Source organism: Enterobacter sp. MGH 38 (assembly GCF_000492855.1).
In the GTDB taxonomy this organism is placed as follows: Bacteria; Pseudomonadota; Gammaproteobacteria; order Enterobacterales; family Enterobacteriaceae; genus Enterobacter; species Enterobacter hormaechei_C.
Genome location: NZ_KI535608.1, coordinates 536,309 through 766,994 on the forward strand (window position 1 = coordinate 536,309; position 230,686 = coordinate 766,994).

General features: G+C 55.8%; 200 protein-coding genes, 2 tRNA genes and 1 pseudogene (2 of these 203 cut by a window edge). 112 read left to right on the plus strand and 91 right to left on the minus strand.

What is annotated here, in order from left to right:
* Window positions 1-949 carry the 3' portion of an ATP-dependent RNA helicase RhlE gene (rhlE, locus tag L384_RS08785; protein ID WP_003858487.1) on the plus strand. The gene continues 434 nt to the left of window position 1, outside the view, so only the last 949 of its 1,383 coding nucleotides appear in the window; its start codon lies beyond the left edge, outside the window; its stop codon occupies window positions 947-949.
* 97 nt (window positions 950-1,046) lie between these two features.
* On the plus strand, window positions 1,047-3,224 hold the full coding sequence (dinG, locus tag L384_RS08780; RefSeq protein ID WP_023324351.1) for an ATP-dependent DNA helicase DinG: 2,178 nt from the start codon (window positions 1,047-1,049) through the stop codon (window positions 3,222-3,224).
* Here the strand turns inward: dinG and L384_RS08775 are convergent.
* From L384_RS08775 to L384_RS08755, 5 genes are all read right to left on the minus strand, one after another.
* Window positions 3,211-3,714: a fimbrial protein gene (locus tag L384_RS08775; RefSeq protein ID WP_023324352.1), complete on the minus strand. Its 504-nt coding sequence runs from the start codon at window positions 3,712-3,714 to the stop codon at window positions 3,211-3,213. The genes dinG and L384_RS08775 overlap by 14 nt on opposite strands.
* 5 nt (window positions 3,715-3,719) lie before the next feature.
* Window positions 3,720-4,709 (minus strand): fimbrial protein, encoded by a 990-nt coding sequence (locus L384_RS08770; RefSeq protein WP_023324353.1) that lies wholly within the window; start codon window positions 4,707-4,709, stop codon window positions 3,720-3,722.
* A 22-nt stretch (window positions 4,710-4,731) separates the two neighbouring features.
* Window positions 4,732-7,275, minus strand: coding sequence for a fimbria/pilus outer membrane usher protein (locus tag L384_RS08765; protein ID WP_023324354.1), 2,544 nt, complete (start codon window positions 7,273-7,275; stop codon window positions 4,732-4,734).
* A gap of 26 nt (window positions 7,276-7,301) precedes the next feature.
* Window positions 7,302-7,976: a fimbrial biogenesis chaperone gene (locus L384_RS08760; RefSeq protein ID WP_023324355.1), complete on the minus strand. Its 675-nt coding sequence runs from the start codon at window positions 7,974-7,976 to the stop codon at window positions 7,302-7,304.
* Between the two features lie 69 nt (window positions 7,977-8,045).
* The gene (locus tag L384_RS08755) at window positions 8,046-8,582 is read right to left on the minus strand and encodes a fimbrial protein (protein WP_023324356.1); all 537 of its coding nucleotides are present in this window, start codon (window positions 8,580-8,582) and stop codon (window positions 8,046-8,048) included.
* Window positions 8,583-8,837: 255 nt separating this feature from the next.
* Between L384_RS08755 and ybiB the strand changes: the two genes are divergently transcribed.
* Window positions 8,838-9,800: a DNA-binding protein YbiB gene (ybiB, locus tag L384_RS08750; protein WP_023324357.1), complete on the plus strand. Its 963-nt coding sequence runs from the start codon at window positions 8,838-8,840 to the stop codon at window positions 9,798-9,800.
* A gap of 116 nt (window positions 9,801-9,916) precedes the next feature.
* Here the strand turns inward: ybiB and ybiJ are convergent, their stop codons facing one another.
* The 3 genes from ybiJ to mcbA form a co-directional block, all read right to left on the minus strand.
* A complete protein-coding gene (gene ybiJ / locus L384_RS08745; protein WP_003858474.1) occupies window positions 9,917-10,177 on the minus strand; it encodes a DUF1471 family protein YbiJ in 261 nt (86 codons plus the stop codon).
* 285 nt (window positions 10,178-10,462) lie between these two features.
* On the minus strand, window positions 10,463-10,729 hold the full coding sequence (locus tag L384_RS08740) for a DksA/TraR family C4-type zinc finger protein (protein WP_003858472.1): 267 nt from the start codon (window positions 10,727-10,729) through the stop codon (window positions 10,463-10,465).
* Window positions 10,730-10,852: 123 nt separating this feature from the next.
* Complete coding sequence (gene mcbA / locus L384_RS08735) at window positions 10,853-11,116, minus strand: DUF1471 family periplasmic protein McbA (RefSeq protein WP_003858470.1); 264 nt, start codon at window positions 11,114-11,116, stop codon at window positions 10,853-10,855.
* 242 nt (window positions 11,117-11,358) lie between these two features.
* On the opposite strand from mcbA, the gene rlmF reads away from it, so the two are divergent.
* Entirely contained in the window at window positions 11,359-12,270 is a 912-nt protein-coding gene (gene rlmF, locus L384_RS08730) for a 23S rRNA (adenine(1618)-N(6))-methyltransferase RlmF (RefSeq protein ID WP_023315680.1), read from the plus strand.
* A gap of 43 nt (window positions 12,271-12,313) precedes the next feature.
* On the opposite strand, the gene ybiO is transcribed toward rlmF, so the two are convergent.
* The 6 genes from ybiO to rhtA all read right to left on the minus strand — a co-directional run bounded on the left by ybiO (window position 12,314) and on the right by rhtA (window position 18,912).
* Window positions 12,314-14,524 carry a mechanosensitive channel protein gene (gene ybiO / locus L384_RS08725; protein ID WP_023324358.1) on the minus strand — a complete coding sequence of 737 codons (2,211 nt, stop codon included), beginning with the start codon at window positions 14,522-14,524 and terminating at the stop codon, window positions 12,314-12,316.
* Between the two features lie 120 nt (window positions 14,525-14,644).
* Entirely contained in the window at window positions 14,645-15,367 is a 723-nt protein-coding gene (glnQ, locus tag L384_RS08720) for a glutamine ABC transporter ATP-binding protein GlnQ (RefSeq protein ID WP_003858465.1), read from the minus strand.
* Window positions 15,364-16,023, minus strand: coding sequence for a glutamine ABC transporter permease GlnP (gene glnP, locus L384_RS08715; protein ID WP_003858462.1), 660 nt, complete (start codon window positions 16,021-16,023; stop codon window positions 15,364-15,366). The genes glnQ and glnP overlap by 4 nt, the downstream gene beginning before the upstream one ends.
* A gap of 94 nt (window positions 16,024-16,117) precedes the next feature.
* Complete coding sequence (gene glnH / locus L384_RS08710) at window positions 16,118-16,861, minus strand: glutamine ABC transporter substrate-binding protein GlnH (protein WP_003858455.1); 744 nt, start codon at window positions 16,859-16,861, stop codon at window positions 16,118-16,120.
* A gap of 361 nt (window positions 16,862-17,222) precedes the next feature.
* Entirely contained in the window at window positions 17,223-17,726 is a 504-nt protein-coding gene (gene dps, locus L384_RS08705) for a DNA starvation/stationary phase protection protein Dps (protein WP_000100801.1), read from the minus strand.
* 298 nt (window positions 17,727-18,024) lie between these two features.
* On the minus strand, window positions 18,025-18,912 hold the full coding sequence (rhtA, locus tag L384_RS08700; RefSeq protein WP_023324359.1) for a threonine/homoserine exporter RhtA: 888 nt from the start codon (window positions 18,910-18,912) through the stop codon (window positions 18,025-18,027).
* A 354-nt stretch (window positions 18,913-19,266) separates the two neighbouring features.
* Between rhtA and ompX the strand changes: the two genes are divergently transcribed.
* Window positions 19,267-19,785, plus strand: coding sequence for an outer membrane protein OmpX (ompX, locus tag L384_RS08695; protein WP_003858450.1), 519 nt, complete (start codon window positions 19,267-19,269; stop codon window positions 19,783-19,785).
* A gap of 115 nt (window positions 19,786-19,900) precedes the next feature.
* Here ompX and L384_RS08690 read toward each other — a convergent pair whose 3' ends face one another.
* Both L384_RS08690 and mntS read right to left on the minus strand, forming a co-directional pair.
* Window positions 19,901-21,484 carry a phosphoethanolamine transferase gene (locus L384_RS08690; RefSeq protein WP_023324360.1) on the minus strand — a complete coding sequence of 528 codons (1,584 nt, stop codon included), beginning with the start codon at window positions 21,482-21,484 and terminating at the stop codon, window positions 19,901-19,903.
* A gap of 269 nt (window positions 21,485-21,753) precedes the next feature.
* Window positions 21,754-21,882 carry a manganase accumulation protein MntS gene (mntS, locus tag L384_RS08685; protein WP_017384915.1) on the minus strand — a complete coding sequence of 43 codons (129 nt, stop codon included), beginning with the start codon at window positions 21,880-21,882 and terminating at the stop codon, window positions 21,754-21,756.
* Window positions 21,883-22,065: 183 nt separating this feature from the next.
* On the opposite strand from mntS, the gene mntR reads away from it, so the two are divergent.
* The 10 genes from mntR (at window position 22,066) to L384_RS08640 (ending at window position 32,604) form a co-directional block, all read left to right on the plus strand.
* A complete protein-coding gene (gene mntR / locus L384_RS08680) occupies window positions 22,066-22,539 on the plus strand; it encodes a manganese-binding transcriptional regulator MntR (protein ID WP_022650657.1) in 474 nt (157 codons plus the stop codon).
* Entirely contained in the window at window positions 22,536-23,645 is a 1,110-nt protein-coding gene (locus L384_RS08675) for an anion transporter (RefSeq protein WP_017384914.1), read from the plus strand. The genes mntR and L384_RS08675 overlap by 4 nt, the downstream gene beginning before the upstream one ends.
* A gap of 101 nt (window positions 23,646-23,746) precedes the next feature.
* The gene (locus L384_RS08670; protein ID WP_023324361.1) at window positions 23,747-24,841 is read left to right on the plus strand and encodes an HlyD family secretion protein; all 1,095 of its coding nucleotides are present in this window, start codon (window positions 23,747-23,749) and stop codon (window positions 24,839-24,841) included.
* Window positions 24,838-26,409: a DHA2 family efflux MFS transporter permease subunit gene (locus tag L384_RS08665; protein WP_015571056.1), complete on the plus strand. Its 1,572-nt coding sequence runs from the start codon at window positions 24,838-24,840 to the stop codon at window positions 26,407-26,409. Before L384_RS08670 ends, L384_RS08665 begins: the two co-directional genes overlap by 4 nt.
* Window positions 26,409-27,932, plus strand: a complete 1,524-nt coding sequence (locus tag L384_RS08660; RefSeq protein ID WP_023324362.1) for an efflux transporter outer membrane subunit — start codon at window positions 26,409-26,411, stop codon at window positions 27,930-27,932. Before L384_RS08665 ends, L384_RS08660 begins: the two co-directional genes overlap by 1 nt.
* A 164-nt stretch (window positions 27,933-28,096) precedes the next feature.
* Window positions 28,097-28,465 carry a hypothetical protein gene (locus L384_RS0121165; protein ID WP_032628178.1) on the plus strand — a complete coding sequence of 123 codons (369 nt, stop codon included), beginning with the start codon at window positions 28,097-28,099 and terminating at the stop codon, window positions 28,463-28,465.
* Window positions 28,465-28,971 carry a YqhG/Tai3 family protein gene (locus L384_RS08655; RefSeq protein WP_023324363.1) on the plus strand — a complete coding sequence of 169 codons (507 nt, stop codon included), beginning with the start codon at window positions 28,465-28,467 and terminating at the stop codon, window positions 28,969-28,971. The genes L384_RS0121165 and L384_RS08655 overlap by 1 nt, the downstream gene beginning before the upstream one ends.
* A gap of 150 nt (window positions 28,972-29,121) precedes the next feature.
* Window positions 29,122-30,498: a glycoside hydrolase family 1 protein gene (locus L384_RS08650; RefSeq protein ID WP_023324364.1), complete on the plus strand. Its 1,377-nt coding sequence runs from the start codon at window positions 29,122-29,124 to the stop codon at window positions 30,496-30,498.
* Between the two features lie 51 nt (window positions 30,499-30,549).
* Window positions 30,550-31,872: a PTS sugar transporter subunit IIC gene (locus tag L384_RS08645; protein WP_023324365.1), complete on the plus strand. Its 1,323-nt coding sequence runs from the start codon at window positions 30,550-30,552 to the stop codon at window positions 31,870-31,872.
* A gap of 15 nt (window positions 31,873-31,887) precedes the next feature.
* Complete coding sequence (locus L384_RS08640; RefSeq protein ID WP_015571043.1) at window positions 31,888-32,604, plus strand: GntR family transcriptional regulator; 717 nt, start codon at window positions 31,888-31,890, stop codon at window positions 32,602-32,604.
* 41 nt (window positions 32,605-32,645) lie between these two features.
* Here the strand turns inward: L384_RS08640 and ldtB are convergent, their stop codons facing one another.
* Entirely contained in the window at window positions 32,646-33,566 is a 921-nt protein-coding gene (gene ldtB / locus L384_RS08635) for a L,D-transpeptidase (protein WP_003858435.1), read from the minus strand.
* Between the two features lie 222 nt (window positions 33,567-33,788).
* Here ldtB and L384_RS08630 point away from each other — a divergent pair, with 222 nt between their 5' ends.
* Complete coding sequence (locus L384_RS08630) at window positions 33,789-35,384, plus strand: ABC-F family ATPase (protein WP_003858434.1); 1,596 nt, start codon at window positions 33,789-33,791, stop codon at window positions 35,382-35,384.
* A 91-nt stretch (window positions 35,385-35,475) separates the two neighbouring features.
* On the opposite strand, the gene L384_RS08625 is transcribed toward L384_RS08630, so the two are convergent.
* Together L384_RS08625 and L384_RS08620 are read right to left on the minus strand one after the other, a co-directional pair.
* Window positions 35,476-37,839 (minus strand): glycoside hydrolase family 31 protein, encoded by a 2,364-nt coding sequence (locus tag L384_RS08625; protein WP_023324366.1) that lies wholly within the window; start codon window positions 37,837-37,839, stop codon window positions 35,476-35,478.
* Window positions 37,840-37,856: 17 nt separating this feature from the next.
* Complete coding sequence (locus L384_RS08620; RefSeq protein ID WP_023324367.1) at window positions 37,857-39,158, minus strand: MFS transporter; 1,302 nt, start codon at window positions 39,156-39,158, stop codon at window positions 37,857-37,859.
* 288 nt (window positions 39,159-39,446) lie between these two features.
* Here L384_RS08620 and L384_RS08615 point away from each other — a divergent pair, with 288 nt between their 5' ends.
* Window positions 39,447-40,520, plus strand: coding sequence for a LacI family DNA-binding transcriptional regulator (locus L384_RS08615; RefSeq protein WP_023324368.1), 1,074 nt, complete (start codon window positions 39,447-39,449; stop codon window positions 40,518-40,520).
* Here the strand turns inward: L384_RS08615 and L384_RS08610 are convergent.
* The 4 genes from L384_RS08610 to L384_RS08595 all read right to left on the minus strand — a co-directional run bounded on the left by L384_RS08610 (window position 40,517) and on the right by L384_RS08595 (window position 46,232).
* The gene (locus L384_RS08610) at window positions 40,517-41,773 is read right to left on the minus strand and encodes a DUF1479 domain-containing protein (RefSeq protein ID WP_023324369.1); all 1,257 of its coding nucleotides are present in this window, start codon (window positions 41,771-41,773) and stop codon (window positions 40,517-40,519) included. The genes L384_RS08615 and L384_RS08610 overlap by 4 nt on opposite strands.
* 151 nt (window positions 41,774-41,924) lie before the next feature.
* Window positions 41,925-42,740 carry a Cof-type HAD-IIB family hydrolase gene (locus L384_RS08605; RefSeq protein WP_023324370.1) on the minus strand — a complete coding sequence of 272 codons (816 nt, stop codon included), beginning with the start codon at window positions 42,738-42,740 and terminating at the stop codon, window positions 41,925-41,927.
* 155 nt (window positions 42,741-42,895) lie between these two features.
* Window positions 42,896-45,328, minus strand: a complete 2,433-nt coding sequence (locus tag L384_RS08600) for a formate C-acetyltransferase/glycerol dehydratase family glycyl radical enzyme (protein ID WP_023324371.1) — start codon at window positions 45,326-45,328, stop codon at window positions 42,896-42,898.
* A 4-nt stretch (window positions 45,329-45,332) separates the two neighbouring features.
* The gene (locus L384_RS08595) at window positions 45,333-46,232 is read right to left on the minus strand and encodes a glycyl-radical enzyme activating protein (protein WP_008501194.1); all 900 of its coding nucleotides are present in this window, start codon (window positions 46,230-46,232) and stop codon (window positions 45,333-45,335) included.
* 127 nt (window positions 46,233-46,359) lie between these two features.
* Between L384_RS08595 and fsa the strand changes: the two genes are divergently transcribed.
* A complete protein-coding gene (fsa, locus tag L384_RS08590; protein WP_017384896.1) occupies window positions 46,360-47,022 on the plus strand; it encodes a fructose-6-phosphate aldolase in 663 nt (220 codons plus the stop codon).
* Window positions 47,023-47,111: 89 nt separating this feature from the next.
* On the opposite strand, the gene moeB is transcribed toward fsa, so the two are convergent.
* Together moeB and moeA are read right to left on the minus strand one after the other, a co-directional pair.
* A complete protein-coding gene (gene moeB / locus L384_RS08585; protein WP_023324372.1) occupies window positions 47,112-47,864 on the minus strand; it encodes a molybdopterin-synthase adenylyltransferase MoeB in 753 nt (250 codons plus the stop codon).
* A gap of 1 nt (window position 47,865) precedes the next feature.
* Window positions 47,866-49,098: a molybdopterin molybdotransferase MoeA gene (gene moeA / locus L384_RS08580; protein ID WP_023315700.1), complete on the minus strand. Its 1,233-nt coding sequence runs from the start codon at window positions 49,096-49,098 to the stop codon at window positions 47,866-47,868.
* 189 nt (window positions 49,099-49,287) lie between these two features.
* Here moeA and iaaA point away from each other — a divergent pair, with 189 nt between their 5' ends.
* From iaaA to gsiD, 5 genes are read left to right on the plus strand one after another with little or no spacing between them, the layout of a single operon-like run.
* Window positions 49,288-50,226 carry a beta-aspartyl-peptidase gene (gene iaaA / locus L384_RS08575; RefSeq protein WP_023315701.1) on the plus strand — a complete coding sequence of 313 codons (939 nt, stop codon included), beginning with the start codon at window positions 49,288-49,290 and terminating at the stop codon, window positions 50,224-50,226.
* Between the two features lie 11 nt (window positions 50,227-50,237).
* Window positions 50,238-52,109 carry a glutathione ABC transporter ATP-binding protein GsiA gene (gene gsiA / locus L384_RS08570; RefSeq protein ID WP_023324373.1) on the plus strand — a complete coding sequence of 624 codons (1,872 nt, stop codon included), beginning with the start codon at window positions 50,238-50,240 and terminating at the stop codon, window positions 52,107-52,109.
* Window positions 52,110-52,132: 23 nt separating this feature from the next.
* Entirely contained in the window at window positions 52,133-53,671 is a 1,539-nt protein-coding gene (gsiB, locus tag L384_RS08565) for a glutathione ABC transporter substrate-binding protein GsiB (RefSeq protein ID WP_023324374.1), read from the plus strand.
* A gap of 5 nt (window positions 53,672-53,676) precedes the next feature.
* The gene (gene gsiC, locus L384_RS08560) at window positions 53,677-54,597 is read left to right on the plus strand and encodes a glutathione ABC transporter permease GsiC (protein ID WP_006809475.1); all 921 of its coding nucleotides are present in this window, start codon (window positions 53,677-53,679) and stop codon (window positions 54,595-54,597) included.
* A 1-nt stretch (window position 54,598) separates the two neighbouring features.
* On the plus strand, window positions 54,599-55,510 hold the full coding sequence (gsiD, locus tag L384_RS08555) for a glutathione ABC transporter permease GsiD (RefSeq protein WP_003858425.1): 912 nt from the start codon (window positions 54,599-54,601) through the stop codon (window positions 55,508-55,510).
* Window positions 55,511-55,573: 63 nt separating this feature from the next.
* Here the strand turns inward: gsiD and rimO are convergent, their stop codons facing one another.
* Window positions 55,574-56,899, minus strand: a complete 1,326-nt coding sequence (gene rimO, locus L384_RS08550; RefSeq protein ID WP_023324375.1) for a 30S ribosomal protein S12 methylthiotransferase RimO — start codon at window positions 56,897-56,899, stop codon at window positions 55,574-55,576.
* A gap of 216 nt (window positions 56,900-57,115) precedes the next feature.
* Here rimO and bssR point away from each other — a divergent pair, with 216 nt between their 5' ends.
* Entirely contained in the window at window positions 57,116-57,499 is a 384-nt protein-coding gene (gene bssR, locus L384_RS08545) for a biofilm formation regulator BssR (RefSeq protein WP_003858412.1), read from the plus strand.
* Between the two features lie 106 nt (window positions 57,500-57,605).
* Window positions 57,606-58,724 carry a PQQ-dependent sugar dehydrogenase gene (locus L384_RS08540; protein WP_022650676.1) on the plus strand — a complete coding sequence of 373 codons (1,119 nt, stop codon included), beginning with the start codon at window positions 57,606-57,608 and terminating at the stop codon, window positions 58,722-58,724.
* Here L384_RS08540 and L384_RS08535 read toward each other — a convergent pair whose 3' ends face one another.
* Window positions 58,725-59,351, minus strand: a complete 627-nt coding sequence (locus L384_RS08535; RefSeq protein ID WP_003858411.1) for a glutathione S-transferase family protein — start codon at window positions 59,349-59,351, stop codon at window positions 58,725-58,727.
* A 243-nt stretch (window positions 59,352-59,594) separates the two neighbouring features.
* Between L384_RS08535 and dacC the strand changes: the two genes are divergently transcribed.
* Window positions 59,595-60,800, plus strand: a complete 1,206-nt coding sequence (gene dacC / locus L384_RS08530; RefSeq protein WP_022650677.1) for a serine-type D-Ala-D-Ala carboxypeptidase — start codon at window positions 59,595-59,597, stop codon at window positions 60,798-60,800.
* A gap of 40 nt (window positions 60,801-60,840) precedes the next feature.
* Here dacC and deoR read toward each other — a convergent pair whose 3' ends face one another.
* The 3 genes from deoR to L384_RS08515 form a co-directional block, all read right to left on the minus strand.
* The gene (gene deoR / locus L384_RS08525) at window positions 60,841-61,599 is read right to left on the minus strand and encodes a DNA-binding transcriptional repressor DeoR (protein WP_022650678.1); all 759 of its coding nucleotides are present in this window, start codon (window positions 61,597-61,599) and stop codon (window positions 60,841-60,843) included.
* A 67-nt stretch (window positions 61,600-61,666) separates the two neighbouring features.
* Window positions 61,667-62,275, minus strand: a complete 609-nt coding sequence (gene ybjG / locus L384_RS08520) for an undecaprenyl-diphosphate phosphatase (protein WP_003858405.1) — start codon at window positions 62,273-62,275, stop codon at window positions 61,667-61,669.
* A gap of 7 nt (window positions 62,276-62,282) precedes the next feature.
* Window positions 62,283-63,011, minus strand: coding sequence for a phosphatase PAP2 family protein (locus L384_RS08515; protein WP_022650679.1), 729 nt, complete (start codon window positions 63,009-63,011; stop codon window positions 62,283-62,285).
* Window positions 63,012-63,178: 167 nt separating this feature from the next.
* Between L384_RS08515 and L384_RS08510 the strand changes: the two genes are divergently transcribed.
* On the plus strand, window positions 63,179-64,411 hold the full coding sequence (locus L384_RS08510) for an MFS transporter (RefSeq protein WP_023324376.1): 1,233 nt from the start codon (window positions 63,179-63,181) through the stop codon (window positions 64,409-64,411).
* A gap of 524 nt (window positions 64,412-64,935) precedes the next feature.
* On the opposite strand, the gene L384_RS08505 is transcribed toward L384_RS08510, so the two are convergent.
* Window positions 64,936-65,748, minus strand: a complete 813-nt coding sequence (locus L384_RS08505) for a Cof-type HAD-IIB family hydrolase (RefSeq protein WP_022650681.1) — start codon at window positions 65,746-65,748, stop codon at window positions 64,936-64,938.
* Window positions 65,738-66,952 (minus strand): MFS transporter, encoded by a 1,215-nt coding sequence (locus L384_RS08500; RefSeq protein ID WP_022650682.1) that lies wholly within the window; start codon window positions 66,950-66,952, stop codon window positions 65,738-65,740. Before L384_RS08500 ends, L384_RS08505 begins: the two co-directional genes overlap by 11 nt.
* 82 nt (window positions 66,953-67,034) lie before the next feature.
* Here L384_RS08500 and L384_RS08495 point away from each other — a divergent pair, with 82 nt between their 5' ends.
* Complete coding sequence (locus L384_RS08495; RefSeq protein WP_023315709.1) at window positions 67,035-67,586, plus strand: TetR/AcrR family transcriptional regulator; 552 nt, start codon at window positions 67,035-67,037, stop codon at window positions 67,584-67,586.
* Window positions 67,587-67,607: 21 nt separating this feature from the next.
* Here L384_RS08495 and arsC read toward each other — a convergent pair whose 3' ends face one another.
* From arsC to L384_RS08470, 4 genes are all read right to left on the minus strand, one after another.
* Window positions 67,608-68,039, minus strand: a complete 432-nt coding sequence (gene arsC, locus L384_RS08490) for a glutaredoxin-dependent arsenate reductase (protein ID WP_023324377.1) — start codon at window positions 68,037-68,039, stop codon at window positions 67,608-67,610.
* 12 nt (window positions 68,040-68,051) lie between these two features.
* Complete coding sequence (locus tag L384_RS08485) at window positions 68,052-69,341, minus strand: arsenic transporter (RefSeq protein WP_023324378.1); 1,290 nt, start codon at window positions 69,339-69,341, stop codon at window positions 68,052-68,054.
* 40 nt (window positions 69,342-69,381) lie between these two features.
* Complete coding sequence (locus tag L384_RS08480; RefSeq protein ID WP_023324379.1) at window positions 69,382-69,702, minus strand: metalloregulator ArsR/SmtB family transcription factor; 321 nt, start codon at window positions 69,700-69,702, stop codon at window positions 69,382-69,384.
* A 949-nt stretch (window positions 69,703-70,651) separates the two neighbouring features.
* Window positions 70,652-72,337 (minus strand): aspartate:alanine antiporter, encoded by a 1,686-nt coding sequence (locus tag L384_RS08470; RefSeq protein WP_032610193.1) that lies wholly within the window; start codon window positions 72,335-72,337, stop codon window positions 70,652-70,654.
* A 274-nt stretch (window positions 72,338-72,611) separates the two neighbouring features.
* Between L384_RS08470 and L384_RS08465 the strand changes: the two genes are divergently transcribed.
* Entirely contained in the window at window positions 72,612-72,986 is a 375-nt protein-coding gene (locus tag L384_RS08465; protein ID WP_017384878.1) for an inner membrane protein YbjM, read from the plus strand.
* 30 nt (window positions 72,987-73,016) lie between these two features.
* On the opposite strand, the gene L384_RS08460 is transcribed toward L384_RS08465, so the two are convergent.
* Entirely contained in the window at window positions 73,017-73,286 is a 270-nt protein-coding gene (locus tag L384_RS08460) for a GrxA family glutaredoxin (protein WP_006809455.1), read from the minus strand.
* 185 nt (window positions 73,287-73,471) lie between these two features.
* Here L384_RS08460 and nfsA point away from each other — a divergent pair, with 185 nt between their 5' ends.
* From nfsA to L384_RS08405, 11 genes are all read left to right on the plus strand, one after another.
* Window positions 73,472-74,194 (plus strand): nitroreductase NfsA, encoded by a 723-nt coding sequence (nfsA, locus tag L384_RS08455; RefSeq protein WP_003858388.1) that lies wholly within the window; start codon window positions 73,472-73,474, stop codon window positions 74,192-74,194.
* A gap of 64 nt (window positions 74,195-74,258) precedes the next feature.
* Window positions 74,259-75,161 carry a 30S ribosomal protein S6--L-glutamate ligase gene (rimK, locus tag L384_RS08450; protein WP_032608931.1) on the plus strand — a complete coding sequence of 301 codons (903 nt, stop codon included), beginning with the start codon at window positions 74,259-74,261 and terminating at the stop codon, window positions 75,159-75,161.
* Window positions 75,162-75,224: 63 nt separating this feature from the next.
* Window positions 75,225-75,701, plus strand: coding sequence for a YbjN domain-containing protein (locus L384_RS08445; protein WP_003858385.1), 477 nt, complete (start codon window positions 75,225-75,227; stop codon window positions 75,699-75,701).
* A gap of 350 nt (window positions 75,702-76,051) precedes the next feature.
* The gene (potF, locus tag L384_RS08440; protein WP_023324380.1) at window positions 76,052-77,164 is read left to right on the plus strand and encodes a spermidine/putrescine ABC transporter substrate-binding protein PotF; all 1,113 of its coding nucleotides are present in this window, start codon (window positions 76,052-76,054) and stop codon (window positions 77,162-77,164) included.
* A 143-nt stretch (window positions 77,165-77,307) separates the two neighbouring features.
* Window positions 77,308-78,441: a putrescine ABC transporter ATP-binding subunit PotG gene (gene potG, locus L384_RS08435; RefSeq protein WP_017693732.1), complete on the plus strand. Its 1,134-nt coding sequence runs from the start codon at window positions 77,308-77,310 to the stop codon at window positions 78,439-78,441.
* A gap of 9 nt (window positions 78,442-78,450) precedes the next feature.
* Window positions 78,451-79,404, plus strand: coding sequence for a putrescine ABC transporter permease PotH (potH, locus tag L384_RS08430; protein ID WP_003858381.1), 954 nt, complete (start codon window positions 78,451-78,453; stop codon window positions 79,402-79,404).
* On the plus strand, window positions 79,401-80,246 hold the full coding sequence (potI, locus tag L384_RS08425) for a putrescine ABC transporter permease PotI (protein ID WP_003858378.1): 846 nt from the start codon (window positions 79,401-79,403) through the stop codon (window positions 80,244-80,246). The genes potH and potI overlap by 4 nt, the downstream gene beginning before the upstream one ends.
* 42 nt (window positions 80,247-80,288) lie before the next feature.
* Complete coding sequence (locus tag L384_RS08420; RefSeq protein WP_086527936.1) at window positions 80,289-80,786, plus strand: YbjO family protein; 498 nt, start codon at window positions 80,289-80,291, stop codon at window positions 80,784-80,786.
* 40 nt (window positions 80,787-80,826) lie between these two features.
* Window positions 80,827-81,954 carry a 23S rRNA (uracil(747)-C(5))-methyltransferase RlmC gene (gene rlmC / locus L384_RS08415; protein ID WP_023324381.1) on the plus strand — a complete coding sequence of 376 codons (1,128 nt, stop codon included), beginning with the start codon at window positions 80,827-80,829 and terminating at the stop codon, window positions 81,952-81,954.
* A 121-nt stretch (window positions 81,955-82,075) separates the two neighbouring features.
* Entirely contained in the window at window positions 82,076-82,783 is a 708-nt protein-coding gene (locus tag L384_RS08410) for a response regulator transcription factor (protein WP_023324382.1), read from the plus strand.
* Window positions 82,767-84,236, plus strand: a complete 1,470-nt coding sequence (locus L384_RS08405) for a sensor histidine kinase (RefSeq protein ID WP_022650691.1) — start codon at window positions 82,767-82,769, stop codon at window positions 84,234-84,236. Before L384_RS08410 ends, L384_RS08405 begins: the two co-directional genes overlap by 17 nt.
* Window positions 84,237-84,311: 75 nt before the next feature.
* On the opposite strand, the gene artJ is transcribed toward L384_RS08405, so the two are convergent.
* The 6 genes from artJ to L384_RS08375 all read right to left on the minus strand — a co-directional run bounded on the left by artJ (window position 84,312) and on the right by L384_RS08375 (window position 88,831).
* Window positions 84,312-85,043 (minus strand): arginine ABC transporter substrate-binding protein ArtJ, encoded by a 732-nt coding sequence (gene artJ, locus L384_RS08400; protein ID WP_015571008.1) that lies wholly within the window; start codon window positions 85,041-85,043, stop codon window positions 84,312-84,314.
* A 173-nt stretch (window positions 85,044-85,216) separates the two neighbouring features.
* Window positions 85,217-85,885: an arginine ABC transporter permease ArtM gene (gene artM / locus L384_RS08395; RefSeq protein WP_003858369.1), complete on the minus strand. Its 669-nt coding sequence runs from the start codon at window positions 85,883-85,885 to the stop codon at window positions 85,217-85,219.
* Window positions 85,885-86,601 carry an arginine ABC transporter permease ArtQ gene (artQ, locus tag L384_RS08390; RefSeq protein ID WP_003858367.1) on the minus strand — a complete coding sequence of 239 codons (717 nt, stop codon included), beginning with the start codon at window positions 86,599-86,601 and terminating at the stop codon, window positions 85,885-85,887. The genes artM and artQ overlap by 1 nt, the downstream gene beginning before the upstream one ends.
* 6 nt (window positions 86,602-86,607) lie before the next feature.
* Complete coding sequence (gene artI / locus L384_RS08385; RefSeq protein ID WP_006174322.1) at window positions 86,608-87,339, minus strand: arginine ABC transporter substrate-binding protein ArtI; 732 nt, start codon at window positions 87,337-87,339, stop codon at window positions 86,608-86,610.
* 18 nt (window positions 87,340-87,357) lie between these two features.
* Window positions 87,358-88,086 (minus strand): arginine ABC transporter ATP-binding protein ArtP, encoded by a 729-nt coding sequence (gene artP / locus L384_RS08380; protein ID WP_023324383.1) that lies wholly within the window; start codon window positions 88,084-88,086, stop codon window positions 87,358-87,360.
* A 226-nt stretch (window positions 88,087-88,312) separates the two neighbouring features.
* Window positions 88,313-88,831, minus strand: a complete 519-nt coding sequence (locus L384_RS08375) for a lipoprotein (RefSeq protein ID WP_023315717.1) — start codon at window positions 88,829-88,831, stop codon at window positions 88,313-88,315.
* A 97-nt stretch (window positions 88,832-88,928) separates the two neighbouring features.
* Between L384_RS08375 and L384_RS08370 the strand changes: the two genes are divergently transcribed.
* The 3 genes from L384_RS08370 (at window position 88,929) to L384_RS08360 (ending at window position 90,972) form a co-directional block, all read left to right on the plus strand.
* Window positions 88,929-89,252, plus strand: a complete 324-nt coding sequence (locus tag L384_RS08370; RefSeq protein WP_003858361.1) for a heavy metal-binding domain-containing protein — start codon at window positions 88,929-88,931, stop codon at window positions 89,250-89,252.
* Window positions 89,249-90,079 carry an N-acetylmuramoyl-L-alanine amidase gene (locus L384_RS08365; RefSeq protein ID WP_022650694.1) on the plus strand — a complete coding sequence of 277 codons (831 nt, stop codon included), beginning with the start codon at window positions 89,249-89,251 and terminating at the stop codon, window positions 90,077-90,079. Before L384_RS08370 ends, L384_RS08365 begins: the two co-directional genes overlap by 4 nt.
* A 269-nt stretch (window positions 90,080-90,348) precedes the next feature.
* Window positions 90,349-90,972 (plus strand): helix-turn-helix domain-containing protein, encoded by a 624-nt coding sequence (locus L384_RS08360; RefSeq protein ID WP_022650695.1) that lies wholly within the window; start codon window positions 90,349-90,351, stop codon window positions 90,970-90,972.
* 3 nt (window positions 90,973-90,975) lie between these two features.
* Here the strand turns inward: L384_RS08360 and L384_RS08355 are convergent, their stop codons facing one another.
* Window positions 90,976-91,608, minus strand: a complete 633-nt coding sequence (locus tag L384_RS08355) for a hypothetical protein (protein WP_023324384.1) — start codon at window positions 91,606-91,608, stop codon at window positions 90,976-90,978.
* Window positions 91,608-93,170: an ExeA family protein gene (locus L384_RS08350; protein ID WP_023324385.1), complete on the minus strand. Its 1,563-nt coding sequence runs from the start codon at window positions 93,168-93,170 to the stop codon at window positions 91,608-91,610. Before L384_RS08350 ends, L384_RS08355 begins: the two co-directional genes overlap by 1 nt.
* A 300-nt stretch (window positions 93,171-93,470) precedes the next feature.
* On the opposite strand from L384_RS08350, the gene gspC reads away from it, so the two are divergent.
* The 15 genes from gspC (at window position 93,471) to L384_RS08275 (ending at window position 109,691) form a co-directional block, all read left to right on the plus strand.
* Window positions 93,471-94,202: a type II secretion system protein GspC gene (gspC, locus tag L384_RS08345; RefSeq protein WP_032628179.1), complete on the plus strand. Its 732-nt coding sequence runs from the start codon at window positions 93,471-93,473 to the stop codon at window positions 94,200-94,202.
* A 13-nt stretch (window positions 94,203-94,215) separates the two neighbouring features.
* Window positions 94,216-96,138, plus strand: coding sequence for a type II secretion system secretin GspD (gene gspD / locus L384_RS08340; protein ID WP_022650699.1), 1,923 nt, complete (start codon window positions 94,216-94,218; stop codon window positions 96,136-96,138).
* A gap of 14 nt (window positions 96,139-96,152) precedes the next feature.
* Window positions 96,153-97,631, plus strand: a complete 1,479-nt coding sequence (gene gspE / locus L384_RS08335) for a type II secretion system ATPase GspE (protein ID WP_022650700.1) — start codon at window positions 96,153-96,155, stop codon at window positions 97,629-97,631.
* The gene (gene gspF, locus L384_RS08330) at window positions 97,631-98,839 is read left to right on the plus strand and encodes a type II secretion system inner membrane protein GspF (RefSeq protein WP_017384864.1); all 1,209 of its coding nucleotides are present in this window, start codon (window positions 97,631-97,633) and stop codon (window positions 98,837-98,839) included. Before gspE ends, gspF begins: the two co-directional genes overlap by 1 nt.
* 3 nt (window positions 98,840-98,842) lie before the next feature.
* Entirely contained in the window at window positions 98,843-99,292 is a 450-nt protein-coding gene (gspG, locus tag L384_RS08325; RefSeq protein ID WP_003858352.1) for a type II secretion system major pseudopilin GspG, read from the plus strand.
* Window positions 99,292-99,777, plus strand: coding sequence for a type II secretion system minor pseudopilin GspH (gspH, locus tag L384_RS08320; RefSeq protein WP_023315725.1), 486 nt, complete (start codon window positions 99,292-99,294; stop codon window positions 99,775-99,777). Before gspG ends, gspH begins: the two co-directional genes overlap by 1 nt.
* Window positions 99,770-100,150 carry a type II secretion system minor pseudopilin GspI gene (gspI, locus tag L384_RS08315; RefSeq protein ID WP_023315726.1) on the plus strand — a complete coding sequence of 127 codons (381 nt, stop codon included), beginning with the start codon at window positions 99,770-99,772 and terminating at the stop codon, window positions 100,148-100,150. Before gspH ends, gspI begins: the two co-directional genes overlap by 8 nt.
* Window positions 100,147-100,806 carry a type II secretion system minor pseudopilin GspJ gene (gspJ, locus tag L384_RS08310; protein WP_023315727.1) on the plus strand — a complete coding sequence of 220 codons (660 nt, stop codon included), beginning with the start codon at window positions 100,147-100,149 and terminating at the stop codon, window positions 100,804-100,806. Before gspI ends, gspJ begins: the two co-directional genes overlap by 4 nt.
* Entirely contained in the window at window positions 100,803-101,813 is a 1,011-nt protein-coding gene (gspK, locus tag L384_RS08305) for a type II secretion system minor pseudopilin GspK (protein WP_023324387.1), read from the plus strand. Before gspJ ends, gspK begins: the two co-directional genes overlap by 4 nt.
* A 15-nt stretch (window positions 101,814-101,828) precedes the next feature.
* Complete coding sequence (gene gspL, locus L384_RS08300; RefSeq protein ID WP_023324388.1) at window positions 101,829-102,962, plus strand: type II secretion system protein GspL; 1,134 nt, start codon at window positions 101,829-101,831, stop codon at window positions 102,960-102,962.
* Window positions 102,959-103,444, plus strand: coding sequence for a type II secretion system protein GspM (gspM, locus tag L384_RS08295; protein ID WP_022650705.1), 486 nt, complete (start codon window positions 102,959-102,961; stop codon window positions 103,442-103,444). The genes gspL and gspM overlap by 4 nt, the downstream gene beginning before the upstream one ends.
* Window positions 103,441-104,238: a prepilin peptidase gene (locus tag L384_RS08290; protein WP_023324389.1), complete on the plus strand. Its 798-nt coding sequence runs from the start codon at window positions 103,441-103,443 to the stop codon at window positions 104,236-104,238. Before gspM ends, L384_RS08290 begins: the two co-directional genes overlap by 4 nt.
* A 253-nt stretch (window positions 104,239-104,491) precedes the next feature.
* On the plus strand, window positions 104,492-107,194 hold the full coding sequence (locus L384_RS08285) for a glycosyl hydrolase family 18 protein (RefSeq protein WP_023324390.1): 2,703 nt from the start codon (window positions 104,492-104,494) through the stop codon (window positions 107,192-107,194).
* A gap of 101 nt (window positions 107,195-107,295) precedes the next feature.
* Complete coding sequence (iagB, locus tag L384_RS08280; protein WP_023324391.1) at window positions 107,296-107,736, plus strand: type III secretion system invasion protein IagB; 441 nt, start codon at window positions 107,296-107,298, stop codon at window positions 107,734-107,736.
* 134 nt (window positions 107,737-107,870) lie between these two features.
* The gene (locus tag L384_RS08275; protein ID WP_022650709.1) at window positions 107,871-109,691 is read left to right on the plus strand and encodes a chitinase; all 1,821 of its coding nucleotides are present in this window, start codon (window positions 107,871-107,873) and stop codon (window positions 109,689-109,691) included.
* Window positions 109,692-109,836: 145 nt separating this feature from the next.
* Here L384_RS08275 and L384_RS08270 read toward each other — a convergent pair whose 3' ends face one another.
* From L384_RS08270 to aqpZ, 8 genes are all read right to left on the minus strand, one after another.
* On the minus strand, window positions 109,837-110,850 hold the full coding sequence (locus tag L384_RS08270) for an NAD-dependent epimerase/dehydratase family protein (protein ID WP_017384852.1): 1,014 nt from the start codon (window positions 110,848-110,850) through the stop codon (window positions 109,837-109,839).
* Window positions 110,851-110,942: 92 nt separating this feature from the next.
* Complete coding sequence (locus L384_RS08265) at window positions 110,943-112,379, minus strand: SDR family oxidoreductase (RefSeq protein ID WP_023324392.1); 1,437 nt, start codon at window positions 112,377-112,379, stop codon at window positions 110,943-110,945.
* Between the two features lie 10 nt (window positions 112,380-112,389).
* Window positions 112,390-113,391 carry a low-specificity L-threonine aldolase gene (gene ltaE / locus L384_RS08260; RefSeq protein ID WP_023324393.1) on the minus strand — a complete coding sequence of 334 codons (1,002 nt, stop codon included), beginning with the start codon at window positions 113,389-113,391 and terminating at the stop codon, window positions 112,390-112,392.
* A gap of 38 nt (window positions 113,392-113,429) precedes the next feature.
* Window positions 113,430-115,148: a ubiquinone-dependent pyruvate dehydrogenase gene (gene poxB / locus L384_RS08255; protein WP_017693711.1), complete on the minus strand. Its 1,719-nt coding sequence runs from the start codon at window positions 115,146-115,148 to the stop codon at window positions 113,430-113,432.
* A gap of 152 nt (window positions 115,149-115,300) precedes the next feature.
* Window positions 115,301-116,269, minus strand: a complete 969-nt coding sequence (gene hcr / locus L384_RS08250) for an NADH oxidoreductase (RefSeq protein ID WP_023324394.1) — start codon at window positions 116,267-116,269, stop codon at window positions 115,301-115,303.
* 10 nt (window positions 116,270-116,279) lie between these two features.
* Window positions 116,280-117,932 carry a hydroxylamine reductase gene (gene hcp / locus L384_RS08245; protein ID WP_017384847.1) on the minus strand — a complete coding sequence of 551 codons (1,653 nt, stop codon included), beginning with the start codon at window positions 117,930-117,932 and terminating at the stop codon, window positions 116,280-116,282.
* A gap of 144 nt (window positions 117,933-118,076) precedes the next feature.
* Window positions 118,077-118,976, minus strand: coding sequence for a LysO family transporter (locus L384_RS08240; protein ID WP_023324395.1), 900 nt, complete (start codon window positions 118,974-118,976; stop codon window positions 118,077-118,079).
* 180 nt (window positions 118,977-119,156) lie between these two features.
* Window positions 119,157-119,852: an aquaporin Z gene (gene aqpZ, locus L384_RS08235; protein WP_026080729.1), complete on the minus strand. Its 696-nt coding sequence runs from the start codon at window positions 119,850-119,852 to the stop codon at window positions 119,157-119,159.
* Between the two features lie 291 nt (window positions 119,853-120,143).
* Here aqpZ and L384_RS08230 point away from each other — a divergent pair, with 291 nt between their 5' ends.
* Complete coding sequence (locus L384_RS08230; protein WP_023324396.1) at window positions 120,144-121,802, plus strand: ATP-dependent endonuclease; 1,659 nt, start codon at window positions 120,144-120,146, stop codon at window positions 121,800-121,802.
* Here the strand turns inward: L384_RS08230 and L384_RS08225 are convergent.
* The gene (locus L384_RS08225; protein WP_022650714.1) at window positions 121,799-122,755 is read right to left on the minus strand and encodes a VirK/YbjX family protein; all 957 of its coding nucleotides are present in this window, start codon (window positions 122,753-122,755) and stop codon (window positions 121,799-121,801) included. The genes L384_RS08230 and L384_RS08225 overlap by 4 nt on opposite strands.
* 159 nt (window positions 122,756-122,914) lie before the next feature.
* Between L384_RS08225 and macA the strand changes: the two genes are divergently transcribed.
* Both macA and macB read left to right on the plus strand, forming a co-directional pair.
* Complete coding sequence (macA, locus tag L384_RS08220) at window positions 122,915-124,030, plus strand: macrolide transporter subunit MacA (protein WP_017384842.1); 1,116 nt, start codon at window positions 122,915-122,917, stop codon at window positions 124,028-124,030.
* Window positions 124,027-125,967 (plus strand): macrolide ABC transporter ATP-binding protein/permease MacB, encoded by a 1,941-nt coding sequence (gene macB / locus L384_RS08215; protein ID WP_023324397.1) that lies wholly within the window; start codon window positions 124,027-124,029, stop codon window positions 125,965-125,967. The genes macA and macB overlap by 4 nt, the downstream gene beginning before the upstream one ends.
* Window positions 125,968-126,037: 70 nt before the next feature.
* Here the strand turns inward: macB and cspD are convergent, their stop codons facing one another.
* Window positions 126,038-126,259, minus strand: coding sequence for a cold shock-like protein CspD (gene cspD / locus L384_RS08210; RefSeq protein WP_006809408.1), 222 nt, complete (start codon window positions 126,257-126,259; stop codon window positions 126,038-126,040).
* 267 nt (window positions 126,260-126,526) lie between these two features.
* Between cspD and clpS the strand changes: the two genes are divergently transcribed.
* The 3 genes from clpS to L384_RS08195 all read left to right on the plus strand — a co-directional run bounded on the left by clpS (window position 126,527) and on the right by L384_RS08195 (window position 130,023).
* Window positions 126,527-126,847, plus strand: coding sequence for an ATP-dependent Clp protease adapter ClpS (clpS, locus tag L384_RS08205; protein ID WP_006174393.1), 321 nt, complete (start codon window positions 126,527-126,529; stop codon window positions 126,845-126,847).
* A gap of 27 nt (window positions 126,848-126,874) precedes the next feature.
* Entirely contained in the window at window positions 126,875-129,154 is a 2,280-nt protein-coding gene (clpA, locus tag L384_RS08200; protein ID WP_022650716.1) for an ATP-dependent Clp protease ATP-binding subunit ClpA, read from the plus strand.
* A gap of 419 nt (window positions 129,155-129,573) precedes the next feature.
* The gene (locus L384_RS08195; protein WP_023324398.1) at window positions 129,574-130,023 is read left to right on the plus strand and encodes a hypothetical protein; all 450 of its coding nucleotides are present in this window, start codon (window positions 129,574-129,576) and stop codon (window positions 130,021-130,023) included.
* Window positions 130,024-130,094: 71 nt separating this feature from the next.
* On the opposite strand, the gene infA is transcribed toward L384_RS08195, so the two are convergent.
* The 5 genes from infA to trxB all read right to left on the minus strand — a co-directional run bounded on the left by infA (window position 130,095) and on the right by trxB (window position 135,918).
* On the minus strand, window positions 130,095-130,313 hold the full coding sequence (gene infA, locus L384_RS08190; protein WP_002211347.1) for a translation initiation factor IF-1: 219 nt from the start codon (window positions 130,311-130,313) through the stop codon (window positions 130,095-130,097).
* 284 nt (window positions 130,314-130,597) lie between these two features.
* Entirely contained in the window at window positions 130,598-131,302 is a 705-nt protein-coding gene (gene aat, locus L384_RS08185) for a leucyl/phenylalanyl-tRNA--protein transferase (RefSeq protein ID WP_023324399.1), read from the minus strand.
* Window positions 131,303-131,347: 45 nt separating this feature from the next.
* The gene (gene cydC / locus L384_RS08180; protein ID WP_023324400.1) at window positions 131,348-133,069 is read right to left on the minus strand and encodes a heme ABC transporter ATP-binding protein/permease CydC; all 1,722 of its coding nucleotides are present in this window, start codon (window positions 133,067-133,069) and stop codon (window positions 131,348-131,350) included.
* Window positions 133,069-134,835, minus strand: a complete 1,767-nt coding sequence (gene cydD, locus L384_RS08175; protein ID WP_023324401.1) for a heme ABC transporter permease/ATP-binding protein CydD — start codon at window positions 134,833-134,835, stop codon at window positions 133,069-133,071. The genes cydC and cydD overlap by 1 nt, the downstream gene beginning before the upstream one ends.
* 114 nt (window positions 134,836-134,949) lie before the next feature.
* Complete coding sequence (gene trxB / locus L384_RS08170; protein WP_023324402.1) at window positions 134,950-135,918, minus strand: thioredoxin-disulfide reductase; 969 nt, start codon at window positions 135,916-135,918, stop codon at window positions 134,950-134,952.
* A 543-nt stretch (window positions 135,919-136,461) separates the two neighbouring features.
* Here trxB and lrp point away from each other — a divergent pair.
* From lrp to L384_RS08120, 10 genes are all read left to right on the plus strand, one after another.
* Window positions 136,462-136,956 (plus strand): leucine-responsive transcriptional regulator Lrp, encoded by a 495-nt coding sequence (lrp, locus tag L384_RS08165; RefSeq protein ID WP_000228469.1) that lies wholly within the window; start codon window positions 136,462-136,464, stop codon window positions 136,954-136,956.
* 135 nt (window positions 136,957-137,091) lie between these two features.
* Window positions 137,092-140,757, plus strand: a complete 3,666-nt coding sequence (locus L384_RS08160) for a DNA translocase FtsK 4TM domain-containing protein (RefSeq protein ID WP_023324403.1) — start codon at window positions 137,092-137,094, stop codon at window positions 140,755-140,757.
* Window positions 140,758-140,884: 127 nt separating this feature from the next.
* Window positions 140,885-141,499, plus strand: a complete 615-nt coding sequence (gene lolA, locus L384_RS08155) for an outer membrane lipoprotein periplasmic chaperone LolA (protein ID WP_003858270.1) — start codon at window positions 140,885-140,887, stop codon at window positions 141,497-141,499.
* Between the two features lie 9 nt (window positions 141,500-141,508).
* Window positions 141,509-142,852, plus strand: a complete 1,344-nt coding sequence (rarA, locus tag L384_RS08150) for a replication-associated recombination protein RarA (protein ID WP_023324404.1) — start codon at window positions 141,509-141,511, stop codon at window positions 142,850-142,852.
* Window positions 142,853-142,944: 92 nt separating this feature from the next.
* Window positions 142,945-144,237 carry a serine--tRNA ligase gene (serS, locus tag L384_RS08145; RefSeq protein ID WP_003858266.1) on the plus strand — a complete coding sequence of 431 codons (1,293 nt, stop codon included), beginning with the start codon at window positions 142,945-142,947 and terminating at the stop codon, window positions 144,235-144,237.
* 211 nt (window positions 144,238-144,448) lie between these two features.
* Window positions 144,449-146,893, plus strand: coding sequence for a dimethylsulfoxide reductase subunit A (dmsA, locus tag L384_RS08140; protein WP_023324405.1), 2,445 nt, complete (start codon window positions 144,449-144,451; stop codon window positions 146,891-146,893).
* Window positions 146,894-146,903: 10 nt separating this feature from the next.
* On the plus strand, window positions 146,904-147,521 hold the full coding sequence (locus L384_RS08135) for a DMSO/selenate family reductase complex B subunit (RefSeq protein WP_017384545.1): 618 nt from the start codon (window positions 146,904-146,906) through the stop codon (window positions 147,519-147,521).
* Between the two features lies 1 nt (window position 147,522).
* A complete protein-coding gene (locus tag L384_RS08130) occupies window positions 147,523-148,386 on the plus strand; it encodes a dimethyl sulfoxide reductase anchor subunit family protein (protein WP_003858256.1) in 864 nt (287 codons plus the stop codon).
* A 274-nt stretch (window positions 148,387-148,660) separates the two neighbouring features.
* A complete protein-coding gene (locus L384_RS08125; protein WP_003858254.1) occupies window positions 148,661-149,809 on the plus strand; it encodes an MFS transporter in 1,149 nt (382 codons plus the stop codon).
* A gap of 123 nt (window positions 149,810-149,932) precedes the next feature.
* Window positions 149,933-150,454 (plus strand): anti-virulence regulator CigR family protein, encoded by a 522-nt coding sequence (locus L384_RS08120; protein ID WP_022650721.1) that lies wholly within the window; start codon window positions 149,933-149,935, stop codon window positions 150,452-150,454.
* Between the two features lie 36 nt (window positions 150,455-150,490).
* On the opposite strand, the gene pflA is transcribed toward L384_RS08120, so the two are convergent.
* From pflA to ycaO, 4 genes are all read right to left on the minus strand, one after another.
* A complete protein-coding gene (gene pflA, locus L384_RS08115) occupies window positions 150,491-151,231 on the minus strand; it encodes a pyruvate formate lyase 1-activating protein (protein ID WP_003858250.1) in 741 nt (246 codons plus the stop codon).
* 203 nt (window positions 151,232-151,434) lie between these two features.
* Window positions 151,435-153,717 carry a formate C-acetyltransferase gene (gene pflB / locus L384_RS08110; RefSeq protein WP_023315750.1) on the minus strand — a complete coding sequence of 761 codons (2,283 nt, stop codon included), beginning with the start codon at window positions 153,715-153,717 and terminating at the stop codon, window positions 151,435-151,437.
* 51 nt (window positions 153,718-153,768) lie between these two features.
* Window positions 153,769-154,626 carry a formate transporter FocA gene (gene focA / locus L384_RS22470; protein WP_017384832.1) on the minus strand — a complete coding sequence of 286 codons (858 nt, stop codon included), beginning with the start codon at window positions 154,624-154,626 and terminating at the stop codon, window positions 153,769-153,771.
* Window positions 154,627-155,031: 405 nt separating this feature from the next.
* Window positions 155,032-156,792: a 30S ribosomal protein S12 methylthiotransferase accessory factor YcaO gene (gene ycaO, locus L384_RS08100; RefSeq protein ID WP_003858243.1), complete on the minus strand. Its 1,761-nt coding sequence runs from the start codon at window positions 156,790-156,792 to the stop codon at window positions 155,032-155,034.
* Between the two features lie 127 nt (window positions 156,793-156,919).
* On the opposite strand from ycaO, the gene L384_RS08095 reads away from it, so the two are divergent.
* The 13 genes from L384_RS08095 (at window position 156,920) to L384_RS08035 (ending at window position 171,843) form a co-directional block, all read left to right on the plus strand.
* On the plus strand, window positions 156,920-157,612 hold the full coding sequence (locus L384_RS08095; protein ID WP_003858241.1) for a DUF421 domain-containing protein: 693 nt from the start codon (window positions 156,920-156,922) through the stop codon (window positions 157,610-157,612).
* Window positions 157,613-157,774: 162 nt separating this feature from the next.
* On the plus strand, window positions 157,775-158,863 hold the full coding sequence (gene serC, locus L384_RS08090) for a 3-phosphoserine/phosphohydroxythreonine transaminase (RefSeq protein WP_023324406.1): 1,089 nt from the start codon (window positions 157,775-157,777) through the stop codon (window positions 158,861-158,863).
* A gap of 68 nt (window positions 158,864-158,931) precedes the next feature.
* A complete protein-coding gene (gene aroA / locus L384_RS08085) occupies window positions 158,932-160,215 on the plus strand; it encodes a 3-phosphoshikimate 1-carboxyvinyltransferase (protein WP_003858238.1) in 1,284 nt (427 codons plus the stop codon).
* A gap of 185 nt (window positions 160,216-160,400) precedes the next feature.
* Window positions 160,401-161,084: a (d)CMP kinase gene (gene cmk, locus L384_RS08080; protein WP_003858236.1), complete on the plus strand. Its 684-nt coding sequence runs from the start codon at window positions 160,401-160,403 to the stop codon at window positions 161,082-161,084.
* 111 nt (window positions 161,085-161,195) lie between these two features.
* Window positions 161,196-162,869: a 30S ribosomal protein S1 gene (gene rpsA / locus L384_RS08075; protein WP_003858235.1), complete on the plus strand. Its 1,674-nt coding sequence runs from the start codon at window positions 161,196-161,198 to the stop codon at window positions 162,867-162,869.
* 170 nt (window positions 162,870-163,039) lie between these two features.
* Window positions 163,040-163,327, plus strand: coding sequence for an integration host factor subunit beta (ihfB, locus tag L384_RS08070; protein ID WP_003858233.1), 288 nt, complete (start codon window positions 163,040-163,042; stop codon window positions 163,325-163,327).
* Between the two features lie 212 nt (window positions 163,328-163,539).
* Window positions 163,540-165,804, plus strand: coding sequence for a ComEC family protein (locus L384_RS08065; protein ID WP_023324407.1), 2,265 nt, complete (start codon window positions 163,540-163,542; stop codon window positions 165,802-165,804).
* 36 nt (window positions 165,805-165,840) lie between these two features.
* Window positions 165,841-167,589 (plus strand): lipid A ABC transporter ATP-binding protein/permease MsbA, encoded by a 1,749-nt coding sequence (gene msbA, locus L384_RS08060; protein WP_003858227.1) that lies wholly within the window; start codon window positions 165,841-165,843, stop codon window positions 167,587-167,589.
* Window positions 167,586-168,563 (plus strand): tetraacyldisaccharide 4'-kinase, encoded by a 978-nt coding sequence (gene lpxK / locus L384_RS08055; RefSeq protein ID WP_023324408.1) that lies wholly within the window; start codon window positions 167,586-167,588, stop codon window positions 168,561-168,563. The genes msbA and lpxK overlap by 4 nt, the downstream gene beginning before the upstream one ends.
* Before the next feature lie 43 nt (window positions 168,564-168,606).
* Window positions 168,607-169,836, plus strand: a complete 1,230-nt coding sequence (locus L384_RS08050) for a winged helix-turn-helix domain-containing protein (RefSeq protein ID WP_003858222.1) — start codon at window positions 168,607-168,609, stop codon at window positions 169,834-169,836.
* Between the two features lie 45 nt (window positions 169,837-169,881).
* On the plus strand, window positions 169,882-170,064 hold the full coding sequence (ycaR, locus tag L384_RS08045; RefSeq protein ID WP_003858220.1) for a protein YcaR: 183 nt from the start codon (window positions 169,882-169,884) through the stop codon (window positions 170,062-170,064).
* Window positions 170,061-170,807: a 3-deoxy-manno-octulosonate cytidylyltransferase gene (gene kdsB / locus L384_RS08040; protein WP_003858218.1), complete on the plus strand. Its 747-nt coding sequence runs from the start codon at window positions 170,061-170,063 to the stop codon at window positions 170,805-170,807. Before ycaR ends, kdsB begins: the two co-directional genes overlap by 4 nt.
* Before the next feature lie 142 nt (window positions 170,808-170,949).
* A complete protein-coding gene (locus L384_RS08035; protein WP_003858216.1) occupies window positions 170,950-171,843 on the plus strand; it encodes a YcbJ family phosphotransferase in 894 nt (297 codons plus the stop codon).
* On the opposite strand, the gene elyC is transcribed toward L384_RS08035, so the two are convergent.
* Window positions 171,820-172,599 carry an envelope biogenesis factor ElyC gene (gene elyC / locus L384_RS08030; protein ID WP_023324409.1) on the minus strand — a complete coding sequence of 260 codons (780 nt, stop codon included), beginning with the start codon at window positions 172,597-172,599 and terminating at the stop codon, window positions 171,820-171,822. The genes L384_RS08035 and elyC overlap by 24 nt on opposite strands.
* Window positions 172,600-172,719: 120 nt before the next feature.
* Here elyC and cmoM point away from each other — a divergent pair, with 120 nt between their 5' ends.
* The 7 genes from cmoM (at window position 172,720) to L384_RS07995 (ending at window position 183,356) form a co-directional block, all read left to right on the plus strand.
* On the plus strand, window positions 172,720-173,499 hold the full coding sequence (gene cmoM / locus L384_RS08025) for a tRNA uridine 5-oxyacetic acid(34) methyltransferase CmoM (protein ID WP_003858212.1): 780 nt from the start codon (window positions 172,720-172,722) through the stop codon (window positions 173,497-173,499).
* A gap of 3 nt (window positions 173,500-173,502) precedes the next feature.
* Entirely contained in the window at window positions 173,503-174,825 is a 1,323-nt protein-coding gene (gene mukF / locus L384_RS08020) for a chromosome partition protein MukF (protein ID WP_003858210.1), read from the plus strand.
* Window positions 174,806-175,510, plus strand: a complete 705-nt coding sequence (gene mukE, locus L384_RS08015; protein ID WP_003858208.1) for a chromosome partition protein MukE — start codon at window positions 174,806-174,808, stop codon at window positions 175,508-175,510. The genes mukF and mukE overlap by 20 nt, the downstream gene beginning before the upstream one ends.
* The gene (gene mukB / locus L384_RS08010) at window positions 175,510-179,958 is read left to right on the plus strand and encodes a chromosome partition protein MukB (protein ID WP_003858206.1); all 4,449 of its coding nucleotides are present in this window, start codon (window positions 175,510-175,512) and stop codon (window positions 179,956-179,958) included. The genes mukE and mukB overlap by 1 nt, the downstream gene beginning before the upstream one ends.
* Before the next feature lie 179 nt (window positions 179,959-180,137).
* Complete coding sequence (gene ldtD / locus L384_RS08005; protein WP_003858203.1) at window positions 180,138-181,961, plus strand: L,D-transpeptidase; 1,824 nt, start codon at window positions 180,138-180,140, stop codon at window positions 181,959-181,961.
* Between the two features lie 175 nt (window positions 181,962-182,136).
* The gene (locus tag L384_RS08000; RefSeq protein WP_003858202.1) at window positions 182,137-182,688 is read left to right on the plus strand and encodes a peptidoglycan L,D-endopeptidase MepK; all 552 of its coding nucleotides are present in this window, start codon (window positions 182,137-182,139) and stop codon (window positions 182,686-182,688) included.
* A 20-nt stretch (window positions 182,689-182,708) separates the two neighbouring features.
* Complete coding sequence (locus tag L384_RS07995) at window positions 182,709-183,356, plus strand: MBL fold metallo-hydrolase (RefSeq protein ID WP_003858200.1); 648 nt, start codon at window positions 182,709-182,711, stop codon at window positions 183,354-183,356.
* 54 nt (window positions 183,357-183,410) lie between these two features.
* Here L384_RS07995 and L384_RS07990 read toward each other — a convergent pair whose 3' ends face one another.
* The 4 genes from L384_RS07990 to pncB all read right to left on the minus strand — a co-directional run bounded on the left by L384_RS07990 (window position 183,411) and on the right by pncB (window position 189,222).
* A complete protein-coding gene (locus L384_RS07990; protein WP_003858198.1) occupies window positions 183,411-184,601 on the minus strand; it encodes an amino acid aminotransferase in 1,191 nt (396 codons plus the stop codon).
* 184 nt (window positions 184,602-184,785) lie between these two features.
* Complete coding sequence (gene ompF / locus L384_RS07985; protein WP_023324410.1) at window positions 184,786-185,844, minus strand: porin OmpF; 1,059 nt, start codon at window positions 185,842-185,844, stop codon at window positions 184,786-184,788.
* 606 nt (window positions 185,845-186,450) lie between these two features.
* Window positions 186,451-187,851, minus strand: a complete 1,401-nt coding sequence (gene asnS, locus L384_RS07980) for an asparagine--tRNA ligase (protein ID WP_003858191.1) — start codon at window positions 187,849-187,851, stop codon at window positions 186,451-186,453.
* 168 nt (window positions 187,852-188,019) lie between these two features.
* The gene (gene pncB, locus L384_RS07975) at window positions 188,020-189,222 is read right to left on the minus strand and encodes a nicotinate phosphoribosyltransferase (protein WP_003858188.1); all 1,203 of its coding nucleotides are present in this window, start codon (window positions 189,220-189,222) and stop codon (window positions 188,020-188,022) included.
* A 254-nt stretch (window positions 189,223-189,476) separates the two neighbouring features.
* Here pncB and pepN point away from each other — a divergent pair, with 254 nt between their 5' ends.
* Window positions 189,477-192,089: an aminopeptidase N gene (gene pepN / locus L384_RS07970; protein WP_022650731.1), complete on the plus strand. Its 2,613-nt coding sequence runs from the start codon at window positions 189,477-189,479 to the stop codon at window positions 192,087-192,089.
* 103 nt (window positions 192,090-192,192) lie between these two features.
* Here the strand turns inward: pepN and ssuB are convergent, their stop codons facing one another.
* Genes ssuB through ssuE form a run of 5 tightly spaced genes read right to left on the minus strand, consistent with a single transcriptional unit; the run spans window position 192,193 to window position 196,433 of the window.
* Entirely contained in the window at window positions 192,193-192,963 is a 771-nt protein-coding gene (gene ssuB, locus L384_RS07965) for an aliphatic sulfonates ABC transporter ATP-binding protein (protein WP_023324411.1), read from the minus strand.
* Window positions 192,960-193,751 (minus strand): aliphatic sulfonate ABC transporter permease SsuC, encoded by a 792-nt coding sequence (gene ssuC / locus L384_RS07960; RefSeq protein WP_023324412.1) that lies wholly within the window; start codon window positions 193,749-193,751, stop codon window positions 192,960-192,962. The genes ssuB and ssuC overlap by 4 nt, the downstream gene beginning before the upstream one ends.
* A gap of 9 nt (window positions 193,752-193,760) precedes the next feature.
* Window positions 193,761-194,906 carry an FMNH2-dependent alkanesulfonate monooxygenase gene (gene ssuD, locus L384_RS07955; RefSeq protein ID WP_023324413.1) on the minus strand — a complete coding sequence of 382 codons (1,146 nt, stop codon included), beginning with the start codon at window positions 194,904-194,906 and terminating at the stop codon, window positions 193,761-193,763.
* Window positions 194,903-195,865 carry a sulfonate ABC transporter substrate-binding protein gene (locus L384_RS07950; RefSeq protein ID WP_023315761.1) on the minus strand — a complete coding sequence of 321 codons (963 nt, stop codon included), beginning with the start codon at window positions 195,863-195,865 and terminating at the stop codon, window positions 194,903-194,905. The genes ssuD and L384_RS07950 overlap by 4 nt, the downstream gene beginning before the upstream one ends.
* Entirely contained in the window at window positions 195,858-196,433 is a 576-nt protein-coding gene (gene ssuE / locus L384_RS07945) for an NADPH-dependent FMN reductase (RefSeq protein ID WP_003858180.1), read from the minus strand. The genes L384_RS07950 and ssuE overlap by 8 nt, the downstream gene beginning before the upstream one ends.
* Window positions 196,434-196,681: 248 nt before the next feature.
* Between ssuE and pyrD the strand changes: the two genes are divergently transcribed.
* Together pyrD and zapC are read left to right on the plus strand one after the other, a co-directional pair.
* Window positions 196,682-197,692, plus strand: coding sequence for a quinone-dependent dihydroorotate dehydrogenase (gene pyrD / locus L384_RS07940; RefSeq protein WP_015570907.1), 1,011 nt, complete (start codon window positions 196,682-196,684; stop codon window positions 197,690-197,692).
* A 166-nt stretch (window positions 197,693-197,858) separates the two neighbouring features.
* On the plus strand, window positions 197,859-198,401 hold the full coding sequence (gene zapC / locus L384_RS07935) for a cell division protein ZapC (RefSeq protein ID WP_003858176.1): 543 nt from the start codon (window positions 197,859-197,861) through the stop codon (window positions 198,399-198,401).
* On the opposite strand, the gene L384_RS07930 is transcribed toward zapC, so the two are convergent.
* Complete coding sequence (locus tag L384_RS07930) at window positions 198,398-199,507, minus strand: YcbX family protein (protein ID WP_003858174.1); 1,110 nt, start codon at window positions 199,505-199,507, stop codon at window positions 198,398-198,400. The two genes, zapC and L384_RS07930, sit on opposite strands and share 4 nt — an antisense overlap.
* A 98-nt stretch (window positions 199,508-199,605) precedes the next feature.
* On the opposite strand from L384_RS07930, the gene rlmKL reads away from it, so the two are divergent.
* From rlmKL to rmf, 6 genes are all read left to right on the plus strand, one after another.
* The gene (gene rlmKL / locus L384_RS07925) at window positions 199,606-201,714 is read left to right on the plus strand and encodes a bifunctional 23S rRNA (guanine(2069)-N(7))-methyltransferase RlmK/23S rRNA (guanine(2445)-N(2))-methyltransferase RlmL (protein WP_003858171.1); all 2,109 of its coding nucleotides are present in this window, start codon (window positions 199,606-199,608) and stop codon (window positions 201,712-201,714) included.
* Window positions 201,715-201,726: 12 nt separating this feature from the next.
* Entirely contained in the window at window positions 201,727-203,634 is a 1,908-nt protein-coding gene (locus L384_RS07920) for an ABC transporter ATP-binding protein (protein ID WP_006809352.1), read from the plus strand.
* A gap of 13 nt (window positions 203,635-203,647) precedes the next feature.
* Window positions 203,648-204,901 carry a membrane integrity-associated transporter subunit PqiA gene (pqiA, locus tag L384_RS07915; protein WP_017693685.1) on the plus strand — a complete coding sequence of 418 codons (1,254 nt, stop codon included), beginning with the start codon at window positions 203,648-203,650 and terminating at the stop codon, window positions 204,899-204,901.
* Window positions 204,902-204,905: 4 nt separating this feature from the next.
* Complete coding sequence (gene pqiB / locus L384_RS07910; protein ID WP_003858166.1) at window positions 204,906-206,546, plus strand: intermembrane transport protein PqiB; 1,641 nt, start codon at window positions 204,906-204,908, stop codon at window positions 206,544-206,546.
* Window positions 206,543-207,109, plus strand: coding sequence for a membrane integrity-associated transporter subunit PqiC (pqiC, locus tag L384_RS07905; protein WP_017384809.1), 567 nt, complete (start codon window positions 206,543-206,545; stop codon window positions 207,107-207,109). Before pqiB ends, pqiC begins: the two co-directional genes overlap by 4 nt.
* Window positions 207,110-207,363: 254 nt before the next feature.
* On the plus strand, window positions 207,364-207,531 hold the full coding sequence (gene rmf / locus L384_RS0121170) for a ribosome modulation factor (RefSeq protein ID WP_003858162.1): 168 nt from the start codon (window positions 207,364-207,366) through the stop codon (window positions 207,529-207,531).
* A gap of 71 nt (window positions 207,532-207,602) precedes the next feature.
* Here the strand turns inward: rmf and fabA are convergent, their stop codons facing one another.
* Both fabA and L384_RS07895 read right to left on the minus strand, forming a co-directional pair.
* Window positions 207,603-208,121, minus strand: a complete 519-nt coding sequence (gene fabA, locus L384_RS07900) for a bifunctional 3-hydroxydecanoyl-ACP dehydratase/trans-2-decenoyl-ACP isomerase (RefSeq protein ID WP_000227926.1) — start codon at window positions 208,119-208,121, stop codon at window positions 207,603-207,605.
* A 68-nt stretch (window positions 208,122-208,189) separates the two neighbouring features.
* A complete protein-coding gene (locus L384_RS07895) occupies window positions 208,190-209,950 on the minus strand; it encodes an AAA family ATPase (protein WP_003858160.1) in 1,761 nt (586 codons plus the stop codon).
* 186 nt (window positions 209,951-210,136) lie between these two features.
* Here L384_RS07895 and matP point away from each other — a divergent pair, with 186 nt between their 5' ends.
* Window positions 210,137-210,589 carry a macrodomain Ter protein MatP gene (gene matP, locus L384_RS07890; protein WP_003858158.1) on the plus strand — a complete coding sequence of 151 codons (453 nt, stop codon included), beginning with the start codon at window positions 210,137-210,139 and terminating at the stop codon, window positions 210,587-210,589.
* A gap of 65 nt (window positions 210,590-210,654) precedes the next feature.
* Here the strand turns inward: matP and ompA are convergent, their stop codons facing one another.
* Both ompA and sulA read right to left on the minus strand, forming a co-directional pair.
* The gene (gene ompA / locus L384_RS07885; protein ID WP_003858156.1) at window positions 210,655-211,707 is read right to left on the minus strand and encodes a porin OmpA; all 1,053 of its coding nucleotides are present in this window, start codon (window positions 211,705-211,707) and stop codon (window positions 210,655-210,657) included.
* A gap of 356 nt (window positions 211,708-212,063) precedes the next feature.
* Complete coding sequence (sulA, locus tag L384_RS07880) at window positions 212,064-212,573, minus strand: SOS-induced cell division inhibitor SulA (protein ID WP_003858155.1); 510 nt, start codon at window positions 212,571-212,573, stop codon at window positions 212,064-212,066.
* A 217-nt stretch (window positions 212,574-212,790) separates the two neighbouring features.
* Between sulA and L384_RS07875 the strand changes: the two genes are divergently transcribed.
* Window positions 212,791-213,417 carry a TfoX/Sxy family DNA transformation protein gene (locus tag L384_RS07875; protein WP_023315767.1) on the plus strand — a complete coding sequence of 209 codons (627 nt, stop codon included), beginning with the start codon at window positions 212,791-212,793 and terminating at the stop codon, window positions 213,415-213,417.
* Here the strand turns inward: L384_RS07875 and yccS are convergent.
* Both yccS and L384_RS07865 read right to left on the minus strand, forming a co-directional pair.
* A complete protein-coding gene (yccS, locus tag L384_RS07870) occupies window positions 213,374-215,536 on the minus strand; it encodes a YccS family putative transporter (protein WP_003858151.1) in 2,163 nt (720 codons plus the stop codon). The genes L384_RS07875 and yccS overlap by 44 nt on opposite strands.
* Before the next feature lie 18 nt (window positions 215,537-215,554).
* Complete coding sequence (locus L384_RS07865) at window positions 215,555-216,001, minus strand: YccF domain-containing protein (protein ID WP_023324415.1); 447 nt, start codon at window positions 215,999-216,001, stop codon at window positions 215,555-215,557.
* Window positions 216,002-216,123: 122 nt separating this feature from the next.
* Between L384_RS07865 and helD the strand changes: the two genes are divergently transcribed.
* Window positions 216,124-218,178: a DNA helicase IV gene (gene helD, locus L384_RS07860; RefSeq protein WP_023324416.1), complete on the plus strand. Its 2,055-nt coding sequence runs from the start codon at window positions 216,124-216,126 to the stop codon at window positions 218,176-218,178.
* A 53-nt stretch (window positions 218,179-218,231) separates the two neighbouring features.
* On the opposite strand, the gene mgsA is transcribed toward helD, so the two are convergent.
* Both mgsA and L384_RS07850 read right to left on the minus strand, forming a co-directional pair.
* Complete coding sequence (mgsA, locus tag L384_RS07855) at window positions 218,232-218,690, minus strand: methylglyoxal synthase (RefSeq protein WP_003858146.1); 459 nt, start codon at window positions 218,688-218,690, stop codon at window positions 218,232-218,234.
* Between the two features lie 80 nt (window positions 218,691-218,770).
* The gene (locus tag L384_RS07850; RefSeq protein ID WP_003858142.1) at window positions 218,771-219,433 is read right to left on the minus strand and encodes a curli synthesis inhibitor; all 663 of its coding nucleotides are present in this window, start codon (window positions 219,431-219,433) and stop codon (window positions 218,771-218,773) included.
* A 171-nt stretch (window positions 219,434-219,604) separates the two neighbouring features.
* Between L384_RS07850 and L384_RS07845 the strand changes: the two genes are divergently transcribed.
* Window positions 219,605-220,018: a CoA-binding protein gene (locus L384_RS07845; RefSeq protein ID WP_003858138.1), complete on the plus strand. Its 414-nt coding sequence runs from the start codon at window positions 219,605-219,607 to the stop codon at window positions 220,016-220,018.
* A gap of 32 nt (window positions 220,019-220,050) precedes the next feature.
* Here the strand turns inward: L384_RS07845 and hspQ are convergent, their stop codons facing one another.
* Window positions 220,051-220,368 (minus strand): heat shock protein HspQ, encoded by a 318-nt coding sequence (gene hspQ / locus L384_RS07840; RefSeq protein WP_003858136.1) that lies wholly within the window; start codon window positions 220,366-220,368, stop codon window positions 220,051-220,053.
* 60 nt (window positions 220,369-220,428) lie between these two features.
* Window positions 220,429-221,619, minus strand: coding sequence for a 23S rRNA (cytosine(1962)-C(5))-methyltransferase RlmI (gene rlmI / locus L384_RS07835; RefSeq protein ID WP_023324417.1), 1,191 nt, complete (start codon window positions 221,617-221,619; stop codon window positions 220,429-220,431).
* Window positions 221,620-221,712: 93 nt separating this feature from the next.
* On the opposite strand from rlmI, the gene yccX reads away from it, so the two are divergent.
* Complete coding sequence (gene yccX / locus L384_RS07830; RefSeq protein WP_003858131.1) at window positions 221,713-221,994, plus strand: acylphosphatase; 282 nt, start codon at window positions 221,713-221,715, stop codon at window positions 221,992-221,994.
* Here yccX and tusE read toward each other — a convergent pair.
* Together tusE and yccA are read right to left on the minus strand one after the other, a co-directional pair.
* Window positions 221,991-222,320 (minus strand): sulfurtransferase TusE, encoded by a 330-nt coding sequence (gene tusE / locus L384_RS07825; protein WP_003858129.1) that lies wholly within the window; start codon window positions 222,318-222,320, stop codon window positions 221,991-221,993. The genes yccX and tusE overlap by 4 nt on opposite strands.
* Before the next feature lie 88 nt (window positions 222,321-222,408).
* Window positions 222,409-223,068, minus strand: a complete 660-nt coding sequence (gene yccA, locus L384_RS07820; RefSeq protein WP_003858127.1) for an FtsH protease modulator YccA — start codon at window positions 223,066-223,068, stop codon at window positions 222,409-222,411.
* A 270-nt stretch (window positions 223,069-223,338) separates the two neighbouring features.
* Between yccA and L384_RS07815 the strand changes: the two genes are divergently transcribed.
* Together L384_RS07815 and L384_RS07810 are read left to right on the plus strand one after the other, a co-directional pair.
* Window positions 223,339-224,967 carry an ABC transporter substrate-binding protein gene (locus L384_RS07815; protein WP_023324418.1) on the plus strand — a complete coding sequence of 543 codons (1,629 nt, stop codon included), beginning with the start codon at window positions 223,339-223,341 and terminating at the stop codon, window positions 224,965-224,967.
* A 144-nt stretch (window positions 224,968-225,111) separates the two neighbouring features.
* Window positions 225,112-225,199, plus strand: a tRNA-Ser gene (locus L384_RS07810).
* Between the two features lie 61 nt (window positions 225,200-225,260).
* On the opposite strand, the gene L384_RS07805 is transcribed toward L384_RS07810, so the two are convergent.
* Genes L384_RS07805 through L384_RS07795 form a run of 3 tightly spaced genes read right to left on the minus strand, consistent with a single transcriptional unit; the run spans window position 225,261 to window position 228,054 of the window.
* A complete protein-coding gene (locus L384_RS07805; protein WP_023324419.1) occupies window positions 225,261-226,022 on the minus strand; it encodes an ABC transporter ATP-binding protein in 762 nt (253 codons plus the stop codon).
* On the minus strand, window positions 226,019-227,050 hold the full coding sequence (locus L384_RS07800) for a FecCD family ABC transporter permease (RefSeq protein ID WP_023324420.1): 1,032 nt from the start codon (window positions 227,048-227,050) through the stop codon (window positions 226,019-226,021). The genes L384_RS07805 and L384_RS07800 overlap by 4 nt, the downstream gene beginning before the upstream one ends.
* Entirely contained in the window at window positions 227,047-228,054 is a 1,008-nt protein-coding gene (locus L384_RS07795) for an ABC transporter substrate-binding protein (RefSeq protein WP_023324421.1), read from the minus strand. Before L384_RS07795 ends, L384_RS07800 begins: the two co-directional genes overlap by 4 nt.
* Before the next feature lie 173 nt (window positions 228,055-228,227).
* Here L384_RS07795 and L384_RS0121175 point away from each other — a divergent pair.
* A pseudogene (locus L384_RS0121175) lies at window positions 228,228-229,833 on the plus strand (mechanosensitive ion channel family protein).
* A gap of 40 nt (window positions 229,834-229,873) precedes the next feature.
* Here L384_RS0121175 and L384_RS07790 read toward each other — a convergent pair.
* Entirely contained in the window at window positions 229,874-230,392 is a 519-nt protein-coding gene (locus L384_RS07790) for a LuxR C-terminal-related transcriptional regulator (RefSeq protein WP_003858117.1), read from the minus strand.
* Between the two features lie 253 nt (window positions 230,393-230,645).
* Between L384_RS07790 and L384_RS07785 the strand changes: the two genes are divergently transcribed.
* Window positions 230,646-230,686 (plus strand) — tRNA-Ser (locus L384_RS07785); it runs 47 nt beyond the window's last position.

Sequence of the window (230,686 nt, forward strand, 5' to 3'; positions counted from 1 at the left end):
GAAGCTCGATAACATCGAAATCCTGGTGCTGGACGAAGCCGACCGTATGCTGGACATGGGCTTCATCCACGACATTCGCCGCGTGCTGGCGAAGCTGCCGACGCGTCGTCAGAACCTGCTCTTCTCCGCGACCTTCTCCGACGAGATCAAGGCGCTGGCGGAAAAGCTGCTGCATAACCCGCTGGAAGTGGAAGTCGCGCGCCGCAACACCGCCTCCGAGCAGGTGACGCAGCACGTTCACTTTGTGGATAAGAAGCGCAAGCGGGAACTGCTCTCCCAGATGATCGGACAGGGCAACTGGCAGCAGGTGCTGGTCTTTACCCGCACCAAGCACGGCGCCAACCACCTGGCGGAACAGCTGAATAAAGACGGCATCCGCAGCGCGGCGATCCACGGCAACAAGAGCCAGGGCGCGCGTACCCGCGCGCTGGCGGACTTTAAATCTGGCGACATTCGCGTGCTGGTGGCAACCGACATCGCCGCACGCGGTCTGGATATCGAAGAGCTGCCGCACGTGGTGAACTACGAGCTGCCAAACGTGCCGGAAGATTACGTTCACCGTATCGGCCGTACCGGCCGTGCGGCGGCCACCGGTGAAGCGCTCTCTCTGGTTTGCGTGGACGAGCACAAGCTGCTGCGTGACATCGAACGCCTGCTGAAGAAAGAGATCCCGCGCATTGAAACCCCGGGCTATGAAGTGGACCCGTCGATCAAAGCCGAGCCAATTCAGAACGGTCGTCAGGGTGGCGGACGCGGTCAGGGCGGCGGTGGTCGCGGTCAGCAGCCGCGTCGTTCAGAAGGTGGCGCGCCGAAATCTTCGGGCAAACCGCCGCGTCGTAATAACGACAGCAAACCAGCCGGTGAAAACCCGTGGCGTAGCGGCGAAGGGAAACCGGCAGGCGAGGGGCAGCGCCGACGCCGCCCGCGTAAACCTGCTAACCCGCAGTAATCTGGAAGCCCGGTCGTAAAGCCGGGCTTTTCTTTTTGCGGCAGCGGAGAGAAAGTGCCACAATAGTGGCTGTTTATACAGTATTTCAGGTTTTCCGATGGCTTTAACCGCTGCGCTGAAAGCGCAAATAGGCGCCTGGTATAAGGCGCTACAGCAGCAGATCCCCGATTTTATCCCCCGAGCGCCGCAGCGGCAGATGATTGCCGACGTGGCAAAAACGCTCGCCGGGGACGACGGGCGACATCTGGCGATTGAAGCCCCGACCGGCGTCGGGAAAACCCTGTCGTATCTCATTCCCGGCATCGCCATCGCGCGGGAGGAGGACAAAACGCTGGTGGTCAGCACCGCCAACGTGGCCTTGCAGGATCAGATCTTCAGCAAAGATTTGCCGCTGCTGCGCAAAATTATCCCCGATTTACGCTTCACCGCCGCCTTTGGTCGCGGGCGCTACGTCTGCCCGCGCAATCTGGCGGCGCTGGCCAGCAGTGAACCCTCCCAGCAGGATCTGCTCGCGTTTCTTGATGACGAGCTGACGCCAAACAACAAGGCGGAGCAGGAGCAGTGCGCAAAGCTGAAGGCCGATCTCGACGGCTACAGGTGGGACGGCCTGCGGGATCACACCAGCCAGGCGATCGGCGACGACCTGTGGCACAGGCTCAGCACCGATAAAGCGAGCTGCCTGAACCGCAACTGTCACTACTACCGCGAGTGCCCTTTCTTTGTTGCCCGGCGTGAGATTCAGGAAGCGGAGGTGGTTGTCGCCAACCATGCGCTGGTGATGGCCGCACTGGAGAGTGAAGCGGTTCTGCCGGAGCCCAAAAACCTGCTCCTGGTGCTCGATGAAGGTCATCATCTGCCCGACGTGGCGCGGGATGCGCTGGAGATGAGCGCGGAAATTACCGCCCCGTGGTTTCGCCTGCAACTGGATCTGTTCTGTAAGCTGGTGGCAACCTGCATGGAGCAGTTCCGCCCGAAAACCACGCCGCCGCTGGCGGTTCCGGAGCGGTTGAGCGAGCACTGTGAAGAGGTGTACGGCCTCATCGCCTCGCTGAATAACATTCTTAACCTGTATCTACCCGCCACACAGGAGGCGGAACACCGTTTTGCGATGGGGGAGTTGCCGCAGGAAGTGATGGAAATTTGTCAGCAGCTGGCGAAGCACCTTGAAAAGCTGCGCGGGCTGGCGGAGATGTTCTTAAACGATCTCAGCGAGAAAACCGGCACCCATGACGTTGTTCGCCTGCACCGCATTCTGCTGCAAATGAACCGTGCGTTGGGCATGTTTGAGGCGCAGAGCAAACTCTGGCGGCTGGCCTCAATGGCGCAGGCGTCCGGCGCGCCGGTGACAAAGTGGGCCACCCGCGAAGTGCGAGACGGGCAGGTACATCTTTTCTTCCACTGCGTGGGCATCCGCGTGGCCGATCAGCTGGAAAAGCTGATCTGGCGCAGCGTGCCGCACGTGGTAGTGACGTCGGCGACCCTGCGTTCACTGAACAGCTTCTCAAGGTTGCAGGAAATGAGCGGCCTGAAAGAGAAAGCGGGGGACCGTTTTGTGGCCCTGGACTCGCCGTTCAACCACTGTGAGCAGGGCAAGCTGGTGATCCCGCGCATGAACTATGAGCCGCTTATCGATAACGAAGAGCAGCATATTGCGGAAATGGCGGCCTACTTCCGCGAGCAGGTTGAGAGTAAAAAATACCCCGGTATGCTGGTGCTGTTTGCCAGCGGCCGCGCGATGCAACGCTTCCTGGAGCACGTCACCGATCTGCGCTTGCTCCTGCTGGTGCAGGGCGATCAGCCGCGCTATCGGCTGGTGGAAACCCACCGTAAACGCATTGATAACGGCGAGCGCAGCGTGCTGGTGGGGTTACAGTCCTTTGCGGAAGGGCTTGATTTGAAAGGTGACTACCTGACGCAGGTGCATATCCATAAAATTGCCTTCCCGCCCATCGACAGCCCGGTGGTGATCACCGAAGGCGAATGGCTGAAAAGCCTGAACCGTTATCCGTTTGAAGTGCAAAGCCTGCCTGCGGCGTCGTTTAACCTTATTCAGCAGGTCGGGCGCTTGATCCGTAGCCACGGCTGCTGGGGCGAGGTGGTGATTTATGACAAACGACTGCTCACCAAAAACTACGGCCAACGGCTGCTGAATGCGCTGCCGATCTTCCCGATTGAGCAGCCAGAAGTGCCGGAGGTAAAAAAACGCCCGGCAAAACCCTCTGCCGGGCGTACAAAAAGCATCCGTGCAAAGAGGCGCGGTCCTACTGGTAAGTGAATGTCACCTGAATCACGCTGCTGAACGTCCCGGCAGTGACGGGCATTGAGGTGGCGTAGTAGCGCGCGGACAGGGGAAAGGTTGCCGTGTGGTCGCTCGGATTGATGGCGGCGTTAAAGGCGGCCTGCGGGGCAATCAGTATTTTGTCCTGCCGGTCTGCCAGCTCCAGCGCCAGCCCCTTTGCGCTGCCGATATTGGCAAATTTGGTCGGATGCACGCTGTCTGCCTGGCCATAGAAAAAGGCCGTGGCAAGCGCCAGCGTGGCAGGACAGTGCGATACTGACAGGGAAAAGTCTTTCCACTCGCCGGTATCCCCCACGTCTTTAAAACTGCCCGACACCGTCTGGCCTAAGTCCACCGTCAGGTTGCGGCTGGCGCTGTCAATGATGCAGGTATTGGCGTAAATATTTCCCGTCATCTGGATCTGAATATCGTCTGCGTGGGCCAGGGCCAGTAAGCCCATCGTCAGAAACGCGATTGTCTTTTTCATGTTGGTCACTTATAGGCGAGAGTGATGGTTGCTACGGTGTTGGCGGGGCCGGGCGTCACCACATCGCTGATCTGCTCGTAGCGAACCTGAAAGGGGATCTCCAGCGTTTCATTGGCAACGGCCTGGCTTTGAGTGTTGACGTAGGTATCAAAGGTCGCAATGCGGTCATCAAACAGCATTCTCACCCCGACGCCCGTTGCCATGCCTGTCTGCTTCGTCAGTTTGATCACCCCCTCGAATGCCGTCTCGTAGCCGTTAGCACTGGTGATTTTTAGCTCAGGCTGAACGGTTGTGTCACAGTTAACGGTGATATTAAACGTTTGAGCGGGGCTGGATAAAAAACCCACGCTCATAAAATCACTGACGGGAAAATCACCCAAATTAACGGTGAGATTTTTTGGCGAAACAGAGCAGGTGACCTGATGCAAAATGACGTTACCTGCATACGCAATATGGTTAGGGCTGCCGATCCCTTCGTGACCGAAAACGCCAATGCCAAATTCGGTCTGAGACTGCACCAGCGTGCCGGAGGTCACGGCGTCGCTTGTTTTGACCAGTTCAAGCGTGACGTCAAAGTTAAACGACTGTGTGCCATCGCCAGAAACATAGCCAACAGGCGTTCCGCGTGAATCGCACTGTACTCCGCCTGCTCCGCTGATTCGCTGACCCTGATCGTTCATCAATGCGACCCCGACACCCGGTACGCCGGATTCGTATACTCCCTTCAGCCCCGGAATTTCCGCTCCGGTACCGTAGTAACACGAGACAATTTCCAGTCCGCTGTCGATACTCTGATCGCAGTGCCCGGCAACATGAACGCTCTGCTCTGTACCCGGAATGGTTGCACCAACCGCCAGCGTCGTCGGGACAGAAATGGAGGCCATGTTAATCATTTTGGGCAGATCCGGCGTGGTGCAGGTCGCCTTCGCATGCGGCATAAATAACGCGGCGGTTCCCAGAACCAGTAAGAAAAAGCACTGTTTAATCATTTGCATAATCGTTAGCCTGAACGGTGGATCAGTGACACTGCGCGGCAGCGTTAATGATGCTGGTTTGCTCTTTCTCATCCGTTAGCGCATAGTCAGCGACGCAGTGCTCGTTCGCCCCCTGTCCCCAGGAAACGTAGAGATGCCCTTGCTGCGGCAGACCAGAGAGGTAGGTCTGGCCGTCATTCCCGACAATAAATTCGCTGTCCTTATCTTCGGTGGTGACCGTTGCGCCGAAGGGCAGCGGTTTACCCTTTTGCGTAAGCGTCATCAGGACGCGGTTACCCACGCGGGTGTTAAAGCTGGCGCGCACCACGGCCCCGCGGGTTGGCGTCACGATCTGCGCCGCGTGGGTGACGTCGGCGTTGTCCGGTAGCGTTTCGGTATCCAGCGCGATGGTGTTGCGGCGATACGCGGTAACAAACGGCACGACGGTGTAGCCGCGGAAGTCGGTCTCGACGCCCGTCTGGTTCGTGATATGGGTTCCGTGCGTGCCCGGCGCTTTCACCAGCGCGATGGTGTCACCGAGCGGCTGGCTCAGGGTTATTCCGTTCGCATGGGCAACCACGCCGCCCTGCAAACCGACGTTCAAGGTCTGCTGATACTTATCCTGACTGACGCCTGCGCTCACTTCGCCATATGTCGCTTTGTAATCGGCGTTGATGCTGGTGGAGTTACCGCTGCCGATGCTGCTCAGCCCTTCCTGGATGTTCCAGTTCAGGTTGTCCTCTTTCAGCGCCGTGCCGTTCAGGCCGATGTTCTGCGTCGTGCCGTCTTTGGTGTTGTTCAGGTTGTAGGTGGCCCAGGTGTTATGCATCCAGCGGTCCAGCGGCACCGAGACGCTCAGCGAGAACTGGTTGTCGTTTGTCACCTCGTTACCGTCTTCATCGCTGTCCTGGGTGTTTTTGTTCATGCTGTAGCTGAGGCTGTAGCTCACCCCGTGCCAGCTATTGTTGTAGCTGACGCTCATCGAGGTCATGTTCTGGCTCTGACTCCAGTACGTCTCTTTCACCATGCTCAGGGTGACGGATCCCCAGCCTTCCGGCAGCGTCTGGTCGATGGTGGCTTCGGTTCGGGCGCGGCGCTGCTGCGGCGCAGACCAGTTGTCGGAGCGGGTATATGACTCCATGGTGTCGTCCAGGGTGTAAAACCCTTTGCTGTTATAGCGATAGCCGGCCAGCGAGAAATTGGTGCCTGACCGGGCGATGTCTTTGCTATAGCGCACGCGCCACGACTGGCCTTTGCTGGCCTGCTGTTTTTTCAACAGGGCCTTCGCGCGGGTCACGTCAATGGAAAAGGCGCCTAAATCGCCCATGTTTTTCCCGACGCCAGCCGCCTGAGACTGGTAATGGCTGCTCTGCTGCACGCCACCGTAGGCGGTGAAACCGTAGGGTAAACCGTAGATGGCGCTGCCCTGGGCAAACGGGGTCTTCTCGACGTCGTTGTCATAAGAACGGTAGCGTCCGGCAGTCACGCTGTAGCGCAGATTTTTTTCACGCTGCAATACCGGCACGGAGGCAAACGGCACGACGAAATGGCTTTCGCTGCCGTCGGTCTCTTTCACGGTGACCTGGAGATCGCCGCTGCTGCCGGTGGGGTAGAGATCGTTAATTTCGAACGCGCCGGGGGCGACCGTGTTCTGATAAATGATGTAACCGTTCTGGCGTACCACCACCTGCGCGTTACTGTGGGCGCTGCCGCGAATAATAGGGGCATAGCCTTTCTCGCTGTCCGGCAGCATGTCGCTGTCGGATTTTAGCTCCACGCCGGTATAGGGGACGCTGTCAAAAACGTCGGAAGGTGAGGTGCTTTGGCCCACCGTCACGTCACTTTTCATCGCCACAATATCGCGTTGCGCATAGGTATAAACGGAGGTGAATTTCTGTTCCTCCTCATGACCCGTGGTGCTGCGATTCCAGGTGGAGTAGTTACGAACGCGCCATGCCCCGATGTTGAAGCCGGGACGCAGGTTAACGTACTGGCTGCTGCTATTCTCTTCACCCTGCTGGCGCGCATGGCTCTGGCTGGCGTTGACGCTGTAATTAAGCAGGCCCGCGTTGATCCCTTCGTCAAACTCTTTCGGGTCGATGTAACCGCGAGGTACCTGACCGAGCGCCTTTTGCGGAATGCTCAGCAGCAGCTGCTGATTGCGCACGCGAAAGGTCGCGGATGCCGAAGGGATGGCGTGTAGATCGGCGCACTGACCTTCTGCTCTCAGCTGCGGATATTTTTGCGTTTTGATCCCGAGGCTCTTTAATTCGTCCAGTGTAAAACAAGGCTGGAGCGTGCTGGTGCCCTGTGGATCTTTAACTAAGTTGAAGGTCACGTCGCGGGTATCAATTTTATTGTTATTGATAAAGATCGCGACCTGATATTTACCTGGTGCCTGGCCGGGACCTTTTTCATAGACAGACAGATCGGTCTTTCCCTGCTGCGGGTTATCAATGTCCAGCAGGGCAGGGTTAAAATAATCATCAGCCAAAACCTGCTGCGCAAAGATCGCCATTGCCAGGCAACAAATAGCCATCAGCAATGACGAAAATCGGCAGGTGAACGGCTTTTTATGGCTGTACATGATGATTTTATTACCGGGTAATACGATTAATGAACGGGTTTAGACCATGTCTGACTGATGCTGCCGTAATCGGTAATAATGGAATACGCGACGGTAGAACCTCCGACGTTGCCAGGTAAAGCAAAATGCGTTTCAGTTTTCGGCACAGCCCAGGTGGCTTTTTTGACTTTCTGTCCATTCAGGGTGACGGTCTGAAAATTCATAAAGAAAGGTGTGGGATTATTCACCACTAAATCATTCCCTTCGCGATGCCATTCAAGTTTATCGGCCACATCTTCTGGTCTGCCTTTTACCGCTGACGGGCGATAGAGCAATTTAATGCGGGTATTAATGGCAATTTGCAGCGTATTTACCCCTTCGACATGCTTCGAGGACGGGATCGCTTTAATATTCAGCCAGTACAGAGATTCCCTGTCTTCCGGTAAATTTCCTCCCGTACGGACTACGCGCAGGACGTTATCCTCTTTCGCATCCAGTCGAAAAAGCGGCGGGGTGATCAGGAACGGGGCTTTGGCCTGGTTTTTACCGCCAGAATCGACCCAGGACTGCACCAGATAATCCGTGGTATCCGGGTTTGAAAGACCGAGAGATGATTCCTTTTTATCTCCCTGATAGACCAGCCGGGTGCCATTAATCACGACCCCCGCCTGTGCCGAGGCTGCTACCAGTAAAAGAATGCTCAGTAAATAACCGTGGCGCATAAAGATTTCTCAATAAAAAGATGAGATATTAATGCTCGCAAAAGCATTAATATCTCAGGATTGATAAGATCAGTTATAAATAACGGTGAAGGTTGATACAGAGTTAGCAGGGCCTGCGGTGACTGCCGCCTGGGTTTGAATATAACGCGCACCGAACTCCTGATCGTTAACCGCCGTGCCGGAGGCTAAAGGATATTGCTTCGAAGGGGTATACAGGCTGACAGGCTGCCCGGACGTGTCAACCAGCTGAATAGCCACACCGGTAGCCGCATCGGTATCGGGCGTTAACGCCAGCGCGGCATTATTATCCGCATCCGGGGTACCACCGAAGTTAATCGCTGCCGAGGTTACGGTTTCCGGACAATTGGTTAACTTAATATCAAACTTCGTTAATGTGCTGGTAGAGCCTGCGCCGGTAAATACCGTTTTAGATACTTTTCCCAACTGAACATCTAATGGATTACTTAATCCATTCACGACTTGGCAAGCAGAATCGATAATTTCTCCGGTGAAATTAATCTGCCCTTCACCGTTGGTTGCCGCAAATGCAGATGCAGAACATCCCACCGTTGCGGCGATAAACAACCCTAATGCAACCTTGTTCATAGTAAATCCCGATGTGTTTCTGGCAAAAACGTTGCCTGGACGTTTTCACCGTTGACCTTTAATGACTTTTCGATGTTTATTTAATCAAAAAAAGGACAGAGACGAATCTTTTGTCCCAATCACAAATATTGCAAATAATGCTTGAGTTTATTTTTTTATCTGAAAACAGCAGGTTGATAATGATCACAAAACACTATCGGGTGCGTGTCCATCGGGCTATATTGTTAACAAGATGATGCTGTCAGGAGAAATGTCGTGGATTACCGCAAAATTATCAAAGAGGTAGGGCGTGGGAAAAACCATGCTCGCGATCTGGACCAGGACACGGCCCGTGCGTTGTACACGCATATGCTGAATGGCGACGTGCCGGAGCTGGAAATGGGCGGCATTCTGATTGCGCTGCGCATCAAAGGGGAAGGTGAGGCGGAGATGCGGGGTTTTTATGAGGCCATGCAGTCGCAGACGATGCGTTTAACCCCGCCCGTCACGAAGCCGATGCCGATAGTGATCCCGACCTACAATGGCGCGCGTAAGCAGGCAAACCTCACGCCGCTGCTGGCTATTCTGTTGCAGAAACTCGGTTTCCCGGTGGTGGTACATGGCGTGAGCGAAGATCCAACGCGCGTGCTGACAGAAACCATTCTGGAATTATTAGGCATCGAACCTACTCTCCATGCTGGCCAGGCGCAGGCCAAACTGGAGGGGAACCAGCCGGTCTATATTCCCGTGCGCGCGCTCTGCCCGCCGCTGGAAAAGCAGCTGGACATGCGATGGCGAATGGGAGTACGTAACAGCGCCCACACCCTGGCGAAGCTGGCGACGCCGTTTGCCGAAGACGCCGCGCTACGTCTTTCCAGCGTCTCCCATCCGGAGTACGTGACGCGGGTCGGACAATTTTTTGCCGAAATCGGCGGGCGGGCGCTGCTGATGCACGGGACGGAAGGGGAGGTTTATGCCAACCCGCAGCGTTGTCCACAGCTGATGCTGATTGAGCCTGCCGGGACGCGGGTCGTACTGGAACGTGGGGAAGAGAACTGCGATGTGATCTTGCCCGAGTCAAAAGATCCGCAGGTCACCGCGCACTGGATCGTACAGTGTCTGGCCGGAAAGGTGCCGGTTCCGCAGTCGATCAAGCTGCAAATGGCCTGCTGCCTGCTGGCGGCAGGGGAAGTGGCATCCGTGGAAGCCGGATTGCAGCGCGTGGCACAGTCGTTTTAAGCAAAAAAAAGCCCGTCCAGTGGCGGACGGGCAAACAAGGGTAACAACAACAGGGTCAATGAGGGTTGGAGCATCTCACCAGAGGGTATGGTGAGGGTGGAGCATAATTCGTTCGATTACTTGTAGATAACCGCAGTACCGCTCAGTTTGTTATTACCGTTAGTGGACGTGATGGTGTATCCACTTGCGCCGGCAGCGGCTGCTTTTTCCGCCAGTTTAGCTTCCAGACCGTCCAGCGTGGTCGCTCCTTCAGCACTCACCACCCCGATTTTGTTCAGATCCTGTGCCTGCGTAGAGGAGACTGGCTCTACGGCGAAAGCGCCGAAAGAGAGAGCGGACAGGGCAACAGCGGCAACAGCATATTTGATGGTTTTCATAGGTCAATTCTCGCAGGTTATTCTGTTAAAGGGACGATGTTCCGTCGATGTGACAAGTATCACGGTTTTTAGCGGAAGATAAAATCGAAGAGAATTGACGTGGTTGCTCAAAAAAATTGAATGACAAATAACTTATTGATTATTAATAAATTCAGAAGCGGAATTGACACTTCTTGTGGATGCGCTTTACAGAAGCCATCGGAAGGGCACGATTTGCTACGCGTATCGCTAAAAGTCGTGAGCGTAAAGTAAACGGCTGGCGCGGTTAACTTCGGTAAAGGAAAGTCAACGTAACTGGCTGTCTTTCGATCCTCTGCGATTATATCCTGAATGTGTCGCATTTTTCGAATCTTTCTCCTGCTGACAGGCAATACATAGCCGTACGCCAGGAATGGCTTTACGCCGTGCCTCAGGAATCGGATCTCCGCACTCTTCGCATTCCGTCAAACTTTCGCCGCGTGGAATTTCACCGCGAGCACGTGCGACCGCATCTTCAATAGTACTGTTGATCTGTTCGTTAACGGCGTCGTCATTCGCCCAGCCGGAAGCCATCATGTTCTCCTGATCTGTTTAAGCCATTCATCTTAATATGGGGTTAAAAAACGCACAGTCAAGGCGAAGGAAGGGAATGAGAACTGCATCTGCCTGGCAGATGCAGTGTGGGAAGGAAATCGATTATTTATAGATGGTCGCGGTGCCGTACATATGGTTATCACCACCGGCAGCGTTCACCACGAAGCCTTTAGCCCCTTCCTGACGCGCTTTTTCGGCCAGCTTGTCCTGAAGGTCATCAAGGTTGCTTGCCCGGCTGACAGAGACCGTCCCCGCCGCACGTAGCTGGCTGGTGTCGTTGCTGTCGGTCAGAGGTTGGACGGACCAGGCTGAGAAAGATGCGCCTGCCAGCGCACCCGCAATAATAAAGGTCAGATATTTTTTCATAATCACATCCTCAGGGGAAACAACAGGTGATTCCTCTTAAGTTTAGAAGCCTGACGCGTGTGATTTAGCGCAAAAATTTGATGATGATCTGCTTATTTTTTGAACGATAAATTCTGACAATTTGTTGACAGATCATAGACATACAGGTCGATGATTTTTGTCGTTTTTTTGTGCGACTCAGACAGATATTTACCCCCGCGCCGTCACAGGGTATCTTACGCGGCTGTTTAAAGGAGAATGCCATGACTTCCCAAAAGCCGGGATTGCACCCGCGTAACCGCCACCGTAGCCGCTACGACATGAAAGCCCTGTGCCTGAGCTGTCCCGAATTGCAGGATTTTATTGTTCAGACACCAGCCGGTGAACCGTCGGTAAACTTTGCCGATCCGCTGGCGGTTAAGACGCTGAACAAAGCGCTGCTGGCCCATTTTTATGGCGTTACGCACTGGGACATCCCGGATGGCTTTCTCTGCCCACCGGTGCCAGGACGTGCGGATTACGTCCATCATCTTGCCGATCTGCTGGCGGATGACAATGGCGGCGTGGTGCCAAAACAGGCCACCGTGCTTGATATCGGTACGGGCGCGAACCTGATCTACCCCCTGATAGGCGCACATGAATATCAGTGGCGGTTTACCGGCAGCGAGATCGGTGCTGAGGCCTTCGCCAGCGCGCAGGCCATTATCAACGCTAACCCGGGGTTAAGCCGGGCCGTTCGTCTGCGTCGTCAGAAGGATGCCGCTGCTATTTTCAACGGCATTATTCATAAGAACGAACAATATGACGCCACCCTGTGCAACCCGCCATTCCACGACTCCGCCGCCTCTGCTCGTGCGGGAAGTGAACGCAAGCGGCGTAACCTGGGCCAGGCTGAAGATGGCGCGCTGAACTTTGGCGGCCAGCAGCAGGAGCTGTGGTGCGAGGGCGGGGAAGTGGCATTTATTCTGCGCATGATTGCCGAGAGTAAGGGCTTCGGTCGTCAGGTGAAATGGTTTACCACGCTGGTCTCCCGTGGCGATAACCTGCCGCCGCTTTACCGCGCGCTGACCGACGTCGGCGCGGTGAAAGTGGTTAAAAAAGAGATGGCGCAGGGCCAGAAGCAGAGCCGCTTTATTGCCTGGTCCTTTATGGACGATAACAAACGCCGCAAATAATCGTTTCTCGGGCCGGGTAAGGCGAAGCCGCCACCCGGCTCGTTTACAGCGTCGGCTCCTGCGGAGGGAGCGGCGAAGCGGGCGGCGACAATACCTGATACGTCTGCACCGGCGCTCTCACGTTCGCCAGATCGAAGTGTTTTTTCACCATGCTGTCGAGGGCGAAGCGCACCGTCCACTGCTTCAGCGGCTGGGTGGTGAACGACACGCGCAGGGTAAAGGCAGTGTTCGTCAGCCCGACGATGCCCGCGAACGATGGTTCACCAATCACCAGCCCGCGAATATCCTCCATCTCCATCAGTTCGTTCACCGCATCCCGCAGCGCCTGCTTCGCCTTATCTGCATCTTCGTGACGATCGACATCATAATTCGCCACCACCGAACCAATGCCGCGCACAAAGTTGGCAAAGGTGGTGATCGATGACCACGGAATAATGTGGTACGCGCCGGTATCCTGACGCACGCCGACGGAGCGAATGGACATCCTCTCGACCGTGCCGGTGAGCGGACCGATGGTCACCAGATCCCCGGTATTCATCCCGTTCTCAAACTGGATAAAAATGCCGGTGATAATATCCTTCACCAGCGTCTGAGAACCGAAGGAGATCGCCAGCCCCAGCGCACCGGCACCCGCCAGCAGCGGGGCGATATTCACGCCGATTTCCGACAGCACAATCATGATGGTGATGGTACTGATGATCACCGCCAGCGCGTTGCGGCACAGGGTTAGCAGCGTGCGGGCGCGGGCGCTCGGTAGCGGCCTGCCGTGGACATCCGACACCAGACGGTTTTCGATAAGGCTTGCCAGCAGCGTCCAGCCGACGGCGGAGAAAAACAGGATCAGCGCGATACGAATAAGAATATCAACGGTCTTTTCCCCCGCGCCGTTATGCAGCCAGTTCCAGAAATCAAACAGCCCCCACGCGTTCAGCAGCAGCATAATTGCCACGCAGACCGTCAGAATACGCGCCACCTTCAGGGATACGGTCATCCAGCCATTCACCCGCTTTTGCAGTTCCGGGTAGTTACGCTGAACCTGCGGCGACAGGGTGATCGTTTTCGACAGCCAGCGGGAAAGCAGGCCAGAGACAAAGGCCGCGATGCCGATAATCGCCAGGCTTTTGAACGTCGCCCCCATCATAAATTTCAGGCTATTGCCCGGGTCGAACAGGGAGAAGAAACAGAGCACAATAAAATAGGCGCTGGCCAGCCAGTGCCACACCAGCGCAAAGGCGCGAATAAAGAGGCTGAAAAAGGAGAGGGAGCGATCGGCCAGGTGCAGCAGGCTGTCGGTGATCGCTTTTTTATTGTGGAAGATGAGGTACAGCGCCCAGACGGTAATGCACAGCATGATCAGCACGTTCGCCAGCGCGCCGAACTGCACGTTAACCTGGTTGGAAATAATCGGCACGGCAACCAACAAGCCATAACCAATCAACCCGCTCAGCACGCTAAGCCGCACCGCCCAGTATTTGGCGCTCTGATCCGAAATGGCGAAGGGGCGAAGGTCCGGCACGCGCGGGCAGAAGATCAACCGCAGGAGGGCTTTAAAGAACTCAATCAGGGCAAACGCATTGAGGAACAGTCCCTGCTGAAACGCGATGGTTTTGTTTCCGGTATTAAGGCGGTCAGCCAGCAGCTGACCGACAAACAGCGTCAGGGCCAGCAGCAGCAAATCGATGACAAACGCCCCGGTAATCATTGCCGGAAGATGCAGCCAGCTGCTTTTATGCTGATTCTTTTTGCGTCCCCACTTGCCCATTTTCCGGTAAAGCGGCCAGACAGACAGGCGTAACAGCCAGTAAAAAATGAAGACGGCGCCAGCCAGAATAGCAAACTGGGTAGCGGCTGCGGAAAAGGTGTGAGGATTAAAAGGCTTATGTGAGGTGCCAACCAGGTTGCGATAGAGCTGGGCAAAACGCGACGACAGGGCTTCCCCGTAGCGGCGACTGATGTCGGTGACGTTTTCCAGCACCGTTTTTTCTTCTTCGGCTTCCGGCGGCGCAATAGCAGGAACCGGATCCTGAGGCGGCGTGGCGGCCACCTTCCTCAGCTGATCGATCAACTCCTGCCGTGACGTGTCGTTCTCAAGCACGTCGGCAAGCGCGCCGTAAGCGGCTTTTTTCTTTTCAGCATCCGGTTCTGGCGGCGCATTTTGCTGGCTGGCGGTGGCTCCGGTGGTGACGCCGGGAAGGGTTACAGCAAGTGATGGCGCGCTAAACAGGCTAAACAGCAGCAACAGGATCCACGGCACGGCGTCCTCCGACAAAAATATCGTGCAAAATGATAAGTATAGAGCGCGCGGAGCGGAGGGGAGTTTTTGGGAACAATCCGGCATAAAAAAGCCGGGCATGCCCGGCTCTGTGTGTGGTTATCAGGAGACGTGTTGCAGGAACTCCTGAAGGCGCTGGCTTGGTGGGTTCGCAATCAGCGTCTGCGGATTACCGTCTTCCGCGATGCGGCCCTTATCAATGAAGATCAGACGGGACGCCACTTTTTCGGCAAAGCCGATTTCGTGGGTAACGATGACCATCGTCATGCCTTCTTCCGCCAGATCCTGCATAACTTTCAGCACTTCGTGACGCAGCTCCGGGTCGAGTGCCGACGTTGGCTCATCGAACAGCATCATCTTTGGCTTCACCGCCAGCGCACGGGCAATGGCCACGCGCTGCTGCTGGCCGCCGGACAGCTCGGAAGGATAGTGGTGGGCACGCTCCGCCAGACCAACCTTCGCCAGCAGATCTTTTGCCAGCGCTTCCGCTGCCGCTTTGCTGGCCCCGCGCACGCGCAGAGGACCAAACATCACGTTTTCCAGCGCCGTGAGGTGCGGGAACAGGTAGAACTGCTGGAACACCATGCCCGCTTCCTGGCGGATCAGGCGCTCGTCCACTTTCGGATCGTTAACCTTCAGACCATCAACGATCAAATCGCCGCTGGTGATCTCCTCGAGCTTGTTAATGCAGCGCAGCAGGGTGGATTTTCCGGAACCCGACGGCCCGATGATCACCACCACTTCGCCCTGCCTGATGTTCAAATCGATATTGTGCAACACCTGGGTTGGGCCAAAGTGCTTGGAAACGTTTTTAAATTCAATCACAGGATTTTCATCCTTCTTTCAAGACGACGCAGAACAAAGCTCAGGACAAGCGTGATAATCAGGTAGACAACGGCGACCGCACTCCAGATTTCCAGGGCGCGGAAGTTACCCGCGATGATCTCCTGGCCCTGACGGGTCAGCTCGGCCACGCCGATAACAATAAACAGCGAGGTGTCTTTGATGCTGATGATCCACTGGTTACCCAGCGGCGGCAGCATGCGGCGCAGCGCCAGCGGCAGAATAACGTGGCGGATCGTTTCGCGACGGGAAAGACCTAACGCCAGGCCAGCTTCACTGAACCCTTTATGAATCGACAGCACCGCACCGCGGGTAATTTCCGCAATGTAGGCGCCGGAGTTGATCATGATGGTGACAACGGCGGCGCTGAACGGGTCGATGCGCAGGTCGGTGAAGGCCATCGGCAGGGCGAAGTAGATGAACATGACCTGCACCACAATGGGTGTGCCGCGGATCACTTCGATGAAAACCAGTGCGATGTGGTTTGCAATCCAGCCACCGTAGGTGCGGGCGAAACCGGCGACAAGACCGATAATCAACCCGCCAACCAGACCGAGGACCGAAATCCACAGGGTCATTTTAGCGCCTTCAAGCAAGAGTGGAATGGCAGGCCAGATGGCGCTCCAGTCAAACTGCATGATGTATTCCTGTATACCGTGGTGAAAAACGAAAAAACGTAGGCCCGGTAAGCTTAAGCGCCACCGGGCGTTACAAACCTGAAGTCAGGTGAAATTATTTAGGCTCGGTACCGAACCATTTTTTGTAGATTTCGTTATAGGTGCCGTTCTCTTTCAGGGTTTTCAGCGCGCCGTTAACTTTGTTACGCAGGTCGTCGCTGCCTTTCGGGAATGCAATACCGTACTGCTGAGCTTCCAGAGAATCACCTACCGCTTTGAACTTGCCGTTACCGGCAGTTTTGATGAAGTAAAGGATGTTAGGCGTATCGTGCAGCACCGCATCCGCGCGGTTGGTGCCCAGTTCCATGTAAGCGTTGTCGATGTTCGGGAACTGACGCAGGTCTTTGGTTTTGATGTTGGCTTTCGCGTAATCAACTGAGCCAGTGCCGCTCTTCACGGCGACCACTTTACCGTCGAGATCTTTCACGCTTTTCACATCGTTGTTATCCGCTTTCACCATCACCAGCAGGCCGCTTTTGTAGTAGCCGTCAGAGAAATCGATGGCCTTTTTACGCTCTTCGGTAATGGTGATGCCTGCCAGCGCCAAGTCAACGTTTTTGGTTTGCAGTGCCGGGATAATGCCGCTGAAGTCCATTGGCTTCAGGGTGTAATCCAGTTTGAGTTCTTTTGCGACAGCGGCCCACAGATCCACGTCAAAACCAACGTATTTATCACCCTGTTTAAATTCAAACGGTACGAACGCCGTGTCCGTCGCCACAACCAGTTTGTCGGCAGCCTGCGAGGACACCGCAAACGCCAGGGTAAGTGCAGCCAGTGAAACTTTTAATACAGACTTCATAGCATTTCCTTTTATATCCACGGGGCGATCCCCTGCGAGAACCTCAGGCACAATGAAAAAATCATGCCAGTTTTACAAGCTGTTGTTTTGCAAAGGGGATGATGTCACGCATTGCACGAAAAGCGTGGCAATCCTGCCAGGTTGCACCAGAATGGAGCACCGTTTTGGTGCGCTTCGTTAAGGTCTTCTGACAGGGGGATATTTAGCGCAGAATCTGACGAAAAAACAATCTTCCGTTAACGGTTGTGTGAGGTGATTATTACATTTTATTCACTTTTGCGGCCGTTGCGGGCAAAAGTGCGCACCATAAATGTGCAAAACCCCCGCCAGGGGCGAGGGTTATTCGGAAAATCCGCAGGGATTATTCGATGTTGGACTCAATGAACCACAGGAACTGATCCAGGTCGCGTGATGCGGCAGTGAAGATATCAGCAGTATCTTCATCTTTGGCTTCGCCAATCGCTTTACGAACATCATTCGCCACAATCGCGTAGCGGTCCGCCAGCTCTTTCAGGTGATCCTGAACGGTATGGATATCCAGCGGATAGCTTTTCAATGGCGTTTTGCTGTTGATCACCTGTGTGGTACCCAGTGCCACGCCACCCAGCTGTACGGCACGTTCGGCCATGGTATCCAGGTGAGTCACCAGTGCTGTGCGGAAGCCATCCAGCATTTCATGAACGGCAATAAAGTTTGCACCGCGCATATTCCAGTGAGCCTGTTTGGTGATCAGCGAAAGATCGATGAACTGGACCACCTGGCGATTCAGCAGCTCAATGGTCGCTTTTTTATCGCTATCCGATACATCGTTACGGGTATAAAGCAGATTAGACGCTTTCGTTTTCACCAGTTTAGCGGTACTCATAATCTCATATCCTCTTGATGTTTGTGTCCCAGGTAATTACGGGACTAAGTATAGCACCGGATTTTTTCTCTGCGGTTTGGCTCTGCCTATTGGTTTAATAGTGAAAGTAAGATTGTATTATCAACTGATTGAAAAATAATTAGTTTATTAAAATTGATACAGATCAATCTTAATTCATTCTTCGGGAAGCCGGGCAGGTGAAATATTTTGGCAATACAAGATAGTTTGTAAGAAATTATTTGAAGTACTGACGAGGCGTATATTCTGCATGGCGGGTTAGCCATGCAGAATTTAAGGCCTAGTTGAGATCGATTTTTTGCACTTTAGGTTCCGGGCGCATGGTCAGGGTGGAGCCCATTGACGCCGCGATAATGGAACAGAGCGCCAGCGTTTGTACCAGGGTCAGGGTTTCACCGAGGAAAATCATTCCTGAGATGGCGGCCAGCGCGGGCTCCATGCTCATGAGCGTACCAAAAATGCGCGTGGGCAGGCGCGTCAGGGCGATCATCTCCAGAGAGTAGGGCAGGGCCGTAGAGAGAATGGCAACCGCCAGACCAACCGGCAGGATTGACCACTGCCATATTGAGTCTGTCGCTTGTGCCATTCCGATTGGGACAAAGATTACGGCGGCAATTAGTGAGCCTAAGGCGACCGTCGCGGGGCCGTGCTCTTCGCCCGCACGCTGGCCAGTGAGAATATACACCGCCCAGCATGCCCCCGCGCCCAGCGCCAGAGCTGCCCCTGTCAAATCGATTTGTGAAACGCTTTGCCCGAGCGGCAGCAGGAACCATAGCCCCAGCACGGCCAGTATGACCCAGATAAAATCTACCGGACGACGAGAAGAGAAGAGGGCAACCGCCAGCGGGCCGGTAAATTCAAGCGCGACCGCGATCCCCAGCGGGATAGTCTGAATAGAGAGATAGAACATGTAGTTCATCCCTCCCAGTGCCAGCCCATAAAAAAGCAAAGGCAGTCGCTGCTCCTTTTTAAACCGTAGCCGCCAGGGTTTAAAGATAACCACGAGGATCAGGGTGCCTAATGCGATACGCAGCGCCGTGACGCCGGGCGCACCAATCAGCGGAAACAGCGATTTTGCCAGCGACGCGCCGCTTTGTATGGACATCATCGCGATAAGTATGACTGCCACCGGCATCCAGACCGACGATTTACGGGGTAAACCTGGCATCCTTTCTCCTGTCAATTTTTGTCAAAAGAGGTAAAAGTCGCAGTGTAATGGAAATAAGCTGCGACGGTTGAGCTACTGTTGAAAAAAATCCAGGGAAAATCCGTAAAATGAGGAAAGGTTGATGCTTTTATCGCCTGAAAGATTAGGAATAATCTGGATGAACTTTCTGGCGATGACGCGCACTATTAGCGTTTGAAGGTGAAAATCTGGAGTTATTTTAACAAGATAGCTGGTGCTGGAAATGTTCTGTTACAGGAAAGGTCGCATTAGACATCGTGAATGACAAAGAGTTTCACAGATTTTTTTGATATATTTAAAACTTACGGACTTACTTGAAGCACATTTGAGGTGGTTATGAAAAAAATTGCATGTCTTTCAGCACTGGCAGCTGTTCTGGCTGTTTCCGCAGGTACCGCTGTAGCGGCAACTTCTACTGTAACTGGTGGTTACGCTCAGAGCGATATGCAGGGCGTGATGAACAAAACCAACGGTTTCAACCTGAAGTACCGTTACGAGCAAGACAACAACCCGCTGGGTGTGATCGGTTCTTTCACTTACACCGAGAAAGATCGTACTGAAAATGGCTCTTACAATAAAGGTCAGTACTACGGCATCACCGCGGGTCCTGCTTACCGCCTGAATGACTGGGCAAGCATCTACGGTGTTGTAGGTGTTGGCTACGGTAAATTCCAGCAGACCGAAAACCAGGGTCTGAACCGTACTGCAAGCAACAGCGACTATGGTTTCTCCTATGGCGCAGGTATGCAGTTCAACCCAATCGAAAACGTTGCTCTGGACTTCTCCTATGAGCAGAGCCGTATCCGCAACGTTGACGTTGGCACCTGGATCGCGGGCGTAGGTTACCGCTTCTAATCACTTCGGTGAGCCAGTAAAAATCCGCCCAATGTGGCGGATTTTTTTTGTTTGTACCCTCTCCCCGTGGGAGAGGGCCAGGGTGAGGGCATTAGCCCGCACGAAACGGCAGAAATTACTTACTCTTAATATCGAAAATATCCGTCCCAAGATGGTTATAGTCGACTTTCTGTAACTTAAAGTTGGTAATGTAAACTGGTGGGCCCTTCTTCCCGGAGATAAACGGGTAATCATTTTTTATCTCTTTTGCCTTAATCCCCGTCCATTGTGAGAAGAATTTCAGGAAATCGTTCGCGGAACGGCGCGCTTTTATAATGCGATGCGTTTTGTCATCACTCGACAGCACCATAAACGGTACCTGGAAGTTCTGCTGGAACTTGTCATCGTGGGCCAGATACTGCACCTCTTTACCGCGCTCCTTAAACGCCAGGCCGTGGTCAGAGAAATAGACCATCGAGAAGCTGTCGCCGCTGTTGCGCAGCTGCCCGTACAGCTTGCTGAGCAGATCGTCGGTTTGCGTCATGGTGTAGAGGTAGCAGGACGTCTCTTTGGATTGCACAAACTCCGCATATTTTCCCCCGGTACGATCGCATGCCTGCGGGTGTGACCCCATCAGGTGCAGGACAATCAGCTGCGGCTGGGTGCGCTGAGTAGCAAAGACCTGCGCCGTCATTTTTAGCAACGCTTCATCTTTTGTGTTTTTATCGGCTTCGAAATCACCGCTTTTCAGGAACTGTACCTCGTCGGCACGCTTCGCGATGCTGGCGATGGCGGTATCATATTCGCCGATCTGTCCCTGGTTAGAGAACCACCATGTCTGAAAACCTGCCCGGTTGGCCAGGGTGACAAAATTATCCTGAAACTGCGGTTTTCCATCCACCACGCGGTTGAGCGTCAGACCGAGTGATTTCTGCGTCGAGCCGCTGGCCGCCACGTAGTCGGTAAACAGCGTACCGTTAACGGCGCTGGCAAACGGCGTGTTATCCCAGTGACCGCCAAACGCGCCGAGCGCATCGCGACGCGCGCTTTCTCCGATCACCACCACGTAGGTGTGATACTTCGGTTTCACCGCCAGCACGTTCCAGGTGTCTTTCATGGTGGAAAGCTCGGCCATACGTGCCTGCTCGTCGAGCACTTCCTCGTTATTCACCACCACGTCTTTAACGAAGCGAAACACCGGATACCCGGTATCTTTAAACTTAAACACGCCGCCCCAGGCCAGATTTTGTACCGGCGCAACAAAAAACGTCACCACGCTAAAGGCCAGACACAGGCTTTCAATTTTACCCCATGCCTTTTTCCCGACGGGCTTACGGCGAACCGCAATCACGCCGAGGGCAAAAATGAAAAGGCCAACCACGTAGTTGTACCACGGAAAGATCGTCAGGATCTCTGTGGACTCTTCCATATTGGTGGAGTGGAGCGCCAGCAGGGTATTAAAGTTTGGCGCGCCATAGGCCTGGCCAAACGGGAAATAGGCGGCAGCAACCAGAGAACAGATCCCGATAAGCACCTTCTGCATGCGCGGTGCGCTTCGCCAGAGAAGGTGAAGAATACAGGTGAACCCGACGGCATAAAGCAGGCTAAAGGGGTAGCCAAGAGCAAAGTTAATCAACAGCGATTGCAAAAAATAGAATCCCGTCCACGGGCTTAAGCCCCGGCTGCGGGTAACAAGTGTATCAATCAGGGTTACGTTCATAGATCACTATCACGAAAACGCCATGTGCTCACCCTGGCGTCAAGGGTCAAAGCCTGCCGGACAGTGCGTGGAAAGGGAATGAGAGGTCCGCTTCAGCGAGCCGCAAATTGTGCAGGGCTGCAAGAAGATAGTGCGAGCGTGAATTAAGGTCAACAGTTGCTAAAGAGATGTTTTGCGAAGGGGGCTGCAAATACGCAAAAATAATCGGGAACAGGCCAGCTTACAGCGAAAGTGTGACAGGAAAATGAAGCGGCGTACCGCGACGCCGCTTAGTGGGAAGAGTTGTCGTCCTGCTGGGGTTTGGCGTTAAACATATCGCACAGCATGTTCAACAGCATCAGGCGCACTTTAAAAGGAGAGTGGGTAAACACGTTCATACACCTCTTGAATTCATTCATAAGACCTCCTGATTCATGATCCCTTCGATCCGTGAAGGGTGACTGCATTACATACAGATATAGCACAGGCTATATTGTATAGCTATGGCTAATTCGTTAATTTTTTGTGCTTGTAGAGCTATGGTTTACAATGTGCGCTCCGTTACAGGGCGCTGGAAGCGTCAACCCCATTGAGGAAGCACAATGAACCGTCGCGCAGGTAAGCCAACAACAAAAAAAACGACGCAACTGGTGAACGTTGAAGAGCATGTGGAAGGCTTCCGCCAGGTGCGCGAGGCGCATCGCCGGGAGCTGATTGATGATTATGTCGAACTGATCTCTGATCTGATTCGTGAGGTTGGAGAAGCGCGCCAGGTGGATATGGCCGCACGCCTTGGGGTGTCGCAGCCAACCGTTGCCAAAATGTTAAAACGTCTGGCGTCGGTCGGGCTGATCGAGATGATCCCCTGGCGCGGGGTGTTTCTCACCGCTGAAGGCGAAAAACTGGCGCAGGAGAGCCGCGAGCGCCATCAGATCGTCGAGAATTTTTTACTGGTGCTGGGCGTCAGCCCGGAAATTGCCCGTCGGGATGCCGAAGGTATGGAACACCACGTCAGCGAAGAGACGCTGGTGAAGTTCCGCGAATTTACGCTCAAATACGGTCCCTCCGCTGAATGAACATCCCCGGCTTGCAGGCCCTGAAACGCGATCGCTTTTTCCATCTTTTACTTATCACTGGCGTTGGGCTCAGCGTCTTTGTGCCCTTCACGCCGCACACCTGGCCGGCGGCCATAGACTGGCGCACCATTATTACCCTGAGCGGTTTGATGATGCTCACCAAAGGCGTGGAGCTGAGCGGCTATTTTGACGTGCTGGGGCGCAAAATGGTGCGCCGCTTCGCCACCGAGCGCAAGCTGGCCCTGTTCATGGTCTTTTCGGCGGCGCTGCTGTCGACGTTTCTCACTAATGACGTGGCGTTGTTTATCGTGGTGCCGCTTACGCTCACGCTGCGTAAACTGTGCGAAATACCGGTTACCCGTCTGATTATCTTTGAAGCGCTGGCCGTCAATGCGGGCTCGCTGCTCACGCCGATCGGTAACCCGCAGAACATTCTGCTGTGGGGACGCTCCGGCCTGTCGTTTACCGCATTTACCGGGCAGATGGCGCCGCTGGCGCTGGCGATCGTGGCGTCGCTGCTGGCGGTGGGCTGGTTTGCTTTCCCGAATAAATCGTTGCAGTACCACAGCGGTACAACCGGCCCCCAGTGGCAGCCGCGTCTCGTCTGGAGCTGCCTGGGGCTGTATATCGTTTTTCTTATCGCGCTGGAGTTAAACCAGGCGCTGGCTGGCGCGCTGCTGGTGGCGTGCGGCTTCCTGTTCCTCGCCCGGCGGGTGCTGGTGAGCGTTGACTGGACGCTGCTGCTGGTGTTTATGGCGATGTTTATTGACGTCCATCTGCTGATCCAGCTCCCGGTATTGCAGAACGTTCTCCATAGCGTCAGCGGTCTGTCGCAGCCGGGATTATGGCTGACGGCGATTGGTCTCTCGCAGGTGATCAGTAACGTGCCGTCCACCATTTTGCTGCTTAACTATGTTCCCCCTACGGTACTGCTGGCGTGGGCGGTCAACGTCGGCGGCTTTGGGCTGCTGCCCGGCTCGCTGGCTAACCTCATCGCCCTGCGGATGGCCAACGATCGCCGCATCTGGTGGCGCTTCCATTTATGGTCAATCCCGATGCTGCTCTGGTCAGCGGCGGTCGGTTTCGGACTATTCCTTCTCATATAGTGCGCAATTTGTCAGTTTTTCCTGGCAAATGTATAGCAACGTCCTAGCTTTAGTGAACGGCATAGTGTGATGCCGCTCACTGACAGGACCGTTGCTGAACTATGGCAGAAGATCAAAACCCACCTGCTGACGAGCAGGATCAAAACAATAACGAGCGCAAGCGCCCGGGGAAAAAACCGTTAATCATCCTTGGTATCGTGGTCATCGTGATGGTGATTGTGGCGCTGGTCTGGTGGTTTTTAACTCGTAACGAAGAGACCACCGACGACGCCTTTACCGATGGCGACGTAGTGACCATTGCCCCAAAAACGGCAGGCTACGTCACAGAACTTCGCGTACGGGATAACCAGCGCGTGAAAAAAGGGGATGTGCTGGTGGTGATCGATCCGCGTGATACCACCGCCCAGCGCGATCAGGCTCAGGCCCAGCTTGGGCTGGCGCTGGCGCAGCTGCATCAGGCGCAGGCGCAGCTGGCGCTCTCGAAGGTGCAATATCCCGCCCAGCGTGATGAAGCCAAAGCCCAGGTACTTAAAGCCCAGGCGGATATGGCCAACGCGCAGGCGGAGTACCGCCGTCAGCGCGGCGTTGACCCGCGCGCGACCACGCAACAAAGTATCGATGCCGCGAACGCTCAGCTGCGCAGCGCGCAGGCGGGGCTGGCCAGCGCCCAGGCGCAGCTGGAGGTGGCGGAGCAGGTCCAGCTGCAAATCCGCCAGCAGGAGACCAACGTCGAAGCCCGCGAACGGCAGGTCGATCAGGCCAGAGCGCAGCTGGAAACCGCCAACCTGAACCTCTCTTATACCGAAGTCCGCGCCCCGTTCGACGGTTTCGTCACTAAACGCAACGTCCAGCCCGGTACGCTGGTGCAGGCCGGCACGGCGCTGTTCTCGCTGGTTTCCCCGAACGTGTGGGTGGTGGCGAATTTCAAGGAGTCGCAGCTTGAGCGCATGAAGCCGGGCGACAAAGTGACCGTGTCCGTCGATGCCTGGCCGGATATGGAGCTGGAAGGCCATATCGACAGCATCCAGCAGGGCAGCGGCTCGCGCTTCTCCGCCTTCCCGTCGGAAAACGCCACCGGTAACTTTGTGAAGATCGTTCAGCGCGTACCGGTGAAAATCGTGATTGATAAAGGGCTGGATCCGAACAAGCCGCTGCCGCTGGGGCTGTCGGTTGAACCGAAGGTCACCGTGGAATGACGGATCACAGCCACGATAACTGGAAGCCCGCCAGTAACCCGTGGGCGGTGGCGATTGTGGTCACCCTGGCGGTGTTTATGGAAATTCTGGACACCACCATCGTCAACGTGGCGCTGCCCCACGTCGCGGGGTCGCTCTCGGCCAGCTATGACGAATCCACCTGGGTGCTCACCAGCTACCTGGTGGCGAACGGCATCGTGCTGCCGATTTCGGCCTTTCTCAGCCGCCTGTTTGGCCGCAAACAGTTCTTCCTGATCTGCATTGTGATGTTCACCATCTGCTCGTTCCTGTGCGGTATCGCCACCGAGCTATGGCAAATCATCCTGTTCCGCGTGATGCAGGGGTTCTTTGGCGGCGGGTTGCAGCCTACCCAGCAGTCGGTGCTACTCGACTACTTTAAGCCGGAGGACAGGGGCAAAGCCTTTGGCCTTTCATCCATTGCCATTATCGTCGCGCCGGTGCTCGGCCCCACGCTGGGGGGCTGGATCACCGATAACTACTCCTGGCGCTGGGTGTTCTTTATCAATATCCCGGTAGGGATTGTGACGGTGCTGGCCATCTATCAGCTGCTGGAAGATCCGCCGTGGGAGAAAAAGTCGGAAGAGAAGCTCACCGTCGACTGGACGGGGATCGGCCTGATCGCCCTCGGTCTTGGCTGTTTGCAGGTGATGCTCGACCGGGGCGAAGATGATGACTGGTTTTATTCGAACTTTATCCGCACCTTCGCAGTACTGACGCTGGTCGGTATTATCGGCGCGATCTACTGGCTGATGTATGCCAGAAAGCCGGTGGTGGATCTGCACTGTATGAAGGACCGCAACTTTGCGATCTCCAGCCTGCTGATGGCGGGGATGGCGATGATCCTGTACGGCAGTTCGGTGGTTATTCCGCAGCTGGCGCAGCAGGATTTGGGCTATACCGCCACCTGGTCCGGGCTGGTGCTCTCGCCCGGCGCGGTGCTGATTGTGCTGACCATCCCGCTGGTGCTGAAGCTGATGCCGGTGGTGCAGACGCGCTGGATCATCGCCTTCGGCTTTACCTGCCTGGCGGTGTCGTTCTTCTGGTCCCGCACGCTGACGCCGGATATCGATTTCGAAACGCTGGTGCTGTTCCGCAGCGCTCAGTCGATTGGACTGGGGTTCCTGTTTGTGCCCCTCACCACCATTGCTTTTATCTCGATCCCGAGGCGGCTTAACGCCGACGCGGCGGCGCTGTTTACCATGTTCCGCAACGTGGCCGGCTCGATTGGGATTTCGCTCTCGACGGCGGCGATCACCGAGCGCTCGCAGGCGCACAGCGCGCATCTGGCTTACCACGCTTCGCCGTTTAACGAGCAATTCCAGCTGGCGATTCGCGAAAGCGCCCAGGCGATCCAGAACTTCACCACTCAGGTGGGCGATCCGACCGGCATTGCCACCGGACGGATGTACCAGACGATGATCGAGCAGTCGCGCTTTCTGGCCTACATTGACGTCTTCACCATTCTGAGCGCGGTGGCCTTATTACTGATTCCGTTTTGTTTGTTGCTCTCGCCGGTTAAGAGCGAGGGGAGTGCAGGAGCACACTGATGATACACAGACGTTTACACCCCCTGATGATAATGATGCTGCTGGTGGGTTGCGCCGTCGGGCCGGACTACCAACAGCCTGCACCGCTCGCCACCACGCACTGGAACGATAAGGGCGACAGCGCGGTGAAATCGCAAACTTCCTCCGCCGCCACTAACCCGCGCTGGTGGAAAACCTTCGGCTCGCCGCAGCTCGACAGCCTGATTGAACGCGCCATCGCCGGAAATCTGACGCTACAGCAAACCGTATTACGCATTGCCGGGGCGCGCGAACAGATTAACCAGGCCGGCGGGGCGTTTTTCCCGTCGGTGAATGGCAATGTGCAGGCGACGCGCCAGCAGCTTGGGCTGGAAGGGGAGCTAAAATCCCACGGTGTGTACGACCAGTTGAATAATGTCGATCCTGAACTGCGGGGCGCGTTAGGCCCGCTGACGCAGCCGATTAACCTCTATCAGGGCAGCTTCGACGCCCAGTGGGAAATCGACCTGTGGGGCAAGGTGCGCCGTCAGGTAGAAGCGGCCGAGGCGCAGCAGCGGGCAGCGATCGAGCAGCGTAACGATGCGCTGGTCTCGCTGGAAGCCGAAGTGGCGCGGGCGTGGCTACAGCTGCGTGGGGCGCAGAGCATCATTGCCACGCTTAATACGCAAATTGAAAGCGCACAGCAGACGCTGGAGCTGACCGAAAGCCGCCAGCGGGGCGGGCTGTCGCCGCAGATGGACGTGGAGAACGCCCGGGCGCAGCTGGGCAATCTTGAAGCCCAGCTGCCGCAGTATCAGGCGCAGGAACGCCAGGCGATGAACGGGCTGGCGATCCTCCTTGGTAAGCCGCCGGGCGCGCTGGATGCCGAACTGCAATCCGTGCAGCCGATGCCTGCCCTGCCGGATATTGTGCAGACCGGTATTCCGTCCACCCTCGCACGCCGTCGCCCGGACGTGCGCGAAGCGGAGGCGAATCTCCATGCCGCCACGGCGCAGATTGGCGTCTCGGTGGCAGAGCTGTTCCCGAGCTTTACCCTCTCCGGGCAGTTTGGCTTGCGCAACAGCGAATCCAACTGGCTAACCGACTGGAGCAGCCACTTCTACAGCTTTGGCCCGCAGGTTTCCATACCGATTTTCCAGGGCGGACGGCTGGTCTCCAGCGTTAAGGTGGCGCGCGCGCAGCAGGGGGCGGCGGTGCTGGACTATCGTCAGACGGTGCTGACGGCGCTCGGCGACGTTGAAAACGCGCTGGTGAGCTATCGCACCGACCAGCAGCGTGAAGCGGGCCTGGCGAAAACCATCGACGCGCTGCAAAACGCCTTTGATCTCGCCAGCGACAGCTACCGGCAGGGGATCGCCAGCTTTATTGACGTGCTGGACGCCCAGCGTCAGCTCGCTCAGGCCGAACAGCAGCGGGCGCAGGCGCAGGTGCAGAGCGCGCTTGATCTGGTGGCGCTCTACAAAGCCCTCGGCGGCGGCTGGGAGCCGTATCAGCAGGTGCGGCTGCCAGACTACAGCGTCTTTGGCGACGCCCCGCGCGGATAATCTTTTAACAGCGATGACTCTGGCCGGATCCGCGCAGCGAATCCGGCCTTTTTATTGGGCGCGAAATTAATATTTTGGCCGGACAAATTTAAGCATTATTTAACCAACATCAGGTTAATGACTGGCACAATAATTCCGTTCTTACTTACTTAAGGGAACTAAGAATGAGTTGGAATAAAGATGTTGCTGTTTCGTATCTCCGTTCACACGCGCTGGGGCACTCTCATAGTGAATGTGCTAAGTTTACCCGTCTGGCGATTCTGGCTGGAGGTGTTAAGGTGCCTAATACAGATTATGCAAAAGATTATGGGGCGGAATTATTACGTGCTGGATTCCGTGAGCTGCCGCCCGGTTCGACTTTAATAGCTGGCGATGTGGCTGTGATACAGCCTTATCCCGGAGGAAACGGCATAGGTCACATGACTATGTATGACGGCACGCAGTGGATTTCTGATTTTGTTCAAAAAAGCATGTATCCGGGGCCTGGGTACCGCAAAATGCAACCATCATTTAAAATTTACAGGATGCATTGATGAAAAGGATATTTTTATCAGTCGCTATATTGCTGGTGGGATGTAGTTCTGCTGCCAGTCAAGATCAGAGTGCGAAAGATACTACCGAATCATTTTATAAATCCTATCTTTGTGCATTCGGCAGTAATGAAGCCAGGCCCTATCCTGCCGACGAACTGCGTAAATATGTTTCTGCTGATACTATTGCTCGCATTGGTGCTATTCAGGAAATCCCGGAACAAGAATTAATAGAGTCTGACTATTTTACGTATACCCAGGATTACGCCCGCGAATGGATACCTGCGTTACGGGTGGAAAACGTAAGGCCATTTTTAAACGGGGAAGTAGTCCAGGTGATGGAAGGGGCAGGTGGCGGGAGGAGCATTCACCTTGAAGTATTTCTTCGTCGTGAAGATGATGCATGGAAAATCTACCGCGTTCGTGACTTAACGAACAATCACGAGCATCCCATATTCAATGCCGGAGCAATTGCTCAGGCAAAAGTTGCAGCCGAACGCGGGCTTTAAACGTTAAACAGGAACTTAGCCTCGGCAACTGCCGGGGCTTTTTATTTCCATCAACCTCACAAAAAACGATCCACACCTTTGATCGACATACCATCTTCGCCTATATGACTAGTCATGAAATTTAAATGACTAGTCATAAAGGGAGCAACCATGAACAAATCACTGCCAGCCAACTTTTTATGGGGCAACTCGGTATCCAGCATGCAGACGGAAGGGGCCTGGAATGAGGGCGGGAAGGGGATGTCGGTGTATGACATTCGGGAAGCCGGTGAAAACATCTCTGACTGGAAAGTGGCGACCGACTCCTACCACCGCTACCGGGAAGATTTCGACCTGATGCAGGATCTGGGCATGAACTGCTACCGCTTCCAGATCTCCTGGAGCCGCATCTGCCCGCAGGGTGACGGCGAGTTCAACGACGAGGGCATCGCCTTTTACGACCGCTTTATTGACGATTTGCTCGCCCGCGGTATCGAGCCGATGGTCTGTCTCTACCACTTCGATATGCCGCTGGCGCTGGCGCAGGAGTACAACGGCTTCAACGATCGCCGCGTGGTGGACGCCTTTATCCGCTACGGCAAAAAGATGATCGACTGCTTCGCTGACCGGGTGAAGTACTGGCTGACCTTCAACGAGCAGAACATTTTCCATATGCCGGAAGCTTTTCGCATTTCCGGTTACATGAAAGGTGAGCAAACCCTGCGCGAGCTGTATGAGCTTCAGCACCATGCGATGGTGGCGCACATGACTCTGACCGAATACCTGCACCAGACTAAGCCGGGCAAGCTGATGGGCGGCATGCTGGCGCACCAGCTGATTTATCCGGCCACCTGCAAACCGCGCGATATCTTCTGCGCCCAGCAGTACGACGAATTCCTCAACCAGAACCTGCTGCGCGTCTTCGCGGGCCAGGGCTACAGCCCGGCGGTAATGGCGGTGGTGGAGCAGGAGGGCTTCGGCGATATCTACCGCGCAGACGATCTCGCGCTGTTTGCGCGCACGAAGAACGACTTTATGGCCTTCAGCTACTACGCCAGCAAAACGCTGGACAGCGATGCCATCCCGGAAGGCACGCCGGTTAACTATTACCTGCTGCACGGCGAGAAAAACAATCCGTACCTGAAGGCCACCGAGTGGAACTGGCAGATCGATCCGCTGGGCTTTCGCACCATCATCACCCGCTACGCCAACGACTGGCGGATGCCGGTATTCCCGATTGAGAACGGTATTGGGGTGATTGAGTCCTGGGATGGCGTGAATCCGATTGAGGATACCTACCGCATCGACTACCACCGGGCGCACATCGAGGCGATGAAAGCGGCAATATTCGAGGATGGGGCAGAGGTGATGGGCTATCTCGGCTGGGGGTTGATTGACATTCTCAGCTCGCAGGGTGACATGCGCAAGCGCTACGGCGTGGTCTACGTCAACCGTGAAAATCACGACCTGAAAGACCTGAAGCGCGTGCTGAAGAAGAGCTACGCGTGGTTAAAACAGGTTATCCATACCAACGGACGCGAGATGTAAGCCGTACGCTGCCGGGCCGTTTTTGTGACTGATTAATGGGAACACTCCGCTATGTCTGAAACAAAAATAACACCGCACATGCAGTCTTTTGTCGATAAATTTGTAGAGTTCTCGGCGCGCCTGGCAAACCAGGTGCATCTTCGCTCCCTTCGCGATGCCTTCGCCACGGTAATGCCGATTTTCATCCTTGCCGGTCTGGCGGTGCTGGTGAATAACGTGGTGTTCCCGTGGATTTTTGCGGGCGACACGCTTACGCAGTTTAAGGTGTGGGGCGAGGCGATTATCAACGGCACGCTGAACATCGCCGCGCTGCTGCTGGCCCCGATGATCGCCTGGTCGCTGGCGCGCAACAAAGATTTCGACAATCCGGTCTCGGCAGTGGTTATCGCCGTCAGCAGTTTCATTATCATGATGCCGATGCGCTTACAGATTACCCCCGTCGGCAGCGACGCCACGGTGAACGTCACCCAGGTTCTGACGTTCGCCAATATTGGCTCCACCGGGATTTTCGCCGGGGTGCTGATTGGGCTGCTCTCAACCGAGCTGTTTATCGCCATTTCACGGCTGAAGGCGCTGCACATTTCGCTCGGGGAGAACGTACCGCCAGCGGTGAGCAAATCCTTTACCGCGCTGATCCCGACGATCCTCACGCTCTCCCTGTTTGCGGTGCTGGCGGCCATACTGGCGAACGTGCTGCACACGGATCTGATCCATCTCATTACGACATTTATTCAGCAGCCGCTGCGGTTGATCAACACCAGTCTGCCCGGGACGATTTTCATCTACAGCTTCGGTAACTTCCTGTTCACGCTCGGTATTCATCAGTCGGTGGTCAACAGCGTGGTGCTGGAGCCGTTCCTGCTGATCAATACCAATGAGAATATGCTGGCCTTCGCCAACGGCCAGCCGATCCCGCACATCATCAACAACATCTTTGTGCCGACCTTTGGCATGGTGGGCGGGACGGGCAGCACAATCTCATTGCTGATCGCTATCTTCATCTTCTCAAGACAGAAATCAGCGAAGCAGGTGGCGCGTCTGTCGCTGGCGCCGGGTCTGTTTAACATCAACGAGCCGGTGATTTTCGGCCTGCCGATAGTCTTTAACCTACCGCTGATGATCCCGTTTGTGCTGCTGCCTGCTATCGGGATTTACTTTGCGTGGCTCTGTACCACGCTGGGGTTCATGTCGCGCTGCGTGGTGATGATCCCGTGGACGACCCCGCCGATCCTTAGCGCCTGGCTGGCGACGGCGGGGGACTGGCGGGCGGTGGTGGTGCAGTTGGCAATCATCGTATTTGGTGTATTCTTCTACCTGCCTTTCCTAAAGGTGGCCGAGCGAGTGGCCTTGAAAAACAGCGGGATAGAAAACTAACTGAAAGGAAGGAAGATGGCGGCGAAGTACATCACCATAGCGCGGGAAATTAAGAAACGCATTATTACCCAGCAGTACGCCGCCAATGAACCGCTGCCGGACCAGTTCGCGCTGGCGGCGGAGTTCAGCACCAGCCGGATGACCATTCAGCAGGCGATGCGCCAGCTGATCGTTGAAGGGCTGGTCTATACCCGACAGGGGCAGGGCACGTTCATCCGCAAAAATTTCCTCCAGCTTTCCCAGTGGGATCTCTCCGGCAGCGACTACTTCGGGGCGACCAAAACCTGGGAACATTTAGGCACGGTGACGAGCCAGGTGGTGCACTTCGAACTGCGCTTCCCGAACGAGAAAGAGCAGGCATCGCTGATGATAAATCCGGATACGCCGATCTATGACTTTATCCGTCTGCGTTTACTAAACGGTGAGCCGATGTCTCTGGACGCCACGGTAATGCCGCTCAATCTGGTCCCCGGTCTGAACAAAACCCATCTTGAAAGTTCGGTATTCCGGTATGTGCAGGAGACGCTGGGGCTGAAGATCATGGGATCGTATCGGGTGGTGCGGGCGCTGAAGCCCAGTGCGCTGGATATGCAGCACCTTGTCTGCGAGCCAACCGACCCGGTGCTGGAGGTAGAGCAGGTGATCTATCTGGAAGATGGTACGCCGCTGGAGTACGCCCATTGTCACTATCGCTATGACCATGGCGGTATCGTTATCGTGAATAACGGATAAAAAAAAGCGGACTTCAAGGTCCGCTTTTTTAATTATCACGATTAGTTTAAACGCACCGGCATACCGGAACGGTTCTGAATCGCCTGGTCAACGATGGTCGTGTCAACATCCGCCTGAGAGGTAACGGATTGCACCGCGCTGGTCAGCTTAATCGGTACGATTTCGTTGTTGTTGATCTGATCTTCGCTGGTGGACAGCGGGTTATGCACTTCAATGTAACGGCTGCCGTCCGGCTCTGACGTCGCTTTCACCGGTTCGTTAATGAACTGCACGCGCGTACCAACCGGCACGTTATCGAACAGGAATTTGATGTCTTCATTACGCAGACGCACGCAGCCGTGGCTTACGCGCAGGCCGATACCGAAGTTGGCGTTTGTACCGTGGATGGCATACAGACGACCAATGTACAGCGCGTACAGACCCATCGGGTTATCCGGGCCGGCAGGCACAACGGCTGGCAGCGGTTCACCGGCAGCAATGTACTCAGCGTGCATTTTGGCGGTCGGCGTCCAGGTTGGGCCCGCTTTCTTACGCTCCACTTTGGTGGTCCAGTTCAGCGGGGTGTCTTTACCCAGCTGACCGATACCGATAGGCAGAACGATCACGGTGTTGGTGCCTTTCGGGTAGTAATACAGACGCATTTCGGCGCTGTTAATTACGATACCTTCGTGCACGGTATCCGGCAGGATCAGCTGCTGTGGAATGTTGAGTACGGTACCCGCTTTCGGCAGATACGGGTCAACGCCCGGGTTCGCTTCCAGCATGTTAGACAGGCCGAGCTGATACTGCGCCGCGAAGTATTCCAGCGGCTGAGTGTTACCTTCCGGCACCGTCACCACCTGGTTTTCACCCACCAGACGGCTTCCGTCTGTCGGCAGGGGATACGTCACCGCAGACGCGGTCTTACAAAAACCTACTACGGCTAACGCCGCCGCAAAAAGCGTTGTTAATTTCATGTTCATGTTATGCGAGGTATCTAAGCCATTCTGGCGATGAGTTGATAAGTCTGAATCAGTAATGGGAGCGCATTATATGTGCATTCCCGTTAACTGGGAATTCAGATGTGTACGAAATCACATTTTTTTCGATTTTGTTAAAGTTTAGTGGATTACTGCAACACGGGATCTCAATTCGGAATTGTGGCATAATGCCGCGTTTATCACACTTTTCGCAGGAATCTCTCCGTGTTAGTTACCAGCAACGTCACTATGCAGTTTGGCAGTAAGCCGCTGTTCGAAAATATTTCCGTCAAATTTGGCGGCGGCAACCGTTACGGCCTGATTGGTGCCAACGGTAGCGGAAAATCCACCTTTATGAAGATCCTCGGCGGTGACCTGGAGCCAACGCTCGGTAACGTGTCGCTCGACCCGAACGAGCGCATCGGTAAGCTGCGTCAGGATCAGTTCGCCTTCGAAGAGTTCACCGTGCTCGACACCGTGATCATGGGGCACGCGGAGCTGTGGGAAGTGAAGCAGGAGCGCGATCGTATCTACGGTCTGGCTGAGATGAGCGAAGAAGACGGTTACAAAGTGGCCGACCTGGAAACGCAATACGGCGAAATGGACGGCTACTCTGCGGAAGCGCGTGCGGGCGAGCTGCTGCTGGGCGTCGGCATTCCGGTTGAACAGCATTACGGCCCGATGAGCGAAGTCGCGCCAGGCTGGAAGCTGCGTGTGCTGCTGGCGCAGGCGCTGTTCTCTAACCCGGACATCCTGCTGCTCGACGAACCAACGAACAACCTGGACATCGACACCATCCGCTGGCTGGAGCAGACGCTGAACGATCGCGACAGCACCATGATCATCATTTCGCACGACCGTCATTTCCTGAACATGGTGTGTACCCACATGGCGGATCTGGACTACGGCGAGCTGCGCGTTTATCCGGGCAACTACGATGAGTACATGACGGCGGCAACCCAGGCACGTGAACGTCTGCTGGCCGACAACGCCAAGAAGAAAGCGCAGATTGCGGACCTGCAATCCTTCGTCAGCCGCTTCAGCGCCAACGCCTCTAAGTCGCGTCAGGCGACCTCGCGTGCGCGTCAGATCGACAAAATCAAGCTGGAAGAGGTTAAAGCCTCCAGCCGTCAGAACCCGTTCATCCGCTTCGAGCAGGACAAGAAGCTGTTCCGTAACGCGCTGGAAGTGGAAGCCCTCACCAAAGGCTTCGATGAAGGCCCGCTGTTCAAAAACTTCAACCTGCTGCTGGAAGTGGGCGAGAAGATTGCCATCCTCGGCGCCAACGGCGTGGGTAAATCCACTATGCTGAAAACCCTGGTGGGTGAACTGCAACCGGACAACGGAACCGTGAAATGGTCTGAAAACGCGCAGATTGGTTACTACGCGCAGGACCATGAATATGAATTCGAAAACGATCTGACTGTCTTCGACTGGATGAGCCAGTGGAAGCAGGAAGGCGACGATGAGCAGGCGGTACGCAGCATTCTGGGGCGTCTGCTGTTCAGCCAGGACGACATCAAAAAGCCCGCCAAAGTGCTCTCCGGTGGTGAAAAGGGCCGTATGTTGTTCGGCAAGCTGATGATGGAAAAACCGAATATTCTGGTGATGGACGAACCGACTAACCACCTGGATATGGAATCGATCGAATCCCTGAACATGGCGCTGGAGATGTATCAGGGCACCCTGATCTTCGTCTCTCACGACCGTGAGTTCGTCAGCTCGCTGGCGACCCGCGTGATCGAAATTACGCCAGAGCGCGTGGTGGACTTCACCGGTAACTACGAAGATTACCTGCGCAGTAAAGGTATCGAGAGTTAAAAAATAGCCGGGTGGCGGCTTCGCCTTACCCGGCCTACATTTGATCCCCTCTCCCTGTGGGAGAGGGTTAGGGTGAGGGCTACAGGCCGCACTACACCACCCACTCGCCCCCTTCAACTCCATTCACCCGCAGCGTACGTTTTTCCTCCGCCGGTAATGATACCTTCAGCGCCTTCCATGCCGGACGATAGTCGCCGCGAGCGTTCACCTTCAGGTTGATACTTGCGCCATCACACACCATTTCCCATTCCACCCACAGCGCATTGCCGTTCAGGTAGCCCCAGCTTTCACCGTCGTCTTCAAACAGCAGCCCCGAGGTTGTGCCGACGCCTTTCACCGGGAACAGCTTCAGCTCACGGGTATCGTCTTTATCGGCGCTCACGTGACGGATGCGCTCGCTGAGCGGCAGACCGGCCCCAGCGCGCACCAGCAGCGGCAGTTTTTCCAGCGGCGCATCCAGGACGATGGATTGCCCGCCCGCATACCACGCGTGAGTGTAAAAATCGTACCAGCCCGTTTCGTTATCCGGCAGCCAGACGCGGCGCTCGCGCTGCCCGGCTTCGACGACGCTGGCGACCAGCAGGTCGCGGCCCAGCAGGAAGTCGTCGCACTCTTTGAAGGTTTGCGCATCGTGCTCGTGGTCGAGGAAGGTCGGGCGCAGCATCGGTTCGTCGTCGGCGTGCGCCTGCCAGAGCAGGGTGTAAAGATACGGCAGCAGGCGGTAGCGCAGCTCAATCGCGCCGCGGATGGCAGGCGTGACGCCCGGATACATCCACGGCTCGTTCACCGTGTGGTCATCGTTCCACGAGTGAATGGTAAAGCGCGGGTGCATCACGCCGTTCTGCACCCAGCGCACGAACAGCTCGGCGTCCGGCTTGTCGCCGGAGAAACCGCCGACGTCGTGCCCGACGTTGAACAGCCCGGACAGGCTCATGCCCAGCCCCATGCGGATGTTATAGCGCAGGGTGTCCCAGTTGGTGCGGTTGTCGCCGCTCCAGGTCTGGACGTAGCGCTGCATCCCGGCGCAGCCGGAGCGGGAGATCAGATACGGACGCTTTTCCGGCGCAAAGCGCTGCTGCGCTTCCAGCGAGGCGCGCATCATCAGCAGCGGCATCACCGGGCGAATATGCTTGATGGCTATCTCCTTGCCGAAGCCATAGCAGCGCGCTTCCCCGTCCCACACTTCATACTCGTTGTTGTCGTTCCAGGTGGAGTCGATGCCCATCTCCAGCAGCTGCGTGGTCACGCCGTTCTGCCACCACTGCACCGTCTGCGGGTTGGTGAAGTCGAGATGCGATCCTTCGTCATCCCAGAAGCTGGAACGTTCAGGCGCATCGGTTTCTGAATCGCGAATGAACAGGCCACGTTCCGCCACTTCGCCGTAGCGGGGATGATCCTGCAACAGACACGGCTTGATGTTGGCCGCAAGCCGCAGCCCCGCGTCGTGGAACGCCTGGCTCATCACCTTTGGCTGCGGCACTTTGTCGTAGTTCCAGTTAAAAACGTAGCGCTTGCCGTTAATCGAGGTATAGCCGGAGGAGAGCTGGAACGAGTCGCACGGAATGGCATGCTCCTCGCACAGGCGAATGAAGTTCATCAGCTGGTTTTGCGCGTCCGGCGCGTCGGTGTAGTGCATGGTCGAGCCGCTGTAGCCCAGGCTCCATTTCGGTCCGAACAGCGCTTTCCCCGTCAGGCGCACGAAGGCTTTGGTGACGTCCAGCACGCGCCTGCCGGTAAAGATGTAGTAGTCGATATCGCCCGCTTCCGCCTGCCAGCGGCGATAGGCGGTGTGGTAGTTATCGATCTCGTTACCCAGATCCAGCCAGCAGCTGCTCAGGTTGTCGTAGAACAGGCCGTAGCTCACGTCGTCGCGGCGAGTAAGGGTGAACGGAATGTGCTTGTAGAGCGGGTCGGTGCTGGCGGCGTTGTAGCCCATGGCGTCGAGGTTGCGCATCTCGTAGCGTTTACCGTTGCGCTGCAGATCGCCCGCTTTCTCGCCCAGGCCGTAGAAACGCTCGTCCTTGCGGCGGCTGAGGTAGTGCGCCACGCCGTCGCCGTGAGCGTTCAGCAGGTAGGCGCTGGTGGGGCGGTCGTTGACCAGCGGCTGCCATTCGCCCGCCTCATTGCGGTAGTGCCACTCCAGCCACAGCGGCTGGTGGACGGTGACGCGCAGCTGCTCGGTTGCCACGGTTAACGTATCGTCCTGCTGCGTCAGCGTCCAGGCGGGGCAGGAGAAGCCGCTGATATCGTCACGACGGCGACCTTCCCACGGCACGTCTTTTTCCGGTGCGATGCTCCAGGTGCGGTCAAGCGCCAGCTCGCCCTTGCGTTTGATCAGCACGCGGAACAGGTTCTCTTCCAGCACATACAGGCACAGGCGGTGCTGGCTATCGACCAGCAGTTCCAGATGGTTTGCCGACTGCGTATCAAGGGTCCAGTTTTTCAGGGTTTTCATATGCAATACATCCACTATCAGGCGCGCTTGGCGCGACGTTCAGCAATAAATGCTACCAGGAAGAAAGCGCCAATCAGGTCAAAGAACCCCATGGCGATAAAGAGCGGGTTGAAGCCGATTTTGTCGGCGGTCACCCCGATTAACAGCGAGAACAGGAAGCTGGCGATCCACGCCGCCGAGCCGCGCATGCCGTTGACGGTCGCCATTTGGCCCTTATCGAAGGACTCCACCACCAGCGCGCTCAGCATGCAGGAGATAATCTGGTGCCCGAAGCCGCCGATGGAGATCAGCACGATGGTGATATACGGGTCGCGGGTTACGGCGACGACCGCCAGTGAAATCATCAGAAACGCGCCTGTGACGGAGCTGGCCACCACCGAGTTCACGCGGGAGCAGCCGAACAGGCGGGTATACAGACGCGTCAGGTAGCCGCTCGCCACGCTGCCGAGGTCGGCGGCGAGGAACGGCAGCCAGGCAAACATCGCAATCTGCTTCAGGTCCATGCCGTGCTCTTTGGCGAGGTACAGCGGCACCCAGAAGCTCAGCACCGCCCAGGCGGGTTCTGCCATAAAGGCCGGAATGGCGATACCGTAGAAACGTTTGTTTTTTGAAACGGTTTTCAGCGCGGTCAGGAAGGGCAATTTGACCGGCGCTGGTTCGTTATCCTGCTTGATAAACGCCAGCTCGTCCTTGCTCAGGTTCGGGTGCTGCTCGGGGTTGTGGTAGAACGCCCACCAGAGGATCACCCACAGCAGCGCCAGCACGCCGGTAAACATGAACGCCCCCTGCCAGCCGAACGAGGCGTGAGCAAAGTAGATGATAGGCGGAGCCAGCATCGCGCCGATGGAGAAGCCCACGCCTGCCCAGCCGGCAGCAACGGGACGCTCTGATTTCGGGAACCATTCACCGATGGTTTTGGCGTTCGCCGGGGTGGCGGCGGCCTCTGAAGCCCCCATAAAGAAGCGCAGTATGGCCAGGTGCAGCCAGCTTCCGGCGCCCGCGTGGAAAATACACATCAGCGCCCAGATCCCGGCGCAGACCATAAAGCCAATCTTCAGGCCAATGACGTCAATCAGCCAGCCGCACAGGGGCTGGAAAATGGTATAGGCGATCTGAAACGCGCCGACGATCCAGGAGTATTGCTCGGTGGTGATCCCGAGGCTCTCTTTCAGCTCCGGAGCGAGAATACCTAAGGAATTTCGGGTGATGTAGTTAACGGTGACGCCCAGCAAAAACAGCACCAGCACGTACCAGCGCAGGTTCTTGATGACGCGACGGGTTTTGCTTGTCGCAATGGTGTTATTGATGTCCTGACTCATTTTACTCTCCACAAGACGGACGGTAAGGGGACGGAGGTTCAGGTGTCACACAGATTTTTATGCCTTTGATTTCAATCCGCTTATAATGCTTAAGTTGCTATACAACTAGTATGGAAGCTGTGTGACAAGTTCACCTTAAGGAAGAAAATGAGTGGGCAAAAGTGGATTTTGTGCAAAATTTCTCATAACCGACGAAAACACTCTGGCATGATGGCATTCACGTCAGTTATTGCCTGACACACACGCTATGAAAATTTTTTCATTTCGCAAATGGAGCCAGATCACAAAATGGACAAAAGGCTAAAAATCACCGAAATCGCGGCCCGTACGCAGCTCTCCATCAGCACCGTTTCGCGGGTGCTGGCGGGGAAAGCGAATACCAGCGAAAAAGCGCGTGCAAAGGTGCTGGCGTGCGCGCGCGAGCTGGGGGTAATGGACGGCATGGCGGCAGGGCGTCTGCTGCTTAACAGCCTGGTGGTTTTTGCCCCGCAGCGCGCTTTCGACGAGCGGTCCGACATCTTTTACTACCGCGTGATCCAGAGCGTGAGCAAAGCACTTGCCTCCCACGAGGTCCGGTTGCGCTACTGCGCGCTGGAGGAGAACGACAGCGACGCCCAGCTGTTTCTGGCGCGGATGAACGAGCCGGACACGCAGGCGGCCATTCTTCTTGGTATTGACGATCCGCATATCCACGATCTGGCGGTGGACGTGGGCAAACCCTGCATGCTGATTAACTGCCGCGACCGGCACATGCGTCTGCCTGCCGTTGCGCCGGATCAGCGCGCCATCGGCGAGCGGGCGGCGGAGTACCTGTTCGAGATGGGGCACCGCGAGGTGATGAACGTGCTGTGCCTACGTCGCTACACCATGGAGCTGCGCCTGTCGGGGATTCGCGACGCGTGGCAGTCCCACAACCTGGCGTTCAACGACAAGCGCGATCTGCTGGTGGTGCCAAGCTTCAGCGCCAGAGAGACGGAGCAGCTGGTGAGCGATTGGCTAAATCAGCAGCAGGGAAAAGACCTGCCGACGGCATTCCTGGTTGGCGGCGACTTTATGGCGGCGGGCACCATCAGCGCCTTAAAAAACCACGGCCTGCGCGTGCCGCAGGACGTCTCGGTGATGAGCATCGACGGCTTTAACCTGGCGGCGATTCAGGATGTTCCATTAACGGCCGTGCATGTTCCCCGCGATGAGCTGGGAACGGAAGCGGTACACATGCTCCAGCAGCGGCTCATGCGCCCGGACGCGCCGGTAGGCACATTGCTGCTGAACGGCACGCTGACCGTGCGGGAGTCGGTACGGCGGATACGTCAGGGAAAACGACGCACCGCCGTGGAGCGGGAAGGGCTGTACGACAGCTAGACCATGCCCAGCGCGCGTTTGCCGTGGATGTTGAGATCGTTCACGGTAAAGCGGTCCTGCCAGGTTTTTTCATAATCCTCGCGCGGGAAGTCTCCCGGCGACGCGCCGGTTTCCAGCGCTTCCTTGACCTTCTTCGCGTAGGCGAGGTTTTTCTCGCACATCGGTGCGGCGGGGATATACATCACGTTGCCCCAGCCCTGCTGGTTATCCACCGGCGCGACGGAGTGGATCACATCGCAGTGCCACCACACCGAATCACCCGCCTCCAGCGCAGGAATGCTGGTCAGCGCCTCGATAAGCAGCGGGTGCCACTTCTCGGAAACCGGCAGCACGCGCCCCGGCGCCACGCCGCACAGCTCGTCCTCCGGCACGTCGTCCAGCAGCGGACGCAGCAGAATATAGGCCATTGCTTCCGGGATCGGCACCACGTGCAGCAGCCCCTGACCGGGGATCATGTCCGACAGCGCCGTCCAGCCCTGGAAGGTGCGGAACACCGAGCATTTGGTGGTGTTATCGACGGTATACTCTTCCACTTCGGTACGATGCGCGGCGTTCCACGGATCGTATTTCTCAACGTTGCCGTCAAACACGCGGGCAAAGACCTGCTGGTAGGCAGGCAGCAGCCAGCGCTCCAGCGCGCCGGAGTCGGTATGCGCGCCGAGTCCCTTCGAGGTGGTTCCCGGCGGACGGCGGCGGATACGATCCGGGTAAATCACGCTCACGTCCGGGTCGAACCACTGCTTGCCGTTGCTCTCGAACGTCCATAAGCGGTTCAGGAACGACTGCACCTGCGCCATTTCTTCGCTCTGGCGCGCCTGCATTTGCGCCTGCGACCAGTAGATCGGGTAAATCTCCGGACGGGAGGCGGTCAGGGTGCCGAAGAAGTTATCGCCTGGCCCTTTGTACACCTCGTCAAACTTGTTCAGATCGAGGTAGTCGAGCATCGACTGATCCCACGCCAGCGCCTGCTCGCGCGGGAAGTGACCTTTAATCACCGCGCAGCCGCGGCGCTTAACGGCCTCGCGCTGCGCGTCGGTAATCGTGCCGTTTTTCACATCGTTAAACGGAATTACCGGCCAGACGGATTCACCTTTATTTTTGAGGGCGTTAATTTCCGCCACGCGGGTGGCAATGCTGTCGCTGAGCTTGTCGAACACCGCCTGCACGTCGCCGATCTGCGCGCGTAACTCACGTTTCAACTGACGGATTGCCGCTTTGTGATCCGCCGGCAAGGTTTCACTGGTAAAGGTCATAACTGCCTCGCATCTTTCATTCGAAAGTAAAAGTGTCTACAAGCGATACTTTAAGTTAAAAATAAGTTAATGCAAGTTTAAAAACTTGACCTGCGCCACAGGACGGGAAAATGAGTGAGGGTGCCGGAGCAGGACTCCGGCGAGGAAAGGATCAGACGTCGAAAGGAGCGTGGTTGTCGAGCACGGCCTGAATGACGTTCAGCGCGCCCTGATGGTTGTTGTCGTCAGTGCTGTAGCGGCTGATTTCTTTGATGCTTTCCGCCGCGTTGCCCATCGCAAAGGAATATTTCACCAGCTTCAGCATCTCGGCATCGTTGCCGCTGTCGCCAATGGCCACGCACTCTTGCGGAGAGATTTTCCAGCGCTTCAGCAGGCGGCTGATGCCGTTGGCTTTGTGCAGGCCGGGGATAATTAAATCGACAAAGCCAAAGCCGCTGGTGACCGGCTTCATGATGCCGTCCAGGGAGACGTGGAGTTTATCCACCAGATTAGGAATATCGCTGTCCGGCAGGTTCAGGGAGAACTTAAACAGCACGTCGTCAATGTCGCGGTAATCGCTGATGCGCTTTAAGCGGTGGTAGTGCTTTGACATTAGCGCCACGAACGCGTCCGGCGCTTTATCGCTGACGTAGGCGCTCTCCAGCCCGCAGGCCACGAAGTTCAGCCCTTTGTCTTTCAGCAGTTCGCCAATCACGATCTGCGACTCATGGCGGGTCAGTTCGCCGTGGAAAATCTGTTCGCCGTGATCGAAGACCAGCGCGCCGTTTTCCGCCACGAAGGAGATTTGATCCTTCAGTTCCGGGAAAAACGAGATGAGCTGGTAATACTGGTTGCCGCTGGCGACAACAAATTCAATGTTGCGGGCTTTAAGCTGTTTAAACTGTGCCTGGAAGCGGTCACGATCGTACTGCTTGGCATCATCAAGGAAAGTTCCGTCCATATCGGTGACGATAACTTTTACGGTCATACTATGCTCCTGGGTCACTGCGTTTTGAAACATTCTAATAACAAGGTGACGGGGAGCACAAATTTAATTTCATTCGAAAGTAAAAGCAAAACGGCAACCGAGGTTGCCGTTTTTAGTGTTTTCTCCCTCTCCCTCAAGGGAGAGGGGATACACTATTACAGCGTATGCTCAGTACGGGCGATAATATCGTCCTGCGCATCCGGTGACAGGGCGGTGAAGAACGCCGAGTAGCCCGCGACGCGCACTACCAGGTCGCGGTACTGGTCCGGGTGTTTCTTCGCTTCCAGCAGCGTTTCGCGCGAGACGATGTTGTACTGAATATGCCAGCCCTTATGCACCTCGAAGAAGGTGCGCAGCAGCACCATCAGCTTCTGGCGATCGCTGTCGTTTTCCAGCGTCGACGGGTTCAGCTTCTGGTTAAGCAGCACGCCGCCAAGAATCGCTTCCGTCGGCAGTTTACCCACGGAGCCAATCACCGCCGTCGGCCCGAGGTGGTCGGTACCGGAAGCCGGGCTGGCCCCTTCCGCCAGAGGGGTATGCGCCTTACGCCCGTCCGGCGTCGCCATGGTCGCTGCGCCAAACGGCACGTTTGCTGAGATAGACGACGTGCCCGCGTAGTAGTTACCCCCAATCGGGCCGCGGCCGTAGCGTGGGTTGTGATACTGCTTCAGCTCTTCAATGTAGGTTTCGTAGGCGCGGGTCAGCAGCAGGTCCACGCTGTCGTCGTCGTTGCCGTACTTCGGCGCGCCGTTGATCAGGCGCTGGCGCAGCTGCTCGTGGGTTAGCCCCTCGAAGTCATCCGCCAGCGCCGCCGCCAGCTGTTGCTGACCGATGACGCCCTGGTCAAACACCAGCTTCTTCACCGCCGCCAGGCTGTTGCCGAGGTTGGCGATCCCCACCTGTAGGCCGGAAACCCAGTCATACTTCGCGCCGCCTTGCTTAATGCTTTTCGCGCGCTCGATGCAGTCGTCAACCAGCGCCGAGCAGAGAATATCGTGGACGTTCTCCTCCTGCATAGTGTCTACCACGTACTCAATTTCGATAGATTTGCGGGTGTAGTAGCGGATCTGGGTGTCCCACGCCGCCATCACCTCCTCGAAGTTATCGAAGTTACCGGCAGAGAGGGCTTTCTCCTGCGGCAGGAACACCTTGCCGCTGGTGGCGTCGCGGCCGCCTTCCAGCGCGGCCAGCATCACGCGGGCGAAGTTAATAAAGCTCATGCCTGTGCAGCGGTAGCCCCATTTGCCGCCCACCGCGGTTTCGATACAGCCAATGGCCGCGTAGTCGTAGGCGTCGTCGCGTTCAACGCCGAGCTTGATGAATTCCGGAATGACGATTTCGTCGTTGTTAAAGGCCGGCATGCCGAAACCGCAGCGGATCACCTGCACGCAGGCGTCGAGGAAGTCGTTGCTCATGCCCGCGTGGTAGCGCACGCTCAGGTTTGGCTGGGTGGAGCGCAGACGGCCGCAGGATTCGAGGATCGCGTAGGAGAGCGGGTTGACCGCGTCCATTGGCTCGCCGTTGACCAGCTTCTGGCCGCCGATGGTGACGTTCTGATACAGCGGGCTGCCCGCAGAGGCTTTGGAGTGCGAGCCGGAGCGGATTTTGTTCACCTCCAGCAGCTTCAGCCAGCAGCTGTGCAGCAGCTCGATGGCGTGCTCGCGATCCAGGCTCTGGTCCAGCTCCACGTCGCGGCGATAGTACGGGTAAAGGTACTGGTCCATACGGGCGAAGGAAACGGAGTGGCCGTTGGACTCAATTTGCAGGATTAGCTGAATGAAGTAGCACAGCTGTAGCGCCTGCCAGAAGGTTTTTGGCGGCTCGTGAGCAATCACGTCGCAGTTTTCTGCCATCGCCAGCAGCTCGTCGCGGCGGCTTACGCGGGTTTCGGTGGAGGCCATTTCACGCGCCAGTTCGGCAAAGCGTTTGATGTGCAGGCTCACCGCTTCCAGCACGATATCGATCGCCTTCAGGAACTGATCGCCGTGCAGGTCTTCCAGCACCGTCAGGTTGATGCGTGAGCGGCGCTCGGCCACTTTGGCGCGCAGGCCGTCGAGACCTTTCTCCAGCACCAGCGGGAAGTTCACCGCCAGGTGCGCGTCGCCGGAGGTCATGTTGCCTTCGGCTTTGATGATGCCGGTTTCCAGCAGGCCTTTCTGCTCGTCGGTGAACATGCCGTAGCAGCGATCCTGCACCGTCTGGCCGCGCCACCACGGGCAGATCGCATGCAGCACGCGCTTGTTCTCTTCGCTCACCGCAAAGCCCGCGCCCGGACGGTTCGCCAGATCGTCAATCTCTTTCTCAATCCAGGAGACGGTATATTCCGGGAAGATCGGCGCGGCACGCACTTCGCTGGCCTGGTTACCGATGATCAGCTCGTCGTGCTTGATCCAGATGGTACGCTTGGCCAGGTGATGCGCCAGCGCCAGGGCGCGGCGCACCGGGATCGGCTTGTCCAGATGCTGCTGATACATTTCGGTATAGTGCTGCGCGCGTTCGGTACAGACCGGCGGCTTAACGATATGCACCAGAGCCGTTTTGTGCGCCTTGATGCGCTCGCTGAGGGTGTTGAGATTCAGGGTGGTCATAAGTTTATCCTCGTAAGGTCGCGGTTAACCCTTTCTGGCAGGCATACTGCTGTGCGAAGTCCAGCAGGGCAGGGTTATCCAGCGGTTTGTCAGGGGCAGAGTAGGGTTGGCCGAGCAGGGTGTATTTGTTCATGCCCAGCGTGTGATACGGCAGAAAATGAATATCGTGGACGCCGAGTTCATCGGCAGCGAAGTTGGTAATGGCGGTGATGGAGGCTTCATCCGCGTTGAAGCCCTGGATCAGCGGCACGCGGATGGTGATCGTTTTCCCGGCGGCGGCCAGGCGTTTCAGGTTGTCCAGGATGCGCTTAGCCGAACCGTCCGTCCACTGCTTGAAAACGTCTCCGTCGACATGCTTCAGGTCGGCGAGGAACAGATCGACGTACGGTAATGACGGCTCAATATAGTGCCACGGCACGTGAAGGCAGGTTTCGACGGCGGTGTGGATACCCTGGTCGTGGCTGGCTTTAAACAGCGCGTGCGCCAGCTCCGGATTCATAAACGGCTCGCCGCCGGAAAGGGTGATCCCGCCGCCGCTGCGGTCGTAGAAGGGTTTATCGCGCAATACGGTCGCCATGATCTCTTCGACCTGCTGTTCTTCGCCGCAAACGGTCAGCGCCTGCGTCGGGCAGCAGTCGGTGAGGGCATCAAGCGTCTCTTCACTCAGCTTTTCGCGGTGGATGACCAGGCCATTCAGCGCGCGTTCGATGCAGCCCGGTGCCGCCTGCTGGCACAGGTCGCAGCCGTCCAGGCACAGACGCGCATCAAACAGCACGTCCCGGCTGCGGGAGCGGCTTTCCGGGTTCTGACACCAGCGACAGCCCAGCGAGCAGCCTTTCAGGAATACCACGGTTCGAATACCTGGGCCGTCGTGGGTGGAGTAACGCTGTATATTGAAGATCATTTTTTTGCCCTCGTATTACATATGAAGATTAAATTACTTTCGAATGAAAGTTATCTTGATATGGGTCAATTCCTGAGCAGGTTTTGCTGTGATAGGGTAAGTGCAGGCTAAATTTGAGGGTGACATCATGGAACTTTATCTCGACACATCTGACGTTGCGGCAGTCAAAAAGCTGGCGCGTATCTTCCCGCTGGCGGGCGTGACCACTAACCCAAGCATTGTGGCGGCGGGTAAAACCCCCCTGGAAGAGCTGCTGCCCGCGCTGCACGACGCGCTGGGCGGCAAGGGCCGGCTGTTCGCTCAGGTGATGGCGAAGACTGCCGAGGGGATGGTGGAAGACGCACGTAAGCTGCGCGCGATAATCAATGACCTGGTGGTGAAAGTGCCCGTGACCGCTGAAGGGCTGGCGGCGATCAAGATGCTGAAAGCGGAAGGGATCCCGACGCTGGGTACGGCGGTGTACGGTGCCGCGCAGGGGATGTTGTCCGCGCTGGCGGGGGCGGAGTATGTGGCCCCTTACGTGAACCGCGTGGACGCGCAGGGCGGGGACGGGATCCAGACGGTGGTCGAACTGCAACAGTTGCTGACCCTGCACGCGCCGCAGTCAAAGGTGCTGGCCGCGAGCTTTAAAACCCCGCGCCAGGCGCTGGACTGCCTGCTGGCAGGGTGCGAGTCCATCACGCTGCCGCTGGACGTGGCGCAGCAGTTTATTACCTCTCCGGCGGTAGACGCAGCGATTGTGAAGTTTGAGCAGGACTGGCAGGGGGCGTTTGGGCGGACATCTATTTGATGGGTGTGGCCTGATGCCCTCACCCCAACCCTCTCCCACAGGGAGAGGGAGCAAACACTAAAACGGCAACCTGAAGGTTGCCGTTTGCTTTAACCTCCGCACACCTCACACCCGGGATTACGCATTAGCTTCATCTCGCGAAACTGGCAGGTCATCGCGTCATACATCACGATTTTACCCGCGGCGGGCGTGCCATAGTGCGCCAGCACTTTGATCGCCTCCATGGCCTGCAAGGAACCGATAACGCCAACCAGCGGCGCCATTACGCCCGCCTCGACGCAGGTGAGGGCATTCTCGCCAAACAGACGGCTCAGGCAGCGGTAGCAGGGCTCTCCTTCAGCGTAGGTGAAGACGGTGATTTGCCCCTCCATGCGGATGGCCGCGCCGGAAATCAGCGGCGTTTTATGGGCAAAGCAGCCCGCATTGAGCTGGTTGCGAATGGCGACGTTATCGGTGCAGTCCAGCACCAGGTCATGCCGTGCAATCTGCGCAAACAGCGCGTCGTCATCCAGCATCGCGTCAATCAGGGTGAACTGAACGTTGGGGTTAATGCGCGCCAGCGCCGTGCGTGCTGATTCCACTTTAGGCTGACCGACCGTCGCGTCGCTGTGCAGCGTCTGGCGTTGCAGGTTGGACACCGACACGGTGTCGAAATCCAGCAGCGTCATGCTGCCGACGCCCGCCGCAGCCAGGTATTGCGCTGCCGCGCAGCCCAGCCCGCCAAGACCAACAACCAGCACGCTGGCCGCCTTGAGCGCCTCCTGACCCTCGAAATCAAATCCGCGCAGCACGATCTGGCGGTTATAGCGCATCATCTCCGGGTCGCTCAGTTCCATCGTCATGTCAGCCTCCGAACAGGTGGTTAAAGCGTTCCACTTCAACCCATTCGCCCGCCTCAACGTGGCCGCGATCGCGCTCCAGCACGATAAAGCAGTTACCCTGGCTGAAGGAGCTAAAGATGTGCGAACCCTGATGCCCGGTGGTGCTCACCTCCAGCTCGCCGTCGGCGTTGCGCGCCAGAATGCCGCGCTGGAAATCGAGACGGCCCGGTGATTTTTTGAGGCGCGTTGCCGCCCGCACGCGCAGACGTTCCGGCAGCGGGCTGGCATTGTTGCCTGAAAGCTTCGCCAGCAGCGGGATCACCAGCTGGTAGAAGGTCAGCGCGGCAGAGACCGGGTTACCCGGCAGGCCACAGAACCAGCTGTGCGGAAGTTTACCAAACGCGAACGGTTTGCCCGGCTTAATCGCCAGCTTCCAGAAGGCGATTTCACCCAGCTCTTCAAGCAAGGTTTTGGTGTAATCCGCTTCGCCAACCGAAACGCCGCCGGAGCTGATCACCACGTCGGCAGAGGCGTCAGCGTCGATAAACGCCGCGCGCAGTTTTTGCGGATCGTCAGGAATGATACCGAGGTTAATCACCTCGCAGCCCAGCTGCTCAAGCATCAGGTGCACCGCCAGACGGTTGGTGTCGTAAATCTGCCCCTCGTTCAGCGGCTGACCCGGAAGCTGTAGCTCGTCTCCCGTGGAGAACACCGCCACGCGCACTTTGCGGACCACGTCAATCTCCGCGATGCCAAGCGATGCCAGCACCGGCAGTTCGGCGACCGTCAGCTTTTGCCCGGCGGCAAAGACCGTTGCGCCCAGGGTAATATCTTCCCCGATGTGGCGGATATTTTGTCCCGCTTTGACGCTGGCGGTAAAGCGCACGCCGTCGTCCGTTTGTTCGGTCTCTTCCTGCATCACCACGGCTTCACAGCCCTTTGGCACCGGCGCGCCGGTCATAATACGCACGCAGGTGCCCGCTGGCCACTCACCGTTGAACGGCTGCCCGGCAAACGCTTTACCTGCCACCGGCAGCGGCTGACCCGTTTGCAGATCCGCCAGACGTACGGCATAGCCGTCCATCGCCGCGTTATCGAACCCCGGCACGTTCAGCGGCGAGACGATATCGCGCGCGGCAATACGGCCAAAACAGCGCACAAGCGGCAGCGTCTCAACGTCGTGCAGGGGAGTAATACGATCAAGCATCTGCGAGAGTGCCGTCTCAAGCGGCATCAGTCCGGCGGTAAAATCCATGGTGGGCTCCTGCGGAGTAACAACGAAAGCGCTCATTATGGCAGAAAAGTGCGGCTAACTGTATGACCCGATGGGTGTACGCTTTACATCACAGTTGCGTCTTTCTATATTCAAAAATCATCTGAAGATTCGTCGACGATAATGATATTTATAGAAAAAGCAGCCAGCCAGGCTGATGGGTGATGCGAAATGAGTAAAGCGGTTATCGCAATTCATGGCGGTGCCGGGGCAATCACCCGTGCACAGCTCAGTCCCGAGCAGGAGAAGCGTTATATCGATGCGCTGAACGCCATTGTGGAAACAGGCCAGCGGATGCTGGAAGCGGGCGACAGCGCGCTGGACGTGGTGACCGAAGCGGTGCGTCTGCTGGAGGAGTGTCCGCTGTTTAATGCCGGTATTGGCTCGGTCTTTACGCGCGATGAAACGCACGAGCTGGATGCCTGCGTGATGGACGGCGTCACCCTGAAAGCGGGCGCGGTAGCGGGCGTCAGTCGTCTGCGTAATCCGGTGCTGGCCGCGCGTCTGGTGATGGAACAAAGCCCGCATGTGCTGCTGGCCGGGGCGGGGGCGGAAAAATTTGCCGTCGAGCACGGTATGGACACGGTCTCGCCCGAGCTTTTTTCCACCGAGGAGCGTTACCGGCAACTGCTGGAGGCCCGTACAGCGGGGATGACGCAGCTGGACCATGCCGCGCCGCTCGATGAACGCAGCAAAATGGGCACGGTAGGCGCGGTGGCGCTGGATAAAGCCGGTAACCTCGCCGCCGCGACGTCGACAGGCGGCATGACCAACAAACTTCCCGGTCGCGTCGGCGACAGCCCGCTGCCGGGGGCCGGGTGTTACGCCAATAACGCCACCGCGGCGGTGTCATGCACCGGCACCGGCGAAGTGTTTATCCGCGCGCTGGCGGCCTACGACATTACCGCACTAATGGATTACGGCGGATTAAGCCTGAGTGAAGCCTGCGAGCGGGTAGTGATGGAGAAGCTGCCGGCGCTGGGCGGGATTGGCGGCTTAATTGCGGTGGATCGGGAGGGCAACGTGGCTCTGCCGTTCAACAGTGAAGGGATGTACCGGGCGTGGGGGTATGCCGGCGATGCGCCCAGCACAGGCATTTATCGTGAATAAGGGGGCATTGCGTGCCGCACCGTGAAGAGCTGGACAACTGCGAAGTGCTGGCTGTCCACCAACTGAATATTGCGTTTCAGGAAGAGCGGCAGTTCATCCCCGCAGTACAGAATTTATCGTTTTCGCTCAGGCGCGGCGAGACGCTGGCGATTGTTGGCGAATCAGGTTCCGGTAAATCCGTTACCGCGCTGGCGCTGATGCGTCTGCTTGAGCAGACGGGCGGGCAGGTCACCAGCGAGCGGATGCTGTTGCGCCGTCGCAACCGTCAGGTTATCGATCTCAACGAGCTGAGCGCGTCCCGGATGCAGGGTGTGCGCGGGGCAGATATTGCGATGATTTTTCAGGAGCCGATGACCTCCCTGAACCCGGTTTTCCCGGTGGGCGAGCAGATTGCCGAATCTATCCGCCTGCATCAGGGACTGAGCGGTGATGAGGCGCTCAACGAAGCAAAACGGATGCTGGAGCTGGTGCGTATCCCTGAGGCGCACGCGATTTTGTCCCGCTACCCGCATCAGCTTTCCGGCGGCATGCGCCAGCGGGTGATGATTGCGATGGCGCTGTCGTGCCGTCCGGCGGTACTCATTGCGGACGAACCCACCACGGCGCTGGATGTCACCATTCAGGCCCAGATCCTGCAACTGATTAAGGTGTTGCAGCAGGAGATGGAGATGGGGGTGATTTTCATCACCCACGATATGGGGGTGGTGGCGGACATTGCCGATCGGGTGCTGGTTATGCATCAGGGCAATGCCGTGGAAACCGGCACGGTGGAGCAGGTCTTTCATGCGCCGGTGCATTCTTATACCAAAGCGCTGCTGGCGGCGGTCCCGCGTCTGGGGGCCATGAATGGCAGTGATTTTCCGCGCCGTTTTCCGCTGATCTCACAGACCGAACAGGGTAAGCAGGAAGACGAAACCGAGCAGGATACGGTGGTTCCCGGCAGGCCAATCCTCGAAGTGCGTGACCTGGTGACCCGTTTCCCGCTGCGTAGCGGGATCCTCAATCGCGTGAAGCGCGAAGTGCATGCGGTTGAAAACGTCAGTTTTGATCTCTGGCCGGGCGAAACGCTGGCGCTGGTGGGGGAGTCCGGCTGCGGTAAATCCACCACCGGACGGGCGCTGCTCAGGCTGGTGGCGTCGCAGGAGGGGAGCATCACCTTCAACGGTGAGCGCATCGACACGCTACCTAACAGTAAATTGCAGGCGGTACGCCGGGATATTCAGTTTATATTCCAGGATCCTTATGCGTCGCTCGATCCGCGCCATACGGTGGGGTACTCGATTATGGAGCCGCTGCGGGTGCATAACCTGCTCGACGGTGAAGACGCGCAGCGCCGCGTCGCGTGGCTGCTGGAGCGCGTGGGCCTGAAGCCGGAGCATGCCTGGCGTTATCCGCACGAATTTTCTGGCGGTCAGCGACAGCGTATCTGCATAGCCCGGGCATTAGCCCTGAATCCGAAGGTGGTGATTGCGGATGAGTCCGTGTCAGCGCTGGATGTCTCCATCCGCGCGCAAATCATCAATCTCCTGCTCGATTTACAGCGGGATTTAGGCATTGCGTTTCTGTTTATCTCCCACGATATGGCGGTGGTGGAGCGGATCAGCCATCGCGTGGCGGTGATGTACATGGGGCAAATAGTTGAAATCGGCCCCCGTCGGGCGGTGTTTGAAAACCCGCAGCACCCGTACACCCGCAAGCTGATGGCCGCCGTACCGGTTGCCGATCCTGAGCATCGTCACGCCCAGCGCGTGCTGTTGCAGGACGAAATGCCGAGCAATATTCGTAAACGGGGCGAAACCCTTGAGCGCGTGGCGCTGCGTGAGGTGGGTCCCGGTCATTTTGTCGCACCACCGCGTCAGGGCAATGCATTCTCGCGGTTATAACTTACAACAGGCAGGAGAACACAATGGTTCCTTTTGTTGCTCGTCAATGGCTGCTTGCCGCGAGCGTGACGGCTGCGCTGGCCGCCGCCCCCGCGTTCGCGGCGAAAGATGTGGTGGTGGCTGTGGGGTCTAACTTCACGACGCTGGATCCGTATGATGCTAACGACACCCTTTCTCAGGCGGTGGCAAAATCTTTCTACCAGGGGCTGTTCGGCCTGGACCGCGAGATGAAGCTGAAAAACGTGCTGGCGGAAGGCTATACCGTGTCGGACGATGGGCTGGTCTATACCGTTAAGCTCCGTACCGGCGTGAAGTTCCAGGACGGCACCGACTTCAACGCCGAGGCGGTTAAGATCAACCTGGACCGTGCCAGCAATCCGGAGAACGGCCTTAAGCGCTACAACCTGTATAAAAATATCGCCAGCACCGAGGCGGTTGACCCGGCGACGGTGAAGATCGTCCTGAAAGAGCCGTTCTCGGCGTTTATCAATATTCTGGCGCATCCCGCGACGGCGATGATTTCGCCCGCCGCCCTGAAAAAATACGGCAAAGAGATTGGCTTCCACCCGGTGGGAACCGGGCCGTACGAACTGCTTACCTGGAACCAGACCGATTTTGTGAAGGTGAAAAAATTCGCCGGATACTGGCAGCAGGGGCTGCCGAAGCTGGATACAATCACCTGGCGTCCTGTCGTGGACAACAATACCCGTGCCGCGATGTTGCAAACCGGCGAAGCGCAGTTTGCCTTCCCGATCCCTTACGAACAGGCGGCGCTGCTGGCGAAAAACAGCAAGCTGGAGCTGGTGGCCAGCCCGTCGATTATGCAGCGCTACATCAGCATGAACGTCACGCAGAAACCGTTCGATAACCCGAAGGTGCGCGAAGCCATCAACTACGCCATTAACCGTCAGGCGCTGGTGAAGGTGGCCTTTGCCGGTTACGCCACTCCCGCGACGGGCGTGATGCCGCCAGCCATCGAGTATGCGCAGAGCTACCAGCCATGGCCGTACGATCCGGCGAAAGCGCGGGAGCTGCTGAAAGAGGCGGGCTATCCGAACGGCTTTAGCACCACGCTGTGGTCGTCTCATAACCACAGTACCGCGCAGAAGGTGCTGCAATTTACCCAGCAGCAGCTGGCGCAGGTGGGCATTAAAGCCAGGGTCACGGCGATGGATGCCGGACAGCGAGCGGCGGAAGTAGAAGGCAAAGGGCAGAAAGAGAGCGGCGTGCGGATGTTCTACACCGGCTGGACGGCTTCAACCGGCGAAGCGGACTGGTCCCTGTCGCCGCTGTTCGCTTCCCAGAACTGGCCGCCAACGCTGTTCAATACCGCGTTCTACAGTAATCCGCAGGTGGATAAAGATCTGGCCGATGCCCTGAAAACCACCAAACCGGAAGAGAAAGCGCGCCTGTACAAAGAGGCGCAGGACATTATCTGGAAAGAGTCGCCGTGGGTGCCGCTGGTGGTGGAAAAACTGGTCTCAGCCCACAACAAAGCGCTGACCGGTTTTTACATCATGCCGGATACGGGCTTTAGCTTTGATGACGCGGATTTAAAATAAAACTCATGCTGAATTATGTGTGTAAACGCCTGCTGGGGCTTATCCCGACGCTGCTGATTGTGGCCGTGCTGGTGTTTTTGTTTGTCCATATGCTGCCCGGCGATCCGGCGCGTTTGATTGCCGGACCGGAAGCGGATGCGACGGTTATTGAACTGGTGCGTAAACAGCTCGGTCTTGACCAGCCGCTGTACAGGCAATTTCTGCGTTACATTGGCAATGTCCTTCAGGGCGATTTCGGCATCTCAATGGTGTCGCGTCGTCCGGTGTCGGAGGAGATTGCCAGCCGCTTTATGCCTACCTTCTGGTTAACGATTGCCAGTATGAGCTGGGCGGTTGTGTTTGGCCTGGGCGCGGGGATTGTCGCCGCCGTCTGGCGCAACCGCTGGCCGGATAAGCTCGGTATGGCGCTGGCGGTCACCGGCATCTCTTTCCCGGCGTTTGCGCTGGGCATGCTACTGATGCAGATTTTCTCCGTTGAGCTGGGCTGGTTGCCGACCGTCGGGGCCGACACCTGGAAGCACTACATTCTTCCCTCTATGACGCTTGGCGCGGCCGTTGCGGCGGTGATGGCCCGGTTTACCCGCGCCTCGTTTGTCGACGTGCTGAGCGAAGATTACATTCGCACCGCGCGGGCAAAAGGGGTGAGTGAGAAATGGGTCATTCTGAAGCATGGTTTTCGTAATGCGATGATACCGGTAGTCACGATGATGGGGCTACAGTTCGGCTTCCTGCTGGGCGGCTCTATTGTGGTTGAGAAGGTCTTCAACTGGCCGGGGCTGGGGCGCCTGCTGGTCGACTCGGTCGATATGCGTGACTATCCGGTCATTCAGGCTGAAGTCCTGCTTTTCTCGCTGGAGTTTATTCTTATCAACTTAGTGGTGGATGTGCTGTACGCCGCCATTAACCCGGCCATCAGGTATAAGTAAGATGCGATTACTGAACTGGCGTCGCCAGGCCATTTTAAACGCTATGCCGGGGATCAGGCCGGACCATATTCGCACCCCGTGGATTGAGTTCTGGCGTCGATTCCGTCGTCAGCCCGTCGCTATGGTCGCCGGGTTGTTTGTGTTACTGCTGATCCTGGTGGCGATTATCGCCCCCTGGTTAGCCCCGTTTGATGCGGAAAACTACTTCGATTACGACCGGCTGAACGATGGACCGTCGATGATGCACTGGTTTGGCGTGGACTCGCTCGGGCGCGATATTTTCAGCCGCGTGCTGGTAGGGGCGCAGATCTCGCTGGCGGCCGGGGTCTTTGCGGTGCTGATGGGCGCAGCAATTGGCACCGTGTTGGGGCTGGTGGCCGGGTACTACGAAGGCTGGTGGGACCGCATCATCATGCGTATCTGCGATGTGCTGTTTGCCTTTCCTGGTATTCTGCTGGCGATTGCCGTGGTGGCGGTGATGGGCAGCGGCATGGCGAACGTCATCATCGCCGTGGCGGTATTCTCGATTCCCGCTTTCGCGCGTCTGGTACGTGGCAACACGCTGGTGCTGAAGCAGCAGACATTTATCGAGTCGGCGCGCAGCATGGGAGCCAGCGATGCCACCATCCTGTTCAGCCATATTCTGCCGGGAACGGTCTCGTCTATCGTGGTCTATTTCACCATGCGCATAGGCGTGTCGATTATCTCGGCGGCCAGCCTGTCGTTTCTGGGGTTAGGCGCACAGCCGCCGACGCCGGAGTGGGGCGCGATGCTGAACGAGGCGCGGGCGGATATGGTGATTGCGCCACACGTGGCGATCTTCCCGAGCCTGGCGATTTTCCTGACCGTGCTGGCGTTTAATTTACTGGGGGATGGGCTGCGCGACGCGCTGGATCCGCGGATAAAAGGGTAGTGCTGTGGAATGTGCCGGGTGGCGGCGACGCCTTACCCGGCCTGGAACAGAGGCGTGGGGAGATTAAACCCGGCTGCCCCACAAATCATACTCGTCGGCGTTTTCGATCTTCACGCGAATAATATCGCCCGGCTTGACGTTGGTTTCGCCGTTCAGGTACACCGCGCCGTCGATTTCAGGCGCATCCGCCATGCTGCGGCCAATCGCGCCTTCTTCGTCCACTTCGTCGATAATCACCAGAATTTCGCGGCCCACTTTCTCCTGCAAGCGTTCAGCAGAGATCTGCTGTTGCAGCTGCATAAAGCGGTTCCAGCGCTCCTCTTTTACCTCTTCCGGTACCTGGTCCGCCAGCTCGTTGGCCGTTGCGCCTTCAACCGGGCTGTACTTGAAGCAGCCGACGCGATCCAGACGCGCCTCTTTCAGGAAGTCGAGCAGCATCTGGAAATCTTCTTCGGTTTCACCCGGGAAGCCGACAATAAAGGTGGAGCGCAGGGTCAGATCCGGACAGATTTCACGCCACTGCTTGATGCGCGCCAGCTGGCGGTCAACGGAGCCAGGGCGTTTCATCAGCTTCAGAATGCGCGGGCTGGCATGCTGTAGCGGGATATCCAGGTACGGCAGGATTTTGCCTTCCGCCATCAGCGGGATCACATCGTCAACGTGCGGGTACGGGTAGACGTAGTGCAGACGCGTCCAGATCCCGAGCTTAGCCAGCTGCTCGCACAGGCCGACCATGCTGGTTTTCACTGGCTCACCGTTGTGGAAACCGGAACGGTGTTTAACGTCCACGCCGTAGGCGGAGGTGTCCTGGGAGATGACCAGCAGCTCCTTCACGCCCGCGTCGGCCAGGCGTTTGGCTTCTGCCAGCACCTCGCCAATCGGACGGCTCACCAGATCGCCACGCATCGACGGGATGATGCAGAAGGTGCAGCGATGGTTGCAGCCTTCGGAAATTTTCAGGTAGGCGTAGTGGCGCGGCGTCAGCTTCACGCCCTGTTCCGGCACCAGGCTCAGGAACGGGTTGTGCTTTGGTTTGGGGACGTAGTGATGAACATGTTCCAGCACCTGCTCGTAGCTGTGTGGACCGGTGATCTCCAGCACCTTCGGGTGCACTTCACGGATCTGGTCTTCTTTTGCGCCCAGGCAGCCGGTCACAATCACTTTGCCGTTTTCCGTCAGGGCTTCACCAATGGCTTCCAGGGATTCCTGAACCGCGCTGTCGATAAAGCCGCAGGTGTTGACGATCACCATGTCGGCGTTGTCGTAGCTTGGCACCACGTCATAGCCTTCAGTGCGAAGTTCAGTCAGGATGCGTTCGGAGTCCACCAGGTTCTTCGGGCAGCCCAGGGAGACAAAGCCGATTTTCGGCGGGTGCGTAACATTGCTCATAGGTTAAAAATTCATCAATTATGGAGTTATCAGGGCGGGATTTTACAGCGTATCGCAGGGGATTTATACACTCTTGATGGCGCAGTTGAGGCCGGCAATCGTTGTAACATTGTAAAGAATGTTAATCAGTTATCGTTTATTGATCCCAGGCATTACATTGTACAAAAAATGACCTTATTCTTAATGAGGTAACATGGCTGACAGAGGAGGAATAGCATGTCCGTTGACAGACTGAAACGCGATCTGCTTAACAAGCTGATCAACGCCCGAATCGACCTGGCTGCATATCTGCAACTCCGCAAGGCGAAAGGGTATATGTCAGTCAGCGAAAGCGAAAATCTGCGTGATAACTTCTTTGAACTTTGCAATTTCATGCGTGAAAAAGCACCCATCCTGAAAGCGCACTACGCTGAAAGCGAATTAGTGGCGCTGCGCCGCGCCGCCGAGGTGCTCTCCATCGCCGGGGTCTGTTTGATGAACGGACGTCACGACTGCCCGAATTTTATTGCCGTTAACGCGGAGAAGCTTGAAAACTGCCTGACCACGCTCGCGCTTTGCATCATGTGTCTGAACAAGCCGGAAACGCTTGCCCGGCACTGAACCCGGGGGAGGCAACTCCCCCTTCTGATTAAGCTTTTGTAAAAGTGGTAACGCACCCGGGAACAGTGGCTAATCTTTAAGCCATATGTCGATAAAGGAGTGCGTTATGCCTCGATCCTCGCTGATTTTCCTTCCAGTCTTGTTATTCCCGCTTTCACTGCTTGCAGCGCCTGAGACGGTTAAGGTCGACGTGCTACAGACAAAACTGGATCACCCCTGGTCGCTGGCGTTTCTGCCAGATAACAAGGGGCTGCTCATCACGCTCAAAGACGGGCAGCTTAAGCACTGGCAGGCAGGGAAAGGGCTCTCCGATCCGATTGTCGGCGTGCCGAAAGTGTGGGCGAGCGGCCAGGGCGGACTGCTGGACGTCGCGCTGGCCCCGGATTTTGCACAATCACGGCGGGTCTGGCTCAGCTTCGCCGAGGCAGGTAATGATGGCAAAGCGGGTACCGCGGTGGGCTATGGGCGGTTGAGCGATGACCTGTCGCGCATTGAGGGCTTCCAGGTGGTGTTCCGACAGATGCCGAAGCTCTCTACCGGCAACCACTTTGGCGGACGGCTGGTGTTCGACGGCAAAGGCCATCTCTTTATTGGCCTGGGTGAAAACAACCAGCGCCCGACGGCGCAGGATCTGGACAAGCTTCAGGGCAAGGTGGTGCGCCTGACGGAGGACGGAAAAGTGCCACCGGATAATCCGTTTGTGAACACCGCCGGAGCGCGCCCGGAAATCTGGTCCTATGGCATTCGCAACCCGCAGGGAATGGCGATGAACCCGTGGAGTGACACGCTGTGGCTCAACGAACACGGACCACGCGGTGGGGATGAGATTAACATTCCTGAGAAGGGCAAAAACTACGGCTGGCCCCTGGCGACGCACGGGATCAATTACAGCGGGCTGAAAATCCCGGAAGCGAAAGGCGAGCACGTTGAGGGCACTGAAAAACCGCTGTTTGTCTGGAAAGTGTCGCCCGCCGTCAGCGGCATGGCGTTCTACAACAGCGACGTCTTCCCGCAGTGGAAAAACAAGCTGTTTATCGGCGCGCTGAAGGAGAAAGACGTCATCGTGCTGAGCGTGAAGGGCAATAGCGTGACGGAGGATGGGCGAATTCTTGGGGATAAAGATCAGCGTATCCGCGATGTGCGCGTCGGGCCGGATGGTTATCTGTACGTGCTGACCGACGAGACGGACGGGCAGCTTTGGAAAGTCAGCCCGTCCGGGTCGTAATCAGGTCACCGGGATCATCACCACGTTGCGATACGCCGGGCGCTCGCTGAGCTGCTGGATCCAGCGCTCAAGGTGAGGGCGCGGGGTCCAGCTGAGACCCATGTTAGTGAGGTTCCAGACGAAGGGGGCGACGGCGATATCGCCCACGCCGAACGTGTCGCCGGAGAACCAGGTATGCTTCGCCAGTTCGTCGTCCATCATCGCAAACAGCGACTCACACGCATCCTGGGCGGCATGAATGGCGGGATAATCACGATCGGCTTCCGGCGTACGGATAAGCCCCATCAGGATCACGCGGTGCGTGGGGGAAAGCGTCTGGTTTGCCCAGTCCATCCATTTTTCGCCCTGCGCGCGCTGGGCCGGATTTTCAACCCACAGGCGACCCTGGCCGTACTGCGCGGCAAGATAACGCACAATGGTATTGGACTCCCACAGCGTGGCGTCTGTCTCGTCATCGCGCAGCAACGGCACCAGCCCGTTTGGGTTCATCGCCAGATAGTCGGCGTCTTTATTCACCCCGAACGCCATGCCAGCCATAATTTGGTTGAACGGTAAATCCAGCTCCTCCAGCGTCCAGAGCACTTTCTTCACGTTAGTCGAATTGTTCCTGCCCCACAGCGTAATCATATTTACTCCCGATGAGATGTGAATCCGAGTCAGCTTTTCGCCATGGTGAGATAAACCTAACAATTACGCAACAGATGCTAAAAAAAACGCCGCAATCAAAGCGTATCTGAATGTTATTGCATAAACTTTAAAAACTTTACCTGGAACAGGTTTCTTTGAAGGCTGTAGTGCGCTATTACTCATCGCTTCTTGCGACACGGTGATTGTGACGTGATTTTTAGAATGGACACTCGGGTGGCATTTATGACGCAAAAAACTTCTTCTCTGCGCAGCCTGGCGGCAGGCTCGGCGCTGCTTTTCCTTTTTGCCCCAACGCTTCATGCGGCGGAACAGACAGCGCCCGAAGCGCCGCCTGTTGATGCGCGCGCCTGGATCCTGATGGATTACGCCAGCGGGAAAGTGCTGGCGGAAGGTAACGCCGACGAAAAACTCGACCCGGCGAGCCTGACGAAAATTATGACCAGCTATGTGGTCGGCCAGGCGTTAAAAGCGGGCAAGATCAAGCTGAATGACATGGTCACCGTCGGGAAAGATGCCTGGGCGACCGGTAACCCGGCGCTGCGCGGCTCGTCCGTGATGTTCCTGAAGCCCGGTGATCAGGTCTCCGTTTCCGATCTGAATAAAGGGGTTATTATTCAGTCGGGAAATGATGCCTGTATTGCGCTGGCCGATTACGTCGCGGGCAGTCAGGACTCATTTATTGGGCTGATGAATGGCTACGCGAAAAAACTGGGTCTGACCAATACCACCTTTAAAACCGTTCACGGCCTGGATGCGCCGGGTCAGTTCAGTACCGCGCGCGATATGGCGCTGCTGGGCAAAGCGCTGATCCATGACGTTCCGGATGAGTACGCCATCCATAAAGAGAAAGAGTTTACCTTCAATAATATTCGCCAGCCTAACCGTAACCGCCTGCTCTGGAGCAGTAACGTTAACGTGGACGGCATGAAAACCGGTACAACTGCCGGGGCCGGATACAACCTGGTGGCTTCTGCGACGCAGGGCGATATGCGCCTGATCTCGGTGGTGCTGGGCACGAAAACCGATCGCATTCGTTTTAACGAGTCAGAAAAACTGCTGACCTGGGGTTTCCGCTTCTTTGAAACCGTCACGCCGATTAAGCCGGACGCCACTTTCGTCAGCCAGCGCGTCTGGTTTGGTGATAAAAGTGAAGTAAACCTGGGGGCAGGTGAAGCGGGGTCCGTCACCATTCCGCGCGGTCAGTTGAAAAACCTGAAAGCCAGCTATACCCTGACCGAGCCACAGCTGACCGCGCCGTTAAAAAAAGGCCAGGTGGTCGGGACGATAGATTTCCAGCTTAACGGCAAATCCATTGAGCAGCGTCCGCTGGTGGTAATGGAAGCGGTGGAAGAGGGCGGCTTCTTCAGTCGGATATGGGACTTTGTGTTAATGAAATTCCACGGCTGGTTTGGCAGCTGGTTCAGCTAAGTTTTTGCCGGGTGGCGGCTTCGCCTTACCCGGCATAACCTCAATACATCAACTTCACCTGCTGCGCTTTCGCGTATGCCACCAGCTCGTCATCCGGGCGGCAATCACTGACGATGGCGTCAAAGCGCGACAGCTCTCCCATTCTTGCCGGACGGACCTTGCCAAATTTACTGTGATCAACCACCAGCACATGCTGCTGTGCGGCGTTGAGCGCCCACTGTTTCACCGGTAACTCTTCAAGATTAAAACAGGTTGCCCCCTGTTTCACATTCACGCCCGCCGCAGAGTAAAAGGCGATATCCGGGCATACATTGCTCAGCGTGTCCTGAATATTCAGCGGTTTGAAAATGGCGTTGCTGGCATGAAATTCGCCGCCACACAAAATCACCCGGCACGCCGGTTTCTCCTGCAAGGCCAGGAAGGTGTTTAGCGAATAACAGACGGCGGTAAAGGGAACGGTGCTGTCGATGGCCTCGATGATCCACGGGGTTGTCGTACCGCAGTCAAAAAACAGCGTTTGATGCGGCTGCACCAGCGAGGCGGCGAGCCGCGCGGCTTTGCGCTTCTCCTCCACCAGGCGTGTTTTTTGATCGCTTAACAGATAATGGCTGGCGCTACGCGGCTCCAGAACAATATACCCGCCAAGCAGCACAACGGGGGCGCTGTCGCTGTTCAGATCGCGACGAATGGTCATTTCAGACACGCCAAGCAGGGTAGCGGCTTCCTTAAGATGCAGCTTATCGCTGCGCTTCAGCGCCTGGAGCAGCTGAGCAATGCGGTCATCGCGACGTGTTTCCATAGATCCTCGGGCTAAAAAAGTGAGCCCCCGCAGGGCGGGGGCTCAAGTGTAACCTGACGGACCGGGGTTAGTCACGTATCCAGCCTTTGCGGATCGGAAGGGCAAACAGAACGCGATAGGCCTGTGATAATCCACGATAAAGCGCCGGACCAAAGAGGCTCCACAGGATGGCTGCGCTGACGCAGCCCATCAGTCCCACCAGGAAACCGCCGACCATATCCAGCGGCCAGTGCACGCCCAGGTAGACGCGGGACCAGGCGATGGCGACCGCCACGCCCATCAGCACTACGCCGGACCACAGGCGATGCCAGAACAGGAAGGCCAGCGCAAAGGTGAAGATCACCGTGCCGTGATCGCTCGGGAACGAGTCGTCCGGCGCATGGTGCAGGAAGTTGTAGCCGACGCGATCGACAAACGGACGATCGTGTGGGAAGGCGTGGCCCAGCACGTAGCTTGCCAGCACGCTGACGCCGATCGCCATCGCCATTTTGATCACCAGATGGCGCTGGGCGGTGACCTGTGTACGAGGTCCCCATAACCAGAGGATCACCGCCAGCGCCGGTACAATGCTGATCACATCTTTCGCAATGAAGGTGGCGAGATCGATCATCCATTCCGGTGACGACGGCGTGGCGTTGAGCAGGTAAAACAGTTCGTAGTTCAGATTTTCTAACATAATCTCGTTACTCTTTAGCAAACCAGGCGGAAACCAGCCCGTAAACCAGCACCTGGGAAAACCAGACCCACCACCCGGCCCACAGGTTGTGAGAGAAAAAATGCGCGCCGCGCATGACCTGCCCGAATCCCATCAGCAGCCCCATAACAACGCCCAACGCGACAAAGGTCCAGGCCAGGCGTGGACGTTCACGCCAGAAGGCAAAAAACAGCCCCATCACCATAAACCCGCTTGAGGCGTGGCCGCCGGGAAAGCAGCGTCCCGGTCCGCTGTCGGCCGGAATCGCGCTGAACAGGGGATACGAGACGGCTTTGCCGCCATACTCCACCAGATCCCACGGACAGCTGTGGTGGCTCATGCTTTTCAGGGCTCCTACAACGAGCGCGCCCAGACCCATCAGAAGCGCGGCCGTCACCAGCCGGGCATTGCGTCTGTAAGCCCCGTAAACCAGCGCGATGACGGCCAGGGCAATGGCCACATATTTCGCCAGCCGATGGTTGAGCAGATCCAGCAGCGGATTTTGCTGTAGCGGGAAATGATGCGTCGCCGCGTCATACCAGAAGCCGGTGATCCATCGGTCAAGCGATTCATCGCGCGAAAGCCAGGTAAAAAGCAGCGCAAGGACGATCAGCACGAAAAGCTGATAACCATAAAAGCGGGCAGGCAAACGGTAAAGGCGTTTTGTCTTATTTGTCGGTAACTTAGATAATTCTGAAGGGCTGACGGCGTGTGTCATAGTTTCGGTCAATAACGTGAAATAGCACTATCATAAGGAGGGCAACTTAAGGAAACCTTAAACAACAACGATAAGTGCGTTATTTCTGTTTTTTCACGTTAATTTGCTATCTCAGACAGCGGCAATTCATTACACTCATCGCGATTTTTTCATATTAAAGAGATTGCATGATAAACCGTTCTTCTTCCGGTAATCGTCTGGGTCGTCAGGCGTTACTTTTTCCTCTGTGTCTGGTGCTTTACGAATTCTCTACCTACATCGGCAACGACATGATCCAGCCAGGCATGTTGGCTGTGGTTGAGCAGTACAACGCAGGTATTGAGTGGGTACCTACATCGATGACCGCCTATCTCGCGGGCGGCATGTTTTTACAGTGGCTTTTAGGGCCGCTGTCGGATCGTATTGGCCGCCGCCCGGTGATGCTGACGGGCGTGGTATGGTTTATCGTCACCTGTCTCGCCACGCTGCTGGCGCAGAACATTGAGCAGTTTACGTTGCTGCGTTTCCTTCAGGGCGTGAGCCTGTGCTTTATTGGTGCCGTGGGCTACGCCGCTATTCAGGAGTCGTTTGAGGAGGCGGTATGTATCAAAATTACCGCGCTGATGGCGAACGTGGCGCTGATTGCACCGCTTCTGGGGCCGCTGGTGGGAGCCGCATGGGTCCACGTCGCGCCGTGGGAAGGGATGTTCGTGCTATTTGCCGCGCTTGCGGCCATCTCTTTCTTTGGTCTGCACCGTGCGATGCCGGAGACCGCCACCCGCCTGGGCGAAAAGCTCTCGCTTAAAGAGCTGGGGCGTGATTATAAGGCGGTGCTGAAAAACGGCCGTTTTGTCGCGGGCGCGCTGGCGACGGGCTTTGTCAGCCTGCCGCTGCTGGCGTGGATTGCCCAGTCGCCGGTCATTATCATCAGCTGCGAACAGCTTAGCAGCTATGAGTATGGCCTGTTACAGGTGCCGATTTTTGGCGCGCTGATTATCGGTAACCTGGTGCTGGCGCGTCTGACGTCACGCCGTACCGTGCGTTCGCTGATTATTATGGGCGGTTGGCCCATAGCGGCAGGGCTGATTATCGCGGCGGTGGCGACCGTAGCCTCGTCTCATGCGTACCTGTGGATGACGGCGGGGCTGAGCATTTACGCGTTTGGTATCGGCGTGGCGAATGCCGGTCTGGTACGCCTGACGCTGTTCGCCAGTGAAATGAGTAAAGGCACGGTCTCTGCCGCGATGGGGATGCTGCAAATGCTGATTTTCACCGTCGGAATTGAGGTGAGCAAGCATGCTTATGCTTTCGGCGGTAACGGGCTGTTCAGCCTGTTCAACCTCGCCAACGGCGTGCTGTGGATTGCCCTGATGGTGGTATTCCTGAAAGACAAACGCGTCGGAAACGCCCTGCAACCGTAATCCTTATCCCCTCTCCCCCCTGGGCGAGCTCGGGACAGTTCCCTCTCCCTGTGGGCTGAGGGATCCCCAGTAATTTGAAAGCAAAAGCGATAACGTTGCCTCAGAATAACTGAGGGCTTTCAGCGATGCCTCGGTCCGGCTGTAAATCGCTGAGGCGTTTCCTGTAGGCCGGGGCGAGGCGCAGGGATGCGCCGAGAGGGCGGGCTTTACAGGGATGTTACCTCCGCCCGTCCCCGATAAGCCGGAAGGAATAAGCCGAAGGCACCTCGAAGCGGCGATTTTCCGCCGGAAGCCCGGGTCGCCAGGGTGGTGGCGACTGAGCCACCCTGGCACGTTCACCGGTCATGTCGTGACAGAGTAGCAAGGAACATAAAGTGAACGGAATGACCACCAGAGCCGTATGTTCCCCCTCACCCCAGCCCTCTCCCTCAAGGGAGAGGGGGCCGTCTGTGCAGGCATTATTTTGTGGGGAACCCTCAGCCCTGTGGGAGAGGGTTAGGATGAGGGCACCAGAGCGCACGGAATCAATTAAACGGCGCCTCCCCGTCCAGCACCCTATCAATTACGTCCAGCACCCCTTCGTCATTATTGTTCGGCGCTTCATAGCGGGCCACCGCCTTAATGTGCGGTCTGGCATTGGCCATCGCGAAGCCAAACCCAGCCTGGCGCAACATCTCCACGTCGTTACCGCTGTCGCCAAAGGCCACCACTTCACTGTCCTCAATGCCCCAGCGCGCTTGCAGGATCCGCAGGCCGTTAGCTTTGTGTACGCCGGGGATAATCAGGTCGATACTGCCGTGTCCCGTGGTCACCGGCACCATGATGTCGCCAAGCTTCTCATGCAGCAGCGCCTGAATGCGCGGAATTTCGTCGTCAGAGACGTTTAGCCCGAATTTGAAGAAAATATCGTTGAGGTTGTCAAAGCTGCTGACGCTTTCAAGGCGGTGATAGTATTTCGCAGCAATCTCTTTGAAGAGGTCGTTATACGTTTTCAGCGTGTAGGCGCTGTTTTTTCCGCAGGCAATTATCTCAATGCCGGGCACGTCGTTTAACAGGGTGGCGACGGTCAGAAAATGCTCTTTCGACAGTTCGCCGTTAAACACGTCTTCGCCCGCATCTACCACCCAGCCCCCGTTTTCGGCGACGAAGGCAATTTCATGGGCGATCTCCGGGAAAAATGAGATCAGCTGGTAGTACTGGTTTCCGCTGGCGACCACAAAACGGATGCCTTGCGCTTTCATGCGCGCGTACTGCGCCAGAAAACGCGCGCGGTTATAGGTTTTCGCATCGCTCAGGAAGGAGCCATCCATGTCGACTGCAATCAGTTTAACGCTCATATCCCTTCTCCATTGACGTTGTTTCTGCTTCCGGTTTTGCCACCGCTCGCGCCACCAGGGCGGCAATAATGACTAACCCTAATACCACCAGCATCGCGCTGCGTAACCCGTAGTGCTCACCGAGGAATCCAAGCAGCGGCGGGCCCACCAGGAAAGCGAGGTAGCCCGTGGTCGCCACGACGCTCACGCGCGTCGGCGCGTCGGGGCCGGTATCGCTGGCAGCGGAAATGGTCAGCGGGAAGCCAAGGGAGGCGCCCAGTCCCCACAGGATCACCGACACGCCGGCAATCCAGTCCACATCCACAAAGATAATCATCGCGATGCCCAGCCCGCCCAGCAGGGCGCTGGCACGGACGACAGCCACGCGGCTGTAACGGTCGATAAACCAGCCCCCGGTAAAGCGTCCGACGGTCATGCCGAGCGTAAACCCGGCGTAAATCAGCGAGCCGGAGGTGGGGCTAAATCCGTGCCCGTCCACCATCAGTAACGGTAGCCAGTCGTTGGCGGAGCCTTCAGCAAACGCCATCGCCAGCACCACCACGCCAATCAGCATTAGCTGGAAATCACGATAAAAGGGCAACCCTTTTTCCGCAGACTTCTGTTCGTCCGTGGCGTGTTGTCCTGTGCCTGCGGGAATAGCCCTGATGCCGGTGAGGATCGGGATAATACAGACCAGCGCCGCCAGCAAAATGTGCACATTGGCCGCAATGCCCAGCGCCGTCAGCGCCATCCCCACGCCCGCGCCCGCCAGCGTGCCGAGGCTGTAAAAACCATGCATCATCGGCAGCACCGTTTTGTTCATCGCCTGTTCGACGGCGGCCCCCTCGACGTTAATGGCCACTTCCGCCGCACCAAAGCTGCCGCCAAATACCATCAGCCCAAGGGCAAACATCAGCGGCGAGGCGAACCACAGCGCCACGCTCAGACCGAGCATTCCCACCACGGCGCAGCACATGGTGGTGCGAATCACCGCGCGCGTGCCAAAGCGCTTCACCAGCCAGGCCGAGCAGAGGATGCCGCTCATCGAGCCAATCGACAGGCCAAACAGTACGATCCCCATCTCCGCCGTCGAGACGGACAGCGTATCGCGGATTGCCGGGGTGCGCGTTGCCCAGGAAGCCATCAGCAGCCCGGGGATGAAGAAGAACATAAACAGCGCCCACATGCGCAGATGCAGGGCTTTGCGAGGAGAAGTTAGCGTCATTGGGATCAGCACCAGAAGTACAACAATAGCGACAACACTAGCAACTTTGTGTACATTTGTACACAAACTGGATGAGGATTTTATGAGCAGACCACCGAACGACCCTAACCGCCGCGAGAAGATACTCCAGGCGACGCTGGACACCATTGCTGAGCACGGTATTCATGCCGTCACGCACCGCAAAATTGCCACCTGCGCAGGCGTGCCGCTGGGGTCGATGACCTACTATTTCGACGGGATGGAGTCGCTTCTGGAGGAGGCCTTCACGTGGTTTACGCAGCAGATGTCTCAGCAGTACCGGGATTTCTTCGCGGGGGTGACCGGGCGGGAGAGGGCGTGCGAGGCCATTACCACGCTGATCCACAGTTCAGCCGTGACCACGCCACACAATATGGCGCTGATGTATCAGTTATACGCGTTTATGCACCGCAGCGCCGCGCTGAAAACGGTGATGCAGGACTGGATGAAGATGAGCCAGACTACGCTTGAGCAGTGGTTTGATTCGGCCACCGCCCGTGCGCTGGATGCGTTTATCGAGGGGATGACGCTGCATTTTGTAACCGACCGGTCGCCGTTAACCCGGGAGGAGATCCGGGTGATGGTGGGGCGGATTGCGGGCGAGGATACCGTCTGATAGCACTCACCCCGGCTACGCTTACTGGCGGGAGATTTTTTTCCCGTTGGCGTCAACGACGACTTCGCCATCTTCCTTCGTAAATGCCCCTTTTTGCGCGTCCGGAAGGATGTCGAGAACGACTTCAGAAGGGCGGCACAGACGGGTACCCAGCGGCGTCACCACAATCGGACGGTTAATCAGAATAGGGTATTGCAGCATGAAATCGATAAGCTGGTCGTCGGTGAAATGTCCCTGTGAAAGGCCCAGTTGCTTATAAGGCTCGACGTTTTTGCGCAGCAGATCGCCTATGGAAATCCCCATATCTGCAATCAGCCTGGTCAGTTCATCACGCGACGGTGGGTTCTCAAGATAGAGAATAATTTCGGGTTCCGTACCGCTGTTGCGGATCATCTCCAGCGTATTGCGCGACGTGCCGCAGGCCGGGTTGTGGTAGATAGTGATATGGCTCATATCCGTTACTCATTACAGTGTGAAGGAGAGACGTAGCGCCAGCGCGGCAAGCGTCACAAAGAGAACTGGCAGCGTCATTATGATGCCCGTCCTGAAATAGTAGCCCCAGGTAATAGTCATGTTTTTCTGTGCCAGCACATGAAGCCATAGCAGGGTAGCCAGGCTCCCGATGGGGGTAATTTTCGGCCCCAAATCGCAGCCAATCACGTTAGCGTAAATCATCGCCTCTTTAACCAACCCTGTTGCAGCACTACCCTCAATGGAGAGCGCGCCAATCAGCACCGTTGGCATATTGTTCATTATGGATGACAGGAAGGCGGTGATAAATCCGGTTCCCAGCGTGGTGACCCAGAGTCCGTATCCGGCTAAGTAATCAAGAACGCCTGAAAGAGACTCCGTCAGCCCGGCGTTGCGCAGGCCATACACCACCAGATACATCCCCAGCGAGAAGATAACAATTTGCCACGGCGCGCCGCGCAGCACTTTTCCGGTGTTAATGGCGTGCCCGCGTTTAGCAACGGCAAACAAAATCAGCGCGCCAGTTGTTGCGATAGCGCTGACCGGGATACCCAGAGGTTCAAGCACAAAGAAACCGACGAGCAGTAGCAGCAGCACGATCCAGCCCGTTCTGAACGTCGGCAGGTCGTGAATGGCCAAAGCAGGCTCGCGGAGTTTTGCCAGGTCATATTCCGGCGGTATTTCCTTGCGGAAGAACAGATGCAGCATCACCAGCGTTGCGGCAATTGCGGCGATATCAACCGGGATCATCACCGAGGCGTATTCGCTAAAGCCCAGCTTAAAGAAGTCCGCTGAGACGATGTTGACCAGGTTGGAGACAATCAGCGGCAGGCTGGCGGTATCGGCGATAAATCCCGCCGCCATCACGAACGCCAGCGTAGCCTGCTTGCTGAACCCCAGCGCCAGCAGCATGGCGATAACGATAGGCGTCAGGATCAATGCCGCACCGTCATTGGCGAACAGCGCCGCCACGGCCGCACCCAGCAGCACGATCCAGGTAAACAGCAACCGCCCGCGACCGTTTCCCCAGCGAGCAACGTGCAGCGCCGCCCACTCGAAAAAGCCGGACTCATCCAGCAGCAAACTGATAACGATTACCGCGATAAACGTGGCCGTCGCATTCCAGACGATATTCCACACCACAGGGATATCGTTAATGTGGATCACGCCGCTCATCAGCGCCAGCGCGGCGCCAATGGTCGCGCTCCAGCCGATGCTGAGCCCTCTGGGTTGCCAGATGACCAGCACCAGTGTGAATAAAAAAATCGCTCCTGCCAGAAACATCTTTTACTCCGTTATATCTGTTTTTGTGAATGTGTCGTGGTCAGCAAGGGCCCGGGAGGCGGTTTTTCAGCTTCATACGTGTCTCTTCTCGCAGGCAGTTCCAGCTGTTATCGATAACGGTTGCCGCCCACGCGGGCATGTTGGGAGAGAGACGGTAGTAGATCCATTTACCCTCACGACGATCGATGACCAGCCCGGCCTCGCGCAGTAAGGCCATATGGCGCGAGACTTTCGGCTGCGGCTCGTTGGTAGCGGAACAGAGATCGCAGACGCACAACTCGCCCGCCTCACGCAGAAGCATGACGATGGAGAGGCGCGTTTCGTCGGAGAGGGTTTTGAAGAGCTGGATGGGGTGTAGCATCGGGTGATCCTGCGTGGTTTTTTGTCATATTCATTAAATCATATATGTTTGTGGCGAGTGAGGGAAGGGCAATAAGGGCAAATAATTGCCCTCAGTGAAGTACCACTACGTTGAGCCGTCGTCTTTGAGCCACAGACAGGGCGGGATTAGAAGATTAATGATTCCTGGTTTTGTTGAATATCTTCAATGTTATGAGACAGACGATCGTTGCAGATGTTAACAGAATCAAAATATCAATATTTGTATATGTTTCGTACATTGTCTCCGCATTAATATCACCATAGATGAAGCCGCAAATAGCAGTTGCAACGTCGTGGTTAATATAAGCTGTTGAAGGACCCAGCATACGTCCTGCCAGGAAGCTAATTAACACAAACCAGACGGCCTTAAGTAGTCTTGAGCCCCATTTACGGGCAAGGGTAGTGATATCCACCGTCAATAACCTCAATACTATTGCACGCGATATGTGAACGCATACATGGGACCTAAATAAATTCCGGTTTCAGAAGAGCGATTCCGAAATTGGAGTGGTGAGCGAGCTTTATGTAGACTTCTGCCGCTATCCCCGGATGAAGCCTTCATTCCTTTTCCTGTCATCAGGTGGATTAATTCGTTCCAGCTTATGCCAGCTGCCTGTATCGAAGTTCAAACCCGATCATATCTACGCTCAATCGTTGTTCTTTTAAGATATTGACCAGGCAAAATTTAACCGCGCAAGAAGATCAGCTATACCGCCATGGAAATAAGGTAGTGTTATAAGTAATTGATAGGGAGGGTATTAATTTCAGGAAACAAAAAACCCATCAACCTTGAACCAAAAATGGCGGGGTTGATGGGCTCCACAAATTGGGGACATCAAAGAAAAGCAGTGGCACTAGTTATGACTACACCCTGCGTAAAAAGTTCTGCGCGTAACGAAAATTTTTTGCGCCACACGCAAACTTAAGAGTTATCCGAGTCCTGGCCAGATAATGATGATCAGCGTACCTGCCAGCGTCAACAGTACGTTGGCGATCGCGTACGTGCCTGCATAGCCCAGTGCCGGGATGTTGCTGCGCGCGGTGTCGCTGATGATCTCCATCGCCGGTGCGCAGGTGCGCGCGCCCATCATCGCGCCGAAGAGCAGGGCGCGGTTCATGCGCAGCACGTAAGCGCCGAACAGGAAACAGATCACCACCGGTACCAGGCTGACGATAAGTCCGGAAACCAACATTTGCCAGCCGACCGCGCCCAGGCCGTTGCCAATGCCGCTCCCGGCGCTTAAGCCGACACCCGCCATAAAGACCATCAGACCGAACTCTTTCACCATGTTCAGCGCACCCTGAGGGATATAGCCGAAGGTGGGATGGTTCGCTCGCAGGAAGCCCAGCATGATCCCGGCGAACAGCAGACCGGCTGCGTTACCAATGCCGAAGCTAAAGTTGCTGAACTGGAAGGTGATCATCCCGATCATCAGGCCGACAATGAAGAAGGCGCAGAAGGCTAACAGGTCCGTCACCTGGCTGTGGATCGAGATAAAGCCGATACGGTCGGCAACGGTTTTAACACGTCGGGCATCGCCGCTAACCTGCAACACATCGCCTTTATTGAGCACCACGTTATCGTCGATAGGCATTTCAATCTGGCTGCGGATCACGCGGTTGAGGAAACAACCGTGGTCGGTCAGCTTCAGCTGTGCCAGACGGCGGCCCACGGCATTGTGGTTTTTCACCACAATCTCTTCGGTGACAATACGCATGTCCAGCAGGTCGCGGTCAAACACCTCTTTCCCGTTGCGGAAGCTCGGATCGAGACGCGCGTGGGCGTCCGGGTAGCCAACAAGGGCGATGTCATCGCCCATCTGGAGCACCGCGTCACCGTCCGGGTTTGCCAGAATGCCGTTACGACGGATACGTTCGATGTAGCAGCCGGTCTGACGGTAGATCCCCAGCTCGCGCAGGTTTTTCCCGTCGGTCCAGGCAACCAGCTCCGGCCCGACGCGGTAGGCGCGGATCACCGGCAGGTAAACTTTACGTTTGGAGTCCGTGTCCAGGCCGCGCTCGCGGGCGATGGTCTGGGCGCTGGTCTGGAGATCCTGATGCTGAAGTTTTGGCAGATAGCGCGCGCCAACAATCAGGCTCACCAGACCAATCAGATAGGTCAGGGCATAGCCCAGACTCAGGTTGTCCAGCGCGGAGGAAAGCGGCGTGCCGGCCATGCCAGAATGACGAAGCGTATCCCCCGCGCCGACAAGCACCGGTGTGGAGGTCATCGAGCCTGCCAGCATACCGGCCGTTAAGCCGATGTCCCAGCCAAACAGCTTGCCCAGCCCTAACGCAATCAGCAGGGCGCTGCCGACCATCACCAGCGCCAGCATCAGGTAATTTTTGCCATCTCGGAAGAAAATGGAAAAAAAGTTCGGACCGGCTTCCACGCCTACGCAAAAAATAAACAGCATGAAACCTAAGTTAAGCGCGTCCGTGTTAATACTGAAATGTTGTTGACCTAATAACAGGGAGACGACTAAAACGCCAATGGAATTACCAAGTTGAACTGAACCCAGGCGTAATTTACCCAGACAAAGGCCCAGCGCCAGTACCACAAATAATAACAGGATGTAATTCCCATTTAACAAGTCTGCGACGTTTATATTCACGGAGGCTAACTTCTTGTTTACCAGTAAGTTGTTGAATGAAAGGACTATTTGGGCTACTGTTTTCAGAGTCAGGGAATCACTTTGCATCTCCCTGCTTCCTGATAAATACCCTAAACACTAGCAGTCGGTTAGTTTAATCGTAATAGCTACCGACAGCCACCTATTATCGCACGACTTCTGTGCGTGCTTTGGCAAGGATTGCCGCATTGCTTTATCTGACTGGGCGTCCACCGGACGATTTTTGTATTTGATAGAGATAAGTCAGGAGGATAGTTTGAACTTTAAACGAAACTGGGCTGGCGTAATCAGCTGTTTTTTGCTGTTTACGGTCGTTTGCATGTCACTCGCTTTTAACGTGAAAGGCGCCTTCAGAGCGTCCGGTCATCCCGAGCTGGGCCTGTTGTTCTTCATCCTGCCGGGGGTAGTAGCCGGTTTTCTCTCACGTAAAGGCGAGGTGGTGATGCCGCTTATTGGGGCAATGCTTGCGGCCCCGCTCTGCCTGCTTCTGATGCGCGTGCTGTTTCTCTCGTCGAGAAGCGTCTGGCAGGAAGTGGCGTGGCTACTGAGTGGCGTTTTCTGGTGTGCGCTGGGCGCGCTCTGTTTCTTATTTACGCGCAGCCTGCTGCAACAGCGGAAGCACCGTAAATAAAAACGCCCTCAGGGTGAGGGCGTCTTCGCATTACTGAGCCGCAAACAGGCCCAGGTGTTCTTTGGCGTAGGCCTCAAAATCGGTGCAGCCGCCGATGTGTTTCTGATCGAGGAAGATCTGCGGCACGGTTTCAACCGGTTTACCCACGGTTTTTTCCAGATCGGCTTTAGTGATGCCTTCCGCGTGGATATCCACGTAACGGAAGTTGAAATCATCACGTTCTTCAGTCAGTTTCTCTGCCAGCTCTTTCGCGCGTACACAGTAAGGGCATCCTGGACGACCAAAAATTACTGCAAACATTTCTCTCTCCTCAAAAAACAAGCCTGACGGCGAATAGCGCCTATAGTGCACGATAACCTGCCGTCATGGAAAGAAGGTTTCACCTGTCACTTTGATACAGTCAGGCTATGTTTCGCCAATTACATCAGGTGGATCATTGCCTATACTGGCTGCCATACGTTTTACGCAACACAAAGAGAGACAAAATGACGCCAACCATTGACCTGCTTCGTTCCCACCGTTCCATTCGCCATTTCACCGATGAGCCAATTACCCAGGCGCAGCGGGACGCGATCATCGACAGCGCAAGAGGCACCTCCAGCTCCAGCTTTTTGCAGTGCAGCTCCATTATCCGCATCACCGATCCGGCGATGCGTGAGCAGCTGGTAACGCTGACGGGCGGACAAAAGCACGTTGCCCAGGCGGCTGAGTTCTGGGTGTTCTGCGCCGATTTTAACCGTCACCTGCAAATATGCCCTGAGGCCGAGCTGGGGCTGGCGGAACAGCTGCTGCTGGGCGTTGTGGATACGGCACTGATGGCGCAAAACGCGTTCACGGCGGCGGAATCTCTGGGGCTTGGCGGCGTCTATATTGGCGGGCTGCGTAACAACATCGAAAGCGTGACGGAACTGCTGAAGCTGCCGAAACACGTGCTGCCGCTGTTTGGTCTGTGCCTCGGCTGGCCGGCGGATAACCCGGATCTGAAGCCGCGCATTCCTGCTGCGATGCTGGTGCATGAAAACCACTACCAGCCGGTCGACCAGGACGTTCTGCATCAATACGATGAAGAGCTGGCGAACTACTATCTGACGCGTGACAGCAACAACCGCCGCGACACCTGGAGCGACCATATTCGTCGCACCATCATCAAGGAGAACCGCCCGTTCATTCTCGACTACCTGCACAAACAGGGCTGGGCAACGCGGTAGTCCATTCCTCCTGCGCCTCGTGTATGATAGGCAGGCTTTTACCATGTCTTTAGAGAGGTGCAGGGTGAAAATTGCCATATTGTCCCGGGATGGAACGCTCTATTCATGTAAACGCCTGCGAGAAGCGGCGGCGAAACGCGGACATCAGGTTGAGATCCTCGATCCGATGTCCTGCTATATGAACATCGACCCTGCGGCGTCGTCGATTCATTACAAAGGCCGCAAACTCCCGCATTTTGATGCGGTAATTCCCCGTATTGGCTCCCAGATCACCTATTACGGCACGGCCGCGCTGCGTCAGTTTGAAATGCTGGGAAGTTATCCGCTCAACGAGTCCGTGGCGATCTCCCGCGCCCGCGATAAGCTGCGCTCGCTGCAACTGCTGGCGCGCCAGGGGATCGATCTGCCCGTCACCGGGATTGCCCACTCCCCGGACGACACCAGCGATTTAATCGATATGGTGGGCGGTGCGCCGCTGGTCATTAAGCTGGTGGAAGGTACGCAGGGTATTGGAGTGGTACTGGCGGAGACGCGTCAGGCGGCGGAAAGCGTGATCGATGCGTTTCGCGGTCTGAATGCCCATATTCTGGTGCAGGAGTATATTAAAGAGGCTAAAGGGTGCGACATCCGCTGCTTTGTGGTGGGCAATGAAGTGGTGGCCGCTATAGAGCGGCAGGCGAAAGAGGGCGATTTTCGCTCTAACCTTCACCGCGGCGGTATCGCACGGGTGGCCCTTATCAGCGAGCGCGAGCGTGAGATTGCGGTGAAAGCGGCGCAGACGCTGGGCCTGGACGTGGCGGGGGTCGATCTGCTGCGTGCCGACCGCGGGCCGTTGGTGATGGAAGTTAACGCCTCGCCGGGGCTGGAAGGGGTGGAAAAAACCACAGGCGTCGATATTGCAGGTAAAATGATCGCATGGATTGAACGCCATGCGACGCCGGGATTTTGCCTGAAAACGGGCGGTTAAATGGATCGGCGCGCACTTTTTGCGTAATCTGGACAACGTTTTTATTTAAGAGGCTGCACTGCGATGGATTTACAGGTCGTACCTACACTGGATACGTTACGTCAATGGCTCGATGATGCCGGTATTACTTTCTTCGAATGCGACTCCTGCCAGGCGCTGCATCTGCCTCACATGCAAAATTTCGACGGCATTTTCGATGCCAAAATCGATCTGATTAACGACGTGATCCTTTTCTCCGCGCTGGCTGAAGTAAAGCCGTCCGCGCTGCTGGCGCTGGCATCCGATCTGTCAGCGATCAACGCCAGTTCTTTGACGGTGAAAGCGTTTCTTGACATACAGGATGATAATCTGCCAAAGCTGGTGGTTTGCCAGTCTTTATTCTCCGGCGCGGGGCTCTCCTTCAAGCAGTTCGCCTGGTTTATGCGCCTGAGCGAAGAGCAAATTTCCATGGTCATGATGGAAGCCAACGCACATCACCTGCTGTATAGCGCGGAAGATGACGCCGAGAATAATGATGCATCTCCCAATTTTCTCCACTAAGCCTGTCTGACTTTTGCGCAGTCGCTGCCAGAGCGGCTGCATAACACCGTTTTTTCTGCTGCTTTTAACCTTTCTTTAAAGAATTTTTCACCTCCTCTCCGGCCGTTTCGGCTTATCACGTAGACATAATCTGCATAAAAAATTGATAAAAGGCGTTTTTTCGTCTGGGCTATAGCCGGAGACACGGGCTACAGTTATTCTTGCGGTGCTTAAAAAAGCGAGCGGAACCTGCCGGGATGAGGGGGGTATTTTATTTCGGGCAGAGCGACAAACTATGCATGATTATTGCATATCTTCAGACTGCACAGTTTTGGTTCGTTTGTTAACGAACTTTCAGAAGGAATAACAATATGATCGCCTTGAATAAAAAATGGTTATCGGGTCTGGTTGCGGGTGCTCTGATGGCCGTCTCTGCCGGCACGCTCGCTGCGGAACAAAAAACGCTGCACGTCTATAACTGGTCTGACTATATTGCGCCGGATACCGTCGCCAATTTTGAAAAAGAGACCGGCATTAAGGTTGTCTACGACGTATTCGATTCCAACGAAGTGCTGGAAGGCAAACTGATGGCGGGCAGCACCGGTTTCGATCTGGTGGTGCCGTCGGCAAGCTTCCTGGAGCGTCAGCTGACCGCCGGTGTCTTCCAGCCGCTGGACAAGAGCAAATTACCGAACTGGAAAAACCTCGATCCGGACGTGCTGAAGCTGGTGGCGAAGCACGACCCGGACAACAAATACGCGATGCCTTACCTGTGGGCGACCACCGGTATTGGCTATAACGTGGATAAAGTCAAAGCGGCGCTGGGCCCGGACGTCAAGCTGGACAGCTGGGACGTGGTGCTGAAGCCGGAAAACCTCGAGAAGCTGAAAAGCTGCGGCGTCTCTTTCCTCGATGCGCCGGAAGAGATTTTCGCCACCGTGCTTAACTATCTCGGCAAGGATCCAAACAGCAGCAAGGCTGACGACTACACCGGTCCGGCAACCGACCTGCTACTGAAGCTGCGTCCAAATATTCGCTACTTCCACTCCTCTCAGTATATCAACGACCTGGCGAACGGGGATATCTGCGTGGCCATCGGCTGGGCGGGCGACGTCTGGCAGGCGGCTAACCGCGCGAAAGAGGCAAAAAACGGCGTGAATGTTTCCTACTTCATTCCGAAGGAGGGGGCGCTGGCGTTCTTCGACGTCTTCGCGATGCCGGCTGATGCGAAAAACAAAGAGGAAGCGTATCAGTTCCTCAACTACCTGATGCGTCCGGACGTGATTGCTCACATCAGCGACCACGTCTACTACGCCAATGGTAACAAGGCCTCCGAGCCGCTGGTGAGCGAAGAAATCCGCCATAATCCGGCGATCTACCCGCCAGCCGATGTGTTTGCCAAGCTCTTCACCCTGAAAGTGCAGGAACCAAAAATTGACCGTGTGCGTACCCGCGCGTGGACCAAGGTGAAAAGTGGTAAGTAACGGCGTTTGATATCGTTGCCCGGTAGCGCCGTCGCTTACCGGGCCGACAAATACCGTAGGCCGGGCAAGCGTTAGCGCCGCCCGGCGATGCGCACCCTGACGGTGCGTTTGCACCAGTGTTGATCTATGCCGGAGAGCACCCCGTGAATGACGCGATCCCCCGCCCGCAGGCGAAAGTCCGTAAAGCGCTGACCCCGCTTCTTGAAATTCGTAACCTCACCAAATCCTTCGACGGCCAGCATGCCGTGGACGATGTCAGCCTGACGATCTACAAAGGTGAAATTTTTGCTTTGCTTGGCGCATCCGGCTGCGGTAAATCGACCCTGCTGCGCATGCTGGCCGGGTTTGAACAGCCCACCGCCGGGCAGATCGTGCTGGATGGGGTAGACCTCTCCAGCGTGCCGCCGTACCAGCGGCCCATCAACATGATGTTCCAGTCCTATGCCCTGTTCCCGCACATGACCGTCGAGCAGAACATCGCCTTCGGCCTGAAGCAGGACAAACTGCCGAAAGCCGAAATCACCGCGCGCGTGGCGGAGATGCTGAGCCTGGTGCATATGCAGGAGTTTGCGAAGCGTAAGCCGCATCAGCTTTCCGGCGGCCAGCGTCAGCGCGTGGCGCTGGCAAGAAGTCTGGCGAAGCGTCCAAAATTATTACTGCTCGACGAGCCGATGGGCGCGCTGGATAAAAAGCTGCGCGACCGGATGCAGCTGGAAGTGGTGGATATCCTCGAGCGCGTGGGGGTGACCTGCGTGATGGTGACTCACGACCAGGAAGAGGCGATGACCATGGCCGGGCGCATTGCGATCATGAATCGCGGTAAGTTCGTGCAGATCGGCGAGCCGGAAGAGATTTACGAACACCCGACAACCCGCTACAGCGCGGAGTTCATCGGCTCGGTGAACGTCTTCGAAGGGCTGCTGAAGGAGCGCCAGGACGACGGTCTGGTGATTGAATCGCCGGGGCTGGTACACCCGCTGAAGGTTGATTCTGATAACTCCGTGGTGGACAACGTGCCGGTTTACGTTGCCCTGCGCCCGGAAAAAATCATGCTTTGCGATGAGCCGCCCGCCGATGGCTATAACTTTGCCGTGGGCGAAGTGGTGCACATTGCCTATCTCGGCGATCTGTCGATTTACCATGTGCGCCTGAAAAGCGGCCAGATGCTCAGCGCCCAGTTACAGAACGAACACCGGTATCGCAAGGGACAGCCAACCTGGGGCGACGAAGTGAGCCTCTGCTGGGATGCGGACAGTTGCGTAGTCCTGACGGTATAAGGAGCGGTCATGAGTACACTTGAACCTCCAGCCCGCGTCAAAAAACCGGGCGGTTTCGCGCTCTGGCTGGCGCGCATACAGATGGCGCATGGCCGCAAGCTGGTCATCGCCATGCCCTATATCTGGCTGATCCTGCTGTTTCTGCTGCCGTTCCTGATCGTCTTTAAGATCAGCCTGGCGGAGATGGCGCGGGCGATCCCACCGTATACCGATCTGTGGGAGTGGGCCGACGGGCAGCTGACGCTGACCGTAAACCTCGGTAATTTCCTGCAACTGACCGACGATCCGCTCTATTTCGAAGCCTATTTGCAGTCGTTACAGGTTGCGGCTATTTCTACGATTTGCTGCTTGTTGATGGGCTACCCGCTGGCGTGGGCAGTGGCGCACAGCAAGCCGTCGACGCGAAATATTTTACTGCTGTTGGTCATTTTACCGTCGTGGACGTCGTTCCTGATCCGCGTGTACGCGTGGATGGGGATCCTGAAGAATAACGGCATACTGAATAACTTCCTGCTGTGGCTTGGGGTGATCGACCAGCCGCTGACGATCCTGCATACCAACCTTGCGGTGTATATCGGGATTGTCTATGCCTATCTGCCGTTTATGGTGCTGCCGATCTATACGGCGCTGACGCGTATTGATTACTCGCTGGTGGAAGCCTCGCTGGATCTCGGCGCACGCCCGTTGAAGACTTTCTTCAGCGTCATTGTGCCGCTCACCAAAGGCGGGATCATCGCCGGATCGATGCTGGTGTTTATCCCGGCTGTCGGGGAGTTTGTGATCCCGGAACTGCTCGGCGGCCCGGACAGCATCATGATTGGCCGCGTGCTGTGGCAGGAGTTCTTCAATAACCGCGACTGGCCGGTGGCCTCGGCGGTGGCGATTGTCATGTTACTGCTGCTGATCGTGCCGATCATGTGGTTCCATAAACATCAGCAGAAACAGATGGGAGACCACGGATGAACAACTTACCGGTAGTACGCTCCCCGTGGCGAATTGCGATCCTGATTATCGGCTTTACCTTCCTGTATGCGCCAATGCTGATGCTGGTGATCTACTCGTTCAACAGCTCTAAGCTGGTCACCGTCTGGGCGGGCTGGTCGACGCGCTGGTACAGCGAGCTGTTCCACGATGATGCGATGATGAGCGCGGTGGGGCTGAGCCTGACCATTGCGGCGCTGGCGGCGACGATGGCCTGCGTGCTGGGCACGATTGCCGCGCTGGTGATGGTGCGCTTTGGCCGTTTCCGCGGGGCAAATGGTTTTGCGTTTATGATCACCGCCCCGCTGGTCATGCCGGACGTGATCACCGGGCTGTCGCTGCTGCTGCTGTTTGTCGCGCTGGCGCACGCCATCGGCTGGCCAGCGGATCGCGGGATGCTCACCATCTGGCTGGCGCACGTCACCTTCTGTACGGCATATGTGGCGGTGGTCATCTCCTCGCGGCTGCGCGAGCTGGATCGCTCCATTGAAGAGGCGGCGATGGATCTCGGCGCCACGCCGCTGAAGGTCTTTTTCATCATCACGCTGCCGATGATTATGCCGGCGGTGATCTCCGGCTGGCTGCTGGCGTTCACGCTCTCGCTCGACGATCTGGTTATCGCCAGCTTTGTGTCGGGACCGGGCGCGACGACGCTGCCGATGCTGGTCTTCTCCAGCGTGCGGATGGGGGTGAATCCGGAGATCAACGCCCTGGCCTCCATCATCCTTGGCGTGGTCGGAATTGTCGGATTTATCGCCTGGTATTTGATGGCGCGCGCGGAAAAACAGCGTGTGCGCGATATCCAGCGTGCAAGACGCGGCTGAAGGAATTACTATTTCCAGTGATGTGCCGCGTATGACGCGGCACTGTTTTTCAGGGAAGTAAAAACATTGGGATTCTTACAAAAAACACGTCATTCGCACGCCCGTCCGAACGTCCCTGCGCTGGTGCAGGTGGCGGCGCTCGCCATTATTATGATCCGCTGTCTGGATGTGCTGATGATAATGAACACGCTGGGTCCGCGCGGAATGGGGGAATTTATTCACCGCAGCGCGCAGACGTGGAATCTGACGCTGGTGTTTCTCAGCAGCCTGATGCTGGTGTTTATTGAGATCTACTGTGCGTTCTCGCTGGTGAAAGGCCGTAACTGGGCGCGCTGGGTGTATCTGCTGACGCAGATCACCGCCGCAGGCTACCTGTGGGCCGCCTCGCTGGGCTATGGCTATCCGGAGCTGTTCAGCATACCCGGTGAGTCGCGACGTGAGATTTTCCATTCACTGGTGATGCAAAAACTGCCGGATATGCTGGTTCTGTTCCTGCTATTTGCACCAGCTTCGAGCCGGCGGTTCTTCCGCCTGCAATAATGTGTATAATCGCAGCCCTCGTGTTTCTTAAGGTTTTCATATGCAGTGCGCACTCTACGACGCCGGACGCTGCCGCTCCTGTCAGTGGATAGAACAGCCGGTCTCTCAACAACTCACCGCCAAAATGGCCAACCTGCAACAGCTGCTGGCAGCACACGCGGTGGGCGAGTGGTGCGCACCCGTCAGCGGCCCGGAGCAGGGCTTTCGCAATAAAGCCAAAATGGTGGTCAGCGGCAGCGTTGAAAAGCCGCTGCTGGGGATGCTGCACCGCGACGGTACGCCGGAAGATTTAACCGACTGCCCGCTGTATCCCGCCTCGTTTGAGCCGGTGTTTAGCGCTCTGAAACCGTTTATCGCCCGGGCGGGGTTAACGCCCTATAACGTTGCCCGCAGGCGCGGCGAGCTGAAATACCTTCTGCTGACCGAAAGCCAGATCGACGGCGGGATGATGCTGCGCTTTGTGCTGCGTTCGGAAAACAAGCTGGAGCAGCTGCGCGCGGCACTTCCGGGATTGCAGCAACAGCTTCCGCAGCTCAAGGTTATCACCGCAAATATTCAGCCGGTGCATATGGCGATCATGGAAGGGGAGAAAGAGATCTTCTTCACCGAACAGCATGCGCTGGAGGAGCGTTTTAACGGCGTGCCGCTGTGGATCCGTCCGCAAAGCTTCTTTCAGACTAACCCCACCGTCGCCAGCGCGCTGTACACCACCGCGCGCGACTGGGTGCGTGCGTTACAGGTTCATCACATGTGGGATCTGTTCTGCGGCGTCGGCGGCTTTGGCCTGCACTGTGCCACGCCAGACATGCAGCTCACCGGCATTGAGATCTCCGCCGAAGCGATTGCCTGCGCGAAGCAGTCCGCCGCGGAGCTGGGGCTGACGAATCTGCACTTCCAGGCGCTGGACTCCACGCAGTTCGCGACCGGGCAGGGCAACGTGCCGGAGCTGGTGCTGGTGAACCCGCCGCGCCGGGGCATCGGCCAGGCGCTCTGCGACTACCTGAGCCAGATGGCGCCGGAGTACATCGTCTACTCCAGCTGTAACGCGCAGACCATGGCGAAGGATATCGCCAGCCTGCCGGGCTACCGCATCGCGCGCGTTCAGCTTTTCGATATGTTCCCCCATACCGCCCATTATGAAGTGTTGACGTTGTTAACCAAAGCGTAGGCCGGGTAAGGCGAAGCCGCCCCCCGGCATAAACCCCACACAATGTTCAACAAAATGTGAACTCTTCCCCCGCTCGAAATCAGGTAAGCTTACGACATAACAAATGATTGAAGGCTTACCCATGAAGCAGATCCTGCTGGTAGAAGATGACCACGATATCGCGGCACTCCTGCGTCTTAACCTGGAAGATGAAGGCTACGCCATTACCCACGAGCCCGACGGGGGCAACGCCTTACAGCGTCTTGAAACACAGCCGTGGGACGCGGTGATCCTCGATCTGATGCTGCCGAATGTTGATGGTCTGGAGATTTGCCGCCGTATCCGCCAGATGACCCGTTACCTGCCCATTATCATCATTAGCGCCCGCAGCAGTGAAACTGACCGTATTACCGGCCTGGAAACCGGGGCGGATGATTATCTGGCAAAACCTTTCTCGGTGCAGGAGCTGATTGCCCGCATTAAGGCGCTGTTCCGCCGACATCAGGCGATGGGCCAGGCGCAGACGGACGGCATTATTCAGGCGCACGGTCTGACTATCGATCCGCTGGCGCGCACCGTGCGTCTTAACGGTCAACACGTCGATCTCACTCCGCGTGAATTTGAACTGCTCTATTTTTTTGCTCGCCATCCTGGAGAGGTCTTTTCACGGCTGGCATTGCTGGAGCAGGTGTGGGGGTATCAGCACGAAGGCTACGAACACACCGTCAACACCCATATTAACCGCCTGCGCATCAAAATAGAAAAAGATGCCGCCGAGCCGGAGATCGTTCGCACCGTCTGGGGCAAAGGCTACAAATTCGCGGAGCAGAATCATGATGCGTCGCTTTAGCCTGAGCCAGCGCCTGACGCTGCTGTTTACGGTGTTACTGCTGCTCTGCGCCACCGTCGCCTGTGCGGTGCAGCTCTACAGTAGCATGCAGTACGGCAACGCGATGGTGCAGCGGCTCTCCGGCGGGCTGGCGCAGCAGATTGTGCAGCGGGAAGCGATTCTGGATTCGCAGGGCAGGGTGGATCGCAGCGCCTTAAAACCGCTGTTCGACCGGCTGATGACCTTTAATCCGAGCGTCGAGCTGTATGTTGTCTCGCCTGATGGCGATATCCTGGCCGATGCCGCCCCGCCGGGGCACATTCAGCGGCAAAAAATTGACCTCGCGCCGATACAGAATTTCCTGAGCGGGACGGTGATGCCGGTGTTTGGCGACGATCCCCGAAGCCAGAATAAGAAAGTCTTCAGCGCCACCCCGCTGCGGCAGGACGGCGAGCTGAAGGGGTATCTGTACATTATTTTGCAGGGGGAAGAGTCCAACGCGCTGGCGGAGATGGCCTGGCACAAAGCGCTCTGGAGTACGGCGCTGTGGTCGATGCTGCTGGTGGCGCTGTTTGGTCTGCTGGCGGGGGTGCTGCTCTGGTACTGGGTGACGCGCCCGGTTAAAGAGCTCACGCTGGACGTGGCCGGGCTGGAGCAGGACAGCATCAGCGCGATTAAGCAGCTGGCGGCCCAGCCGCTTGAGCCTGCCGGCCAGGATGAAGTGGCGATCCTGCGCAATACCTTTATCGAGCTGGCGCGCAAAATCACCTCTCAGTGGGATCGGCTGGCCGACAGCGACCGCCAGCGCCGGGAGTTTATCGCCAACATTTCGCACGACTTACGCACCCCGCTGACGTCGCTGCTGGGTTATCTGGAAACGCTGTCGCTCAAATCCGCCACGCTGTCGCCGCAGGAGCATCAGCAGTACCTCGCTACCGCGCTGCGTCAGGGGCAAAAGGTACGCCATCTGTCGCAGCAGCTGTTCGAGCTGGCGCGTCTTGAGCACGGCGGCATCAAGCCCCAGCGCGAACGTTTTGCCATGGCTGAACTGATTTCCGACGTGGCGCAGAAGTTTGAGCTTACCGCCCGCACGCGCGAGGTGAACCTGCGTATTGATGTGCCGGGGCGATTGCCGCTGGTGAACGCCGACGTGTCGATGATCGAGCGCGTGGTCACTAACCTTCTGGATAACGCCATCCGTCATACGCCGAGCGGCGGAGAAATTCGTCTGGCGGTCTGGCAGGAGAATGAACGACTTCAGGTCGAAGTGGCAGACAATGGTACGGGCGTAGATGCCTCGCTGCGCGACGATTTGTTCCAGCGGCCTTCAGCGTTAAATCCTCAGGCGTCGCGAGAGAACCGTGGGGGATTAGGGCTGTTAATCGTGAAGAGAATGCTGGAGCTGCACGGCGGTGGGATCAGGCTGATGGAGTCCGTGAGCGGGGCGCGGTTCAGGTTCTTTGTACCGCTATGAGAAATTGCCGGGTGGCGCTGCGCTTATCCGGCCTACAGACCACCCCCGCAGGCCAGACCACCCGGCAAAAAGAGATTACTGAGGGAACCACTGCTCGCTGATTTTCTGGTACGTACCGTCAGCTTTGATCGCTTTCAGCGCGCCGTTCAGTTTCTCAAGCAGAGCCTTGTTATCCGGACGCACGGCAATACCGAGGCCAGTGCCGAAATACTGCGGATCGGTCACTTTCTCCGTCGCTGTACCCAGCTGCGGGTTGGTTTTCAGCCACTCATTCACGACTGCGGTGTCGCCAAATACGCCATCGATACGGCCATTTTTCAGGTCGATAATGGCATTCTGGTAGCTGTCGTAGGCCACGGTTTTCACTTCAGGATGCTTGTCCTGGAGGTATTTCTGGTGCGTGGTGCCGTTCTCCATGCCGATGCGCTTGCCTTTCAGCTCGTCGAAAGATTTATAAGCTCCTTTCTTCGCAATCACCACCGCAGAGTTCGCGTAGTACGGGTCGGTGAACGCGACCTGCTTGCTGCGCTCTGGCGTAATGTCCATGCCGGAGATCACCGCATCGTATTTTTTAAATTTCAGGGACGGGATCAGGCTGTCAAACGCGTGGTTAGTAAAGGTGCAGTCGGCCTGCATCTGTTTGCACAGCGCTTTCGCCAGGTCAATGTCGAAACCGACGATCTGGTTGCTGGCATCCAGCGATTCAAACGGCGGATAGGTGGCAGAAACGCCAAAATTGATTTTATCGGCGGCGGATGCGCCAGCGGCGAAGGTTGCGAGTAATGCGGCCAGAACTAACTTTTTCATTGTAATGCTCCCGTCTGTCTTATTGATGCGCCGTGTCTGCGGCCTGGATGTACAATGCCAGTTAATGAATTTATATGCAATAAAAATGATTAAGTATTATTTTAATCACAAAAAAAAGCGGATAACCCATCAGGTTACCCGCTCCATGAATACCGTTTTATGCATTTGGGTGGTTAATTCCTGCGCTCAAACGCTAACGCCTTACGCTCGATAAGACGCATCATCAGCGTCAGCAGACCGTTGACCACCAGATAGACCAGACCCGCCGCACCGAACACCATTACGTCGTAGGTGCGTCCGTACAGCAGCTGTCCGTGGCCCATCACTTCCATCAGGGTGATGGTGTAGGCCAGTGAGGTGCTTTTGAACACCAGAACGACTTCGTTGGAATAGGAAGAGAGCGCGCGCTTAAAGGCATAGGGCAGCAGGATCGCCAGCGTATCCTTCTTGCTCATGCCCAGCGCTCCGCAGGACTGCCACTGGCCTTCCGGGATCGCGCGAATGGCACCGTAGAACAGCTGCGTGGTGTAGGCGGCGCTGTTCAGCGAGAGGGCAATCAGGGCGCAGAGCCACGGTTCAGAGAGCAGGTGCCAGATCACCGGGTATTCCTGTAACGACGGGAACTGCCCCGGGCCGTAGTAAATCAGGAAGATTTGCACCAGCAGCGGCGTACCGGTAAAGAGCGTAATGTAGCCACGTACAATCCACACCAGCACTGGCGTTTTCAGCGTCAGGACGATGGTGAAGATCAGCGCCAGGATCAGCGCCACGATGATAGACGCGACGGTCAGCGTCAGGCTGGTGTGCAGCCCTTTCATCAGTTCGGGTAAATAATCCAGCATCAGCCTGGTCTCCGTTCAAAACGCGTTGCGCGCAGGTCAATACGCTTCAGAACGTACTGGCTCAGCAACGTGATCACCAGGTAGATTGCCGCCGCGACGATGTACCAGGTAAACGGCTCCTGCGTACGGGTGGCGATACTTTTGGTTTGCAGCATCAAATCGTTCACGCTGATCAGGCTTACCAGCGCGGTATCTTTCAGCAGTACCAGCCACTGATTACCCAGCCCTGGCAGGGCATGACGCCACATCTGCGGCATCACCAGGCGGAAGAAGATCGCCGCTTTCGACAGGCCCAGCGCCTGACCGGATTCCCACTGACCCTGTGGCACCGCTTTCAGCGCGCCGCGCAGCGTTTGTGACGCATAGGCTGAATATAGCAGGGAGAGCGCAATCACGCCGCACAGGAACGGGCTGACGTCGAAGTTCTCGATCTGCATCTGCACCGGGATTTGCGCAAAGCCGAGATTAATCGTGAAGCCGTCCGACAGCGTTAACAGCAGCTGTGAGGAGCCGAAATAGATAAACAGGACCACCAGAATTTCCGGGAGTCCACGCAGCACAGTCACCAGCGCTGAACCGAGCCATGCGACAGGGCGCCACTTAACGGACTCCCACACCGCAAAGAACATCGCCAGTACGAGGCCGATAATCAGTGCACAAACGGCAAGGCCGACGGTCATCCCGGCGGCGCTTGCTAAAGGAAAAATTTCATTCATCAGGAATTACTTCTGGAACCATTTTTTGTAGATGGTTTCGTAGGTGCCGTCTTTCTTCACTTTTTCCAGCGCAGCGTTGAATTTCTGCTGCAACTCGGTGTTGCCCTGACGTACGGCAATACCCAGACCTGTACCGAAGTAGTCTTTATCGGTCACCTTGTCACCCACGGCAGCCAGCTTGTCGTTCGCTTTCAGCCATTCAGTCACGACAGCCGTATCCCCGAACACCGCATCGATACGACCGTTTTGCAGGTCCAGTTTCGCATTCTGGTAGCTGTCATACGGCACGGTGGTGATTTCCGGGTGCTTATCCATGATGAATTTCTGGTGCGTGGTGCCGTTCTGCACGCCGACTTTCTTGCCTTTCAGCAGGTCAACGGAGGCGTATTTACCTTTCTGACCGATGAACAGCGCCGAGTTGTCGTAGTAAGGGGTGGTGAACAGAACCTGCTTCTCACGCTCCGGTGTGATGTCCATACCGGCCATTACGGCGTCGATACGGCGGAACTTCAGGCTTGGGATCAGGCTGTCGAACGCCTGGTTGCTGAAGGTACAGGTCGCGTCGATCTCTTTACACAGGGCATTTGCCAGGTCCACGTCGAAGCCAACAATCTTGTTGTTCGCATCAATGGATTCAAACGGAGGGTAGGACGCTTCAGTGGCGAAACGGATGGTCTGGGCTGCGGTAGCGGAAAGGCTGACGCTAGCAAGCAGCGCGGCAATCAATACTTTTTTCATTATAATTTCCCTAACACATCAGTGTGATAAGTAGTTTTTGAAGGCATCGGTTTGCGGGTTAGTGAAGCAGCTCGCGTCACCCTGCTCAACGATATACCCGTTTTCCATATAGACCACGCGGCTGGCGGTTTTGCGCGCCACTTCCACCTCGTGGGTCACGATGACCTGGGTAATGTTGGTTTCCGCCAGCTCACGAATGATACTCACGATCTGGGCAGTAATTTCCGGGTCCAGCGCCGCGGTCGGCTCATCGAACAGCAGCACCGCTGGCTCCATCATCAGCGCACGGGCGATCGCCACACGCTGTTGCTGACCACCAGAGAGATGCAGAGGATAACGGTCGCTGTACGGTTTCAGACGCAGACGTTCCAGCAGCTTTTCAGCGCGCGCCATCGCCTGGTCTTTGCTTAAGCCAAGCACGCGGCACGGGGCTTCAATCAGGTTTTGCACCACCGTCAGATGCGGCCAGAGATTGTATTGCTGGAAAACCATGCCCACGTTTTGACGCAGTTCACGAATCGCTTTATCAGAAGGGGTTTTCGCGAAGTCAAAATGGTTACCGGCGATGGCCAGCGTTCCCGAACGAGGCATTTCAAGCAGATTTAAAACACGCAGAAGGGAGCTTTTTCCCGCGCCGCTTGGGCCAAGCAAAACCAGCGTTTCGCCCTCCGGGCAACTCAGCGTAATGTTGAACAGCGCCTGGTGTGCGCCGTAGAAGCAGTTAATGCCGTTTAGTTTAATACTCATCGGGGCAGTCTTTACTCATCCAGGCAAACTATAGCAATTGAGGCCGCAGATAGTACCGTTGACAGAATAGTTATGCAATATTTATGCGTTAAAAGTTAAATATAACCCGTGTTTACTCTTAAACATAGCACAAAATAGCGACGGGAAAGGGGGGCGAGTATAAATGTCGGCATTCCGCCTGAAATGCCGGACATTTTACGGGGTTAACGTTTATTTAACGGATGCGTTAGCGGTTCTCAATCGACTGGCGAAGGGTGCCTGCCGGGGCATGAACGCTGCCGCCAATGTAGCGTACATCATCTACTGCCCAGCACTGGCCTTCACGGATCATCAGCACCTCATCCTGCCAGGTTTGCGTCCCCTGGGTTAGCTTCACGCGCAGGGGAATATTGCGTGCGTCGGTATTTGGAATGGTGGATGCGCTGGCGACGTCGGCGCTGTCCGGCAGCGTGGCGCGGCTTGAGAACGGATCGGATGACAGCAGGGCGTTATGCTGCGGATCGCGCGAAGCGTCGGTGAGCAGTTTCGCCAGATTATCGCTCAGGTACGGGCGCAGGGCGGTCAGGTCATTACCGCGATGCTGAATACGGTAATCATAAAATTGTTGCGCCACGGCGTCCGGGCCACCCTCAATACAAGGGCCGCTGCGGGTTCCGATATCCTTAAAGGCTGGCGTGACCGGCGTTGTGCAGGCGCTGAGCACCAGCGCGCATGGCACTAAAAGCGTTAAAGCAGAGTAGCGCATGTTGATTTCCTTATTTATTAACTATCCTTTCAATCATAGCGTAACGAACCGATAATGCAGTTGCTAACGCATTGAACGCTAAAGAAGGAGAGAAAGTATGCAGTTTTCAACAACGCCAACCCTGGAAGGTCAACCGATTACCGAGTACTGCGGCGTGGTCACCGGTGAGGCGATTCTGGGCGCGAACATATTCCGGGACTTCTTTGCCGGCATTCGGGATATCGTCGGGGGTCGCTCCGGCGCGTACGAGAAAGAGCTGCGTAAAGCGCGTGACATTGCGTTTAAGGAGCTGGGCGAGCAGGCCAAAGCGCTGGGCGCGGATGCGGTGGTAGGTATTGATATCGACTACGAAACGGTCGGGAAAGATGCCAGCATGCTGATGGTGAGCGTAAGCGGTACGGCGGTGAAAACCCGTCGATGAAGCGTTCGCTCTCAACCCTCCTGCTGGCGATATTGCTGGCAGGATGCGCCTCGGAAGAGGGCATCGTTGATAAAGGCGCGTACGAGCTGGATACGCGCCATCAGGCGCAGGCGGCCTACCCGCGTATAAAGGTGCTGGTTATTCACTACACCGCCGACGATTTCGACACCTCGCTTGCGACCCTGACCGATAAAAACGTCAGCTCTCACTATCTCATTCCCGCAAAGCCCCCAGCTCCACAGGGCAAACCGCGTATCTGGCAGCTGGTCCCGGAGAGCGAGCTGGCCTGGCATGCGGGCATCAGCTTCTGGCGTGGCACCAACCGCATAAATGATACCTCCGTCGGCATTGAGCTGGAAAACCGCGGCTGGCGGCAAACCGATGGCGTGAAAACCTTTACCCCCTTCGAACCGGGGCAAATTGCGGCGCTGATCCCGCTTGCCAGAGATATCATCGCCCGCTACGACATAAAACCGCAGAACGTGGTGGCACACTCGGATATCGCCCCGCAGCGCAAAGACGATCCTGGCCCGATGTTTCCGTGGCGCGAGCTGGCGCAGCAGGGTATCGGGGCCTGGCCCGATCCGGCGCGGGTGAATTTTTATATCAACGGCCGACCGCATTATCAGCAGGTTGATACCGCAGCGCTGCTCGATCTGCTGGCGCGCTACGGTTACGAGGTGCCAGAAAACAGCACGCCCGCACAGCAAAAACGCATCATCATGGTTTTCCAGATGCATTTCCGCCCGCAGTTATGGAATGGCGTAGCGGATGTGGAAACCATGGCGATTGCCGAAGCACTTTTAGAGAAATACGGGCAGGGGTAAACCTTCGGATTACCCCCGAGTGAGTATATTTTCTTAAGTTTCTATCAGATTAATCCTAAGTACAAACTCATTTCATTTTTAGTTAATTGACTTAAAATTATCCCGATTTAAGATGGACACATAGCGCGCTAAGTAATGTAGCGAATTAATCAAAAACTTTACTCTTTTATTTTTATTCTTGAGATTTTCATCAGGTAAAAATTTATGGTTCGGCGTAAATGCCGCGGCCATCTTATTTTAAAAAATCACATCTTAAATCGGGTATAACAATGTTAAGCATCTATGGAAAAAAATTACGTCCACAATATGAAATGGAAAGAATTATTTCTGCAACCGCAGGCGTTGAAGAAAAAACGTTAAAGAAATGGCAGAAAATTTCCACTACTGATTCCGGTTACATTCATGTCATCGTCAGCGGCGAAGTCGAATTTCGACGTGAATCTGACGAACTGTGCATGTTTACTGTCACCGGACAATGCCTTTTCGGCCTATCGTCAATGTATTACAACGCCACCCATATGTACGGCCTTGTCCGGACGAATACGGTCGTTCGCTCGATCAAGAAAGAGGTCTTCGCCCAGCTGATGACCGAAAAAAATCTGTGGCCTGACCTGACCAAAGTCCTTTCCTGGTACATATGCGTGATGAGCAAACGTGATGATGTTCTGGTTGCCCGCAGTGCGTATTCTGTTGTTCGTGAATTTTTATATGAGATTAACGATCTGACTGTTCATCAGCAACGTGATATTAACGTTTATGATTACATTCAGGAATACACTAACCTCGCACGTAGTACTATTATCAAAATCCTCTCCGATCTGAAAAAAGGTCAATATATTGTGGTGGAAAAAGGTCGATTGCTTAACCTCACCGCACTGCCTGAAAAATATTAATACCTACTCCCGCCGTTCTCCTTTCTCACTCAAAGGAGAACGGTTATTTCCACTGTTTTTTACACTCGCTTGTGAATTATCCTGCGTTTCGTCAACCGGCGGCGCGGGAATTTTTCCTTGAGAATAATCCTGCTCCTGCTCTTTTAATGCCTGCTTAAATAATTCCGTTAATGATGACTCTTCACTGCTCGTGCTGGCGGGGGCGATATCGTGCTCATGCGCCTCGGTTCCGGGTAAGGTATCCCGCGAGGTATCGTGCGGCACCGCGCCCTCGGGCGCCTGCTGCCAGTCGGCATCATCACTGCTGATCGGCAGATCCTGCATCGGTGGAACATCAACATGCACTGGCGCAACTTTAGGCTGCGGATGCGGGAACGGTTTACTCACGTACACGTAATGCATTTCCGAAAGCTGCGTTTCCGGTTTGGCAACGCTGGCGTTGACCGGTTCAGGTGCCGGGTGGCGCAGGTTCCAGTAGACGTGCATATACAGGCCGACAACCAGCATGGCGCAAAGCCCGACCAGCCATAACGCTGTTTTGCCGAATACGTTTTTCAGGCTGGGGAGGCGGTACGAAAACCAGACCGCTTCCCCGGTTGTATAGCTGCGCTGGGCCGCAAGGCAGATGGTCGACATTAGGCTTTCTTCTCCTGCATTTTTGCGTCCGGGGTGGTGCGGGTTGCCTGAATCAGTACGCCCGGCGTGCTGTTGGTCACGCGCATCAGCTGCATCAGCGTTTCTTCACCGGGGATGCCATCCACGTGCAGATGCATTTTTTGCTGGAACTCGCGGGTGCGTTTCATCATTTCTGCGGTCCAGATCCGGGCATGCGTTTCGGGCTGGCTCAACGCGATGCTTAACTGCTGATCGAGCCAGGCCATGTCTTTGCTGTCGCTGGCCGTGCCGATCGCGTCTTTTCCTTCCGGTGTCAGGCGGTGCAACTGGGTGAAGTTGCCGGTCGCATGCCGGTTAAACCAGCTGCGGCTTACCTGCCAGGTCCGGTTATTCATTAACAAGTCAATTGATGTATCTCCGACCCTGGCGACCACTGCATAGTTAAGGTGACCGCTGGTTTTCAGCTCACTGACCCACGGATACCCTTCCTGCGCCAGCGTCTGCGGGGACGCGTTCCCCTGTTTACACATCAGGTTCACTTTAGCGGCGTTCTGGCACAGCGCATCGTCGGCCGAGGCGTCATACCCCCACATGAGATAAAGCTGATGCATCGCATCCGGCTGATTAACTATTTCGTTGTCGATAACCGGCACTACGGCTGCCTCAGGTTTTGGCGTCTGCTGTTTCCAGCTGACGGGCACCGGCAGCTGGATCGGCAGGCGCGCGCCGATCGACGAGGTAAAATACCAGCCGCAGGCGGCAAACAGCACGGACGCAAACAGCCCCACGGTTGCCAGGCGCTTACCGTGTTTTTTGGCGGGCAGGATCTCTCCCGCCGCCAGACGTAAATGGCGTGGGCTGACCTGCGCCGCGCGTTCCGTCCAGGCGGCGAGCATTGACAGGTGTGCCAGAGCGTTCAGTTTGCTGATGTTGCCTTTGGTCAGCGTGTGCATTTTGCGCACGCGGGCAGGCGGCAACGGCGAATGTTCACAGTCGTGTTCTTCGCACTGCGCCTGCACATAGCTCAGGTATTCGCAGCAGGTGAGGGGGCGCAGGACATGATGTGTGTGCGTATATTCGCGCAGTTCAGGTTGCTTTAGCAGGCGTTCCTGCTCCGCAGCACCCGTCAGCACCACGGCGAGCCGGAAGTTCAGCTCCTGGGCGCGCGTGAGCAGCGTTCCCAGGACTTCACGGCAGCTCTCCTTCATGGCTTCGGAATGGGCGATCGTCAGCACTCTGGATTTTGCTTTCCCCTCCTGCCACTGGCGCAGGACGGCATCCACCGCCTGCATGCGATCTTTAATCGCTTTCGTTCCCGGGTAGAGTTTGTACAGCAGGCTACTGGCACTCAGTTTGGGAAACGCGTTGATGGCAATAACGGTATTGCTGCTGGCTTTCAGCGCGTCGATGAAGTGGCTCAGAAGCGGAGCGTCGTCGCAAAAAAGCCCGATAATACCCGCCAGCTGGGTTTTCTCTTTCAGCAGGTTGAACACGTCCTGATGATAAGGCACCAGAAAATCACCGGATAAACGGGTGATTGTCCTGAATGGCGGATTTTTAAAATTAAAGTGGCTCTGATACATAACGACTGACCGTCTCTGATTAGGAATAGCAACAGCAGCAGAAAGTAAGGTAATGCCCCTGAGCGGTCAATTTGCAGACAGGGTAAAAATATCCAGCTGGCCGCGCCTAACATCTGGATTTTATACGGTCAATATTTTTCTGTATGAAAGTTGGTGGCGAAGTCAGTGGTCGTATTTGCAACAGCTTATTACTATTTTCCTCCATATTGGCGCAGTATGACGCTGCTTATTTTTGCTTTGCTATAGGCCGGATAAAAAATGAGGTTCTCATTTCTGTCACGGTGGATAACGCCTTGTATTATGTTTGCGCTGCTCATTTTTAGCGGCCAGCAAGGGTATCTCACCTTAAAAGATTATAAAAAAGTTACGAATAAGTTGGCTAAAGCTGATCTACAGCCGCTGAAAAAAACGCGCGAAGATAAACCCTTCACGCTTTTTACGGCTGCCGTCCGTCAGGAGAACTTAGCGGATGCGGCAAAAGCCCCGCTGGCAGCGGAGATAGAGGGCATTGTGCGCAGTGATGACGCCTGGCTCTCCTTTGCTGTTATCAAAACCCCAGGCGGTCAGCGAAGCTACCGTGAGGGTGAACCTCTCGCCGGATTTAACGACGCATTTATTCAGGAAATAAACAAAGATAATGTGGTGGTTAATTATGAAGGTGCTACGCAGGTACTGGCGTTAAATAAACCGGACTATTTTAAGGGGGGCGTGGATAGCGGCCCGGTTACAAAATCGACGAAAGATGCTGGCGCAGAAAGTTTGCATCTTGATGATTATCTGGTGTTAAAACCCATCATTGAAAAAGGCCGACTGGAAGGCTACAGGATAAATCCAAGGAATGCCTCCGCCTTTTACAGTCAGTCAGGTCTGGAAAAAGGCGATGTGGCGGTTCAGGTTAACTCTGTCGATATGACCGATGAAGCAAAAGCGAAAAGCATTATTGCCAACTGGTCGAAAATGAAAGAAGCGGATGTCGTCGTGCGGCGTCACGCTCACCTTGTAAATATTCGGGTTAATGTTCTAAACAATTAACAAGTGTGCAGACATGAAAAAATTTCCCTGGGCGTGCGTGGCGCTGACCGCATTGTCGTTATATTCCAGTTCGCTGCTTGCAGCTAACTTTAGCGCGAGTTTTAAAAATACTGATATTCGCGAGTTTATCGATACGGTAGGCCGCAATCTCAACAAAACCATTCTGGTCGACCCGTCCGTCCAGGGCACCGTCTCGGTCCGAACCTACAACGTGCTGACGGAAGATGAGTACTACCAATTCTTTCTGAGCGTGCTGGATCTCTACGGCCTGTCGGTGATCCCGTTGGACAACGGCATGGTCAAAGTGGTGCGCTCAAGCGTGGCGCGTACCGCCGGTGCGCCGCTGGCAGACAGCAAGAACCCGGGCAAAGGTGATGAGATCATCACCCGCGTGGTGCGCATGGAAAACGTACCCGTTCGCGAGCTGGCCCCGCTGCTGCGTCAGCTCAACGATGCCACTGGCATCGGGAACGTGGTGCACTTTGAGCCGTCCAACGTCCTGCTGTTAACCGGTAAAGCCTCGGTGGTGAACCGCCTGGTGGATCTGGTGCAGCGCGTCGATAAAGACGGTATTCAGCGCCGCGAAATCATCCCGCTGCGCTTTGCCTCTGCCAAAGAACTTTCGGATATGTTGAACAACCTCAACAACGAAGAGCAGAAAGGGCAGAACGCGCCGCAGCTGGCGACCAAGGTGGTGGCGGATGACGAAACCAACAGCCTGGTGATCAGCGGTTCGGAAGATGCGCGCGCGCGTACCCGTTCCCTTATCCATCAGCTGGATCGCGAGCAGAATAACGAGGGGAACACCCGCGTCTTCTACCTCAAATATGCCAGCGCCACCAAAGTGGTGCCGGTGCTGACCGGGATTGGCGAGCAGCTGAAAGACAAGCCGGGCGCGGCCAAAGCGAAAACCGCGAGCGCCTCAACCGATCTGAATATCACCGCCGACGAGTCAACCAACTCCCTGGTGATCACCGCGCAGCCTAATGTGATGAACTCCCTGGAGAAGGTGATCGACAAGCTGGATATTCGCCGTCCGCAGGTGCTGGTGGAAGCGATCATTGCCGAAGTGCAGGACGGTAACGGCCTGGATCTTGGGGTGCAGTGGACCAGCAAGCACGGCGGCGTGCAGTTTGGCGCTACCGGCCTGCCAATCAGCCAGATTAAAAATGGCACAATGAAAGGGGCGAGCTTCACGGGCCTTGCGACCGGCTTCTTTAACGGTGATTTCGGTGCGCTGATGACCGCGCTCTCCACCAACGGCAAAAACGACATCCTCTCCACGCCAAGCGTGGTCACGCTGGATAACAAAGAAGCGTCATTCAACGTCGGTCAGGATGTGCCGGTGCTTTCCGGTTCGCAAACCACCAGCGGCGACAACGTGTTTAACTCCGTTGAGCGTAAAACCGTCGGTACCAAGCTGAAGATTGTGCCGCAAATCAACGATGGCGACATGATCCACCTGAAGATTGAGCAGGAAGTGTCCAGCGTTGACAACAGCGCGACGGAAGATTCCAGCCTCGGCCCAACCTTCAACACGCGCACGATCAATAACGAAGTGATGGTTCACAGTGGCCAGACGGTGGTGCTCGGCGGCCTGATGGAAAATGTGACCAAACAGTCCGTCTCCAAAGTGCCGCTGCTCGGCGATATCCCGCTGGTCGGGCAGCTGTTCCGCTACACCTCGCAGGATACCTCTAAACGCAACCTGATGGTGTTTATTCATACCACCGTCCTGCGTGACGACGACAACTACAGCGCAGCCTCGAAAGAGAAATATGACCAGATCCGGGTGCGCCAGATGCAGCGCGTGGAAGAGAAAAAGCTCGGTATTGTTGAGCCGAGCGACAATGCCGTCCTGCCCGCGTTTCCTTCAGCAAGCCCTCACGTCGCACCGGTGAAAACCTCCGCGGCACGCAATCCGTTTAAAGAGTAAGGCGGAGGGATAACGTGGACGAACTGAGTAAATCCCTGTGTAGCAGCAACTACGCAAAAGATAACGGCGTTCTGCTTTACAACAATGACGTCTATATCCGTGAGGACACCCCGGCGTTAGCACTGCTGGAGGTGCGCCGGGTGCTTGGACGCGCGTTCGTCCCGATCACCCTGGCGCCGGAAGCGTTTGATGAGATGCTGGCCAAAATCTGGCAGCAGAGCAGCGGCGTGTCGCAGCAGCTGGTGGACGACATGGACGCGGATATCGATCTGATGGCGTTAACCGAGGAGATCCCGGATAACGAAGATCTGCTCGATAACGACGAAAACTCGCCGGTGATCCGCCTGATCAACGCCATTCTCGGCGAGGCGGTGAAGGACGGCGCGTCGGATATTCATATCGAAACCTTCGAGCGCACCCTGAGCATTCGCTTTCGCGTTGACGGCGTGCTGCGCCCGGTGCTGCAACCGGCGCGTAAGCTCGCCCCGCTGCTGGTATCGCGAATCAAGGTGATGTCGAAACTCGACATCGCCGAGAAACGTCTCCCCCAGGATGGCCGTATCTCCCTGCGCATCGGTCGCAAGGCGATCGACGTGCGTGTGTCGACCATTCCGTCCCAGTACGGCGAGCGCGTGGTGATGCGTCTGCTCGATAAAAGCAATCTCAAGCCCGACATCAACAAGCTGGGGCTGATTGATGAAGAACTGGAGAAGCTGAAAGGGCTGATCGAACGCCCGCACGGGATCATCCTCGTTACCGGCCCGACGGGTTCCGGTAAAAGCACCACGCTGTACGCCATACTCTCGGCGCTGAACGGCCACGAACGCAACATTCTGACCGTGGAAGATCCGATTGAGTACGAGCTGGAAGGGGTGGGGCAGACGCAGGTTAACCCGCGCGTGGACATGACCTTTGCCCGTGGGCTGCGCGCGATTCTGCGTCAGGACCCGGACGTGGTGATGATCGGGGAAATTCGCGACGGTGAGACCGCCCAGATCGCGGTGCAGGCGTCGCTGACCGGTCACCTGGTGATGTCGACGCTACACACCAACAGTGCCGCAGGGGCGATAACCCGTCTGCGGGATATGGGGCTGGAGTCGTTTTTAATCGGTTCATCGCTGCTCGGTGTCATTGCCCAGCGTCTGGTGCGTCGGCTGTGTACGCACTGCCGGACCACCAGTCCGCTGGACGCCAATGAAAAAGCGCTGTTCAGCTTTATGGACGCGCCGCCAGAAGCGATTTACCGCGCGGTGGGGTGCGAACACTGCCGTCAGAGCGGCTATCAGGGCCGCGCCGGTATTCATGAATTTCTGGTGGTGGACAGCGCCATGCGCCGCGCCATCCATGAAGATAAGGACGAAATGTCCCTCGAAACGCAGCTCTTTAAGCAGGCCTACAGCCTGCGTGAAAACGGGCTGCTGAAGGTGATCGGCGGCGTGACGTCTCTGGAAGAAGTCATGCGCGTCACCGCCGAGCGTGGGGGGGATGCATAATGGCTTTCTACGCCTGGACAGCGACGGATGCCGCGGGGAAAACCCAGCGCGGGACGTTACAGGCCGAGGGGCAGAAGCAGGTTCGCCAGTGGCTTCGCGAGCAAAAGCTGATGCCCGTCAGCATTACCGAAACCCGCGAAACGGCGGCTGGCGGGAAAGCGAAAACCGGGGTGAAGCTCTCCACTCCGGTGCTGTCGATGTTTACCCGTCAGCTTTCGACGCTGGTCAACGCCGCGCTGCCGCTGGAGAGCGCGCTGAAAGCGATCTCGAAGCAGACGGAAGACAAAAAGCTGGCGGCGATGGTGGTGGAGATCCGCGAGAAGGTGGTGGAAGGCCACACCCTGTTCGATGCCTTCAGCCAGTTCCCGCGCACCTTCGACAAGCTTTACTGCACGCTGGTGATGGCCGGGGAGAAAACCGGTCACCTGGGCGACGTGCTGGAGAAGCTGGCGGAGTACAACGAGCAGCGCCAGAAAATGAAAAGTAAGCTGACGCAGGCGATGGTCTACCCGATAACCCTCACCGTGGTCGCCATCGCGGTCATCAGCATCCTGCTGGTGGCGGTGGTGCCGCAGGTGATCGAGCAGTTCACTCACATGAAGCAGCAGCTGCCGATCACCACCCGGACGCTGATTGCGGTAAGTGATTTCCTGCAAGCCTGGGGCATTTATATTGTGGGCATTCTGGGGGGCGGCTTTATCGGCTTCAAAACCTGGCTGAGGAATGCCAAAAACCGTTTTCGCTGGCACAGCTGGCTGGTGAACGGCTCGCCGATTAAAAAGCTGGTCTGCGCCATCAACAGCGCCCGCTATATCCGTACCCTGAGTATTTTGCAGGCCAGTAGCGTGCCGCTGCTGGAGGGGATGTATATCGCGATGGACGGTATCGAAAACCGCTATGCCCGGCAGGTGCTGGAGCAGGCCGCCGACACCGTGCGCCAGGGGGCGTCGCTGTATGCGGCGCTGGAACAGGCGAAATTATTCCCGCCCACCATGCTGTATATGATTGCCTCCGGTGAAGAGAGCGGGGAATTAGGTAATTTAATGGATCGCGCGGCGGAAAATCAGGAATCGGCCTTACAACATCGAATTACATTAACGCTGTCGGTCTTTGAACCGGCGCTGGTGGTATCCATGGCGACGATTGTTTTATTCATCGTGCTTTCAATATTACAACCGCTTCTGCAACTTAATAATATGGTAGGTTAAATCATGGCTTTAAAACGTAAAAACCTGGCTCGCCAGGCGGGCTTCACATTGCTCGAATTAATGGTGGTCATTGTTATTCTCGGCGTACTGGCGAGTATGGTAGTGCCAAATTTAATGGGCAATAAGGAAAAAGCCGATACGCAAAAAGCAACCAGCGATATTGTCGCGCTCGAAGGCTCGCTGGATATGTACAAGCTGGATAACCACCGCTACCCGACCACAGAGCAGGGTTTGCAGGCGCTGGTGACCAAACCTGAAATCGCGCCAATCCCGAACGGCTACCGCACGGACGGCTATATCCGTCGCCTGCCGCAGGACCCCTGGGGCAATGATTATCTGCTGGTGAGCCCGGGTGAACACGGCGCGGTGGACGTCTTCTCAGCCGGTCCGGACGGCGAAGCCAATACCGCCGATGACATTACCAACTGGTCTCTGGATAAGAAAGAGAAATAATGAAAAATCAACGCGGCTTTACGTTGCTGGAAATTATTCTGGCGCTGGTGATATTTGCCAGTTGCGCCATGATGGTGGTGTCCACCATTCCTTCGCGCAGCGGCGCGGATATATTTGGCCAGCAATTAAAAGCGCTCGTTGATTATGGTTCAGACCGTGCGGTGATGGACGGAAATATTGTCGGGCTGGTGATCGCCACCGATAAATATCAGCTGGTGACGATCGCCGATGAAAATGGCGAGCGTCACTGGGTGCCATTATCTGCCGGACGCATTTCCACCAAAGGTGATTTTCCGGAAGAGATGCATGTGTCGCTCTCGCCGCAGCGCCTGGCCGCGACGGTGACGTCCGAGCCGCAGGTAATCTTTTTACCGGACGGTGAAATCAGCCGCTTTACGCTGACGCTGCAAAGTTATGACAAACAGCACCATTTCCGCGTGGTGTCGCAAGGTGCGGCGCCGGTATCGGTAGAAAACGATGGCTAACGGCAACAAAAAGCAAAAGGGGATGACGCTGCTGGAGGTGATGGTCGCTCTGGTGATTTTCTCCACCGCCGCGCTGGCGCTGATGAACTCGGTCTCCCTGAACGTGCGTTTTACCCATGGCCTGGCCGATACCTTGCAGGCCAGTTGGGTGGCGGAAAATCAGCTGGCGGAAGCACAGCTCACGAAAACCGACTTCCCGGATGCTGAACAGCAGGGGACGGAAATCATGGGCGGGCGCAGGTGGAACTGGCGTAAGCAGCGGGTGAAAACGGCCGACAACGTCTGGGCGAATACAATACGCGTGTATGCGGAAGGCGATGAGAGCCAGCCGGTTATTTCCCTGCATATCATTCCGCCGGGAGAGAGCAAGTGAAGAAAATGCGACGCCAGCGCGGATTTACCCTGCTGGAGATCATGATTGCGCTGACTATCTTCGCGGTGATCAGCACCCTGGCCTGGCAAATTCTGGACGGCGCGATGCGTACCAGCTCGGCGACGGATGCCAGCGCCGCAAAGCTCAACCAGCTTCAGCGCGCCTGGAGTCTGATGGAGCGTGATTTTTTCCAGCTTCAGGCGCGCGCCCCGCGTAATGAGCCGGAGCTGTTTCGTCAGGCGGGCGATGCCCTTGAACTGACCACCCTGAATGGCGTGAGCGGAACGGTCCAACTGGAGCGCGAGCGCTGGCGGCTGGAAGAGGGGCGTTTGTATCGCGACGTCTGGCCGGTCATTGACGGCCCGGCGGAAGTTAAGCCTGACGAAGTGCCGATTGTCAGCGGCGTTAAATCATTGCAGTGGCGGTTTTATCGTCAGGGCTGGCTGAAAAGCTGGAGCGACGCCGCCCATCTGCCGGACGGCGTGGAGGTTACGTTGACGATGGAAAACGGGGATACCTGGCGCTGGGTATTCACCACGCCGGGTGATATGCCGGAGGTGGCCGCTGCCGCGGCGCCAGAGAAAGCCGCCGACGCGCCTGGGACGCCCCCGGATGCAGCCCCTGCGCCTGCCCCTTCGCCGGAGACCAGACCATGAAGCGGATCCGTCAACAACAGGGCGTCGCCCTGCTGGTGGTGCTGATTTTGCTGGTGATGATGTCGGCGCTGGCCGCCAAAATCAGCCAGCAGTTCTGCCGTAATTTGCAGAAAACGCATTATCAGGTAAGCCAGCAGCAGCTGCGCTGGGCGATGCAGGCCCAGGAAAAAGTGGTGAAGGACCGGTTACAGACCGACGCCAGCGGCGAGAGCAAGCCGCTGGCGCTGGACGGCGACTGGCATCAGCCGCTGGAGACGCAGGGTGAAGATTACACGGTCGTGAGCCAGGTGGAAGATGCGCAGGACTGCTTTAACGTCAATAACCTGTTGACCGCCGACATCGCACCCCAGGGGCAAAGCGCTCCCGCGGTGGCGGAAACACCGCGTAAAGCGCGGATTGTAGAACAACTTCTGACGGAAAGTGGGCTCAGTCCGGGCACGGCGGAGGCGGTCTATTTCCAGCTGGTGGATTATCTCGATGGTGACAGCACCACGGCGAAGGAGGGGGCCGAAAGCGATGCGTGGGCTGGCGTCGTGCCCGCGCGGCAACCGGCAAATCAGATGATGCGCAGCATCGCGGAAATCAAACTGCTGCCGGCGTTCCCTGTTACGGCATATCCAAAGGTGAGCAAGCTGTTATGCGCGCTGCCGGACGCCGCCAGCAAGGTGGACGTGAACACCCTGCAACCGGAACAGGCCGCCGTGCTGGCGGCCATGTTCCCGGGAAAACTCACGCAGGATGACGCCGTTCGCCTGCTGGATTCGCGTCCGGAATCGGGCTGGGAAAATATGGAAGCGTTCAGCAAAGCGCTGGAGCAGGCCTTCCCGCAGTTAAAAGACGATCTCCAGCAGGTGGTGGATCAATTTTCTATAAACAGCCGGTACTTCCGCGTGAATTACACCGGCAATACCGATGAATTAACGCTTCGCGTGGTCAGCCAGCTTCAGGTGAATAACGAAGCCGGTGAGATCGTGACGTGGCAGCGTCGTTACCGAATGATTGAATAAGAAAAGTAGAACGTTATGAAACAGGTACTTTTTGTTCGTCCCGACAGCCGCGAGGGCGGGAAAATAATGTGGTGTGAGTCCGGCAGCGAGCGCGTCGAGGTGGTCGACAGCCTGGAGATGCTGTCCGAACACCCCCTGGCTACGCGCGTTTGTCTCCTGTTACCCGCCAGCGACATGATTTTCCGCCATTTTAGGCTACCGAAAAAGGTGGCTTCTCAGGGAATGGCCTTCTCGTGGATGGCAGAAGAGACGCTGATTGGCGACGTGGACAACCTCCACTGGACGGTACTCCACAAAAAAGGCGCCGACGTCGACGCCGTGGCCATTGACGCCGACCGCCTGCGCGCAACATTAACCCGCTGCCAGGAGGCCGGATTAAACGTGATTCAGGCCCTGCCTGATGCCTGGCTCCTGCCCGTGACGGCAGGGGGCAGCACGCTGGTCGCGCAGGATGATGGCTACTGGCTGCGTTTATCGCCCCATGTGGCGGGTGAAATGGAGGCAACCCTGCTGCCGCTGTTAATGCAGAAAGCCGGGGTCGGGGAAGTGTGGTGTTACGGCGATGCGCCTGCGAAGGTGCACATTGACGTGCAGCATGCCTGGCAGCATCCGCTGGCGCTGATCCAGCCGCAGTGGCAAACCTGTCGCGTTAACCTGCTTCACGGTGAATTCAGCCTTAAGGCCGGTCATGGGCGGGCAGCGAAAAGGATGAAAGCCGCGATGGTGGCGGCGGGCGTGCTGTCTGTTGGTCTGCTGCTGGGGCCACGCATTGCGATGGCCTGGATGCTGGTGCAGCAGGAAAATCGGGTGCAGCAGGAGATCGTCCAGGTTTATCAGCACCATTTCCCCAGCATGCGCCAGCAGACCAATATCAAATATCACTTTGGCCAAAGCCTGAAAAAACAGAGCAAGGGGTTCTTTCTTCAGCTTGAGGAGCTGGAGAAAGCCCGGCAGTCAGTCCCTGCGATGGAGATCGATCTGCTGGAATACGATGCGCAGCAAAACACCCTGACGCTGAGCGTCAGCGCGCAAAACCAGCCCGCGTTGCAGGCGTTTGTTAACCAGACCAGTGAGAATTTTGATTTTACCTTACAGCCTGTTTCAACAACCGAACCGTATACCGCCATGATCGCAGGGAAACATAAATGAAAGAGCGAATCGCACAGCTGAAAGCGCGCTATCAGAATTACAGCGCCCGGGAAAAAATCATTTTAAAAATATGTGCCGTTGCCATTGTGGGGGCAGCGGTGTATTACACAGGAGTGATCCCCTTGGATAATATGATTAAAAATAGTAAATCGACACTTAAAAGACAAAAAGAGACGCTTAACTGGATGCGCAGTGAAATTGATAAAAATCATCTTCAGATCCAGTTAGTCAAAACGGATAATCCGCGTACGGTGGTCGAGAATAGCGCCCATGAAATTAACCTTTCGCTGACGGATGTGCGCCAGGAGGGGCAAACTTTATCGTTCGTGGTGAATCGGGTTAATGTGTATGAATTAAAAAGCTGGCTGCGTGAAATTAATCAGACCACCGGTGTGAGATTGCAAAAAATAAACCTCACGCCGGTTGACCACCTCAGCGATGTGAAAGCGCAGGTGCAGCTCACCTGGGCAAAAAACGCATGAATACCTTCGCGCTGATGCGGGATGCCTTTCCGGTAGAGTTCCCGATAATGAGTGCGATCCTGGGCGGCATTGTGGGCAGTTTTCTTGGCGTTGTCGCCGAACGCGTACCGGGGATGGTGATGGATGAGGAGGGGAGCGGTAATCTGCTCATTCCGGCCTCGCACTGTCCGGTGTGCCAGCACGCGCTCGCCGCGTGGGAAAACATCCCGCTGCTCAGCTGGCTTTTATTACGGGGGCGCTGCCACCAGTGCGGCAGCGCGATCCCGCTGCGACTCTTTCTGGTCGAACTGATCTCCGCCTTGTTTTTTGGCATCACGGTCTGGTGCATGCCAGACGTTCAGGCGCTGTTCTCTTTGTGGTTACTGGCGGCTTTTTTACTGCCGCTGGCCATGATCGACTGGCAGCACCAGCTGCTTCCGGACTGCCTGACCCAGCCGCTGCTGTGGGCAGGTCTCTTGCTTCATGTGTTTGACCACACGTTGCTGCTACGCGATGCGCTGTTCGGCGCGGTGGCGGGCTATCTGTCGCTCTGGCTGCTCTACTGGGCTTTTCGTCTGATCACGGGACGAGAAGGTCTGGGTTACGGGGATTTTAAGCTACTGGCGGCGCTGGGCGCCTGGTGCGGCTGGCAGGCGTTGCCCTCTATTGAACTGGCGGCAGCGTTAAGCGGTATTGTCGGTTATTTCGCCGTAAATAATTTAAATAAAAATAACCTCACTATTTCTTTTGGTCCTTATCTCGCCTTTGCTGGAATAGGGGTTTTTATTAGTCAGCAAATTGCTTTCACATTTTAAATATACAGGTCAAGATTTTTTATAAATCTTTTTGATGGAGGAAGGATAGGACGATCCTTTACGCTCAGTGTATCGTAAGAGATATAAGCTACACGGGATTAGGCTTGTATCTTTTAATGGAGGAATACAACGCAGCAACAATTTTTTGTTCACGGCACTCACGTTGGTTAAATACGCATTACGCGAAACGCATCCATGATCTCACGGAAGACATGGATTACTACGTTATAAATAAATTTATCAGGAAATAAAAATGAAATTTATGAAGCCAAAATATCTGGCGCTCTTTATTGCGGCGGCAACCAGCTCCGCATTTGCAGCAGCGCCAGGTGCACCGACGATCGGCTATGGCAATGACAAATTTGCCCTGGTGGAAGTGGATCAGGCTGCACAGGATTATAACAATCTTGTCAAAGTGCATAACGATGGCGTGGATGTAAAAGTTGAGTGGAACGTCTGGAGTGGTGATGCGCCAACTTCTGCGAAAGTTCTGCTGGACGGACAGACCGTGTGGACCGGCGCAGCCGGTGCGACGGGCTCTGCAACGTTTAAAGTGAAAAAAGGCGGGCGTTATCAGGAACAGGTTGAAGTCTGTAATGCCAGCGGCTGTGCGAAAAGCGCCAGTAAGCTGATTATTGTGGCTGACACCGACGGTAGCCACCTGCTGCCGCTGAATACGTCTCTCCAGGAGAACAACAAAGCGTTCGCGAAGCATACCGATAAAGTGGTTGCGGCCTACTTCCCGGAATGGGGCGTTTACGACCGTAACTTCCCGGTTGATAAGATCCCTGCGGCAAACCTCAACCACATTCTGTACGGCTTCATTCCAATCTGTGGCGGTGACGGCATCAACGACGGCCTGAAAACCATTGAAGGTGGTAACAGCTTCCGCGTGCTTCAGAACGACTGTAAGGGCCGTCCTGACTTTACCGTGGCGATCCACGATCCATGGGCTGCGCTGCAAAAACCACAGGCTGGCGTCTCCAACTGGGATGATCCGTACAAAGGTAACTTTGGCCAGCTGATGGCGCTGAAAAAAGCGCATCCAGGCCTGAAAGTGCTGCCATCTATCGGCGGCTGGACGCTTTCCGATCCGTTCTTCCACATGGGCGACCCGGCTATCCGAGCACGCTTTGTCTCTTCTGTGAAAGATTTCCTCCAGACGTGGAAATTCTTTGACGGCGTGGATATCGACTGGGAATTCCCGGGCGGTGGCGGTGTAACCGAAAACCTGGGTAACCCGCAGCAGGATAAAGCGACCTATACCGCACTGATGCACGACCTGCGCACCATGCTGAACGAGCTGTCTGCACAGACGGGCCGTACCTATGAACTGACCAGCGCCATCGGTGCAGGTCGCGATAAGATCGAAGACGTGGATTACACTACGGCTCAGCAGTATCTCGACCACATCTTCCTGATGAGCTACGACTTCTACGGCGGCTGGAGCAACACCGTTCTCGGCCACCAGGCTGCGCTGCGTGCGCCAGCATGGCGTCCGGACACTGATTACACCACTGAAAACGGCGTTAACGCGCTCCTTGCGCAGGGTGTACAGCCAGGCAAGATCGTGGTGGGTGCGGGCATGTATGGCCGCGGCTGGACCGGCGTGCATGGCTACACCGGTGACAATCCATTCACCGGTACGGCAACCGGCATGGTGAAAGGCACCTGGGAACCGGGCGTGGTTGACTATCGTCAGATCGTGAACGAATACAAAGGCAAACCGGGCTGGGAATACGGCTACGACACGACCGCTGAAGCCCCTTACGTCTTCAACAAATCCACCGGCGACCTGATCTCGTATGAAGATGCGCGTTCAACCACTGCGAAAGGCAAGTATGTTCTGGCCAATAAACTGGGCGGTCTGTTCGCGTGGTCTATCGACTCTGATACCGGCGACATTCTGAATGCGATGAACGAAAGCCTGCTGGGCGGCGACTCGACTCCGGTTGATCCGGTGGTCACCAACCACGCGCCAATCGCGTCCTCTGCCGATCAGAACGTGTCTGGCCCGGCAACCGTCACGCTCGATGGCTCTGCTTCCAGCGATCCTGATGGCGATGCGATTACCTACAAATGGACTCAGGTCTCTGGTCCGTCTGTCACCATCAACAACAGCACCAAAGCGAAAGCGACCTTCAATGTTGCGGCAGCGACCACCGACCAGACCATGACGTTCCGCCTGACGGTGACCGATGCAAAAGGCCTGAGCAACGCGATTGATGTCCAGGTGGTGAACAAGGCGCCGAAAGCTAACCAGGCACCGGTTTTAAACCCAATGGAAGCGATCACGCTTGAATCTGGTGAAACCTATGCGCTGCATGCCCAGGCTGCGGACCCAGACGGTGATGCGCTGACCTACGCCTGGAGCGTACCAGCAGATATGCACGCCACCGGAACTGACTCCGCGAACGTGAATATCACGGCGCCGGAAGTGAGCTCGACGTCTACCTACACCCTGAGCGTGGTAGTGAGCGACGGTAAGACCAGCGTGCAGTCTAACGTCCAGGTTACCGTGAATCCGAAAGCGGCGCCTGCACCGGTACCTGCTGACGAAGACACTAACCCGGCGGATGACGTTACCCCTCCGGCTGATGATGTGACTCCTCCGTCTGACAAAGGAAGCTGCGATGCACCTGTGGATGCTAACGCCAGCAAATACGCGGCGTGGGAATCCAGCAAAATCTACAACGGTGGCGATACCGTAAGCTTCGACCATCTGGTGTGGAAAGCGAAGTACTGGACTCAGGGCAATCAGCCTGGCTTCGGTGTGGATGCATGGGAGCTGGTGAGCAACGTGAAGATGAACTGGCGTTCTGACCTGGTCTACAACGGCGGCGACACCACCACCTATGAAGGTAACGTTTACCGTGCGAAATGGTGGACCCGTGGTGATAACCCAGCCAACAGCGACGTATGGGTAAAAGAAGGCGCATCAACAGATTGCAAATAATCTAACCCATTAATCACTCCCCCTTTAGAGGGGGAGTGATTCAAAATTCATTTTACAGGATGTTGGTAAGGAGAAATAACTGAAACTGTCAGCAGGTAAAAATGAAAAAGTTAATTTTGTTGTTATTGATAATAAGCCAAAGCGCACTGGCAAATTGTTGGGATAAAGCGGCGCATTATTATCATGTCGATCCTTATTTACTGTACGCGATAGCGAATGTGGAATCCGGAATGAATCCGTATGCGGTTGGGCAAAACCGCGATGGCACGCGGGATGTCGGGCTGATGCAAATCAACAGTTCGCATTTTACCGCGCTGGAAAGCAGAGGCATCAACGAATATCGATTAATCACGGAGCCGTGTACTTCGATCATGGTCGGGGCTTCTATCCTTTCCGGGATGATCAGGGTGTATGGCTATAACTGGGAAGCCGTTGGCGCGTATAACGCCGGACTGAAAAAAGAAAATTATCCGCAGAGGATGAAATATGCCCATAAGGTCTGGGCCAAATATCAGCAACTGAAATTAGCAGCACGTTATTAACGTTTTTTATTTTTGAAGAATTCCTGAAGGTGTTCTTCGAAAAGTGAAAACAGCTGAATGTGGTTTATGTATTAACGGAGTAATACCTAAGCCGGGATATTAACATTTAATTTGAAACGAACAGGAAAACTGAAATGAACAAAAGGACGTTACTGAGTGTACTCATTGCGGGAGCCTGCGTGGCGCCATTCATGGCCCAGGCTGCGAATCTGAAGGAGACCAGCAGTGAGCCGTACACCATCAAAGCCAGCGATCTGGCGAAGAAAGAGAAGGAACTGACGGACTTCCCGCTGATGGCTTCGGTTAAAGAGACCATCCAGACGCTGGATAACGCGCAGGTCGAACTGATTGAGCCAGGCCGGGCGGCGAACCCGGACAACGTTAAACGCGTTGAAGGGATTGTGAAAGCCAGCGACTGGGAATATCTCTTCCCGCTGCGCGCCCAGGCCTATACCTACAGCAACTTCCTGAAAGCCGTGGGTAAATTCCCGGCGCTGTGTAAAACCTATAATGACGGTCGTGACAGCGACGCCATCTGTCGCAAAGAGCTGGCCACCATGTTTGCCCACTTTGCCCAGGAAACTGGCGGCCACGAAAGCTGGCGTCCGGAAGCCGAATGGCGTCAGGCGCTGGTCCACGTACGTGAAATGGGCTGGAGCGAAGGGCAGAAGGGCGGTTATAACGGCGAATGTAACCCGGACGTCTGGCAAGGACAGACCTGGCCTTGCGGTAAAGATAAAGACGGCGATTTCCTGAGCTATTTCGGACGCGGTGCGAAACAGTTGTCTTACAACTACAACTACGGTCCATTCTCTGAAGCGATGTACGGCGACGTGCGTACACTGCTCGACAAACCTGAGCTGGTGGCGGACACCTGGCTGAACCTGGCGAGTGCGATCTTCTTCTTCGCCTATCCGCAGCCGCCAAAACCAAGCATGTTGCAGGTGATCGACGGTACATGGCAGCCGAACGACCACGATAAAGCCAACGGTCTGGTTCCGGGCTTTGGTGTGACCACCCAGATCATCAACGGCGGCGTTGAGTGCGGCGGCCCGACTGAAATTGCGCAGTCTCAGAACCGTATCAAATACTACAAAGAGTTTGCAAACTACCTGAAAGTGCCTGTTCCGGCGAACGAAGTGTTGGGTTGCGCCAACATGAAGCAGTTCGACGAAGGTGGCGCAGGCGCCCTGAAGATTTACTGGGAACAGGACTGGGGATGGAGCGCGGATACCCCGGACGGCAAGACCTACTCTTGCCAGCTGGTGGGCTACCAGACTCCGTTCAGCGCCTTTAAAGAAGGTGACTACAGCAAGTGCGTGCAGAAGTTCTTTAACGTGAAAATCGTTAACGATGATGGTTCTTCCGTTACCCCGGACGAAACCCCGGTCACGCCAACACCGACGCCATCTGGCGATGAAACGCCAGCGCCAACACCAACGCCGGATGAAACTCCGGTCGAACCTGTTGTGGTGAACCACGCGCCGGTTGCGCAGATTGCCGGTCCGATCGGTGCAGTGGAAGCAGGTGCGCAGGTTTCTCTGAGTGCGGAAGGCTCCACCGATCCTGATGGCAACAAACTGACGTATACCTGGCGTTCCCAGGATGGTCAGACTGTTACCGGTCAGGACAAAGCGGTTGTGACCTTCACAGCGCCAGAGTCTGCGACGGCGCAGCAGTATGAAGTGAGCCTGACCGTCAGCGATGGCGAGCTGAGCAGCACCACGTCTTACCTGCTGAACGTGAAAGCGAAAGCGGCAACGCCATCCGGAGAAGATACGTCTTACCCGGCATGGAGCGCGAACAGCAAGTACAACGCCGGTGATATCGTGAACAACCACGGTAAACTGTTCCAGTGCAAACCGTTCCCGTACAGCGGCTGGTGTAACAACTCTCCAACGTACTATGAACCAGGCGCAGGTCTGGCATGGGCTGAAGCCTGGACGGCTCTGTAAAAGCAAACGGCAACCCCCAGGGTTGCCGTTTTAGTGTCTGCACCCTCTCCCTGTGGGAGAGGGCCGGGGTGAGGGCATCAGTCCGCACTCTCTGTTTTTTGCCGGGTGGCGCTGCGCTTACCCGGCCTACATGAGGCTGGAACGCTTACCGGTGCAACTTCCCGTGATCCCGTAACCACGCCGCCGTACGCACTATCCCTTCATCCAGCGAGACAATCGGTTTATATCCCAGCTCGTTCTCCGCCCGAGAAATATCCAGCGTAAAATCAAAGTTGAGCTTCGACACACCGTAATGCGTCAGCGCAGGCTCTTTCGCCGATTTGCTGCCAAAACGTTCCATGCTGCGGGCAATCATGTCCAGCATTGGGTAGGGAACGGAACGGATCCGGCAGTCGATTTTTAATTCGTCAATTAGCCTTTGCACAATGCTGCGCAGGGTACAGGGTTCGCCGTTAGTGATGTTATACGCGCGCCCCGACACCAGCTTATCGCATTCCGGCTGGCTCGCCAGCCACATGGCGTGAACGGCATTTTCGTAATAGGTCATGTCCACCAGCGCATCGCCGCCGCGCGGTAACAGCACGCTGCCGTAGTGATGCATCATCTGGGCCAGTCGCGGGATAAAGACTTTGTCGTGCGGCCCAAACAGGCTCTGCGGACGCAGCACGGTAAAGCGGGTGTGCGGGTTTGACTGGGCCAGCAGGTCGATCACCTCTTCGCCCGCCGCTTTACTGCGGGCAAACTCACAGGCAAAGCGCGCCGGGCGGAAATCTTCCTGAATATCACGATGGTGGTGATAGTCGAAATAGAGCGACGGAGAGGAAATATGAATAAAGTTACGCACGCCCCAGGCGACGGCCCATTCACCCAGACGGCGCGTGGCGCGCACGTTGGCGAGATCAAAGGCTTCCTGGGTACCCCACGGGGAGGTAAAACTGGAGCAGTGCCACAGCGTATCGATACCGGCGAGCATCACCTTGGCCTGAGAGGAGACCAGCTCCGTCAGATCGGCATGGACAAATTCAGCGCCCATTTTTTGCAGGAGCTTACCCATCGCCTCATTGCGACCGGTGGCCCTCACGCTGATGCCTTTGTTGCGCAGAAACTCGACCGCATTTCGGCCTAAGCCGCTGGTCGCCCCGGTAACCAGTACCTTCATAACAATCCACTGTGTTGAAAAGAATTTCGTGCGCATTCTTTCGTGAATTACGATGTGTTGCAATGGGAAAGGTGAAAGATTAAGAGTTTTATTTAGTTATTTTCCCGCTTTTCTTCTGCCAGTAGCGCAATCCGTTTCGCCATTCCGCGGAAGATAAACAGGTGTGCCGGGATCATCAGCAACCAGTAAAACAGACCCGGCATTCCGTGCGGATGCCACCATGCCCGAACGTCCAGTTCACGATGGTCGCCCTTGTCCTTCAGGGTGAAGCAGAGCCGCCCCAGCCCCGGCGCCTTCATGCCAAACAGCAGCGCCAGCTGTTTTTCCGGCTCAACGATAATCACCTTCCAGCTGTCGACGGTATCGCCCACCTTCAGCCAGGGATGGTCAGGGCGGCCTTTTGCCAGCCGGTGACCGACCAGCAGATCCAGCGCGCCGCGCGTTTGCCACAGAATATTGCCGAAGAAATAGCGCTCTTTGCCGCCAATCTGGTTCACAACTTCCCACAGCGCTGCAAGGCTGGCCGTGGTTTTGACCGTACAGCCCGCCTGTTTCGGATAATAGCCGTACTCGGGCCGCCAGCGGGCAAACGCCTGCGCATCGTAGCCCCAGTCGCTGGAGTTCACCAGCTTCTCTTCTTCTTTCAGCGTATTACGTACCGCGTCGTCGAAGGGGATCAATTCCTGAGGGATCAAGGCACGCAGTTCACGATCGTCCGCCAGCAGATCGTGCTTCAGTCCCTGTATAAGCGCTTTGGCGGTCGTCGGCGGCACGGAGGTGATCACATTCAAAAACCACACCGAAATCCAGCGGGTCGGGAAGGGGATGGGGATCAGCCAGCGGCGGCGGCCGCTCACCCGCATAAAATGTTCGAACTGCGCCTGATAGCTCAGCACTTCCGGGCCTGCCGCCTCCAGCACGCGATGCTGCTCCGCCGGGTGATCCAGCAATGCCACCAGATAGTGGAGTAAATTCTCCAGTGCAATGGGCGTGGTGCGCGAGCGTACCCAGCGCGGCGGCGTCAGCACAGGCAGGTTGTAGACCATATCGCGCATCACTTCGAATGCGGCGGACCCCGCGCCGACGATGATCCCTGCCCGCAGTTCGGTGACGGGGATACGGGCGCTTCGCAGCGTTTCTGCCGTCAGCTGTCGGGCGCGCAGATGATCTGACTGCTCGTTCTCAGGCGCCTGGAGTGAGCTTAAAAAAATCACCTGCTTCACCGGCGTTTGCCGCAGCGCATCACGAACGTTCATCGCCACCTGACGCTCGTGGGCGATAAAATCGCCGCCTTCGCCCATGCTGTGGACAAGGTAGTAAAGCGTATCGACCCCTTCCAGCAGCGCAGGAAGCGCTTTCGGCCAGTTAAGGTCAACGTTGTGACACGTCACGCCAGGCAAATGTAGCTTTTGCAGGCGTTCCGTGTTGCGTGCCGCTGCCAGCACCTGGTGCCCCTGCTGGCTTAACGCAGTGGTCAGATGCTGACCGATATACCCGCTGGCGCCGAGCACCAGAATACGTTGCGGCACGGTATGCTCCTTAACGCTGTAAAAACGCCTGCCAGTGTTTCACCACCTCGGTCAACTGCTCGCGGTTAACGTCAAGATGCATCACCAGTCGCACGACCGGGGAGGCGTTGATCAGCACGCCTCGGGCTTTCATAAAGTCGCCCAGCGCGGCAGCATGCTCATCGCCGACGCGGACAAACAGCATGTTGGTGTCGTGTCGCATGACATCAGCGCCGATTTCACGCAGCTGCGCTGCCATCCACGCCGCATTATCGTGATCGTATTTCAGGCGTGACACGTTATTTTTCAGGGCGTACAGTCCGGCAGCCGCCAGAATACCCGCCTGACGCATCCCGCCGCCGGTCATTTTGCGCCACCGGTTGGCGCGTCTGATGTAGTCTGCGCTGCCAACCAGCAGGGAACCTACCGGCGTGCCCAGCCCTTTAGAGAGGCAAATGGTGAACGAGTCGCAATATTGGGTGATCTCTTTCAGCTCGCAGCCGTACTCCACCACGGCGTTGAAGATACGTGCGCCGTCAACGTGGAGGCCGAGCTTGCGCTCGCGGGTAAAATCCCATGCCGCTTTCAGGTATTCGCGCGGCAAGACTTTACCGTTATGGGTGTTTTCGAGGCTCAGCAGTTTAGTGCGGGCGAAGTGAATATCGTCGGCTTTGATTTTCGCCGCGACTTTGTCCAGCGGCAGCGTACCGTCCGGCGCAGCATCGATCGGCTGCGGCTGGATGCTGCCGAGCACCGCCGCGCCGCCGGCTTCGTACAGGTAGTTATGCGCCCCCTGGCCAACGATATACTCTTCGCCGCGCTCGCAGTGGCTCAGCAGCGCCACCAGGTTAGCCTGCGTGCCGGTGGGCAGGAACAGAGCAGCCTCTTTACCGCTCAGCTCGGCCGCATAGCGCTGGAGTTCGTTGACCGTCGGGTCATCGCCGTAGACGTCGTCCCCGACCGGGGCGGCCATCATCTCTTCGAGCATGGCGCGGCCCGGACGGGTAACGGTATCACTGCGTAAATCAATCATGGCATGTCCTTATATTTAAAAAGGCGATGCCAGATGTTTTACCTGAGCCAGTTGGTTTTTGCCAGTTCGATCACCTCGTCACCGCGCCCGCTGATGATGGCGCGCAGCATGTAGAGGCTAAATCCTTTGGCCTGTTCCAGCTTGATTTGAGGCGGGATCGCCAGCTCTTCTTTGGCGACCACCACATCCACCAGCACCGGGCCGTCGATGGCGAAGGCGCGTTGCAGGGCGTCGTCCACCTCTGAGGCTTTCTCCACCCGAATACCGGTGATACCGCAGGCTTCGGCGATGCGGGCGAAGTTGGTGTCGTGCAGCTCGGTGCCGTCCGTGAGGTAGCCTCCGGCCTTCATCTCCATCGCCACGAAGCCCAGCACGCTGTTGTTAAAGACCACGATTTTCAGCGGAAGCTTCATCTGCGCCACCGACAGGAAATCCCCCATCAGCATACTGAACCCGCCGTCGCCACACATCGCCACCACCTGACGTTCCGGTGCCGTCGCTTTTGCGCCCAGCGCCTGCGGCATGGCGTTGGCCATTGAGCCATGGTTGAACGACCCAAGCAGGCGTCGTTTGCCGTTCATTTTCAGGTAGCGTGCTGCCCAGACGGTGGGCGTACCCACGTCGCAGGTGAAGATGGCATCGTCGTCGGCGAAGTGGCTGATCTGCTGCGCCAGATACTGCGGGTGGATCGCTTTTTCGCTCGGTTTGGCGAGATCGTCCAGCCCCTTACGCGCATCGCGATAGTCGCTCAGGGCTTTATCGAGGAATTTGCGGTCCGTTTTTTCTTCCAGTAGCGGCAGCAGGGCGGCGAGGGTGGATTTGATATCGCCGATAAGCGCCATATCCACCTTGCTGTGCGCGCCGATGCTGCCGGGATTAATGTCGATCTGGATAATTTTGGCATCCGTCGGGTAGAACGCGCGGTACGGGAACTGAGTGCCGAGCAGGATCAGCGTGTCGGCGTTCATCATGGTGTGGAAGCCGCTGGAAAAACCGATCAGCCCGGTCATGCCGACATCGTACGGATTATCGTATTCAACGTGCTCTTTCCCGCGCAGGGCGTGCACCACTGGCGCCTTGAGCTTGCCGGCAAATTCCACCAGCTCTTTATGCGCACCGGCGCAGCCGCTGCCGCACATCAGGGCGATATTGCTGGAGTATCGCAGCAGTTGCGCCAGCTTTTTCAGCTCTTCTTCGGCAGGGGTAATGGTTGGCTGTGGCGCAGAGTACCAGTGGGTGGTGGCGGTTTCAGGTGCGGCCTTCAGCGCCACGTCCCCCGGCAGCACAACCACCGAAACCCCGCGATTCAGGATCGCCTTACGCATGGCTATCGCCAGCACCTGTGGGATCTGCTCCGGTGATGAGACCAGCTCGCAATAGTGGCTGCATTCACGGAACAGCTCCTGCGGATGCGTCTCCTGAAAATAGCCGCTACCGATTTCAGATGACGGAATGTGAGCCGCAATCGCCAGCACCGGAACATGGTTGCGGTGACAGTCGAACAGACCGTTGATGAGGTGCAGGTTTCCCGGTCCGCAGGAACCCGCACATACGGCGAGTTCACCCGTAAGCTGCGCTTCGGCACCGGCGGCAAAGGCGGCGACCTCTTCATGGCGGGTGGGCATCCACTCAATGGTCTTCATCTTGTTAAGGCTATCGCTGAGTCCGTTCAGAGAGTCGCCGGTGACGCCCCAGATACGCTTTACGCCAGCCTGCTCAAGGGTTTTTGCTATGTATGCAGCCACGGTTTGTTTCATGGTGGTCCTTCTCCTTTATGTGATATCGCTTACAAGCTTAGAAGAAAGTCACTGTATTGGCTGCCTGGTATTCCATACGCACAGGCAGTAGGCACAACGTAAGCCGGGTAAACGCAGTGCCACCCGGCAACAAATGGGGGCACTGCGCCAGATTATGCCAGCACCAGGTCTCCCTGCGGATGGCACGAACATGCCAGCACATAGCCCTCGGCAATTTCCGCGTCGGTCAGCGTCATGGTGCTGGTGACCGTGTACTCACCGGAAACCACTTTGGTCTTACAGCAACCGCACACCCCGGCGCGACAGGCCGCCGCTACCGGCACGTTGTTACTTTCAAGCGCTTCAAGCAGCGTGGTGCCCACGCGGCCAAAGAAAGTCTGCGCCGGTTGCAGCTTCGTGAACTTCATCCCGCTGGTCGCCGCTGCCGCTACAGGCGTGAAGAACTGCTCTTTGAAGAAGCGGGTCACGCCGAGCGCTTTCACTTCTTTCTCCACGATCTCCATATAAGGCGCCGGGCCGCAGGTCATCACGATGCGGTTCGCAATATCCGGCACGCTTTGCAGCAGCTCGCGGCTCAGGCGCCCCGCGACAAAACCGTGCGTCGCGTTGTGCTCAGCCACCAGCGTCACCGGGTAGTTGCGCCATTCTTCGGCAAAAATCACATCTTCCGGGGAACGCACGCTGAAAATCACCTGCACGTCGGCCTGAGGACGGTATTTCGCCAGCCAGCGACGCATCGACATAATCGGCGTCACGCCACAGCCTGCCGCCAGCAGCAGGAATTTATCTTCCGTCTTGTCGTCACAGGTAAACTCGCCCTGCGCGTCAGACAGCCAGATGTAATCCCCGCGCTTCACGTCCCGGGTCAGCCACTCGGATCCTGCGCCGTCATCAATACGACGGACGGTGAGCGTAATGTATTCGCTCACGCCCGGCGTGGAGGAGAGGGTGTAGGCGCGCAGGGTATTCGCCGAATTACGCACGCTAACCAGCGCATACTGACCTGGGCGGTACGGGTAGTAGTCATGGCACAGCAGCGACAGCGTCCACACATCCGGCGTCTCCTGATGGATGTGATGAACCTGCATCCGCCACGGACATTGTGAGGTTGGCATGGTCATGAGTTACTCCTTACGCGCTCAGCAGTTGCTTCATATCATCTTCAACGTTGGTCACGGAACGCAGACCAAATTTCTCGTTCAGGATGGCCAGCAGGTCCGGCGTCAGGAAGCCTGGCGCAGTCGGCCCGGTGACGATGTTGGTCACGCCGAGAGAGAGCAGGGTCAACAGAATAACGATCGCTTTCTGCTCGAACCAGGAGAGCACCAGCGACAGCGGCAGGTCGTTCACGCCGCAGCCCAGTTTCTCTGCCAGCGTGACCGCCAGAATGATGGCTGAATACGCATCGTTACACTGACCCGCATCCACCAGGCGCGGCAGACCTTCGATGTTGCCGAAGTCCAGCTTGTTGAAACGGTACTTACCGCAGGCCAGGGTCAGGATCAGGCAGTCTTCCGGTACGCGGGTGGCGAAATCGGTGAAGTAGTTACGTTCCCCGCGCGCGCCGTCACAGCCGCCGATAAGGAAGATGTGACGCAGTTTTTCACGGCTGACGAGGTCAATCAGGGAATCCGCCGCACCCAGCAGGGTTTCACGGCCAAAACCGACGGTGATGAGGTGCGGGATTTCGCTGTACGGGAAGCCTGCCATCTGCTGCGCCTGAGCGATAACCGGACCGAAATCGTCGCCTTCAAGGTGGCTCACGCCCGGCCAGCCGACGATGCTGCGGGTCCAGATACGGTCGTCATACGCGCCGACGGTCGGGTCGATGATGCAGTTAGAGGTCATAACAATTGGGCCAGGGAAGCGGGCGAACTCCACCTGCTGGTTCTGCCAGCCGCTGCCGTAGTTACCGATCAGATGCTTAAATTTACGCAGCTCCGGGTAGCCGTGCGCGGGCAGCATTTCGCCGTGGGTATAGACGTTAACGCCAGTGCCTTCGGTCTGCTTCAGCAGGTTGTAGAGATCTTTCAGGTCATGACCGGAGATCAGGATGCATTTGCCTTCGGTCGCTTTGACGTTGACCTGCGTTGGCGTTGGGTGGCCGTAGGTGCTGGTTTCACCGGCATCCAGAATACTCATCACTTTGAAGTTCATCTGGCCGATTTCCATCGAGCATTCCAGCAGGGCGTTCATGTCGGAAGGCCAGGTGCCCAGCCATGCCATGATTTTGTGGTACTGGGCGTAAATAGCGTTATCGTACTGGCCGAGTACGTGCGCGTGCTCCATATAGGCCGCAGCACCTTTCAGACCGTACAGGCACAGCAGGCGCAGGCCGAGGATGTTCTCGCCAATTGCCGCTTTGTCCTTATTTGGGGTGAATTCTGCGGCCTGACGCTGTAGCTCGCCCAGGTCGTCGCTCACCAGCTGTAGCTCCGCCATCGGGTTGTCCACGCGGGCGCTGGCGTCGGCATTCAGGCACTGCGCTTTCAGGGCTTCACGCAGGGCAATCGCTTCGCGGGCATAGCCCACAATGCGTGGAGAATCGAAGTTAACGTTGGTCAGCGTGGAGAAAAATGCGCGCGGCGCAAAGCTGTCGACATAGTGATCGACAATGCCATATTCACGGGCTTTGAAGGCCCAGGCGGACAAGCCTTGCAGCGCCGCAATCAGCAGATCCTGGAGATCGGACGTTTCTGCGGTTTTGCCGCACATACCCTGCGCGTAAGAGCAGCCGTTGCCTGCTGGGGTACGGATGGTTTGTTCACATTGCACACAAAACATAATCACACCTGTTAAAGTTATATTTGAGATACATGTTTAAGGTTATGCCTGTGCCACAGCAGAGAAAAGTGCTTTCTTATACTAAGTGGAGGGTTATTGATTTAGCGCAATTTTGGCGGCAGGTTCACTACCGCCAAAGCAGTATCAGGCTGAGAAGAACGCCATCAGAATGGGTACCAGCAAGCTCAGAATAAAGCCGTGTACGATGGCGGCAGGAACCATCTCCAGCCCTCCCGAGCGCTGTAACACCGGCAGGGTAAAGTCCATTGAGGTGGCCCCGCACAGGCCCAGCGCAGTAGAGCGGCTGCGGCTTACCAGGCCGGGGATCAGCATGATGGCTAACAGCTCGCGCGCCAGATCGTTAAAGAAGGCGGCGCTGCCGATCACCGGACCAAACGATTCGGTCAGCAGAATACCGGAGAGCGAATACCAGCCGAAACCGGACGCCATCGCCAGGCTGGTTTTCAGCGGCAGATCGAGAATAAAGGCGTTAATCACTCCCCCCGCCAGTGAGCTGGCCACAACGATAACGGCAACCATCATGCCCCGGCGGTTAAGGACAATCTGTTTCAGCGTCATGCCATTATTTCGCAGCTGAATACCAATCAGGAAGAGCAGGAAAATAAGCGTATATTCGCTGGCTTCCGTTGCGTGCTGTAAAAATGCCCAACCGGTCAGACCCAGTAAAAAACCGAGTACCACCACGCCGCACAGCTTTAATGATTCCAGCGCCATCGCAATACGGGAGGGAAGCTTTTCCTGATGATGGTGATTTTTCCAGGGAATAGTGCGTTCCAGCCAGAACAGCGCGGCAATATTGCACAGCAGAATAACCACTACCGTAACCGCAGAATAATGCAGAATGGAAAGCAAGTTCGTCGCCAGATTATCCAGGAAGGCCAGGCTGATCCCCATAAAGAACAGAATGACATAAACAATCCAGCTGAGAAAACGATTAATAAGCTTTAAGGCCGATTCATGACGCAGCGGAATAAGGTAGCCCGCAATCAGGGGCAGAAGAATGATGAGGAGTCCTGAGAACATGAACAGCCGGTCCTTTTGAGTATCAGTTAAGCGCCAGAGACACTACCCAATAAAGGCTGTGAGGTAAAGCTACAAAAAAAGCCGGGTGGCGGCTACGCCTTACCCGGCTTGTCTATTTGGGGTGGTGCGGCCTGATGCCCTCACCCCGGCCCTCTCCCACAGGGAGAGGGGGGAAAACCATTAATCGCGTTTTTCCAGCAGGGTGCGATACAGCACGCCGCCCAGAATACCGCCGATAATTGGCATCACCCAGAATAGCCACAGCTGTTCAAGCGCCCAGCCGCCCTGGAAAATAGCCACCGCGGTGCTGCGCGCCGGGTTAACGGAGGTGTTGGTCACCGGGATGGAGATGAGGTGGATCAGCGTCAGCGCCAGACCAATAGCGATGGGGGCAAAGCCCGCAGGCGCGTATTTGTCCGTTGCGCCGTGGATCACCAACAGGAAACCTGCGGTGAGCACAATTTCAATCACGATAGCAGACAGCATTGAGTAGCCGCCTGGCGAGTGTTCGCCGAAGCCGTTCGACGCAAATCCGCTGGCCGCGGCGTCAAACCCGGCTTTTCCGCTGGCAATTACGTACAGCACCGCCGCGGCAATAATACCGCCAATAACCTGGGCAATAATATAGCCAATAATATCTTTCGCCGGGAAACGTCCGCCCGCCCATAAACCTAATGTGACGGCCGGGTTGAAATGACCGCCGGAAATATGCCCCACGGCGAATGCCATGGTTAATACAGTTAAACCGAATGCCAGCGCGACGCCGACAAAACCAATACCTAATTCCGGAAATGCGGCTGCCAGTACTGCGCTACCGCAGCCACCAAACACCAGCCAGAATGTGCCAAAGCATTCTGCCGCTAATTTTCTGAACATAACCACCTCAATAATAAACGTCCGCGCCCATTCCTGCGCGCGGGTTATATCGCCATAAAGGGATGACGACTCAAAGAGCCAGTATTTTGAAACCATCAACATCCCTTCGCCACTCAAATAAATTCACTAAATTTGATTTAAGGCAATGTGATGTCAATCCTTGTTCAGAACGGAGGTAATTAGAGCATAGCCCAATAATTAAGGGGGCGTATATTCTGCTGTCGTGACCCACAGCCTGCCGCTATACTGCTGATAACTTGAAGGAAAAAGTGGCCGAATTGCGGGGGATGTATGCTACTCGAACGTGTGGAGATTGTCGGGTTTCGCGGGATTAACCGCCTGTCGCTGCAACTGGAACAGAACAACGTCCTGATAGGCGAAAACGCCTGGGGTAAATCCAGCCTGCTGGATGCCCTGACGCTGCTGCTTTCGCCCGAAGAGAACTTGTACCACTTCGTTCATGATGACTTCTGGTTTCCGCCGGGGGATGTCAACGGGCGCGAGAAACACCTGCATATCATTCTGACCTTCCGCGAATCCGAGCCCGGCCGCCATCGCGTGCGTCGTTTTCGCCCTATGTCGGCCTGCTGGGTTCCCTGTGAAGATGGGTTCCAGCGTATTTTCTATCGCCTTGAGGGCGAAATGGCGCAAAACGACGGGGTATTAACCCTGCGTGAATTTCTTGATGAGAAGGGGAATCCGATCCCGCTCGATAATATTGACGAGCTTGCCCGACATCTTATCCGCCTCTCCCCCGTATTGCGCTTACGCGACGCGCGTTTTATGCGGCGGATCCGTAACGGCACCGTGCCGAATATGCCCGAGGTGGAAGTAACCGCCCGCGAACTGGATTTCCTCGCCCGTGAACTGGTCTCACGGCCGCAGAACCTCACCGACGGCCAGATCCGTCAGGGACTGTCTGCCATGGTACAACTGCTGGAGCACTACTTCTCCGAGCAGGGAACGGGGCAGGCGCGCCACCGTCTGATGCGTCGCCGCTCGCACGATGAACAACGAAGCTGGCGCTATCTCGATATTATCAACCGCATGATCGACCGCCCCGGCGGGCGTACGCATCGGGTGATCCTGCTGGGTTTATTCTCCACGCTTTTACAGGCGAAAGGGACGGTGCGCCTGGATCGGGACGCGCGCCCGCTGCTGCTGGTGGAAGATCCGGAAACGCGGCTCCACCCGATTATGCTTTCCGTGGCGTGGCATCTTCTTAATCTGCTGCCGTTGCAGCGAGTCACCACCACGAATTCCGGAGAGCTGCTCTCTCTGACGCCGGTAGAGTATGTCTGCCGCCTGGTGCGTGAATCGTCGCGGGTCACCGCCTACCGGCTCGGGCCCGGCGGGTTAAATGCCGAAGATGGCCGACGGATTGCGTTTCATATCCGTTTTAACCGTGCCTCTTCCCTGTTTGCTCGCTGCTGGTTGCTGGTGGAAGGGGAAACGGAAACCTGGGTGATAAACGAGCTGGCTCGCCAGTGCGGGCACCACTTTGATGCCGAAGGGATCAAAGTGATCGAATTTGCTCAGTCTGGCTTAAAACCGCTGATCAAATTTGCGCGCCGGATGGGGATAGAGTGGCACGTGCTGGTGGATGGCGATGAGGCGGGTAAAAAATATGCGGCGACCGTGCGCAGCCTGCTCAATAACGATCGTGAAGAGGAGCGGGAACATCTGACCGCGCTGCCTGCGATGGACATGGAGCACTTTATGTACCGTCAGGGATTTGACGACGTCTTTCACCGCGTGGCGATGATCCCGGTGGATGTACCCATGAACATGCGTCGGGTGATTGCCAAAGCTATCCATCGGTCGTCAAAACCGGATTTGGCCATTGAAGTCGCGACGGAAGCCGGCAGGCGAGGCGTGGAGTCGGTGCCCACGCTGCTGCGTAAAATGTTCTCCCGCGTCCTCTGGCTGGCTCGCGGGAGGGCCGATTAGCGGTCAGTCGCCTGCGAAACCTGTTGGATCAGGCTATCAAGCAGGGTATAGCGGCGGCGGTATTCGGACCGTTTTTTACTCGCAATCTCTTCCATCGGTTTGCGTGGCATGGTCAGTGGCAGGGCAAAGTTGCCGTTATCCTGCTGCTGTCCGCCAAGGGAGCGCCAGAAGCTGTCATAGTCAGCCAGCAATTTTCCCTCTTTTTTCTTGCGATAGCGCCAGCTGCGGTAGATGTGGGTGGCGTTACTCACCGCGAGGATCTGCTCGACCGGGAAGGCGCCTGCCAGCGTCATGACCGCTTCAACCAGCAGACGTTTTGGGAACAGTCCGTGACAGGCTTTGGTCGCCAGCTGAATGTGCTCGTGCGGGACATGCGCTTTCGCCCCCTGCATTCCGCCGATGAAGAGCGTTGTCTTGCCCTGGTATTTGCACAGCGTAAAGGTCAGCTCGGCCAGCACCGTGTTCTGGTGGTCGCAAAAAGTGAGGGTCGCTTCCCCTTCTTTGTCCAGAAACGCATCCGCGCTCAGGCGAACGCTAAACTGCTGTTCCTCTTTGCCCGTTAACGTCACCAGCGTGATGCCCTGGCTGGAGAGGTAGCCGTTGAGCAGCGACGCCGGAAGATGGCGGCTCATCATCTGATAGTGATCGTTCAATGCGTCCAGCGTATTCTGACGACCCATATTTACGGTCAGCCACGGCCGGTGCAGGCGGCACGGCAGGCCGGGCTGCACGCGCAGGATCTGCATCAGACGGGGCTGTTTTGCAAGGTTTCCGAGCAGGCGCGCAGTGGTGAACGGCGTTGCCAGCGAGCGCAACATAAACTTACGTCGATAGGCCGGATTTTGCCACGCCAGCCCCGGCGTGAGGGAACCCGATGTCAGGCTTTTAAACAGTTGCCAGCCCGATTTAGGCTGGGGCAGCGTTGAATAAGGTGTATCGACGATGGAAGACATGTTAGATCCTGCTTCTGGTGGAATATCGCTATTTCAGCAGGCGCTTTATCAACATCGGGTAAACAATTCCCGACGATTACGGGGATCGGGGGTTTCGTTGAGGAGTGGTTTAGATAAAATCAACGGTGATGATAGCCAGAACAACTATTTGGAATATTTATGAACCTGAAGGGAAAACGCAGAAAGCTGTTTCTGCTGCTGGCGGTAGTGGTGTTAGCGGGCGGATTCTGGTTATGGAAGGTACTGAACGCGCCGGTACCACAGTATCAAACGCTGATTGTTCGTCCGGGCGAGCTGCAACAAAACGTGCTGGCGACGGGGAAACTGGATGCCCTGCGTAAGGTTGACGTGGGCGCGCAGGTCAGCGGTCAGCTTAAAACCCTGTCAGTTGAGATTGGCGATAAGGTTAAAAAAGGCCAGCTGCTGGGCGTGATCGATCCTGAGCAGGCGCAAAACCAGATCCGCGAAGTGGAAGCGACGCTGATGGAGCTGCGCGCGCAGCGCGCGCAGGCTCAGGCGGAGCGTAATCTCGCTCAGGTCACCCTGACGCGCCAGCAGGCGCTGGCGAAAACGCAGGCCATCTCGAAACAGGATCTGGACACAGCCGCCACGGAGCTGGCGGTGAAGCAGGCGCAGATTGGCACCATCGATGCGCAAATCAAACGGAATCAGGCCTCGCTGGATACGGCGAAAACCAACCTCGATTACACGCAAATCGTTGCGCCAATGGCCGGGGAAGTGACGCAGATAACCACCCTGCAAGGCCAGACGGTCATCGCCGCGCAGCAGGCGCCAAACATCCTGACCCTGGCGGATATGAGCACCATGCTGGTGAAAGCCCAGGTATCCGAAGCGGACGTCATTCACCTTAAGCCGGGGCAGAAAGCCTGGTTTACGGTGCTGGGCGATCCACAAACCCGCTATGAGGGCGTGCTGAAAGATATCCTGCCGACGCCGGAAAAGGTCAACGACGCCATCTTCTACTACGCGCGTTTCGAGGTGCCAAACCCGCAGGGCGTGCTGCGTCTGGACATGACCGCCCAGGTGCATATCCAGCTGACCGGCGTGAAAAACGTGCTGACGGTTCCGCTCTCCGCGCTGGGCGAATCCGCCGGGGACAATCGCTACAAGGTGAAAGTGCTGCGCAACGGCGAAACCCGCGAGCGGGAAGTAGTGATTGGCGCGCGTAACGACACCGACGTGGTGGTGGTAAAAGGGCTGGAAGAGGGTGAAGAAGTGGTCACCAGCGAAACCCTGCCCGGAGCCGCGCAATGACGGCGCTGCTTGAGCTGAATGACATTCGTCGCAGCTATCCGTCCGGCGACGGGCCGGTGGAGGTGCTGAAGGGCATCTCCCTGCGCGTTGAAGCCGGTGAAATGGTGGCGATTGTCGGGGCGTCGGGCTCGGGTAAATCAACGCTGATGAACATTCTTGGCTGTCTGGATAAGCCCACCAGCGGCACCTATCGCGTGGCCGGGACGGATGTTTCCACCCTGGACGGCGACGCGCTGGCGAAGCTGCGTCGCGAGCATTTTGGCTTTATCTTTCAGCGTTACCATCTGCTTTCACACCTGAGCGCGGCGCAGAATGTGGAAGTGCCGGCGGTGTATGCGGGCGTCGAGCGCAAAAAACGCCTTGAACGCGCGAAGGCGCTGTTAACGCGTCTTGGGCTGGCGGAGCGTGTTGATTATCAGCCTTCGCAGCTTTCCGGCGGTCAGCAGCAGCGCGTGAGTATTGCCCGCGCGCTGATGAACGGCGGACAGGTGATCCTCGCCGATGAGCCAACCGGTGCGCTCGACAGCCATTCCGGTGAAGAGGTGATGGCGATCCTGCATCAACTGCGCGATCAGGGGCATACGGTGATTATCGTCACCCACGATCCGCAGGTGGCGGCGCAGGCGGAACGCATTATCGAGATCCACGACGGCGAGCTGGTCAGCAACCCGCCGCCGCGTCAGTCCAGAGCGGCGGCGGCGAAAGAAGCTTTGCCTGCGTCCACCGGCTGGGGCCAGTTTTCCAGCGGTTTCCGCGAGGCGCTGAACATGGCCTGGCTGGCGATGGCGGCCAACAAAATGCGCACTCTGCTGACCATGCTCGGCATCATTATCGGTATTGCCTCGGTGGTGTCGATTGTGGTGGTGGGCGATGCGGCGAAACAGCTGGTGCTGGCGGATATTCGGGCCATCGGGACTAACACCATCGACGTTTACCCCGGCAAAGATTTTGGCGACGACGAGCCGCAGTATCAGCAGGCGCTGAAATACGACGATCTGGCGGCTATTCAGAAGCAGCCGTGGGTGAACTCCGCCACGCCTGCCGTGTCGCAAAACCTGCGTCTGCGCTACGGCAACATCGACGTGGCGGCCAGTGCTAACGGCGTCAGCGGAGATTACTTCAACGTCTACGGCATGACCTTTAGCGAAGGGGCGACCTTCAACGCGGAGCAGCTGGCGGGCAGGGCGCAGGTGGTGGTGCTGGACGCGAACTCGCGCAGACAGCTTTTCCCCAATAAAACCCGTGTAGTGGGGGAAGTGATCCTGGTGGGTAACATGCCCGCCACGGTGATTGGTGTGGCGGAAGAGAAACAGTCCATGTTTGGCAGCAGCAAGATTCTGCGCGTCTGGCTGCCATACAGCACCATTTCCGGGCGCATTATGGGGCAGTCCTGGCTTAACTCCATTACCGTGCGAGTGAAGGAGGGCTACGACAGCGCGCTGGCGGAACAGCAGCTCGAGCGGCTGTTAACCCTGCGCCACGGGAAAAAGGATTTCTTCACCTGGAACATGGACGGCCTCTTGAAAACGGCGGAAAAGACCACACGTACTCTTCAGCTGTTCCTGACGCTGGTGGCGGTGATTTCGCTGGTCGTCGGCGGGATTGGGGTGATGAACATTATGCTGGTGTCGGTGACCGAACGTACGCGGGAGATAGGCATCCGCATGGCGGTCGGGGCCAGAGCCAGCGACGTGCTCCAGCAGTTTTTGATTGAAGCGGTGCTGGTGTGTCTGGTGGGAGGCGCGATGGGGATTGCGCTTTCGATGATGATCGCCTTCGCGCTCCAGCTCTTCTTACCGGGCTGGGAAATTGGCTTCTCGCCGATGGCGATCCTGACGGCGTTTTTATGTTCCACCTTCACCGGTATTCTTTTCGGCTGGCTGCCGGCGCGAAACGCGGCGCGGCTCGATCCGGTAGATGCGCTGGCGCGGGAATAGCCCGAAAATAAAAATGCCAGCCGATCGGGCTGGCATTTTGCCTGCGGGGTGTACACAATGAATCAGAGAGCTATGCAACCGTTTCTGCTTCAACGGGCACGATAAGACTGGCGTGATTGCCTTTTGGCCCCTGGTGTACATCGAACCGGACGGACTGCCCGGCTTTGAGCGTCCTGTAACCATCCATCTGAATGGTGGAATAGTGAGCGAAGATATCCTCGCCGCCGCCTTCGGGGCAAATGAAGCCAAACCCCTTGGCGTTGTTGAACCACTTAACAGTACCCATTTCCATGCTTCGACATCCTTCGTAAATCTTATAAATTAAGATGGAATGAACCGGTGGTGGAGTGGGGGCTGTTCAAAACCTCGCCAACTCACGCTTGTACAATTTAGAGAAACGGAAGAAGCCGTCAAGCGTTTGGCGCTGGAGTTGGGACAATAATCAACCAAAATTTGAGGCAGTTAACGCTATTGCAACAGTTTGTGACAGACATCGCGGATGACAGTAATAGATGATTGTTATCTAACATCTGAGGTAGATTCAAAGTGGTTATGCATAATGGGTAAGACCAACGATTGGCTGGATTTTGACCAGCTGGCGGAAGATAAAGTGCGCGACGCGCTAAAACCGCCATCTATGTATAAAGTTATGTTAATGAACGATGATTACACGCCGATGGAATTTGTTATTGACGTGCTACAAAAGTTCTTTTCTTATGATGTTGAACGTGCAACGCAACTGATGCTTACCGTTCATTATCGTGGCAAAGCGATCTGCGGCATCTTTACTGCCGAAGTTGCGGAAACCAAAGTAGCGATGGTGAACGACTATGCAAGGGAGAACGAGCATCCGTTGCTGTGTACGCTGGAAAAGGCCTGATAAGGCATAAAATTGGGGGAGGTGCCTATGCTCAATCAAGAACTGGAACTCAGTTTAAACATGGCTTTCGCCAGAGCGCGTGAGCACCGACATGAGTTTATGACCGTCGAGCACCTGCTGCTCGCACTGCTTAGCAACCCATCTGCCCGCGAAGCGCTGGAAGCCTGCTCCGTGGATCTGGTGGCGCTACGTCAGGAACTCGAAGCCTTCATCGAACAAACCACACCGGTGCTGCCAGCCAGTGAAGAAGAGCGCGACACGCAGCCGACGCTCAGCTTCCAGCGCGTGTTGCAGCGCGCGGTTTTCCACGTCCAGTCTTCCGGACGTAGCGAAGTGACTGGTGCCAATGTCTTAGTCGCCATCTTCAGCGAACAGGAGTCCCAGGCGGCCTACCTGCTGCGCAAACACGAAGTCAGCCGGCTCGACGTGGTCAACTTCATCTCTCACGGAACGCGAAAAGACGAGCCTAACCAGGCATCGGATCCCAGCGGACAGATCAACAACAGTGAAGAGCAAGCAGGCGGGGAGGATCGTATGGAAAACTTCACCACCAACCTTAACCAGCTTGCACGCGTTGGCGGTATCGACCCGCTGATTGGTCGCGACAAAGAGCTGGAGCGTGCCATCCAGGTGCTGTGCCGTCGACGCAAGAACAACCCGCTGCTGGTGGGGGAATCTGGCGTGGGTAAAACCGCGATTGCCGAAGGGCTTGCCTGGCGCATCGTGCAGGGCGACGTGCCGGAAGTGATCGCTGACTGCACCATCTACTCGCTGGACATCGGCTCGCTGCTGGCGGGCACTAAATACCGCGGTGATTTTGAAAAACGCTTCAAAGCGCTGTTAAAACAGCTGGAGCAGGATACCAACAGCATCCTGTTTATCGATGAGATCCACACCATTATCGGCGCAGGTGCGGCCTCCGGTGGCCAGGTGGATGCGGCTAACCTGATTAAACCGCTGCTCTCCAGCGGCAAGATCCGCGTGATGGGCTCCACGACATACCAGGAGTTCAGCAACATCTTTGAGAAGGATCGTGCGCTGGCGCGTCGTTTCCAGAAAATCGACGTTACCGAGCCGTCGGTTGACGAAACGGTGCAGATCATCAACGGCCTGAAAACGAAGTACGAAGCGCACCACGACGTGCGTTACACCGCGAAAGCGGTACGTGCGGCGGTGGAGCTGGCGGTGAAATACATCAACGATCGTCATCTGCCGGACAAAGCGATCGACGTGATTGATGAAGCGGGTGCGCGTGCGCGCCTGATGCCGGCCAGCAAGCGTAAGAAAACCGTGAACGTGGCGGATATCGAGTCCGTGGTCGCCCGCATCGCGCGTATTCCTGAGAAGAGCGTTTCTCAGAGCGATCGCGATACGCTGCGCACGCTCGGCAATCGCCTGAAAATGCTGGTCTTTGGTCAGGATAAAGCTATTGAGGCCTTAACCGAAGCGATCAAGATGGCCCGTGCTGGCCTGGGGCATGACCACAAGCCGGTTGGTTCCTTCCTGTTCGCCGGTCCGACCGGTGTGGGTAAAACCGAGGTAACGGTTCAGCTCTCCAAAGCGCTGGGCATTGAGCTGCTGCGCTTTGATATGTCCGAGTATATGGAGCGTCATACCGTCAGCCGTTTGATTGGTGCGCCTCCGGGATATGTGGGCTTTGACCAGGGCGGCCTGCTTACGGACGCGGTTATCAAGCATCCGCACGCGGTCCTGCTGCTCGATGAAATCGAGAAAGCGCACCCGGACGTGTTCAACATCCTGTTGCAGGTGATGGACAACGGGACGCTGACCGATAACAACGGGCGCAAGGCGGACTTCCGCAACGTGGTGCTGGTGATGACCACTAACGCGGGCGTGCGGGAAACCGAGCGTAAATCCATCGGCCTGATCCACCAGGATAACAGCACCGATGCGATGGAAGAGATCAAGAAGATCTTCACGCCGGAGTTCCGTAACCGTCTGGACAACATTATCTGGTTCGATCACCTGTCTACCGAGGTGATCCATCAGGTGGTGGACAAGTTCATCGTCGAGTTGCAGGTTCAGCTGGATCAGAAAGGCGTGTCGCTGGAAGTGAGCCAGGAGGCCCGCAACTGGCTGGCTGAGAAAGGCTACGACCGTGCGATGGGTGCCCGTCCGATGGCGCGCGTGATTCAGGACAACCTGAAAAAACCGCTGGCGAACGAGCTGCTGTTTGGCTCGCTGGTGGACGGCGGCCAGGTAACGGTAGGGCTGGATCAGGCGAAGAACGAACTGACGTACGATTTCCAGAGTGCGGCGAAGCACAAGCCGGAAGCGGCTCACTGAGTGAATTGAACGTTAATGTTAAAAACCGGGCGAATGCCCGGTTTTTTTATGCCTGCTTTTCCCCCTCTCCCTGTGGGAGAGGGTTGGGGTGAGGGCAACAGACCGCAGAGGAATTTTGCGAAGCGCTTTCCAGTTTCGTACTACGTTGGTTGCTGGATAAATCCACAGTAATAAAATGGCGGCGCACCTGCAAAATCAGGTGCCGGGATTGGCGTCCTGAAAGTGTGTGAGCAGCAGTATGCTGCAGGCTTCGTTCGCCCTAAGGAAAAGGGTATAATTCTGCATCTGGCGGGCGAATCGGAAGCTTCTTTTGAAGCGCCAGTAGCACACACACTGGTACGCCAATTCCTTTTCGTCCGCCGCCAGCAAATTGGCGTTTCCTGCGGTGGTAAATTCAAAGTGTGTGAAGGAATTACCCAATGAATACAGAAAACAATTTCGCCCATTTCTACACTGAACTCTCACTCAACCCCGATCTCCCAACCCTTGCCGAGCGCTGCAAACTGCTCACCGAAATCCTCCTCGACTGCAAATCACTTCCGCAAACGCAGCCCGTTTGCCGTTGCCTCGGAGCCTACCTGGAAGAGGTGAAATCCGGCCTCACAGAGTCAATGCGTGATTTTCAGGTGGTTGAATTTGAGGACGACGCGGAGCAACCGCGACAAAAAGAGTGGCTGCTGGAAGATACCGAAACGAAATGCGACTACTGCCGGGCGTTAAACCATGTGCTGCTGGTATCGCATGTTGACCGCGATATGCTGCCGCACCTGACGGGACTGCTGCATGACATTACCCACGCGATAGCTGAAGATTTAATCGTACCTATGAACCCGTGCATGACTATACATCTGCCGACACAGCCACACTAAGACCATAAATAAAAAAGGCCGGGAATATCCCGACCTTTTAAATATTCATCTGCCATTACAGGCGAAAACAATTAGCGACTACGGAAGACAATGCGGCCTTTGCTCAGGTCGTACGGGGTCAGTTCAACAGTCACTTTGTCGCCCGTCAAAATGCGGATATAGTTTTTGCGCATTTTACCGGAGATGTGCGCAGTTACCACGTGACCGTTTTCCAGTTCTACGCGAAACATGGTATTAGGCAACGTATCAAGTACGGTACCCTGCATTTCAATATTGTCTTCTTTGGCCATCTAATCCTCTGGGGTATCACTACCAAGTTTTGAACCGGCAAGATAATGCCGAAATTCCTCAATTAAGTAAAGAATTGCGCGTTTAAAACGCAGCAAAACAGTCTCAGCGTATTGCCCAAGCGTCACGGTACAACCGAACGGAAAGCGCATTCGTAAAGGGGAGACGACAGGATAAACGTCAGGACGTTATCTGAAGCGAGGGTCCCAAACGGCGGCGGGGCAACAGGCAGAAGCTACTCTGCGGCATAATTATAACACCCTCATAAAAAATATGCGGAAAACATTTAGGCATTGGGCATAAAGAGCGCTCTGGGAACCCAAAAATCGCGTGGAAGGGTCTCTTTTCGGCATTGTTCAAGGTGTTCGATATAGTGTCGGCGGGAGATTTCAACGGCGCCGAGCGAGGCGGTGTGCTCATTCAGCACCTGACAATCCATCAGCCGTCCGCCACGTCGGGCAAATTCCTCGCTAAACACCAGCAGCGTGGTTTTTGACGCATTCGTGGCACGGGAGAACATCGACTCGCCGCAGAACAGCGTGCCCTGCGCCACGCCGTACATTCCGCCGACGAGGTTATCCTCTTTCCATACTTCAATAGAGTGCGCGTAGCCCAGCTCATGAAGCTGGTGGTAGGCGATAATGATATCGCGGGTTATCCAGGTGCCTTCATGACGATCTTCAGCGCAGCCTTCGATAACCTGGCCGAAGGCGTGATTGAGCGTGACGCGAAAGGGTGATTTTGCATGAAACCGCTTCATGCTGCGGCTCAGGTGAAACTGCCCAGGCCACAGCACGGCTCGCGGGTCGGGAGACCACCATAAGATCGGGTCGCCAGGCGAAAACCACGGGAAGATGCCGCGCTGGTAAGCCATTAAGAGCCGTGCCGGGCTGAGATCGCCGCCCAGAGCCAGCAAGCCGTTAGGTTCACGCAGCGCCCCCTCCGGTGAAGGGAACGCAATATTATGGCGAGAAAGCTGCACCAGGCGCATGACAACAGAACTCCAGTACGCGAGAGAGGACGCTACAAATATAGTCTACAGGCGCTGTTTAAACTGGTAGTAGCGACCCTGTTTTGCCAGCAGCTCTGCGTGACTACCTTGCTCAATTATGTGTCCGTTGTCCATCACAATTATCTGATCGAAATTCACCAGCCCGCGCAGACGGTGCGTGACCATCAGTACGGTTTTACCTTTCATCACATTCGCCAGTAAATCAAGGATTTGACTCTCAGTCGTGGCATCCAGTCCTTCTGTCGGTTCATCCAGCAACATCAGCGGCGCATCGTGCAGCAGCGCACGCGCAATGGCCAGACGACGCAGTTCGCCGCCGGAAAGCTGTCGACCCCCTTCACCCAGCCAGCTGTTTAACCCGTCGTCCTCAAGCAGCTTGTGCAGCCCAACCTGCTCCAGCATTGCCCGCAGCGTATCGTCGGAGGCGTCTGGTGCCGCCAGAAGAAGATTATCGCGCAGCGTAGCGCTGAACAGATGCACCCGCTGGGGCACGACGCTGACCGTTTTACGCAAGGCCGCTTCGCTAAAACCAGACAGCGGAACGTCGTTAAACCGAATCTCGCCCTGCTGTGGGTCCCACGCGCGCGTGAGAAGTTGCAGAAGTGTCGATTTTCCACATCCCGTACGGCCAAGGATCGCAATGCGCTGCCCGGCATCAACAGAAAGGGTGATGTCTTCCAGCGCGTTTTGCGCCGGCTTGTCGTAGGCGAAAGTGACATTGCTGAGCATCAGCGCGACCTGCTCCGGCACAGCGGTTTGACCCGCGCTGAACTTCACTTCCGGCTCCTGCTCGGCAATATCCGTAATGCGCAGCGCAGAGGCAATCACCTGGCCGAGATGCTGAAAGGCGCCCGTAACCGGGGCTAAGGCTTCAAAGGCTGCCAGGGCACAGAAAACAAACAGCGCAATTAGCGGGCCAGGCTGCGCGTTATCGCCCACGCCACCGGAGGCCATCCAGAGCATGGCGATTACGGCAATCCCACCAATTAACATCATCAGCGCCTGGGAGAAAGCGGTCAGTTCAGACTGGCGACGCTGGGCTTCATGCCAGTTCAGCTCCGTATTTTCCATGCGGGCGCGGTAGCGCTTGCTGGCGCCAAAAAGGGTAAGCTCGGCCTGTCCCTGCAACCAGGCGGTGAGCTGCTGGCGATATTCTCCGCGCAGGCGCGTCAGGTTTTCCCCGGTGGTTTTACCTGCACGATAAAACAGGGGCGGCAGAATAATCAGCGTCATCAGCATGATGCCGCCGAGCGTCAGTGCGATGGGAACATCCAGGAAACTCAACCCCAGCGTCACCACGACAATCACCACAAACGCGCCCACCATGGGTGAAATGACGCGCAAATAGAGGTGATCCAGCGTATCCACATCCGCGACCACGCGGTTGAGTAATTCGCCCTGTCGAAAACGTGCCAGCCCGGCAGGGGAGAGGGGCAGCAGTTTGCTGAACGTATAAATACGCAGGTGTTGCAGCACGCGGAAGGTCGCGTCGTGGCTGACCAGACGCTCGAAGTAGCGCCCGGCAGTTCGCGTAATCGCCGTGCCGCGCACCCCGGCGGCAGGCAGCATGTAGTTAAAGCTGTACAGTCCGGCAAAGCCTGCGGCCGCAGACGCGGAGAGGAACCAGCCGGAAAGCGTAAGCAGGCCGATGCTGGCGAGCAGCGTGACGATCGCCAGCACGATCCCGAGCGTCAGCATCCATTTGTGGCGTTTATACAGTGCAAGATACGGAAGCAGGGCGCGCATCAGATATCCTCCTGACGGTTCGCCAGCAGGGTCGCAAACGGCCCCTGCGCGGCAACAAGCGCGGCGTAATCGCCTTGCTCAACAATGTGTCCGTTTTCCATCACCCAGATCTGATCCCAGTCGGCAATACCTTCCAGCTGGTGAGTCACCATCAGGGTGGTTTGCTGGCGTGAGGCTGCGTTAAGCGCATCCATCACGCGCTGCTCGCTATGAGCGTCCAGGCTGGCGGCGGGTTCGTCCAGCAGCATTAGCGAAGAGGGGTTCAGCAGCGCACGGGCAACCGCGACGCGCTGTGCCTGGCCTACTGACAGCCCGGCAGACTGATCGCCAATGACGGTATCGATACCCTGCGCAAGCAGCGGCAGAAACTCGCTGACCCAGGCGCGGTCGAGGACCGATTGCAGTTCATCGTCACGCGCATCCGGGCGTGCCAGCAGCACATTCTCGCGAAGCGTCGGAGCTGGCAGCTGCGGGTTTTGCCCCACCCAGCTTAGCTGTTTACGCCAGGCATCAGGATCGAGCTCGCGCAGCTCCGTTTTGTTGATACGCAGCGATCCGGTGTACGCCATAAAACCTGAAAGCGCATTCAACAATGAGCTTTTACCTGAGCCGCTGGTACCCACCAGCACCACACGTTGCCCGGCAGGCAGGGTAAAGTTCAGCGGACCGGCCAGTACTTTGCCTTCAGGCGACAGAACAGAAAAATCCTGTGCTTCAATGGTCACCGGATCGTTCGTATTCAGCGTTACCTCACCACGCTCCGGATGCGCCAGCGGCGTTTCCATGAAGGTTTTCAGGCTGTCGGCAGCACCCACCGCCTGCGCTTTGGCATGGTAAAAGGTGCCGAGATCGCGAAGCGGCTGGAAAAATTCCGGGGCCAGGATCAGCGCCAGGAACCCAGCGGAAAGCGTAACCGCCGTACCGTAGTGACCAAAGTCCAGCGCGCCGAGGTAGGAGAAACCAAAGTAAACCGCCACCAGCGCAATCGACAGGGAGGTGAAAAATTCAAGTACGCCAGAAGAGAGAAAGGCCATGCGCAACACTTCCATGGTGCGCTGACGAAAATCCTGCGACGCCAGGCGAATGTTTTCGGTTTCCGCTTCACCACGACCAAAGATCCGCAGGGTTTCCATGCCGCGCAGCCGGTCCAGGAAATGGCCGCTTAACCGACCCAGCGCCAGGAAGTTGCGGCGGTTAGCATCAGCCGCGCCCATGCCGACCATCGCCATAAACAGCGGGATCAGCGGGGCGGTCCCCAGCAGGATCAGCGCCGCCACCCAGTTAACCGGGAAGATGGCGATAACAATCATCAGAGGCACAAACACCGCCAGCGCCATCTGCGGAAGATAACGCGCGTAGTAATCGTGCATATCGTCGATTTGCTCAAGGATCAGCGTCGCCCAGCTACCGGCCGGCTTGCCCTGGATCCACGCAGGCCCGGCTTCTGAAAGCCGATCGAGCACCTTGCGGCGGATCTCATAGCGGATGTGCTGCCCGGCATGGAACCCAACCCGCTCGCGCAGCCAGACCACCCACGCACGCAGAACGAAAACCAGCGCCAGAACGATAAACGGCAACAGCAGCGCTTCGCGCGGGATGTTCTCCATGATCATATGGTTGAGAATGCGGGCCAGCAGCCATGCCTGGGCAACAATCAACAGACCGCTGATAAATCCCAGAACGCGGGAAATCATAAGCCAGCGGCGGGACAGAACGCTTTGCTGTTTCAGCCAGCGGGTTAACTCTTGTTGACGGGTTTTTTCCATTGCGTACTTTGCAGGTGACGTTATAAGAAATTAGACATCTGCATGTTACACGTGAGCAAAAATAAAGGCGACCAGTGGCCGCCTTTATTTACGTTTGTTACTGACTTGTAAAGATTATTTACCTTGTTCAGCCAGCCCGTCCAGATAGCGTTCTGCGTCCAGCGCGGCCATACAGCCGGTGCCCGCAGAGGTGATCGCCTGACGATAAATATGGTCCATCACGTCACCAGCTGCGAAGACACCCGGAACGCTGGTCTGGGTGGCGTTGCCGTGAATGCCAGACTGCACTTTAATGTAGCCGTTCTCCAGCTCCAGCTGGCCTTCAAAGATAGCCGTGTTCGGGCTGTGACCGATTGCCACAAACAGGCCTGCCACTTCCAGCGTTTCGACGTTATCGGTGTTCTGGGTATCACGGATATGCAGCCCCGCGACGCCCATCTGATCGCCAGTTACTTCTTCCAGCGTACGGTTGGTATGCAGCACAATGTTACCGCTCGCCACTTTGTCCATCAGGCGTTTGATCAGGATCTTCTCCGCGCGGAAGGTGTCGCGACGGTGGATCAGGTGTACTTCTGAGGCAATATTTGCCAGATACAGCGCTTCTTCCACAGCGGTGTTGCCGCCGCCGATCACCGCAACTTTCTGGTTGCGATAGAAGAAACCGTCGCAGGTCGCGCAGGCTGACACGCCGCGGCCTTTGAACGCTTCTTCAGACGGCAGACCGAGATAGCGGGCAGAGGCGCCGGTGGCGATGATCAGCGCATCGCAGGTGTATTCGCCGCTGTCACCCGTCAGGCGGAATGGACGGTTCTGCAAATCCACTTTATTGATGTGGTCGAACAGGATTTCGGTTTCGAATTTGGCGGCATGCTCGTGCATGCGCTCCATCAGCAGCGGCCCGGTCAGGTCGTTCGGGTCGCCCGGCCAGTTTTCCACTTCCGTGGTGGTGGTCAACTGACCGCCTTTTTCCATCCCGGTGATCAGTACCGGTTGCAGGTTAGCGCGTGCAGCATAGACCGCTGCGGTATAACCCGCAGGTCCAGATCCAAGGATTAGCAGCTTACTGTGTTTGGTCGTGCCCATGAGATCCCCATTGTTGTTGGCAGGCAATGGGCTGGATTGTAGGGAATTTGTTGCCGTAAAAAAAGAGCACGGCAGTTTTGCTTCCGATATATGCAATAGACGCGCCCTATGGGTCAGAGGCGGTCACATCACGTCTGCTACTGAAAACAGCGCGTTTATAAGGCAATAAAATGAGGATTAATACCCCTCCGTAATGAATATCCGGCATCTTGTACTAAAAATCGATGTTTTGCTTTGACAATCCCCTGCGCTTTTGCGAAAACATTCAAGGAAGAAAAAAAGACGCACGAACTGCATGCCGCATAGACATGCACGGAAATGCCATTTTTACCGGGTCAGTGAAATCTACGCATGGTGTGGACAGACGCCATACGTGATGTCTGTGACTGCTTTCGGGCAACGGTCTTCTTACCGCAGAACCCGAATCCACATCGCGTCTAATACATAACCAGGCGATGTGATGAATAACGGGTACAGGCTCTGAACAGTGATGTGCACAGGGTCCAGGCAGGAGTAGGGAAGGAATACAGAGAGACAATAATAATGGTAGATAGCAAGAAGCGCCCTGGCAAAGATCTCGACCGTATCGATCGTAACATTCTTAATGAATTGCAAAAGGATGGGCGTATTTCCAACGTCGAGCTTTCAAAACGTGTGGGACTTTCCCCGACGCCGTGCCTTGAGCGTGTGCGCCGACTGGAAAGACAGGGTTTTATTCAGGGCTATACGGCTCTGCTGAACCCGCATTATCTGGATGCCTCACTTCTGGTATTTGTTGAGATTACTCTGAATCGTGGTGCACCAGATGTGTTTGAGCAATTTAACGCCGCTGTACAAAAACTTGAAGAAATTCAAGAGTGTCATCTGGTTTCCGGTGATTTTGACTACCTGTTAAAAACCCGTGTGCCTGATATGTCCGCCTACCGTAAGCTGCTGGGGGAAACCCTGCTGCGTCTGCCAGGCGTGAACGACACCCGTACTTATGTGGTGATGGAAGAGGTCAAACAGAGCAATCGTCTGGTTATTAAGACGCGCTAACACGGAACAGGTGCAAAATCAGTGTAGTTTGATTACACTCCTGTTAATCCATACAGCAACAGTGCCGGGGAGTCCCGGCGCTGTTGTCCGTTTTAGCACACAGGCAGGACATGCCTGATACCTGGAGAGCCTTTCTTGAGCCAGGAATACACTGAAGACAAAGAAGTCACATTATCTAAGCTAAGCAGCGGACGTCGTCTCCTTGAGGCGTTACTGATTGTTATTGCCCTTTTTGCCGTCTGGCTGATGGCTGCCTTACTCAGTTTCAACCCCTCAGATCCCAGCTGGTCGCAAACCGCATGGCATGAGCCTATCCATAATTTGGGTGGCGTTCCCGGCGCCTGGCTTGCGGACACGCTCTTCTTCATTTTCGGTGTGATGGCCTATACCCTTCCCGTCATCATTATTGGCGGATGCTGGTTTGCCTGGCGTCATCGACAGAACGACGACTACATCGATTATTTTGCCGTTTCGCTGCGCCTGATTGGCGCCCTGGCGCTGATCCTCACCTCCTGCGGACTGGCGGCGATCAATGCCGATGACATCTGGTATTTCGCCTCCGGCGGTGTGATTGGCAGCCTGTTGAGCTCCGCGCTGCAACCGATGCTTCACAGCAGCGGCGGCACGCTGGCGCTGCTCTGCATCTGGGCGGCGGGCCTGACGCTGTTTACCGGCTGGTCCTGGGTGAGCATTGCCGAAAAAATCGGCAGCTTTATTCTGACTCTGCTGACGTTTGCCAGCAATCGTACCCGTCGTGATGATACGTGGGTCGATGAAGACGAATATGAAGATGAATACGAAGAGGAAGACGAGGCACCTGTGCAGCGTCGTGAATCCCGCCGTGCCCGTATTCTGCGCGGTGCTCTGGCACGCCGCCAGCGCGTTGCTGAAAAATTCGCTAACCCGTTAGGCCGTAAAACGGATGCCGCGCTTTTCTCCGGCAAACGTATGGATGAAGACGAGCAGATTGAGTATCGCGGTGCGGCCGTCGATCCTGATGATGTGTTGTTCTCTGGTCATCGAGCTACGCCGGGTGAGTATGACGAATACGATCCGCTGTTGCATGGTCATTCCGTGACTGAACCGGTAGCCGCTGCTGCCGCCGCAACGACGGCTGCGCAGGCCCATGTTGCGCCTGTTGAAGCCGTGATGCCGTCCTCGCCTGTTCCGGCACCGGAGTCCGCGATCCAGCAACCGCAGGTGGACTGGCAGGCTGCGCCAGGCGTCCATACGCCTGAACCGACCATTGCGCCGGAGCCTGAAAGCTATATTCCTGTGCAGCAGGAACAGTGTCAGCAATCGTATCAGCCGTCTGAGCCTGCCAGCGAGCCGCAACAGCCGTATCAGGCTTATACGCCCGAACCCGCTGTGCCTGAACAGCCATATGTTGCGCCGGTGTCTGAACCCGAAGTGGTGGAGGAAGCGAAGCCATCACGTCCGCCATTGTACTATTTTGAAGAAGTGGAAGAGCGCCGTGCCCGTGAGCGCGAGCAGCTTGCCGCCTGGTATCAGCCCGTGCCCGAGCCGGTACAGGAGCCTGTTGCAAAAGCGCCTCCTGTAAGCGTTCCACCTGTAGATCCTACGCCAGCCGTTGCGTCGGGTGCTGAAGCCGTGAAGCAGGCAACGGCAGCCGCTGCCGCGTCCGCTCCGCTATTCAGCCCGGCAACCGACAGCGCCCCGCGCCCTCAGGTTAAAGAGGGCATTGGTCCACAGCTGCCGCGCCCTAACCGCGTGCGCGTGCCGACTCGCCGGGAGCTGGCCTCTTATGGCATTAAACTGCCTTCCCAGCGTATGGCGGAAGAGAAAGCGCGTGGTTCTGACTACGAAGATGATGCCGACGAACTGCATCAGGACGAGCTGGCGCGTCAGTTTGCCGCCCAGCAGAATCAGCGCTACGGCGACGAGTATCAGCACGACGTGCCTTCACACCAGGAGGATGATGATGCGGCTGAAGCGGAGCTGGCGCGCCAGTTTGCCGCTACGCAGCAGCAGCGTTATTCCGGTGAGCAGCCTTCGGGGGCAAACCCGTTCTCGCTGTCGGATTTCGAATTCTCACCAATGAAAGATCTGGTGGATGATGGCCCAAGCGAACCGCTGTTCACGCCGAGCGTGATGCCAGAAGCGGAACCGGTGCGTCAGTCGCCTCCGCCACAGGTTTACGCGCAGCCGCAACAACCGGCGCCACAGGCGTATGCTCAGCCGCAGACGCCTGCCCAACCGCCGCAGCCGCAGTTCCAGCAGCCAGCACCACAGCCGCAGGAAAGCCTGATTCACCCGCTGCTGATGCGTAACGGAGACAGCCGTCCGCTGCAACGACCAAGTACGCCGCTGCCGTCGCTGGATCTGTTAACGCCGCCGCCAGCGGAAGTCGAGCCGGTGGATACCTTTGCCCTTGAACAGATGGCCCGTCTGGTGGAAGCGCGTCTGGCTGACTTCCGTATTAAAGCGGACGTGGTGAACTACTCACCTGGCCCGGTGATCACCCGTTTCGAACTGAATCTGGCGCCAGGCGTAAAAGCGGCACGTATTTCTAACCTGTCCCGTGACCTGGCGCGTTCTCTGTCGACCGTGGCGGTACGCGTGGTGGAGGTGATCCCAGGTAAGCCTTACGTTGGCCTTGAGCTGCCAAACAAGAAACGCCAGACCGTTTATCTGCGTGAAGTTCTGGATAACACCAAATTCCGCGACAACCCGTCCCCGCTGACCGTGGTGCTGGGTAAAGATATCGCCGGCGATCCGGTGGTTGCCGATCTCGCGAAGATGCCGCATCTGCTGGTTGCGGGTACCACCGGCTCCGGTAAATCAGTCGGGGTGAACGCCATGATCCTCAGTATGCTCTACAAAGCGCAGCCTGAAGATGTGCGTTTCATCATGATCGACCCGAAAATGCTTGAACTGTCCGTCTACGAAGGCATTCCGCACCTGTTAACGGAAGTGGTGACCGACATGAAGGACGCCGCCAACGCATTGCGCTGGAGCGTCAATGAAATGGAGCGTCGCTACAAGCTGATGTCGGCGCTGGGCGTGCGTAACCTGGCCGGTTATAACGAGAAAATCGCCGAGGCGGCGCGTATGGGCCGTCCGATTCCGGACCCATACTGGAAGCCGGGTGACAGCATGGATGCCCAGCATCCGGTGCTGGAAAAACTGCCTTACATCGTGGTGCTGGTGGATGAATTTGCCGACCTGATGATGACCGTTGGTAAGAAAGTGGAAGAGCTGATTGCGCGTCTGGCACAGAAAGCGCGTGCGGCGGGCATCCACCTGGTACTGGCAACGCAGCGTCCGTCCGTAGACGTTATCACCGGTCTTATTAAGGCAAACATCCCGACCCGTATCGCGTTTACCGTGTCGAGTAAAATTGACTCGCGTACTATCCTTGACCAGGGCGGTGCAGAGTCGCTGCTGGGAATGGGTGATATGCTCTATTCCGGCCCGAACTCCACCTCGCCGGTGCGTGTCCACGGTGCGTTTGTTCGCGACCAGGAAGTGCATGCGGTGGTACAGGACTGGAAAGCGCGCGGGCGGCCGCAATACGTTGACGGCATCACCTCCGACAGTGAAAGCGAAGGTGGCGGCGGTGGTTTTGACGGCGGCGAAGAACTGGATCCGTTATTTGACCAGGCGGTTAATTTCGTCACCGAAAAACGTAAGGCGTCTATCTCCGGCGTCCAGCGCCAGTTCCGTATCGGCTACAACCGCGCGGCGCGTATTATCGAGCAGATGGAAGCCCAGGGTATTGTGAGCGAACAGGGGCATAACGGTAACCGAGAGGTGCTGGCACCACCGCCTTTTGATTAACCTTCAGCGATTGCAAAGAAGGGTAAATCAGCAAAAATTAAGCATATTCTTCTGTCGCCTGCCTTCGGGCAGGTCCAGAATAGAAACGGAACCCCCATATCGGGAAGACGTATTTTAAGGAATAACAATGAAAAAAATCGCCATCGCCTGTGCATTACTCTCCAGTTTTGTTGCCAGCAGCGTCTGGGCTGATGCAGCCAGCGACCTTAAAAGCCGACTGGATAAAGTGAGCAGCTTCCACGCCAGCTTCACGCAAAAAGTGACTGACGGCAGCGGCAACGCGGTGCAGGAAGGTCAGGGGGATTTGTGGGTGAAACGCCCGAATCTCTTCAACTGGCACATGACCCAGCCTGATGAAAGCGTGCTGGTGTCCGACGGGAAAACCTTGTGGTTCTACAACCCGTTTGTTGAGCAGGCGACCGCCACCTGGCTGAAAGACGCGACCAGCAATACGCCGTTTATGCTCATTGCCCGTAACCAGTCCAGCGACTGGCAGCAGTACAACATCAAACAAAACGGTGATGAGTTCGTCCTGACGCCAAAAGGCAGCAACGGTAATCTGAAGCAGTTCACGATTAACGTGAGCAGCAACGGTACCATCAATCAGTTCGGCGCGGTTGAGCAGGACGATCAGCGCAGTAGCTATCAGCTTAAGTCTCAGCAAAACGGCGCTGTAGATGCTTCGAAATTCACCTTTACCCCGCCGCAGGGCGTAACGGTGGATGACCAACGTAATAAGTAAGAGGCATGAGTGAGCAACCTGTCGCTCGATTTTTCAGATAATGCGTTTCAACCTCTGGCCGCCCGTATGCGGCCAGAAAATTTAGCGCAGTACATCGGCCAGCAACACCTGCTGGCTGCGGGGAAACCCTTGCCGCGCGCTATTGAGGCGGGGCATCTGCACTCCATGATCCTCTGGGGGCCACCCGGCACCGGCAAAACCACCCTCGCTGAAGTGATCGCCCGCTATGCTAACGCGGACGTTGAGCGCATCTCGGCGGTTACCTCCGGCGTGAAGGAGATCCGCGAGGCGATCGAGCGCGCACGGCAAAACCGTAATGCCGGGCGCCGCACCATTCTGTTTGTTGATGAAGTCCACCGTTTCAACAAGAGCCAGCAGGATGCGTTTCTGCCGCACATTGAAGACGGCACGATTTTCTTCATCGGCGCAACCACGGAAAACCCGTCGTTTGAACTCAACTCCGCGCTGCTTTCCCGCGCCCGCGTTTACCTGCTTAAATCCCTGACCACAGAGGATATCGTAAAGGTTCTGACCCAGGCGATGGAGGACAAAGCGCGGGGTTACGGCGGACAGGATATCGTTCTGCCGGACGAGACGCGTCGTGCGATCGCTGAACTGGTCAACGGCGATGCGCGTCGGGCACTGAATACGCTGGAAATGATGGCCGATATGGCCGAAGTGGACGATGCGGGCAAGCGCGTATTGAAGCCTGAACTGCTCACCGAAATTGCCGGTGAACGCAGTGCGCGCTTCGATAATAAAGGCGACCGTTTCTACGACCTTATCTCTGCGTTACATAAATCCGTGCGCGGCAGCGCGCCGGATGCGGCACTCTACTGGTATGCGCGTATCATTACCGCCGGTGGCGATCCGTTATATGTCGCGCGTCGCTGCCTGGCCATTGCGTCAGAAGATGTCGGTAATGCCGATCCACGCGCCATGCAGGTCGCTATTTCCGCCTGGGACTGCTTTACCCGCGTCGGACCCGCGGAAGGTGAGCGTGCCATTGCGCAGGCAATTGTCTATCTGGCCTGCGCGCCGAAAAGCAATGCAGTGTATACCGCCTTTAAAGCGGCGATGTCGGATGCACGTGAACGTCCGGATTACGACGTTCCGGTACACCTTCGCAATGCCCCTACAAAGCTGATGAAAGAAATGGGTTACGGGCAGGAGTATCGCTACGCCCATGATGAACCCAATGCCTACGCCGCCGGGGAGGAGTATTTCCCGCAGGAGATGGCACAAACCCGCTATTATCACCCTACAAACAGAGGTCTTGAGGGTAAGATTGGCGAAAAGCTCGCCTGGCTTGCCGGACAGGATCAAAATAGCCCTATAAAACGCTACCGTTAGTTCAATCGTTGCGGTAATGTTGGCAATATATCTCTGTGGCCGCAGGCTGTGGTCACTTTTTCCTTTTTTAATTCGATAAGCACAGGATAAGCATGCTCGATCCCAATCTGCTGCGTAATGAGCCAGACGCAGTCGCTGAAAAACTGGCACGCCGGGGCTTTAAGCTGGATGTAGATAAGCTGCGCGCTCTTGAAGAGCGTCGTAAAGTTTTGCAGGTACAAACTGAAAATCTGCAAGCAGAGCGTAATTCTCGATCGAAATCCATTGGCCAGGCGAAAGCGCGCGGGGAAGATATTGAGCCATTACGCCTGGAAGTGAACAAACTGGGTGAAGAGCTGGATCAGGCGAAAGCTGAACTGGACGTTCTTCAGGCTGAAATTCGCGATATTGCTCTGGCGATCCCGAACATTCCTGACGACAGCGTGCCTGTCGGCAAAGACGAAAACGACAACGTTGAAGTGAAACGCTGGGGTACGCCTCGCGAGTTTGACTTCGAAGTGCGCGATCACGTGACGCTGGGCGAAATGCACGCGGGCCTGGACTTTGCGGCAGCGGTTAAGCTGACCGGTTCTCGCTTCGTGGTAATGAAAGGGCAAATTGCTCACCTGCACCGCGCGCTGGCGCAGTTCATGCTGGATCTGCACACCGAGCAGCACGGCTACAGCGAAACCTACGTTCCGTATCTGGTTAACCACGATACGCTGTACGGTACAGGCCAGCTGCCGAAATTTGCCGGCGATCTGTTCCATACCCGTCCGCTGGACGAGGAAGCTGACAGCAGCAACTACGCGCTGATCCCAACTGCGGAAGTGCCGCTGACCAACCTCGTGCGTGATGAGATCATCGACGAAGACGATCTGCCAATCAAACTGACTGCGCACTCTCCATGTTTCCGTTCTGAAGCCGGTTCTTACGGTCGCGATACGCGCGGTCTGATCCGTATGCACCAGTTCGATAAAGTTGAGATGGTGCAGATCGTTCGTCCGGAAGAGTCTATGGACGCGCTGGAAGAGATGACCGGCCACGCGGAAAAAGTGCTGGAGCTGCTGGGTCTACCATACCGTCGTATGGCGCTGTGCACCGGCGACATGGGCTTCGGTGCCTGCAAAACCTTCGACCTTGAAGTCTGGGTGCCTGCGCAGAACACCTACCGTGAAATCTCCTCCTGCTCCAACGTCTGGGATTTCCAGGCGCGTCGTATGCAGGCGCGTTGCCGCAGCAAATCTGACAAGAAAACCCGTCTGGTTCATACCCTGAACGGTTCTGGTCTGGCAGTAGGCCGTACGCTGGTTGCTGTGCTGGAAAACTACCAGCAGGCTGACGGGCGCATTGAGATCCCTGAAGTGCTGCGCCCTTACATGAAAGGCCAGCAGTTCATCGGATAATTATTTGCTCTAAGACAAAAAAGCGCCTCAGGGCGCTTTTTTTATGCCTCTGATTTGATACGAAGCAATAACCCCTCCCTCTAAAGTAGTAATACTCCTCCGAACGAAAGTCAGCATAAAACACCAATAACGTTGTAATTCGTTATAAATAAAACTACATAGCGGTTTGCGCCGCCTCTCTTTTCTTTGTGAGCAACCAAAGTGAGTCTTTATGAAAAACAAAGCGCCTGAAGCGTTAATGGCTGCCGAGGTCACTCGCCGTGGGTTGATGAAAACCACGGCAATAGGTGGTCTGGCGGTTGCCAGCAGCGCCTTTACGCTCCCCTTTACCCGACTGGCGTCGGCGGCGGAGGCTCTGTCTCCCGCTTCAGCCCCGGAAAAAGTGGTGTGGAGTGCCTGTACCGTTAACTGCGGTAGCCGCTGCCCACTGCGTATGCACGTGGTGGACGGTGAAATCAAATATGTCGAAACCGACAATACCGGCGATGATAACTACGAAGGGTTACATCAGGTTCGTGCCTGTCTGCGTGGTCGCTCAATGCGCCGTCGCGTATATAACCCGGATCGTCTGAAATACCCAATGAAGCGCGTCGGTAAGCGTGGGGAAGGGAAGTTCGAGCGCATTAGCTGGGACGAAGCCTACGATATTATCGCGACCAACATGCAGCGCCTGATCAAAGAGTACGGCAACGAATCTATCTACCTCAACTACGGCACCGGGACGCTTGGCGGCACCATGACCCGTTCCTGGCCGCCGGGTAAAACGCTGGTGGCGCGCCTGATGAACTGCTGCGGCGGCTATCTCAATCATTACGGCGACTACTCTTCCGCACAGATTGCCGCGGGCCTGAACTATACCTACGGCGGCTGGGCAGACGGCAACAGCCCGTCGGATATCGAGAACAGTAAACTGGTGGTGTTGTTCGGCAACAACCCAGGCGAAACGCGCATGAGCGGCGGCGGGGTAACCTATTACCTTGAGCAGGCGCGCGCCAAATCCAACGCACGAATGATCATCGTCGATCCGCGCTACACCGATACCGGCGCAGGGCGTGAAGACGAGTGGATCCCCATCCGCCCTGGTACCGACGCGGCGCTGGTCAATGCGCTGGCGTATGTGATGATTACTGAAAACCTCGTCGACCAGCCGTTCCTGGATAAATACTGCGTCGGTTACGACGAGAAGACGCTGCCAGCCAGCGCACCGGCTAACGGGCACTATAAAGCCTATATTCTTGGCCAGGGCAGCGACGGCGTGGCGAAAACCCCGGAGTGGGCATCCACTATCACCGGCATTCCTGTCGAACGTATTGTTCAGCTGGCACGTGAAATTGGTTCAACCAAACCGGCTTATATCAGCCAGGGCTGGGGACCTCAGCGCCACGCGAATGGCGAAATTGCCACCCGCGCTATTTCTATGCTCTCGATTCTGACTGGCAACGTCGGTATTCACGGCGGTAATAGCGGGGCGCGTGAAGGCTCGTATGAAGTACCGTTTGAACGTATGCCAACGCTGGATAACCCGGTTCAGACCAGCATCTCCATGTTTATGTGGACAGACGCGATCGAGCGCGGCCCGGAAATGACCGCGCTGCGCGACGGTGTTCGGGGCAAAGATAAGCTGGACGTGCCGATCAAAATGATCTGGAACTATGCCGGTAACTGCCTGATCAACCAGCACTCAGAGATCAACCGCACCCATGAAATTTTGCAGGACGATAAGAAGTGCGAAATGATTGTGGTGATCGACTGCCACATGACCTCATCGGCAAAGTATGCCGATATTCTGCTTCCAGACTGCACCGCGTCTGAGCAGATGGATTTCGCGCTGGATGCCTCCTGCGGCAACATGTCCTATGTGATCTTCACTGACCAGGCCATCAAACCGCGCTTCGAGTGCAAAACCATCTATGAGATGACTTCCGAGCTGGCGAAACGTCTTGGCGTTGAGCAGCAGTTCACTGAAGGACGTACTCAGGAAGGGTGGATGCGCCATCTGCACGAGCTTTCCCGCAAAGCCATTCCTGACCTGCCGGACTTCGATACCTTCCGCAAGCAGGGCATGTACAAGCAGCGCGATCCGGAAGGGCATCACGTGGCGTATAAAGCCTTCCGCGACGATCCGCAGGCCAATCCGCTGACCACGCCGTCGGGCAAAATCGAGATCTACTCCGAAGAGCTGGCAAAAATTGCCGCAACGTGGGAATTGCCGGAAGGGGACGTTATCGATCCGCTGCCGATTTATACGCCAGGCTTCGAAAACTACAACGATCCGCTGACGGAGAAATTCCCGCTTCAGTTGACCGGTTTCCACTACAAAGCGCGTGTTCACTCCACCTACGGCAACGTTGACGTACTGAAAGCGGCCTGCCGACAGGAGATGTGGATCAACCCGATGGATGCGAAAGCCCGCGGCATCAGTAATGGCGATCGCGTACGTATCTTCAACGGACGTGGCGAAGTGCATATCGAAGCTAAAGTGACTCCGCGTATGATGCCTGGCGTTGTCGCGCTGGGGGAAGGGGCCTGGTATAACCCGGATGCGAACCGTATCGATCAGGCGGGCTGCATCAACGTTCTCACTACGCAGCGTCCATCGCCGCTGGCGAAGGGCAACCCATCCCACACAAACCTCGTTCAGGTTGAAAAGGCGTAAGGAGTAACCGATGACAACCCAGTATGGATTTTTTATTGATTCCAGCCGCTGCACCGGGTGCAAAACCTGCGAGCTGGCCTGCAAGGATTACAAAGATCTGACCCCGGACGTTAGCTTCCGTCGTATTTATGAATACGCGGGCGGCGACTGGCAGGAGGATAACGGCGTCTGGCATCAGAATGTCTTCGCCTATTACCTGTCGATTGCCTGCAACCACTGCGAAGATCCGGCCTGCACCAAGGTCTGCCCGAGCGGGGCAATGCACAAGCGTGACGACGGTTTTGTGGTGGTGGACGAGGATGTCTGCATCGGCTGTCGCTACTGCCACATGGCCTGCCCGTACGGCGCGCCGCAGTACAATGCCGCCAAAGGCCACATGACCAAGTGCGACGGCTGCCACAGCCGGGTGGCGGACGGCAAAAAGCCCATCTGCGTCGAATCCTGCCCGCTGCGCGCGCTGGACTTTGGCCCGATTGAGGAGCTGCGCAAAAAACACGGCCAGCTTGCTGCCGTCGCGCCGCTGCCGTCTGCGCACTTCACAAAGCCGAGTATTGTGATTAAACCTAACGCCAACAGCCGTCCGACGGGGGACACCACCGGCTACCTGGCAAACCCGAAGGAGGTGTGAGATGGGAAGTGGATGGCATGAATGGCCGCTGATGATCTTCACGGTCTTTGGGCAGTGCGTGGCGGGCGGGTTTATCGTTCTTGCGCTGGCGCTGTTAAAAGGGAACCTCAATACTGAACAGCAGCAGCGTTTAGTGTTAAGCATGTTTGGCCTGTGGGTGTTGATGGGCATTGGGTTTATCGCCTCTACGCTGCACCTGGGCTCACCGATGCGCGCGTTTAACTCCCTGAACCGCGTAGGTGCCTCTTCGCTGAGTAACGAGATTGCCAGCGGTGCAATCTTCTTTGCCGTTGGCGGGCTGGGGTGGTTACTGGCAGCGGTGAAAAAGCTGCCGTCAGGGTTACGCGCGTTGTGGCTCATCGTCACCATGGTACTGGGCGTTGTCTTCGTCTGGATGATGGTCAGGGTGTACAACACCATTGATACGGTTCCAACCTGGTACAGCGTCTGGACGCCGATGAGCTTCTTCCTGACCATGTTTATTGGCGGGCCGCTGCTGGGTTATCTGCTGCTGCGCGTGGCTGGCATTAATGGTTGGGCGATGCGCCTGCTGCCCGCGGTCTCGCTGTTGGCGCTGGTAATCAGTACCGTTGTCGCGCTCATGCAAGGAGCGGAGCTGGCGACCATTCACAGCTCTATCCAGCAGGCTTCGGCGCTGGTGCCGGATTACGGTTCGCTGATGGCCTGGCGTGTGGTGCTGCTGACGGCGGCGCTGGTGTGCTGGATTGCCCCTCAGCTTAAAGGTTACTCGCCTGCGCTGCCGTTACTGTCCCTGGCCTTTGTACTGGTGCTGGCAGGGGAGTTAATTGGTCGCGGCGTATTTTACGGTCTGCATATGACGGTCGGTCTGGCTATCGCCAGCTAATTTTAGATTTTGTTGTAAAAAGCCGGGACATAGCGCCCGGCTTTTCTTTTTTCATTCATGAAATTTTTCGACTGATGTTTCGTTGTAAAAATTCCCGGAAATAAATAAAAACAAATAGATAATTAATATCAGTAGCAGGCTTTGCATTAGCAGGATGAGTTTTTTAAATCGACAAGGCGCATAACGTGCGTGACGCCTGAATCGGTGGATTGACTTTGTTTTTGCCAGTGGCATGATGCGCACGAAATCTGAACTTCCTCACGGTTTTTAATCCATGACCACCTATACCCGCCCGGTGCTTTTGTTGCTCTGTGGCCTGCTTTTGCTGACCCTGGCGATCGCGGTGTTAAACACACTCGTCCCGCTATGGCTCGCCCATGAAAACTTACCGACCTGGCAGGTGGGTATGGTTAGCTCGTCCTTTTTTACGGGCAATCTGCTGGGCACCTTATTAACGGGCAGCCTTATTAAGCGCTTTGGTTTTAACCGCAGTTATTATCTGGCGTCGCTGATCTTTGCCGTCGGCTGCGCCGGTTTAGGCCTTATGGTCGGCTTCTGGAGCTGGATGGTCTGGCGCTTTATTGCGGGCGTCGGCTGCGCCATGATCTGGGTGGTCGTTGAAAGTGCGCTGATGTGCAGCGGCACGTCCCGTAATCGCGGGCGTCTGCTGGCGGCCTATATGATGGTTTACTATGTCGGTACCGTTCTGGGACAGCTGATGGTCAGCAAACTGCCAACCGACCTGATGAGCGTGCTGCCGTGGGTGACGGGCATGGTGCTGGCGGCGATCCTGCCGCTGCTCTTTACCCGTATTGTGAATCAAAACAGCGAACATCAGGAAGCCACCCACGTCTGGCCGATGCTGAGACTGCGCCAGGCGCGTCTGGGGGTTAACGGCTGCATTATTTCCGGGATTGTGCTGGGCTCGCTCTATGGCCTGATGCCGCTCTATCTTAACCATCAGGGCGTCAGTGATTCCGGGATCGGTTTCTGGATGGCGGTGATGGTCAGCGCGGGGATTGTCGGCCAGTGGCCGATTGGCCGCCTGGCGGACCGCTTTGGTCGTCTGCTGGTGCTGCGCGTTCAGGTCTTCGTGGTCATCATGGGCTGTCTCGCCATGCTCAGCAACGCCGCGATGGCGCCCGCGCTGTTCATTCTGGGGGCTGCGGGCTTTACGCTCTATCCGGTCGCGATGGCGTGGGCCTGTGAGAAAGTTGAGCATCACCAGCTGGTGGCGATGAACCAGGCTTTGTTGCTGAGTTACACCATCGGCAGTTTACTGGGGCCGACTTTTACCGCTATGCTCATGCAAAATTATTCTGATAATCTGCTGTTTATCATGATCGCCAGCGTGTCGTTTATTTATCTGCTAATGCTGCTGCGCAAAGTGGGCGAACATCCAACGCCAGTGGCCCATGCCTGATTTATTAAAAGCCTGTCGATGACAGGCTTTTTTGTCCCTGTCACATATAAGACTTTTACTGATTGTGAGTTTTTACTGCCTGGCGATAATTCCAATGAGTTCTCCCACTAAAAGGCAGCCATCATGTCTACTCGTCGTTTTTCCACTACCGCACTTGCCGTAGTGTTGGCTTTAACGTTTGCAACGGCTCCGGCCATGGCTAATCCTGGAAACGGGAATGGCGGTGGTCACGGAAACGGTGGCGGACAAGGTAATAGCGGCAATCATGGTAACGGGAACTCTGGTAACCATGGTAATAAGCACAATAACGGTCAGGATAACCCTGGGAAATCGGATAAGAGCTTTAAAAACAGCAAAGATGTCGGTAATGATGTGGATGCTCGCGTAAGCTTCGATCATGCCCGCCATCTGGCCCTGAATTACGGCTTAACGGGCTACGACTCTCTGCCTCCGGGTATTGCGAAAAACCTGGCGCGCGGTAAGCCACTGCCTCCGGGCATTGCGAAGAAAACCGTGCCAGCCGATATGCTGGGTCAGCTTCCTTCCTATCCGGGCTATGAATGGCGCGTGGTAGGTGACGACCTGGTCTTAATTGCGCTGAGTACAGCGATTGTGACTTCCGTTATTAACGGCGTCTTTAAATAGAATATAAAAAGGCCCGATTTTCACCGGGCCTTTTCGTTAATACATGACCTTGTGGCCATACTGCTCAAGAATACCTTTGACGCGCTCCATCGTCTCTTTTTTTGGCGGCTTCACGCCATCGAGCTTGTACTCTTCACCCATCGCCACCCATTTATGTTTACCCAGCTCGTGATAGGGCAGGAGTTCGATTTTCTCCACGTTACCCATATCCCGGGTAAATTCACCCAGACGATGTGCAGAGTCATCATCATCTGACCAGCCCGGCACCACCACGTAGCGGATCCAGGTCTTGACGCCTTTGTTGGCAATGTATTTGGCAAATTCCAGGGTACGGTGGTTCGAGACGCCAACCAGATTCTGGTGGATCTCATCGTTCATCTGCTTGAGATCGAGCATGACCAGATCGGTCACTTCAAGCAGTTCATCAATAACCGGATCGTAACGGCGCACAAAGCCGTTGGTGTCGAGGCAGGTATGAATGCCTTCTTTGTGGCAGGCGCGGAACCAGTCGCGCACAAATTCAGCCTGAAGAATGGCTTCACCGCCGGATGCCGTCACGCCACCGCCGGACGCGTTCATGAAGTGGCGATAGGTCACCACCTCTTTCATCAGATCTTCTACGGTGACTTCTTTGCCGCCATGGGTGTCCCAGGTGTCACGGTTATGGCAGTACAGGCAGCGCATCAGGCAGCCCTGGAAGAAAGTGATAAAGCGGATCCCCGGGCCATCGACGGTGCCACAGGATTCAAAGGAGTGAATACGACCAATAATTGACATTGCGGTGATATCTCCGAATTTGGCCCATCCGGGGGCCTATGTAGATGCACAGCTCAAAGGCTATGTCGAGTCTGTTTTGGCTGTTATCCATTAAGTATAGATAGCGGACAAAAGAGACTGATGAAGCGAGGGTGTTAAAAAGGCCCCACTTGCGTGGAGCCTTTATTGTACGCTTTTTAACGCGTGATTTCAGTCAATTCCACTTACATGGACTGAGTGAAAGTACGGGTAATAACGTCCTGCTGCTGTTCTTTCGTCAGGGAGTTAAAACGTACTGCGTAGCCAGATACGCGGATGGTCAGCTGAGGATATTTCTCAGGGTGTTCCATCGCATCGAGCAGCATTTCACGGTTCATCACGTTCACGTTCAGGTGCTGACCACCTTCGATGGACGCTTCGTGGTGGAAGTAACCATCCATCAGACCCGCGAGGTTAGTTTTACGCACTTCGTCGTCTTTACCCAGCGCGTTTGGCACGATAGAGAAGGTGTAAGAGATACCATCTTTCGCGTAAGCAAACGGCAGTTTAGCAACGGAGGTCAGAGAGGCAACCGCACCTTTCTGGTCACGACCGTGCATTGGGTTAGCACCTGGGCCGAATGGCGCGCCAGCACGACGACCGTCTGGGGTGTTACCGGTTTTCTTACCATACACAACGTTAGAGGTGATGGTCAGAACAGACTGAGTCGGGATAGCGTTACGATAGGTAGTGAGTTTCTGAATTTTCTTCATGAAACGTTCTACCAGGTCAACCGCCATGTCATCAACGCGAGCGTCGTTGTTACCAAACTGCGGATATTCGCCTTCGATTTCGAAGTCGATAGCCAGACCATCTTCGTCACGAATTGGTTTAACTTTCGCATATTTGATTGCAGACAGGGAGTCAGCCGCAACGGACAGACCTGCGATACCACATGCCATGGTGCGAATGACGTCACGGTCATGCAGCGCCATCAGAGAGGCTTCGTAGCTGTACTTGTCGTGCATGTAGTGGATAACATTCAGCGCGGTCACGTACTGTTTAGCCAGCCAGTCCATGAAGTGATCCATGCGATCCATGACTTCGTCATAGTTCAGCACGTCGCCTTTGATCGGTTCAGACTTAGGACCAACCTGCATTTTCAGTTTTTCATCAACGCCGCCGTTGATTGCGTACAGCATGGTTTTCGCCAAGTTTGCACGCGCACCGAAGAACTGCATTTGCTTACCAACAACCATTGGACTTACGCAGCAAGCGATAGCGTAGTCATCGTTGTTGAAGTCAGGACGCATCAGATCATCGTTCTCATATTGCAGAGAAGAGGTGTCGATGGACACTTTAGCGGCGAATTTCTTGAAGTTCAGAGGCAGTTTTTCAGACCACAGAACGGTGATGTTCGGCTCCGGAGAAGGACCCATGGTGTACAGGGTGTTCAGGAAACGGAAGCTGTTTTTGGTTACCAGAGTACGGCCATCTACGCCCATACCGCCGATAGATTCGGTTGCCCAGATTGGGTCACCAGAGAACAGCTCATCATATTCTGGGGTACGCAGGAAGCGAACCATACGCAGTTTCATGACCAGGTGGTCAATCATTTCCTGAGCGTCTTGTTCGGTGATTTTGCCTGCTTTCAGGTCACGTTCGATGTACGCATCCAGGAAGGTGGATACGCGGCCGAAGGACATTGCTGCACCGTTCTGAGACTTAACTGCGGCCAGGTAGCCGAAGTAGGTCCACTGGATAGCTTCCTGAGCGTTGGTAGCAGGACCAGAGATATCGCAGCCGTATTTAGCCGCCATCTCTTTGATCTGACCCAGCGCACGGTGCTGTTCAGCGATCTCTTCACGCAGACGGATAGTCGCTTCCAGGTTTACGCCGTTTTCCAGGTCAGACTGGAGAGAGACGAACTGCGCGTATTTGTCTTTCATCAGGAAGTCGATACCGTACAGCGCAACGCGACGGTAGTCACCGATGATACGGCCACGGCCATAGGCATCTGGCAGACCGGTCAGAACGCCAGATTTACGGCAGTTCAGAATGTCTTTGGTGTAAACATCGAATACGCCCTGGTTATGGGTTTTGCGGTATTCGGTGAAGATTTTTTTCAGCATTGGGTCCAGCTCGCGATTATACGCTTTGCAGGAACCTTCAACCATTTTGATACCACCGAACGGGATGATTGCGCGTTTCAGTGGTGCTTCAGTTTGCAGACCAACGATTTTCTCAAGGGCTTTATTGATGTAGCCAGCATCGTGAGAAGTGATGGTAGAAGCAACGGAGGTGTCAAAATCAACTGGCGCGTGAGTGCGGTTTTCCAGTTTAACGCCTTCCATTACGCTGTCCCACAGCTTGGTGGTTGCGTCAGTCGCACCAGCCAGGAAGGATTCGTCACCTTCATACGGGGTATAGTTTTTCTGAATAAAGTCACGGACGTTGACTTCATTCTGCCAGTCACCTTTCGTAAAACCTTCCCAGGCTGTGGCTAACTTTTCATTAAGCTCGGACATGTAACACCTACCTTCTTAAGTGGATTTTTTATTTACTGCCTGAGACAACCATTAATGATGATCGCCGCCACGCAGGTAAATGACCCAGTATGTCAACCCAACTAACAGACCCCCACCGATAATGTTCCCGATAGTGACGGGGATCAGGTTATCAGTAATGAAGTTCATAATCGTCAGGTGTGAAAAACTTTCCGGGGTTGAACCTACAGCAGTCCAGAACTCCGGGCTTGCAAAGTTGCGGATAACAATCCCCATCGGGATCATGAACATATTCGCAATACTGTGCTCAAAGCCGCTGGCAACAAACATCGCAACCGGCAGAACCATAATCATGGCTTTATCCATCAGGCTACGACCAGAGTAGCTCATCCAGACCGCCAGGCAGACCATCAGGTTTGCGAGGATGCCGAGAGCAACGGCTTCGATAAATGTATGGTGCATTTTGTGGTCGGCGGTTTGCAGGACGTTAAGCCCCCAGCCGCCGTTGGCGGTCATATACTCGCCAGAGAGCCACATCAACAGAACAAAGAGCAGACAGCCAATCAGGTTGCCAACGTAAACGTTGAGCCAGTTGCGCCCCAGTTGACCCCAGGTAATTCTTCCGCTGGCTTTTGCCACAACAATCAGCACCGTTGAGGTGAAGAGGTCGGCGCCGCAGATGACGCAGAGAATCAGGCCCAGTGAGAAGCAAATACCACCAATCAGTTTCGCTATGCCGAAAGGCATCCCGGCCGTGCCGGTGGTGGCTGTGATATAGAAGACGAAAGCGATGGAGATGAACACCCCAGCCGTAATGGCCAGAAAGAACGTCGTCATCGGATGTTTCGTGGCTTTGTAGACACCCGCTTCTTCGGCAACTTTCGCCATCGCAGCGGGGAGTAATAGATCAAAAGGGTTGTCAGCTTTCACACTAACTCTCTCTTTATTAAGTCGGCGACGAGATACTAACAAAGCATTATAGAAGAGAAATTGATATAGATCATATCTCGCCTGGCTTATAGGCCCGCAGTGTGTATGGTTTTACAGCAAAAGCGGAGTAAGTATTTGATTATCCGTATAAAAATAAATTTTAAAAGTTATGAAAAGAGTTGAATTTTTTCCTTCAGCCTCCCATGGAACAGTTAATTAAAATGGAGTATTTATTATAATTAGTAACAGTAAAGCTCAGGTAAGCGTTTTTATATTTACCCGTGGTTAACTTAATTATTACAATTAAACGTCATTGCGGAAAAATAAAAAAAAGGGGCAATGAAATTGCCCCGTAATATAGCTCAGGCGATTGAATACGCCTACAGCCATTAATGTTATATGCGCTTATTTTGACCAGTAAGCGGCTTTTGCCTTCTGCAATTTTTCATACGCATTCAGCAGTGACTGATGCGCCGGGAAGGCTTGCAGATCGCTGTCAACCGCTTGCAGGCCGTAGAATGGTTCTTCACCGCTCAGCGCCGCGCTGGCAGCTTCAACGGCATCCGCACCGTACATACGCACAAAGGCGTTCAGATACTGCAATGGCTCGCGGTCGTCTTCCTGAGAAAGCAGGAGCAGCGTTTGCAGGCAACGGTAATAATTAGTGCGCTCGGCGGAGAAGACGGACTGGTTAAACTCCATCGTCCACTCGGTCCAGGCCAAAGCCTGATCCAGATCGCCGCCCGCCAGCGCCAGCATCGCTTTCAGCTCGCCGATGCGCAGGGTGTACCAGCCGTTATCTTTTCCGGTCGCCAGACCCAGCAGTTCGCGTACGCGGGTGAAATCATCGTGTCCTTCTTCGTCCAGCTGGGCGATCAGGTTCAGATAATCTTCTTTGTCCCACTCGCTGCCTGGCAGGGCCAGCAGGGTTTCACGCAGATGCGCGCCCATGCTGTTGTTTGCCAGCCACAGATCTTCTGCCGGATAAATGTCCGACATACCTGGCACAATAATACGGCACGCGTAAACGCCGAGATGTTCATAGTCGGCAATGTAGACTTCCTGATCTTCCGCGTGGAAGATCGCCATCAGGGTGGCGAACTCTTCTTCCGTCGTACCGGCAAAGCTCCAGTCCACGAACGGATAGTCCGCGTCCTGTTTGAACATATCCCAGGAGATCAAACCGCTGGAGTCGATGAAGTGCGTTTCGAGGTTGGTGTGCTCGGCGACCTCTTCGTCATCAAAGGTCGGCGGCGTAAACACGTCGAGATCTTTCAGGCTACGACCTTGCAGCAGTTCGGTCACGGTACGCTCCAGCGCCACGCCGAAGTCAGGGTGCGCGCCGAAGGAGGCGAAGCAGGTGCCGTTGGCCGGGTTGAACAGCACTACGCAGATAACCGGATATTTGCCGCCCAGAGAGCCGTCATAAGCAAAGATTGGGAAACCTTCTGCTTCCAGTTTGGCGATGGATTCCACCACGCCCGGGTAGCGCGCCAGCACGTCAGCCGGGATCTCCGGCAGGCTGATGGATTCAGCAATAATGCGGTTTTTGATGTGACGCTCGAAAACTTCAGACAACCCCTGCACGCGCGCTTCGTTGCGGGTATTACCGGCAGACATGCCGTTGGACACATACAGGTTGCCGACGATGTTCATCGGGATATAAACGGTCTGCTCGTCAGACTGACGGGTGAACGGCAGGGTGCAGATCCCACGATCCTCATTGCCGGATTGCAGGTCGATCAGCATGCTGCCGGTCAGCTCGTTTTCCGGATCGTAGAACGCGCGCAGGCGGGCATCGAGAATGCCTTCCGGCAGTTCATCGTTTTCGGTCAGCGGGAACCATTTTTCGTTCGGGTAGTGAACGAACGGACCGTTGGCGATAGTTTCGCCCAGCCAGAAGTCGGCGAAGAAGTAGTTGGTGGACAGACGCTCAAAATACTCACCCAGCGCAGAGGCCAGCGCCGCTTTTTTGGTCGCGCCTTTACCGTTGGTAAAGCACAGCGCACAGTCTTTGTCGCGAATATGCACGGACCAGACGTGAGGCACCGGATTCAGCCAGGAGGCTTCTTCGATATTAAAGCCCAGGTCGGTCAGTTTCTGCTGGAAGCGAGCGATGGAATCTTCCAGAGCGGCGTCTTTGCCGGGGATAAACGTTTGAGTCATGGCGTTCACTTTTATCGTACGTAAAGCGCGCAATGATACGGGTTTTGCGTGACGGGTGCTATCTCCGGCGAAAATAAATGGCTGGGCTATGCTTATAAGCAGTAACCTACTGTTAAGGCATAGAAAAATGAAAGCATTTGATCTCCAGCGGATGGCGTTTGATAAAGTCCCGCCTGAGTTTTTAGGCGAAGTGGCGTTGCGTAGCCTTTACACCTTTGTACTCGTCTTCCTGTTTCTGAAAATCACCGGACGTCGCGGCGTGCGGCAGATGTCGCTGTTTGAAGTACTGATTATCCTGACGCTGGGGTCGGCGGCAGGGGACGTTGCCTTTTATGACGATGTGCCGATGGTGCCGGTCTTTATCGTCTTTGTGACGCTTGCACTGCTGTACCGGCTGGTCATGTGGCTGATGTCGAAAAGTGAGAAACTTGAAGATCTGCTCGAAGGGAAGCCGGTGGTGATTGTCGAAGATGGTCAACTGGCCTGGGAGAATGTGCAAAGCGCCAATATGACGGAGTTTGAGTTCTTTATGGAACTCCGTCTGAGCAGTGTTGAGCAACTGGGGCAGGTGCGTCTGGCGATTATGGAAACGAATGGTCAAATCAGCGTTTATTACTATCCCGACGATGAGGTGAAGCCCGGTCTGTGCATCCTGCCGGATATGCTCATCGAGCGATACAAAACTGTACCTGAAGCGGGGGAGTATGCCTGCATAAAATGTAGTCATGTGGTGGTCATGCAGGCGGGCGATCATCAATTATGCCCCCGCTGTACGAATCCAGAATGGACGAAGGTTAGCCGGGCTAAACGCATCACCTGACAGCGATTTTGTCGGTTTTGTGACAACGGTACGGCAGATTGTATTGTGTGACGAGTGACACATTTCTTCGGCCATCAGTTTTAGACATTGCGGCGCGTGTCACTGAATGATAAAACCGATATCCACAGTTATAACTTATGGCTTTTAGCGTGGTGAGGGGAAATGGCTCAAGTCTTTAATTTCAGTTCAGGTCCGGCAATGTTACCGACAGATGTGCTCAAACAGGCTCAACAGGAGCTGTGTGACTGGAACGGTCTGGGTACGTCGGTGATGGAAGTCAGCCACCGGGGTAAAGCGTTTATTAAGGTGGCGGAAGAGGCAGAAAAGGATTTTCGCGATCTGCTGAACATTCCCTCGAACTACAAAGTATTGTTCTGTCACGGCGGTGGACGCGGCCAGTTTGCGGGTATCCCGCTCAATCTGCTGGGCGACAAAACCACCGCTGATTACGTTGATGCGGGCTACTGGGCGGCCAGTGCGGTAAAAGAAGCGCATAAATATTGCACGCCGAATGTCATCGATGCCAAAGTGACCGTTGACGGTCTGCGCGCCGTGAAGCCGATGAGTGAGTGGCAGCTTTCTGACAACGCCGCGTATCTTCACTACTGCCCGAACGAAACCATCGACGGTATTGCCATTCACGAAGAGCCAGACTTTGGCGAAAATGTCATTGTGACGGCGGACCTCTCTTCAACCATTCTGTCCACCCCGCTGGATGTCAGCCGCTACGGCGTCATCTACGCGGGTGCCCAGAAAAACATCGGTCCTGCGGGCCTGACAATCGTTATCGTGCGTGAAGACCTGCTGGGGAAAGCCCATAAGTCTTGCCCGTCAATTCTGGATTACACTGTCCTGAACGACAACGATTCCATGTTCAACACCCCACCAACGTTTGCCTGGTATCTCTCCGGCCTGGTCTTCAAATGGCTGAAGCAAAAAGGCGGTGTGGCGCAGATGGATAAGATCAATCAGCAAAAGGCTGAACTGCTGTACGGCGTGATCGACAAGAGCGATTTCTACCGTAACGATGTCGCCAAAACTAACCGTTCGCGCATGAACGTGCCGTTCCAGCTGGCGGACAGCAACCTGGATAACGTGTTCCTGGAAGAGTCCTTCGCGGCGGGTCTGCATGCGCTGAAAGGCCATCGTGTGGTAGGCGGGATGCGCGCCTCTATCTATAACGCCATGCCGCTGGAAGGCGTTAAAGCCCTGACTGATTTCATGATCGACTTCGAACGTCGTCACGGTTAATTGGCTGTTTTTCACCCCCGCAGCGTTCCTGCGGGGTTTTTATTATGTTGAGTTGAGAGTTGAGTTTCATGGAATCCCTGACGTTACAACCTATCGCGCGGGTAGATGGCACCATTAATCTGCCTGGTTCAAAAAGTGTCTCGAACCGCGCTCTGCTGCTGGCAGCTCTGGCAAACGGCACCACCGTCCTCACTAATCTGCTGGACAGCGATGACGTGCGCCATATGCTCAATGCACTGAAAGCGTTGGGCGTTCAGTACGCGCTGTCTGACGATCGTACCCGTTGTGAAGTCACTGGTAACGGCGGCGCGTTACATTCTGCTGAAGCGCTGGAGCTTTTCCTGGGTAACGCCGGTACCGCGATGCGTCCTCTGGCCGCTGCGCTGTGTCTGGGGAGTAACGATATTGTGCTGACCGGTGAGCCGCGAATGAAAGAGCGTCCGATCGGCCATCTGGTGGATGCCCTGCGCCAGGGCGGCGCGCAGATTGATTATCTTGAGCAGGAAAATTACCCGCCCCTGCGTCTGCGCGGGGGATTCACTGGCGGCAATGTTGAGGTTGACGGTAGCGTTTCCAGTCAGTTCCTGACTGCGCTGCTGATGACCGCACCGCTGGCACCACAGGACACCGTCATCAGCATTAAAGGCGACCTGGTTTCTAAGCCGTACATTGATATCACCCTGCACCTGATGAACACCTTTGGTGTTGAGGTGGAAAACCAGTCTTATCAGCGCTTCGTGGTGCGCGGAGCGCAGCAGTATCAGTCCCCGGGCCACTACCTGGTTGAAGGCGATGCTTCCTCCGCCTCCTATTTCCTTGCCGCAGGTGCGATTAAAGGCGGTACGGTAAAAGTGACGGGCATCGGCCGCAACAGCGTGCAAGGCGATATCCGTTTTGCTGACGTGCTGGAAAAAATGGGCGCGGTAGTGACCTGGGGCGATGACTTCATCTCCTGTACCCACGGTGAGCTGAACGCCATTGATATGGATATGAACCATATTCCGGATGCGGCGATGACCATTGCTACCGCTGCGCTGTTTGCGAAAGGCACCACCACGCTGCGAAACATTTACAACTGGCGCGTGAAAGAGACGGACCGCCTGTTCGCGATGGCAACCGAGCTGCGTAAAGTGGGGGCGGAGGTAGAAGAGGGCGAAGACTACATTCGCGTCACACCGCCGGCAAAACTGCAATTTGCAGAAATTGGCACCTACAACGATCACCGCATGGCGATGTGTTTCTCGCTGGTGGCGTTGTCAGATACGCCAGTCACTATCCTTGATCCGAAGTGTACGGCAAAAACGTTCCCGGACTACTTCGAACAGCTGACGCGCATTAGCACCCTGGCCTGATGATCGTATGCCGCATCACCTGATGCGGCATTTCCTTACGCTTTCTGACACTCTTCCTCTTTCATTTCTTCTACACTCTGCTTCAATCATTCCGTAATTTGCACGCAAAGGTAACAGTTGCGCACGTTGGCGCGTATAATGCGCGGCGTTCATGTAAACGGTATGCCTTAATTAAGGAGAAAAAGATGACGGCAATTGCCCCGGTAATCACCATTGATGGGCCAAGTGGCGCAGGGAAAGGTACTCTGTGCAAAGCGATGGCGGAAGCATTGCAATGGCATCTTTTAGATTCGGGAGCAATCTATCGCGTGCTGGCGCTGGCTGCGCTGCATCATCATGTGGATGTTGCGTCTGAAGAAGCGCTGGTACCGCTGGCTGCGCATCTGGATGTGCGCTTTGTCTCGACCGATGGCAACCTTGAAGTGATCCTGGAAGGGGAAGATGTCAGCGGTGAAATCCGTACCCAGGAAGTGGCCAATGCGGCCTCTCAGGTGGCGGCTTTCCCACGCGTTCGTGAAGCGCTGTTACGTCGCCAGCGCGGTTTCCGTGAAGCGCCGGGGCTGATCGCCGACGGCCGCGACATGGGAACCGTGGTATTCCCTGATGCGCCAGTGAAAATTTTCCTTGACGCCTCTTCAGAAGAACGTGCCCATCGCCGCATGCTTCAGTTGCAGGAAAAGGGGTTTAGTGTTAACTTTGATCGCCTTTTATCCGAGATAAAAGAGCGCGATGACCGCGATCGTAACCGCGCCGTCGCACCACTTGTACCCGCGCAAGACGCATTAGTGCTGGATTCAACCAGTTTAACTATTGAGCAAGTGATTGAAAAAGCGCTACAATATGCGCGCCAAAAACTGGCACTCGCGTAATCGCGACCGATTTAGCAGTACCCCCGCTGCAATGGATTGACGGCGGGTATGTGAAACAACCCCATCCGGCACGGAGCCAGGTGGACGTTAATATTAACCTGAAGATTAAACATGACTGAATCTTTTGCTCAACTGTTTGAAGAATCCTTAAAAGAAATCGAAACCCGTCCGGGTTCCATCGTTCGTGGCGTTGTTGTTGCTATCGACAAAGACGTTGTACTGGTTGACGCCGGTCTGAAATCTGAGTCTGCCATCCCGGCTGAGCAGTTCAAAAACGCCCAGGGCGAGCTGGAAATCCAGGTAGGTGACGAAGTTGACGTTGCTCTGGACGCAGTAGAAGACGGCTTCGGCGAAACCCTGCTGTCTCGTGAGAAAGCTAAACGTCACGAAGCATGGATCACGCTGGAAAAAGCTTACGAAGAAGCTGAAACTGTGGTCGGTGTTATCAACGGCAAAGTTAAAGGTGGCTTCACTGTTGAGCTGAATGGTATTCGTGCGTTCCTGCCAGGTTCTCTGGTAGACGTTCGTCCAGTCCGTGACACCCTGCACCTCGAAGGCAAAGAGCTTGAGTTCAAAGTAATCAAGCTGGACCAGAAGCGTAACAACGTTGTTGTTTCCCGTCGTGCCGTTATCGAATCCGAAAACAGCGCAGAACGCGATCAGCTGCTGGAAAACCTGCAGGAAGGCATGGAAGTCAAAGGTATCGTTAAGAACCTCACTGACTACGGCGCATTCGTTGACCTGGGCGGCGTTGATGGCCTGCTGCACATCACCGACATGGCGTGGAAACGCGTTAAGCACCCAAGCGAAATCGTGAACGTGGGCGACGAAATCACTGTTAAAGTGCTGAAGTTCGACCGCGAGCGTACTCGTGTATCCCTCGGCCTGAAACAGCTGGGCGAAGATCCATGGGTAGCTATCGCTAAGCGTTACCCAGAAGGTACTAAACTGACTGGTCGCGTAACCAACCTGACTGACTACGGCTGCTTCGTTGAAATCGAAGAAGGCGTTGAAGGTCTGGTGCACGTTTCCGAAATGGACTGGACCAACAAAAACATCCACCCATCCAAAGTTGTTAACGTTGGTGATGTAGTGGAAGTGATGGTTCTGGATATCGACGAAGAACGTCGTCGTATCTCCCTGGGCCTGAAGCAGTGCAAAAACAACCCATGGCAGCAGTTCGCGGAAACCCACAACAAGGGTGACCGTGTTGAAGGTAAAATCAAGTCTATCACTGACTTCGGTATCTTCATCGGCCTGGACGGCGGCATCGATGGCCTGGTTCACCTGTCTGACATCTCCTGGAACGTTGCAGGCGAAGAAGCAGTTCGTGAATACAAAAAAGGCGACGAAATCGCAGCAGTTGTTCTGCAAGTTGACGCAGAGCGTGAGCGTATCTCCCTGGGCGTTAAACAGCTTGCAGAAGATCCGTTCAACAACTGGGTTGCACTGAACAAGAAAGGCGCAATCGTAAACGGTAAAGTGACTGCTGTTGACGCTAAAGGCGCAACCGTAGAACTGGCTGACGGCGTTGAAGGTTACCTGCGCGCTTCCGAAGCTTCACGTGACCGCGTTGAAGATGCAACTCTGGTTCTGAGCGTTGGTGACGACGTTGAAGCTAAGTTCACCGGTGTTGACCGTAAGAACCGTGCAATCAGCCTGTCTGTTCGTGCTAAAGACGAAGCTGATGAGAAAGATGCAATCGCAACTGTGAACAAACAGGAAGATGCAAACTTCTCTAACAACGCAATGGCTGAAGCTTTCAAAGCAGCTAAAGGCGAGTAAGTTCAGGTTCGCACCATCATTTGAGCTGTAACGCATTTACAGCGCGAAGGATGGAGAGCAGACTTGACAGATTGCAGGATTCGTCCTGTAATCAATAACAAAGGGCGGCTACGGCCGCCCTTGTTTAATAAGCTGTTCAGCTAATGGGTTTGAAAGGAACCGGAGGAATCATGACCAAGTCAGAATTGATTGAAAGACTTGCCAGTCAGCAACCGCATATCCCTGCCAAGGCTGTGGAAGATGCCGTTAAAGAGATGCTGGAGCATATGGCTACCACTCTTGCCCAGGGCGAGCGCATTGAAATCCGCGGTTTCGGTAGTTTTTCCCTGCACTATCGTGCACCACGTACCGGGCGTAACCCGAAGACTGGCGATAAAGTGGAGCTGGAAGGAAAGTATGTTCCGCACTTTAAGCCGGGTAAAGAACTGCGCGATCGCGCCAATATTTACGGTAACTGAGTTTAATCATCAGGGTTAAACTGAGTTTAAAGAAAGCACCTTAGGGTGCTTTTTTTGTATCCCGCCCCTGCATTTCTGAATACGCGCCGCATTTAAATTTTCTCTTTACTGTAAACGCTAAAAAACGTTGCAGCGTCCGCTGTAAATCACGCCTTTTCTGTCTGACGACGCATCAGTCCCGCCGCATAATCGCCTGAAACATGGAGGTGAAGATGGGGATCCACGTTATCAGTATGTGCGCCATTCTGGCCATAATCCCGCTCTATTGGTTACCCGTTTTGCCAGATTTGCATATTGTCTGGTTGCTGATTGCCGCAGGAATTGCGTTATCAGTACAGCAGAGAAAATGGCTCAGGTTTTCAGGCCTCGCATTGCTTTTTATGTGCTGGGGGATCCTGGCCGCTCAGGAAAGCGTGTGGCCGATGAACCATTTAACGAAAGTTCCGCAGCAGGCCGAGGTGGTCATTACCGCAACGGACGGCGCAACGATGCATCAGGGAAGGATTGTCAGCCTCAATGGAGAACGTGTGTGGGCTGCCATGGGCGTGGCGTTGTATGGCAACTATCTGCCGCAAAACGTCTGCGTGGGTCAACGCTGGGCAATGACCCTGCGGCTCAGGGCGGTACACGGAGAACTCAACGATGGCGGCTATGATTCACAGAAAAATGCCTTTGCCCGACATCAGACGCTGAGTGGACGGTTTACCCATGCGGCGCTCGTTGACGAAGGCTGTAGCCTGCGTGCGCAGTACCTGACATCACTACAGAGTACGCTTTCAGCATATCAGTGGGGACCCGTGATACTGGGGCTGGGAATGGGGGAGCGGCTGTCGGTCTCGCGGGAGATAAAAAACCTGATGCGTGAGACCGGAACGATGCATCTGATGGCAATCTCGGGATTGCATATTGCGCTGGCCGCTTCTGTCATCTGGTTTCTGGCGCGAGGCATCCAGTTCTTCCTGCCGGGCCGCTGGATTATCTGGCAAATCCCCTTGCTGGCAGGGCTGATTTTTGCCGCGTTTTACGCATGGCTAACAGGCTTACAGCCGCCTGCGCTGCGCACGGCTATCGCGCTTGTGGTACTGGCGGCATTAAAAATGAGTGGTCGCCAGTGGTCGCCCTGGCAGGTATGGCTTACCTGCGTGGCGGCGATCTTGGTTTTCGATCCACTGGCGGTCCTGTCACAAAGCCTGGCGCTATCAGCGTTTGCGGTCGCCGCGCTTATTTTTTGGTATCAGTGGTTGCCTCTCCCGCTCTGGCAACGTGGCCGGTGCCTGCGGCCGCTGGTTACGCTGTTGTATTTGCAGGTCGGTATGCTGCTGCTTCTGTTGCCGCTTCAGGTGCTGATTTTCCATGGTTTCAGTCTCTCCTCGCTGGCGGCGAATCTGTTTGCCGTTCCTCTGGTCACGTTTATCTCAGTTCCGCTGATCCTGCTCGGCATGTTTCTGCATCTGTTTCCGGTGGCGACGCTGGAAAGTATCGTCTGGCTGGCTGCCGATAAATCTCTGGCAGGGCTTTTCTGGCTATTGATGCGTTTACCGAATGGCTGGCAGGACGTTGATGAACGCTGGCAATACCTGACGTTACTGCCATGGCTGCTGATCATTGGCTGGCGATTCAGGGCCTTCAGCGCAGTACCCGCAGTCTGTCTGGCAGGCAGCGTGGTGCTGGCATTTCCCCTCTGGCACAGGGCCAAAACAGACAGCTGGTCCCTGCATATGCTGGATGTAGGGCAGGGGCTGGCGATGGTCATTGAGCGTCACGGGAAGGCCATTCTGTATGACACTGGGTTGGCATGGCCCGGTGGGGACAGCGGGCAGCAGCTGATTATCCCCTGGCTACGCTGGCATCATCTGAGGCCGGAAGGGGTGATCCTGAGCCATGAACATCTCGACCACGCGGGGGGACTGGCATCGCTAAAAGCTGCCTGGCCCGCAATGTGGATCAGAAGTCCCTTATCCTGGGCCGGGCATCTTCCTTGCTTTCGTGGAGAGCGATGGCAGTGGCAGGGTTTAACGTTCTCCGTGCACTGGCCACCCGAAAATACCTCGGCAAAAGGTAACAACCGCTCCTGCGTGGTAAAAATCGATGACGGCGAACAAAGCGTTTTACTGACCGGAGATATTGAAGGGCAGGCAGAACTGGCAATGCTGAGCCACCGCTGGCGTCAACTAGCGTCTACACTGATTCAGGTGCCGCATCATGGAAGTAACACGTCATCTTCAACACCGCTGCTACAGCGCGTGGAGGGACAGGTTTCGCTGGCCTCGATGGCCCGCTATAACGCGTGGCGTTTCCCTTCCATCAAAGTAGTCAGGCGCTATCGAACTGAGGGATATCTCTGGCTTGATACTCCGCAGTCCGGACAGATATCTGTGACGTTTTCGCACCAAAGTCGGCAAATTCGCCGCTTACGTGAACACTATTTACCGCGTTGGTATCATCAGTGGTTTGGCGCGCCCGTAGATAACGGGTAGAATATGCGGCTATTTCAACAAATGCTGGTTTTTTGAATGCATAACGACAAAGATCTCTCCACGTGGCAAACGTTCCGCCGGCTCTGGCCGATGATTGCTCCTTTCAAAGCAGGCTTGATCGTGGCGGGCGTAGCGTTAATCCTCAACGCAGCCAGCGATACGTTTATGTTATCGCTTCTCAAACCGTTACTGGATGACGGTTTCGGTAAAACGGATCGTTCAGTGCTGCTATGGATGCCGCTGGTGGTTATTGGGCTGATGATCTTACGCGGAATCTCCAGCTATGTATCCAGCTACTGCATCTCCTGGGTATCCGGTAAAGTGGTGATGACCATGCGCCGTCGGTTATTCAGCCATATGATGGGGATGCCGGTCTCATTCTTTGACAAGCAGTCAACCGGTACCCTGCTGTCGCGTATTACCTACGATTCAGAGCAGGTTGCGTCGTCCTCTTCCAGCGCACTGATTACCGTTGTGCGTGAAGGCGCATCCATCATCGGCCTGTTCGCGATGATGTTCTATTACAGCTGGCAACTGTCGCTGATCCTTATTGTGCTGGCGCCGATTGTCTCCATCGCGATCCGCGTGGTATCAAAGCGTTTTCGCAACATCAGTAAAAATATGCAGAATACGATGGGGCAGGTGACTACCAGCGCCGAGCAGATGCTGAAAGGCCATAAGGAAGTGTTGATCTTCGGCGGTCAGGAAGTCGAAACCAAACGCTTTGACAAGGTCAGCAACAGAATGCGTCTGCAAGGGATGAAAATGGTATCGGCCTCGTCGATTTCCGATCCGATCATTCAGCTGATTGCCTCTCTGGCCCTGGCCTTCGTCCTGTATGCCGCAAGCTTCCCGAGCGTAATGGAAACCCTGACTGCGGGTACCATTACCGTGGTGTTCTCATCCATGATTGCGCTGATGCGTCCGCTGAAATCGCTGACTAACGTCAACGCCCAGTTCCAGCGCGGGATGGCAGCCTGTCAGACGCTGTTCAGCATCCTCGATTCCGAACAGGAAAAAGATGAAGGTACACGCGTGATCGAGCGCGCTAAAGGCGACCTGGAATTCCGTAACGTGACCTTTACCTATCCAGGCCGTGAAGTGCCGGCGCTGCGTGATATCAGCCTGTCCATCCCGGCGGGTAAAACCGTCGCGCTGGTCGGTCGTTCCGGTTCGGGCAAGTCGACCATTGCCAGCCTGATTACCCGTTTCTACGATATCGACCAGGGCGAGATCCTGCTTGATGGTCACGACCTGCGGGAATATACCCTCCAGTCGCTGCGTAACCAGGTCGCGCTGGTCTCGCAGAACGTGCATCTGTTCAACGATACGGTGGCGAACAACATTGCGTATGCCCGTACCGAAGAGTACAGCCGTGAAGAGATCGAGAATGCGGCGCGTATGGCCTATGCGATGGACTTCATTAACAAAATGGATAACGGTCTGGATACGATCATTGGCGAAAACGGGGTGCTGCTCTCCGGTGGTCAGCGTCAGCGTATCGCGATTGCCCGTGCGCTGCTGCGCAACAGTCCGATTCTGATCCTCGATGAAGCAACGTCCGCACTGGATACGGAATCTGAACGCGCTATCCAGTCTGCTCTGGATGAATTACAGAAAAACCGTACCTCGCTGGTTATCGCGCACCGTCTGTCGACCATCGAACAGGCTGACGAAATCGTGGTGGTGGAAGATGGCGTGATCGTTGAACGCGGCAGCCATGCGGACCTGCTGGAACAGCGTGGTGTTTACGCGCAGCTTCATAAAATGCAGTTCGGTCAATGATTGCACGCATCTGGTCGGGTGAATCCCCTCTGTGGGTGCTGCTTCTCCCGCTCTCCTGGCTGTATGGCCTGGTGAGCGGTGCTATTCGTCTGCTTTACCGCCTTGGGATCAAGCGCGCCTGGCGCGCACCGGTACCGGTAGTGGTGGTCGGCAACCTGACGGCGGGTGGAAACGGCAAAACCCCGGTGGTGATCTGGCTGGTAGAGCAGCTCCAGAGGCGCGGTATCCGCCCGGGAGTTGTCTCACGCGGTTACGGTGGTAAAGCGGCGCAGTATCCACTGGTGCTGAGCCCAGCTACGACAACCGCTGAAGCCGGTGATGAGCCGGTACTGATTTACCAGCGTACAGGCGCGCTGGTTGCGGTATCGCCGGTGCGCAGTGATGCCGTGAAGGCACTGCTTGCGGAGCATGATGTACAAATCATCATTACCGATGATGGTTTGCAGCATTACGCGCTGGCGCGTGATAAAGAGATCGTGGTCATTGACGGCGTTCGGCGTTTTGGCAACGGCTGGTGGCTTCCAGCCGGTCCAATGCGCGAGCGTGCGTCGCGCCTGAAAACCGTCGATGCCGTGATTGTGAACGGTGGTGAAGCCAGAGCGGGCGAAATCCCGATGCTTCTTCGTCCCGGACAGGCCGTAAATATGCTGACCGGCGAGCGTAAAGATGTCGCGCAACTGGAACATCTGGTTGCGATGGCCGGTATAGGTCATCCGCCGCGTTTCTTCGCAACGCTGGAGCAGTGCGGCGCGCGGCTGGAAAAACGGGTGCCGCTGGCCGATCACCAGGCGTTAGTTGCCGAAGAGGTTGAAAGGCTGGCAGCGCCGGGCCAGACGCTGATCATGACGGAAAAAGACGCGGTAAAATGCCGGGCCTTTGCGAAAGAAAACTGGTGGTATCTGCCGGTTGACGCTGAACTCAGCGGCGAACAGCCGGAACATTTGCTCAAGGAACTGCTCGCGTTAGTGCAGTAACTTCTACGCGGTTCCGGTGGCGCTTTGACTGACAGGAAAACGCATGTCTCTACCGCAACTCTCACTTGCAGCCGCACGAAACCTGCATCTTGCCGCCCAGGGGCTTCTGAAAAAGCCCCGCCGCCGCGCGCAGCCAGCTGATATCCTCTCTACCGTGCAACGCATGTCGTTGCTGCAAATCGACACCATTAACATCGTGGCGCGTAGCCCGTATCTGGTCCTGTTTAGCCGCCTGGGAAACTATCCTCCGCAGTGGCTGGATAATGCGCTGAGTCAGGGCGAACTGATGGAATACTGGGCGCATGAAGCCTGTTTTCTCCCGCGCAGCGATTTTGCACTGGTGCGTCACCGCATGCTCGCCCCGGACAAAATGGGCTGGAAATACCGCCAGGAGTGGATGGTGGAACACGCGGATGAAATAGAACAACTGATTGCCCATATTCAGAAAAACGGTCCGGTACGCTCCGCGGATTTTGAACACCCGCGAAAAGGCGCCAGCGGATGGTGGGAGTGGAAACCGCACAAACGCCATCTTGAAGGGCTGTTTACGTCGGGCAAAGTGATGGTGGTCGAGCGCCGCAACTTTCAGCGCGTCTATGACCTCACGCACCGCGTTATGCCTCACTGGGACGATACGCGTGACCTGCTGTCTCAGGAGGTAGCCGAAGCCATCATGCTCGGGAACAGCGCCCGCAGCCTTGGCATCTTCCTCCCGCAGTGGCTGGCGGATTATTATCGTCTGCGTCAGCCGCAGCTAAAACCACTGCTCGAAACGTGGCAGCGCGAACAGCGCGTCATGCCGGTCTCGGTAGAGTCGTTAGGTGAAATGTGGCTGCATGCGGATTTGTTCCCTCTGCTGGCGCAGGCGCAGGAGGGCAAACTCCAGGCGACCCACAGTGCCGTGCTGTCGCCGTTCGACCCCGTTGTCTGGGACAGAAAGCGGGCCGAACAGCTGTTTGATTTCAGCTACCGTCTGGAATGCTACACCCCGGCGCCCAGGCGTCAGTATGGTTATTTTGTTTTGCCGCTGCTGCACAAAGGACAGCTTGTCGGGCGCATGGACGCTAAAATGCACCGTAAAACCGGCATGCTTGAAATTATCGCGCTCTGGCTGGAAGAGGGCATAAAGGTGACGGCTGGCCTGGAAAAAGGGTTAACGACTGCGCTCAGTGAATTTGCGCGCTGGCAGGGGGCGCATGAAATTGTACTCGGTCGCGTGCCTGTGGAGCTGTTTGCGACCTGTCGAGATGGCTGGGAAACAGACACTCCCTGAAAAGGGAATGTGATAAGCTTTAGGGATTACCCATACGGAGGAACTATGGATCACCGTTTACTAGAAATTATTGCCTGCCCGGTGTGCAACGGCAAACTGTATTACAGCCAGGATAAACAAGAGCTGATTTGCAAACTGGACAGCCTGGCGTTCCCGCTGCGTGACGGTATTCCGGTCCTGCTGGAAAATGAAGCCCGTTCACTGGTGGCAGAAGAGATCAAACCATGAGTTTTGTTGTCATTATCCCTGCGCGTTATGCTTCAACGCGCCTGCCAGGTAAACCGCTGGTGGATATCAATGGCAAACCGATGATTGTGCATGTCCTTGAACGGGCACGCGAATCGGGCGCCGGACGTGTCATCGTCGCCACCGATCACCCGGATGTCGCGCGAGCGGTTGAGGCCGCGGGTGGGGAAGTGTGCATGACCCGTGCCGATCATCAGTCAGGCACCGAGCGCCTGGCGGAAGTCGTCGAAAAATGCGGTTTCAGCGACGAGACGGTGATTGTGAACGTGCAGGGCGATGAGCCGATGATCCCGGCGGCGATTATCCGTCAGGTGGCCGACAACCTGGCTCGGCGTCAGGTCGGGATGGCAACCCTCGCGGTGCCGATTCACCACGCTGAAGAGGCGTTCAATCCGAATGCGGTGAAAGTGGTCATGGACGCAGAGGGCTACGCGCTCTATTTCTCCCGCGCCACCATTCCGTGGGATCGCGATCGTTTCGCGCAATCGAAAGAGACAATCGGCGAAACCTTCCTGCGCCACATCGGTATTTACGGCTACCGCGCCGGCTTTATTCGTCGCTACGTCGCCTGGGCACCAAGCCCGCTGGAGCATATTGAAATGCTCGAACAGCTTCGCGTGCTGTGGTACGGCGAGAAAATTCACGTTGCGGTTGCCCAGGAAATCCCAGGCACCGGCGTGGATACCCCTGAAGATCTCGAGCGCGTACGCGTCGAAATGCGTTAATTCGCTGGCATCCCCTCGTCTGGGGGGATGCTCTCCCGCCAGGCGATTTTCCTTTTCTTTTTCATTATTGATCTCTACCGGGTGACATCCGGGTTTCGCGCGCTCATTATAAAAGCAGTAGTCTTAATGGGGGTAATCTCATATGGAACAGCTGCGTGCTGAACTCAGCCATCTCCTTGGCGAAAAGCTAAGCCGGGTGGAATGCGTGAATGAAAAGGCCGATACCGCACTCTGGTCGTTGTATGACAGTCAGGGAAACCCCATGCCGCTGATGGCCAGAAGTTTTACCTCGCCGGGCGTCGCCAGACAGCTGGCCTGGAAAATGTCGATGCTGGCGCGGGAAGGGACTGTCCGTATGCCGACGGTCTACGGCGTGATGACCCATGAGGAGCATCCCGGCCCGGATGTTCTGCTTATCGAGCGTTTACGCGGGGTTTCTGTTGAAGCCCCGACGCGTACACCGGAGCGCTGGGAACAGCTGAAAGATCAGATTGTCGAGGCTCTGCTTGCCTGGCATCGGCAGGACAGCCGGGGTCTTGTTGGCGCGGTAGACAGCACCCAGGAAAACCTGTGGCCGCTGTGGTATCGCCAGCGTGTCGAAGTGCTGTGGGGCACGCTGAACCAGTTCAACAACACCGGCTTAACGATGCAGGACAAACGTATTCTGTTCCGCACCCGGGAATGTCTGCCGACGCTGTTTGAGGGTTTTAACGACAACTGCGTGCTGGTTCACGGCAACTTCACGCTACGCAGTATGCTTAAAGACTCGCGCAGCGACCAACTGCTGGCGATGGTCGGGCCGGGGATCATGCTCTGGGCGCCGCGCGAGTACGAACTGTTCAGGCTGAGCGAGGGCGGGGCGGCGGAAGATTTGCTCTGGCACTATCTTCAGCGCGCCCCCGTTGCGGAGGCCTTTCTCTGGCGACGCTGGCTCTATCTTCTCTGGGATGAGGTGGCGCAGCTGGTCAACACCGGGCGCTTTAATCGCGCCAGTTTCGATCTGGCCGCAAAATCACTCCTGCCCTGGCTTGCCTGACGAACCCTTAAGCCACTGCCACAAGCGGCCAAGCGTCTCGTAGCCGACGCGGTCGCTGTGCATCAGCCATACCGGGGACGGGATTATCCGTTCCCACGAATTGAGCGGGGCGTCAATAGCCAGCTGGTTTGCCGGAGCAGGAAGCGGATGAAGGCCCTGCTTCTCAAAGAAAATCATTGCGCGCGGCAGGTGTGAAGCAGAGGTCACCAGCAGGAACGGTACATCACCGATGGCCTGTTTCACCGCCGCCGCCTCTTCTTCGGTATCTTTTGGGCTATCCAGCGTGATGATGGCGGAACGCGGTACGCCAAGTGATTCAGCCACTCTTGCTCCTGCTTCAGCGGTACTGACCGGGTTGGTTTTTGCCGCAGCGCCCGTGAAGATCATCTTCGATCCCGGATTGGCCAGCCACAGGCGGATCCCCTCGTTCAGGCGCGGCAGGCTGTTGTTGATCAGGTTCGAGCTGGGCGCCCAGTTCGGATCCCAGGTATACCCGCCGCCCAGCACCACGATATAGCTCACCTTCTGATTTCCCTGCCACGTCGGGTAGGTGTTTTCAATCGGACGTAATAAACCGTCAGCGACCGGTTGCAGGCTGAGTAACAGCAGCGCCAGCCAGCCCACGGTAACAAGGGATTTACCGCTTTTCTGAAAGCGGCTAAACCATATCATTGCCAGCCCCAGCGCGATGAGAAGCAACAGCAGGGGAAGGGGAAGCATCATGCCTCCGATATATTTTTTTAGGGTAAAAAGCATCCTTTTTGGTTCCTTTTTTAACCATACAGCAGGCGATTGTCGGTGATATTACACCAGAGTGGTTCATTCTCCGCGCGGGTGTGACAAAATAGCGGTTTTGCAGTGAGTGGAACCCTCCCAATGCGGGATCGCAATTTTGATGACATCGCGGAAAAGTTTTCGCGCAACATTTATGGCACCACCAAAGGTCAGCTTCGTCAGACGATCCTCTGGCAGGATCTGGACAAGCTGCTGGCTGAATTCGGTGACCGACCGTTGCGCGTGCTGGATGCCGGCGGTGGGGAAGGTCAGACTGCAATTCTGATGGCGCAGCGGGGACATCACGTCACGCTTTGCGATCTTTCTGCCGAGATGGTTGCGCGCGCCGGGCGAGCGGCAGAAGAGAAAGGTGTGAGCGACAACATGCATTTTATACATTGCGCCGCTCAGGACATTCCGCAGCATTTGGAAACGCAGGTTGATCTGATATTGTTTCATGCTGTGCTCGAATGGATCGCCGAACCCCAGGCGATGTTAAAAACGCTGTGGTCGATGTTGCGCCCGGGCGGTGCGTTATCGCTGATGTTTTACAATGCCAACGGCCTGCTAATGCGAAACGTGCTGGTCGGCAATTTTGGCTACGTACAGCAGGGCATGTATAAAAAGAAACGACGCACGCTTTCACCGGATTTCCCCCGTGAACCGCAGCAGGTCTATGGCTGGCTGGAGGAGATCGGTTGGGAAATTACCGGCAAAACCGGCGTGAGGGTGTTTCATGATTATCTGCGTGATAAACAAAAACAGGATGACTGTTTAGACGCCTTAACAGAAATAGAGACGCGGTACTGCCGCCAGGAGCCTTATCTGAGCCTTGGCCGCTATATACACGTCACCGCGCGCAAGCCGCAGATGCAAGGATAATCTATGAGTGAATTTTCCCAGACAGTCCCCGAACTGGTTGCCTGGGCCAGGAAAAACGATTTCTCCATCTCGCTGCCGGTAGACAGACTCTCATTCCTGCTGGCGGTTGCGACGCTAAACGGCGAACGCCTGGATGGCGAAATGAGTGAAGGCGAACTGGTGGATGCGTTCCGCCACGTCAGTGATGCGTTTGAGCAAACCAGCGAAACCATTAGCGTGCGTGCCAACAACGCAATCAATGATATGGTGCGTCAACGTCTGCTGAACCGCTTTACCAGCGAGCAGGCGGAAGGAAACGCCATCTATCGTCTTACGCCACTGGGCATTGGCATTACCGACTATTACATCCGCCAGCGCGAATTTTCCACGCTGCGTCTCTCCATGCAGCTCTCTATTGTTGCAGGTGAGCTGAAGCGTGCCGCCGACGCGGCTGATGAAAACGGTGACGAATTCCACTGGCATCGCAACGTTTACGCGCCGCTGAAATACTCGGTCGCCGAGATTTTCGACAGTATCGATCTGACTCAACGTCTGATGGACGAACAGCAGCAGCAGGTGAAAGACGATATCGCTCAACTGCTTAATAAAGACTGGCGTGCGGCTATCTCCAGCTGTGAACTCTTGCTGTCAGAAACGTCCGGTACGCTGCGTGAGTTGCAGGATACGCTGGAGGCGGCGGGGGATAAGCTACAGGCCAATCTGCTGCGCATCCAGGACGCGACAATGGCGCACGACGATCTGCATTTTATCGACCGTCTGGTGTTTGATTTGCAGAGCAAGCTTGACCGCATTATCAGCTGGGGCCAGCAGTCAATCGACCTGTGGATCGGTTACGACCGCCACGTGCATAAATTTATCCGTACCGCCATCGATATGGATAAGAATCGCGTCTTTGCTCAACGTCTGCGCCAGTCGGTACAGACCTATTTCGATGCGCCGTGGGCGCTGACCCACGCCAACGCCGATCGTCTGCTGGATATGCGCGACGAAGAGATGGCGCTGCGCGATGAAGAGGTCACCGGTGAACTGCCGCCGGATCTGGAATACGAAGAATTTAACGAAATTCGCGAGCAGCTTGCGGCGATGATCGAAGAACAGCTCGCTGTCTACAAAACCAGACAAGCACCGCTGGATCTTGGCCTCGTGGTACGCGACTATCTGGCGCAGTATCCGCGCGCGCGCCACTTCGATGTTGCCCGCATTGTTGTAGACCAGGCGGTGCGCCTGGGCATCGCACAAGCCGATTTCACCGGACTGCCGCCGAAGTGGCAGCCGATTAACGATTACGGAGCCAAGGTACAGGCGCATGTCATTGACAAATATTGAACAAGTGATGCCAGTTAAGCTGGCACAGGCGCTGGCGAATCCGTTGTTTCCGGCGCTGGACAGCCAGCTGCGTGCCGGTCGTCACATTGGCCTTGACGAGCTGGATAATCACGCCTTTTTGATGGACTTTCAGGAGTACCTGGAAGAGTTTTACGCTCGCTATAACGTTGAGCTGATCCGCGCGCCGGAAGGGTTTTTCTACCTGCGTCCGCGCTCTACCACGCTTATTCCGCGCTCGGTGCTTTCCGAACTGGATATGATGGTCGGCAAAATTCTCTGCTACCTCTATCTCAGCCCGGAACGTCTGGCGAATGAAGGGATCTTCACCCAGCAGGAGCTTTACGATGAGCTGCTGTCGCTGGCGGATGAAAGCAAGCTGCTCAAGCTGGTGAATAACCGCTCAACGGGGTCCGATCTGGACCGTCAGAAATTACAGGAAAAAGTTCGCTCATCCCTTAACCGTCTGCGCCGTCTGGGAATGGTCTGGTTCATGGGTCACGACAGCAGCAAGTTCCGCATCACCGAATCGGTCTTCCGTTTTGGCGCCGACGTGCGTGCGGGTGATGATGCGCGTGAAGCGCAGCTGCGCATGATCCGTGACGGTGAAGCGATGCCGGTGGAAAACCATTTGCAGCTCAATGACGAGCACGAAGAGAATCAGCCGGATAGCGGGGAGGAAGAGTAATGATTGAACGCGGTAAATTTCGCTCACTGACGCTGATTAACTGGAACGGCTTCTTTGCCCGAACCTTCGATCTGGATGAACTGGTGACAACGCTCTCCGGCGGTAACGGGGCGGGTAAATCCACCACCATGGCGGCCTTCGTGACGGCGCTGATACCTGACCTGACCCTGCTGCACTTCCGTAACACCACTGAAGCGGGCGCCACGAGCGGCTCTCGTGATAAAGGTCTGCACGGTAAGCTGAAAGCGGGCGTTTGTTATTCAGTGCTGGACGTGATCAACTCCCGCCATCAGCGCGTGGTTGTAGGCGTGCGTCTGCAACAGGTTGCCGGCCGCGATCGTAAAGTAGATATCAAACCGTTTGCGATCCAGGGGCTGCCTACCTCCGTACAGCCAACCGCGCTGCTGACGGAAACCCTGAATGAACGTCAGGCGCGCGTCCTGACGCTCCAGGAGCTGAAAGACAAGCTGGAAGCCATCGAAGGCGTACAGTTTAAGCAGTTTAATTCCATTACCGACTACCACTCTCTGATGTTCGATCTCGGCGTGGTAGCCCGTCGTCTGCGCAGCGCGTCAGATCGTAGTAAATACTACCGTCTGATTGAAGCCTCCCTGTACGGCGGTATCTCCAGCGCCATTACCCGCTCCCTGCGCGACTACCTGTTGCCGGAAAACAGCGGCGTGCGTAAGGCCTTCCAGGATATGGAAGCCGCGCTGCGTGAAAACCGCATGACGCTGGAAGCGATTCGCGTTACGCAGTCTGACCGGGACCTGTTTAAACACCTGATCAGCGAAGCCACCAACTACGTGGCGGCGGACTATATGCGCCACGCCAACGAGCGCCGTATTCATCTCGATCAGGCGCTGGAGTATCGCCGCGAGCTGTTTACCTCCCGCAAACAGCTGGTGGCCGAGCAGTATAAGCATGTCGAAATGGCGCGCGAACTGGGCGAGCACAATGGTGCTGAAGGGGATCTGGAAGCCGATTACCAGGCGGCCAGCGATCATCTAAATCTGGTGCAGACCGCGCTGCGTCAGCAGGAAAAAATCGAGCGCTACGAAGCCGATCTTGATGAGCTGCAAATTCGTCTTGAAGAGCAAAATGAAGTGGTGGCCGAAGCTGCCGAATTGCAGGAAGAGAACGAAGCCCGCGCGGAAGCCGCCGAGCTGGAAGTGGATGAGCTGAAAAGCCAGCTCGCTGACTACCAGCAGGCGCTGGACGTGCAGCAGACGCGTGCGATTCAGTACAACCAGGCGTTGCAGGCGTTGCAGCGTGCCAAAGAGCTGTGCCATCTGCCGGACCTGACCCCGGAAAGCGCTGACGAATGGCTGGATACCTTCCAGGCCAAAGAGCAGGAAGCCACTGAGAAACTGCTTTCTCTCGATCAGAAAATGAGCGTGGCGCAAACGGCGCATAGCCAGTTTGAGCAGGCGTACCAGCTGGTGGTGGCGATTAACGGTCCGCTGGCGCGTAACGAAGCGTGGGACGTTGCCCGTGAGCTGCTGCGCGACGGCGTCAATCAGCGCCATCTGGCCGAGCAGGTGCAGCCGCTGCGCATGCGCCTGAACGAGCTGGAACAGCGTCTGCGTGAACAGCAGGAAGCCGAGCGTCTGCTGGCGGAATTCTGCAAGCGTCAGGGTAAAAATTACGATTTCGACGAGCTTGAGGCCCTGCATCAGGAACTGGAAGCGCGTATTGCGGCCCTGTCCGATACCGTATCGAATGCCAGCGAACAGCGCATGACGCTGCGCCAGGAGCTGGAACAGCTTCAGTCCCGTTCGAAGACGCTCTTACAGCGTGCGCCGATCTGGCTGGCTGCACAAAGCAGCCTGAACCAGCTCAGCGAACAGTGTGGCCAGGAGTTTGCCTCCAGCCAGGACGTCACCGAATACATGCAACAGCTGCTGGAGCGTGAGCGTGAAGCGATTGTTGAGCGTGACGAAGTGGGCGCGCGCAAGCGTGACGTCGATGAAGAAATCGAGCGTTTAAGCCAGCCTGGCGGCTCAGAAGATCCGCGTCTGAATGCCTTAGCCGAGCGTTTCGGCGGCGTGCTGTTGTCTGAAATTTACGACGATGTTGGTCTGGACGATGCGCCGTACTTCTCCGCGCTGTACGGTCCATCCCGTAACGCGATTGTGGTGCCGGATCTGTCGCTGATTTCTGACCAGCTTGCAGGGCTGGAAGACTGCCCGGAAGATCTCTACCTCATCGAAGGAGATCCGCAGTCGTTTGATGACAGCGTATTCAGCGTTGACGAGCTGGAAAAAGCGGTGGTGGTGAAAATCGCCGATCGCCAGTGGCGCTATTCGCGCTTCCCGGAACTGCCGCTGTTTGGCCGCGCCGCGCGTGAAAGCCGCATTGAAAGCCTGCATGCCGAGCGCGAAACGCTTTCTGAACGTTTTGCGACCCTCTCGTTTGATGTACAAAAAACGCAGCGTCTGCATCAGGCGTTCAGCCGCTTTATCGGCAGCCATCTGGGCGTGGCCTTTGAGCCCGATCCGGAAGCCGAAATTCGCAAGCTCAACACCCGCCGCGGTGAGCTGGAGCGTGCGCTGGCTAGCCATGAAAATGACAACCAGCAGAGCCGCGTCCAGTTCGAGCAGGCGAAAGAGGGCGTTGCGGCGCTTAACCGCATTCTGCCGCGCCTGAACCTGCTGGCGGACGATACGCTCGCCGACCGCGTGGATGAAATTCAGGAACGACTGGACGAGGCGCAGGAAGCCGCGCGCTTTGTGCAGCAGCACGGCAATCAGCTGGCGAAGCTGGAGCCGATGGTTTCCGTTCTCCAGAGCGACCCGGAACAGTTTGAACAGTTAAAAGAGGATTACGCCTGGTCACAGCAGGTGCAGCGCGAAGCGCGTCAGCAGGCGTTTGCCCTGACGGAAGTGGTGCAACGTCGTGCGCACTTCGGCTACTCCGATTCAGCAGAAATGCTGAGCGGGAACAGCGATCTTAATGAAAAGCTGCGCCAGCGCCTTGAGCAGGCGGAAGCGGAACGTACGCGCGCGCGCGAAGCGATGCGTACTCACGCCGCACAGCTGAGCCAGTACAGTCAGGTGATGGCGTCGTTGAAAAGCTCCTTCGACACCAAGAAAGAGCTGTTAAACGACCTGCATAAAGAGTTGCAGGACATTGGCGTGCGCGCCGACAGCGGTGCAGAAGAGCGGGCACGTATTCGCCGCGATGAGCTGCATGCTCAGCTCAGCAACAACCGTGCGCGTCGTAATCAGCTGGAAAAAGCGCTGACCTTCTGTGAAGCGGAGATGGACAACCTGACGCGTCGCCTGCGCAAGCTGGAACGTGACTATCACGAGATGCGCGAGCAGGTTGTGACCGCGAAGGCGGGCTGGTGCGCGGTGATGCGCATGGTGAAAGACAACAACGTGGAGCGTCGTCTGCACCGCCGCGAGCTGGCGTATCTGTCGGCCGATGAACTGCGTTCTATGTCGGATAAGGCGCTGGGCGCGCTGCGTCTGGCGGTGGCGGATAACGAACACCTGCGCGACGTGCTGCGCATGTCCGAAGATCCGAAGCGTCCTGAGCGCAAAATCCAGTTCTTCGTGGCGGTGTATCAGCACTTGCGCGAGCGTATCCGTCAGGACATCATCCGTACCGACGATCCGGTTGAAGCGATCGAACAGATGGAGATCGAGCTGGGCCGTCTGACGGAAGAGCTGACCTCCCGCGAGCAAAAGCTGGCAATCAGCTCCCGCAGCGTGGCGAATATTATTCGTAAAACCATTCAGCGCGAGCAGAACCGTATCCGTCAGCTGAACCAGGGCCTGCAAAGCGTGTCGTTTGGCCAGGTCAACAGCGTGAGGCTGAACGTGAACGTGCGTGAGGCGCACTCCACGCTGCTGGACGTGTTGTCTGAACAGCATGAGCAGCACCAGGATCTGTTCAACAGTAACCGCCTGACCTTCTCCGAAGCGCTGGCGAAGCTGTATCAGCGTCTGAATCCGCAGATTGACATGGGCCAGCGTACGCCGCAAACCATCGGCGAGGAGCTGCTGGACTACCGCAACTATCTGGAAATGGAAGTTGAGGTTAACCGTGGCTCAGACGGCTGGCTGCGCGCGGAATCCGGTGCGCTCTCTACCGGTGAAGCCATCGGTACCGGTATGTCGATTCTGGTGATGGTGGTGCAGAGCTGGGAAGATGAAGCGCGCCGTCTGCGCGGCAAAGACATCTCTCCATGTCGTCTGCTGTTCCTCGATGAAGCCGCGCGTCTCGACGCCCGCTCCATCGCCACGCTGTTTGAGCTTTGCGAGCGACTCGATATGCAGCTCATCATCGCGGCGCCGGAAAACATCAGTCCGGAAAAAGGGACAACCTATAAGCTGGTGCGTAAGGTGTTCCAGAACAGTGAACACGTGCACGTCGTGGGCCTGCGTGGTTTCGCCCCGCAGCCACCGGAGTCATTACCGGGCACGGCTGACGCCTCTTAACCTGGGGTGCGACAAATAGCGGCGCTCATGCGCCGCTTTTTTTATTCACTTAACTTGTGTTCAGGGCTGCGTTATCTTTAAACTTCTTTACATAAGGCAAGGCAGCAGCGTGTATGCCTTTCTATACTGAAGGAAAGCTCCAGAATACTGGGCATGTCGTGAAAAACAGGGGGCAAGGGATGTTGCTTAAGAAGAATCGTGGTCGTCAGCTGTCTGCGCTGAGTTTGTGCCTGACAGTGATGTTTGCTCCACTGTTTACCGCTCAGGCCGATGAGCCTGAAATTGTACCGACTGACAGCTCCGCGACGATGGGCGCGCAGCCGACGTCGCTGTCACAACCGCTGGATCAGTCTCCGGCGACGGCCATCATGGCCGGCATTAAACCACTGCCGGAAGGCATCGATACTGGATCATTACGTCAGCAGCTTATGACCGGGCTGCCCTCGGGCTATACTCCCGCTTATATTAACCAGCTCACGCTGCTTTACGCTGCGCGCGATATGAAACCGATGTGGGAAAATCGCGAGGCGGTACGTGCCTTCCAGCAGCAGCTGGCTGAAGTGGCGATTGCAGGTTTTCAGCCGCAGTTCACGACCTGGGTTGAACTCCTGACCGATCCTGCCGTGACCGGACAAGCGCGTGACGTGGTGCTGTCTGATGCCATGATGGGCTACTTACAATTTGTTGCGGGGATTTCGGTGAACGGCAACCGCTGGTTATACAGCAGTAAGCCGTACAAGCTGGCGACGCCTGCGCTGTCCGTCATTAACCAGTGGCAGCTGTCGCTGGATAACGGCGAACTGCCGCGCTTTATCGCAAGCCTTGCGCCTGCCCATCCGCAGTATGCCACGATGCATCAGTCGCTTCTTGAGCTGGTTGCGGATTCCCGCCCGTGGCCTCAGCTACGCGGCACCACAACGCTGCGTCCGGGGCAGTGGAGCAGCGATGTGCCTGCGATCCGCGAAATTATGAAACGCTCCGGCATTCTCGACAGCGGCCCTAAAATTGCACTGCCCGGTGACGAGACGCAAAATGCGGTCGTCAGCCCGTCGGCGCCGGTAAAAGAGAAAACCGCCGTTGCGTTGAGCAATAAGCCCGCCGCTTACGATCGCGAGCTGGTCGCCGCAGTGAAGCAGTTCCAGGCCGCGCAGGGGCTGGGCGCTGACGGCGTGATTGGTCCATCTACTCGCGACTGGCTGAACGTCTCTCCGGCCCAGCGGGCTGGAGTGCTGGCGTTGAATATCCAGCGCTTGCGCTTGCTGCCGGGCACGTTATCCACCGGCATTATGGTCAACATTCCGGCGTACTCCCTGGTCTACTATCAGGACGGTAGTGAAGTACTGGCGTCCCGCGTGATTGTCGGCCGACCTGACCGTAAAACGCCAATGATGAGCAGCGCGCTGAATAACGTGGTGGTTAACCCGCCGTGGAACGTGCCGCCGACGCTGGCGCGCAAAGATATTCTGCCTAAGGTCTGGAATGACCCGGGTTATCTGGAGCGACATAACTATACGGTGATGCGTGGCTGGAACAGCAAAGAAGCGATTGACCCCTGGATGGTGGACTGGTCAACGATTACGCCTTCGAACCTGCCGTTCCGTTTCCAGCAGGCACCGGGCGCACATAACTCGCTGGGACGTTACAAATTCAATATGCCAAGTTCGGACGCAATCTATCTGCATGATACCCCGAACCATAATTTGTTCCAGAAAGACGCACGCGCGCTCAGCTCGGGCTGTGTCCGCGTGAACAAGGCCTCTGAGCTGGCAAATATGCTGTTGCAGGATGCAGGCTGGAACGATACGCGGATATCAGATGCGCTGAAGCAGGGAGATACGCGTTACGTCAATATCCGCCACAATATTCCGGTCAATCTTTACTATCTGACGGCGTTTGTAGGGGCAGACGGACGTACCCAGTATCGTACAGATATTTACAATTATGATCTGACAGCGCGATCCGGCGCACAAATTTTGCCAAAAGCGGAACAATTAATCAGGTAAATGAAGTAGTTCGGTAAAAATGATTGTCGTAAGTTATGGTGAATATGAGGCGATCTGGCTCCAAGCCGCGTATTTACTGGGGTTGGGCGCCTTGACGTAACAGGTTTTGCCAGTTATGGTGCCCTTCGTGCGCTAAGCATATTGACAATTTCTTTTACCTGTAGACCTGATTATCATGGACAAATTTGACGCTAATCGCCGCAAATTGCTGGCGTTAGGTGGCGTTGCGCTGGGCGCAGCAGCCATCCTTCCGACGCCAGCATTTGCCACCCTCTCGACACCTCGTCCGCGTATTTTAACGCTCAACAATCTGCATACTGGTGAGACGCTTAAAGCGGAATTTTTCGATGGCAGAGGCTATATTCAGGATGAATTAGCAAGACTCAACCATTTTTTCCGTGATTTCCGCGCGAATAAAATCAAAGCCATCGACCCTGGATTATTCGATCAGCTTTACCGCTTGCAGGGACTGCTGGGGACCAAAAGGCCGGTGCAGCTCATCTCTGGCTATCGCTCTCTGGATACCAACAATGAACTGCGTGCCCACAGCCGTGGGGTAGCGAAAAAAAGCTATCACACCAAAGGGCAGGCGATGGATTTCCATATTGAGGGCGTTTCGTTAGCCAATATTCGCAAAGCGGCGTTATCTATGCGCGCAGGTGGTGTAGGATACTACCCACGTAGCAACTTTGTGCATATTGATACCGGGCCGGTTCGGCACTGGTAATAACGAAACACAGGAGCAGTATGAACTATCGTATTATTCCGGTTACCGCGTTCTCACAGAACTGTTCATTGATCTGGTGTGAACAAACTAAACTGGCCGCGCTTGTTGATCCCGGTGGCGACGCTGAGACAATCAAGCAGGAAGTCGCTGCCAGCGGTGTAACGCTGATGCAGATTTTACTCACCCATGGCCATCTCGACCATGTGGGTGCAGCGGCTGAACTGGCTGAACACTACGGTGTGCCGATTATCGGCCCGGAAAAAGAAGATGAGTTCTGGCTACAGGGATTACCTGCTCAAAGCCGTATGTTTGGCCTGGAAGACTGTCAGCCACTGACACCGGACCGCTGGCTGAACGAAGACGATCGCGTTAACGTAGGGAATGTAACTTTACAGGTGTTGCATTGCCCCGGACATACGCCCGGCCATATTGTCTTCTTTGATGACGTGTCGCGTCTGCTGATTTCCGGTGACGTGATTTTCAAAGGGGGCGTAGGACGCAGTGATTTCCCACGCGGCGATCACGGTCAGCTGATTCAGTCGATTAAGCAGAAGTTATTACCGTTAGGTGATGATGTGACGTTTATCCCTGGACACGGACCAATGTCAACGCTGGGGGATGAGCGGTTGCATAACCCGTTCCTTCAGGATGAAATGCCTGTCTGGTAAACCCGGTAAAATAAAAAAGCCTGCACGATGCAGGCTTTTTTTTAGGGATGCAGGTTACAGCACCGCGACAATGGCTTCGCACAGCGGCGCCATGTTGTCAGGCGTCATACCTGCAACGTTCACGCGGCCAGATGCAACGGCATACACGCCAAACTCTTCACGCAGGCGCAGCACCTGCTCTTTGGTCAGGCCGCTGAAGGAGAACATGCCGTTCTGCTTGATGATGAAGCTGAAGTCACGGTCAGCGCCTTTCTCAGCCAGCGTGTTCACAAACAGCAGACGCATGCGCTGAATGCGCTGACGCATATCGTTCAGCTCTTGCTCCCAGATGGCGCGCAGCGCATCGTTGCTCAGGATCGTCGCGACCACAGACGCACCGTGTGCCGGTGGGTTGGAGTAGTTAGCGCGGATCACGGACTTCATCTGGCTGAATGCGCGATCGACGGTTGCTTCGTCAGCAGCCACCAGCGTACAGGCGCCGACACGCTCGTTATACAGACCAAAGTTCTTGGAATAGGAGCTTGCGACTATCAACTCTTGATGCACGGCGGCGAATGCGCGCAGACCTTCTGCATCTTCTTCCAGACCACGGGCAAAGCCCTGGTAAGCGAAGTCAAACAGCGGCAGCCAGCCTTTTTCAACGGACAGCTTAGCCAGCTGTTCCCACTGCTCAAGCGTAGGATCGATACCGGTTGGGTTATGGCAGCAGCCGTGGAACAGCACCACATCGCCCGCCTGGGCTTCGCTCAGGCTGGCCAGCAGGCCGTCGAAATCCAGCGCGTGGCTGGCTGCGTCGTAGTAGGCGTATTCACGCACTTCCAGACCCGCAGAATTAAACACGCTCTTATGGTTCGGCCAGCTTGGATTGCTTACCCACACACGCTTCACAGAAGTGTTTTTCGCCAGGAAATCTGCCGCCACGCGCAGTGCGCCGGTACCGCCTGGGGTCTGCGCCGTGCGGGCGCGTTTTTCGCTCACAATGGTGCTGCCTTTGCCGAACAGCAGCTCCTGGGTGCAGCGACCAAATTCAGGGATACCATCAATACCGAGGTAGTTTTTGGTGGTTTCGTTTTCCAGCAGATACTGCTCAGCTTTTTTGACGCTGGTCAGTACCGGAGTTTTGCCGGTTTCATCTTTATATACACCAATACCCAGGTTGATTTTTCCAGGGCGGTCGTCGGCGCGAAACAGATCGGCCAGGCCCAGAATTGGGTCGGCAGGAGCGGCAGTAATGTTCTCAAACATGACGAAGTTCCATTGTGATTACAGAAGTGAAATCCGCTATCAGGTTAACGGTAGATTTACAAAATGCCAACCGTTTGCGACGAAAAGCGTGCGGCTTTTCAAAAGTCGCTATTATTTTCTCTCAGGAATAAAAAAACAGGGCCGAAGCCCTGTTCATTAAGCATATAACAACGAGGTGTGCTGATTAGAACTGGTAAACCAGACCCAGAGCCACGATATCGTCGTTGTTGATGCCCAGCTTGTTGTCGTCTTTCAGCTGGTTGATCTGATAGTCAACATAGGTAGACATGTTTTTGTTGAAGTAGTATGTCGCACCAACGTCGATGTAGTTGATGTAGTCTTCGTCACCGATACCTTCTACGTCTTTCGCTTTAGATTTGTAGTAAGCGATGGATGGACGCAGACCGAAGTCGAACTGGTACTGAGCGACGACAGAGAAGTCCTGAGACTTGTTAGCGAAACCACGGCTGCCCAGACGCGCTGCGTTACGCATTTCGCCATAAATAGCTGCCAGGTAGATGTTGTTCGCGTCATATTTCAGACCGGTTGCCCACTGTTCAGCTTTGTCACCTTTACCCCATTCCAGCGTCTGCTGGTTGTTGGTACGGTCAGCTGCACCATAAGCACCCACAATGCCGAAGCCTTCGAAATCATAGCTCAGTGAGGTTGCCCAGCCGTCGCCGTTGGAACGTACTGCATCAGTACGCTCGTTTTTGCCCAGGTACTGAACACCAAAGTTCAGACCGTCAACCAGGCCGAAGAAGTTGCTGTTACGGTAAGTCGCCAGACCACCCGTACGGCCTGCGAAGAAGTTATCGCTCGCGCCGGTGTCGCCGCCGAACTCAGGCAGCATATCGGTGATGCCGATTGCGTCATAGACCAGGCCGTAGTTACGACCGTAGTCGAAGGAGCCTGCGTCACCAAATTTCAGACCTGCGAATGCCAGACGGGTTTTGTTGCCGTTCTGTGCATCGCCACCTTCAGAGTTGTTACCCTGGAAGTTGTATTCCCACTGACCGTAGCCAGTCAGCTGATCGTTGATCTGAGTTTCACCTTTGAAGCCCAGACGCGCGTAAGTGTTGTCGCCATCGTTGCTGTCATTATCGGAGAAGTAATGCAGGCCGACTGCTTTCCCGTAAAGATCTAATTTGTTGCCGTCTTTGTTATAGATTTCAGCAGCGTTTGCTGCACCGGCTACCAGCAGGGCAGGGACTACCACTGCCAGGATATTGCGCTTCATCATTATTTATTACCCTCATTGGTTTTTTTATGACACTCGCCACTGCCGTCAATAAATTCTGTCAATAAATATTTCCGGAACTATTGATGAGAGTTAGGTGTCTTTATGTGTCTGACAGGCATCTTTCCATTCATAGAACCGTTTCGCTACACTGAAAGTGCTACAATCTTCAAGATTCAGTTACCAAAAGAAAATATATGTAACTAAATATGTATTTTTGGGAACTTTGTGAAGCACCTCAAACTTCAGCGCTTTCTGGTGAATTAAACCTCCGCTTTATTCTTATATATATGATTTCCTTATGTTTAATTTAGCTAAAGGCCTTTCGTATAAACAGAAGTTAAACGGCTCATTTTTTCTTATAATCGACAAAAGCCATCCAGATGGCTGTGAGGGTGGTTGTTTTTTGTGCTATTGCGTAAGGATTGTATTAAGCGCCATAAAAATGGGGTTATTTTTTTATCTCAGGATATTTCGTGGAAACAAAACGTAACAGGTAGAGGTAATCGCGGGGTTGTGGTTTAAAGACGCTTACTTTTGACTGACGAAAACTGACATTGCAGGATAAAATAATGGCCAGCATTTGCTGGCCATTAAGGATTTGGTCGGTTAGAAACTTGCGTTACGCGGTGTGCGTGGGAACGGAATCACATCACGTACGTTCTGAACACCTGTTACGTAAGCAATCAGACGTTCAAAGCCAAGGCCAAAGCCGGAGTGCGGGACGGTGCCGTAGCGACGGAGATCGCGATACCAGCTGTAGTCCGCCGGGTTCAGACCCATCTCCTGCATACGCGCGTCCAGCACATCCAGTCGCTCTTCACGCTGGGAGCCACCGATAATCTCACCGATGCCCGGCGCCAGCACGTCCATCGCGGCAACGGTTTTACCGTCTTCGTTAAGGCGCATATAGAACGCCTTAATGTCTTTCGGATAATTTTTCACCACAACCGGTGCTTTGAAGTGCTTCTCTGCCAGATAACGTTCGTGCTCGGAGGAGAGATCCACACCCCAGTAAACCGGGTTTTCGAATTTCTCACCGCATTTTTCCAGGATAGCGACCGCGTCGGTGTAATCCACCTGCGCGAAGTCTGCGGAGACGAAGCGCTCAAGACGGGCGATGGCGTCGTTATCGACACGCTCAGCGAAGAATTTCATGTCGTCTGCGCGCTCTTCGAGAACCGCTTTGAACACGTATTTCAGCATCGCTTCTGCCAGGCCAGCCACGTCATTCAGATCGGCAAAGGCCACTTCCGGCTCCAGCATCCAGAATTCCGCCAGGTGACGGCTGGTGTTGGAGTTTTCCGCACGGAAGGTTGGGCCGAAGGTATAGATCTTAGACAGCGCACAGGCGTAGGTTTCGCCGTTCAGCTGGCCAGAAACCGTCAGGAAGGCTTCTTTACCAAAGAAGTCTTTGTCGTAATCCACTTTACCTTCCGGCGTACGCGGCAGGTTTTCCATATCCAGCGTTGAAACGCGGAACATTTCACCTGCGCCTTCGGTATCGGATGCCGTGATCAGCGGAGTAGAAACCCAGAAGTAACCCTGCTCGTCAAAGAAGCGATGCAGCGCCTGCGCCAGCGTATGACGCACGCGGGCAACCGCACCAATCAGGTTGGTGCGCGGACGCAGGTGCGCAACTTCACGCAGATATTCGATGCTGTGACGCTTTGCAGCCATCGGATAGGTGTCCGGATCTTCAACCCAGCCGGTCACTTCCACCGAGGTCGCCTGAATTTCGTAGCTCTGACCCTGGCCCGGAGAGGCCACCACAACACCGGTGACGATCACGGAACAGCCGGTTGTCAGGTGCAGAACGTCATCATTGTAATTGGGCAGAGAATTATTAATGACGGCCTGTACAGGATCAAAGCAGGAACCGTCATAGACGGCGAGGAAGGAGATGCCAGCTTTAGAATCTCGGCGAGTACGCACCCATCCGCGCACGGTGACCTCCTGGTCAACGGCGACACGGCCCTGGAGTACGTCGGCTACAGGCACAACGCTCATAATATTCTCTCTGTTAATAGTCGGAAAAAATAAACACTTGTCCGCCCTTATAGGGGGGATATCTATGTTACCTGCCATCCGCTATCAGACAAGTAAATTTCACCGTCTTGAGAGAAGAAATAAGAAATAAATAAGAGAAGGGGAGCCATGAAGGCTCCCCCGAAGCCGTTAACTGGCTTTTTTAACCTGAGGCAGATCGAAGGCTTTACGTAATGCGCGGACAAACGCTTTGTCATGGCAGATGGTTTTGCCAGGGCTGTCGGAGAGCTTCGCGACCGGCTTACCGTTACATTCCACCAGTTTTATGACGATGTTCAGCGGTTTCACCTGAGGGATATCACAGGTTAACCGCGTACCAATCCCGAAACTCAGGTTCACCCGCGATGAGAAATGGCGATAAAGGTCGACGGCTTTTGCCAGATCAAGGTTATCGGAGAAGACCAGCACCTTACTCATTGGGTCGATACCCAGCTTTTCGTAATGGGCGATGGCTTTCTCACCCCATTCAACCGGGTCCCCGGAATCATGGCGTAACCCCTGGTAGCGTTCGGCAAACTCAGGGCCAAAGTCGCGCAGGAACGCGTCCATGGTAATGCAGTCGGTAAGGGCAATACCCAGCCGATCCGGGTATTCCTCTAGCCACGCGGCGAGGGCGGCGCGCTGGCTGTTGGCAAGGTCAGGGCTGATCTGCTGGTGCGCCTGGAACCATTCGTGCGCCTGGGTGCCCATCGGCGTTAAATCAAGGCGACGTGCCAGATCGTAGTTACTGGTGCCAACGAACCACGGCTCCTGTTGCAGACGTCTGACAATGGCTTCCTGAACCTCGCGAGAGAAGCGGCGGCGCGTGCCAAAGTCCATCAGACGGAAGCGGGACATATCCAGCCCTTCGGTCAGTCTGGAAAACTCAACGAGTTTATTCTCCAGAGCGGCGACCGCCTGCGTCACACCGGTTTCAGGGGAGCGATAGCGGTGGGCCAGCTCGCTGATCACGGCCAGAAGCGGCACTTCCCACATGATCACCTCGCGCCACGGGCCGGTCAGACGAATGTCCAGCTTGCCGTTATCATTGGTGACGGTGACCTGTTCCGGCTTATAGCGGAACTCACGCAGCCAGTTCAGATAGTCCGCTTTGAAGAAAGGCAGGCCTGAAAGCCACTGATATTCGTCATCGGTGAGCGCCAGATGCTGCATGGCCTCGACCTGTTCACGAATGGAATCTGCGTAGATACCCAGCAAGTCGTCACCCCGGCAGCGAAATTCCGCCGCAACATGGACATCATGATAGTGGTGAAACACGGCTTGCTGCATATGCAGCTTGTACGCGTCGGTATCCAGCAACGTATGCAGAACCGGAGAAGCGAATTGAGTCATAGGTGCGCTGTAGCATCCTCTCACGGGAGCGTTTAGTACAATAAACAACTCCGGAGTATACCCTGTTTAGTGATTTATTGAACCCCGATCACAACATAAGCACACTTTATGGTCGAGAGCATTTCGTGCCCCGTGTTATAAAAATGTAGCTAAAAAGGGCGTTGTGCCTGAAAAGATGAACATTCTGCATAGCGCGTTTTACACAACAGGAATATATTGAATCGTTACTCGACAAACGATGCATAAGGTTTTCTATGACACAACAGCCACAAGCTAAATACCGCCACGACTACCGTGCGCCGGAATACCTGATAAGCGATATCGATCTGACTTTCGACCTGGATGCCACAAAAACCGTCGTGACGGCGGTAAGCCAGGTGACGCGCCAGAGCGCGACAGCCGTGCCGCTGCGTCTGGATGGTGAAGACCTGACGCTGGTTTCCCTGCATATTAACGATGAAGCCTGGTCAGACTATAAAGAAGAAGGCAACCAGCTGGTCATCGACAACCTGCCGGAACGCTTTACCCTGCGCATCGTGAATGAAATTAGCCCTGCCGCCAATACCGCGCTGGAAGGGCTTTACCAGTCAGGCGTAGCCCTGTGTACCCAGTGTGAAGCCGAAGGTTTCCGCCACATTACCTGGTATCTTGATCGCCCGGACGTCCTGGCGCGCTTTACCACCAAAATTATTGCCGACAAAACGCTGTACCCGTACCTGCTCTCCAACGGCAACCGGATTGGCGAGGGGGAAATGGAGAATGGCCGTCACTGGGTACAGTGGCAGGATCCGTTCCCGAAACCCTGCTATCTGTTTGCGCTGGTGGCGGGAGATTTCGATGTTCTTCGCGACACCTTTAAAACGCGCTCTGGCCGTGAAGTCGCGCTGGAGCTGTTCGTGGATCGTGGCAACCTTGACCGCGCACCGTGGGCAATGACCTCTCTCATCAACTCCATGAAGTGGGATGAAACGCGCTTTGGTCTCGAATATGACCTCGATATCTATATGATTGTTGCTGTCGATTTCTTCAACATGGGCGCGATGGAGAATAAAGGTCTTAACATCTTTAACTCCAAATACGTGCTGGCGCGTACCGATACCGCCACGGATAAAGATTACCTCGATATCGAACGCGTTATCGGCCACGAATATTTTCACAACTGGACCGGGAACCGCGTCACCTGTCGCGACTGGTTCCAGCTGAGCCTGAAAGAGGGCTTAACCGTCTTCCGCGATCAGGAGTTCAGCTCCGATCTGGGATCGCGGGCGGTGAACCGCATCAACAACGTGCGCACTATGCGTGGTCTGCAATTTGCAGAAGATGCCAGCCCAATGGCCCACCCGATCCGCCCGGATAAAGTCATTGAGATGAATAACTTCTACACCCTGACGGTGTATGAAAAAGGCGCTGAAATTATCCGCATGATCCACACCCTGCTGGGCGAAGAGAATTTCCAGAAAGGGATGCAGCTTTACTTCGAGCGTCACGACGGCAGTGCGGCCACCTGCGACGATTTTGTTCAGGCGATGGAAGACGCCTCTAACGTGGATCTGTCTCATTTCCGCCGCTGGTACAGCCAGGCCGGTACGCCGATTGTGACGGTCAAAGACGACTACAACCCGGAAACCGAGCAGTACACGCTGACCATCAGCCAGCGCACACCGCCAACGGCGGAGCAGGAAGAGAAACATCCGCTGCACATTCCGTTCAGCGTTGAGCTGTACGACAACGAAGGCAATGTGATCCCGTTACAGAAGGGCGGTCACCCGGTGCATAACGTGCTGAACGTGACCCAGGCAGAGCAGACCTTTATCTTCGATAACGTCTATTTCCAGCCCGTTCCCGCCCTGCTGTGCGAATTCTCCGCGCCGGTGAAACTCGAATACAAGTGGAGCGATCAGCAGCTGACGTTCCTGATGCGTCACGCGCGCAACGATTTCTCGCGCTGGGATGCGGCACAAAGTCTGCTGGCGACCTACATCAAGCTGAACGTCAACCGTTACCAGCAGGGCCAGCCGTTGACGCTGCCGGTTCATGTGGCAGACGCGTTCCGTGCCATCCTGCTGGATGAGAACATTGACCCGGCGCTGGCGGCTGAAATTTTAACGCTGCCGTCTGCGACTGAAATCGCCGAGCTGTTTGACATCATTGATCCGATTGCCATCGTCGCCGTGCGTGAAGCGCTGACCCGCACGCTGGCGACCGAACTGGCAGATGAGTTCCTCGCCATTTACAACGCCAACAAGCTGGACGCGTATCGGGTGGAACATGCGGATATCGGTAAACGTTCCCTGCGCAATACCTGCCTGCGCTATCTGGCGTTTGGTGAGGCAGAGCTGGCGAACACGCTGGTCAGCAAGCAGTACCACGAAGCCGATAACATGACCGATGCGCTGGCCGCGCTGGCTGCAAGCGTTGCCGCCGAGCTGCCGTGCCGCGATGCGCTGATGCAGGAGTACGACGACAAGTGGTATCAGGATGGTCTGGTGATGGACAAGTGGTTCATCCTTCAGGCCACCAGTCCGGCAGCCGATGTACTCAGCAAAGTACGTAGCCTGCTGAAGCACCGTTCGTTCACCATGAGCAACCCGAACCGCGTCCGCTCTCTGATTGGTGCCTTCGCCAGCAGCAACCCAGCCGCGTTCCATGCCGAAGACGGCAGCGGTTATCAGTTCATGGTTGAAATGCTGACCGAGCTGAACAGCCGTAACCCGCAGGTGGCGTCTCGTCTGATTGAGCCGCTGATCCGCCTGAAACGTTACGATGCGCAGCGTCAGGCGAAAATGCGCGCCGCGCTTGAGCAGCTGAAAGGGCTGGAAAATCTGTCTGGCGATCTGTACGAGAAGATTGCTAAGGCCTTAGCGTAATAAAAAATTGCCCGGTGGGCAGGTAAAAGCAAAACGGCAACCTCGGTTGCCGTTTTTTAGTTTTTTCTCCCTCTCCCTGTGGGAGAGGGCCGGGGTGCGGGCATCAGGCATTAGCTTTAATCAACACCCGTTCACTTACCCCACGCTTCATCACCCGATCCAGCACTTCGGCTTCCAGCTCCCCCAGTCGGGCCGATCCCACGCGGCGAGGACGCGGAATATCTACCGTCAGATCCAGACCAATTTTACCTTCTTCTATTAACAGCACCCTGTCTGCCATTGCCACGGCTTCACTGACATCATGCGTCACCAGCAGCACCGTAAAGCCGTGCGTCTGCCATAGGGTTTCAATCAGATCCTGCATTTCGATCCGCGTCAGGGCATCAAGCGCGCCGAGCGGTTCATCAAGCAGCAGCAGGCCGGGACGATGAATCAGCGCGCGTGCCAGCGCTACGCGCTGCTTTTGTCCACCCGACAGGGCCGCAGGCCACTCTCCCGCGCGATTCTCCAGCCCTACCGCAGCGAGTGCCTGCCGGGCGTCCTCCCGCCAGCTGCCCTTCAGGCCCAGCCCGACGTTATCCATCACCGTTTTCCACGGCAGCAGACGCGCATCCTGAAACATCATGCGCGTATCATCCTGAATCGTGGCCAGCGGCGTAGTGCCTGCCAGAATGTCACCGCTGTTTGGCGCTTCCAGCCCGGCTAAAAGACGCAGCAGGGTACTCTTGCCGCCACCGCTGCGGCCGACAACGGCAACAAACTGTCCGGCAGGAATATGCAGATCCAGTGCATTCAGAATGGTGTTGTCGCCGTAGCGTTTGGTCACGCCGTTCAGCAGTAACGGTGTTCCCTGGTTCAGTCGTGCAGTATTCATGCTTTCGCCTCCTGAGCGGTGTAGGCCGGGTTCCAGCGCAGCCAGCTACGTTCCAGCCACTGGGCGCTGACGTCCGCAAGTTTGCCGAGCAGGGCATAAAGGATAATGGCAACCACCACCACGTCCGTTTGCAGGAACTCGCGGGCGTTCATCGCCAGATAACCAATGCCGGAGTTAGCCGAAATGGTTTCCGCCACGATCAGGGTTAGCCACATCAGGCCGAGCGCAAAACGCACCCCAACCATAATGGAGGGCAGGGCGCCCGGCAGGATCACATGGGTAAACAGGGCAAAACCTGACAGGCCATAGCTGCGGGCCATCTCAACCAGACCGCGATCGATATTGCGGATCCCATGCCAGGTATTGATATAAATCGGGAATAACGTTCCCAGCGCCACGAGGAAAATTTTGGCGCTCTCATCAATGCCAAACCACAAAATAACCAGTGGGATAAGCGCCAGATGCGGCACGTTACGCAGCATCTGAACGGAGGTATCCAGCAGCCGCTCACCCCAGCGGGACAGGCCGCTGATCAGCCCCAGCATCAGGCCGATGCTTCCGCCAATCGAAAAGCCGATTACCGCGCGCCAGGAGCTGATGGCAAGATGTTGCCACAGCTCACCGCTGGCGCTGAGCGACCAGAACGCTTCCACAACGCCCTCCGGAGAGGGCAAAATGCGGCTCGACAGCCAGCCAGTTGAAGACGCCAGTTGCCAGACGAGGACAATGCCGACGGGCAGAAACCACGGCGCGGCGCGCAGTAGCCATTTTTGTGCGGTTGCAGACATGGTGGCTCCTTAGCTTTGCGCGACTTTTCTCGGGATAAACGCGTTCGCCACGGCTTCGCCCTGTAACTGAAGCTGGCGTGGCTGCGGAATTTCCGGGATAGCGACATCCAGGTGCGGGAACAGCAGTTCACCCACCTTGTACGCCTCCTCCAGATGCGGGTAGCCAGACAGGATAAAGCTGTCGATCCCCAGCGCCGCGTATTCATTAATGCGTGCCGCTACGGTTGGGCCGTCGCCGACCAGCGCCGTGCCGGCGCCGCCGCGCACCAGACCCACCCCGGCCCACAGGTTCGGGCTGATCTCAAGATTTTCACGCTTGCCGTTGTGCAGGGAGGCCATCCGGTGCTGGCCCACGGAGTCGGTTTTGGCAAACGCCGCCTGTGCTTTAGCGATAGTATCGTCGTCCAGATGAGCGATCAGACGGTCGGCGGCTTGCCAGGCCTCGTCGTTGGTTTCGCGGACGATCACGTGCAGGCGAATACCAAAGCGCACCGTACGGCCATGTTCTGCGGCTTTAGCGCGTACCTGAGCAATTTTCTCTTTCACCAGCTCCGGTGGCTCGCCCCAGGTCAGATAGAGATCGACCTGCTCAGCCGCCAGCTCCTGCGCCACGTCCGACGATCCGCCAAAATAGAGGGGAGGGCGCGGCTGCTGTAACGGCGGGAAGTAGAGCTGCGCATCGCGAACGTGGATATGTTTCCCTTCGAAGGTGACGGTTTCCCCTTCCAGCAGACGTCGCCAGACGCGGGTGAACTCTGCGGAGGCTTCATAGCGTTCGGTATGATCGAGGAAAACGCCATCCCCCGCCAGCTCCTGCGGATCGCTGCCCGTCACAAGGTTGAACAGCGCACGGCCGTTGGAAAGCCTGTCCAGCGTTGCCGCCTGACGCGCCGCGACGGTGGGCGACACCACGCTCGGGCGCAAGGCTACCAGGAATTTCAGGCGGTGGGTGACGGGGATCATTGACGCGGCAACCAGCCACGCATCCTCACATGAACGGCCCGTCGGGATCAGCACCCCGGTAAAACCGATGCGGTCTGCCGCCTGGGCGATCTGCTGTAGGTAGCCGTGATCGACCGGGCGGGCGCCTTCTTCTGTGCCAAGATAGTGTCCATCACCGTGGGTGGGTAAAAACCAGAAAAGATTCAGACTCATGATTTTTTTCCTTCAATGCCAGCGGGTTGCCAGATGCGTTCGCGAATATTCACCTGCTTTGGAACCAGGCGGTTTTGATAAAAGAGGTCTGCCGTTTGCTGCTGGAGAGCGGCAACGTGGGCGTCAACCGGTGCTATGGTGGTGGGAGGACGGTGGTCAAGATAGGTGGCGATCACCGGTTCAGGCAGGCCCATGGTTTTTGCCAGCAGCGTGATGCTCTGCTGACGCTGGCTTTGGGTCAGCGCATCGGCCTGAGAGAAGGTATCCAGCACCTGCTGAATAAAGGCGCCATTTTTCTCAGCGTAAGGACGTGCCGCCAGGTAGAACGAACCGGTCTGCTTCAGGGTGGTGCCGTCTTTCAGCACCCGCACACCGCCCTGCAACAGTGCGGCGGAGTAGTACGGATCCCAGATAGCCCAGGCATCAACATTTTTTTGCTGAAACGCCGCGCGCGCATCGGCAGGCGTCAGGTAAACGGGCTGGATATCGGTGAATTTTAGGCCGGCCTCCTGCAACGCGCGCAGCAGCAGGTTGTGCGAGCTTGAACCTTTCTGGAAAGCAACCTTATGGCCTTTGAGGTCGGCGACGCTTTTGATCTCGCTGTTTTCGGGCACCAAAATAACCTCTGCCTTCGGCTTGGCGGGCTCAACGCCAACGTAAACCAGATCCGCCCCGGCAGCCTGCGCAAAGATCGGCGGGATATCGCCGGTGCTGCCTAAATCAATACTCCCGACGTTCAGCGCCTCCAGCATCTGTGGTCCGGCAGGGAACTCGACCCATGAGAATTTGGTCTCCGGGAAACGCTTCTCCAGCAACGCATGGCTTTTCGCCAGCACCATGCTGACGCTGCCTTTCTGATAACCGATACGCAGGCTCTCCGGCGCTTTCACCGTCGCCTGAGCCAGCGACGCCACTGCCAGCAGACCTGCCAGCCCGATACGGGTAACTGTTTTAAACATGCGCCACTCCTTGTGATTGATGAAATGCCGCCGCGTGGCGATCCCGACGGTTCAGGGCGTGCCAGAAGGTTTCAAGCGCGCTGTCGAGGCGGGTTTGCAGATTCGGCGTGAAATGCGGTTTATGCTGGTAGTCGATTACCTGTGAGTCGTCAGCGAAGACGCCATGCAGGATCTCCTGTGCTTTCAGCGCGTTCAGAACCGGCTTGAGGGCATAATCCACCGCCAGTAAATGGGCTACCGTACCGCCTGTGGCCAGCGGCAGGACGACCTTACCGTCCAGCGCACGTTCGGGCAGCAGATCGAGGAGCGTTTTCAGTGCGCCGGAAAAAGAAGCTTTATAAATCGGTGTCGCGACGACCAGCCCGTCAGCACTCTTAAGCTGTTCGATCAGGGTTTTCAGCGCCGGGCTGTCGAAACGGGCGTAGAGCAGATCTTCAGGCGCGAAATTGTGCAAATTCCAGTGACACACTTCGACATCCAGAGCATTAAGCTTTTCGCGAGCGTATTCCAGCAGTGCGCTGGAGCGAGAGGGGAAGCGGGGGCTTCCGGCCAGGGTAATGACGCGCATGGTTGCTCCTTATAACTAATTGTTTGCTTTTATCTAACATTCATAACAATTTTCAGGAGTGTGACATTGCGTGGTTATTCCACTAAATGATTTATCCTCAGGATGAATGCAGAAAAATGCATAAGAAGCGAACCGATAAGTAAACGATTGCGTTTTACGTGGCTTTTTTGCCACAGGTCAATTCCCTTTCCGGGCGGGATCGCACATAATCCCCTCCCGGTTTGCACACCGGGAATCCAGGAGAGTTCATGTACTACCCCTTCGTTCGTAAAGCCCTTTTCCAGCTCGATCCTGAGCGCGCTCATGAATTTACATTTCAGCAGTTACGCCGTATTACAGGAACGCCTCTGGCCGCGCTGGTGCGTCAAAACGTGCCGGAAAAACCAGTTCAGTGCATGGGCCTGACTTTCAAAAATCCACTGGGCCTGGCGGCCGGTCTGGACAAAAATGGCGAATGCATTGATGCACTCGGTGCGATGGGCTTTGGCTCGATCGAAATCGGGACGGTAACGCCGCGTCCGCAGCCGGGAAATGACAAGCCACGTCTGTTTCGCCTGGTTGAAGCCGAAGGGCTGATCAACCGCATGGGCTTTAATAACCTTGGCGTCGATCATCTGGTTGAGAACGTTAAGAAAGCCCATTTTGATGGCGTGCTGGGTATTAATATTGGCAAAAATAAAGACACGCCGGTCGAGCAGGGTAAAGATGACTATCTGATTTGTATGGAAAAAGTCTATGCCTATGCCGGTTATATTGCGGTGAATATTTCCTCGCCTAACACCCCAGGGCTGCGTTCATTACAATATGGCGAAGCGCTCGACGATCTTCTTAGCGCCATTAAAAATAAACAAACGGCGCTACAGGCGATCCACCATAAATATGTTCCGGTCGCGGTTAAGATCGCCCCGGATCTTTCGGCAGAAGAATTGATCCAGGTTGCCGACAGTTTAGTTCGCCATAATATTGATGGTGTGATTGCGACCAATACGACACTCGATCGCTCTCTCGTTCAGGGAATGAAAAACTGTGACGAAGCGGGTGGATTAAGTGGCCGTCCGGTACAATTAAAAAGCACCGAAATTATTCGCGCACTCTCCGCGGAATTAAAAGGCCAGCTGCCGATTATTGGCGTGGGTGGCATTGACTCCGTCATCGCTGCACGTGAGAAGATGGCGGCAGGCGCATCGCTGGTGCAAATTTATTCCGGCTTTATTTTTAAAGGGCCGCCGCTGATTAAAGAAATCGTCACGCATATCTAATCTTTTCTCTTAATCAGACAACCAGGGCTTTATTTCCAGCCCTGGTTGTTTTATATTCCGTCATTGTTGCTTATTTAGACATTATAGTCTTTTATTACTAGTGTTATAAGCGAAGCGGCAAACAGGACATTTTTAGTACAGGACGTTTAGGGGACGGGAGAGAAACATGCGAATTAAACCTGACGATAACTGGCGCTGGTATTTTTGTGAAGAGCATGACCGTATGATGCTCGACTTAGCCAACGGCATGTTGTTTCGCTCTCGTTTTGCGCGCCGAATGTTAACGCCAGACGCGTTTGCTCCCTCAGGCTTTTGCGTTGACGATGCCGCGCTCTATTTCTCTTTTGAAGAAAAATGCCGCGATCTCGATCTCTCCAAAGAACAGCGCGCCGAACTGGTATTAAACGCGCTGGTGGCGATCCGTTTCCTGAAACCGCAAATGCCGAAAAGCTGGCATTTCCTTGCGCACGGCATGAGCTGGACCCCGGCTATCGGCGATGCGGCGAGCGTCAATCTGAGCGATACCGAAGAGGAGGTGAATTTGCTGGTGGTTGAACCCGGTGAAAACGCTGCGCTCTGTTTGCTGGCCCAACCCGGCGTGAACATTGCCGGGCGAGTTATGCAGTTAGGTGATGCCATCAAAGTGATGAACGACAGGCTGAAGCCACAGCTGCGCGTTGATTCCTTCAGCCTCGAACAGGCGGTTTAAGCTTCCAGCTGTACGGATGTTTTCGGGACACAGCTACAGCACAGGATCGTGCCGTCACCGCCAATCGCAGATTTCTTCAGGGCACTCACTTCACCATCGACCAGTTTAATGCGACAGCATCCGCAAATCCCCGCGCGACAGGAATACGGTACGCGGATACCCGCCTGTTCCAGTTGTTCCAGTAGCACCTGCTGATTGTTACCACGGATAACTTTGCCTTCCCAGTGAATATCCACCGCGGAAGCGACGTTGGTTACCACGTCAACCATCTCTTCTTCCTGACCTGCGCCATACACCCTGGCAGGCCCTCGGGTAAGGATCTCGATCTCGTCGCCCACGCGGATCACGCCGCTGGAGCGGGGGATCAGGTTCTGGCCGAAGTCGACATCACCTTTATCCTGCGCGGTGCGAAATGACTGCAAGGTTTTTAGCGGTTCACCGGAAGGATGCTTCTGGCCTTTCTCCGGGCTAATGGTGGTGAGAATACAGCGGCTGCACGGTTTCACCACGTCAAAAATAACGCTGCCGATGCGGATGACTTTCCAGGTATCTTCATCCCAGGCCTCCGCTCCGGTCACCACCAGATTCGGGCGAAACTGCTCCATCTGCACGCTGGCTTTGCAACGTTTTTGTAAATCTCGCAGCGAGGCCTCGCTGGTCAGCAGAAAGGGAAAACCATCCGCGAAGGAGAGGGGAACCGCATCGTGGCGCTTCACGCGACGGGTCAGCGCAGGCCCAACCCAGCGCAGCTGAACGTCACGGGAGAAAAAGCCGCTGAGCCACTGGTTAATGTTATCCGGCGCGATACGCGCGGTAAAATGATTGCCCCACACTTCCGTTGGCGCATCAAGCGGCGCAAAATCAGCAAAGCGGATCACGACGCTTGAACCGTCTGGCGCGGTCAAATGCAGCCCGTCATGAAGCGGGGAAGGCGTAAAGCGAACCATCTGCGGGAACTGACGTGCGGTGATAAACGTACCGTCAGGCTCGGTGACCATAAAAATACGATCGAAGGCGAATCCGCTCATATCGGCCAGCGCGTGAGTCACGCCGATACCGCGCATCGATTTCACCGGATGAATAAAAAGCCTGGATAACGTCGCCACTACACACTCCCGCTAAAGAAAATAAGCCTTCAACTTTATGACATACACGCCATATTAGCTATAATGCGCGACAATTTTCTATGAGTAAAAGTGACGATATGAATTCTCTGTTTGCCAGTACGGCCCGTGGGCTGGAAGAGCTGTTAAAAACTGAACTGGAAGCCCTGGGCGCGAAAGAGTGCCGGGTGGTTCAGGGTGGTGTCCATTTTGAGGGCGACACGCGGCTTATTTACCAGAGCCTGATGTGGAGCCGTCTGGCGTCGCGCATCATGCTGCCGATGAAAGAGTGCAAGGTCTACAGCGATCTTGATCTCTACACCGGCGTACAGATGATCGACTGGACAGAGATCTTCACCCCGGACGCCACCTTTGCGGTGCATTTCAACGGCGTCAACGATGAGATCCGCAACAGCCAGTACGGTGCCCTGCGCGTTAAGGATGCCATTGTGGACTGCTTCACGCGTCGTAATAAAGAACGTCCGAACGTTGACCGTGAAAACCCGGATCTGCGTATCAACGTCTGGCTGAACGGCGATACGGCCAGTATTTCCCTTGATCTGAGCGGCGCAGGCCTGCATCTGCGCGGTTATCGCGATCGCACCGGGATGGCGCCGATCAAAGAAACGCTGGCTGCCGCTATCGTGATGCGCTCCGGATGGCAGCCAGGTACGCCGCTGCTCGATCCGATGTGCGGTTCCGGTACGCTGCTGATTGAAGCCGCGATGCTGGCCACCGACCGTGCGCCAGGGCTGCACCGCGGCCACTGGGGCTTCAAAGGCTGGGCGCAGCACGATGAGGCCATCTGGAAAGAGGTCAAAGACGATGCGCAGACCCGCGCCCGTAAAGGGCTGGCGGAATACACCTCTCACTTTTACGGTTCGGACAGCGATGCACGGGTGATTGAACGTGCGCGCAGCAACGCCCGTCGTGCCGGTATCGGCGAGCTGGTCACCTTCGAGGTGAAAGACGTAGCGAACCTGACCAACCCGTTGCCAAAAGGCCCGTACGGTACGGTGATCAGCAACCCGCCGTATGGTGAGCGTCTGGACAGCGAGCCGGCGCTGATTGCACTGCACAGCCTGCTGGGCCGCAACATGAAAGCGCATTTCGGCGGCTGGAACCTCTCCCTGTTTAGCGCCTCGCCGGAGCTGCTGAGCTGCCTGCAATTGCGTGCCGATCGCCAGTTCAAGGCGAAAAACGGCCCGCTGGACTGCGTGCAGAAAAACTACCATCTGGCAGAGATAGCGGCGGATAGCAAACCGTCAGGCGTGGCGGAAGATTACGCCAACCGCCTGCGCAAAAACCTGAAGAAATTTGAGAAGTGGGCAAAGCAGGAAGGCATCGAATGTTATCGCCTGTACGACGCTGACCTGCCGGAATACAACGTGGCGGTTGACCGCTATGCGGACTGGGTAGTGGTTCAGGAATACGCCCCGCCGAAAACTATCGATGCGCAAAAAGCGCGTCAGCGTATGCTGGATGTGATTGCGGCCACCATCGCCGTACTCGGCATTTCGCCAAACAAGCTGGTGCTGAAAACCCGTGAGCGTCAGAAAGGCAAAAACCAGTATCAGAAGATGGGCGAGAAGGGTGACTTCATCGAAGTGGGCGAATATAACGCGCGCCTGTGGGTTAACCTGACCGACTACCTTGATACCGGTCTGTTCCTCGACCACCGTATCGCCCGCCGCATGCTGGGCCAGATGAGCAAGGGCAAAGACTTCCTGAACCTGTTCTCCTATACCGGTAGCGCCAGTGTTCATGCGGGGCTTGGCGGCGCGCGTAGCACCACCACGGTCGATATGTCCCGTACTTATCTGGAGTGGGCAGAGCGCAACCTGCGTCTTAACGGCTTAACCGGTCGTCAGCATCGCCTGTTACAGGCCGACGTGCTGGGCTGGCTGCGCGATACCGACGAGCAGTTTGACCTGATCTTTATCGATCCGCCGACCTTCTCTAACTCCAAGCGTATGGAGGATAGCTTTGACGTTCAACGCGATCACCTGCGCCTGATGACCGACCTGAAGCGCCTGCTGCGTAAAGGCGGCACCATTATGTTCTCGAACAACAAGCGCGGATTCCGCATGGATCACGACGGCCTGGCCGAACTGGGACTGAAAGCACAAGAAATCAGCCAAAAAACGCTGTCTCAGGACTTTGCCCGTAACCGTCAAATCCACAACTGCTGGCTGATTTCCGCGGTCTGAAAGGAAAAATAAATGTCTTTAATTAGTATGCACGGCGCGTGGCTCTCTTTCAGCGACTCACCGCTTCTCGATAATGCAGAGCTGCATATCGAAGATAACGAGCGCGTCTGTCTGGTGGGCCGTAACGGCGCAGGTAAATCGACGCTGATGAAAATCCTCAACCGTGAGCAGGGGCTGGATGACGGCCGTATTGTTTACGAGCAGGATCTGATCGTCTCTCGTCTGCAACAGGATCCGCCGCGTAACGTCACCGGCAGCGTTTACGATTTTGTGGCCGAAGGGATTTCAGAGCAGGCGGAATACCTCAAGCGTTACCACGAGATTTCGCATCTGGTCATGACGGACCCGAGCGACAAGAATCTCAACGAGCTGGCAAAAGTGCAGGAGATGCTCGATCACCACGGTCTGTGGCAGCTGGAAAACCGCATTAATGAAGTGCTGGCCCAGCTTGGCCTGGAAGCGGATATGGAGCTGTCGGCGCTCTCCGGCGGCTGGCTGCGTAAAGCGGCGCTGGGCCGTGCCCTGGTGAGCGGGCCTAAGGTGCTGCTGCTGGACGAACCGACGAACCACCTGGATATCGAAGCGATTGACTGGCTGGAAGGGTTCCTGAAAACCTTTAACGGCACCATTATCTTCATCTCCCACGACCGTTCGTTCATCCGCAATATGGCCACGCGCATTGTCGACCTCGACCGCGGCAAGCTGGTGACTTACCCGGGCGATTACGATACCTATCTACTGGAGAAAGAAGAGAACCTGCGCGTCGAAGAGCTGCAAAACGCCGAGTTCGACCGCAAGCTGGCACAGGAAGAGGTCTGGATCCGTCAGGGCATCAAAGCCCGTCGTACCCGTAACGAAGGCCGCGTTCGCGCCCTCAAGGCGATGCGCCGCGAACGTAGCGAACGCCGTGAAGTCATGGGGAGCGCCAAAATGCAGGTTGAAGAGGCGTCCCGCTCGGGCAAGATTGTCTTCGAAATGGAGAACGTGAATTATTCGGTTGACGGCAAAGTGCTGGTAAACGATTTCTCCGCTCAGGTTCAGCGCGGCGACAAAATTGCGCTGATCGGCCCGAACGGGTGCGGTAAAACCACGCTGCTGAAACTGATGCTCGGTCAGCTCCAGGCCGACAGCGGTCGTATCCACTGCGGTACCAAACTGGAAGTGGCGTACTTCGACCAGCACCGCGCAGAGCTGGATCCAGACCGTACGGTGATGGATAACCTCGCTGAGGGCAAACAGGAGGTCATGGTTAACGGCAAGCCGCGTCACGTGCTGGGCTACCTTCAGGACTTCCTGTTCCACCCGAAACGCGCCATGACGCCGGTGCGCGCGCTGTCCGGCGGTGAGCGTAACCGTCTTTTGCTGGCGCGTTTGTTCCTGAAACCCAGTAACTTATTGATTCTCGATGAACCGACTAACGATCTGGATGTCGAAACGCTGGAACTGCTGGAAGAGTTGATTGATGGTTATCAGGGAACCGTGATGCTGGTCAGCCACGATCGTCAGTTTGTCGATAACACCGTGACCGAGTGCTGGATCTTCGAAGGCGAAGGACGCATCGGGCAATATGTAGGCGGCTATCATGACGCGCGTGGACAGCAATCACAGTCGCTGGCGCAAAAACAGGCGAAGACCAAAAATGTCGCTGAACCTGTTGTTGCAAAAGCAGAAACTGTCAAAAAGTCTCCTGCTAAAATGAGTTATAACTTGCAGCGCGAGCTGGAGGGGCTGCCGCAGCGTCTGGAAGAGCTGGAAGCTGCACTGGAAGCACTGCAAATCCAGGTCGCTGATGCGTCATTCTTTACGCAGCCTCACGACTATACTCAGAAAGTATTGGCTGAACTCTCCCAAGCTGAACAGGCGCTGGAAGAGGCATTTGAGCGCTGGGAGTACCTTGAGTCTCTGAAAAACGGCGCATAAACAGGGATAATCTATGTGTGACCAGCACCATGCCGATCGGCATATATTATGCTCGCAATGCGATATGCTCGTGGCGTTGCCAGAGCTTGGTCACGGACATAAGGCTGCCTGCCCGCGCTGCGGCGCTACGCTGACGACCGAGTGGGACGCGCCAAGGCAGCGTCCTACGGCTTATGCGCTGGCAGCCTTATTCATGTTACTGCTCTCCAATCTCTTCCCTTTCATCTATATGAAAGTAGGTGGGATGACCAGCCAGGTAGATTTACTGGAAATTCCTGGCGTGATGTTCTCGGAAGATTACGCCAGCCTTGGCACCTTCTTTCTTCTGTTCGTGCAGATCGTCCCGGCTTTTTGCCTGGTCGTCATTCTGCTGCTGGTCAACCGCGTCAGGATGCCCACTGTCCTTAAAATCAAACTCGCGCGGATCCTTTTCCAGCTGAAAAGCTGGGGGATGGCGGAAATTTTTCTCGCGGGTATCCTGGTCAGCTTCGTGAAGCTGATGGCCTACGGCGATGTGGGGATTGGCAGCAGCTTTATTCCGTGGTGTCTGTATTGCGTGCTGCAACTGCGCGCGTTCCAGTGCGTGGACCGACGCTGGGCCTGGGACGATATTGCCCCGGCGCCGACGCTCTCGCAGACGGTAAAGGTGGGCGTACCGGGTATCCGTCAGGGGCTTCGCTCCTGCTCGTGCTGCACCGCCGTGCTGCCCGCGGATGTCGAGGTGTGTCCGCGCTGTGAAACAAAAGGTCACGTCCGGCGCAAAAATAGCCTGCAATGGACCATGGCGCTGCTGGTGACCTCTGTCATGCTCTATCTGCCCGCCAATATCTTGCCGATCATGATCACCGATTTGCTCGGCGACAGAATGCCCTCGACCATACTGGCCGGGGTGATTTTGCTGTGGAGCGAGGGATCTTACCCTGTAGCAGGCGTCATATTCCTCGCCAGTATTATGGTTCCGACCTTAAAGATGATTGCCATTGCCTGGCTTTGCTGGGATGCAAAAGGGCACGGTAAGCGAGACAGCGAGCGCATGCATCTGATTTATGAGGTCGTGGAATTTGTTGGCCGCTGGTCGATGATTGACGTGTTCGTGATTGCGGTTCTCTCAGCGCTGGTGCGTATGGGGGGGCTGATGAGTATTTATCCCGCTATGGGAGCGCTGATGTTTGCGTTGGTCGTCATTATGACCATGTTTGCGGCCATGACCTTCGACCCTCGTTTATCGTGGGATCGTGAGCCCGATTCAAGCCATGAGGAAGAGTAAGAGCATGGAAAATAAGAGTGGAGAGGCTAAAGTGCAGAAGGTCAGAAACTGGTCGCCGGTGTGGATTTTCCCCATCGTGACCGCGCTGATCGGTGCATGGATCCTGTTTTATCATTACAGCCATCAGGGACCGGAAGTCACGCTAATTACCACCAATGCAGAGGGGATTGAGGGCGGAAAAACCACCATCAAGAGCCGCAGCGTGGATGTGGGTGTCGTGGAAAGCGCGACCCTGACGGATGATTTAACCCATGTTGAAATCAAGGCCCGCCTGAATGCTGGCATGGAAAAACTGCTCCATGAAGATTCTGTTTTTTGGGTAGTGAAACCGCAGGTTGGTAGAGAAGGGATCAGCGGCTTAGGGACGCTATTGTCCGGGGCTTATATTGAACTCCAGCCCGGCAACAAAGGCGCCCAGCCAGCAAACTATCAGCTGCTGGATTCACCGCCGCTTGCGCCACCGGATGCAAAAGGGATCCGCGTTATTCTGGACAGTAAAAAAGCGGGCCAGCTCTCGCCGGGCGATCCGGTGCTGTTCCGTGGGTATCGCGTCGGTTCGGTTGAAACAAGCACCTTCGATCCGCAAAAACGGACCATCAGCTATCAGCTATTTATCAACGCGCCTAATGACCGCCTGGTGACCAGCAACGTTCGCTTCTGGAAAGACAGCGGGATCGCGGTAGATCTCACCTCTGCGGGGATGCGCGTTGAGATGGGTTCACTCACCACGCTGTTTGGTGGGGGCGTCAGTTTTGACGTGCCGGAAGGTATAGATCTGGGACAACCGGTGGCGGAGAAAACCGCCTTCAGACTGTTTGACGATCAAAAAAGCATTCAGGATGCGCTCTATACCGATCACATCGACTACCTGATGTTCTTTAAGGACTCTGTACGCGGCTTGCAGCCAGGGGCGCCAGTTGAGTTCCGCGGTATTCGTCTGGGGACAGTGGGACAAGTGCCTTACTTTGTTCCGGGACTGAAGCAGATGCTTGATGATGATTATCGTATTCCGGTGCTGATCCGCATTGAGCCTGAGCGTTTGATTAACCAGATAGGCGAGGACCAGGATATTGGGGAGCATATCAGCGACCTGCTGAATCGCGGGCTGCGCGGCTCGCTGAAAACCGGCAACCTGGTCACAGGGGCGTTGTATGTCGATATGGACTTCTATCCAAAAGCGCCACCAATGACGGGTATCCGTGAATTTGGTGGCTACAAAATCATTCCTACGGTCAGCAGTGGCCTGGCGCAGATCCAACAGCGCCTGATGGAAACGCTGGATAAGATCAACAATCTGCCGCTGAATCCAATGCTTGAAGCTGCGACGGGATCACTGCATCAGAGCCAGGCAACGATGCAACGTCTGCAAACCACGCTGGATAATATCAACAAGATCACCGCTAACCAGTCCATGCAGCAGCTGCCGCAGGATATGCAGAAAACGTTGCGCGAACTGAATCGTAGTATGCAGGGCTTCCAGCCGGGCTCAGCGGCCTACAACAAGATGGTGGCGGATATGCAACGTCTTGATCAGGTTTTACGCGAGCTACAGCCCGTTCTGAAAACGCTCAATGAAAAGAGCAACGCACTGGTGTTTGAAGCGAAAGACAAAAAGGATCCTGAGCCTAAGAGGGCGAAACAATGAAAAAATGGCTAATCATCGCAGGCGCACTGGTATTAACGGCCTGTAGCTCTGGAAGCGATAACAAAAGCTACTACCAGCTGCCGTTAAGCGCCCAGTCCGGTGCGCAGAGCAGCACCTCGCAGGGCAGCCGTCTGCTGTGGGTTGAACAGGTTGCCGTGCCAGATTACCTGGCGGGCAACGGGGTGGTCTACCAGACCAGCGATGTGCAGTACGTAATCGCCAACAATAACCTGTGGGCCAGCCCGCTGGATCAGCAGCTACGCAATACGCTGGTGGCGAATCTGAGCAGCCAGCTCCCCGGTTGGGTCGTTGCCTCGCAGCCTCTGGGAAGCGATCAGGACACTCTGAATGTTAACGTGACGGGATTCCATGGCCGCTATGATGGTGCTGTTGTTATCAGCGGGGAGTGGCTGCTGAATCACCAGGGTCAGCTGATTAAGCGTCCTTTCCATCTTGAACTCAAGCAGCAGAAAGATGGCTATGACGAAATGGTGAAAGTACTTGCGCAGGGATGGGCACAGGAGTCGGCTGCTATCGCAAGAGAGATTTCCCGCCTGCCATAAGTAAAATTCATCGACGAAAGCCGCACTCAGCTTCTTGCTGATTGCGGCTTTTTTTTCGTTTTGCGTTCAGGTTGTTACTTGTCCCGCGTCACATTTTTTGTACAAACGATCTTCCATGTAGCTCACAAATATGACACCCGTATGAATTTTGAACGTTGACGCTGACGTCGATTCGGGGTATTCGTTAACTGTGCTTGCACATATTGCAACCACTGTTTTCTTTCCACCAGACAAAAGAATGAGGGAAACGAGGCATGAAGAGACAGAAACGAGATCGCCTGGAAAGGGCTCATCAACGTGGTTATCAGGCTGGCATCGCCGGACGTTCAAAAGAAATGTGTCCCTATCAGGCCCTGAATCAAAGGTCCCAATGGCTAGGGGGCTGGCGAGAAGCCATCGGAGACAGGGCAGTACTTGCTTGATACCGTCTCTTTAAAAAGAAACCTCCGCAATGCGGAGGTTTCGCCTTTCTGGATGGGGCTAAAAGCCGTTATCAGAAAGCGGAGGTATCCTGGAACAGACCCACTTTCAGGTCGTTCGCGGTATAGATCAGGCGACCATCTACCAGCACTTCACCGTCCGCCAGGCCCATAATCAGGCGGCGGTTAACGATGCGTTTGAAATGGATACGGTAGGTGACTTTCTTCGCGGTAGGCAGAACCTGACCGGTGAATTTCACTTCGCCTACGCCCAACGCACGGCCTTTGCCTTCACCGCCAAGCCAGCCCAGATAGAAGCCAACCAGCTGCCACATGGCATCGAGGCCCAGGCAGCCAGGCATTACCGGATCGCCAATAAAGTGGCAACCGAAGAACCACAGGTCCGGGTTGATATCGAGTTCTGCTTCTACGTAACCCTTATCAAAGTTGCCGCCGGTTTCGGTCATTTTCACGACACGGTCCATCATCAGCATATTTGGGGCTGGTAACTGCGGGCCTTTCGCGCCAAACAGTTCACCGCGACCAGAGGCAAGAAGGTCTTCTTTAGTATAGGATTCGCGTTTATCTACCATGTTCTCAGTAAGCCTTATTTTAGTGAAGGACGCAGGATAGCTAACACGTGTACGCTGAACAAGTCCGATCAGTTCGCACTAAACCAACTTAACCAGCGTAACGGCCACGGATAACGATGACGAGCATCCTGCTGTGTCGCCTGAGCTATACGTTCCTGAATGGTCTGCATCAGGGTTGTCTGGCCTTCGCCGTCCCAGACCAGGTTTGTCAGTAAGGGTAGTGCATCCTCAACCCCTTCGATGGCCCAGACGGTGAATTGTTCCTGCTCTACCGCATCCAGAATCGCCTGGCTCAGGCTCAAATGGCGAGCGTTAGGTGCCGGAATAATCACGCCCTGTTTGCCGTTTAAACCGCGCTGCTGGCAGATTGCGAAGAAGCCTTCGATTTTCTCATTCAGTCCGCCCACCGGTTGGGCACGGCCAAACTGATCCACGGACCCGGTAATCGCAATATTCTGGTTAATCGGCACGTCTGCAAGCGCGCTGATCACGGCGCACAGCTCCGCCATTGAGGCGCTGTCGCCGTCGACTTCACTGTAGGACTGCTCAAAGGTCAACGAGGCAGAGAAGGGGATCTGCTGCTCGAGCTGAAGTTCAGACATCAGGAACGCCTGCATGATCATCATGCCTTTGGCATGAATGTTTCCGCCCAGTTCGGCCTTGCGTTCGATATCGGTAAATTCGCCGTCACCAATGTGTACGACACAGCTGATACGGGAAGGCTCACCAAAGGCGCGCGGGTGTCCGGGGAACTCGATGACGGACAAGGCGTTGATTTGCCCGATACGTTCGCCTTCGGTCTCCACCAGAATCTGTTCCAGCAGAATTTCATCCTGCATACGGTCAGCAAGATAACCTTCACGCCATTCACGCTGGGCCAGCATCTGGCTAAGCTGCTCACCGGTAAACGGACCGTTACCGCTGATAACCCCCACTTCACGCAGCTGTTTACCGATCCAGAGCGGGCAGAGCGGCAGGGTTTCCTGATCGCCAGTGTAGCGTACGGCCTCGCGGATTAAGCCCGGCCACGCATCCTCGGCAGGCGAGGGCAGTGCGAAACGTTCCGCCACGGCCATAACCCACTGACACCACTGCGCCATGTCATCGGCATCGGCGATCTGAATATTATCTTCAAATTCGCTATAGACAGCCTGCTCCGCGAGTTCTGGCTCCATTTCCTGGAAATCAGCCAGAGATTCACGGTCGCCCGTCAGCACGACGGTCAGCGACAGCGGCATAGACGGAATGGATACAGGCAGCGGACGCGAATCGTCGTAGCCTACCCAGTCAAAACGTTGCTGCGTCACCACCGTTTTCAGGCGCATCCACAGCAGAGGCTGAGCAAGCAGGGTGCGAAGGGAAATGAGCAACACGCCGCCATTCGCGCGGTGTACCAGCCCCGGTTGCAGTGACACATCGCCATTGAACTGACGAAGGCAGCCGAACAGCTGTTCTGCTTCCACCCAGTTGGCGGTGATCACCTCGCCTTTTGCAGCGAACTGTCCGTCTGCCTGCGTGGCAGGTTCGTACGTCACCTCACGTCCGGCAATATGATACTGGCCACCAAAAACGGCATTCGTTTTTGGCTGCAACTGGCGCATGGCATCACCGAGAAGCGTCAGATACTCGGCTTCTTCCGGGGCTTTGAGCAGCATGAAAGGAGATGTAGCCCATGGGGATGACATCTGCTCCAGCGCGTAATGCAAACGCGGTTGTGTATCGCTAAGTATGAATTCGTGTTCTTTTGTGAGGTCTGGCTGTGCAAACAGCTCCTGATAGCTCTCGGTATCCGGAACCAGGTCACGCCATGCAAGTTTCGTAATGGTCAAAGTTGATGTTTTTTAGTCAGAAGTAAAACCGTGGAGTATACCGTAAGCGGCGCACTCTGCCCAATCAGGATTCGGGTTTTCGTCATGCGGATCGCCTGCGGCGTTTCACAGGATATGATTTCTTTTCAGCAGATTGCCAAAAAACTGATATTCTGAACAGAGTTACACGGTAACACTGAGATCGCAATGAAATATCAACAACTGGAAAACCTCGAAAGCGGCTGGAAATGGAAGTACCTGGTCAAAAAGCACCGTGAAGGGGAGCTGATCACCTGCTACATCGAAGCCAGCGCGGCGCAAGAAGCTGTGGATATGTTGCTGACCCTCGAAAACGAACCGGTACTGGTCAACGGCTGGATTGAGAAACACATTAATCCGGCCCTGTTAAACCGGATGAAGCAAACTATCCGTGCTCGTCGTAAACGGCATTTCAATGCCGAGCATCAGCACACCCGTAAGAAATCCATCGACCTGGAGTTTATGGTCTGGCAGCGTCTGGCCGGGCTTGCGCAACGGCGCGGGAAAACCCTGTCGGAAACGGTGGTGCAGCTGATTGAAGATGCCGAGCACAAAGAGAAGTATGCCAGCCAGATGTCGACGCTGAAGAACGATCTACAGGCACTGTTAGGTAAAAAATAAGCGTTTTGCTTTTCTTCAGATAATAAAAAACCCCGCATGGCGGGGTTTTTTTATAAGACGATAACTTATGCCGCAGGCTGAGTTACAACGTCTTTGATACCTTTAACTTCGATCTCTACGCGACGATCTGGTGCCAGGCAGTCGATCAGTGCAGCGCGTGGTTTCACGTTGTCACAGGTAGAACCGGTAACTGGGTTAGATTCGCCCATACCACGTGGGGAGATCTTGTTAGCTGGGATACCTTTAGATACCAGGTAATCAACTACAGACTGAGCACGTTTCTCAGACAGACCCTGGTTGTAAGCGTCAGAACCGATACGGTCGGTGAAGCCCAGAACCACTACAGAACCGTCTTTAGGATCCAGGTTGCTCAGCTGGGTGTACAGCTGATCCAGTGCCTGCTGACCTTCTGGTTTCAGGGTAGCTTTGTTGAAGTTGAACAGAACGTCAGACTTCAGAGTGAAGTGCTTGGTCTGTACTTCTGGCGCTGGAGCCGGAGCTGGAGCTACGACTGGCGCATCTTCCTGCTGACCGAAACGGTAAGAAACACCAACGCTCAGCATGCCGTTGTCTGGACGAACGCCAACGGTAGCACCGTCACCGATGTTGTTAACCCACTGGTATTCCAGACGGGTAGCGATGTCACGGGTCATTGCCCACTCAACGCCACCAGCGAATACTGGGGAAACACCCGTGTCGTGGTCGTCACCAGCACGGCTGTTGCTGGAGTCTGCACGCCATACCATGCCGCCCAGACGGGTGTACACGTCCAGATCGTCAGTTACTGGGTAACCCAGTTTAGCGGTCAGCTGTACGCCCTGAGCTTTGAAAGCGCCATTGGTTTCGTTGCCTTTGTAAGGCATACGACCTAACCAGTCGTAACCCATTTCAAAGCCAACATACGGGTTAACCTGATAGCCACCGAACGCACCTGCACCAAGCTGGCTCTCATGAGTTGGGCCATCATTGTTGTTTGCGCTGTCGTACCAACCGGTGTCATGGAACTGAGACCAACCCAGTTTACCACCTGCATACCAGGTATTATCTTTCGGAGCGGCCTGCGCTACGGTAGCGAAGCCAGCCAGTGCCACTGCAATCGCGATAGCTGTCTTTTTCATTTTTTGCGCCTCGTTATCATCCAAAATTTGCCATGAATATCTCCATCGGAGGAATCACGGTTAAATCCTTCACCGGGGGGCGTGGTCAAATATAAACCTACCGATATCTTCGGCTTAGGCCGAGCACCCCTGGCGATGTAAAGTCTACAACGTAGCTGAAAACTTACAAGTGTGAAGTCCGTCAGGCATATGAAAAAAAAAGTTCCGTATACCTAATATTTAACAATTTTTGAACGAATTTTGTGCAGTAAAATTAACGAGAACCGCGTCAGACAAGACTTGCCGCAGTTTTGGCGCGTTGAACTTTTTTTGCATACTGCGGTCGAAAAAAATTCCAGGAAAACTCTTAAAATCACTCAATGGTACACATTCGAGTGAATTTTTAGCGCGGGATGTTGTCCTCTGCGATAGGAATCTCCACGAACTGGCCGCATGATGAAACCCATCGCGTTACCTTCTTCAGCCGCTTCAGTCAGACGCAAATGTTCTTCTTGCGACAGATCCTCAGGCAACCACCCAATCACGACGCTATAGTTCCCGGTACGTAATGCCCGGACCATCGACTCGACCGTATCGCAAGGGGAGAGTTGATTAATCTGCATCACCTTCGCTAACGGCAGACCAGCCGACTGAACCCATTCGCGACTTAATTTTTGCTGTGGCGTCAGCCAGAGCTGCCAGCGAGACTGTTGCCCGAGCTGCTGCAAAAGCGGCAGGAGTAAGAGTTGTGTCAACAGCGGCTGGTCTTCACGGTAAACCACTTCACTGATAAGCCCTGTCGATTCACGCCCGATAGAATTCTGCGCAGCATTGCCTGCGGCAGAAGTAGAAGGTGTTAAGTGATTTGCATAGCCTGAAGTGTACATAATCATTCCAGCCCTGTAGTTACTGTATGGATATACAGTAACCCCTGTATGCATAAAGATCAACCTCATTTTCGGAAAGCGACTCGCAAATTTCATCCATTCCTGGTGAACATGAAAAAATCATCTTGCCCAACGGCAATAAGTTGCCTATTTTCCTGCTAACGGATCCGTTAGTAAGAAATATCGTGGTTACTGTATGATTTTTGATGGAATTATCATGAAAAAGATATCTTATGAGCGGATTTATCAATCTCAAGAATACCTCTCTCCGCTGGGCGAAATTCATCATCGCGCCCTGTTTGGCGGTTATACCCTGGCCGTGGATGAAGCGGTGTTCGCGATGGTGTCTGACGGCGAGCTGTACCTTCGCGCCTGTGAGCAAAGTGCAAAATACTGTGTAAAAAACGCTTCCTCTTTTCTGACCCTGATGAAACGAGGACGCCCAGTGCTGCTTAATTACTACCGTGTGGACGAAGGTCTGTGGCAAAACAGGGAAAAACTGCTTCAGCTCTCCTCGTTTGCGCTCGATGCCGCCAGGAAAGAGCGCTACCAGCGCCATCAGCGTAACCGGCTTAAAGATCTGCCGAACCTGACCTTTCAGATTGAGGTCCTGCTTATGGAGGCGGGCATTACCAATGAAGAGACGCTACGACAGTTGGGGGCGAAGACGAGCTGGCTGAAAATGCGCTCGAAGAATAAAGCGCTGAGTATCCGGGTATTGTTCGCGCTTGAAGGCGCGATTGAAGGGTTACATGAAGCGGCACTCCCGGCGGATATTCGCCGGGAGCTTACGGAGTGGTTTAATGCGCTGCCTGAGTCGCAGGGCCATCATTCCGCCAGGTAGCGATCTGCTGTCGCAGCCGACAAATTTCCGGCAGCAAAGCGATAAGCAGGCCAATTTGCTGAAGGACCAGTGGAGCTTTGTTGTCGGTGCCTGGATCAAGGTGTGCGATACGTTGCACCAGTTCATCCAGTGCCTGGTGAACCCGTGGCTCATCCGCAGGTTGATGATGAAGCGCATCATCAACGTAGCAAACGGCGTCGTCCAGCAGCGCCAGGATGTCCGGATTCGTCAGTTTCTCTCGGTGGGCGCCAAGGGTAGAGATATAGCTGGTGAACGTGTGGTTCAGACACAGCAGGCGGAAGGCTGTCTCACGGATTTCTGCCGTAGCGCGCGGCTCAGTTGACATATTCGAGACAACGGAAGCCAGCTCTGCGTCAGTGTTATGCGCATCGCGACGGGCAATCCGATAGGCCAGACGGTTATCGCGACCCTGATGGTATTGCTCAAGAATAGCATCCAGGTAGCGGCAGTTGGCGTTCATTGCTCTGTCGGACACCCGCGGTAAATTTCGGAAACGCCAGTCAGGCCAGATAAAACTCACCGCCGCCCAGGCGATGGCGCAGCCGATTAGCGTGTCAATCACACGGGGGAGGGCCACCTCAAAGCCTTCACCCAGCAGATTGAAGCAGAGCAGCACCAGCAGCGTGATGAACATCGTGGCGTGGGCATACTGCACATTGCGGAAAGCGAAGAACAGTACACCGGTAATCACAATCAGGATCAGTTGCCCTTCTACGGATGGCACAAAGTAGAGCACCGGCAGCCCGATGGCGACCCCGACTAATGTCCCGACAATACGCAGCGCGAGCCGATGGCGGGTAGCGTTATAGTTCGGCTGGCAGACAAACAGGCTGGTCAACAGGATCCAGTAGCCGTGGTGCAATCCTGTTATCTGGATAAACGCGTAGCCGACGCACAGTACCAGCGACATCCTTACCGCATGGCGAAAGAGGGCGGATTCCGGCGTAAAATGACGGCTCAGGCGCAGCCACATATCGCTGAAACCGTTGAGACTGTCGTCGGCAAGCTGGTTGTCAGCGTCATTGCCCGGCATCGCCATCGCCTGTTCAGACTCAATGGTGGCGAGCTGAGCATCAATGGCTCTCAGGTTGTTGAGCAGGAATCCCAGGGCTTTGAACTGTTCCGGTGATGTCCCACTGGCCTGAACGCGATCGAGCGCCGCATCCAGGTGACTGAATGCGCGTTCAAAGCGCGGATCGTGCTGATAGGGCGTGCGCAGCAGTATTGAGCGCGCAAGTTGCTGGCAGGCCTGAGACTGCATCGACAGCAGGCGCTGGAAACGGAACATCACGTCGCTATAGCGGAATTTCTCGCGCAGGTCAGCGTACTGCACATGCGAGGAGCTGGCGCGCTCGTGAATATCCTGGGCGACAAAATAGTAGTGCAGTGTGCGCCGTGTACCGCGCTGACCGCGATCGCCGCGCAGACGGGTGAGCAGAGACGCTTTGGTCTGATTCAGCGTGGCGACCAGCTGGCCATTTGCCAGCGCCAGATCGTACAGGGGCGCCTGACTGTCCTCTTCAATATCCGGATCAAACAGCCGGGATTTCAGCTCCAGATAGTGGGCCAGCTGTTCGTAACTGCGGGCAATGTTGTCCTGTAAGGCACGAACCGGAAAAATAAGATGCCCGGTTAAGGTCAGCAGGTTATACCAGATAGCACCCAACAGCAGCAGGACCGGTTGCTGATACCACTGCTCGTAAAGAGAGACGCCCAGCATGGTGTAAATGGCAATCAGCAGGGCGCCAAACGCGATAGTGGCGTAGCGTTGCCCGAGGCCGCCGAGCAAAATGAAGCCGCTGGTGGACACCGTCAGCCCTAAGGCAAACAGCCAGGGCCACGGGAAAAGCAGCTCAACGGAGGCGGAAGCAATAAAGAAGCAGACCAGCGTGATGACCAGATTACGCAAACGACCGGCCAGGCGGTCGTCGAGATCCGCCAGCGCACCGGCCACCACCCCAAGCGTGAGGGGGATGGTGAGCTTCACATCATTCAGCCACCACGGCAGAGCGACGGTGCCGCAGAGGGCGATAAAAATCCTGACGTTATACAGCCAGTTACTGTTCCATGTATAGCGACGAAGCAGGGGGCTTAGCATGAGAGCGGCCAGTCCTTATTACTGAAAACGACGACGGGCATTGGCTTCACGCGCGGCTTGCGCGACTTCGACCGGGACAACTCGGCGTCCTACCGGCCACAGGGCGATGGTGGCAATTTTGAAATTAGCGATGCCAACCGGAATGCCAATAATCGTAATGCACAGGGCGATGCCGGCGAAAATATGCATCAGACACAGCCACCAGCCAAAGAAGATCAGCCATAAAATATTCAGCAGCGTGCCGCCGGTATTCATCAGGGCATTTTTTCTTTCCGGCTCCAGCTCATCCACGTGCACGGCTTCATTTCCATAAGGAACGAGGGACAGTTTGGTGATTTCCCAGCAGGAGCGCGTCAGCGGAAGGGTGAAGATGAGCACAATGCTCACCAGGGTGGCAAAAAGCCAGGAAAGGGTGGTGGCAAAACCGCCAAGGACAAAATTCAACACATTCAGAACGGTACGCATAAACCCTCATTTCCTTCGATATGATTAACGCCCGGTGATTGTAACGTTTTTTTGGGCTGGAGCACCTTAAAACTGGCAGTTAAACTGTCTGACAAATTATGACCTCGTGGATCCGGCAGGATATGGAACTGAAAGCAACTTCAATGGGCAAACGCCTGGCGCAGCACCCTTACGACAAGGTTGTCCTTCTCAATGCGGGAGTGAAAGTCTCCGGGGAACGCCACGAATACCTTATTCCGTTTAATCAGCTACTGGCCATTCATTGTAAACGAGGGCTGGTATGGGGGGAGCTGGAGTTCGTCTTGCCGTCAGACAAAGTGGTGCGGCTTCACGGGACCGAGTGGGCGGAAACCCAACGCTTCCACTACCATCTGAATACGCGCTGGCAACAGTGGAGCCAGGAAATGAGCATGATAGCCGCACAGGTGCTGCAACAGGTGCTGGACGATATCGCGCTAAGCAATACGCAGCAGAAGTGGCTGACGCGCCAGCAAACCGCCGGGCTTCAGCAAAAAATTGCCCAGGCGCTGACGGCATTGCCTTTACCGGTGGCGCGGCTTGAGGAATTTGATAACTGCCGCGACGCGTGGCGGAAGTGTCAGGCCTGGCTGAACGATATCGAGAAAAGCCGTCTGGCGCATAACCAGGCCTGGACTGAGGCGATGCTTACGCAATATGCCGATTTTTTCAGTACGGTGGAATCATCGCCCCTCAATCCTGCCCAGGCGCGCGCCGTGGTGAATGGCGAGCAGTCTCTTTTAGTGCTGGCAGGCGCCGGGAGCGGCAAAACGTCGGTGCTGGTGGCACGCGCGGGCTGGCTTCTGACAACGGGCGAGGCGGTTGCCGACCAGATTTTGCTGCTGGCCTTTGGTCGCAAGGCGGCGCAGGAGATGGATGAGCGCATTCAGGCGCGTTTGCATACCCAGGATATCTCGGCGCGCACGTTCCACTCCCTCGCTTTACACATCATTCAACAGGGCAGCAAAAAAGTCCCTGTTGTCAGCAAGCTGGAGAACGACGCTCAGGCTCGCCAGACGCTGTTTATCAAGGCATGGCGTCAGCAGTGCAGTGAAAAAAAGGCGCAGGCGAAAGGCTGGCGTCAGTGGCTTGAAGAGGAACTCAACTGGGAGGTGCCGGAGGGCAGCTTCTGGCAGGATGAAAAGCTGGCGCGCCGGCTGGGCTCTCGTCTAGACCGGTGGGTAAGCCTGATGCGCATGCACGGCGGCTCTCAGGCGGAGATGATAGAAAGCGCACCGGAGTCGATCCGCGCCGTGTTTTCTAAGCGGGTTAAGCTGATGGCGCCGATGCTGAAAGCGTGGAAAACCGCGCTGAAAGACGAAAACGCGGTCGATTTTTCGGGGCTGATCCATCAGGCCATTATCATTCTGGAGAAAGGGCGCTTCGTCAGCCCGTGGAAACACATTCTGGTGGATGAGTTTCAGGATATCTCGCCGCAGCGCGCTGCGCTGCTTTCGGCGCTGCGGGCGCAGAATAAACACACGTCGCTGTTTGCCGTGGGCGATGACTGGCAGGCTATCTACCGTTTCAGCGGGGCGCAACTTTCTCTCACGACGGCCTTCCACCACTATTTTGGGGAAGGCGATCGCAGCGATCTGGACACCACCTACCGCTTCAACGCGCGGATTGGCGAAATAGCCAACCGTTTTATTCAGCAGAACCCGCATCAGCTGTCGAAACCGCTTAACAGCCTGAGGTCTGGGGATAAAAAGGCCGTCACGCTGCTGGCGGACGATCAGCTGGAACCGCTGCTGGATAAACTGAGCGGCTATGCGAAACCGGATGAACGAATTCTGGTGCTGGCGCGTTACCACCACCTCAAGCCGACGGCGCTGGAAAAAGCGGCGACGCGCTGGCCAAAACTACAGCTCGATTTCATGACCATTCATGCCAGTAAAGGGCAGCAGGCCGACTACGTGATTGTGGTGGGGCTAAAAGAGGGGAGCGACGGTTTCCCGGCGCCGGCGCGGGAATCCGTGATGGAAGAGGCGTTATTACCTGTTCCGGAAGATTTTCCGGATGCAGAGGAGCGGCGCTTACTGTACGTGGCGATAACCCGCGCGCGCCATCGCGTGTGGCTCTTGTTCAACAAAGAGGAGCCGTCGGTGTTTGTCGATATTTTGAAGAGTATTGACGTGCCGGTGACGAGAAAGCCGTAACGCGCCGGGCAAATTCTGTAGGCCCGGTAAGCGCAGCGCCACCGGGCAAAAAACTACTTCAGTCTCTCCGCAAGATAACGCTGATAATCCGGGATCAAAATCTCCACCGGATCGTTAAACTGCGGCGATTCAATGATGAAATCTGCCGTTGAAAGATTGGTGGCTACCGGAATGTTCCACACCGTAGCCAGACGCAGCAGCGCTTTAACGTCCGGATCATGCGGAACCGCGTTCAGCGGATCCCAGAAGAAAATCAGAACGTCAATTTTACCTTCTGAAATCTGAGCGCCTACCTGCTGGTCACCCCCCATCGGGCCGCTCAGCATGGCATTCACTTCCAGACCAGTTTCGCGGTGGATCAGGTTGCCGGTTGTTCCCGTAGCAGAAAGGGCATGATGCTGTAAAAGAGGCTGATGGCGACGAACCCAGTTAAGCAGCATTTGTTTACAGTGATCGTGCGCAACCAGAGCAATGTGCTTGCGCGCCGGAAGTGTGCGTGTTGTCAGTTCCATAATCTTATCCGTGAGGTTACCTCGCTACACGATGACGGGAACTGACTGATGCTGCAAGAGAAAGGACAAAAAAATGTGGCTTACGACGAAGGTTGTTGTTTTGCCCATTGCAGAAAACGGGCGCGCGTGTCCGGATCGGCATTCTGGAACCAGAACTTGAGACGTTGCTCAGTAAGGGTCTGCGACTGAGGGGGGAGTACATCCAGCTCCGATACGCCCGAAAGCAGGGTACTGTCATCCGCCATCATGGTGGCGAACTGGGGCAGCGAGGCGCGCCTGCTGGCCCTGTTGTAGGCCTCGGTGTCCGCTTCATAGTCAGTTCCCTTTGGCCTTTTTGTCAGCGCCAGAATATCCAGCTTTACCGGGATGGGCATGGAATCCCCGTCCACCAGTTCAATGCGCGGCGAGGCATCAAATGCCAGTGACTCCTTTTCTGTCTCAAGGCGCGGGAGACGAAAATTGACCTGGCTGATACGCTGGGTATTAAAGCTGACCACCAGCGGAGGCGAAATGTACACCTGCTGTTCGTCGTCGGCGAGGCGAATGGTCTTTTCCACCCGAAAAACCAGCTGATGCGGGCCGTTATCCAGCTCGATGCTGTCTGCGCCCCGCAGCAGGGAGCTGGAGACTTTTTTCCCGTCCAGCACCAGCAGGTCAATGTCGGTTGTGAGTCTGAGAGTAGTTGCGAAAACACAAACCGGCATGATTAACGCAACCACAGCCCAGGCAATGCCGGTTTTCATAGCAGACTCCTGTAGACAAACTACCCGGTAAGAATGTATCAAAATTTTTCGATAAACACGTTTACTAACATATAGACATATTCTGCCGTTTTGCCCTCATACTTCTGTATGGGATGCGTGGTTGAGATGTTCGCTTTGACGTACACTTTGAAAAAAACCAGGAGGAATAGCATGAAAGAGAACGACATTGTCGAGATTCTGACGACCACGCGCACTATCGCGCTGGTCGGCGCGAGCGATAAACCGGATCGCCCAAGCTATCGGGTCATGAAATACCTTCTGGACCAGGGATATCACGTGATCCCGGTCTCGCCGAAGGTGGCGGGGAAAACGCTGCTGGGTCAGCAGGGTTATGCGACGCTCGCGGACGTGCCGGAAAAGGTGGATATGGTGGACGTTTTTCGTAATTCAGAAGCGGCCTGGGGCGTGGCGCAGGAAGCGATCGCCATTGGCGCGAAAACGCTGTGGATGCAACTGGGCGTGATTAATGAGCAGGCGGCCGTGCTGGCACGCGATGCCGGGCTGAAAGTGGTGATGGATCGCTGTCCGGCAATCGATATTCCCCGTCTGGGGCTGGCAAAATAAAAAAAGCCCGTTTGACGGGCTTTTTTACACCTTTAGTTACGCAGTCTTGGTGCCTGTAACTGTTTGCGGATGGTCTGAGCAAGCTCGTCCATAGTGGGTTGTTCCGGATGCTCATCCTGTAGTTCACCACTCAGCTGCGCTTCGGCAAGATAGGTATGGACAGGCTGACCATCGTCGCCCTCCATAACCACATGATACCAGGGCGCGGCGCGAAGCTCTGCGTCAACGGCCAGATCGTCTGCTGACGGTTCATCAAGGGAATACTCCGGGTCGATATCCACGACCACACCCAAATATCCAAGCAAGGTGTGGCGGACCTGCTGGCCGATACCGAATTTGCTGGCAATCATAGTCACCTCCCGGGAAACATTACATACACACTATGTGCGGGCAATATTTCTCTTTTCAAGTTACATGACGCGACAGGCAAACCCTTTCAGATACAGCCCTTCCGGGTAGGTAGCGATCACCGGGTGATCGGCGGCCTGACGGAACTGCTCTATAAATTGTACATCACGACTCGCATCTATTGCGGCATCGGCGATGATTTTTTGGAATAAATCTGTCGTCATCAGGCCAGAGCAGGAGAACGTCAGCAGTACGCCGCCCGGGTTCAGCAGCTGGATCGCCAGCATGTTAATGTCTTTATAGCCACGGCAAGCGCCCATCAGCTGGCTTTTATTTTCTACAAACTTCGGTGGGTCCATCACGATAACGTCAAATTTCTCGCCCTGGTCGCGGTATTTACGCAGCAGTTTGAACACGTCGTCGCGCACAAACTCCGCTTTGCTCAGATCCAGCTTGTTCAGCTCAACGTTCTGTTTCGCCACGTCCAGCGCTTCCTGTGAGGTGTCGACGCTCACAACCTGGGCACAGCCGCCCATCAGGGCAGAGACCGCAAAGCCGCCGGTATAAGAGAAGCAGTTCAGCACGCGCCTATCGGCAACGTACTGGCGCGTTGCCAGACGGCTGTCACGCTGGTCGAGGTAATAACCGGTCTTATGGCCGCCCTGGATATCCACCAGCAGCTTCATGCCATGCTCTTCAATAGGCAGCAGGGCAGGCGGCAGTTCGCCGGTGACCGGGCCTTGCGTCAGCTCCATGCCCTCTTTTTTACGTACCGCCACGTCGCTGCGGTCGTAAATGGCACATTCCGGGAACAGGGTTTGCAGGGCGCTAATCAGCGCGGCACGCTGGTATTCCGCCCCGGCGCTCAGCAGCTGCAACACCAGGAAATTGCCGAAGCGGTCGATGGTCACGCCCGGCAGCCCGTCGGACTCTCCGGCAATCAGACGATAGCTGTCCAGCCCGTCACGCTTTGCCAGCCACTCACGCCACTGCTGCGCCTGTTGCAGACGACGGACAAAGAAGTCGATATCGATGGCTTCTTCTTTATTGAACGTCCAGACGCGCGCGCGGATCTGAGATGCAGGCGAGTATGCGCCGCGTGCTAACCATTTCCCCTGATGGTCAACAATATCGATGGTTTCACCGAGGCTGGCTTTACCTTCCATGCGGGCAACCGCGCCGGAAAAGACCCAGGGATGACGGCGCAGTAATGACTTCTCGCGCCCTTTGGCTAACACTAAACGTACACTCATAATTTGCTATTCTGTCGATTCCAATGAAATGGCCGCCATTTTCCCGACTTCAGTGAGGAAATGCAACGCGCCAGTCGGATAAGGAGAAGGATGATGTCAAATGTTTGCACCATTGCCTGGGTCCATGGCCTTGTACAGGGCGTCGGATTCCGCTACAGCACCCAGCGCGAAGCCCTTCAGCTCGGGCTGACGGGGTATGCGCGTAACATGGATGATGGCAGCGTGGAGGTTGTGGCCTGCGGTGAGGCGGATCGGGTAGAGAAGCTGGTGGCGTGGCTGAAAGCGGGCGGACCGCGCAGTGCGCGGGTTGATAAGGTGCTAACGGAACCGCATCAACCCGGCCGGGAATACGCTGACTTCAGTATTCGCTATTAAATGCATTTTACCGGCTTTGGCAGGCCGGCGATTTTTGTCGCCTGTTTAGCCGGGCCTTTCGGAAACAGGCGATACAGATAACGGCTGTTGCCTTTCTCTTCGCCAAATTTATTCGCCATGGCTTTGACCAGCATGCGGATAGCTGGCGACGTGTTGAATTCAAGGTAAAATTCTCGCACGAAGCGCACCACTTCCCAGTGTTCCGGGGAGAGGGTAATTCCTTCGTTTTCCGCAATTTTCTCCGCCAGCGCTTCGCTCCACTGGCTGCTCTCTTTCAGATAACCGTCGTTATCGGTTTCGATCTCTTTGCCTTCAAAACTCAACATATTCATTCACGCGTTAGTCAAAAACCGCCTCAGTCTACCAAAAAAACAAAGCCCCGCATAAGCGGGGCCCTGTTCACAGCACGGTGAGTTAATCGCGGCTGGCGAAGCCCAGGATGCTCAGCAGGCTGACAAAAATGTTGTACAGCGACACATACAGGCTCACGGTGGCGCGGATATAGTTCGTCTCACCGCCGTGAATGATGTTGCTGGTTTCATACAGGATTGCGCCGGATGAAATCAGGATAAACACCGCGCTGATTGCCAGATGCAGCGCAGGCAATTGCAGGAAGATGTTCGCCAGCATACCGACCAGTACAATCACGATACCCGCCATCAGCATACCGCCAAGGAAGGACATGTCCTTACGGGTGGTCAGCACGTAGGCCGAGCAGCAGAAGAACACCAGCGCGGTACCGCCCAGCGCCATACCAATCACGTCGCCCATTCCGGCAGACAGATAGGCATTCAGGATTGGCCCCAGAATGTAGCCCAGGAAGCCGGTAAAGGCGAACGCGGAGAGAATCCCCACCGGTTTATCCGCGGTTTTGTAGGTCAGGAACATCAGACCGTACATACCCACCAGCGTCAGGATCAGGCCTGGAGAAGGCAGCATCAGTACGGTGCTGGCCGTTGCGGTGATCGCCGAAAACGCCAGCGTCAGGCTGAGCATGAAATAGGTATTGCGCAGCACCTTATGGGTGCTGAGTAGCGATGTGCGGTCGCGTGAAGAAGTAATTATACGATCCATGAGTCACTCTCTTATGACAGATGTAATTAGCGCAAAGAATAGGAAACGGCGCGGCAGACGCAAAGTGGTTTTACCCATCTTTACTCAGCCCCTTAGGGATTATGCTGGTTTTTTATTCTGGCAAAGCCTTTGTACTCAGAATGAAGTGCGGTTTGTAGGGCGTATTCAGATCAACCTCTTATAGGTCACTGAAAAATATTGCGTTATTTCCCTAAGGCCGCTAAGAGTTATTTCCGGATCGTCATAAAAACAGACAATAAGGCGAAGGAAATGAAACCACAAACACGCACGCACTTTACACTCTCTTTGTTAACCGCAGGGATCCTGTGCGCCAGCACGGCAACCTGGGCGGCTAAGGTGCCGGCAGGAACCCAGCTGGCAGATAAGCAGGAACTGGTCAGGAACAACGGCAGTGAACCCGCCTCGCTCGACCCGCATAAAGTCGAAAGCGATGTCGAATTCAATATTATCAGCGATTTATTCGACGGGCTGGTCAGCGTCTCTCCGGCAGGTGAAATCCAGCCGCGCCTGGCGGAGAAATGGGAAAATAAAGACAACACCGTCTGGACGTTCCATCTGCGCCCGGGCATTACCTGGAGCGATGGAACCCCCATCACCGCGGAAGATATTGTCTGGAGCTGGCAGCGGCTGGTCGACCCGAAAACCGCCTCTCCGTATGCCAGCTATCCCGGTAGTATGCGTATCGTCAACGGCACTGATATCGCAGAAGGCAAAAAAGCGCCCGAGTCGCTGGGGGTGAAAGCCATCAATGACACCACGCTGGAAGTGACGCTCACGCAACCTAACGCCGCTTTCCTGGCGATGCTGGCTCACCCGTCTCTGGTGCCAATTGATAAAGTCCTGGTAGGCCGTTTCGGTGATAAGTGGACCAAACCGGAGCACTTCGTCAGCAGCGGGGCCTATAAACTGTCACAGTGGGTGGTTAACGAACGCATTGTGGCGGTGCGTAACCCGAAATATTGGGATAACGAACATACCGTCATTAACAAGGTGACCTATCTGCCCATTTCCTCTGAAGCTGCTGACGTTAACCGCTACAAAGCGGGCGAAATCGACATTGTCTACACGGTGCCGATCAACCAGTTTGCTCAGCTGAAGAAAACGCTGGGGAGCGAGCTGGATGTATCGCCGCAGCTTGCCACCTATTATTACGAATTCAACACCACCCGGCCGCCGTTCAACGACGCCCGCGTGCGCAAGGCGCTGAACCTGGCGCTGGATAAAGACATTATCGCCGATAAAGTATTAGGGCAGGGTCAGCGCCCGGCATGGCTCATCAGCCAGCCGGATATTGGCGGCGTCAAGCTCCAGAACCCGGATTACGCCAGCTGGCCGATGGATAAACGCATTGCCGAGGCGAAAAAGCTGCTGGCCGAAGCCGGATTTAACGACAGCCATCCGCTCAGCTTTAATCTCCTCTATAACACCTCGGAATCGCACCAGCGTATTGCCATTGCCGCCAGCTCAATGTGGAAGAAGAACCTCGGCGTGGAGGCGAAGCTGCAAAATCAGGAGTGGAAAACCATGCTTGATACCATGCACACCCATAATTTTGACGCGGTACGCTACGCCTGGATTGCCGATTACGACGATGCGGCAACCTTCCTGAACAACTTCCGTACCGGGGACAGCCAAAACACCACTCAGTACAGCAATCCGGACTACGATCGGGCACTGGTGAACGCGGCGAAATCGAAAACGGCGGAGGAGCGCGGTAAATTCTACCAGCAGGCAGAAGATCTGCTGGGACGCGATGTCCCGGCGATCCCTGTTTATCATTACGTGCGCACGCACCTGGTGAAACCGTGGGTAGGGGGCTTCACGCCAGACAAGCTCGGGTACTACTACACCAAAGATATGTACATCAAAAAGCACTAACGATCCGCGGTGGATATTATGCTGTCAAAACGGCCAATCTGTCGTCTATTCAACCGATTAAACGCATTTTGGCTATTTTTAAAGCGAACGAATGCGCGCACTCTTTACAGCGCGCGGTGAGGTGTTTATAGTTCGCCTCACTTAGGAAGCGTGGCCGAGCGGTTGAAGGCACCGGTCTTGAAAACCGGCGACCCGAAAGGGTTCTAGAGTTCGAATCTCTACGCTTCCGCCAAATTCGAAACCCCTGCGATAGCAATATCGCAGGGGTTTTTTGCTTTTGCGCCAGTCTTCCGTCATGCCACCATGTTGTAGCTTATCGTGATCCCGGCGTCGGCTTTGCAGACCTGAGCTTTTACGCACCAGGTGTCCTCAATGTTTGCCGGCGTCAGAACCGCTTCGGGCGCGCCCGTGGCGGCGATCTGCCCGGCCTTCAGGAGGATCAGACGCTGGCAATAATTGGCTGCAAGATTGAGATCGTGCAGTGCAACCACCACCGTAAGCGGCAGCTGTGAAACGAGCCGCATCAGCTCCAGCTGGTGCTGAATGTCCAGGTGGTTTGTCGGTTCATCGAGCAACAGCACCTGCGGCTGCTGGGCCAGCGCGCGGGCTATCTGGCTTCGCTGGCGCTCTCCGCCAGACAAAGAGTGCCATCGCCGCTGGCGTAAGCGGCATAACTGCATCAGGCCAATCGCCTGCTCAACCGCAGCCTCATCGTCGCGCGAGGTTCTCTGGAATGTTTTCCGGTAGGGCGTACGCCCCAGTCTGACAATGTCCTCAACGGTCAGTTCTCCGTCGACCTCAGCATGTTGCGGGACAAACGCCATGTGCTGCGCGCGTTTTTTCAGCGGCATCATGCCGAGCGTTGTGCCATTAAGCGCCACGCGTTCGCTGAGTCGTGGAAACAGCCCGGCGAGACAGCGCAGCAGCGTCGACTTGCCCGAGCCGTTTGGCCCTAACAGGCCGATAATCTGCCCGGATGGCAGGTCGAGATCGATATTCTTAAGCACCGTCTGCGCTTGTCGGGTTACGGTTAACCCGGCCACAGTAATATTCATGGATGCTCCTTTCGGTTTTGATAAAGCAACGCCACAAAGACGGGGGCGCCCACCAGCGCAGTCACCACCCCGATGGGCAGAACCTGGTGCACAATCAGCGTGCGTGAGACGATATCGGCGAGGATCATAAAGTGGGCGCCGATAAGAAACGTCAGCGGGATAGATAGTCGATGGCCCGGCCCGCATAGCATGCGCGTTACATGGGGAATGACCAGCCCGACAAACCCCACTGCGCCGGTGGCGCTCACCAGCGTTGCGGTAACAATGGCACAGGTCAGCAATAAGACAATACGCACGGCGGTAACCGGGATCCCCAGCGTGGTGGAGACCTCATCCCCGAAGGTGAAGGTGTCCAGCGCCCGTGAAAAGAGCAATACCACCAGTAAACCCGCCAGCGTAACGGCCAGCGCCAGCAGCGCGTCAGGCCAGCGCACGCCGCTCAGACTTCCCAGCAGCCAGAACATGACGCTACGGGACTGCTCGGCATTGGCGGACGTGCTGACGACGTACGCGGTCATGGCGTTGAAGAGCTGGGTGCCCGCAATGCCAGCCAGCAAAATGCGCGACGGGCTTTCACTCATCCCGTTTGTTATCACCATGATGAGCGCAAAGGCGGCGCAGGAGCCGACAAACGCACCGCTGCTCACGCCAATCACGCTTCCCCCCATGCCGAGAAGCATCACGCAGACGGCCCCCAGCGAGGCGCCCGCGGAAATCCCCAGCAGATAAGGCTCAGCCAGAGGGTTACGCAGGATCGACTGTAACACCAACCCGCACAACGCCAGGCCGCCGCCGTTGCACGCGGCCATTACTGCCCGGCTCATGCGATATTGCCAGACGATACCTTCCTCCGTTTGCGGCAACGCATAAGAGGTCAAACCCAGTCCGTTGAGGATCGCTTTCCCGGTACTGGCATACGACACCGGCATATCCCCGATACTGGCGGCAAAGACCAGCATCAGCGGCAGCGCCATGGCACCTGCTGCCAGTAAACCCTGCTGGCGGCGGTCAAAAGCGAAATGACTCATTGTTCATCCTGGAAAGAAGCCAGCCGATCGCTGATAAGCTCAACCGCATCGACGTTACTCAATGAAGGGTTTAACGACATCGCTGGCACCACGATGATGTAGTTGTTCCTGACCGCAGGCATGTTCTTTGTCACCGGGTCACTGCGCAAGAACGCTTTTTTTACCTCAACCTCATCGGCAGGATAGAGCCTGCGGGACATCCCGGCGATAACAATCACGTCCGGCTGCGACTGGGCAATATGTTCCCACGTTACAGCGGGCCATTCGTCGTGAGAGTCAATAATGTTCTTCAACCCCAGCGTGCGGCTAATCCAGCCAGGCGCGCCGTAATTCCCCGCCACCCAGGGATCGCCATTCAGACGGCTGCTGGAGAACCAGAATACGACGCTAAGTTGTTTCGCGGAGGCGCGCGCCTGGGCCTTTTTAATACGCTCCGCCAGCGCACGATTGAGCTGCTCACCTCGCGCGGAAACATCAAAAATCGTCGCCAGATCTGTCACTTCCCGCGTAATTTCCGCCAGTGAAAACGGCGCGCTACGTGCTCCGTCTGCGTTTGAGGTTTCCGTTACCGTTTTATCCGTGCAGTCGGCAGGGGAGATCCACGTATTAATCCCCAGCGACGCAAACTGTTCACGGGTTCCCACTTCTCCCTGCGGACCAATGTGCCAGTGATACTGCGCGAGAACGAGTTCAGGTTTCTGCCCTACCACGGCCTCAAAGGAGGGGGAATTATCCGCAAGCCGGGGGAGGTTTTTCCCGGCATCCTCCAGCGTGGGTGGCAGCGTGCCGAACCAGACTGACGTCGCGGCGATGGTTTTCTCCAGCCCCAGTGCGAGCAGTAATTCTGTTTCATGCTGACCCACGGTCACGACGCGCTGAGGAGCCTGCGTAAAGGTCTGCTTTACGCCGCAATTTTCAATCGTGAGAGGCCAGGTGGTTGCGGCGAAAGCGGCAGGTGCCATGGAGAGCAGTGAAGCCAGAAATAACCCTTTTTTAAGTAACATAGAACGCTATCCGAAATTGTTATGTTATAACATAATACATATATTGCGATTGAGAGCAACACGCTCACCGTCGCTTGTTGCAGAAACGAAAGGCTGGACTATTCTCAACATACCCACCTGGCATTCGCGGGTTGCCTGAAAAATAACAAGATTTCTGACCTGGGGGAGTGAGGATGAAAAAGATCCTGCTCGCGTTTGCGTTCTGTTTTGCCGCCCTGAGCGCCTTCTCATCGTATGCCGCAGAGCCCCGCCAGGCGCCTACGGAGCAGGAGCGCGCCCGAACGGTCTATATCTTCCATCAGCCCATCGTCATGCTACAGGCGAAATTTGGCCTGACCACGCCGGAAGAGCGCGTTTTACGCATCCGCAACACCCTGCGCAATTTTACCGAGGCGGATGTGCGTGAGCCGCTCAGCATCGTCCCCGTGACCCGCTATAACCAGCAGGGACGGCTGATAGTGATGAACGGTAAACCTGTGATGCTGCTGACGGAAGGGGATTTGGACGAAGGGGACGATCTTACCCTCGATCAGGCCGCGCAGCGCGTGCTGGCGCGCATGGAAGCGCAGAGAATGGCGCTGCGCGATCAATACGATTCCGGCTGGCTGGCGCTGTCGACGGTAAAAACAGCTGCTGGCGCTGTTGCTGCTCTGCTACGGCGCGTGGCGATCCTGGCGCTGGTTCCGGCGCGTCTACCGTCGGCGTATTGTGGAGAACCGCAGCCGGGTGCCGCAAAGCTGGCGGCGGTACATTGGCGCAATTGAGATTCGGCTTTACGCCTTGCTGATGTTCCTGCTGGGGATGATCGGCTTTTACGTCTGGCTGAGCTGGGCATTCAGTCTGTTTCCGTGGACGCGGGTGTGGGGTACATCGCTGGGAGACTGGACGCTTCGCGTGGTGCAGCAAATCGCCCTGGCGATTGTCTCGGCCTTGCCGGGGCTGACGATTGTTCTGATCATTTTCCTCATTACCGCTTTTATTCTGAAGCTTCTTAAGATGGTGCTGAATCAGGTGGAGGCTGGTCGTCTGCAACTTCCCGGCGTACATCCGGAAACCGTGGGGGCTACCCGTAAGCTCATTTCCGTCGCCGTCTGGCTATTTGCTCTCTCCGCTGCCTGGCCGTTTCTTCCCGGTGCAAACTCGCTGGCGTTTAAAGGTATTAGCCTCTTCTTCGGCCTGATGTTAACGCTGGGCTCGGCAGGGGTGATGAACCATGCCATGAGCGGTCTGGTCCTGATTTACTCCCGCGCACTGCGTAAAGGCGATGTCATTCGGGTGGCGGATAACGAAGGTAAGGTCAGTGAAATTGGCATGCTGGCGACCAAAATTATTACCCGGGAAAATTATGTCGTTACCGTGCCCAACGCGGTGGTGGTGAGCGGTAAGATCACCAACCTGAGCGCGCTACAGCCCGATGGCAGCCTCAATCTGACGGTCAGCGTCACTATCGGTTATGACACCCCATGGCGTCAGGTGCATGCCATGCTGGAGCTGGCCGCGAAACGGGCAAAAGGGATTGACCTTTCCGAGCCGCCGCTGGTGCGCCAGTTAGGGTTAATGGACTGGTATATCGCTTACGAATTGCAGGTCCGCCTGCTGCCCGATCAGTCCCTCGCGGTTGCCCGCAATGAACTGCATAGCCAGATACAGGATGTGTTTAACGAATTTAACGTGCAGATCATGTCCCCGAATTTTGTTATGCAGCCAGAGGGCAGCGTGATGGTTGTCAAAGAGAACTGGTATACCGCGCCAGCCAAACCCCCTCAGGGCGAAACGTGACGGCCCGGTTTTTCCGTGGCAAGGCAAAATGTTACAGCTTTTAATCGACGATCGCCGATTTTACACGGGTCATCGCCAGAATGTTTTTTGAGCGCATATTTAATTTCTCGAGGATCCTCACGCGGTAGGTGCTGGTCGTTTTTTGTGACAATTGCAGCTTTTTCGCGATCTCATGGTTTTCCAAATGAAACAGCTTCAGCACGTCATATTCTCGTCGCGTAAAGGAGTGTGTTCTGAGCGCCCGGTAAAAGCGCATCAGCTGCTGAAAAGGGTGAGCAGTAAAATGCATCGACGAATAGATAATATTATCGATTCTCACTGCGCGGTTGGCTTCTATCTCATGCATCAGGACAATGTAATCACGCTTAACTTTTTTGACCTGCCGAATGGTTTTATTGCGTAACTTATCCTGTTCAATCGCAATGATAAAATCCATCGCCTGATCGACCCCATCAAGATCGTGAATATCCGCGTCATCGCGAATCAAATGGGTTGATGTCAGGGAGCTTGATACACCATGGCAAAGGTAATAGTTATCACTGATAAATAAAAAATTCATAATCGTCGTTAAATAAAGTCATGGCTATCTCTTAACGCAGTGATCTACGGTTAATGAGTGTTGTGCGAAAAAGAGTCTAAATGACCACCCGCGAATCTAATAAACGTTATGAATGTAAAAATAAATGTTTACATTTTAGCCAGTCGATGGCGAAGAAATCAGCGGGACGGAAGGGGAGGACGGAAGACGTGTAATGTTATGCAAATTCGTGCTTTACATCATGCTCAGAGATGTTTATAGTGCGCCTCACTTTGGAAGCGTGGCCGAGCGGTTGAAGGCACCGGTCTTGAAAAC

Bases quoted from the DNA above. Each gene is read 5' to 3' on its own strand.
- dinG (WP_023324351.1), top strand. From the start codon at position 1,047: ATGGCTTTAACCGCTGCGCTGAAAGCGCAAATAGGCGCCTGGTATAAG.
- L384_RS08775 (WP_023324352.1), bottom strand. From the start codon at position 3,714: ATGAAAAAGACAATCGCGTTTCTGACGATGGGCTTACTGGCCCTGGCC.
- L384_RS08770 (WP_023324353.1), bottom strand. From the start codon at position 4,709: ATGCAAATGATTAAACAGTGCTTTTTCTTACTGGTTCTGGGAACCGCC.
- L384_RS08765 (WP_023324354.1), bottom strand. From the start codon at position 7,275: ATGTACAGCCATAAAAAGCCGTTCACCTGCCGATTTTCGTCATTGCTG.
- L384_RS08760 (WP_023324355.1), bottom strand. From the start codon at position 7,976: ATGCGCCACGGTTATTTACTGAGCATTCTTTTACTGGTAGCAGCCTCG.
- L384_RS08755 (WP_023324356.1), bottom strand. From the start codon at position 8,582: ATGAACAAGGTTGCATTAGGGTTGTTTATCGCCGCAACGGTGGGATGT.
- ybiJ (WP_003858474.1), bottom strand. From the start codon at position 10,177: ATGAAAACCATCAAATATGCTGTTGCCGCTGTTGCCCTGTCCGCTCTC.
- L384_RS08740 (WP_003858472.1), bottom strand. From the start codon at position 10,729: ATGGCTTCCGGCTGGGCGAATGACGACGCCGTTAACGAACAGATCAAC.
- mcbA (WP_003858470.1), bottom strand. From the start codon at position 11,116: ATGAAAAAATATCTGACCTTTATTATTGCGGGTGCGCTGGCAGGCGCA.
- rlmF (WP_023315680.1), top strand. From the start codon at position 11,359: ATGACTTCCCAAAAGCCGGGATTGCACCCGCGTAACCGCCACCGTAGC.
- glnP (WP_003858462.1), bottom strand. From the start codon at position 16,023: ATGCAGTTTGACTGGAGCGCCATCTGGCCTGCCATTCCACTCTTGCTT.
- glnH (WP_003858455.1), bottom strand. From the start codon at position 16,861: ATGAAGTCTGTATTAAAAGTTTCACTGGCTGCACTTACCCTGGCGTTT.
- dps (WP_000100801.1), bottom strand. From the start codon at position 17,726: ATGAGTACCGCTAAACTGGTGAAAACGAAAGCGTCTAATCTGCTTTAT.
- rhtA (WP_023324359.1), bottom strand. From the start codon at position 18,912: ATGCCAGGTTTACCCCGTAAATCGTCGGTCTGGATGCCGGTGGCAGTC.
- ompX (WP_003858450.1), top strand. From the start codon at position 19,267: ATGAAAAAAATTGCATGTCTTTCAGCACTGGCAGCTGTTCTGGCTGTT.
- L384_RS08690 (WP_023324360.1), bottom strand. From the start codon at position 21,484: ATGAACGTAACCCTGATTGATACACTTGTTACCCGCAGCCGGGGCTTA.
- mntS (WP_017384915.1), bottom strand. From the start codon at position 21,882: ATGAATGAATTCAAGAGGTGTATGAACGTGTTTACCCACTCTCCTTTT.
- mntR (WP_022650657.1), top strand. From the start codon at position 22,066: ATGAACCGTCGCGCAGGTAAGCCAACAACAAAAAAAACGACGCAACTG.
- L384_RS08675 (WP_017384914.1), top strand. From the start codon at position 22,536: ATGAACATCCCCGGCTTGCAGGCCCTGAAACGCGATCGCTTTTTCCAT.
- L384_RS08670 (WP_023324361.1), top strand. From the start codon at position 23,747: ATGGCAGAAGATCAAAACCCACCTGCTGACGAGCAGGATCAAAACAAT.
- L384_RS08665 (WP_015571056.1), top strand. From the start codon at position 24,838: ATGACGGATCACAGCCACGATAACTGGAAGCCCGCCAGTAACCCGTGG.
- L384_RS08660 (WP_023324362.1), top strand. From the start codon at position 26,409: ATGATACACAGACGTTTACACCCCCTGATGATAATGATGCTGCTGGTG.
- L384_RS0121165 (WP_032628178.1), top strand. From the start codon at position 28,097: ATGAGTTGGAATAAAGATGTTGCTGTTTCGTATCTCCGTTCACACGCG.
- L384_RS08655 (WP_023324363.1), top strand. From the start codon at position 28,465: ATGAAAAGGATATTTTTATCAGTCGCTATATTGCTGGTGGGATGTAGT.
- L384_RS08650 (WP_023324364.1), top strand. From the start codon at position 29,122: ATGAACAAATCACTGCCAGCCAACTTTTTATGGGGCAACTCGGTATCC.
- L384_RS08645 (WP_023324365.1), top strand. From the start codon at position 30,550: ATGTCTGAAACAAAAATAACACCGCACATGCAGTCTTTTGTCGATAAA.
- L384_RS08640 (WP_015571043.1), top strand. From the start codon at position 31,888: ATGGCGGCGAAGTACATCACCATAGCGCGGGAAATTAAGAAACGCATT.
- ldtB (WP_003858435.1), bottom strand. From the start codon at position 33,566: ATGAACATGAAATTAACAACGCTTTTTGCGGCGGCGTTAGCCGTAGTA.
- L384_RS08625 (WP_023324366.1), bottom strand. From the start codon at position 37,839: ATGAAAACCCTGAAAAACTGGACCCTTGATACGCAGTCGGCAAACCAT.
- L384_RS08620 (WP_023324367.1), bottom strand. From the start codon at position 39,158: ATGAGTCAGGACATCAATAACACCATTGCGACAAGCAAAACCCGTCGC.
- L384_RS08615 (WP_023324368.1), top strand. From the start codon at position 39,447: ATGGACAAAAGGCTAAAAATCACCGAAATCGCGGCCCGTACGCAGCTC.
- L384_RS08610 (WP_023324369.1), bottom strand. From the start codon at position 41,773: ATGACCTTTACCAGTGAAACCTTGCCGGCGGATCACAAAGCGGCAATC.
- L384_RS08605 (WP_023324370.1), bottom strand. From the start codon at position 42,740: ATGACCGTAAAAGTTATCGTCACCGATATGGACGGAACTTTCCTTGAT.
- L384_RS08600 (WP_023324371.1), bottom strand. From the start codon at position 45,328: ATGACCACCCTGAATCTCAACACCCTCAGCGAGCGCATCAAGGCGCAC.
- L384_RS08595 (WP_008501194.1), bottom strand. From the start codon at position 46,232: ATGATCTTCAATATACAGCGTTACTCCACCCACGACGGCCCAGGTATT.
- fsa (WP_017384896.1), top strand. From the start codon at position 46,360: ATGGAACTTTATCTCGACACATCTGACGTTGCGGCAGTCAAAAAGCTG.
- moeB (WP_023324372.1), bottom strand. From the start codon at position 47,864: ATGACGATGGAACTGAGCGACCCGGAGATGATGCGCTATAACCGCCAG.
- moeA (WP_023315700.1), bottom strand. From the start codon at position 49,098: ATGGATTTTACCGCCGGACTGATGCCGCTTGAGACGGCACTCTCGCAG.
- iaaA (WP_023315701.1), top strand. From the start codon at position 49,288: ATGAGTAAAGCGGTTATCGCAATTCATGGCGGTGCCGGGGCAATCACC.
- gsiB (WP_023324374.1), top strand. From the start codon at position 52,133: ATGGTTCCTTTTGTTGCTCGTCAATGGCTGCTTGCCGCGAGCGTGACG.
- gsiC (WP_006809475.1), top strand. From the start codon at position 53,677: ATGCTGAATTATGTGTGTAAACGCCTGCTGGGGCTTATCCCGACGCTG.
- gsiD (WP_003858425.1), top strand. From the start codon at position 54,599: ATGCGATTACTGAACTGGCGTCGCCAGGCCATTTTAAACGCTATGCCG.
- rimO (WP_023324375.1), bottom strand. From the start codon at position 56,899: ATGAGCAATGTTACGCACCCGCCGAAAATCGGCTTTGTCTCCCTGGGC.
- bssR (WP_003858412.1), top strand. From the start codon at position 57,116: ATGTCCGTTGACAGACTGAAACGCGATCTGCTTAACAAGCTGATCAAC.
- L384_RS08540 (WP_022650676.1), top strand. From the start codon at position 57,606: ATGCCTCGATCCTCGCTGATTTTCCTTCCAGTCTTGTTATTCCCGCTT.
- L384_RS08535 (WP_003858411.1), bottom strand. From the start codon at position 59,351: ATGATTACGCTGTGGGGCAGGAACAATTCGACTAACGTGAAGAAAGTG.
- dacC (WP_022650677.1), top strand. From the start codon at position 59,595: ATGACGCAAAAAACTTCTTCTCTGCGCAGCCTGGCGGCAGGCTCGGCG.
- deoR (WP_022650678.1), bottom strand. From the start codon at position 61,599: ATGGAAACACGTCGCGATGACCGCATTGCTCAGCTGCTCCAGGCGCTG.
- ybjG (WP_003858405.1), bottom strand. From the start codon at position 62,275: ATGTTAGAAAATCTGAACTACGAACTGTTTTACCTGCTCAACGCCACG.
- L384_RS08515 (WP_022650679.1), bottom strand. From the start codon at position 63,011: ATGACACACGCCGTCAGCCCTTCAGAATTATCTAAGTTACCGACAAAT.
- L384_RS08510 (WP_023324376.1), top strand. From the start codon at position 63,179: ATGATAAACCGTTCTTCTTCCGGTAATCGTCTGGGTCGTCAGGCGTTA.
- L384_RS08505 (WP_022650681.1), bottom strand. From the start codon at position 65,748: ATGAGCGTTAAACTGATTGCAGTCGACATGGATGGCTCCTTCCTGAGC.
- L384_RS08500 (WP_022650682.1), bottom strand. From the start codon at position 66,952: ATGACGCTAACTTCTCCTCGCAAAGCCCTGCATCTGCGCATGTGGGCG.
- L384_RS08495 (WP_023315709.1), top strand. From the start codon at position 67,035: ATGAGCAGACCACCGAACGACCCTAACCGCCGCGAGAAGATACTCCAG.
- arsC (WP_023324377.1), bottom strand. From the start codon at position 68,039: ATGAGCCATATCACTATCTACCACAACCCGGCCTGCGGCACGTCGCGC.
- L384_RS08485 (WP_023324378.1), bottom strand. From the start codon at position 69,341: ATGTTTCTGGCAGGAGCGATTTTTTTATTCACACTGGTGCTGGTCATC.
- L384_RS08480 (WP_023324379.1), bottom strand. From the start codon at position 69,702: ATGCTACACCCCATCCAGCTCTTCAAAACCCTCTCCGACGAAACGCGC.
- L384_RS08460 (WP_006809455.1), bottom strand. From the start codon at position 73,286: ATGTTTGCAGTAATTTTTGGTCGTCCAGGATGCCCTTACTGTGTACGC.
- nfsA (WP_003858388.1), top strand. From the start codon at position 73,472: ATGACGCCAACCATTGACCTGCTTCGTTCCCACCGTTCCATTCGCCAT.
- L384_RS08445 (WP_003858385.1), top strand. From the start codon at position 75,225: ATGGATTTACAGGTCGTACCTACACTGGATACGTTACGTCAATGGCTC.
- potF (WP_023324380.1), top strand. From the start codon at position 76,052: ATGATCGCCTTGAATAAAAAATGGTTATCGGGTCTGGTTGCGGGTGCT.
- potH (WP_003858381.1), top strand. From the start codon at position 78,451: ATGAGTACACTTGAACCTCCAGCCCGCGTCAAAAAACCGGGCGGTTTC.
- potI (WP_003858378.1), top strand. From the start codon at position 79,401: ATGAACAACTTACCGGTAGTACGCTCCCCGTGGCGAATTGCGATCCTG.
- rlmC (WP_023324381.1), top strand. From the start codon at position 80,827: ATGCAGTGCGCACTCTACGACGCCGGACGCTGCCGCTCCTGTCAGTGG.
- L384_RS08410 (WP_023324382.1), top strand. From the start codon at position 82,076: ATGAAGCAGATCCTGCTGGTAGAAGATGACCACGATATCGCGGCACTC.
- L384_RS08405 (WP_022650691.1), top strand. From the start codon at position 82,767: ATGATGCGTCGCTTTAGCCTGAGCCAGCGCCTGACGCTGCTGTTTACG.
- artJ (WP_015571008.1), bottom strand. From the start codon at position 85,043: ATGAAAAAGTTAGTTCTGGCCGCATTACTCGCAACCTTCGCCGCTGGC.
- artM (WP_003858369.1), bottom strand. From the start codon at position 85,885: ATGCTGGATTATTTACCCGAACTGATGAAAGGGCTGCACACCAGCCTG.
- artQ (WP_003858367.1), bottom strand. From the start codon at position 86,601: ATGAATGAAATTTTTCCTTTAGCAAGCGCCGCCGGGATGACCGTCGGC.
- artI (WP_006174322.1), bottom strand. From the start codon at position 87,339: ATGAAAAAAGTATTGATTGCCGCGCTGCTTGCTAGCGTCAGCCTTTCC.
- artP (WP_023324383.1), bottom strand. From the start codon at position 88,086: ATGAGTATTAAACTAAACGGCATTAACTGCTTCTACGGCGCACACCAG.
- L384_RS08375 (WP_023315717.1), bottom strand. From the start codon at position 88,831: ATGCGCTACTCTGCTTTAACGCTTTTAGTGCCATGCGCGCTGGTGCTC.
- L384_RS08370 (WP_003858361.1), top strand. From the start codon at position 88,929: ATGCAGTTTTCAACAACGCCAACCCTGGAAGGTCAACCGATTACCGAG.
- L384_RS08365 (WP_022650694.1), top strand. From the start codon at position 89,249: ATGAAGCGTTCGCTCTCAACCCTCCTGCTGGCGATATTGCTGGCAGGA.
- L384_RS08360 (WP_022650695.1), top strand. From the start codon at position 90,349: ATGTTAAGCATCTATGGAAAAAAATTACGTCCACAATATGAAATGGAA.
- L384_RS08355 (WP_023324384.1), bottom strand. From the start codon at position 91,608: ATGTCGACCATCTGCCTTGCGGCCCAGCGCAGCTATACAACCGGGGAA.
- L384_RS08350 (WP_023324385.1), bottom strand. From the start codon at position 93,170: ATGTATCAGAGCCACTTTAATTTTAAAAATCCGCCATTCAGGACAATC.
- gspC (WP_032628179.1), top strand. From the start codon at position 93,471: ATGTTTGCGCTGCTCATTTTTAGCGGCCAGCAAGGGTATCTCACCTTA.
- gspD (WP_022650699.1), top strand. From the start codon at position 94,216: ATGAAAAAATTTCCCTGGGCGTGCGTGGCGCTGACCGCATTGTCGTTA.
- gspF (WP_017384864.1), top strand. From the start codon at position 97,631: ATGGCTTTCTACGCCTGGACAGCGACGGATGCCGCGGGGAAAACCCAG.
- gspG (WP_003858352.1), top strand. From the start codon at position 98,843: ATGGCTTTAAAACGTAAAAACCTGGCTCGCCAGGCGGGCTTCACATTG.
- gspH (WP_023315725.1), top strand. From the start codon at position 99,292: ATGAAAAATCAACGCGGCTTTACGTTGCTGGAAATTATTCTGGCGCTG.
- gspI (WP_023315726.1), top strand. From the start codon at position 99,770: ATGGCTAACGGCAACAAAAAGCAAAAGGGGATGACGCTGCTGGAGGTG.
- gspK (WP_023324387.1), top strand. From the start codon at position 100,803: ATGAAGCGGATCCGTCAACAACAGGGCGTCGCCCTGCTGGTGGTGCTG.
- gspL (WP_023324388.1), top strand. From the start codon at position 101,829: ATGAAACAGGTACTTTTTGTTCGTCCCGACAGCCGCGAGGGCGGGAAA.
- gspM (WP_022650705.1), top strand. From the start codon at position 102,959: ATGAAAGAGCGAATCGCACAGCTGAAAGCGCGCTATCAGAATTACAGC.
- L384_RS08290 (WP_023324389.1), top strand. From the start codon at position 103,441: ATGAATACCTTCGCGCTGATGCGGGATGCCTTTCCGGTAGAGTTCCCG.
- L384_RS08285 (WP_023324390.1), top strand. From the start codon at position 104,492: ATGAAATTTATGAAGCCAAAATATCTGGCGCTCTTTATTGCGGCGGCA.
- iagB (WP_023324391.1), top strand. From the start codon at position 107,296: ATGAAAAAGTTAATTTTGTTGTTATTGATAATAAGCCAAAGCGCACTG.
- L384_RS08275 (WP_022650709.1), top strand. From the start codon at position 107,871: ATGAACAAAAGGACGTTACTGAGTGTACTCATTGCGGGAGCCTGCGTG.
- L384_RS08270 (WP_017384852.1), bottom strand. From the start codon at position 110,850: ATGAAGGTACTGGTTACCGGGGCGACCAGCGGCTTAGGCCGAAATGCG.
- ltaE (WP_023324393.1), bottom strand. From the start codon at position 113,391: ATGATTGATTTACGCAGTGATACCGTTACCCGTCCGGGCCGCGCCATG.
- poxB (WP_017693711.1), bottom strand. From the start codon at position 115,148: ATGAAACAAACCGTGGCTGCATACATAGCAAAAACCCTTGAGCAGGCT.
- hcr (WP_023324394.1), bottom strand. From the start codon at position 116,269: ATGACCATGCCAACCTCACAATGTCCGTGGCGGATGCAGGTTCATCAC.
- hcp (WP_017384847.1), bottom strand. From the start codon at position 117,932: ATGTTTTGTGTGCAATGTGAACAAACCATCCGTACCCCAGCAGGCAAC.
- L384_RS08240 (WP_023324395.1), bottom strand. From the start codon at position 118,976: ATGTTCTCAGGACTCCTCATCATTCTTCTGCCCCTGATTGCGGGCTAC.
- aqpZ (WP_026080729.1), bottom strand. From the start codon at position 119,852: ATGTTCAGAAAATTAGCGGCAGAATGCTTTGGCACATTCTGGCTGGTG.
- L384_RS08230 (WP_023324396.1), top strand. From the start codon at position 120,144: ATGCTACTCGAACGTGTGGAGATTGTCGGGTTTCGCGGGATTAACCGC.
- L384_RS08225 (WP_022650714.1), bottom strand. From the start codon at position 122,755: ATGTCTTCCATCGTCGATACACCTTATTCAACGCTGCCCCAGCCTAAA.
- macA (WP_017384842.1), top strand. From the start codon at position 122,915: ATGAACCTGAAGGGAAAACGCAGAAAGCTGTTTCTGCTGCTGGCGGTA.
- macB (WP_023324397.1), top strand. From the start codon at position 124,027: ATGACGGCGCTGCTTGAGCTGAATGACATTCGTCGCAGCTATCCGTCC.
- cspD (WP_006809408.1), bottom strand. From the start codon at position 126,259: ATGGAAATGGGTACTGTTAAGTGGTTCAACAACGCCAAGGGGTTTGGC.
- clpS (WP_006174393.1), top strand. From the start codon at position 126,527: ATGGGTAAGACCAACGATTGGCTGGATTTTGACCAGCTGGCGGAAGAT.
- clpA (WP_022650716.1), top strand. From the start codon at position 126,875: ATGCTCAATCAAGAACTGGAACTCAGTTTAAACATGGCTTTCGCCAGA.
- L384_RS08195 (WP_023324398.1), top strand. From the start codon at position 129,574: ATGAATACAGAAAACAATTTCGCCCATTTCTACACTGAACTCTCACTC.
- infA (WP_002211347.1), bottom strand. From the start codon at position 130,313: ATGGCCAAAGAAGACAATATTGAAATGCAGGGTACCGTACTTGATACG.
- aat (WP_023324399.1), bottom strand. From the start codon at position 131,302: ATGCGCCTGGTGCAGCTTTCTCGCCATAATATTGCGTTCCCTTCACCG.
- cydC (WP_023324400.1), bottom strand. From the start codon at position 133,069: ATGCGCGCCCTGCTTCCGTATCTTGCACTGTATAAACGCCACAAATGG.
- cydD (WP_023324401.1), bottom strand. From the start codon at position 134,835: ATGGAAAAAACCCGTCAACAAGAGTTAACCCGCTGGCTGAAACAGCAA.
- trxB (WP_023324402.1), bottom strand. From the start codon at position 135,918: ATGGGCACGACCAAACACAGTAAGCTGCTAATCCTTGGATCTGGACCT.
- lrp (WP_000228469.1), top strand. From the start codon at position 136,462: ATGGTAGATAGCAAGAAGCGCCCTGGCAAAGATCTCGACCGTATCGAT.
- lolA (WP_003858270.1), top strand. From the start codon at position 140,885: ATGAAAAAAATCGCCATCGCCTGTGCATTACTCTCCAGTTTTGTTGCC.
- serS (WP_003858266.1), top strand. From the start codon at position 142,945: ATGCTCGATCCCAATCTGCTGCGTAATGAGCCAGACGCAGTCGCTGAA.
- dmsA (WP_023324405.1), top strand. From the start codon at position 144,449: ATGAAAAACAAAGCGCCTGAAGCGTTAATGGCTGCCGAGGTCACTCGC.
- L384_RS08135 (WP_017384545.1), top strand. From the start codon at position 146,904: ATGACAACCCAGTATGGATTTTTTATTGATTCCAGCCGCTGCACCGGG.
- L384_RS08130 (WP_003858256.1), top strand. From the start codon at position 147,523: ATGGGAAGTGGATGGCATGAATGGCCGCTGATGATCTTCACGGTCTTT.
- L384_RS08125 (WP_003858254.1), top strand. From the start codon at position 148,661: ATGACCACCTATACCCGCCCGGTGCTTTTGTTGCTCTGTGGCCTGCTT.
- L384_RS08120 (WP_022650721.1), top strand. From the start codon at position 149,933: ATGTCTACTCGTCGTTTTTCCACTACCGCACTTGCCGTAGTGTTGGCT.
- pflA (WP_003858250.1), bottom strand. From the start codon at position 151,231: ATGTCAATTATTGGTCGTATTCACTCCTTTGAATCCTGTGGCACCGTC.
- pflB (WP_023315750.1), bottom strand. From the start codon at position 153,717: ATGTCCGAGCTTAATGAAAAGTTAGCCACAGCCTGGGAAGGTTTTACG.
- ycaO (WP_003858243.1), bottom strand. From the start codon at position 156,792: ATGACTCAAACGTTTATCCCCGGCAAAGACGCCGCTCTGGAAGATTCC.
- L384_RS08095 (WP_003858241.1), top strand. From the start codon at position 156,920: ATGAAAGCATTTGATCTCCAGCGGATGGCGTTTGATAAAGTCCCGCCT.
- serC (WP_023324406.1), top strand. From the start codon at position 157,775: ATGGCTCAAGTCTTTAATTTCAGTTCAGGTCCGGCAATGTTACCGACA.
- aroA (WP_003858238.1), top strand. From the start codon at position 158,932: ATGGAATCCCTGACGTTACAACCTATCGCGCGGGTAGATGGCACCATT.
- cmk (WP_003858236.1), top strand. From the start codon at position 160,401: ATGACGGCAATTGCCCCGGTAATCACCATTGATGGGCCAAGTGGCGCA.
- rpsA (WP_003858235.1), top strand. From the start codon at position 161,196: ATGACTGAATCTTTTGCTCAACTGTTTGAAGAATCCTTAAAAGAAATC.
- ihfB (WP_003858233.1), top strand. From the start codon at position 163,040: ATGACCAAGTCAGAATTGATTGAAAGACTTGCCAGTCAGCAACCGCAT.
- L384_RS08065 (WP_023324407.1), top strand. From the start codon at position 163,540: ATGGGGATCCACGTTATCAGTATGTGCGCCATTCTGGCCATAATCCCG.
- msbA (WP_003858227.1), top strand. From the start codon at position 165,841: ATGCATAACGACAAAGATCTCTCCACGTGGCAAACGTTCCGCCGGCTC.
- lpxK (WP_023324408.1), top strand. From the start codon at position 167,586: ATGATTGCACGCATCTGGTCGGGTGAATCCCCTCTGTGGGTGCTGCTT.
- L384_RS08050 (WP_003858222.1), top strand. From the start codon at position 168,607: ATGTCTCTACCGCAACTCTCACTTGCAGCCGCACGAAACCTGCATCTT.
- ycaR (WP_003858220.1), top strand. From the start codon at position 169,882: ATGGATCACCGTTTACTAGAAATTATTGCCTGCCCGGTGTGCAACGGC.
- kdsB (WP_003858218.1), top strand. From the start codon at position 170,061: ATGAGTTTTGTTGTCATTATCCCTGCGCGTTATGCTTCAACGCGCCTG.
- L384_RS08035 (WP_003858216.1), top strand. From the start codon at position 170,950: ATGGAACAGCTGCGTGCTGAACTCAGCCATCTCCTTGGCGAAAAGCTA.
- elyC (WP_023324409.1), bottom strand. From the start codon at position 172,599: ATGCTTTTTACCCTAAAAAAATATATCGGAGGCATGATGCTTCCCCTT.
- cmoM (WP_003858212.1), top strand. From the start codon at position 172,720: ATGCGGGATCGCAATTTTGATGACATCGCGGAAAAGTTTTCGCGCAAC.
- mukF (WP_003858210.1), top strand. From the start codon at position 173,503: ATGAGTGAATTTTCCCAGACAGTCCCCGAACTGGTTGCCTGGGCCAGG.
- mukE (WP_003858208.1), top strand. From the start codon at position 174,806: ATGTCATTGACAAATATTGAACAAGTGATGCCAGTTAAGCTGGCACAG.
- mukB (WP_003858206.1), top strand. From the start codon at position 175,510: ATGATTGAACGCGGTAAATTTCGCTCACTGACGCTGATTAACTGGAAC.
- ldtD (WP_003858203.1), top strand. From the start codon at position 180,138: ATGTTGCTTAAGAAGAATCGTGGTCGTCAGCTGTCTGCGCTGAGTTTG.
- L384_RS08000 (WP_003858202.1), top strand. From the start codon at position 182,137: ATGGACAAATTTGACGCTAATCGCCGCAAATTGCTGGCGTTAGGTGGC.
- L384_RS07995 (WP_003858200.1), top strand. From the start codon at position 182,709: ATGAACTATCGTATTATTCCGGTTACCGCGTTCTCACAGAACTGTTCA.
- L384_RS07990 (WP_003858198.1), bottom strand. From the start codon at position 184,601: ATGTTTGAGAACATTACTGCCGCTCCTGCCGACCCAATTCTGGGCCTG.
- ompF (WP_023324410.1), bottom strand. From the start codon at position 185,844: ATGATGAAGCGCAATATCCTGGCAGTGGTAGTCCCTGCCCTGCTGGTA.
- asnS (WP_003858191.1), bottom strand. From the start codon at position 187,851: ATGAGCGTTGTGCCTGTAGCCGACGTACTCCAGGGCCGTGTCGCCGTT.
- pncB (WP_003858188.1), bottom strand. From the start codon at position 189,222: ATGACTCAATTCGCTTCTCCGGTTCTGCATACGTTGCTGGATACCGAC.
- pepN (WP_022650731.1), top strand. From the start codon at position 189,477: ATGACACAACAGCCACAAGCTAAATACCGCCACGACTACCGTGCGCCG.
- ssuB (WP_023324411.1), bottom strand. From the start codon at position 192,963: ATGAATACTGCACGACTGAACCAGGGAACACCGTTACTGCTGAACGGC.
- ssuC (WP_023324412.1), bottom strand. From the start codon at position 193,751: ATGTCTGCAACCGCACAAAAATGGCTACTGCGCGCCGCGCCGTGGTTT.
- ssuD (WP_023324413.1), bottom strand. From the start codon at position 194,906: ATGAGTCTGAATCTTTTCTGGTTTTTACCCACCCACGGTGATGGACAC.
- L384_RS07950 (WP_023315761.1), bottom strand. From the start codon at position 195,865: ATGTTTAAAACAGTTACCCGTATCGGGCTGGCAGGTCTGCTGGCAGTG.
- ssuE (WP_003858180.1), bottom strand. From the start codon at position 196,433: ATGCGCGTCATTACCCTGGCCGGAAGCCCCCGCTTCCCCTCTCGCTCC.
- pyrD (WP_015570907.1), top strand. From the start codon at position 196,682: ATGTACTACCCCTTCGTTCGTAAAGCCCTTTTCCAGCTCGATCCTGAG.
- zapC (WP_003858176.1), top strand. From the start codon at position 197,859: ATGCGAATTAAACCTGACGATAACTGGCGCTGGTATTTTTGTGAAGAG.
- rlmKL (WP_003858171.1), top strand. From the start codon at position 199,606: ATGAATTCTCTGTTTGCCAGTACGGCCCGTGGGCTGGAAGAGCTGTTA.
- L384_RS07920 (WP_006809352.1), top strand. From the start codon at position 201,727: ATGTCTTTAATTAGTATGCACGGCGCGTGGCTCTCTTTCAGCGACTCA.
- pqiA (WP_017693685.1), top strand. From the start codon at position 203,648: ATGTGTGACCAGCACCATGCCGATCGGCATATATTATGCTCGCAATGC.
- pqiB (WP_003858166.1), top strand. From the start codon at position 204,906: ATGGAAAATAAGAGTGGAGAGGCTAAAGTGCAGAAGGTCAGAAACTGG.
- pqiC (WP_017384809.1), top strand. From the start codon at position 206,543: ATGAAAAAATGGCTAATCATCGCAGGCGCACTGGTATTAACGGCCTGT.
- rmf (WP_003858162.1), top strand. From the start codon at position 207,364: ATGAAGAGACAGAAACGAGATCGCCTGGAAAGGGCTCATCAACGTGGT.
- fabA (WP_000227926.1), bottom strand. From the start codon at position 208,121: ATGGTAGATAAACGCGAATCCTATACTAAAGAAGACCTTCTTGCCTCT.
- matP (WP_003858158.1), top strand. From the start codon at position 210,137: ATGAAATATCAACAACTGGAAAACCTCGAAAGCGGCTGGAAATGGAAG.
- ompA (WP_003858156.1), bottom strand. From the start codon at position 211,707: ATGAAAAAGACAGCTATCGCGATTGCAGTGGCACTGGCTGGCTTCGCT.
- sulA (WP_003858155.1), bottom strand. From the start codon at position 212,573: ATGTACACTTCAGGCTATGCAAATCACTTAACACCTTCTACTTCTGCC.
- L384_RS07875 (WP_023315767.1), top strand. From the start codon at position 212,791: ATGAAAAAGATATCTTATGAGCGGATTTATCAATCTCAAGAATACCTC.
- yccS (WP_003858151.1), bottom strand. From the start codon at position 215,536: ATGCTAAGCCCCCTGCTTCGTCGCTATACATGGAACAGTAACTGGCTG.
- L384_RS07865 (WP_023324415.1), bottom strand. From the start codon at position 216,001: ATGCGTACCGTTCTGAATGTGTTGAATTTTGTCCTTGGCGGTTTTGCC.
- helD (WP_023324416.1), top strand. From the start codon at position 216,124: ATGGAACTGAAAGCAACTTCAATGGGCAAACGCCTGGCGCAGCACCCT.
- mgsA (WP_003858146.1), bottom strand. From the start codon at position 218,690: ATGGAACTGACAACACGCACACTTCCGGCGCGCAAGCACATTGCTCTG.
- L384_RS07850 (WP_003858142.1), bottom strand. From the start codon at position 219,433: ATGAAAACCGGCATTGCCTGGGCTGTGGTTGCGTTAATCATGCCGGTT.
- L384_RS07845 (WP_003858138.1), top strand. From the start codon at position 219,605: ATGAAAGAGAACGACATTGTCGAGATTCTGACGACCACGCGCACTATC.
- hspQ (WP_003858136.1), bottom strand. From the start codon at position 220,368: ATGATTGCCAGCAAATTCGGTATCGGCCAGCAGGTCCGCCACACCTTG.
- rlmI (WP_023324417.1), bottom strand. From the start codon at position 221,619: ATGAGTGTACGTTTAGTGTTAGCCAAAGGGCGCGAGAAGTCATTACTG.
- yccX (WP_003858131.1), top strand. From the start codon at position 221,713: ATGTCAAATGTTTGCACCATTGCCTGGGTCCATGGCCTTGTACAGGGC.
- tusE (WP_003858129.1), bottom strand. From the start codon at position 222,320: ATGTTGAGTTTTGAAGGCAAAGAGATCGAAACCGATAACGACGGTTAT.
- yccA (WP_003858127.1), bottom strand. From the start codon at position 223,068: ATGGATCGTATAATTACTTCTTCACGCGACCGCACATCGCTACTCAGC.
- L384_RS07815 (WP_023324418.1), top strand. From the start codon at position 223,339: ATGAAACCACAAACACGCACGCACTTTACACTCTCTTTGTTAACCGCA.
- L384_RS07805 (WP_023324419.1), bottom strand. From the start codon at position 226,022: ATGAATATTACTGTGGCCGGGTTAACCGTAACCCGACAAGCGCAGACG.
- L384_RS07800 (WP_023324420.1), bottom strand. From the start codon at position 227,050: ATGAGTCATTTCGCTTTTGACCGCCGCCAGCAGGGTTTACTGGCAGCA.
- L384_RS07795 (WP_023324421.1), bottom strand. From the start codon at position 228,054: ATGTTACTTAAAAAAGGGTTATTTCTGGCTTCACTGCTCTCCATGGCA.
- L384_RS07790 (WP_003858117.1), bottom strand. From the start codon at position 230,392: ATGAATTTTTTATTTATCAGTGATAACTATTACCTTTGCCATGGTGTA.